Source organism: Exiguobacterium sp. N4-1P, from assembly GCF_002214325.1.
In genome coordinates this window covers 2,628,995-2,858,494 of the sequence record NZ_CP022236.1, presented here as the reverse complement: position 1 = coordinate 2,858,494, position 229,500 = coordinate 2,628,995, and the positions used below count along the sequence as shown (strand labels likewise).

The 229,500-nt window shown below is 46.8% G+C and carries 233 protein-coding genes, 13 tRNA genes, 1 rRNA gene, 1 pseudogene, 4 riboswitches and 2 other annotated features (2 of these 254 only partly in view); of the genes and pseudogenes, 137 read left to right on the top strand and 111 right to left on the bottom strand.

Annotated elements, in window-relative coordinates; translation table 11 throughout:
* Together A0126_RS14610 and htpG are read left to right on the top strand one after the other, a co-directional pair.
* On the top strand, window positions 1-464 hold the 3' portion of the coding sequence (locus A0126_RS14610) for a hypothetical protein (protein ID WP_088838254.1). 394 nt of this gene lie to the left of the window's left edge; only the last 464 of its 858 coding nucleotides appear in the window; its start codon lies beyond the left edge, outside the window; its stop codon occupies window positions 462-464.
* 84 nt (window positions 465-548) lie between these two features.
* A complete protein-coding gene (htpG, locus tag A0126_RS14605; RefSeq protein WP_088838253.1) occupies window positions 549-2,414 on the top strand; it encodes a molecular chaperone HtpG in 1,866 nt (621 codons plus the stop codon).
* A 365-nt stretch (window positions 2,415-2,779) separates the two neighbouring features.
* Here htpG and A0126_RS14600 read toward each other — a convergent pair whose 3' ends face one another.
* Entirely contained in the window at window positions 2,780-4,363 is a 1,584-nt protein-coding gene (locus A0126_RS14600; protein ID WP_088838252.1) for a Na+/H+ antiporter NhaC family protein, read from the bottom strand.
* 104 nt (window positions 4,364-4,467) lie between these two features.
* A riboswitch (Lysine riboswitch) is annotated at window positions 4,468-4,643 on the bottom strand.
* Window positions 4,644-4,752: 109 nt separating this feature from the next.
* Entirely contained in the window at window positions 4,753-6,561 is a 1,809-nt protein-coding gene (gene manA, locus A0126_RS14595; RefSeq protein WP_088838251.1) for a mannose-6-phosphate isomerase, class I, read from the bottom strand.
* 165 nt (window positions 6,562-6,726) lie between these two features.
* On the opposite strand from manA, the gene A0126_RS14590 reads away from it, so the two are divergent.
* The 5 genes from A0126_RS14590 (at window position 6,727) to A0126_RS14570 (ending at window position 10,972) form a co-directional block, all read left to right on the top strand.
* Window positions 6,727-7,023: a PTS sugar transporter subunit IIB gene (locus A0126_RS14590; RefSeq protein ID WP_088838250.1), complete on the top strand. Its 297-nt coding sequence runs from the start codon at window positions 6,727-6,729 to the stop codon at window positions 7,021-7,023.
* Between the two features lie 4 nt (window positions 7,024-7,027).
* Entirely contained in the window at window positions 7,028-7,357 is a 330-nt protein-coding gene (locus A0126_RS14585; RefSeq protein WP_088838249.1) for a PTS sugar transporter subunit IIA, read from the top strand.
* A 14-nt stretch (window positions 7,358-7,371) separates the two neighbouring features.
* Window positions 7,372-8,709, top strand: coding sequence for a PTS cellobiose transporter subunit IIC (celB, locus tag A0126_RS14580; RefSeq protein WP_088838248.1), 1,338 nt, complete (start codon window positions 7,372-7,374; stop codon window positions 8,707-8,709).
* A gap of 30 nt (window positions 8,710-8,739) precedes the next feature.
* Window positions 8,740-10,161, top strand: a complete 1,422-nt coding sequence (locus A0126_RS14575) for a glycoside hydrolase family 1 protein (protein WP_088838247.1) — start codon at window positions 8,740-8,742, stop codon at window positions 10,159-10,161.
* An 82-nt stretch (window positions 10,162-10,243) separates the two neighbouring features.
* Window positions 10,244-10,972, top strand: coding sequence for a GntR family transcriptional regulator (locus A0126_RS14570; protein WP_088838246.1), 729 nt, complete (start codon window positions 10,244-10,246; stop codon window positions 10,970-10,972).
* A gap of 54 nt (window positions 10,973-11,026) precedes the next feature.
* Here A0126_RS14570 and A0126_RS14565 read toward each other — a convergent pair whose 3' ends face one another.
* Together A0126_RS14565 and A0126_RS14560 are read right to left on the bottom strand one after the other, a co-directional pair.
* Complete coding sequence (locus A0126_RS14565) at window positions 11,027-11,773, bottom strand: uracil-DNA glycosylase family protein (protein ID WP_088838245.1); 747 nt, start codon at window positions 11,771-11,773, stop codon at window positions 11,027-11,029.
* 161 nt (window positions 11,774-11,934) lie between these two features.
* Window positions 11,935-12,264, bottom strand: a complete 330-nt coding sequence (locus A0126_RS14560) for a heme oxygenase (protein WP_029332105.1) — start codon at window positions 12,262-12,264, stop codon at window positions 11,935-11,937.
* A gap of 84 nt (window positions 12,265-12,348) precedes the next feature.
* Here A0126_RS14560 and A0126_RS14555 point away from each other — a divergent pair, with 84 nt between their 5' ends.
* The 5 genes from A0126_RS14555 to A0126_RS14535 all read left to right on the top strand — a co-directional run bounded on the left by A0126_RS14555 (window position 12,349) and on the right by A0126_RS14535 (window position 17,493).
* Entirely contained in the window at window positions 12,349-12,981 is a 633-nt protein-coding gene (locus tag A0126_RS14555; RefSeq protein WP_088838244.1) for a methyltransferase, read from the top strand.
* Between the two features lie 42 nt (window positions 12,982-13,023).
* Window positions 13,024-13,905, top strand: a complete 882-nt coding sequence (locus A0126_RS14550) for an ABC transporter ATP-binding protein (RefSeq protein WP_088838243.1) — start codon at window positions 13,024-13,026, stop codon at window positions 13,903-13,905.
* A complete protein-coding gene (locus A0126_RS14545) occupies window positions 13,902-14,705 on the top strand; it encodes an ABC transporter permease subunit (RefSeq protein ID WP_088838242.1) in 804 nt (267 codons plus the stop codon). The genes A0126_RS14550 and A0126_RS14545 overlap by 4 nt, the downstream gene beginning before the upstream one ends.
* Window positions 14,706-14,850: 145 nt before the next feature.
* On the top strand, window positions 14,851-15,924 hold the full coding sequence (rlmN, locus tag A0126_RS14540) for a dual-specificity RNA methyltransferase RlmN (RefSeq protein WP_088838241.1): 1,074 nt from the start codon (window positions 14,851-14,853) through the stop codon (window positions 15,922-15,924).
* 123 nt (window positions 15,925-16,047) lie between these two features.
* Window positions 16,048-17,493 carry a DEAD/DEAH box helicase gene (locus tag A0126_RS14535; protein ID WP_088838240.1) on the top strand — a complete coding sequence of 482 codons (1,446 nt, stop codon included), beginning with the start codon at window positions 16,048-16,050 and terminating at the stop codon, window positions 17,491-17,493.
* 34 nt (window positions 17,494-17,527) lie between these two features.
* Here A0126_RS14535 and A0126_RS14530 read toward each other — a convergent pair whose 3' ends face one another.
* From A0126_RS14530 to A0126_RS14510, 5 genes are all read right to left on the bottom strand, one after another.
* Window positions 17,528-18,850, bottom strand: coding sequence for an NAD(P)/FAD-dependent oxidoreductase (locus A0126_RS14530; RefSeq protein ID WP_088838239.1), 1,323 nt, complete (start codon window positions 18,848-18,850; stop codon window positions 17,528-17,530).
* Window positions 18,851-19,406: 556 nt separating this feature from the next.
* Window positions 19,407-20,042 (bottom strand): nitroreductase family protein, encoded by a 636-nt coding sequence (locus A0126_RS14525; RefSeq protein WP_029332098.1) that lies wholly within the window; start codon window positions 20,040-20,042, stop codon window positions 19,407-19,409.
* Window positions 20,043-20,095: 53 nt separating this feature from the next.
* Entirely contained in the window at window positions 20,096-20,731 is a 636-nt protein-coding gene (locus A0126_RS14520; RefSeq protein ID WP_088838238.1) for a nitroreductase family protein, read from the bottom strand.
* 17 nt (window positions 20,732-20,748) lie between these two features.
* Window positions 20,749-21,198, bottom strand: coding sequence for a MarR family winged helix-turn-helix transcriptional regulator (locus A0126_RS14515; RefSeq protein WP_239456778.1), 450 nt, complete (start codon window positions 21,196-21,198; stop codon window positions 20,749-20,751).
* A 155-nt stretch (window positions 21,199-21,353) separates the two neighbouring features.
* On the bottom strand, window positions 21,354-22,022 hold the full coding sequence (locus A0126_RS14510) for a YczE/YyaS/YitT family protein (protein WP_088838236.1): 669 nt from the start codon (window positions 22,020-22,022) through the stop codon (window positions 21,354-21,356).
* A gap of 158 nt (window positions 22,023-22,180) precedes the next feature.
* On the opposite strand from A0126_RS14510, the gene A0126_RS14505 reads away from it, so the two are divergent.
* The 6 genes from A0126_RS14505 (at window position 22,181) to A0126_RS14480 (ending at window position 27,997) form a co-directional block, all read left to right on the top strand.
* Window positions 22,181-22,960, top strand: a complete 780-nt coding sequence (locus A0126_RS14505; protein ID WP_088838235.1) for a DUF817 domain-containing protein — start codon at window positions 22,181-22,183, stop codon at window positions 22,958-22,960.
* 92 nt (window positions 22,961-23,052) lie between these two features.
* A complete protein-coding gene (locus tag A0126_RS14500; RefSeq protein ID WP_088838234.1) occupies window positions 23,053-24,321 on the top strand; it encodes a DUF2325 domain-containing protein in 1,269 nt (422 codons plus the stop codon).
* Between the two features lie 67 nt (window positions 24,322-24,388).
* Complete coding sequence (locus tag A0126_RS14495; protein ID WP_088838233.1) at window positions 24,389-25,063, top strand: DUF975 family protein; 675 nt, start codon at window positions 24,389-24,391, stop codon at window positions 25,061-25,063.
* A gap of 190 nt (window positions 25,064-25,253) precedes the next feature.
* Window positions 25,254-25,358: riboswitch (SAM riboswitch) on the top strand.
* A 73-nt stretch (window positions 25,359-25,431) separates the two neighbouring features.
* Complete coding sequence (locus A0126_RS14490) at window positions 25,432-26,490, top strand: LLM class flavin-dependent oxidoreductase (RefSeq protein WP_088838232.1); 1,059 nt, start codon at window positions 25,432-25,434, stop codon at window positions 26,488-26,490.
* On the top strand, window positions 26,487-27,434 hold the full coding sequence (locus A0126_RS14485; protein WP_088838231.1) for an ATP-grasp domain-containing protein: 948 nt from the start codon (window positions 26,487-26,489) through the stop codon (window positions 27,432-27,434). Before A0126_RS14490 ends, A0126_RS14485 begins: the two co-directional genes overlap by 4 nt.
* A gap of 104 nt (window positions 27,435-27,538) precedes the next feature.
* The gene (locus A0126_RS14480) at window positions 27,539-27,997 is read left to right on the top strand and encodes an SRPBCC family protein (RefSeq protein ID WP_088838230.1); all 459 of its coding nucleotides are present in this window, start codon (window positions 27,539-27,541) and stop codon (window positions 27,995-27,997) included.
* Window positions 27,998-28,126: 129 nt separating this feature from the next.
* Here the strand turns inward: A0126_RS14480 and A0126_RS14475 are convergent, their stop codons facing one another.
* Window positions 28,127-29,749, bottom strand: a complete 1,623-nt coding sequence (locus A0126_RS14475; protein WP_088838229.1) for an ABC-F family ATP-binding cassette domain-containing protein — start codon at window positions 29,747-29,749, stop codon at window positions 28,127-28,129.
* Window positions 29,750-30,043: 294 nt separating this feature from the next.
* Here A0126_RS14475 and A0126_RS14470 point away from each other — a divergent pair, with 294 nt between their 5' ends.
* The 4 genes from A0126_RS14470 to A0126_RS14455 all read left to right on the top strand — a co-directional run bounded on the left by A0126_RS14470 (window position 30,044) and on the right by A0126_RS14455 (window position 34,466).
* Window positions 30,044-30,910, top strand: a complete 867-nt coding sequence (locus A0126_RS14470; protein WP_088838228.1) for a prohibitin family protein — start codon at window positions 30,044-30,046, stop codon at window positions 30,908-30,910.
* Window positions 30,911-31,165: 255 nt separating this feature from the next.
* Entirely contained in the window at window positions 31,166-32,713 is a 1,548-nt protein-coding gene (locus A0126_RS14465; RefSeq protein ID WP_088838227.1) for a hypothetical protein, read from the top strand.
* Window positions 32,714-32,728: 15 nt separating this feature from the next.
* On the top strand, window positions 32,729-33,436 hold the full coding sequence (locus A0126_RS14460; RefSeq protein WP_088838226.1) for a WxL domain-containing protein: 708 nt from the start codon (window positions 32,729-32,731) through the stop codon (window positions 33,434-33,436).
* Between the two features lie 16 nt (window positions 33,437-33,452).
* Complete coding sequence (locus A0126_RS14455; protein ID WP_088838225.1) at window positions 33,453-34,466, top strand: WxLIP family cell surface protein; 1,014 nt, start codon at window positions 33,453-33,455, stop codon at window positions 34,464-34,466.
* A gap of 48 nt (window positions 34,467-34,514) precedes the next feature.
* Here A0126_RS14455 and pepT read toward each other — a convergent pair whose 3' ends face one another.
* Window positions 34,515-35,747 (bottom strand): peptidase T, encoded by a 1,233-nt coding sequence (gene pepT / locus A0126_RS14450; protein WP_088838224.1) that lies wholly within the window; start codon window positions 35,745-35,747, stop codon window positions 34,515-34,517.
* Window positions 35,748-35,855: 108 nt separating this feature from the next.
* Between pepT and A0126_RS14445 the strand changes: the two genes are divergently transcribed.
* Window positions 35,856-36,845, top strand: coding sequence for a zinc-binding dehydrogenase (locus A0126_RS14445; protein ID WP_088838223.1), 990 nt, complete (start codon window positions 35,856-35,858; stop codon window positions 36,843-36,845).
* A gap of 110 nt (window positions 36,846-36,955) precedes the next feature.
* On the opposite strand, the gene A0126_RS14440 is transcribed toward A0126_RS14445, so the two are convergent.
* Entirely contained in the window at window positions 36,956-38,143 is a 1,188-nt protein-coding gene (locus A0126_RS14440; protein ID WP_088838222.1) for a class I SAM-dependent rRNA methyltransferase, read from the bottom strand.
* Window positions 38,144-38,604: 461 nt separating this feature from the next.
* Between A0126_RS14440 and A0126_RS14430 the strand changes: the two genes are divergently transcribed.
* Complete coding sequence (locus tag A0126_RS14430) at window positions 38,605-39,009, top strand: (deoxy)nucleoside triphosphate pyrophosphohydrolase (protein WP_088838220.1); 405 nt, start codon at window positions 38,605-38,607, stop codon at window positions 39,007-39,009.
* Here the strand turns inward: A0126_RS14430 and A0126_RS14420 are convergent.
* The 5 genes and pseudogenes from A0126_RS14420 to A0126_RS14400 form a co-directional block, all read right to left on the bottom strand.
* Window positions 38,984-41,966: pseudogene (locus tag A0126_RS14420) on the bottom strand (DUF3427 domain-containing protein). The gene A0126_RS14430 and the pseudogene A0126_RS14420 overlap by 26 nt on opposite strands.
* A gap of 609 nt (window positions 41,967-42,575) precedes the next feature.
* Window positions 42,576-43,022, bottom strand: coding sequence for an OsmC family protein (locus A0126_RS14415; RefSeq protein ID WP_088838217.1), 447 nt, complete (start codon window positions 43,020-43,022; stop codon window positions 42,576-42,578).
* Window positions 43,023-43,131: 109 nt separating this feature from the next.
* Window positions 43,132-44,064 (bottom strand): aldo/keto reductase, encoded by a 933-nt coding sequence (locus A0126_RS14410; protein ID WP_088838216.1) that lies wholly within the window; start codon window positions 44,062-44,064, stop codon window positions 43,132-43,134.
* A 14-nt stretch (window positions 44,065-44,078) separates the two neighbouring features.
* Window positions 44,079-44,969: an aldo/keto reductase gene (locus A0126_RS14405; protein ID WP_088838215.1), complete on the bottom strand. Its 891-nt coding sequence runs from the start codon at window positions 44,967-44,969 to the stop codon at window positions 44,079-44,081.
* A 75-nt stretch (window positions 44,970-45,044) separates the two neighbouring features.
* The gene (locus tag A0126_RS14400) at window positions 45,045-45,530 is read right to left on the bottom strand and encodes a cupin domain-containing protein (RefSeq protein WP_088838214.1); all 486 of its coding nucleotides are present in this window, start codon (window positions 45,528-45,530) and stop codon (window positions 45,045-45,047) included.
* A 145-nt stretch (window positions 45,531-45,675) separates the two neighbouring features.
* On the opposite strand from A0126_RS14400, the gene A0126_RS14395 reads away from it, so the two are divergent.
* The 3 genes from A0126_RS14395 (at window position 45,676) to A0126_RS14385 (ending at window position 48,460) form a co-directional block, all read left to right on the top strand.
* A complete protein-coding gene (locus A0126_RS14395; RefSeq protein ID WP_088838213.1) occupies window positions 45,676-45,957 on the top strand; it encodes a putative quinol monooxygenase in 282 nt (93 codons plus the stop codon).
* 172 nt (window positions 45,958-46,129) lie between these two features.
* On the top strand, window positions 46,130-47,536 hold the full coding sequence (locus tag A0126_RS14390; RefSeq protein WP_088838212.1) for a YfcC family protein: 1,407 nt from the start codon (window positions 46,130-46,132) through the stop codon (window positions 47,534-47,536).
* 102 nt (window positions 47,537-47,638) lie between these two features.
* Entirely contained in the window at window positions 47,639-48,460 is an 822-nt protein-coding gene (locus A0126_RS14385; RefSeq protein ID WP_088838211.1) for a DUF1028 domain-containing protein, read from the top strand.
* Between the two features lie 40 nt (window positions 48,461-48,500).
* Here the strand turns inward: A0126_RS14385 and A0126_RS14380 are convergent, their stop codons facing one another.
* A complete protein-coding gene (locus A0126_RS14380; protein WP_204251408.1) occupies window positions 48,501-50,135 on the bottom strand; it encodes a glycosyl hydrolase family 28-related protein in 1,635 nt (544 codons plus the stop codon).
* 145 nt (window positions 50,136-50,280) lie between these two features.
* On the opposite strand from A0126_RS14380, the gene A0126_RS14375 reads away from it, so the two are divergent.
* The 4 genes from A0126_RS14375 (at window position 50,281) to A0126_RS14360 (ending at window position 53,821) form a co-directional block, all read left to right on the top strand.
* Window positions 50,281-51,042 (top strand): hypothetical protein, encoded by a 762-nt coding sequence (locus tag A0126_RS14375; RefSeq protein ID WP_088838210.1) that lies wholly within the window; start codon window positions 50,281-50,283, stop codon window positions 51,040-51,042.
* A gap of 61 nt (window positions 51,043-51,103) precedes the next feature.
* Window positions 51,104-51,610, top strand: coding sequence for a hypothetical protein (locus A0126_RS14370; RefSeq protein ID WP_088838209.1), 507 nt, complete (start codon window positions 51,104-51,106; stop codon window positions 51,608-51,610).
* Window positions 51,611-51,904: 294 nt separating this feature from the next.
* Window positions 51,905-52,888: a YhdH/YhfP family quinone oxidoreductase gene (locus A0126_RS14365; protein ID WP_088838208.1), complete on the top strand. Its 984-nt coding sequence runs from the start codon at window positions 51,905-51,907 to the stop codon at window positions 52,886-52,888.
* 69 nt (window positions 52,889-52,957) lie between these two features.
* Window positions 52,958-53,821, top strand: a complete 864-nt coding sequence (locus tag A0126_RS14360; protein WP_088838207.1) for a hypothetical protein — start codon at window positions 52,958-52,960, stop codon at window positions 53,819-53,821.
* A gap of 254 nt (window positions 53,822-54,075) precedes the next feature.
* Here A0126_RS14360 and A0126_RS14355 read toward each other — a convergent pair whose 3' ends face one another.
* From A0126_RS14355 to A0126_RS14345, 3 genes are all read right to left on the bottom strand, one after another.
* Window positions 54,076-55,611, bottom strand: a complete 1,536-nt coding sequence (locus A0126_RS14355; protein WP_088838206.1) for a M4 family metallopeptidase — start codon at window positions 55,609-55,611, stop codon at window positions 54,076-54,078.
* A 400-nt stretch (window positions 55,612-56,011) separates the two neighbouring features.
* Window positions 56,012-56,446, bottom strand: coding sequence for a GyrI-like domain-containing protein (locus A0126_RS14350; RefSeq protein WP_088838205.1), 435 nt, complete (start codon window positions 56,444-56,446; stop codon window positions 56,012-56,014).
* Window positions 56,447-56,468: 22 nt separating this feature from the next.
* On the bottom strand, window positions 56,469-57,962 hold the full coding sequence (locus tag A0126_RS14345; RefSeq protein ID WP_088838204.1) for an HD-GYP domain-containing protein: 1,494 nt from the start codon (window positions 57,960-57,962) through the stop codon (window positions 56,469-56,471).
* 245 nt (window positions 57,963-58,207) lie between these two features.
* Between A0126_RS14345 and A0126_RS14340 the strand changes: the two genes are divergently transcribed.
* The 5 genes from A0126_RS14340 to A0126_RS14320 all read left to right on the top strand — a co-directional run bounded on the left by A0126_RS14340 (window position 58,208) and on the right by A0126_RS14320 (window position 63,848).
* Complete coding sequence (locus A0126_RS14340) at window positions 58,208-60,586, top strand: immune inhibitor A domain-containing protein (RefSeq protein ID WP_088838203.1); 2,379 nt, start codon at window positions 58,208-58,210, stop codon at window positions 60,584-60,586.
* A 260-nt stretch (window positions 60,587-60,846) separates the two neighbouring features.
* Window positions 60,847-61,047 (top strand): cold-shock protein, encoded by a 201-nt coding sequence (locus tag A0126_RS14335; RefSeq protein WP_012371797.1) that lies wholly within the window; start codon window positions 60,847-60,849, stop codon window positions 61,045-61,047.
* Between the two features lie 121 nt (window positions 61,048-61,168).
* Window positions 61,169-62,134 carry a ring-cleaving dioxygenase gene (locus A0126_RS14330; RefSeq protein ID WP_088838202.1) on the top strand — a complete coding sequence of 322 codons (966 nt, stop codon included), beginning with the start codon at window positions 61,169-61,171 and terminating at the stop codon, window positions 62,132-62,134.
* A 76-nt stretch (window positions 62,135-62,210) separates the two neighbouring features.
* Window positions 62,211-62,510: a DUF3817 domain-containing protein gene (locus A0126_RS14325; RefSeq protein ID WP_088838201.1), complete on the top strand. Its 300-nt coding sequence runs from the start codon at window positions 62,211-62,213 to the stop codon at window positions 62,508-62,510.
* A gap of 102 nt (window positions 62,511-62,612) precedes the next feature.
* A complete protein-coding gene (locus A0126_RS14320; RefSeq protein ID WP_088838200.1) occupies window positions 62,613-63,848 on the top strand; it encodes a DEAD/DEAH box helicase in 1,236 nt (411 codons plus the stop codon).
* A gap of 84 nt (window positions 63,849-63,932) precedes the next feature.
* On the opposite strand, the gene A0126_RS14315 is transcribed toward A0126_RS14320, so the two are convergent.
* The 3 genes from A0126_RS14315 to A0126_RS14305 form a co-directional block, all read right to left on the bottom strand.
* Window positions 63,933-64,340, bottom strand: a complete 408-nt coding sequence (locus A0126_RS14315; protein ID WP_088838199.1) for a DUF2231 domain-containing protein — start codon at window positions 64,338-64,340, stop codon at window positions 63,933-63,935.
* 80 nt (window positions 64,341-64,420) lie between these two features.
* Complete coding sequence (locus A0126_RS14310) at window positions 64,421-65,587, bottom strand: sensor histidine kinase (protein WP_088838198.1); 1,167 nt, start codon at window positions 65,585-65,587, stop codon at window positions 64,421-64,423.
* Window positions 65,580-66,257: a response regulator transcription factor gene (locus tag A0126_RS14305; RefSeq protein WP_088838197.1), complete on the bottom strand. Its 678-nt coding sequence runs from the start codon at window positions 66,255-66,257 to the stop codon at window positions 65,580-65,582. Before A0126_RS14305 ends, A0126_RS14310 begins: the two co-directional genes overlap by 8 nt.
* Before the next feature lie 112 nt (window positions 66,258-66,369).
* Here A0126_RS14305 and A0126_RS14300 point away from each other — a divergent pair, with 112 nt between their 5' ends.
* Genes A0126_RS14300 through A0126_RS14290 form a run of 3 tightly spaced genes read left to right on the top strand, consistent with a single transcriptional unit; the run spans window position 66,370 to window position 68,143 of the window.
* The gene (locus A0126_RS14300) at window positions 66,370-66,681 is read left to right on the top strand and encodes a hypothetical protein (protein ID WP_088838196.1); all 312 of its coding nucleotides are present in this window, start codon (window positions 66,370-66,372) and stop codon (window positions 66,679-66,681) included.
* Window positions 66,682-66,692: 11 nt separating this feature from the next.
* On the top strand, window positions 66,693-67,583 hold the full coding sequence (locus A0126_RS14295; protein WP_088838195.1) for an FAD:protein FMN transferase: 891 nt from the start codon (window positions 66,693-66,695) through the stop codon (window positions 67,581-67,583).
* Entirely contained in the window at window positions 67,571-68,143 is a 573-nt protein-coding gene (locus tag A0126_RS14290; RefSeq protein WP_088838194.1) for a ferric reductase-like transmembrane domain-containing protein, read from the top strand. The genes A0126_RS14295 and A0126_RS14290 overlap by 13 nt, the downstream gene beginning before the upstream one ends.
* 17 nt (window positions 68,144-68,160) lie before the next feature.
* Here A0126_RS14290 and A0126_RS14285 read toward each other — a convergent pair whose 3' ends face one another.
* From A0126_RS14285 to A0126_RS14275, 4 genes are all read right to left on the bottom strand, one after another.
* Window positions 68,161-68,946: an alpha/beta hydrolase family protein gene (locus tag A0126_RS14285; protein WP_088838193.1), complete on the bottom strand. Its 786-nt coding sequence runs from the start codon at window positions 68,944-68,946 to the stop codon at window positions 68,161-68,163.
* A 1,093-nt stretch (window positions 68,947-70,039) separates the two neighbouring features.
* On the bottom strand, window positions 70,040-71,596 hold the full coding sequence (locus tag A0126_RS14280; RefSeq protein ID WP_029332048.1) for an ABC-F family ATP-binding cassette domain-containing protein: 1,557 nt from the start codon (window positions 71,594-71,596) through the stop codon (window positions 70,040-70,042).
* 35 nt (window positions 71,597-71,631) lie between these two features.
* Window positions 71,632-71,805, bottom strand: a complete 174-nt coding sequence (locus A0126_RS19435; protein ID WP_012371785.1) for a hypothetical protein — start codon at window positions 71,803-71,805, stop codon at window positions 71,632-71,634.
* 87 nt (window positions 71,806-71,892) lie between these two features.
* A complete protein-coding gene (locus tag A0126_RS14275) occupies window positions 71,893-72,339 on the bottom strand; it encodes a hypothetical protein (RefSeq protein WP_088838192.1) in 447 nt (148 codons plus the stop codon).
* Between the two features lie 144 nt (window positions 72,340-72,483).
* Here A0126_RS14275 and A0126_RS14270 point away from each other — a divergent pair, with 144 nt between their 5' ends.
* The 4 genes from A0126_RS14270 to A0126_RS14255 all read left to right on the top strand — a co-directional run bounded on the left by A0126_RS14270 (window position 72,484) and on the right by A0126_RS14255 (window position 76,395).
* Window positions 72,484-72,813: a hypothetical protein gene (locus A0126_RS14270; protein ID WP_029332046.1), complete on the top strand. Its 330-nt coding sequence runs from the start codon at window positions 72,484-72,486 to the stop codon at window positions 72,811-72,813.
* The gene (locus A0126_RS14265; RefSeq protein WP_088838191.1) at window positions 72,810-74,018 is read left to right on the top strand and encodes a glutathionylspermidine synthase family protein; all 1,209 of its coding nucleotides are present in this window, start codon (window positions 72,810-72,812) and stop codon (window positions 74,016-74,018) included. Before A0126_RS14270 ends, A0126_RS14265 begins: the two co-directional genes overlap by 4 nt.
* A 14-nt stretch (window positions 74,019-74,032) precedes the next feature.
* On the top strand, window positions 74,033-74,668 hold the full coding sequence (locus tag A0126_RS14260; protein WP_088838190.1) for an NAD-dependent epimerase/dehydratase family protein: 636 nt from the start codon (window positions 74,033-74,035) through the stop codon (window positions 74,666-74,668).
* Between the two features lie 233 nt (window positions 74,669-74,901).
* Window positions 74,902-76,395, top strand: a complete 1,494-nt coding sequence (locus A0126_RS14255) for a peptide MFS transporter (protein ID WP_088838189.1) — start codon at window positions 74,902-74,904, stop codon at window positions 76,393-76,395.
* 61 nt (window positions 76,396-76,456) lie between these two features.
* On the opposite strand, the gene A0126_RS14250 is transcribed toward A0126_RS14255, so the two are convergent.
* On the bottom strand, window positions 76,457-77,728 hold the full coding sequence (locus A0126_RS14250; protein WP_029332042.1) for a purine/pyrimidine permease: 1,272 nt from the start codon (window positions 77,726-77,728) through the stop codon (window positions 76,457-76,459).
* Window positions 77,729-77,889: 161 nt separating this feature from the next.
* Between A0126_RS14250 and A0126_RS14245 the strand changes: the two genes are divergently transcribed.
* Window positions 77,890-78,585, top strand: coding sequence for an alpha/beta hydrolase (locus A0126_RS14245; protein WP_088838188.1), 696 nt, complete (start codon window positions 77,890-77,892; stop codon window positions 78,583-78,585).
* Window positions 78,586-78,640: 55 nt separating this feature from the next.
* Here the strand turns inward: A0126_RS14245 and A0126_RS14240 are convergent, their stop codons facing one another.
* The 5 genes from A0126_RS14240 to A0126_RS14220 all read right to left on the bottom strand — a co-directional run bounded on the left by A0126_RS14240 (window position 78,641) and on the right by A0126_RS14220 (window position 84,667).
* Window positions 78,641-79,576: a carbohydrate kinase family protein gene (locus A0126_RS14240; RefSeq protein WP_088838187.1), complete on the bottom strand. Its 936-nt coding sequence runs from the start codon at window positions 79,574-79,576 to the stop codon at window positions 78,641-78,643.
* Window positions 79,576-80,415: a PRD domain-containing protein gene (locus tag A0126_RS14235; RefSeq protein ID WP_255407450.1), complete on the bottom strand. Its 840-nt coding sequence runs from the start codon at window positions 80,413-80,415 to the stop codon at window positions 79,576-79,578. Before A0126_RS14235 ends, A0126_RS14240 begins: the two co-directional genes overlap by 1 nt.
* Window positions 80,416-80,527: 112 nt before the next feature.
* Entirely contained in the window at window positions 80,528-81,940 is a 1,413-nt protein-coding gene (locus tag A0126_RS14230) for a sucrose-specific PTS transporter subunit IIBC (RefSeq protein WP_088838185.1), read from the bottom strand.
* Window positions 81,941-82,115: 175 nt separating this feature from the next.
* On the bottom strand, window positions 82,116-82,919 hold the full coding sequence (locus A0126_RS14225) for an endonuclease/exonuclease/phosphatase family protein (protein ID WP_088838184.1): 804 nt from the start codon (window positions 82,917-82,919) through the stop codon (window positions 82,116-82,118).
* Between the two features lie 92 nt (window positions 82,920-83,011).
* Entirely contained in the window at window positions 83,012-84,667 is a 1,656-nt protein-coding gene (locus A0126_RS14220) for a PTS transporter subunit IIBC (protein ID WP_088838183.1), read from the bottom strand.
* Between the two features lie 255 nt (window positions 84,668-84,922).
* Here A0126_RS14220 and A0126_RS14215 point away from each other — a divergent pair, with 255 nt between their 5' ends.
* Complete coding sequence (locus A0126_RS14215; protein ID WP_088838182.1) at window positions 84,923-85,207, top strand: helix-turn-helix domain-containing protein; 285 nt, start codon at window positions 84,923-84,925, stop codon at window positions 85,205-85,207.
* A 90-nt stretch (window positions 85,208-85,297) separates the two neighbouring features.
* Here A0126_RS14215 and queF read toward each other — a convergent pair whose 3' ends face one another.
* The 9 genes from queF to A0126_RS14170 form a co-directional block, all read right to left on the bottom strand.
* Window positions 85,298-85,786, bottom strand: coding sequence for a preQ(1) synthase (gene queF, locus A0126_RS14210; RefSeq protein ID WP_029332033.1), 489 nt, complete (start codon window positions 85,784-85,786; stop codon window positions 85,298-85,300).
* A gap of 15 nt (window positions 85,787-85,801) precedes the next feature.
* Complete coding sequence (gene queE / locus A0126_RS14205; protein WP_088838181.1) at window positions 85,802-86,518, bottom strand: 7-carboxy-7-deazaguanine synthase QueE; 717 nt, start codon at window positions 86,516-86,518, stop codon at window positions 85,802-85,804.
* Window positions 86,515-86,970, bottom strand: coding sequence for a 6-carboxytetrahydropterin synthase QueD (gene queD, locus A0126_RS14200; protein WP_029332031.1), 456 nt, complete (start codon window positions 86,968-86,970; stop codon window positions 86,515-86,517). The genes queE and queD overlap by 4 nt, the downstream gene beginning before the upstream one ends.
* On the bottom strand, window positions 86,954-87,622 hold the full coding sequence (queC, locus tag A0126_RS14195) for a 7-cyano-7-deazaguanine synthase QueC (RefSeq protein ID WP_088838180.1): 669 nt from the start codon (window positions 87,620-87,622) through the stop codon (window positions 86,954-86,956). The genes queD and queC overlap by 17 nt, the downstream gene beginning before the upstream one ends.
* Before the next feature lie 256 nt (window positions 87,623-87,878).
* A complete protein-coding gene (gene bshB2 / locus A0126_RS14190; RefSeq protein WP_353048339.1) occupies window positions 87,879-88,535 on the bottom strand; it encodes a bacillithiol biosynthesis deacetylase BshB2 in 657 nt (218 codons plus the stop codon).
* On the bottom strand, window positions 88,535-88,900 hold the full coding sequence (locus A0126_RS14185) for a YojF family protein (protein ID WP_088838178.1): 366 nt from the start codon (window positions 88,898-88,900) through the stop codon (window positions 88,535-88,537). Before A0126_RS14185 ends, bshB2 begins: the two co-directional genes overlap by 1 nt.
* Before the next feature lie 64 nt (window positions 88,901-88,964).
* A complete protein-coding gene (locus A0126_RS14180; protein ID WP_088838177.1) occupies window positions 88,965-89,780 on the bottom strand; it encodes a bifunctional hydroxymethylpyrimidine kinase/phosphomethylpyrimidine kinase in 816 nt (271 codons plus the stop codon).
* A 132-nt stretch (window positions 89,781-89,912) separates the two neighbouring features.
* Window positions 89,913-90,917 carry an inorganic phosphate transporter gene (locus A0126_RS14175; protein WP_088838176.1) on the bottom strand — a complete coding sequence of 335 codons (1,005 nt, stop codon included), beginning with the start codon at window positions 90,915-90,917 and terminating at the stop codon, window positions 89,913-89,915.
* A 16-nt stretch (window positions 90,918-90,933) separates the two neighbouring features.
* Window positions 90,934-91,551, bottom strand: a complete 618-nt coding sequence (locus A0126_RS14170) for a DUF47 domain-containing protein (protein WP_029332023.1) — start codon at window positions 91,549-91,551, stop codon at window positions 90,934-90,936.
* Window positions 91,552-91,886: 335 nt separating this feature from the next.
* Here A0126_RS14170 and cbpA point away from each other — a divergent pair, with 335 nt between their 5' ends.
* The 5 genes from cbpA to A0126_RS14145 all read left to right on the top strand — a co-directional run bounded on the left by cbpA (window position 91,887) and on the right by A0126_RS14145 (window position 98,169).
* Window positions 91,887-92,525 carry a cyclic di-AMP binding protein CbpA gene (gene cbpA, locus A0126_RS14165; protein WP_088838175.1) on the top strand — a complete coding sequence of 213 codons (639 nt, stop codon included), beginning with the start codon at window positions 91,887-91,889 and terminating at the stop codon, window positions 92,523-92,525.
* Window positions 92,526-92,589: 64 nt separating this feature from the next.
* Window positions 92,590-93,354: a pyrroline-5-carboxylate reductase family protein gene (locus A0126_RS14160; RefSeq protein ID WP_088838174.1), complete on the top strand. Its 765-nt coding sequence runs from the start codon at window positions 92,590-92,592 to the stop codon at window positions 93,352-93,354.
* A gap of 174 nt (window positions 93,355-93,528) precedes the next feature.
* Window positions 93,529-94,092, top strand: a complete 564-nt coding sequence (locus tag A0126_RS14155; protein ID WP_088838173.1) for a TetR/AcrR family transcriptional regulator — start codon at window positions 93,529-93,531, stop codon at window positions 94,090-94,092.
* 38 nt (window positions 94,093-94,130) lie between these two features.
* The gene (locus A0126_RS14150; protein ID WP_088838172.1) at window positions 94,131-97,274 is read left to right on the top strand and encodes an efflux RND transporter permease subunit; all 3,144 of its coding nucleotides are present in this window, start codon (window positions 94,131-94,133) and stop codon (window positions 97,272-97,274) included.
* Window positions 97,275-97,506: 232 nt separating this feature from the next.
* Window positions 97,507-98,169: a C40 family peptidase gene (locus A0126_RS14145; RefSeq protein ID WP_088838171.1), complete on the top strand. Its 663-nt coding sequence runs from the start codon at window positions 97,507-97,509 to the stop codon at window positions 98,167-98,169.
* A gap of 76 nt (window positions 98,170-98,245) precedes the next feature.
* Here the strand turns inward: A0126_RS14145 and A0126_RS19875 are convergent, their stop codons facing one another.
* From A0126_RS19875 to A0126_RS14135, 3 genes are all read right to left on the bottom strand, one after another.
* Complete coding sequence (locus A0126_RS19875) at window positions 98,246-98,335, bottom strand: IS3 family transposase (protein ID WP_369834796.1); 90 nt, start codon at window positions 98,333-98,335, stop codon at window positions 98,246-98,248.
* Window positions 98,336-98,579: 244 nt separating this feature from the next.
* On the bottom strand, window positions 98,580-99,551 hold the full coding sequence (locus tag A0126_RS14140; protein WP_088838170.1) for a LacI family DNA-binding transcriptional regulator: 972 nt from the start codon (window positions 99,549-99,551) through the stop codon (window positions 98,580-98,582).
* 18 nt (window positions 99,552-99,569) lie between these two features.
* Window positions 99,570-99,824 (bottom strand): hypothetical protein, encoded by a 255-nt coding sequence (locus tag A0126_RS14135; protein ID WP_088838169.1) that lies wholly within the window; start codon window positions 99,822-99,824, stop codon window positions 99,570-99,572.
* A 170-nt stretch (window positions 99,825-99,994) separates the two neighbouring features.
* Here A0126_RS14135 and A0126_RS14130 point away from each other — a divergent pair, with 170 nt between their 5' ends.
* Both A0126_RS14130 and A0126_RS14125 read left to right on the top strand, forming a co-directional pair.
* Window positions 99,995-100,453, top strand: a complete 459-nt coding sequence (locus A0126_RS14130; protein WP_088838529.1) for a MarR family winged helix-turn-helix transcriptional regulator — start codon at window positions 99,995-99,997, stop codon at window positions 100,451-100,453.
* Window positions 100,454-100,624: 171 nt separating this feature from the next.
* Entirely contained in the window at window positions 100,625-101,257 is a 633-nt protein-coding gene (locus A0126_RS14125; RefSeq protein ID WP_029332013.1) for an NAD(P)H-dependent oxidoreductase, read from the top strand.
* A gap of 49 nt (window positions 101,258-101,306) precedes the next feature.
* On the opposite strand, the gene A0126_RS14120 is transcribed toward A0126_RS14125, so the two are convergent.
* Window positions 101,307-102,029 (bottom strand): WecB/TagA/CpsF family glycosyltransferase, encoded by a 723-nt coding sequence (locus tag A0126_RS14120; protein WP_088838168.1) that lies wholly within the window; start codon window positions 102,027-102,029, stop codon window positions 101,307-101,309.
* An 81-nt stretch (window positions 102,030-102,110) separates the two neighbouring features.
* Between A0126_RS14120 and A0126_RS14115 the strand changes: the two genes are divergently transcribed.
* Window positions 102,111-102,770 carry a uracil-DNA glycosylase gene (locus A0126_RS14115; RefSeq protein WP_088838167.1) on the top strand — a complete coding sequence of 220 codons (660 nt, stop codon included), beginning with the start codon at window positions 102,111-102,113 and terminating at the stop codon, window positions 102,768-102,770.
* Window positions 102,771-102,925: 155 nt separating this feature from the next.
* Here the strand turns inward: A0126_RS14115 and A0126_RS14110 are convergent, their stop codons facing one another.
* On the bottom strand, window positions 102,926-103,732 hold the full coding sequence (locus tag A0126_RS14110) for a Cof-type HAD-IIB family hydrolase (protein ID WP_088838166.1): 807 nt from the start codon (window positions 103,730-103,732) through the stop codon (window positions 102,926-102,928).
* Between the two features lie 126 nt (window positions 103,733-103,858).
* On the opposite strand from A0126_RS14110, the gene A0126_RS14105 reads away from it, so the two are divergent.
* From A0126_RS14105 to A0126_RS14080, 6 genes are all read left to right on the top strand, one after another.
* A complete protein-coding gene (locus A0126_RS14105) occupies window positions 103,859-105,121 on the top strand; it encodes a hypothetical protein (protein ID WP_088838165.1) in 1,263 nt (420 codons plus the stop codon).
* 23 nt (window positions 105,122-105,144) lie between these two features.
* Window positions 105,145-105,837, top strand: coding sequence for a response regulator transcription factor (locus A0126_RS14100; protein ID WP_088838164.1), 693 nt, complete (start codon window positions 105,145-105,147; stop codon window positions 105,835-105,837).
* Window positions 105,834-107,219: a sensor histidine kinase gene (locus A0126_RS14095; RefSeq protein ID WP_088838163.1), complete on the top strand. Its 1,386-nt coding sequence runs from the start codon at window positions 105,834-105,836 to the stop codon at window positions 107,217-107,219. The genes A0126_RS14100 and A0126_RS14095 overlap by 4 nt, the downstream gene beginning before the upstream one ends.
* Before the next feature lie 98 nt (window positions 107,220-107,317).
* On the top strand, window positions 107,318-107,698 hold the full coding sequence (locus tag A0126_RS14090) for a DUF1499 domain-containing protein (protein WP_088838162.1): 381 nt from the start codon (window positions 107,318-107,320) through the stop codon (window positions 107,696-107,698).
* Window positions 107,695-109,122 carry a dihydrolipoyl dehydrogenase family protein gene (locus tag A0126_RS14085; RefSeq protein WP_029332004.1) on the top strand — a complete coding sequence of 476 codons (1,428 nt, stop codon included), beginning with the start codon at window positions 107,695-107,697 and terminating at the stop codon, window positions 109,120-109,122. Before A0126_RS14090 ends, A0126_RS14085 begins: the two co-directional genes overlap by 4 nt.
* Window positions 109,123-109,125: 3 nt before the next feature.
* Window positions 109,126-109,659, top strand: a complete 534-nt coding sequence (locus tag A0126_RS14080) for a DUF420 domain-containing protein (protein ID WP_088838161.1) — start codon at window positions 109,126-109,128, stop codon at window positions 109,657-109,659.
* Window positions 109,660-109,899: 240 nt separating this feature from the next.
* On the opposite strand, the gene motB is transcribed toward A0126_RS14080, so the two are convergent.
* From motB to A0126_RS14065, 3 genes are all read right to left on the bottom strand, one after another.
* Entirely contained in the window at window positions 109,900-110,673 is a 774-nt protein-coding gene (gene motB, locus A0126_RS14075; protein ID WP_088838160.1) for a flagellar motor protein MotB, read from the bottom strand.
* Window positions 110,648-111,433, bottom strand: coding sequence for a flagellar motor stator protein MotA (motA, locus tag A0126_RS14070; protein ID WP_088838159.1), 786 nt, complete (start codon window positions 111,431-111,433; stop codon window positions 110,648-110,650). The genes motB and motA overlap by 26 nt, the downstream gene beginning before the upstream one ends.
* A gap of 100 nt (window positions 111,434-111,533) precedes the next feature.
* Window positions 111,534-111,773, bottom strand: a complete 240-nt coding sequence (locus tag A0126_RS14065) for a hypothetical protein (protein WP_029331998.1) — start codon at window positions 111,771-111,773, stop codon at window positions 111,534-111,536.
* Between the two features lie 160 nt (window positions 111,774-111,933).
* Between A0126_RS14065 and A0126_RS14060 the strand changes: the two genes are divergently transcribed.
* The gene (locus A0126_RS14060) at window positions 111,934-113,325 is read left to right on the top strand and encodes a TrkH family potassium uptake protein (RefSeq protein WP_088838158.1); all 1,392 of its coding nucleotides are present in this window, start codon (window positions 111,934-111,936) and stop codon (window positions 113,323-113,325) included.
* 75 nt (window positions 113,326-113,400) lie between these two features.
* Here A0126_RS14060 and A0126_RS14055 read toward each other — a convergent pair whose 3' ends face one another.
* Genes A0126_RS14055 through A0126_RS14045 form a run of 3 tightly spaced genes read right to left on the bottom strand, consistent with a single transcriptional unit; the run spans window position 113,401 to window position 117,358 of the window.
* Complete coding sequence (locus tag A0126_RS14055) at window positions 113,401-114,141, bottom strand: sugar nucleotide-binding protein (RefSeq protein WP_088838157.1); 741 nt, start codon at window positions 114,139-114,141, stop codon at window positions 113,401-113,403.
* A complete protein-coding gene (locus tag A0126_RS14050) occupies window positions 114,138-115,223 on the bottom strand; it encodes an SDR family oxidoreductase (protein WP_088838156.1) in 1,086 nt (361 codons plus the stop codon). Before A0126_RS14050 ends, A0126_RS14055 begins: the two co-directional genes overlap by 4 nt.
* Window positions 115,220-117,358, bottom strand: a complete 2,139-nt coding sequence (locus A0126_RS14045; RefSeq protein WP_088838154.1) for a PAS domain-containing sensor histidine kinase — start codon at window positions 117,356-117,358, stop codon at window positions 115,220-115,222. The genes A0126_RS14050 and A0126_RS14045 overlap by 4 nt, the downstream gene beginning before the upstream one ends.
* 191 nt (window positions 117,359-117,549) lie before the next feature.
* On the opposite strand from A0126_RS14045, the gene A0126_RS14040 reads away from it, so the two are divergent.
* Both A0126_RS14040 and A0126_RS14035 read left to right on the top strand, forming a co-directional pair.
* A complete protein-coding gene (locus A0126_RS14040; RefSeq protein WP_088838153.1) occupies window positions 117,550-118,074 on the top strand; it encodes a restriction endonuclease in 525 nt (174 codons plus the stop codon).
* A gap of 171 nt (window positions 118,075-118,245) precedes the next feature.
* Window positions 118,246-118,722: an LURP-one-related family protein gene (locus tag A0126_RS14035; RefSeq protein WP_088838151.1), complete on the top strand. Its 477-nt coding sequence runs from the start codon at window positions 118,246-118,248 to the stop codon at window positions 118,720-118,722.
* Between the two features lie 43 nt (window positions 118,723-118,765).
* On the opposite strand, the gene A0126_RS14030 is transcribed toward A0126_RS14035, so the two are convergent.
* Window positions 118,766-119,386: a DUF1836 domain-containing protein gene (locus A0126_RS14030; protein WP_088838149.1), complete on the bottom strand. Its 621-nt coding sequence runs from the start codon at window positions 119,384-119,386 to the stop codon at window positions 118,766-118,768.
* A 117-nt stretch (window positions 119,387-119,503) separates the two neighbouring features.
* Here A0126_RS14030 and A0126_RS14025 point away from each other — a divergent pair, with 117 nt between their 5' ends.
* Complete coding sequence (locus A0126_RS14025) at window positions 119,504-120,151, top strand: diacylglycerol/polyprenol kinase family protein (RefSeq protein ID WP_088838148.1); 648 nt, start codon at window positions 119,504-119,506, stop codon at window positions 120,149-120,151.
* Window positions 120,152-120,263: 112 nt separating this feature from the next.
* On the opposite strand, the gene ald is transcribed toward A0126_RS14025, so the two are convergent.
* Together ald and A0126_RS14015 are read right to left on the bottom strand one after the other, a co-directional pair.
* The gene (gene ald / locus A0126_RS14020; RefSeq protein WP_088838147.1) at window positions 120,264-121,388 is read right to left on the bottom strand and encodes an alanine dehydrogenase; all 1,125 of its coding nucleotides are present in this window, start codon (window positions 121,386-121,388) and stop codon (window positions 120,264-120,266) included.
* 131 nt (window positions 121,389-121,519) lie between these two features.
* Window positions 121,520-122,737, bottom strand: coding sequence for a PucR family transcriptional regulator (locus A0126_RS14015; RefSeq protein ID WP_029331984.1), 1,218 nt, complete (start codon window positions 122,735-122,737; stop codon window positions 121,520-121,522).
* A gap of 162 nt (window positions 122,738-122,899) precedes the next feature.
* Here A0126_RS14015 and A0126_RS14010 point away from each other — a divergent pair, with 162 nt between their 5' ends.
* Window positions 122,900-124,276 (top strand): alanine/glycine:cation symporter family protein, encoded by a 1,377-nt coding sequence (locus A0126_RS14010; protein ID WP_088838145.1) that lies wholly within the window; start codon window positions 122,900-122,902, stop codon window positions 124,274-124,276.
* A gap of 64 nt (window positions 124,277-124,340) precedes the next feature.
* Here the strand turns inward: A0126_RS14010 and A0126_RS14005 are convergent, their stop codons facing one another.
* Window positions 124,341-125,195 (bottom strand): sulfite exporter TauE/SafE family protein, encoded by an 855-nt coding sequence (locus tag A0126_RS14005; RefSeq protein WP_088838144.1) that lies wholly within the window; start codon window positions 125,193-125,195, stop codon window positions 124,341-124,343.
* 633 nt (window positions 125,196-125,828) lie between these two features.
* Window positions 125,829-126,473 carry a TVP38/TMEM64 family protein gene (locus A0126_RS14000; RefSeq protein WP_088838142.1) on the bottom strand — a complete coding sequence of 215 codons (645 nt, stop codon included), beginning with the start codon at window positions 126,471-126,473 and terminating at the stop codon, window positions 125,829-125,831.
* Between the two features lie 239 nt (window positions 126,474-126,712).
* Here A0126_RS14000 and A0126_RS13995 point away from each other — a divergent pair, with 239 nt between their 5' ends.
* Window positions 126,713-127,630: an oxygen-dependent tRNA uridine(34) hydroxylase TrhO gene (locus A0126_RS13995; RefSeq protein WP_088838140.1), complete on the top strand. Its 918-nt coding sequence runs from the start codon at window positions 126,713-126,715 to the stop codon at window positions 127,628-127,630.
* Between the two features lie 109 nt (window positions 127,631-127,739).
* Here the strand turns inward: A0126_RS13995 and A0126_RS13990 are convergent, their stop codons facing one another.
* Complete coding sequence (locus A0126_RS13990; protein ID WP_088838138.1) at window positions 127,740-128,516, bottom strand: alpha/beta hydrolase; 777 nt, start codon at window positions 128,514-128,516, stop codon at window positions 127,740-127,742.
* Window positions 128,517-128,531: 15 nt separating this feature from the next.
* Entirely contained in the window at window positions 128,532-130,208 is a 1,677-nt protein-coding gene (locus A0126_RS13985; RefSeq protein WP_088838136.1) for a GGDEF domain-containing protein, read from the bottom strand.
* Window positions 130,209-130,337: 129 nt separating this feature from the next.
* Window positions 130,338-130,558 (top strand) — a binding site (T-box leader).
* Window positions 130,559-130,614: 56 nt separating this feature from the next.
* On the opposite strand from A0126_RS13985, the gene argS reads away from it, so the two are divergent.
* Complete coding sequence (gene argS, locus A0126_RS13980; protein ID WP_088838135.1) at window positions 130,615-132,297, top strand: arginine--tRNA ligase; 1,683 nt, start codon at window positions 130,615-130,617, stop codon at window positions 132,295-132,297.
* 29 nt (window positions 132,298-132,326) lie between these two features.
* A complete protein-coding gene (locus A0126_RS13975) occupies window positions 132,327-132,932 on the top strand; it encodes a hypothetical protein (RefSeq protein WP_088838133.1) in 606 nt (201 codons plus the stop codon).
* Between the two features lie 64 nt (window positions 132,933-132,996).
* Here the strand turns inward: A0126_RS13975 and A0126_RS13970 are convergent, their stop codons facing one another.
* The 3 genes from A0126_RS13970 to A0126_RS13960 all read right to left on the bottom strand — a co-directional run bounded on the left by A0126_RS13970 (window position 132,997) and on the right by A0126_RS13960 (window position 135,035).
* Entirely contained in the window at window positions 132,997-133,590 is a 594-nt protein-coding gene (locus tag A0126_RS13970; RefSeq protein ID WP_088838131.1) for a metallophosphoesterase family protein, read from the bottom strand.
* Between the two features lie 63 nt (window positions 133,591-133,653).
* Entirely contained in the window at window positions 133,654-134,064 is a 411-nt protein-coding gene (locus A0126_RS13965) for a carboxymuconolactone decarboxylase family protein (protein ID WP_088838130.1), read from the bottom strand.
* A gap of 86 nt (window positions 134,065-134,150) precedes the next feature.
* Window positions 134,151-135,035, bottom strand: a complete 885-nt coding sequence (locus A0126_RS13960) for a LysR family transcriptional regulator (RefSeq protein WP_088838128.1) — start codon at window positions 135,033-135,035, stop codon at window positions 134,151-134,153.
* A 115-nt stretch (window positions 135,036-135,150) separates the two neighbouring features.
* Here A0126_RS13960 and A0126_RS13955 point away from each other — a divergent pair, with 115 nt between their 5' ends.
* Window positions 135,151-135,933, top strand: coding sequence for a 3-hydroxybutyrate dehydrogenase (locus tag A0126_RS13955; RefSeq protein WP_088838127.1), 783 nt, complete (start codon window positions 135,151-135,153; stop codon window positions 135,931-135,933).
* Between the two features lie 48 nt (window positions 135,934-135,981).
* Here the strand turns inward: A0126_RS13955 and A0126_RS13950 are convergent, their stop codons facing one another.
* A complete protein-coding gene (locus A0126_RS13950; RefSeq protein ID WP_029331969.1) occupies window positions 135,982-136,476 on the bottom strand; it encodes a YajQ family cyclic di-GMP-binding protein in 495 nt (164 codons plus the stop codon).
* Between the two features lie 106 nt (window positions 136,477-136,582).
* Between A0126_RS13950 and pulA the strand changes: the two genes are divergently transcribed.
* Window positions 136,583-138,592, top strand: a complete 2,010-nt coding sequence (pulA, locus tag A0126_RS13945; protein WP_088838125.1) for a type I pullulanase — start codon at window positions 136,583-136,585, stop codon at window positions 138,590-138,592.
* A gap of 137 nt (window positions 138,593-138,729) precedes the next feature.
* The gene (locus A0126_RS13940) at window positions 138,730-139,212 is read left to right on the top strand and encodes a hypothetical protein (RefSeq protein WP_029331967.1); all 483 of its coding nucleotides are present in this window, start codon (window positions 138,730-138,732) and stop codon (window positions 139,210-139,212) included.
* Window positions 139,213-139,275: 63 nt separating this feature from the next.
* On the opposite strand, the gene A0126_RS13935 is transcribed toward A0126_RS13940, so the two are convergent.
* Window positions 139,276-139,449, bottom strand: coding sequence for a YycC family protein (locus tag A0126_RS13935; protein ID WP_088838124.1), 174 nt, complete (start codon window positions 139,447-139,449; stop codon window positions 139,276-139,278).
* Between the two features lie 108 nt (window positions 139,450-139,557).
* Here A0126_RS13935 and A0126_RS13930 point away from each other — a divergent pair, with 108 nt between their 5' ends.
* The 3 genes from A0126_RS13930 (at window position 139,558) to A0126_RS13920 (ending at window position 143,752) form a co-directional block, all read left to right on the top strand.
* Window positions 139,558-140,358 carry a hypothetical protein gene (locus tag A0126_RS13930; RefSeq protein ID WP_088838122.1) on the top strand — a complete coding sequence of 267 codons (801 nt, stop codon included), beginning with the start codon at window positions 139,558-139,560 and terminating at the stop codon, window positions 140,356-140,358.
* A 68-nt stretch (window positions 140,359-140,426) separates the two neighbouring features.
* On the top strand, window positions 140,427-142,535 hold the full coding sequence (locus A0126_RS13925) for an MMPL family transporter (protein WP_088838120.1): 2,109 nt from the start codon (window positions 140,427-140,429) through the stop codon (window positions 142,533-142,535).
* A 101-nt stretch (window positions 142,536-142,636) separates the two neighbouring features.
* On the top strand, window positions 142,637-143,752 hold the full coding sequence (locus A0126_RS13920) for an NADH-dependent flavin oxidoreductase (protein WP_088838119.1): 1,116 nt from the start codon (window positions 142,637-142,639) through the stop codon (window positions 143,750-143,752).
* Window positions 143,753-143,911: 159 nt separating this feature from the next.
* On the opposite strand, the gene A0126_RS13915 is transcribed toward A0126_RS13920, so the two are convergent.
* The 6 genes from A0126_RS13915 to A0126_RS13890 all read right to left on the bottom strand — a co-directional run bounded on the left by A0126_RS13915 (window position 143,912) and on the right by A0126_RS13890 (window position 150,508).
* On the bottom strand, window positions 143,912-144,487 hold the full coding sequence (locus A0126_RS13915; protein WP_088838117.1) for a 3'-5' exonuclease: 576 nt from the start codon (window positions 144,485-144,487) through the stop codon (window positions 143,912-143,914).
* Between the two features lie 127 nt (window positions 144,488-144,614).
* Complete coding sequence (locus A0126_RS13910; protein WP_088838116.1) at window positions 144,615-146,003, bottom strand: MATE family efflux transporter; 1,389 nt, start codon at window positions 146,001-146,003, stop codon at window positions 144,615-144,617.
* Between the two features lie 180 nt (window positions 146,004-146,183).
* Complete coding sequence (locus A0126_RS13905; protein WP_088838115.1) at window positions 146,184-147,269, bottom strand: site-2 protease family protein; 1,086 nt, start codon at window positions 147,267-147,269, stop codon at window positions 146,184-146,186.
* 99 nt (window positions 147,270-147,368) lie between these two features.
* Window positions 147,369-147,920, bottom strand: coding sequence for a maltose acetyltransferase domain-containing protein (locus tag A0126_RS13900; protein ID WP_088838113.1), 552 nt, complete (start codon window positions 147,918-147,920; stop codon window positions 147,369-147,371).
* Window positions 147,921-148,043: 123 nt separating this feature from the next.
* The gene (locus tag A0126_RS13895; protein ID WP_088838112.1) at window positions 148,044-148,928 is read right to left on the bottom strand and encodes an SDR family oxidoreductase; all 885 of its coding nucleotides are present in this window, start codon (window positions 148,926-148,928) and stop codon (window positions 148,044-148,046) included.
* 227 nt (window positions 148,929-149,155) lie between these two features.
* Window positions 149,156-150,508, bottom strand: coding sequence for an FAD-dependent oxidoreductase (locus A0126_RS13890; protein WP_088838110.1), 1,353 nt, complete (start codon window positions 150,506-150,508; stop codon window positions 149,156-149,158).
* A 421-nt stretch (window positions 150,509-150,929) separates the two neighbouring features.
* Here A0126_RS13890 and A0126_RS13885 point away from each other — a divergent pair, with 421 nt between their 5' ends.
* Entirely contained in the window at window positions 150,930-151,547 is a 618-nt protein-coding gene (locus tag A0126_RS13885; protein ID WP_088838108.1) for a YitT family protein, read from the top strand.
* Window positions 151,548-151,619: 72 nt separating this feature from the next.
* Window positions 151,620-152,180 carry a GNAT family N-acetyltransferase gene (locus tag A0126_RS13880; protein WP_088838107.1) on the top strand — a complete coding sequence of 187 codons (561 nt, stop codon included), beginning with the start codon at window positions 151,620-151,622 and terminating at the stop codon, window positions 152,178-152,180.
* Window positions 152,181-152,590: 410 nt separating this feature from the next.
* Here the strand turns inward: A0126_RS13880 and A0126_RS13870 are convergent, their stop codons facing one another.
* The 10 genes from A0126_RS13870 to A0126_RS13825 all read right to left on the bottom strand — a co-directional run bounded on the left by A0126_RS13870 (window position 152,591) and on the right by A0126_RS13825 (window position 162,161).
* Window positions 152,591-153,286 carry a phosphotransferase family protein gene (locus A0126_RS13870; RefSeq protein WP_088838103.1) on the bottom strand — a complete coding sequence of 232 codons (696 nt, stop codon included), beginning with the start codon at window positions 153,284-153,286 and terminating at the stop codon, window positions 152,591-152,593.
* A 13-nt stretch (window positions 153,287-153,299) separates the two neighbouring features.
* Entirely contained in the window at window positions 153,300-154,676 is a 1,377-nt protein-coding gene (locus A0126_RS13865) for a hypothetical protein (RefSeq protein ID WP_088838101.1), read from the bottom strand.
* Window positions 154,673-155,590 carry an FTR1 family iron permease gene (locus tag A0126_RS13860; protein WP_088838100.1) on the bottom strand — a complete coding sequence of 306 codons (918 nt, stop codon included), beginning with the start codon at window positions 155,588-155,590 and terminating at the stop codon, window positions 154,673-154,675. The genes A0126_RS13865 and A0126_RS13860 overlap by 4 nt, the downstream gene beginning before the upstream one ends.
* 16 nt (window positions 155,591-155,606) lie before the next feature.
* A complete protein-coding gene (locus tag A0126_RS13855; protein ID WP_088838098.1) occupies window positions 155,607-156,347 on the bottom strand; it encodes a hypothetical protein in 741 nt (246 codons plus the stop codon).
* A complete protein-coding gene (locus tag A0126_RS13850) occupies window positions 156,344-157,075 on the bottom strand; it encodes a glycosyltransferase family 2 protein (protein WP_088838097.1) in 732 nt (243 codons plus the stop codon). Before A0126_RS13850 ends, A0126_RS13855 begins: the two co-directional genes overlap by 4 nt.
* A complete protein-coding gene (locus A0126_RS13845; protein WP_088838095.1) occupies window positions 157,072-158,505 on the bottom strand; it encodes an alkaline phosphatase family protein in 1,434 nt (477 codons plus the stop codon). Before A0126_RS13845 ends, A0126_RS13850 begins: the two co-directional genes overlap by 4 nt.
* The gene (locus tag A0126_RS13840) at window positions 158,502-159,365 is read right to left on the bottom strand and encodes a lysylphosphatidylglycerol synthase domain-containing protein (RefSeq protein ID WP_088838094.1); all 864 of its coding nucleotides are present in this window, start codon (window positions 159,363-159,365) and stop codon (window positions 158,502-158,504) included. Before A0126_RS13840 ends, A0126_RS13845 begins: the two co-directional genes overlap by 4 nt.
* On the bottom strand, window positions 159,344-160,264 hold the full coding sequence (locus A0126_RS13835) for an NAD-dependent epimerase/dehydratase family protein (protein WP_088838092.1): 921 nt from the start codon (window positions 160,262-160,264) through the stop codon (window positions 159,344-159,346). The genes A0126_RS13840 and A0126_RS13835 overlap by 22 nt, the downstream gene beginning before the upstream one ends.
* A gap of 24 nt (window positions 160,265-160,288) precedes the next feature.
* On the bottom strand, window positions 160,289-161,473 hold the full coding sequence (locus A0126_RS13830; RefSeq protein WP_088838090.1) for a hypothetical protein: 1,185 nt from the start codon (window positions 161,471-161,473) through the stop codon (window positions 160,289-160,291).
* Window positions 161,474-161,627: 154 nt separating this feature from the next.
* Window positions 161,628-162,161 (bottom strand): type III secretion system chaperone family protein, encoded by a 534-nt coding sequence (locus A0126_RS13825; protein ID WP_088838088.1) that lies wholly within the window; start codon window positions 162,159-162,161, stop codon window positions 161,628-161,630.
* 205 nt (window positions 162,162-162,366) lie between these two features.
* Here A0126_RS13825 and A0126_RS13820 point away from each other — a divergent pair, with 205 nt between their 5' ends.
* The 3 genes from A0126_RS13820 (at window position 162,367) to A0126_RS13810 (ending at window position 167,483) form a co-directional block, all read left to right on the top strand.
* Window positions 162,367-164,823 carry a CoA-disulfide reductase gene (locus A0126_RS13820; protein WP_088838086.1) on the top strand — a complete coding sequence of 819 codons (2,457 nt, stop codon included), beginning with the start codon at window positions 162,367-162,369 and terminating at the stop codon, window positions 164,821-164,823.
* A 584-nt stretch (window positions 164,824-165,407) separates the two neighbouring features.
* Window positions 165,408-166,853 carry an alanine/glycine:cation symporter family protein gene (locus A0126_RS13815; protein WP_088838085.1) on the top strand — a complete coding sequence of 482 codons (1,446 nt, stop codon included), beginning with the start codon at window positions 165,408-165,410 and terminating at the stop codon, window positions 166,851-166,853.
* 168 nt (window positions 166,854-167,021) lie between these two features.
* On the top strand, window positions 167,022-167,483 hold the full coding sequence (locus tag A0126_RS13810; protein WP_088838083.1) for a hypothetical protein: 462 nt from the start codon (window positions 167,022-167,024) through the stop codon (window positions 167,481-167,483).
* Between the two features lie 58 nt (window positions 167,484-167,541).
* Here the strand turns inward: A0126_RS13810 and A0126_RS13805 are convergent, their stop codons facing one another.
* Window positions 167,542-168,354, bottom strand: coding sequence for an aldo/keto reductase (locus tag A0126_RS13805; RefSeq protein WP_088838082.1), 813 nt, complete (start codon window positions 168,352-168,354; stop codon window positions 167,542-167,544).
* Window positions 168,355-168,512: 158 nt separating this feature from the next.
* Between A0126_RS13805 and A0126_RS13800 the strand changes: the two genes are divergently transcribed.
* On the top strand, window positions 168,513-168,713 hold the full coding sequence (locus A0126_RS13800; protein ID WP_088838080.1) for a hypothetical protein: 201 nt from the start codon (window positions 168,513-168,515) through the stop codon (window positions 168,711-168,713).
* Window positions 168,714-168,756: 43 nt separating this feature from the next.
* Here the strand turns inward: A0126_RS13800 and A0126_RS13795 are convergent, their stop codons facing one another.
* Both A0126_RS13795 and A0126_RS13790 read right to left on the bottom strand, forming a co-directional pair.
* Complete coding sequence (locus A0126_RS13795; protein WP_088838078.1) at window positions 168,757-170,064, bottom strand: Na+/H+ antiporter NhaC family protein; 1,308 nt, start codon at window positions 170,062-170,064, stop codon at window positions 168,757-168,759.
* Between the two features lie 80 nt (window positions 170,065-170,144).
* Window positions 170,145-170,248: riboswitch (SAM riboswitch) on the bottom strand.
* 79 nt (window positions 170,249-170,327) lie between these two features.
* Window positions 170,328-171,296 carry a metal ABC transporter solute-binding protein, Zn/Mn family gene (locus A0126_RS13790; RefSeq protein ID WP_088838076.1) on the bottom strand — a complete coding sequence of 323 codons (969 nt, stop codon included), beginning with the start codon at window positions 171,294-171,296 and terminating at the stop codon, window positions 170,328-170,330.
* A gap of 169 nt (window positions 171,297-171,465) precedes the next feature.
* On the opposite strand from A0126_RS13790, the gene A0126_RS13785 reads away from it, so the two are divergent.
* A complete protein-coding gene (locus A0126_RS13785) occupies window positions 171,466-172,425 on the top strand; it encodes an alpha/beta hydrolase (RefSeq protein ID WP_088838074.1) in 960 nt (319 codons plus the stop codon).
* Between the two features lie 46 nt (window positions 172,426-172,471).
* Entirely contained in the window at window positions 172,472-173,047 is a 576-nt protein-coding gene (locus A0126_RS13780) for a histidine phosphatase family protein (RefSeq protein ID WP_088838073.1), read from the top strand.
* 3 nt (window positions 173,048-173,050) lie between these two features.
* Here A0126_RS13780 and A0126_RS13775 read toward each other — a convergent pair whose 3' ends face one another.
* On the bottom strand, window positions 173,051-173,542 hold the full coding sequence (locus A0126_RS13775; protein ID WP_088838072.1) for a YwpF family protein: 492 nt from the start codon (window positions 173,540-173,542) through the stop codon (window positions 173,051-173,053).
* Between the two features lie 143 nt (window positions 173,543-173,685).
* On the opposite strand from A0126_RS13775, the gene A0126_RS13770 reads away from it, so the two are divergent.
* Entirely contained in the window at window positions 173,686-174,015 is a 330-nt protein-coding gene (locus tag A0126_RS13770) for a hypothetical protein (RefSeq protein ID WP_088838070.1), read from the top strand.
* 100 nt (window positions 174,016-174,115) lie between these two features.
* Here the strand turns inward: A0126_RS13770 and A0126_RS13765 are convergent, their stop codons facing one another.
* Complete coding sequence (locus tag A0126_RS13765; RefSeq protein WP_088838068.1) at window positions 174,116-175,567, bottom strand: nicotinate phosphoribosyltransferase; 1,452 nt, start codon at window positions 175,565-175,567, stop codon at window positions 174,116-174,118.
* A gap of 16 nt (window positions 175,568-175,583) precedes the next feature.
* On the bottom strand, window positions 175,584-176,117 hold the full coding sequence (locus A0126_RS13760) for a cysteine hydrolase family protein (RefSeq protein ID WP_029331926.1): 534 nt from the start codon (window positions 176,115-176,117) through the stop codon (window positions 175,584-175,586).
* 164 nt (window positions 176,118-176,281) lie between these two features.
* On the opposite strand from A0126_RS13760, the gene A0126_RS13755 reads away from it, so the two are divergent.
* From A0126_RS13755 to A0126_RS13745, 3 genes are read left to right on the top strand one after another with little or no spacing between them, the layout of a single operon-like run.
* A complete protein-coding gene (locus tag A0126_RS13755) occupies window positions 176,282-176,557 on the top strand; it encodes a 4a-hydroxytetrahydrobiopterin dehydratase (protein WP_029331924.1) in 276 nt (91 codons plus the stop codon).
* Complete coding sequence (locus A0126_RS13750; protein WP_088838066.1) at window positions 176,547-177,044, top strand: hypothetical protein; 498 nt, start codon at window positions 176,547-176,549, stop codon at window positions 177,042-177,044. The genes A0126_RS13755 and A0126_RS13750 overlap by 11 nt, the downstream gene beginning before the upstream one ends.
* 23 nt (window positions 177,045-177,067) lie before the next feature.
* Window positions 177,068-177,331 carry a hypothetical protein gene (locus A0126_RS13745; RefSeq protein ID WP_088838065.1) on the top strand — a complete coding sequence of 88 codons (264 nt, stop codon included), beginning with the start codon at window positions 177,068-177,070 and terminating at the stop codon, window positions 177,329-177,331.
* A 66-nt stretch (window positions 177,332-177,397) separates the two neighbouring features.
* Here A0126_RS13745 and A0126_RS13740 read toward each other — a convergent pair whose 3' ends face one another.
* Window positions 177,398-178,144 carry a rhomboid family intramembrane serine protease gene (locus A0126_RS13740; protein WP_088838063.1) on the bottom strand — a complete coding sequence of 249 codons (747 nt, stop codon included), beginning with the start codon at window positions 178,142-178,144 and terminating at the stop codon, window positions 177,398-177,400.
* Between the two features lie 68 nt (window positions 178,145-178,212).
* On the opposite strand from A0126_RS13740, the gene acpS reads away from it, so the two are divergent.
* The 27 genes from acpS (at window position 178,213) to A0126_RS13605 (ending at window position 190,214) form a co-directional block, all read left to right on the top strand.
* Window positions 178,213-178,593 carry a holo-ACP synthase gene (gene acpS, locus A0126_RS13735; protein ID WP_088838061.1) on the top strand — a complete coding sequence of 127 codons (381 nt, stop codon included), beginning with the start codon at window positions 178,213-178,215 and terminating at the stop codon, window positions 178,591-178,593.
* Window positions 178,571-179,647: an alanine racemase gene (alr, locus tag A0126_RS13730; protein ID WP_088838060.1), complete on the top strand. Its 1,077-nt coding sequence runs from the start codon at window positions 178,571-178,573 to the stop codon at window positions 179,645-179,647. The genes acpS and alr overlap by 23 nt, the downstream gene beginning before the upstream one ends.
* Before the next feature lie 139 nt (window positions 179,648-179,786).
* Window positions 179,787-180,011: a hypothetical protein gene (locus A0126_RS13725; RefSeq protein WP_012371670.1), complete on the top strand. Its 225-nt coding sequence runs from the start codon at window positions 179,787-179,789 to the stop codon at window positions 180,009-180,011.
* A 3-nt stretch (window positions 180,012-180,014) separates the two neighbouring features.
* Window positions 180,015-180,365 carry a type II toxin-antitoxin system PemK/MazF family toxin gene (locus A0126_RS13720; RefSeq protein ID WP_029331914.1) on the top strand — a complete coding sequence of 117 codons (351 nt, stop codon included), beginning with the start codon at window positions 180,015-180,017 and terminating at the stop codon, window positions 180,363-180,365.
* Window positions 180,366-180,564: 199 nt separating this feature from the next.
* Window positions 180,565-180,891 carry an STAS domain-containing protein gene (locus tag A0126_RS13715; RefSeq protein WP_088838058.1) on the top strand — a complete coding sequence of 109 codons (327 nt, stop codon included), beginning with the start codon at window positions 180,565-180,567 and terminating at the stop codon, window positions 180,889-180,891.
* Entirely contained in the window at window positions 180,888-181,370 is a 483-nt protein-coding gene (rsbW, locus tag A0126_RS13710) for an anti-sigma B factor RsbW (RefSeq protein WP_029331912.1), read from the top strand. Before A0126_RS13715 ends, rsbW begins: the two co-directional genes overlap by 4 nt.
* Window positions 181,336-182,133, top strand: coding sequence for an RNA polymerase sigma factor SigB (sigB, locus tag A0126_RS13705; protein ID WP_012371666.1), 798 nt, complete (start codon window positions 181,336-181,338; stop codon window positions 182,131-182,133). The genes rsbW and sigB overlap by 35 nt, the downstream gene beginning before the upstream one ends.
* A gap of 63 nt (window positions 182,134-182,196) precedes the next feature.
* A complete protein-coding gene (locus A0126_RS13700; protein WP_088838057.1) occupies window positions 182,197-184,317 on the top strand; it encodes a Tex family protein in 2,121 nt (706 codons plus the stop codon).
* Window positions 184,314-184,754, top strand: coding sequence for a SprT family protein (locus tag A0126_RS13695; RefSeq protein ID WP_088838056.1), 441 nt, complete (start codon window positions 184,314-184,316; stop codon window positions 184,752-184,754). The genes A0126_RS13700 and A0126_RS13695 overlap by 4 nt, the downstream gene beginning before the upstream one ends.
* 149 nt (window positions 184,755-184,903) lie before the next feature.
* Window positions 184,904-184,978, top strand: a tRNA-Asn gene (locus tag A0126_RS13690).
* Window positions 184,979-184,987: 9 nt separating this feature from the next.
* Window positions 184,988-185,079, top strand: a tRNA-Ser gene (locus A0126_RS13685).
* Between the two features lie 49 nt (window positions 185,080-185,128).
* Window positions 185,129-185,203, top strand: a tRNA-Glu gene (locus tag A0126_RS13680).
* A 4-nt stretch (window positions 185,204-185,207) separates the two neighbouring features.
* A tRNA-Val gene (locus A0126_RS13675) sits at window positions 185,208-185,283 on the top strand.
* 33 nt (window positions 185,284-185,316) lie between these two features.
* Window positions 185,317-185,392 (top strand) — tRNA-Asp (locus A0126_RS13670).
* A 4-nt stretch (window positions 185,393-185,396) separates the two neighbouring features.
* Window positions 185,397-185,468 (top strand) — tRNA-Gln (locus A0126_RS13665).
* Window positions 185,469-185,475: 7 nt separating this feature from the next.
* Window positions 185,476-185,551, top strand: a tRNA-Lys gene (locus tag A0126_RS13660).
* A gap of 17 nt (window positions 185,552-185,568) precedes the next feature.
* A tRNA-Leu gene (locus A0126_RS13655) sits at window positions 185,569-185,654 on the top strand.
* 4 nt (window positions 185,655-185,658) lie between these two features.
* Window positions 185,659-185,735, top strand: a tRNA-Arg gene (locus A0126_RS13650).
* 19 nt (window positions 185,736-185,754) lie between these two features.
* A tRNA-Ile gene (locus A0126_RS13645) sits at window positions 185,755-185,831 on the top strand.
* Window positions 185,832-186,005: 174 nt separating this feature from the next.
* Window positions 186,006-186,302, top strand: a sequence feature (most likely nonfunctional fraction of RNA operon).
* Window positions 186,303-186,357: 55 nt separating this feature from the next.
* Window positions 186,358-186,473, top strand: a 5S ribosomal RNA gene (gene rrf, locus A0126_RS13640).
* Between the two features lie 282 nt (window positions 186,474-186,755).
* Window positions 186,756-186,832: transfer RNA gene (locus A0126_RS13635), tRNA-Met, on the top strand.
* Between the two features lie 35 nt (window positions 186,833-186,867).
* Window positions 186,868-186,944 (top strand) — tRNA-Met (locus tag A0126_RS13630).
* Between the two features lie 117 nt (window positions 186,945-187,061).
* A complete protein-coding gene (tsaE, locus tag A0126_RS13625) occupies window positions 187,062-187,511 on the top strand; it encodes a tRNA (adenosine(37)-N6)-threonylcarbamoyltransferase complex ATPase subunit type 1 TsaE (protein WP_088838055.1) in 450 nt (149 codons plus the stop codon).
* Window positions 187,508-188,161 (top strand): tRNA (adenosine(37)-N6)-threonylcarbamoyltransferase complex dimerization subunit type 1 TsaB, encoded by a 654-nt coding sequence (gene tsaB, locus A0126_RS13620; RefSeq protein WP_088838053.1) that lies wholly within the window; start codon window positions 187,508-187,510, stop codon window positions 188,159-188,161. Before tsaE ends, tsaB begins: the two co-directional genes overlap by 4 nt.
* Window positions 188,154-188,612, top strand: coding sequence for a ribosomal protein S18-alanine N-acetyltransferase (rimI, locus tag A0126_RS13615; RefSeq protein ID WP_029331901.1), 459 nt, complete (start codon window positions 188,154-188,156; stop codon window positions 188,610-188,612). Before tsaB ends, rimI begins: the two co-directional genes overlap by 8 nt.
* Window positions 188,609-189,616: a tRNA (adenosine(37)-N6)-threonylcarbamoyltransferase complex transferase subunit TsaD gene (gene tsaD / locus A0126_RS13610; RefSeq protein WP_088838051.1), complete on the top strand. Its 1,008-nt coding sequence runs from the start codon at window positions 188,609-188,611 to the stop codon at window positions 189,614-189,616. Before rimI ends, tsaD begins: the two co-directional genes overlap by 4 nt.
* A gap of 28 nt (window positions 189,617-189,644) precedes the next feature.
* A complete protein-coding gene (locus tag A0126_RS13605) occupies window positions 189,645-190,214 on the top strand; it encodes a hypothetical protein (protein ID WP_088838050.1) in 570 nt (189 codons plus the stop codon).
* 58 nt (window positions 190,215-190,272) lie between these two features.
* Here A0126_RS13605 and A0126_RS13600 read toward each other — a convergent pair whose 3' ends face one another.
* Window positions 190,273-190,938 (bottom strand): haloacid dehalogenase type II, encoded by a 666-nt coding sequence (locus A0126_RS13600; protein WP_088838048.1) that lies wholly within the window; start codon window positions 190,936-190,938, stop codon window positions 190,273-190,275.
* Window positions 190,939-191,098: 160 nt separating this feature from the next.
* On the opposite strand from A0126_RS13600, the gene A0126_RS13595 reads away from it, so the two are divergent.
* Window positions 191,099-191,746, top strand: a complete 648-nt coding sequence (locus A0126_RS13595) for a TVP38/TMEM64 family protein (RefSeq protein ID WP_088838046.1) — start codon at window positions 191,099-191,101, stop codon at window positions 191,744-191,746.
* An 87-nt stretch (window positions 191,747-191,833) separates the two neighbouring features.
* Here A0126_RS13595 and A0126_RS13590 read toward each other — a convergent pair whose 3' ends face one another.
* Together A0126_RS13590 and A0126_RS13585 are read right to left on the bottom strand one after the other, a co-directional pair.
* Window positions 191,834-192,289: a flavodoxin gene (locus A0126_RS13590; protein ID WP_088838045.1), complete on the bottom strand. Its 456-nt coding sequence runs from the start codon at window positions 192,287-192,289 to the stop codon at window positions 191,834-191,836.
* Window positions 192,290-192,405: 116 nt separating this feature from the next.
* Window positions 192,406-192,726 (bottom strand): winged helix-turn-helix transcriptional regulator, encoded by a 321-nt coding sequence (locus A0126_RS13585; protein ID WP_029331888.1) that lies wholly within the window; start codon window positions 192,724-192,726, stop codon window positions 192,406-192,408.
* 181 nt (window positions 192,727-192,907) lie between these two features.
* On the opposite strand from A0126_RS13585, the gene A0126_RS13580 reads away from it, so the two are divergent.
* From A0126_RS13580 to A0126_RS19195, 3 genes are all read left to right on the top strand, one after another.
* The gene (locus A0126_RS13580; RefSeq protein ID WP_029331885.1) at window positions 192,908-193,306 is read left to right on the top strand and encodes a DoxX family protein; all 399 of its coding nucleotides are present in this window, start codon (window positions 192,908-192,910) and stop codon (window positions 193,304-193,306) included.
* A gap of 18 nt (window positions 193,307-193,324) precedes the next feature.
* The gene (locus A0126_RS13575; RefSeq protein ID WP_088838043.1) at window positions 193,325-193,918 is read left to right on the top strand and encodes a flavin reductase family protein; all 594 of its coding nucleotides are present in this window, start codon (window positions 193,325-193,327) and stop codon (window positions 193,916-193,918) included.
* A 117-nt stretch (window positions 193,919-194,035) separates the two neighbouring features.
* On the top strand, window positions 194,036-194,185 hold the full coding sequence (locus A0126_RS19195) for a hypothetical protein (protein ID WP_157898499.1): 150 nt from the start codon (window positions 194,036-194,038) through the stop codon (window positions 194,183-194,185).
* 230 nt (window positions 194,186-194,415) lie between these two features.
* Here the strand turns inward: A0126_RS19195 and A0126_RS13570 are convergent, their stop codons facing one another.
* Both A0126_RS13570 and A0126_RS13565 read right to left on the bottom strand, forming a co-directional pair.
* Window positions 194,416-194,808, bottom strand: a complete 393-nt coding sequence (locus A0126_RS13570) for a hypothetical protein (protein ID WP_029331882.1) — start codon at window positions 194,806-194,808, stop codon at window positions 194,416-194,418.
* Window positions 194,808-196,709, bottom strand: coding sequence for an ABC-F family ATP-binding cassette domain-containing protein (locus A0126_RS13565; protein ID WP_088838041.1), 1,902 nt, complete (start codon window positions 196,707-196,709; stop codon window positions 194,808-194,810). The genes A0126_RS13570 and A0126_RS13565 overlap by 1 nt, the downstream gene beginning before the upstream one ends.
* Window positions 196,710-196,877: 168 nt before the next feature.
* Here A0126_RS13565 and A0126_RS13560 point away from each other — a divergent pair, with 168 nt between their 5' ends.
* The 9 genes from A0126_RS13560 to A0126_RS13525 all read left to right on the top strand — a co-directional run bounded on the left by A0126_RS13560 (window position 196,878) and on the right by A0126_RS13525 (window position 201,093).
* A complete protein-coding gene (locus tag A0126_RS13560; RefSeq protein ID WP_088838040.1) occupies window positions 196,878-197,537 on the top strand; it encodes a redox-sensing transcriptional repressor Rex in 660 nt (219 codons plus the stop codon).
* Complete coding sequence (locus A0126_RS13555; RefSeq protein ID WP_088838039.1) at window positions 197,537-197,740, top strand: twin-arginine translocase TatA/TatE family subunit; 204 nt, start codon at window positions 197,537-197,539, stop codon at window positions 197,738-197,740. The genes A0126_RS13560 and A0126_RS13555 overlap by 1 nt, the downstream gene beginning before the upstream one ends.
* Window positions 197,741-197,747: 7 nt before the next feature.
* Window positions 197,748-198,527, top strand: a complete 780-nt coding sequence (gene tatC / locus A0126_RS13550) for a twin-arginine translocase subunit TatC (RefSeq protein ID WP_029331875.1) — start codon at window positions 197,748-197,750, stop codon at window positions 198,525-198,527.
* Window positions 198,528-198,634: 107 nt separating this feature from the next.
* Window positions 198,635-198,707, top strand: a tRNA-Ala gene (locus A0126_RS13545).
* 171 nt (window positions 198,708-198,878) lie between these two features.
* Entirely contained in the window at window positions 198,879-199,037 is a 159-nt protein-coding gene (locus A0126_RS19430) for a hypothetical protein (RefSeq protein WP_034801002.1), read from the top strand.
* Window positions 199,038-199,138: 101 nt separating this feature from the next.
* The gene (locus A0126_RS13540) at window positions 199,139-199,618 is read left to right on the top strand and encodes a hypothetical protein (protein WP_088838038.1); all 480 of its coding nucleotides are present in this window, start codon (window positions 199,139-199,141) and stop codon (window positions 199,616-199,618) included.
* Between the two features lie 4 nt (window positions 199,619-199,622).
* Window positions 199,623-200,090 carry a hypothetical protein gene (locus A0126_RS13535; protein ID WP_088838037.1) on the top strand — a complete coding sequence of 156 codons (468 nt, stop codon included), beginning with the start codon at window positions 199,623-199,625 and terminating at the stop codon, window positions 200,088-200,090.
* A 26-nt stretch (window positions 200,091-200,116) separates the two neighbouring features.
* A complete protein-coding gene (locus A0126_RS13530; RefSeq protein WP_088838036.1) occupies window positions 200,117-200,593 on the top strand; it encodes a hypothetical protein in 477 nt (158 codons plus the stop codon).
* A gap of 14 nt (window positions 200,594-200,607) precedes the next feature.
* Window positions 200,608-201,093, top strand: coding sequence for a hypothetical protein (locus A0126_RS13525; protein WP_088838035.1), 486 nt, complete (start codon window positions 200,608-200,610; stop codon window positions 201,091-201,093).
* Between the two features lie 96 nt (window positions 201,094-201,189).
* Here the strand turns inward: A0126_RS13525 and A0126_RS13520 are convergent, their stop codons facing one another.
* From A0126_RS13520 to A0126_RS13505, 4 genes are all read right to left on the bottom strand, one after another.
* The gene (locus tag A0126_RS13520; RefSeq protein WP_088838034.1) at window positions 201,190-202,197 is read right to left on the bottom strand and encodes a FecCD family ABC transporter permease; all 1,008 of its coding nucleotides are present in this window, start codon (window positions 202,195-202,197) and stop codon (window positions 201,190-201,192) included.
* Entirely contained in the window at window positions 202,194-203,195 is a 1,002-nt protein-coding gene (locus A0126_RS13515) for a FecCD family ABC transporter permease (protein ID WP_088838033.1), read from the bottom strand. Before A0126_RS13515 ends, A0126_RS13520 begins: the two co-directional genes overlap by 4 nt.
* Before the next feature lie 70 nt (window positions 203,196-203,265).
* Window positions 203,266-204,177: an iron-hydroxamate ABC transporter substrate-binding protein gene (locus A0126_RS13510; protein ID WP_088838032.1), complete on the bottom strand. Its 912-nt coding sequence runs from the start codon at window positions 204,175-204,177 to the stop codon at window positions 203,266-203,268.
* A 4-nt stretch (window positions 204,178-204,181) separates the two neighbouring features.
* Window positions 204,182-204,973, bottom strand: a complete 792-nt coding sequence (locus tag A0126_RS13505; protein ID WP_029331864.1) for an ABC transporter ATP-binding protein — start codon at window positions 204,971-204,973, stop codon at window positions 204,182-204,184.
* A gap of 183 nt (window positions 204,974-205,156) precedes the next feature.
* Between A0126_RS13505 and A0126_RS13500 the strand changes: the two genes are divergently transcribed.
* Complete coding sequence (locus A0126_RS13500) at window positions 205,157-206,212, top strand: NAD(P)/FAD-dependent oxidoreductase (protein ID WP_088838031.1); 1,056 nt, start codon at window positions 205,157-205,159, stop codon at window positions 206,210-206,212.
* Window positions 206,213-206,292: 80 nt separating this feature from the next.
* On the opposite strand, the gene A0126_RS13495 is transcribed toward A0126_RS13500, so the two are convergent.
* Complete coding sequence (locus tag A0126_RS13495) at window positions 206,293-207,078, bottom strand: hypothetical protein (RefSeq protein ID WP_088838030.1); 786 nt, start codon at window positions 207,076-207,078, stop codon at window positions 206,293-206,295.
* A 25-nt stretch (window positions 207,079-207,103) separates the two neighbouring features.
* A riboswitch (cyclic di-GMP riboswitch) is annotated at window positions 207,104-207,187 on the bottom strand.
* Window positions 207,188-207,426: 239 nt separating this feature from the next.
* Here A0126_RS13495 and A0126_RS13490 point away from each other — a divergent pair.
* Window positions 207,427-207,714 carry a hypothetical protein gene (locus A0126_RS13490; protein ID WP_088838029.1) on the top strand — a complete coding sequence of 96 codons (288 nt, stop codon included), beginning with the start codon at window positions 207,427-207,429 and terminating at the stop codon, window positions 207,712-207,714.
* 29 nt (window positions 207,715-207,743) lie between these two features.
* Window positions 207,744-208,037 carry a DUF2089 family protein gene (locus tag A0126_RS13485; RefSeq protein ID WP_088838028.1) on the top strand — a complete coding sequence of 98 codons (294 nt, stop codon included), beginning with the start codon at window positions 207,744-207,746 and terminating at the stop codon, window positions 208,035-208,037.
* A 57-nt stretch (window positions 208,038-208,094) separates the two neighbouring features.
* Here A0126_RS13485 and A0126_RS13480 read toward each other — a convergent pair whose 3' ends face one another.
* Together A0126_RS13480 and A0126_RS13475 are read right to left on the bottom strand one after the other, a co-directional pair.
* Entirely contained in the window at window positions 208,095-208,328 is a 234-nt protein-coding gene (locus A0126_RS13480) for a DUF4305 domain-containing protein (RefSeq protein WP_029331862.1), read from the bottom strand.
* A gap of 21 nt (window positions 208,329-208,349) precedes the next feature.
* Window positions 208,350-209,042, bottom strand: a complete 693-nt coding sequence (locus A0126_RS13475; protein ID WP_088838027.1) for a CPBP family intramembrane glutamic endopeptidase — start codon at window positions 209,040-209,042, stop codon at window positions 208,350-208,352.
* A gap of 220 nt (window positions 209,043-209,262) precedes the next feature.
* On the opposite strand from A0126_RS13475, the gene groES reads away from it, so the two are divergent.
* From groES to A0126_RS13445, 6 genes are all read left to right on the top strand, one after another.
* Complete coding sequence (groES, locus tag A0126_RS13470) at window positions 209,263-209,547, top strand: co-chaperone GroES (protein ID WP_029331860.1); 285 nt, start codon at window positions 209,263-209,265, stop codon at window positions 209,545-209,547.
* A gap of 19 nt (window positions 209,548-209,566) precedes the next feature.
* Complete coding sequence (gene groL / locus A0126_RS13465) at window positions 209,567-211,207, top strand: chaperonin GroEL (protein WP_088838026.1); 1,641 nt, start codon at window positions 209,567-209,569, stop codon at window positions 211,205-211,207.
* A gap of 137 nt (window positions 211,208-211,344) precedes the next feature.
* Window positions 211,345-211,965, top strand: coding sequence for a LysE/ArgO family amino acid transporter (locus A0126_RS13460; protein ID WP_088838025.1), 621 nt, complete (start codon window positions 211,345-211,347; stop codon window positions 211,963-211,965).
* Between the two features lie 183 nt (window positions 211,966-212,148).
* The gene (locus A0126_RS13455; RefSeq protein WP_088838024.1) at window positions 212,149-212,745 is read left to right on the top strand and encodes a hypothetical protein; all 597 of its coding nucleotides are present in this window, start codon (window positions 212,149-212,151) and stop codon (window positions 212,743-212,745) included.
* Between the two features lie 428 nt (window positions 212,746-213,173).
* The gene (locus A0126_RS13450) at window positions 213,174-213,749 is read left to right on the top strand and encodes a GNAT family N-acetyltransferase (RefSeq protein WP_088838023.1); all 576 of its coding nucleotides are present in this window, start codon (window positions 213,174-213,176) and stop codon (window positions 213,747-213,749) included.
* Entirely contained in the window at window positions 213,736-214,674 is a 939-nt protein-coding gene (locus tag A0126_RS13445) for a HEAT repeat domain-containing protein (RefSeq protein WP_088838022.1), read from the top strand. The genes A0126_RS13450 and A0126_RS13445 overlap by 14 nt, the downstream gene beginning before the upstream one ends.
* Window positions 214,675-214,914: 240 nt before the next feature.
* On the opposite strand, the gene A0126_RS13440 is transcribed toward A0126_RS13445, so the two are convergent.
* Window positions 214,915-216,714, bottom strand: a complete 1,800-nt coding sequence (locus A0126_RS13440; protein WP_088838021.1) for an LTA synthase family protein — start codon at window positions 216,712-216,714, stop codon at window positions 214,915-214,917.
* Between the two features lie 188 nt (window positions 216,715-216,902).
* On the opposite strand from A0126_RS13440, the gene A0126_RS13435 reads away from it, so the two are divergent.
* Complete coding sequence (locus A0126_RS13435; protein ID WP_088838020.1) at window positions 216,903-217,949, top strand: DUF2332 domain-containing protein; 1,047 nt, start codon at window positions 216,903-216,905, stop codon at window positions 217,947-217,949.
* Between the two features lie 139 nt (window positions 217,950-218,088).
* On the top strand, window positions 218,089-218,691 hold the full coding sequence (wrbA, locus tag A0126_RS13430; RefSeq protein ID WP_088838019.1) for an NAD(P)H:quinone oxidoreductase: 603 nt from the start codon (window positions 218,089-218,091) through the stop codon (window positions 218,689-218,691).
* Window positions 218,692-218,772: 81 nt separating this feature from the next.
* On the opposite strand, the gene A0126_RS13425 is transcribed toward wrbA, so the two are convergent.
* From A0126_RS13425 to A0126_RS13400, 6 genes are all read right to left on the bottom strand, one after another.
* Window positions 218,773-221,208, bottom strand: a complete 2,436-nt coding sequence (locus A0126_RS13425; RefSeq protein ID WP_088838018.1) for a HAMP domain-containing sensor histidine kinase — start codon at window positions 221,206-221,208, stop codon at window positions 218,773-218,775.
* A gap of 240 nt (window positions 221,209-221,448) precedes the next feature.
* Window positions 221,449-222,471 carry a zinc-binding alcohol dehydrogenase family protein gene (locus tag A0126_RS13420; protein ID WP_088838017.1) on the bottom strand — a complete coding sequence of 341 codons (1,023 nt, stop codon included), beginning with the start codon at window positions 222,469-222,471 and terminating at the stop codon, window positions 221,449-221,451.
* Between the two features lie 193 nt (window positions 222,472-222,664).
* Window positions 222,665-223,168, bottom strand: a complete 504-nt coding sequence (locus A0126_RS13415; RefSeq protein WP_088838016.1) for a PCYCGC motif-containing (lipo)protein — start codon at window positions 223,166-223,168, stop codon at window positions 222,665-222,667.
* Between the two features lie 92 nt (window positions 223,169-223,260).
* The gene (locus A0126_RS13410; RefSeq protein ID WP_088838015.1) at window positions 223,261-224,175 is read right to left on the bottom strand and encodes a metal ABC transporter substrate-binding protein; all 915 of its coding nucleotides are present in this window, start codon (window positions 224,173-224,175) and stop codon (window positions 223,261-223,263) included.
* Complete coding sequence (locus A0126_RS13405; RefSeq protein ID WP_088838014.1) at window positions 224,172-225,023, bottom strand: metal ABC transporter permease; 852 nt, start codon at window positions 225,021-225,023, stop codon at window positions 224,172-224,174. The genes A0126_RS13410 and A0126_RS13405 overlap by 4 nt, the downstream gene beginning before the upstream one ends.
* Window positions 225,020-225,760 carry a metal ABC transporter ATP-binding protein gene (locus tag A0126_RS13400; RefSeq protein WP_088838013.1) on the bottom strand — a complete coding sequence of 247 codons (741 nt, stop codon included), beginning with the start codon at window positions 225,758-225,760 and terminating at the stop codon, window positions 225,020-225,022. The genes A0126_RS13405 and A0126_RS13400 overlap by 4 nt, the downstream gene beginning before the upstream one ends.
* 229 nt (window positions 225,761-225,989) lie before the next feature.
* Here A0126_RS13400 and mgtE point away from each other — a divergent pair, with 229 nt between their 5' ends.
* On the top strand, window positions 225,990-227,342 hold the full coding sequence (gene mgtE, locus A0126_RS13395) for a magnesium transporter (protein WP_088838012.1): 1,353 nt from the start codon (window positions 225,990-225,992) through the stop codon (window positions 227,340-227,342).
* Between the two features lie 220 nt (window positions 227,343-227,562).
* Here mgtE and A0126_RS13390 read toward each other — a convergent pair whose 3' ends face one another.
* The 3 genes in view from A0126_RS13390 to A0126_RS13380 are tightly spaced (at most 17 nt apart) and all read right to left on the bottom strand, a layout consistent with a single transcriptional unit that may run on beyond the window.
* Window positions 227,563-228,204 carry a hypothetical protein gene (locus A0126_RS13390; protein WP_088838011.1) on the bottom strand — a complete coding sequence of 214 codons (642 nt, stop codon included), beginning with the start codon at window positions 228,202-228,204 and terminating at the stop codon, window positions 227,563-227,565.
* A gap of 17 nt (window positions 228,205-228,221) precedes the next feature.
* Window positions 228,222-228,551, bottom strand: coding sequence for a potassium channel family protein (locus tag A0126_RS13385; RefSeq protein ID WP_029331830.1), 330 nt, complete (start codon window positions 228,549-228,551; stop codon window positions 228,222-228,224).
* A gap of 10 nt (window positions 228,552-228,561) precedes the next feature.
* A protein-coding gene (locus tag A0126_RS13380; RefSeq protein WP_088838010.1) for a GGDEF domain-containing protein crosses the window boundary here: on the bottom strand, window positions 228,562-229,500 show its 3' portion. The gene runs 630 nt beyond the window's last position; the window shows 939 of its 1,569 coding nt (coding positions 631-1,569); its start codon lies beyond the right edge, outside the window — the gene reads right to left on this strand; the stop codon is at window positions 228,562-228,564.

Below are 229,500 nucleotides of genomic sequence, written 5' to 3'. Positions count from 1 at the left end.
ATGGATTCGAAGCTTCTTTTTACGGAACCGGAGAGCCGGTCATCCATGCGGATTTTTTTCCATTTCCGACGAAACGTTACATGGGAACGATTGCTCAGCGACATGAACTGGAAGAAACCGTATTTGGTCAGACGTTCCTTTTGAAATTGATTCGTCTTTTTTCGTTACGCGGAATTATTCTTCTCGGACGGGAACATACGGAACGTTACCGGACAATCGATCAGACGGCTACATGGCAAGCACCCGAGCCGGTCCCGGGGTATCCGGATGCCGTCGTCGAACTCGGGTCTTCGGAACAATTTTCCGTTCCAATCATCGGTCTTCACTTTAAACCGAGTGAGCAGTTCATCGGACTCGGGAATCGGCCGGACTGCCATGGTGTCAGTCATGGCACATACGGGTCGGCGGAAAGCTTACGTAAAATCGGAAAATATATCCGCAGCCGACTCGAAGAAGGGGATTGACACTATTTTTCCAATCCGTAATAATAGATTTGTATTAGCACTCTTGTTGTTAGAGTGCTAAAAAAGAACTAGGGGGCATCGGAAATGGAAACGAAACAGTTCAAGGCAGAGTCGAAACGTTTACTCGAAATGATGATTCATTCCATCTATACACATAAGGAAATCTTTTTACGTGAGTTGATTTCGAACGCTAGTGACGCGATAGACAAGATTTATTACAAAGCATTGACGGACGAGACGCTGACGTTCGAAAAGGATGCCTATAAGATTACGATTGAACCGAATCAAACGACACGACAGCTCGTCATTCGTGATACGGGAATCGGGATGACAAAAGAGGAGCTCGAAGCGAATCTCGGAACAATCGCGAAGAGTGGGTCACTTGCCTTTAAGGCGGAGAATGCCGCGCAAGACGGACACGACATCATCGGACAGTTCGGTGTCGGCTTTTATTCGGCATTCATGGTCGCGGATGTGGTCACGGTCATCACGAAACCATTCGGTAGCGAAACAGCGTACAAGTGGGAGTCGCACGGTGTCGACGGTTATACGATTGAAGAAGTCGAAAAAGCTACAGTCGGGACGGAAATCACGCTGCACATCAAAGCGAACGAAGAAGATGAAAATTATGATGAGTATTTAGATACGCATCGTTTGCGGACGATCGTCAAAAAGTATTCCGACTTCATCCGCTATCCGATTGAGATGGAAGAGACGGAACGTCAACCGATTGAAGGATCGGACGAGATGGAAGAAGTGAAGGTCGTCAAGACAATCAACAGCATGGTGCCGATTTGGCGGAAAAATAAACGGGAGTTGACGGACGAGGATTACACGAACTTCTATCAAGAAAAACGATATGGATTTGATACACCAGTCAAGCACATCCATATCAGTGCAGATGGTGCCGTCCGTTATCAATCGATTTTATTCATTCCGGAGCAACCGTCCTTCGACTATTATTCGAAAGAGTTCGAGAAAGGTCTTGAACTGTATGCGAACGGCGTCTTGATCATGGAAAAATGCAGTGACCTCTTGCCGGACCACTTTAGCTTCGTCAAAGGGATGGTCGACTCGGAAGACTTGTCACTCAATATTTCACGTGAGTTGTTGCAGCACGACCGCCAACTCAAATTGATTGCAAAAAACATTCAAAGTAAGATTAAGACGCAACTTGAAGGACTGCTTCGTGACGATCGCGAGAAGTATGAAGCCTTTTATCAAGCCTTTGGTCGTCAATTGAAGTTTGGAATCTACAATGATTACGGCATGCATAAAGAGACGGTCAAAGATCTTGTCCTGTTCCACTCGGCAAAAGAGAAGAAGCTGGTCACGCTCGCTGAATACGTCGCGGCGATGCCGGAAGATCAAAAATACATTTACTATGCTTCAGGGGAAAGTACGGACCGTTTAGATAAGTTGCCACAGTCGGAGCTTGTCAAAGACAAAGGGTTCGACATTCTGTACTTTACGGAAGAAATCGATGAGTTCGCGATTCAAATGTTGCTCAACTATGAAGGAAAAGAATTTAAATCGGTTACGAGCAGTGATCTTGGAATCGAGCAAGCGGATCAAGCAGAAACGACCGAAACACAAGTCGAGATGTTTACAGCGATGCAAGAAGTGCTTGCTGGGCAAGTCAAAGAAGTCAAAGCTTCTTCACGCTTAAAATCACATCCGGTCTGCTTCGCGACGGATGGTGCCGTTTCGATTGAAATGGAGAAAATTCTTAAATCGATGCCGAACAACCAAGATGTTTCAGCCGTGAAAATTTTAGAGTTGAACACGTCGCATGACGTCTTCCAAGCCATTGAAACGGCCTTTAAAGAAGACCGTACGAAATTTGAACGCTATACGAAATTAATGTACCAACAAGCGTTGCTCATGGAAGGCTTGCCAATCGAAGATCCAGTTGCGTTTGCAAATGAAGTGTGTGCCTTGATGGTGTAAGAATGATCGCTTCAGCGTGTAGACAAACGCTTATGAAGCGTGAACATGCGATATCGAATTGCAATTCGTTCGTGCTTTCCTGTATTTCTCTCACGGTATTACCTAAAAAGCATCACGTTTCGTTGACTCCTACGGGGAAAAGTGCGTTTTTAACGCACTTTCAGAGGCAGGCAAGACCCTGCTCGTTGTCCGTGAGGATCAAGGAGCAACGGCTTGCGCCTCGCCCGAGGAAAGCAACGAAACAAGACGCTTTTTATTTCTTCATACCATGTTGTCTACAACTTAAAAGAAGGGATTGCACATCATCGTAGATGGCAATCCCTTCTTTTTTTCTCGTCTCGGCTAAGCTGAGCGTTATTTTTTTATTATTCAGCGCGAAGTTCAGTTGGTACTTTGCCGCGTTTCGAGACGACATTCAGGACGACGAGTGCGAGTAAGAAGGCGATAAGTGCACCGATGAAGCCGATGATTGATGAATCGGTTAAACCGAGCACAAGGTAGCCGACTGCCGATGTCGCTGCACCAACCAACGCATACGGAAGTTGTGTCGTGACGTGATCGATATGATGCGAACCGGCACCTGTCGAACTGAGAATCGTCGTATCGGAAATTGGTGAACAGTGGTCTCCGAAGACGGATCCGGCAAGAACGGCAGCGAGCGTCGGAAGTAAGAGATTCGGTTCGACCGCCATGATGAGGTCAGCACCGATCGGCAGCATGATACCGAATGTTCCCCAACTTGTACCTGTCGAGAATGCCATTAAGCTTGCAATCAAGAACAATAAGAAGGGGAGGTACGAAGCAGAAATCGACTTACTGACGAAGCTTGCTAAGTACTCACCTGTTTTCATGTCACCGATAACAGCGATGATTGTCCAAGCGAATAATAAGATGACGACAGCAGGCCACATGGATTTCATCCCAGCCCAGATGCTGTGTCCGTATTCGCGCGCCGGGATTTTCCGACCAATCAACATCAGGAAAGCAACGACTAAACTGATGACGACACCAGCAACGAGTGAACGTGTTACGTCTGTCGCTTCAAATGCACCAATCAACGTAAATGCACGATTGTCAGCAGCGAGTGCCTGAGCACCGGTAAAGAGTAATGCGGAAACTGTTGCAATGACGAGAACGATAATCGGAACGACGAGGTCACGTACTTTTCCACCTTCGTGTTCTTTGACTTCCTCTGCCATCCCCATCGGTGTTCCTTTACTTGCATCGAAAAGTTCACCTTTTAATGCACGAAGTTCATGCGTCCGCATCGGTCCGACCGCAATCCCTGTGTACGCGATGTAAAGCGTCAGCAATAGAGCGAAAATCGCATAGAAGTTGAGTGGCACGATCATCATGAAAGCACTGAATGCGGAATACTCCGTAATCGAATGTGTCGTTAAGATACCAGCGATGATCGAGATGATGAACGCTCCCCAACTTGAAAGCGGGCTGATGACACAGACTGGAGCAGCCGTCGAGTCAATAATATACGCAAGTTTTGCCCGCGAGACGCCACGACGGTCCGTTAACGGACGACTGACATTCCCGACAGCAAGACTGTTGAAGTAATCATCGATGAAGATTAAAATACCTAAACCAAATGCTGCGAGGCGAGCGCCGCGCGCTGTCTTGACGTGTGTTGTTGCCCATTCACCGAAGGCATGTGCACCGCCCGATGTTTGGATAAGCGTCGATAGAACACCGAGTAATAGTAAGAAGATGAGTAATAAGACGTTCCATTCATTTAACGCCCCATCCGCCCAAAATAGACTAAAGATGTTTTTGCCGAGATAGACGACCGTATCGATTGGATTAAAGCTATGCAGCAATAAAGCACCAATCAAAATACCGACACCAAGTGAAATAACGACTTTGCGCGTCACGATTGCAAGTGCGATTGCAATGACAGCTGGAATGAGCGCAACGATTGAATCTGAATAATTGACCATTGTGTGGTTCCTCCTCTTTTTTTAGAAGATGAGACCCATTGCATATAAAAAAGCAAGGGCACCGGCAACAAAGCCGACACCCTTGCTGGATGCGTCTTTCTTAGCCGAATTGGAGCGCTCCATACAAAACACGTATGGCAATCGAACGGGTATTTCCCAATTCGACCAGTACCATCAAGTCAGACACTTGACGATACTTCGGCAGCATTACCTTTCCTTGATCGTCCTCGTTGTCATCCTCAGATCAAATACTCATTAAGACCGCGCCTCTACCTCATCGATAGAATAGTCATATTCTTTTAATAAGAAAACCTTATCATATTTCAGAAAAAAGTTTCAAGTCTGTTTTTAAAAAAAGTAGTAAAGTCTGTTCAAAAGGAACAATGAAGTTATTCGGCGTTCATCCGATTTAAATGGGCAGCACCGATGACACCGGCATTTCCTTCCAATGCAGCTAAGCGAATGATTGTTTTTTGACGTAACGTCGGGTAGAGACGGGCATTGACGGCTTGTAAGAGCTCTTCCCAAAATAAATCGGCGGAAGCCGTAACACCGCCACCGATGATGACGGCTTCCGGATCAAGTGTGTGAATGATGTTCGCTACGCCTGTTGCTAAATGATTTACGAAACGAAGCCTTTCCTGTGTATTGCCAAGAAGTTGTGCAATAGAAGATTCATTTAATGAATCAGCCCGCGTCTGAAGAGCCGTACCGCTTGCTAATCCTTCGAGTGAGCCTTTGTTCAAGACGTGATGTTCCGGTCCAGAAGCATCGATGATCGTATTTCCGATTTCACCAGCATATCCGTGTGCGCCTCGAATCAACGTCTTTTGATAGACATATCCACCACCGATTCCTGTACTGACTGTCATGTAATAGATGGATGTATAGTCTTGTCCTGCCCCGAACAATGCTTCGCCGAGCGCGGCGGCATTTGCATCATTTTCAAGGGAAACCGGGATGTTGAAGAACTCTTCTAACGGGCGAACCAAATTTACATCGTCCCAACCCGGCAGGTTCGGAGGTGACAATAGCCGACCCGTTGCTGCATCAAGCGGACCAGGCGCTGCGATACCAATTCGTTCGACTTCAAATTCTTCAAGTAGCTTTTGGATGGCTTGTCTTAAATGATTAATTGTATAGTCCGGGCCAGCAGCCGCCTCTGTCAAAAATCGATATTGTTTTACGACATGGTGCTGATTGATTGCGGCAACACGCGTGTGAGTCCCACCAAGATCAATTCCGATGTGAAGTCGTTGTTTCGGTGTTGGATTTGGACCAGTCAATAGAAGTTTCCCCTTTCCAGAAACGGTACAAGTTACTTTTGCCGGAATCAGAACCGTGTCTCCGGCGGTATAACGCAATTGGTTGATGATCAGCGTGCCACTGATGATAGTGATGACTTGGAAGGAAGTTCGTGGTGCAATCGTAATCATGTCATGGATGGCCCATTCCTCGACAAAAAAATAGGCGTTGGTTGTCAGTAGTCTTGAACAAAAAGAGGTCGGTACATAAGGCTCCTCGTACTGGAAATGAGGAAATTGAATGACTTCGAGTGCTTCTTTAAGGTGGAGTTGACGCGGTTTGTTGGTCGAATGGTCAATTCGATCGTAATCGTACAACCGGTACGTGGTATCAGAGTTCTGCTGGATTTCGATGACAAGACACCCTTCGGTTAAAGCATGAACAGTACCTGCTGGAACGTAAAAAAAATCGCCGGGTGAAACAGGCAAATCAATTAAGCCGGAAGTTAAATCGTCTTCACGGACAGCGCGCAACAAATCAGCTTTTGTTTTGAAGTCATGCCCATAAATAATGGTGGCGTCTGCCGGACAATCGACGATATACCAGCATTCATTTTTCCCGTAAGGCTGTCCTTCTAGGCGACAGGCATCATGATCGTCAGGATGGACTTGAACGGATAAATCATCCGCAGCGTCAATCCACTTAATGAGTAAAGGGAAAGCTTCCGTTGTGTCCATCCCAAAGATTTCAGGGTGATTTGACCATAAATCCCGTAGTGCATCACCGGAAAAACGTCCGGCATTCACCTTGGTTTGCCCGTTTTGGTGATCAGCCAAGGTCCAAGCTTCACCGATGTTTTGTTTGCCTAACGTATCAAATCCATATGCACCAAGCTTACATCCACCCCATATCCGCTCCTGTAAAATCGGCTCAAAACAAATCAGTTCTTCCATGATTGTTCCTCCTCCAAGTTGTTTTCGATTACAACACTACACTTTTTAAAAATAAAAATAAACAAAATAAAAATCAACAAAATAAAAATCAAGTATAGACATGGATGTTAAAATCCGTATAATCAAAGTTGTAAGCGATTCCAAAACGCGGAAGGAATGGTTGAAATGAAAAAAATCATGTTGGCGTGTAGTTCAGGAATGTCGACGAGTATTCTAGTCACTAAGATGCAGGAACATGCCCAATCACTTGGTGAAGAGGCGACAATTTGGGCAGTCGGTCAAGACCAAGCTTTAAAAGAAATGGATGGAGCAGATGTTGTATTGATTGGTCCACAAATGCGCTTTTTATTATCAAAATTTCAACAAGCGACAGATAAACCAGTCGAAGTCATCGATATGATGGCGTACGGAATGGCCGACGGAAAAGCGGCCTATGAACAAGCCGTTAAGTTGATGGGGTGAAGAAATGAAAACAAATGAACAGACGATGGAACAAGTAGCATTCATGATGATTTTGCATAGTGGAAATGCGCGAAGTACGATTCGTGAAGCAATCGAAGTGTACAAGGAAGAATCATTTGAGGCATTTGAGCGGTTATTAACAGATGCCCGAGAACAGTTGCAAGAAGCGCACCAGATTCATTTCGGTCAAGTCCAAAAAGAAGCGAGCGGTGAGCCGACGACATTGTCTTTACTGCTTTTGCATGCAGAAGATCATTTGATGTCGACACAAACGATGCTTGATTTGACGTCAGGATTAGTTGAAATGATGGAACATAAATTTTCTCAAAAATAAGAGGAGGGATTGAAATGGCTGGTAATAGTAAGTGGTTCGATTTGTTGAGTCGTTTTCTGATGCCGATTGCGGCATATTTAAACAATAGCCGCTATCTTCAGACGTTACGTGACGCGTTCATGCTCGCTTTTCCGATTACGATGTTCGGTTCATTAATCGTTGTTATTGCGAATTTACCATTCTTAGATAAATTTATGTCGCCTGGAGTATTGGATGCTTTTAAAACTTCATTAGGAAACGCCCCCTCGGCGACGATGGGAATCATGTCACTATTCGTCGTCTTCGGTATCGGATATTATCTTTCGAAAAGCTATGATGTAGAAGCTGTTTTTGGTGGTGTAATCGCCCTTGTTTCTTTTTTACTTTTAACACCTTTCTTTGTAGCAGTCGAAAATGTTGCTGATCCTGTCGGAAATGTCATTCCACTTGACCGTCTCGGTGCAAAAGGCATGTTCCTTGCAATGATGACAGGGTTCTTAGCAGGAGAAATTTATCGATTTGTCGTTCAAAAAAACTGGACGATTAAAATGCCGGCTGGTGTGCCGACTGCTGTGGCTAAGTCATTTTCAGCTCTTGTGCCTGCACTTTTAACACTTTCCATTTTCCTTGGCATTAACATCGCTATCACCTCGCTTTTAGACACGAATCTCCACGATTTAATCTTTAATTTAGTTCAAAAACCACTCGTGAATCTTGGGAACGGTTTGGTTCCGACATTAATCGCCATCTTTTTTGTTCAATTGTTTTGGTTTTTCGGCCTGCATGGTCAAGTTATCGTCAATTCGGTCATGGATCCGATCTGGAACACTTTGTCACTTGAAAACTTAAACGCCTATACGGCGAATGGAGAACTCCCGAATATCATCAGTAAACAATTCATTGAAATTTATACAGTTGGAATTGGTGGTTCCGGTTCGACACTGGCTGTCGTCGTCGCAATCCTCCTTTTCATGCGCTCAAAACAGTTGAAGCAAATCGGTAAGTTATCGATCGGACCCGGAATCTTTAACGTCAATGAACCAATCATTTTCGGGTTACCAATCGTCATGAACCCCCTCATCATGATTCCCTGGATTTTTGCACCGTTGATTACCGTAACCGTTACTTATTTTGCGATGTCGACAGGAATCGTTCCGCCGCCAACAGGAGTTGCTGTGCCTTGGACGGTGCCGATGTTTATCAGTGGCATGATGGCAACGAATTCACTGGCGGGCGGATTGTTACAACTCGTCAACTTCGCCATTATCATGGCAGTGTGGTTCCCATTCCTAGTCTTCATTGACCGCTTGAATATGAAAAAAGAACGAGAAGAAGCGAATGTTGCCGGAGATGAAAATCAACATGTAGGTTGAATTCAAAAATAGAGATAGGACGTGGATGAGATGAATCAAACGGAAGTTACGACGGCAAAAGAACAAAAGTATACGTTCCCTGCAGATTTTTGGTGGGGAACAGCAGCTTCAGCGACACAAACGGAAGGGGCAGCATTTGAGGGGGGAAAAGGACCGAACATTTGGGATCATTGGTACGAACAAGAACCGAATCGCTTTTTCGATGGTGTAAATGCAACGGTAGCCTCTGATTTTTATTATCGTTATGAAGAAGATATTGCGTTGATGAAAGAACTCGGACACAACTCGTTTCGAATCTCGATTTCCTGGTCACGTCTTTTTCCTGAGGGGCAGGGGGAAATGAATCCGATTGCCATTGATTTCTATAATCGTGTGATTGACGAATTGATTGCAGCGGACATCGAACCGTTCGTAAATCTATATCACTTTGATATGCCGCTTGCACTGCAAAACATCGGTGGCTGGGAAAGTCGTGCCGTCGTCACCGCCTATACAGAATATGCTAAAACGTGCTTTTCACTATTCGGAGATCGTGTCAGTAAATGGTTTACGCATAATGAGCCAATCGTCCCGGTAGAAGGTGGCTATTTATACGACTTCCACTACCCGAACGTTGTTGATTTCAAGCGTGCCGTTCAAGTGGCCTATCATTCGATTTTATCGAGTGCACTTGCAATACAGGCCTATAAAGAAACAGAGCAGACGGGTGAAATTGGCATCATCTTGAATTTAACGCCATCTTATCCTCGAAGCCAAAATGCTGGGGATGTGAAAGCGGCCCAAGTAGCCGACGTATTGTTCAATCGTTCCTTCTTGGATCCTTCCGTACTCGGAACGTTCCCGGCCGAATTGGTCGATTTATTGGAACAACAAGGTGCTTTGCCCGAGGTCGTTCAAGGTGACCTGGAACTCATCGCGAAAAATACCGTTGATTTACTCGGAATTAATTACTATCAACCACGACGCATCAAAGTAAAAGAGCACCTTCCGCATCCAGATGCACCTTTCATGCCGGAGCATCTGTTCGATTATTACGAGATGCCGGGAAGAAAAATGAATCCATATCGTGGCTGGGAAATCTACGAAAAGGGAATTTACGATATTTTGACGAACCTGCGAGAGAATTACGGGAACATCAAGTGTTTTGTTTCTGAAAATGGAATGGGTGTAGAAGGGGAGGAACGTTACCGGGACGAGGACGGCAGTGTTCAGGACGATTATCGCATCGATTTCATCGCCTCTCACTTGCAATGGATGCATCGTGCGCTGAAGGAAGGATCAAACGTCAAAGGTTATCACTTATGGACGTTCATGGATAACTGGTCTTGGAGCAATGCCTATAAAAACCGTTACGGTTTTGTCGGACTCGATCTCGCGACCCAAAAACGAACGGTCAAGAAAAGCGGCCATTGGTTCAAACAATTGATTGAAGAGCAAGGATTTACGAAATAACTGAAAAGATGATTAGGATGTCTAGTCCTGATCATCTTTTTTTGTTATATTATTTTTATATGTCTATACATGGGGTGAAGTCATGTCTATAAAGAAACAACCGAAATATGAGAAAATTGCTGATGAACTTCGCAAACGAATCCTAAATGGGGGATATGATGTCGATCAGGCGATGCCGGACGAAATCAACTTAGCAGAAGAATTCGAAGTCAGCCGGATGACGATGAAGAGAGCACTTGAGATTCTCGTCTTAGAAGGAATTATTTACCGACAACGGGGACAAGGGACGTTTATTTTACCATCGAATTTTTCACAAGGACGTATTAACGTTCTGAACAAAGAATCGCAAGGATTGACCAAATTGCTTGGGGAACGGGCTGTTAAAAGCGAAGTACTTCAATTTGAGGTGCGCTTTCCGGAGAAGGAAGTCGCACGACATTTGATGATTGAGCAAACGGATCCGGTCTATGAAATTAGACGTGTCCGCTACGTCGAAGGAGAGGCTTACGTGATTGAGCATACATTTATGCCTTCCTCCTTGATTACAGGTTTAACGAAGGCGATTCTCGATCAATCGATTTACCGCTATATTCAAGAAGAACTTGGTTATACGATTACGAGCTCGCACAAAATGATCCGTGCAGATAAACCGAATGAATGGGATCAAAAATATCTTGGAAATCTCGAAACCGATCCTGTCATCGAAGTGGAACAAGTCGTTTTTTTAGGGAACGGAAAACCATTTGAATATTCATTTTCGCGGCACCGGTATGACAAATTCGTGTTCACATCTGTGCATATCGGTCGATAAGAAGTCCCTGACGTCTCAGCGCGAAGCTGGTACGACAGGGACTCTTTTTTTGATTTAATCCGAACGCGTGAAGTAGTGAATCAATTGTTGGTTGAGGTAGGAACGGTTGTCTTCGAATTGACGTTTACGATGGCCATTGGCACCAGAGGGATGAGGAAAACCCGATAAAAGAAAATGTTTTCGAATCCGTCCTTGATGAAGTAAGGTCCGAACCGTCGCTTCAACGATTCGGCCGAGCGGAATAATCAGGGCAGGTTCGTTTAATTGATTCAATTCTGCTGCGAAGTGTTCATACGCATAGTGTCGGAGTAAAGGGATACGATCTATCTTCGGTTGATGACCACTGTAGTTTTTCCCGCGATAGAAAACAGGATGTTTTAAGATGGAGGTCGCATGGAGTAATTCCTGGTGTTCATTAAATAAAGTAGCGGTCGTCGGAATCGACAGCATTGTTGCAAAATCAAGTTCGTCCAGCATCGTTACGAGATTTCGACGCATCACACCGGAAAAGCTAGCTGAATAATTGGCGATTTTTGCCGCTTCCTCTAACGAAACACCATGGTGTAAGGCATCGGCCATCTCTTCGAACGCGATTCGCATCTGTTCAAGTCCTGGCGTAATTCCGACGATAATGACTTTTGCGAAAGGATTGATGTAGTCACCGATTGGGGAATAATAGACCGATAACTCATGTTCCGTTTGCAATAAAAAATCTTCTGTACAAATATCTTCTCGTGTCAACGACCGGTCGACAGGCAAATCTCGAATGACTTGTTCAAAAATCGTTAAGGAATCAATCATAATATGTCCTCTCTCTCTAGTATTGGACATATAATAACAATAAATGGAACGATATACAATTTAACCCTTGTTAAATATTGTGCGAGGTTAATTGCAAAATAACGTTTGAAAAATTAAATCCCCGAATCGATTTAAGGATTCGGGGATTTAAGTCGTATCGATTAACGTGTACTTTCTTTTACAGAAGCGACTTCATAGGTGATGATTTCACTGCCGAGCATCGGTGACTCCTGTGCCTCGCCTTCTTGCTGCGCAGGACGCTTATGCGATTCCTTGAAGTCATCACTGTTCCGCCATGCTTCGAAGTGCTTCATGTCTTCCCAGTACATGTTAACGTTCATTTCGTCATGTTCTTCGATATTTTGCGTTAATAGAACTTCGACACGAATGAATCCGTCCATCGAGTCGAGACCACTCGGGCGTGTGAAGCGAGGTGCTAGTGCAGCAGCCATCCCTTTTTTGACTTTAATCCGGTTCGTTACGACGATCATAAAAACATCCCCTTTTATCGAATTACGTACCTCTTTAGTATAGTACGATGGAGAAAACAATGCTTGAAAGAAGGAAGTTGAACTATGAATGAACAAGAATATGAAACGCGGCTCCACATTAAAACGATTGATGTCCAGCACCTCTACAATGCCTTCAGTCACTATAACCGTTATGAACCGACCCCATATGCAGCCCTGGATGAGCTATGCGCGGTCTATCCGTTTCATCCTGAGGATACGGTGATTGATTTTGGGTGCGGGAAGGGACGCTTGAACTTTTATCTCCACGATCGGTTTGACTGTTCTGTCATCGGAATCGAGATGAACGGTCAGTTTTATGAGGATGCACTGACGAATCAGATGAATTACTTAAAAAGAGTTAAAAAACGGCGCGGGAGTCTTCAATTTGAACATGTCTATGCAGAAAGTTATCCGATTCCGGTAGAAGCGACAAAGTTTTATTTTTTTAACCCTTTTTCCGTTCAAATTTTTATCAAGGTCGTCAACCACATCTTACAGTCGGTCGAGCAGGCGCCCCGGACCATCGATTTGATTCTTTATTATCCGGCAGATGAATACCGGTATTTTTTAGAGAACCAGACGGCGTTCGAACAAATCGAGGAAGTCCGGTTACGCGATTTATTCGAAAAAAATCATGATGAACGGTTTGTGATTTATCGATTCGCTACGTCCGACACGATGACAGAACGGGTATAACTAACTGTAGCCATTTCCTAAAAAAGAAATGAGGCGGTTGAAGTGATTCATCTCGAACATGTCACGAAAGCGTTCGCGTCGGGTAAAGGAATATTCGATGTCAGTTTTTCTGTCGAGCCAGGAATGGTCTTTGGTTTCATTGGTCCGAATGGGGCAGGGAAATCAACGGCACTTCGTCAATTGATGGGCTTGATTGCTGCTGACTCCGGTCATGCGACGATTGGTGGATTTGATTGCTGGGTTGAAACAAAAGAAGTGAAACGACTCGTCGGTTATCTGCCGGGAGAAATCAGTTTGCCGGGAGACTTTACGGGAGACCACATCTTACAGTTGATGCAACAATTGCATGGTGGGGACCGGAAGCGTCAAGCGGATTTACTTGAGCGCTTTCCGTTCGATCCGAAAACGAAGGTGCGGAAGATGTCTAAAGGTACAAAACAAAAACTCGCACTCGTCGGATGTTTCATGAAGGACGCACCGGTCTATCTCCTTGATGAGCCGACGAGTGGACTTGATCCGCTGATGCAGGAACGATTTCTGACGTGGTTAGAGGAAGAACGTCGCCTCGGAAAAGCAATCTTGATGAGTTCGCACCACTTCCCGGAGATGGAGAAGTCGTGCGAACGGGCAGCGTTGATAAAAGACGGACGAATCATCGTTGAATCCGATATCCATGAACTGATCCGGTCGAGCCGGAAACAGTATACGGTCGAATTCGGTCTTGCTGCACAGGCGGAACAATTTGAGATTCAAGTCGGGGCGACGCAAAAACAACAACGTGTCTCCTTTTTGACAAGTGACCAATTGACACTGAATCAAGTTCTCCGTCTTCTGACTGCATACGATATTCGTTCGATTCAGACGGCGGCTGATGATTTGGAGCATGTCTTTTTGCACTATTACGGGGAGGGTGACGAATCATGAGCGTGGTCGTCTGGTCTTTACTCAAGCAGAACGTCAAACCGATCGTTGCCTATTCACTTGGTACCAGTTTGTACTTATTGTTGCTCGCCGCCTTGTATCCATCGATGATGAAGACCGGTCTGCTCGAGGCAAAACTCGAAGCTCTCCCAAAAGAATTGTTACAGGCATTCCAATATGACAAGGTGACGTTCAATAATCTGCTCGATCTCTTAGCCGGCAATTATTACGGCTTGATTTTTCAAGTCATTGCGACGTTTTATATGTTGTCCCTCGCGGCACGGTTACTTGCCCGTCCGATCGACAATGGCGAATTGATTTTATATCTCGCAGCCCCGATCACGCGGATTCAATATACGGCAGCAGCGCTCATCGTCATGCTGATTGCGAGTACCTGTCTCATTCTATTGAATGGACTCGTTTTACTGATGGCGGACTGGACGATGTCTGGTATCTCGATTGATGGTATGACTTTATTGCGACTGCAAGTCAATGCCTTGTTTTTGCTGTATGCGGTTGCTGGTTTCACGTTGTTTATCACGACACTCTTTGACGATGAGCGTCGTGCCTTTTCCGTCGCTGCCGGTGTCCTCGTCTTCTCGATTGTCTTGACAATTGGAGCGGGCTTAAGTGAAAAAACGGACTGGATGCGTTATGGATCGATCTTCAGTTTGTTTGATACGGGACGATTGCTGGCGGGGACAGAACATTTACTGTTGCACATCCTTCTACTTGTGCTAATCTGTCTGATGTTCAGTAGTTTTGCTTTTATCAGTTTTCGAAAACGGAATTTATCGATTTGAGGCATTTTTTTGACAAAACAAAGCGAAACAGCCTTTCGAAATCTACAGAAAGTGAACATTTAGGATTTGAACGTTGCGTAAGTGCCCGATTTTTACTAAGATAAAGGAATGTTATAGTTCTGGAAAAAGAAATGAGGTCTCACTAATGAATAAACCATCCATTTATGGATTAACAATTGAGCAGATGACAGACTGGTTATCGCATCAAGGTCACAAGCCGTTCCGTGCGAAGCAGGTTTGGGATTGGCTTTATCGTAAACGTGTCACTACTTTCGCTGAAATGACGAATGTCAACAAGGATTGCCTTGAGTTGTTAGATCAGAGTTTTGCGATTGGCTCGATGACAGAATCAGTTAAACAAGAATCAGCGGACGGAACAATCAAGTTCCTCTTCAAGTTGTATGACGGCAGTTTGATTGAAACAGTCCTCATGCGTCACAAATACGGACTCTCTGTCTGTGTGACGACACAAGTCGGTTGTAACATCGGCTGCAGCTTCTGCGCGAGTGGATTGATTAAGAAGAGCCGCGATTTGTCAGCTGGTGAAATCGTCGAACAAATCATGAACGTCCAACATCACCTCGATGCTGTCGGTAAAGAAGAACGTGTCAGCCACGTCGTCGTCATGGGTATCGGTGAGCCGTTTGATAACTTCGACAACATGGTCGACTTCTTGAACGTCATCAAAGATCACAACGGTCTTGCGATCGGTGCACGTCACATCACTGTTTCGACAAGTGGTCTTGCTGATAAAATCTACAAATTCGCAGATTTAAAACTTCAAGTGAACTTGGCGATTTCATTGCACGCACCAAACAACGAGTTGCGCACACAAATCATGAAAATCAACCGTGCGATTCCACTCGAAAAATTGATGCCTGCCATCGATTATTACGTGAAGACGACGAATCGTAAAATTACGATCGAGTACATCTTACTTCGTGGAGTCAATGACCAAAAAGCACAAGCAATCGAACTTGCGAAATTATTCGAAGACAAACGTCACTTGACGTATGTCAACTTGATTCCGTACAACCCGGTTGATGAGCATGGTCAATATCAACGGAGTACGTCAGAAGATATCTCGACATTCTACGATACGTTGAAAAAGAACGGTCTCAACTGTGGTGTTCGTCTCGAGCACGGGACAGACATCGATGCAGCATGTGGACAGTTACGTAGTAAACAAATCAAAAAAGATAAAGTCGCAGCAAAATAAGCAAGTGGAGCTTCCTGTCACTCTGACGGGAAGCTCTTTTGACGTCCTGCGGAAAGTAGCGCATAATGAGAGGTCATGAGATGTACGGTCAATTCGAAACTATATAATAAATGAGGGATTCACATGCCAAAAAAACCATTCACTGATTTTCAACTCAGTTCACCAATTTTAGAAGCGATTGAACAACTTGGTTACCATACGCCGACGGATGTCCAACAAGCCGTCATTCCGGTCGCCTTGTCTGAAAAAGATATCATCGTCAAATCACGCACAGGAAGCGGGAAAACGGCATCGTTCGGCATTCCACTCTGTGAACTCGTCGAGTGGGAAGAAAATAAACCACAAGCGCTAATTTTGACACCGACGCGTGAACTGGCGCTGCAAGTCACAGAAGACGTGATGAACATCGGGCGTTACAAGCGGATTAAAGCGACAGCCGTTTTCGGGAAACAGCCGTTCCGTGGTCAGGTCACGGAATTAAAACAGAAGACCCATATCGTCGTCGGAACACCAGGTCGTGTGCTCGATCACCTCGAGCGAGGGACACTTTCGCTTGAAAAGGTCAAATACCTTGTCCTGGATGAAGCGGATGAGATGCTGAACATGGGCTTCCTCGAGCAAGTCGATACGATTTTAAAACAACTGCCGACACAACGGACGACGATGTTGTTCTCAGCGACGTTCCCGCAAGACATTCACAAGCTGAGCGAACGTTACATGCAGTCGCCGAAAGAGGTCGAAATCACGACAAATGCAACCGAAATCGCTCAAATCGATCACAGTTATATTTCTGTAACCGATAAGACGAAATTCGCAATCCTGAAAGACGTCACGGTCGTCGAAAATCCGGACCGTTGTATGATTTTCTGCCGGACGAAAGAACATGTCGATTTTGTCGCCCAAGGACTGACGGCGATGGAGTATCCGGTCGAGAAAATTCACGGCGGGATGGAACAGGACGAGCGCCTTGCGGTCATGAAGGCATTCCGTGCAGGCGAATTCCGTTACTTGGTCGCGACAGACGTCGCAGCACGTGGAATTGACATCGAAAACATCACCCACGTCATCCAGTACGACATGCCGGTCGAAAAAGAAAGTTATGTGCACCGTACGGGTCGGACAGGGCGTGCGGGCGCAATGGGGAAAGCAATCAGCCTCGTGACGGAAGCGGATATGCGCCGTCTTCGTGAAGTCGAACAGTACCGTGGCGAAGCAATCGAAAAACGTCAAGCACCGACGGAACGTGAATTGATTCGGACGGCAGATGCGTTCGAAGAGAAAATCAAGACGACGGATGTCCGCACATCAAAAACACAACAACTGAACGCTGACATCATGAAGCTCTATTTCAATGGCGGGAAGAAAAAGAAACTTCGGGCCGTTGATTTTGTCGGAACGATTGCGAAAATCGAAGGGATGACTGCTCAGGATATCGGGATCATCACGATTCAAGATACGGTAACGTATGTCGAGATTCTGAACGGTAAAGGACCACTCGTCTTACGCGCGATGAAGACGACGAAGGTCAAAGGGAAACAACTGAAAGTATATGAAGCGTTTAAAAAATAAGAACTGAATGAAAAACAGCCGTTTTGAGAGAGCTTTACTCTCCCGAAACGGCTGTTTTTTGCTGTAAGACTTGTCCGAGGTGGAGACCGCTCGCCGCTGCTTGCGAAAGCGAATGGGTCGCGCCGGAACAATCCCCGATTGCATACAGTCCCGTGATGTCTGTTTCGAAGTCGCGGGAGGTCGCGAGGACCGGAGCGTAAAACTTCCCGTCCATTCCGTAAAGCAATGTATCAGGGGAGAGCGGAGTTTCGAGCAAACGTTCGAGCCGCTCGAAAAATCCGAGTAACACGGTGAGATCGGTGTCCGGGACCTCGTCGAGCAGGTTTCCTGGTGTTGCTTCGAGCGTCGGGACGACTTGATTGTGAGCGATTCCGGTTGCTGTAGAAGCTACACCGGCAAGCAAGTCACCGAGACGTTGGACGACAATCCGGTCCGACCCCTGGTTGATTTGTCCGATGACTGAAGTCGCAAATTGATTCGCTGCGGTCAACGTATCGAAATAGCGTGGTAAAAACAACGTGAAGTTTAAATTTGCCGTTCCCGTCGTCTGTTCGCGGAAATTTTGTCCGTCCGGCATGACGAGACCTTCTTGATATTTGCGGATGATCCGACCGGTCGGATTCATGCAGTAGGTGACGGCCGTTCCAGCGTCAGATGCGTATGCCAGTTTCGTTTCGAACGTGTCCTGTAATACAGTCCGAAAAGGCGTTTCATCCATTTCAATCCGAATCCCGAGGTCGAGTCGTGTTTTCGTTTGCACCAGACCGAGCTGCTTTAGCTGCTGGCGCATCCAGTCCGTTCCGGAACGTCCGGTCGCAAGCACGACTCGTCGGCTCGAGAACGTCTCTGACGCTGTTTTGAGTGTGAATGTAGTATCCGCTTGCTTCTGTATCTGTTCGACTTGCGTCGAAAAGCGGAACGTGACCGTCTGCATCAACATGTCCTCCAGTCGGGCGAGTACCTGTTTCGTAAGTGAAGTTCCGAGATGACGGACGAACGTCTCGATTGTATGTAAACCAGCGTCTTCAGCACGCGCCGCAAATGACGCATTATGAGTGGAATACAAAGGGACCTCCAGTGCTCCGTACTGACACAGGACAGCATCGACTTGTTGCATTAAGCGAAGTGTCGCTTCCGGACCTAACTTTTGTTCCAGTTCGCCCCCGAACTCTGTTGAATAATTGTATTTTCCTTCTGATTTACCGAGTCCGCCAAAGCCGAGGTAAGCGTCTGTCACGGTTCTTTCGGCTAACGGTTTTCCGGCGTCAATCACTAAGACGGATTGTCCGTCCTGTACGAGTTCGTGTGCCAGAAAAATTCCGGCGACACCTGCGCCGATGATCGTTACGTCATACACCTGCATCCGCTCCTTTTTCGTTCAGTATACAAAAGGATTGAGCCGAATTGAACTTAAATGCAGAGGAGGGACAGGAATATAGCAAAAAAAGCACCCCGTAAAACGAGGTGCTCAGCGTGTAGACAAACGCTTATGAAGCGTGAACATGTTATATCGAGAGGCAATCCGTTTGCGCTTCCCTGTCACGCCTCGTCTTCAAAGCGGCAATCTTCCGCGCCGCTACAGCAAAGCTGCAGGGTCGCGACCGATTGCTTTTCGCGGTTCTAAGCGATTCGAGACGGATTGCGCTCTAAACCGTCTGCCATCCCGGCTTTGCGTCACGACGTTACCTAAAAAGCGTCATTTTTCTGTGGACTCCTACGGGGAAAAGTGCGTTTTTAACGCACGTTCAGAGGCAGGCAAGACCCTGCTCATTGTCCGTGAGGATCAAGGAGCAACGGCTTCCGCCTCGCCCGAGGAAAGCAACGAAAAAAGACGCTTTTATCTCCCGATAGAACTTTGTCTACAGTCGGAGCACCCCGTTAAAACGAGGTGCTCTCTTCGTCGTGCGGATTGCTTATTTCCAATCTGTGATGTCGTTGATTGGAAGACGGACTGATGGATATCCTGCGTCAACGGCTTTCCCGATTGAAAGGAGCATGACAGGGAGGTAACGATCTTTATCCATGCCGAAAGCTTCAGCGATTTGATCTTTTTCGTACCCACCGATTGGGTTCGTATCGTAACCGTGCGCACGAGCGACGAGCATCAATTGCATGGAAACAAGACCGGAGTCGATCAAGATGCTGTCACGAAGTGTGTCTGTATCTTCTGGGCTGTAGAATCCTTTAATTGCTGGTACTTGGCGATCGCGGACTTCTTGCGGCATAAGCCCTTTTTCAACAGCCATGTCGTAGATTGTATCGATGCTATCAACCGCATTCATGTCGCCGAACACAGCGATGACAGCAGATGATGTCTCGACTTGGACTTGGTTGAACTTCGCGAGTGGAGCGAGTGTCGCTTTTCCTTCTTCGCTGTCGATGACGAGGAAACGCCATGGTTGCATGTTGACGGAAGACGGTGCGAGTGTTGCTTCTTCAAGAATTTGTGTCATTTCTTCTTTTGAGATTTTTACGTCCGTGTCGTAGTTGCGGATTGAGCGACGGCCTTTTACGATTTCCATAAAGTCAGTAGTTGTTTGAGTTGTCATAGTATTCAATCTCCCTTGTTGTGTTCTCTATTTTTTGATGAAGCGAATCGAACTTATTTCCAGTCTGCGATATCGTTGATTGGAAGACGGACTGATGGGTATCCTGCATCAACAGCTTTCCCGATTGAAAGGAGCATGACTGGTACATAACGATCTTTATCCATGCCGAAAGCTTCAGCGATTTGATCTTTTTCGTATCCACCGATCGGGTTCGTATCGTAACCGTGTGCGCGAGCGACGAGCATCAATTGCATGGAAGCAAGACCTGAGTCGATCAAGATGCTGTCTTTAAGTGCACTAGCAGGAACGTTTTCATACATACCTTTGATTGCCGGAACTTGACGATCGCGGACTTCTTGCGGCATAAGTCCTTGTGCGACGGCCGTATCGTAAATGTTTTCGAGTTGATCGATGGCGTTCATGTCACCGAAGACAGCGATGACAGCAGATGATGTCTCGACTTGGACTTGGTTGAACTTCGCGAGTGGAGCGAGCGTCGCTTTTCCTTCTTCGCTGTCGATGACGAGGAAACGCCATGGTTGCATGTTGACTGAAGACGGTGCGAGTGTTGCTTCTTCAAGAATTTGTGTCATTTCTTCTTTTGAGATTTTTACGTCCGTGTCGTAGTTGCGGATTGAACGACGGCCTTTTACGATTTCCATAAAGTCAGTAGATGTTTGTGTTGTCATGAGTAAGCTCTCCTTTTTTATCGTGCAGTAGTTTTAGGTAATGTTAACGCGTTATCTTCAATGCGCTGAATCATTTGTGCGAGTTGATCTTGTTCTTCTTCAGTAAAGCCGGTTAACAGACTTTCCAAGAAGTCATCTTTTTGCTGGCGCAATTGTGTGATACGCGTGGCACCCTCTGCAGTTAATGAGACGAGGATGACACGGTTATCGCTCTCAGAACGGACACGTTGAATCATTCCGTTCGTTTCGAGATGTTTTAAATGTCGCGTCACGGCAGCGTTGTCGACATTGACGCGTTGCTGCAATTCTTTTTGACTAATTGTCTTTCCGACCTCGAGTTGGGCTAGTAAGTCCATCCGAGTCTGACTGAAGCCATCTGTACATAAATCAAATTTTTGCGCAATCGTCTTATTGACCGAGACGAGCGCATAAATGAGGCGTCCTTTTTCCGTACAAGAAATACTCAAATCATCACATCCTTCCCTTCGTCCCAAGAAACCTTTGACGTATCAAAGATTGATATGTAAACGAATATAACGTGTATTTTTTACAGGTGCAACTAATCTGCTTCATCCACAAAAAAAGATACCATTTCTTTCGAAACGATATCGAGTCAGGCGGCTCAGCTGATTTTTTGTTCGTTCGGTCGAACGACCCCAGCATCGATTGCGGCAATCATCCGGCGGAAATAGACTAACCAAAATTGAAGAAACGGTCCAATCAAAAAGATCGAGAGGATGGTCCCGAAAAAGACGGGGCCACCGAGTAACCAACCGAGACCACATGCCGTTATCTCCATGATTGTCCGCATCATCCGGATTGAGGTTCCGAAACGATCCGCTAACGTCAAGGTCAATCCGTCACGTGGACCGGCGCCGTATCCGACGGCGACGTAAAGTCCTGCCCCCATGCCGATGATGAAAATACCGAAGATGAGCCATACAGCGTTTAGCCAGACAGCTGAAAACGACGGAAGCAAATGAGAACCAAGTACGAGGTTCATGAAGACACCGACGAAAATTGCATTGACGAGTGTCCCGACTTGCGGTCGAATCCGGTCGAGTAAGTATTTGACGAGGACGAGCAGCAGACCGACGAGAAGAATGACCGTCCCGACTGACAAAGGTGTTTTGTTTTGAAGACCGAGATGCAGGACATCCCAAGTCGAGACACCGAGGTTAGCGGTGATCATGATGGAGGAACCGACGGCGAGTAAAAAGAGACCGCTTAAAAATAAGAACCACTTCAACGTTGCGCGCAGCAACCAGGACGTATGGAAACGTTTGAACATCGTTGCGTGTCACCTCGATTCAATAAGATACGTATTCGTTAACTGTATCACGTTCGTGGACTAAAGCAGAAGCAACAAATTGTCGAATGTCCAACTTGAGAAGGAGGGAGGTACGGCGAACGTCTCGTATACTTAAAGAAAGAAGAGGAGGGACGTCGATGCGATTGATCCGCCATCTCATCCGTTTTACATATCTTGAAGCGCTCTGTTGTATCTTTCCAGTAGCCATCTTTGCTGCACTCGCCTTATCACGTTATTTGCCGAGTGAACCGATTGCCCGTTATGACATCCTGTTACTGTGGTGTCTGTTCGTCCAAGTCGCCTTACTCGTGACTCGTTATGAAACGAAAGAAGAGTTCAAGCTGATTCTTATTTTTCACGTCATCGGATTAGGACTTGAGCTGTTTAAAGTCCACGTCGGCTCGTGGAGTTATCCGGAAGACGCTGTTTCGAAAGTGTTTGGTGTTCCGCTCTACGCAGGTTTCATGTATGCCAGTGTCGCGAGTTACATCTGTCAGGCGTTTCGGCGACTTGATCTTCGGTTTACGTCCTTTCCACGTCCGACCCTCGCACTTGCTGTCGGGAGTTTGATTTACTTAAACTTTTTTACGCACCACTGGATGCTCGATTTACGGTGGTTCTTGATGGGACTCGTCATCGTCGTCTTCTTTAAATCGTGGGTCTACTTCCGACTAGAGGATACGGTTTACCGTCTCCCGCTTGTCTTATCATTTTTACTAATTGCCTGGTTCATTTGGCTGGCGGAAAACATCGTCACCTTTTTTAAGGGCTGGGTCTATCCGCATCAGCAAGAGGGCTGGGCACTTGTCGATTTTGGCAAATTATCGTCTTGGTTCTTACTCGTCATCATTACCGTCTTGATTGTCGTCGTCGAAAAATACCGAAGTGGCGACTCCGCAGTCGAAGTTAAATCGTAACCCGTAATAAAAAAATACCCGGTTGTTTTTTTACACGGGTGAAGCATCTTGACCTTGCTATAGTTTAAAAAAATAGTAAAGGGGTTTTTAACATGATGCATCACGTAATCGAACGAGCGAAGGAGTTAGTTACAAGCAAACTGAACATCGTCGAGACAGCAGACGACTGGGGTTTGTTACTTGAAGAAATCAACGGAATCGATGAATGGGTCCAGCTGTCGCAGTACTACGCGCCACGTCAAACAACGACGAAACTAGTAGAATGTCCGGAAACACCATCTAGCCTCCCGATCAAAATGATCCAGGAACGGAAGGAAGAAGTTGAACGGACTGTCGAACAACGGTATTCCTATACGTTCGAACGGCAATTAAAGGGCGGCTCGTTACGGGAATGGCCAAACAGTCATGTCTCAGAAACAGAAATCCGTGACTGGAACCTGGAGCATGGGATGGAAGTCCGTGTCCAAGTCCTACATCAAGATGAGCGCCGGACGTCGCTTGAAATCTTAGCCGTCGTCGCGACGGATCAAGTAAAACCACTTGCAGAGCGAATCGTTTTTGAAAAGTGTATCGTCAAGAACCATGGCATCATCGAAGCGACGATTGACGGTCCACTGCAAGATGAGACGGGAAAACCGTTCTATTACACGACACCACTCGAAGACATGCGGTTCTTCCAACTGAAAGCAGGTCAACTCGTCGACCTCGTCATGTGGAAAGGTCATCCGGAGACATTGACGATTGTTTGGAAACACGCATTTCATTATGAAGTACCGACCATGACGGAATTACCGGCACGCGACGTATCGAATGGTTCGCCCGAGTCCGCCACTGCGTCACCTGCAAATAAACAGGCGAAAACAGGACGCTACGACAAGATGATGCAACGGAAACCGAAGGCGAAGAAAGTCAAAAAAGAGCGGCGCCTCCGGGAGAAAAAAGCCCATCAGCTCGAACGCCTCGATACGACGACGTTACCCGGTCAACCAATCGAATTCGTCGATAAAACGGCACTCGATTTTGCTTCCTACGACGGCATGCGTCTCGTCATCGTCGGTAATGAGCAACAGCGCGCCGTCTACCGCGACTTCTTTGCGGAGACGGGAGTCGAATTAATCCATCTTGGCGGTGACGCCCAAGCCGCGAAAAAAATCGCCTGTCTCGCGAAAAAGACGGACGCGATCGTCGTCGTCAAAAGTCGGGTTTCTCACGCAGCAGCGGCACATGTTCTCGTGCAAGCAAAAAAGCACGATATTCCGTTTGCGATTGAACGACTCGATGGACGACGCTCTTTGTATACGGCGTGCCAGCAACAACTTGAAAAAGCAATGGTCCAACGTTTACTAAAAGACGAGCGTTAAAAAGTGAAACCTCCTCAAAAATAAACCGTAAAGAAAGGTAGCACTTATTTTTGAGGAGGATCTTTCGATGTCAAAACAATTAAAATTAGCAGCGCGCGAGTCGTTGCAGGGACGATGGGGCTTCATGGCATTAATGATGTTGTTGTTCTTAATCATTCAAGGCGTTCCGAACGGATTTGCGTCCTCACCCGAAGAGGATTTCCAATTTATCGACTTGATTGGTATGCTCTTGACGGTGTTGACCTTACCGGTTGCAATGGGATGGTCATGGCTCGCCCTATCTGTCGCCCGAGACGAGCAGACGAAAGTCGCCGATTTGTTTGAGCCGTACAAAATGTTCTTGAAAGCCATTGGAGTGTCAATCGTCCAAACCTTTTTCTTAGGGCTATGGTTCTTACTTTTCATCATTCCAGGAATCATTAAGTCATTCTCTTACATGTTGACGTATTACATCATTCGGGACGAACCATCGATTGGCATCCTTGATGCCATTACGCGTTCACGCCAAATGATGGATGGACACAAAAAAGAGGCGTTTTTCCTCGTCCTTTCGTTCATCGGTTGGTTCTTGCTCGGAATTGTTACGATCGGAATCGGTTTCCTCTGGATTGGCCCGTACTTCAGCGTCACAATCGCGAAGTTCTACGATCGCGTGCGTGGGGAAGAAGTTTCGACGACTGGTCACCGGACAGCCATGATGGATGCAAATCACAATGACTCACCGTTCGTATCACCAGAATGAATTGATTTTGAACAGCACCATACAAAGCAGGGATTGCCATCTTAAACCGATGTGCAATTCCTGTTTTTAGCTTCTAGACAAAGAAGTATCAAGAAACAGAGTGATTTTCCAAATGTTTTTTAATTCCGATAGGAAAAGAAGGTTTAAAGGTTGCTTTACTCTGCTAAAAGATGTACGCTAATTTCAATTATTCTTATCACGAGAAGTCGAGGGACTGGCCCGACGACACTTCAGCAACCCCGCATGAGCGGAAGGTGCTACTTCCAAGAGGAATTTATTCCTTTGAAGATAAGAGCCGACAGTAGACATTCGTCGCTCTTTTCTAAACGAAAAGAGCGATTTTTTTATGCAAAAAGGGGGCACAGGGGATGGAATACGGATTTTGGTTACCAATCTTCGGAGGTTGGTTACGAAACGTCGAGGATGAACAAATGCCAGCGACATTCGATTATGCGAAACAAGTCGCACAGACGGCAGAACGGATTGGCTTTTCTACGACATTGATTGCAGAATTGAACTTAAACGACATTAAAGGAATAGCCGAACCGAGTCTTGAGGCGTGGACGACGGCAGCGGCCATCGCGGCGACAACGGAACGGTTGGAAATCATGACAGCCGTCCGGCCCGGTTTTCATAATCCGGCGACGACAGCAAAGATGGCGGCGAACATCGATCAGCTGAGTAATGGACGCTTCACGCTCAACGTCGTCTCGGCCTGGTGGGAGGAAGAAGCCCGTCAGTACAATGGGATATTTACAGCCCATGACGAACGATATGCCCGGACGGAAGAATTCGTGACGGTCATGAAAGGATTATGGGCGGACGCATCACCCTATAGTTTTGATGGGGACTACTATCAGCTGGAACGGGCAGAGCTTCACCCGAAACCCGTTCAGCGTCCCGAAATCAAGCTCTACGCTGGTGGTGAGAGTGAGACGGGGAAACAGACGATCGTCAATCACTGTGATGCCTATGTCATGCATGGAGGAACGGTCGATGAAGTCGCGACGAAAATTACGGATATGAAAACCCGCCGCGCGGTGACCGGGAAACAGCCGCTTGCGAGTTTCGGACTGGCGGCCTATATCATCTGTCGCGAGACGGAAGAAGCGGCGCTCGAAGAATGGCGCCGGATTACGAACGTCAAGGAAGACGGTGCCGGATATGCCGGATATGACGACTTCGTCAGTAAATCGCAACTCGAACAACAGGTCAAACGAAATGACTATTCGGTCTCAAACCGGGGACTGCGTCCGAACTTGATTGGGACGCCGGATCAAATCGCAGAACGGATTCTTGAATTTGAAGCAGTCGGCGTGACATTGCTCTTGCTTCAATTTTCTCCGCAACTCGAAGAAATGGAACGCTTTGCCCGCGAGGTCATGCCACGCGTCGAAGCGAAACGAAAGGTAGGTCAACTAAAATGACGAAAATTCATATCTTACACGAAAATCAGGAATGGACGGATCATTTAATCAAGCGACTCGAGGAACTCAACTTACCGTATGAACAGTGGCACCTCAACGAAGGGGTCGTCCCACTCGATGAAACACCACCGGAAGGCGTTTTTTACAGCCGGATGAGTGCCTCGTCCCATACGCGCGGGCACCGCTATGCACCAGAATTGACGGAAGGGGTCCTCGCTTGGCTCGAAGAACATGACCGGACCGTTTTCAACGGAACTCGTGCGTTACGACTCGAGGTCAGTAAGGTCAACCAATACACCGCCTTACGAAAAGCAGGTATCCGTGTTCCGAAAACGACGGCAGCCGTCGGACGTGATCAAATCGTCCAAGCCGCTCAAAACATCGGAGTATCGTCGTTCATCACGAAACACAATCGTGCCGGTAAAGGACTCGGCGTTCAATTGTTCCACTCGATTGAAGCACTCGAGACGTATCTTGACGGACCGACATTCGATGAGCCGGTCGACGGCATCACGTTGATTCAAGAGTACATTCAAGCACCTGAACCCTACATTACGCGTTGTGAATTCGTCGGTGGTAAGTTCGTCTATGCGGTCCGTGTCGATACGTCGGAAGGATTCGAGCTCTGCCCCGCGGATGCTTGTGTCATCGATGATTTGTTCTGCCCGGTCGGAGAAGAGGCGGCAGAGACACCGATGAAATTCCAAATTGTCGACGGGTTCGATGACCCGATCATCGCCCAGTATGAAGCGTTCCTGCAAGAAAATAAAATCGCGGTCGCCGGGATTGAGTTCATCAAGGATGCAGACGGGACGATTTATACGTACGACGTCAATACGAATACGAATTACAATTCGGACGCTGAAGCGGCAGCTGGGAAGTTCGGGATGCTGGAACTCGCAACATTCCTTGGTCATGCGTTAGAACGTCAAACCGTGAAGTGAACATCAAAAACCACTTGAAGTAAGAAAAATACCCTGATTGTGCCGGAGTCGAGCGTTAGAACGACGGACATCAGGGTATTTTTAAACTAAAAGGAGGTGGTGTCATGGTGACGTGGCGTGAAGAAAAAGTACTTGCGATTCCAATCGAACAGGCGTGGCATCTGTTTGATCACGATCGACTGCAACGACTCATTCCGGGTGTCGTCCAGCATGAGGTGATTGAACGTAAGCCGGGCGTCGTCGGATCGACGTACCGGCAAACCTACATGCAAGGGAATCGTCTTGAAACCTACATCGTGACCGATCTCGCTTATACGAATGAACCGGACTATAAACAAAATACGATTGGTTTTACGTTAGCGAAGATGTTTCGCCTTGAGATGTCGTTTGCGCTGAAGCGAATTGATGCGACGAGCTGCCGTTTGATTTACACGGGGAAAAATGAAGGCGTCAACTTCGTCGGTCGCAGTCTCTTATCGTTAGGCGGAGAACGTGAAAACGAGAAAATCGTCAAAGGATTTCTCGAGCGGCTCGAAAAAGAAGTGAAGCAAATCCAAGAATAAAAAGGTACGCTTACTCTCGATTACTGCGAGAATAGGCGTACCTTTTTAAGTAAGGAAGATGATACTTAACAAAAAAATATAAACGTATTTACAAAAAACTGCCCCCGATTAACGAGGACAGTCGACAAATCAATGTGCGTATAACGCAGTCAATTGTTGTTGGATTGAATCGTTGTTGAGGTACTCATCGTACGTCGTTTCTTTATCGACGATTCCGTTTGGTGTGAGTTCGATGATCCGGTTCGCAATCGTTTCGACGAACTGATGGTCATGCGAGCTGAAGAGCATCGCACCTTTGTAAGCAATCAAGCCATCGTTGAGTGCTGTGATTGATTCGAGGTCTAAGTGATTCGTCGGATCGTCAAGGACGAGGACGTTTGAACCACTGAGCATCGCTTTCGATAACATACAACGGACTTTTTCTCCCCCAGAGAGGACTGACGCTTTTTTCATGACTTCTTCTCCGGAGAAGAGCATCCGACCGAGGAAACCACGGAGGAATGTGTCACTTTCATCAGCTGGTGAGTATTGGCGCAACCAATCGAGAATCGTTTTGTCAGACCCTTCGAAGAACTCCGAGTTGTCTTTTGGCAAGTACGATTGTGACGTCGTAACACCCCATTTGAATGTCCCGCTGTCTGCTTCCATTTCACCCATCAAAATTTTAAACAGTGTTGTGATGGCGATATCGCTTTGGCTGATGAATGCCACTTTGTCTGTTTTATTTAATGAGAAACGGACGTTGTCGAGGACTTTGACGCCATCGATTGTCTTCGAGAGACCTTCAACCGTCAACAAATCGTTTCCGATTTCACGTTCCGGTGAGAAACCGACGAACGGATAGCGGCGTGATGACGGACGGATGTCGTCAAGTGTGATTTTATCGAGCAACTTCTTCCGTGACGTCGCTTGTTTCGCTTTTGAAGCATTCGAGCTGAAACGCGCGATGAAGGCTTGAAGTTCTTTAATTTTTTCTTCTTTTTTCTTGTTTTGGTCGCCAGCCATCCGTGAAGCGAGTTGGCTTGACTCATACCAGAAATCATAGTTCCCGATATAGAGTTGAATTTTCCCGTAGTCGAGATCGGCCATGTGCGTACAGACGTTGTTGAGGAAGTGACGGTCGTGGGAAATAACGATGACCGTGTTCTCAAACCCGATCAGGAATTCTTCGAGCCATTTGACAGCTTTCAAATCAAGACCATTGGTCGGCTCATCGAGTAACAGAATATCCGGCTTACCGAACAACGCTTGCGCGAGCAAGACTTTAACTTTTTCTCCACCTGTTAATTCAGCCATTGTTTTTGTGTGAAGGCTTTCTTTGATTCCGAGACCTTGAAGGAGCATCGCAGCTTCAGACTCAGCTTCCCAACCATTCATTTCTGCGAATTCTCCTTCGAGTTCAGCGGCACGCATGCCGTCTTCATCCGAGAAGTTTTCTTTCATATAAATTGCATCTTTTTCTTTCATGACTTCATACAGACGTTTGTGTCCCATCATGACGGTTTCGATGACTTGGAACTCTTCATATTCATAGTGGTTCTGACGGAGTACGCCAAGACGCTCACCCGGTGTGATGATGACATCGCCTTGTTGTGCTTCGATGTCTCCTGCAAGAATTTTGAGGAAAGTCGATTTACCGGCGCCGTTCGCACCAATCAGACCGTAACAGTTACCTGGTGTGAACTTGATGTTGACGTCTTCGAATAATTTGCGGTCCGCAAAGCGGAGGCCGACGTTTTGTACTGTAATCATATAGAGATGAACCCTCGTTTCTAGTGTGTGATGTGCTGTTACGAGTGTACCACAAAATGATACGGCTCGTTTCAAGGACAAAGTTCTTTACATGTTAAGACAGATTCTAAAAATAAGCAACCATGGTCATGAAACATTTTCTGAAATCAACCGTATAAGTTAAAGAGGCAGGATGAAGGAGGGATGAGAAATCATGGCAACATTGTTTACCTTACTGTTTTTCGCACTCATCGCCTTGTTAGGAATCGAACTGTATAAATATATCCAAGACAAAATTGACAAAGGGGACTCATAATGAGAGAAATCAAACCAAAGAAAAGAATTAACCCAGCGATGATCATCGCCGGTGTCATCGTCGTTGCACTCCTTGCCATGACACCGTTCATCGTCGAACAGATTGAACCGGGGCAAGTCGGTGTCGTCTACAAACCGTCAAGCGGTGTCCAGGACGAAACACTTTCGCAAGGGTGGCACGTCGTTTCACCGATCACACGTGTGACGGAGTATCCGATTCGGACACAAACGAAGTCGCTCGACAATATGACACTCGCGACAAAAGACGGGAAGAACATTGTTGTCGACTTTACGTACAGTTTTGCAGTCTCTCCCGATCAAGTCACGAAAGTATTCAATAAGTTCGGACCGATCGATATCGATGAAATCGCAGATGGCTATTTGAAACAACGTTTATATGATGCGTCACGAGAGCAAATTTCGAAAGTAACGGTACTCGAATTGTTCGGTGAAGAGTCAGGAAATGTTTCAACGAGCATCCAAACGCAATTTGCAGAAGACGTTAAAAAAATCGGTTTCATCATTGAGGACGTTGCACTCGGTGCTCCGAAACCAGATGAAAAAACACAAGAAGCCATCGATTCTCGTGTTAAAGCTTCACAAGAGCTAGATAAGAAGAAAACGGATCTCGCGATTGCCAAAGCTGAAGCAGAACGACTTCGTGTCGAGGCACAAGGGGAAGCAGATGCGCGTTTGATTGAAGCGCAAGGTTTGGCGAAAGCACAGAAGGAACTTCAAAAAACGTTGACTGCCGAAATGATTCAATATGAAGCTGTCAAGAAGTGGGACGGAAAGTCACCACTTGTGAGTGGATCGGGCAGCATGGTGCAGTTGCCGCTTCCGGATCAGGAAACAGAGAAGGAATAAGTAATGGAATACACCTTCCGATGGGAAGGTGTATTTTTTTGAAGATTTTAAACAGTAAATTATAATTTTGATAAAGTGATACGAGAGAATAAATGAGTTATATCAAGCATATAAACATATTTCAGGAAAAAAATAAGAAAGATACATCTTTTAAATTGTAAAATAATTGGTTTATTTTAGTGTTTATAAGGTAATTGTTGAAGTAAGTCGTGAATGAGTTAATCGTAATCGGTCGTTAGGAGGGGGAGGTAGTGGTTGATAAAAAAATCTCCAATCCAATCTATCCCAACAATATTAGTGCTTATTATTTTCTTGTCAGGCACACACGCTTTAGCGAATGCAACTTCGATTACGATTAAAGGTAATCCGACGTTAAAAGAATGTGTAAGCATTCTCGAAGCACAACCGCCACCTGACCAAAATGCAATCGATGTAGTCGATTATTGTGAAAACACCTTGAATGAAGCAGAAAATGAATCCAACGAAGAAGCAAAAAAGGAAGAAGACGATAGGGCAAAAGGTGAGGATCAAGCGGTCGTGCCACCAGAAAACGACGAACTTGATCACGCAGAGCCTGCGTCACCGGAAGCATCTTCAACACCCGAGAGTGAAATACCCCTGACACCAGAACCTCAAGCACCAGAAGAGGAAGAGTCCCCAACACCCGAGACTGAGATACCCCCGACACCAGAACCTCAAGCACCAGAAGAGGAAGAGTCCCCAACACCCGAGACTGAGATACCCCCGACACCAGAACCTCAAGCACCAGAAGAGGAAGAGTCCCCAACACCCGAGACTGACATACCCCTGACACTAGATCCTCAAGTACCTGAAGAGAAAGAATCACTAGAATCCGAGGATGAATCATCAACTGCATCAAAGTCACAAAATCCTGCATTAGAGGATAAGGAAATACCTGTCGACGAAGGAGCGGAAAAAGCAGAACAAAGAGGAGCACTCGATGTCGCGTTGGTAGGATCGGTCAACCTGACCGCCGCCTATGAAGCAGCGCAAAGGAAAATTACGTTGACTGCGGATATGCAATCCGTTTTGAGTTTAGGATTAGGAAGCAAATACGTGATTTTTCAACTCCCACAGGAAGTGATGCAATCGATTCAGGCAGGGACAATCAGTTTGAGTTATTCCTATACAGGATTGCTGGGCGCGAAGGTTGCAAATGTACCGGCCAGTTCGATTCAACAAAACGGTAATCAAATTTATGCAGAAGTCGGTTCTTTGCTTGCACTCTCACTTTTATCAAAAGATATCTTTACGTTAAGTTTCAAAGTCAATCCACTTCCGGTCGGAACAAATTCAGTGTATACATTTGAAAGTTCATTGACGAGTAGTGTAGTCGATTTGGATGTTTTAAATAGTGGTTTTGGAATGGCGACTTTAACAATCGGTCCCGTATTTAACCTTAAAGTACCTGAAGTTCTCGATTTTGGAACACAGGAAATTAGAGGGCGAGAAGGTGTAATCAATCGAAAAACAGCGATGACGATTGAAATCTCGCATCAAAATGCTTTGAATTATGATTGGAAACTTCGCGCTAGGTTGACGGCACCACTCTCGAGCGAGGGAGGTGATGTACTAGATGACGTGCTGCTCTTTAAAGTCGGTGCGACAAATCAAACGTTACAAACCATTGATAGCGAAATTGCATCCGGGAAAATGGGAGCGACATCAACAATTTTGACGTATGGACCAAGTGAAGGAATCATTCTCGATTTGACAGGGAAACGACCACGAGCTACTACGTATCAGACGCAAATTCAATGGACATTAGTTAATGCACCATGAGAAGGGGAGATTTGAATGAAAAAACAGTCAACCGTTACTTCATTGTTTGCTAGTGCACTACTACTAGGTGGACCGTCCCTCGTATTTGCAGAAACGTCGTCAGGAAGTTCAACCGCGACCATCACTTTTGAGACGAATAAAGCACCTGACATTCTGGATCCAGCCAATCCCGATGATTCGTACACACCTGACCCAGGTAAGGGTGAAAACACACCGACCGGTAATACAGGACCGTTGACATTAGATTATGCACCAAATTTTAACTTTGGGACACATGAAATTCTTGGAAGTGATGCTATTTTTGAATCGACTGACGAAAAACCCTTTTTACAAGTGACAGACCGGCGTGTCGTGTTGTCTGAATGGACGGTTACTGCCAAGCTGAATACGTTCACGAGTGGAGGGGAAAACACGTTGCCTGGAGCATCATTATCGATAGCGGAAGGCATCGTGAATACACCTACCTATAACGTCGGGGCGACGGCACCCGTGACAAGCGCGATTGAATTGCTTGCGGGTGGTGAAGCAGTAGATATTTTAACGTCGACAGCTGGATCGCCTTACTCTTGGTTACTATCTTGGTTGGGTACTGATGTATCACCTGAGACGGACGGATCACTTTGGTCGAATGACAACATTACATTGAATGTTCCATTGAATCAGCAAATCAAAGGAACGCACGTCGCGACAATCGACTGGGTATTAACGGATTCGATTCCTTGATTAAGGAGGGGATGGGTTGATTAAACGTGGTATAGAGTATCTTGTTGGATTCAGTGGAGTCATCTATCTATTCATGACCGGAGTAGTCGTCAGTGCCGAGAGTAACGTCAATTTTTCGGTTGAAGCGATACCGAATGAATTTCAAGTGGATTCCGGTGTCACGTATTTCGATTTAAGGATACCTCCGGAACAACGAACCGATATGAAAATTCGGATTTATAATCACGGATCAGACGATCAGTCCTATCTTGTCTCGCTCCGAAATGCGACGACGAACGGGAACGGATTGATTGTATATGAAGAGAAAGAACCATTGACGCTCGCGGAAGTGTCCCTATCTGAGTTAGCTCGCGTCTCGGAAAAGCCGATTACAATTAAAGCAGGGGAGTCGAAAATCGTTTCGTTGAAGCTGAATTTGCCGAAACGAGCGATTGAAGGGGTCCTGCTCGCAGGTATTGAAATCAAGAAACAGGACAAACCAGAAGAGGCATCCGCAGAAGTCGGTGTTCAAAGTCGCCAAGCGTACGTCATTGGTGTAAAGGTTCGATCATCAATCCGGGAGATTGAACCGGATTTGCTGTTCGAGGGAGTAAAAGCAACTTCCTACCTGTCTCGTCCGAGCGTCCTCGTCACCCTCGCGAACCAAGCACCTGGCATCAGTGAAAAATTTCAGGTGGAAGCTGTCGTCAAAAAAGGTGGAAAGGTCATCGTTCGTAAAGAAATGACGGCTCAATTCGCTCCGACGACATACATGACGTTCCCACTTACATCAATGGGAATTTTGAAGCCGGGAGCATATCAACTCGATGTTAAAGTGGTCGGGAAAGAAAAAAACTGGACGTGGCAGGATGATTTTACAATTAGTGAAAAACAAGTGGAACAGATGAAAAAAACGGTTCCTGACGTCGAACAACATCCGAATTCGTTCCTTGGAGACACATCGAAAATGTTAATGATCGTTTCGCTTTCCATCATCGTTCTTTTACTCGGTTACATTTATCACTTGAAACGAAAAGCATCTTCCGAATAATAAGCAAGCGGCCCTGCTGATTCAGCAGGGCCGCACGTGTGAAGGTACTTATTTTTTTTCAGCGAACCCGTTTGCGATGGCGACGATGACTTCTGTCGCCTTCACCATGTTGTCGACAGAAATGAATTCGAATTTCCCGTGATAATTTTCGCCACCTGTGAAGATGTTCGGTGTCGGTAATCCCATGTAGGACAGCTGCGAACCGTCCGTTCCGCCACGGATCGGCTTGATGATTGGTGTGATACCACGCGACTCCATTGCAGCATGCGCGATGTCAATGATGTGCATGTGCGGTTCGATTTTCTCCCGCATGTTGTAGTATTGATCATTTAATTCCATTTCGACACTACCGGCGCCGTACTTTTTGTTCCATTCCTCGACGAGCGCCGTTAAGAAGTGTTTTCGTGCCTCGAAGTTATGGCGATCGAAGTCACGGACGATGTAATGGACGATCGTCTTTTCGACGGATCCATCAAAGGAAATTAAATGATAGAAACCCTCGAACCCTTCCGTGAACTCGGGCGCTTCATCACCCGGTAAGCGGTTTTGGAAGGCCATCGCGTGTTTTTGTGAATTGACCATCTTATCTTTTGCTGTACCTGGATGAACGTTCGTTCCATGGAACGTGATTTTAGCACCTGCCGCGTTGAAACTCTCATATTCGAGTTCACCGAGTGGTCCACCGTCGACGGTATAAGCAAACTGGGCATCAAATGCTTCGACATCAAAATGATGCGGTCCGCGACCGATTTCTTCGTCAGGCGTGAAGGCGACACGAATCCGTCCGTGTTTCACTTCCGGATGGGCAATCAAGTAAGCCATCGCCGTCATGATTTCGGCAATCCCGGCTTTATTGTCGGCGCCGAGTAATGTCGTCCCATCCGTCGTCATCAAGGTATGCCCGACGTAGTTCGTCAAGGATGGGAAATCGTTCGGTGACAGTACGACGGGAATCGCGTCATTTAAGACAATCGGTCCTCCGTCATATGCATCGACGAGCTGCGGATTGACGTTCGTTCCTGTAAAATCCGTCGCCGTATCGAGATGGGCGAGAAAACCGATCGTCGGAATGTCGGCGTCTGTATTCGCAGGGAGTGTCGCCATGACGTAACCATTGGCGTCGACCGTGACATCCGTCATGCCGATTTCTGTTAATTCTTCAACGAGAAGACGAGCGAGTGTCCACTGTCCTTCCGTCGTCGGGACGGTCGTGCTTTCATAGCTGGATTGTGTGTCGATTTTTGCATATGTAGTCAATCGACGAATCAAATCTTGTTTCAATGAAAAAACGTCCTTTCTGAGTTGAGTTACGTTCATCATATCATGAAGCGATAATATTCGAGTATTCTGAACCATGCTAAAATGGGAAAGAAAAAAGGGGGAGTACAGATGAAAGCATTTGTTGTCGATCAGTATGGGACAGACGCTACGTTAACAGAAAAAGACGTCACACTCGCTGAAACGGGGGATTACGATTTACGCGTTCGTGTTACGGGGACGAGCTTAAATCCACTTGATACGAAGATGTTTTTCGGTCATGTGGCTGCAGCTCCGACAACTGGAATTCTCCAGGGCGATGTAACGGGGGAAGTCATCGAAATTGGATCGAGTGTGACGACTTTTTCTGTCGGCGATCACGTCATCGCCTTCGGAGGCGGATTAGGCGAACGATCCGGTGCACTCGGGGAAGAGATGCTTGTCCCGGAAAGCATGGCCATCTTAAAACCAGCAGCACTGCGTTCGGAAATTGCCGGATGCCTGCCCGTGATTGGTTTAACGGCGATGGAGGCTTTAAAAGAACGGGCTATGGTTCAACACGGGATGCGACTGTATGTCGTCGGTGGAACAGGTGGGGTTGGTCATCTCGTCGTTCAGCTTGCAAAACATTACGGGTGCGACGTGACGGCGAGTGCCGCGAATGATGAAAAAGCGAACTGGCTAGAAGGACATGGGATACAAGTCCATCGGTATCACGACGAAACGAGTGAAGCGCTACTCGAACGTGTTGCGCCTGACGGTTTCGACGTCGTCATCGATACGGTGGGCGGTGATCATTTACAAGAGTCGTTCGTCTTAGCGAAGGAACGCGGGAAAATCATCTCAATCGCGACACGGACGACACAAGATTTGACGCAAATGCATAGTAAGGCATTGACGCTTGAAGCCTTATTCGTCGCATTGCCGTTGTTAAAAGGAAAAGCAGATGAGATGCGCCGCCAACAAGAACACCTTACGGAAGTCGCCGGTTTAGTCGCAGACGGAACGATTGAACTTCGAATCGATTCGCGTGTCCCGCGCCAAGTGGAAGCGTTAAACGAAGCGTATAAAACCTTCGACCAACACTCGCATTTCGGAAAGGTCAGCGTATATGATGTGTAATCAGAATGTCGACTAACCTAAAAGATTCGGCGTTTGGTTTATTTTTCCTTTTAATACAAAAAATAATTCTGCTAATCGATAGAAGATTAGCAGAATTATTTGTTTTGAGCTTATTTACGGCGGACAAGAACGGCTTTACGTTCCGCTTCTTTCATCGAAGGATGCTCCGGAAAGTCTTCAAGCGAGGAACTTTCCCAAACGATTTCGTACGTTTGACGAAGTTTCTTGAAAGCTTGTTCGACCATTTTCATGAAGCGCTGTTGATCAAATAGCTGACAATCCGTCGTAATCAACAACAGTCCACCGCGATGCGTCATGTGAATCGTTTGTTGGATTAAAGCGGGTAAATCGACTTCGGCACGGAAGTGGCGTGCTTGTGTTTTGACGAGTGCCGGTGGATGGACGATGACAAAATCAAAACGTGTTTTCTTATCAGCTTGATCGATGTAATCAAACGCATCTTGGACGAGGATTGTTTGCGCCGCTGGATCAAGCTGATGCAGTTCAAGTTGTTCAATCGTCTTGTTCCGGCTCCGGGTCGAGAAATCGACGCTCGTCGTCTCAAGCGCTCCACCAAGCAGCGCAGCGGCTGTCAACGTCCCTGTATCGGAAAACAGGTTCAAGACATTTTGTCCTGTCGCATGTTGTTTGACGATGGCACGAAGGTCGCGTTGGTTAATGTCGAGACCCGTCCGCATGCCGGCGTCCAGGTGATAGAGAAGCGGAAGACTGTTCTCCTCGAGGACTTCCGGGAAATCTCCCCGTTCACCGGCTAAGAAATCATCGCCTTTGACGGGCTGACCATCGACTTGGAAGGCACGTTTTTCGTAGATGCTCTTAAAGTGGATTAACGACTCAAGGGCAGAGACGATTTCCTGCTTAAATGAATAGATGCCTTCATTTTCGAACGTGATCAAGTAGTGGTGATCAAAACAATCGATTGTCAAACCACCGATGCCGTCACCTGAACCATTGAAGACACGGAACGTATCGATGAGTTCGTTCTCAAAAAAAGCATCGCGCCGGTCGAGAGCAACCTCGATTTTTTCTTTAAAGAAGACGTCATCGATTTCTTGAATCTCGTCCGTCGAGAGCAACCAGCCGAGTCCTTTTTCTTGCTTGCCAAAATAGCCGGTCGCAAGGTATTCTTTATCTTCTGTAGTAAGTCGAAGTAGCGCACCGGCTTCTTTGAGGTGGTTACTTTTTTGGAACAGTTCTTTATAAAGTAAAGGCTGACCATTTTTGATTTGTTCGATAGCCGTCGCTTTGACGACGACAGGATAGATTTCGCGTGGCACGTGAATTCCTCATTTCTAATTGTGGATAAGTAGTCAAATTATAGCATAGGAAAAGTTGTCCACATGTGGATAATTCAAATCGATAGATATTTAACATGTCCTTCGTCGGTTTCTGTGGATAATTCAAGATGATCCAGGTGGAGATAATTTAAGTGAACGTTCTTAAGTGAACGTTCTTCAACGAACCATCTCTTTCCACTCGCTTTCCATGGGCGAGCAACAAGCCGCGAAGCGGTCCAATGCTTGTCCCGATTCGGGTCTTGTTCAGCTCTGACGAAAACATGACCGGTCATGTTTTCTTTTCCCATAGGAGTCGAGTGGAAACGAAGGTTCTGCTTCGAAAAAAGACCGCCTTCGTAATTACGAAGATGATCTTCTTTTAACTCAGGTATAAAATCAATCATCTTCTATACTTATATTGAATGCTGTAGACAAGATTTAAAGAAAGGGTGGACGTTATTTTGAAAAAAACAATCCAAGTTGTCGGTGCTGTAATATTTAATTCAAGCAATGAAGTACTCTGTGCCTTACGAAGTGAAGCGATGTCGTTACCGAACTTGTGGGAGTTTCCTGGCGGGAAAATCGAACAAGGAGAACGACCAGAACAGTCGCTCTCCCGTGAAATCAACGAAGAATTAAATTGTACGATTCAAGTGAAAGAACATATTGAAACAACACTTTATGAATACGAAAAAATCATTGTTGAGCTGTCGACATATTATGCGGAAATTGTTGCAGGTACACCTAAAGCGTTAGAACATGCGGAACTTAGATGGTTACGCGTTCAAGATTTACAACAGTTAGAGTGGGCGCCGGCAGATATTCCGGCTGTTGAAAAAATTATGAAAGTTTTTTCCACGAAATAAATTCTTCCGCCGTCAAAGGCTCTTTTAAGATCCACTCTACGTTGATTGGTTTAGAACCATGACTACTTTTATGAATCAACTCACCAAAATACGTAAAGGGTAATGAACGGCCTTGTTCTTTTTCTGCTTTACGAATAAATAGGTGAACTTTAATGCCACGCTCCTGATGGTGACGATAGAGTTCTCCTGCTTTTCCATGTGCAGTCGCAATGCTTTGAGATTGCCAATGGAAATGATTTTTATCAATGAAGTAATCTTGGTAATTCAGTTGATCTTCAATTGATTCGTTTTTGTGTAGGTTAACGAACAGTACATAATCTTCCCCTGCTTGCGCGACACCTTCCTTCTTGATGTGGTGACTCAAGTAAACGCTGTATGACAGAGCGGCTATACGTCATTCGTGAAATCAATGATTGATCACTTGCTAACCAGACTTCACCTCCCGATAGTTGTTCAAAAGCATGCAGTCCAGCCTGAATCAATTCATTTAAGTATGAAGCTAAGTGTTCATTGGATGATAACGCTTCTGTCATTTGCGTTGAAAGCTGGAATCGTCCATCGTCTAATACAACAAGTAACGGTAGACGGTCATTTTTAAGTGGTGTCGACCATCGTTTGAATAAATGCTGAATAAGAGACGAACGATGGGACAATGCAGAAGTTGGAATCGCAAAGCGGTTTGCAGCTGCCTGAATAACGTCATCGACCGAAATCGTTTCTTGATTTAAAAGTAACTGCATCATCAATAAACTAAAGGGCTCACGGATTGGGAACCAACTTTCGATATGTTCAATGACTTTTCGTGCATCCGGATTAAGTAAAAGGGAGAGTTCTTCATCCGTTGCGACTTTCTCAAGTTGCTTTAATCGTAGTACACTTTTCCATTGTTGAATGATTGCTTCAATGGCGGGAGCATCACGGTGTGTCACTAAGTCATTGAGTGATGGTGTATCACCAATCATTGTCGTAAGGCGCTGATAACTTTCACGTAGCTGTTTACTTGTAGAAAACTCAATTTTCTTCATTTGCTCGATAATAAAGTTTTCGGTTACACGATCGAGAATCGCAAGTGATCCTTCTGGTAGGATCGGGAAGTGATTTTGGACAGCGTTTGCTACATGATAACGATCAATGGAATGGAACGATTGTTGTCCGGATAAAACGAGTGGGGCTACAAAAGCACGTTGACTGTTCCCGATAAAGTCTAAAATCGTTACATATTCTTTCGAATCATGCTTCCGTAATCCACGCCCAAGCTGTTGAATGAAAATTGTTGGTGATTCCGTCGGACGTAAGAAAAGCATCAAGTTAATTTTAGGAATATCGACCCCTTCATTAAATAAATCGACTGTGAAGATGAAAGATAATGGATCATGTTCGTCTTCTAACCGCTGAATGGCTTGTTCTCGCTCTACTTCACTTTGATTACTTGTGAGCGCCAATGCTTCGATGTGGTGCTTATTAAATTCAGAAGCCATAAATTCAGCATGATTGATATTGACACAAAATCCAAGACCGACTTGGGTAGAACCACTATTGCCGAACTTATTGATCATCTCGAGGATATATTCCGTTCGGGAAGACCGTTCAAGTGCTTGAACTAAATCTTTCTCAATATAAAGTCCATTTTTTTGGGGAATCATTTCATAGTCGATTTCTTCATCATCTTGAATCCCGAAGTAATGAAACGGAGTTAATAAATCTTGAGCCAGTGCATCATAGAGACGAATTTCATACGCGATGTTATGATCGACTAATTTAAAGATATTTAGTCCGTCCATTCGTTCTGGAGTTGCTGTGATACCGAGTAAAAACTTCGGTGTAAAGTGATTCAGAACCTTTTGATACGATTCTGATGCTGCATGATGAAACTCATCGATAATAATATAGTCGAATGTTGAAGGGGGAAATTGTGCTAAATGAATTTCTTTGGAAAAAGTTTGAACGGTAGCAAAGGTAAATTGCTTATCCATTTCTTTTTGATCTGCTTGGTAGCGACCGAAAGTAGACCCTGAATCGGTAAAGATCTTTTTAAATGTTTGTTCTGCCTGGGTCAGTAACTTCCCGCGATGCGCAATAAAGAGTACACGTTTAGCTTCAAATTGTTTTACATCAAAAGCAGCTAAATATGTTTTACCTGTTCCTGTCGCAGCGATCACCATGGCTTTAGTTTGTTTTTTTAAGCGCAACCGGTGAAGCTGTTCTAAGGCCGGGAGCTGCATCTCATTAGGGTGGATCGTGTCATAGTCCACAGAGTCTTCAGCAACACGGTCGTTTACAACAAACTGTTTGATCTTTGGCGTATTTAAATGATGTTGTTCATACTGTTCTAAAATTTCTGTTGTACATGTGATTGCTTCGTCGCTCGTCCATAAATTAGTAAACAACGTCTGTGCTTGAGAGACAAGAGAAGTAAGCGGAGAATGAGGAATTCGGACATTCCATTCAAGGCCATTTGTAAGTGCTGATTTTGATAAATTAGAGGAACCAATAATGGCACTATGTAAATCAGTTTCTCGTGTAAATAAATATGCCTTCGGATGGAATGCTTGATTCTTTTTGATCGGTTCGTAAATTTTGATCTCAATATTACGGAATTGCATCAGTGTACGAAGTGCTTTCGCTTCAGTGATGTTCATATAAAACGAAGTGAGAACACGAATTGGTTTGTTTAATCGTTCCGCTTCTTGAAATGCTGGGACTAACGCTTGAATACCAGAATGTCGAGTGAAACTCACCATCCAGTCCGCTGATTGAGCAGTAGTCAACTCATCAATCAAATGGTGTAATAACTTTTCTTGATTTTCCTGACCGGGTGCGATTAAATCCCAAGCTCTTAATGATTTTTCATATTGAAGTGGGAGCGGTGTTGAAGACGCTGTTAACTGTCGTTGTAATGGAACCGTCAAGCTTGGTTCATTTAATGCGGATAGCCAACGGTTTGTAGTTTCGATCATTTCTTCAGTCAACTGATTTTGTTGAAGATCGACAATCGATTTATAAAAAAGCTCATTTAAATGAGTTAAGAGCTCTGTTGTATAATCTGCTGTTTGAATAGGTGAGCTTTTTGTAGAAGAATCTGTTGTAGAGTGTTGATTCTGTAATTGTTCCTGAAACGAAGACATCTTGACTACCTCCAATAAATTCCAAACTAAATTCAGTATACGAAGTAATTGGAAATCGTGCAGCAACAATCTAATTCCAAATGAAAATTACTCGGCAATTGTTCAAAATAATTGGAGACTTTTTTCTTTTCTTAATTTTACTGAAACGATGATGTAAAAAAAGATTACCTTTTCGTGACTCCTACGGGAAGAAGCGCGTTTTCGCGCTGACAGAGGCAAGCGAGACCAGGTTCATTATTCGTCAGAATAAGGAGCCTCGGCTTGCGCCTCGCCCGAGGAAAGCACGAAAAAAGGAAGAATCTTTTTTAGACAGGTTCAGACCGCTCTTTATTTAGAGAAAGATTTTCTAATGAAAAAGGGCAACGCGAATCCCGTAGGAAAGCACGTTGCCAAAATTGAGCGAAGTATAAAAATCTATTTTTATATGGAGAAAGTCATCGATTAAGCTTCGACTTCAATCATCGCTTCAAGCGAGACTTTTACATTTCCTGCAAGCGCACGGGTAATCATGCACGAACCTTCCGCTTTTTCCGCGAGGCGACGTGCCATCTTGACCATTGCCTCTGTCGTATCGGCAGGTAAAATCAACGTGGGACGATGAATGATTTGATCATACGTAAAGACCCCGTTCGTCACATCGACGATGCCTTCAGACTCCATCGTCAGCGATACTTTTTTGATGTTGCTGCGCTCGAGCATCGCGGCAAGCGTGATGATGTAGCAGGTCGCGGCTGCGCCAAGTAACATTTCGTCCGGATTCGTTCCGACGCCAGGACCGTCCATCGCTTCCGGAATCGAAATCTTCGTTTTTAAGTCACCGGTCTCGATGTCGCCGATGTCATTTCGGTTTCCCGGCCAGTCTGCTGTTAAGTGAAAATGATGTTTCATTTCAAAATCGCCTCCTCTGTTGTTATCATACGTGTTGTCTTTTTGATTTTCGCGCTATTTGCTCATGAACAAGCCCCCGGTCATCTTGCGACCGAGGGTTTGCATGGCGTTAACTAAAGATTTGATCGATTTTTTTAATGTCTGCATCCGTCAGCTCGACTTCAATCGTTCGGAGCGTATCTGTTACTTGGTCGGCACGTTTTGCACCAGGAATGATGGCATCGATGCCATCTTGCGCAAGGTACCAAGCGAGGACGACATGCGCGACGTCAACCTCTTTTTCTTTTGCAATCGGGCGAAGTAGCTCGACTTTTGCTAAGTTGTCTTTGAAGACATCTTCTTGGAAAAGGGGATCCTTCGCACGTAAATCATCGAACTTCGTATTTTCATCATATTTTCCGGCAAGTAATCCGGCAGCGAGCGGGAAGTACGGAACAAATGAAATCCCGTGTTCGCGGATATAAGGCAGGATTTCTTTTTCTGCATCCCGCTTGAACAAGTTGTACTCGCCTTGATATACGTCGACGTGCCCGTCTTTATTGGCTTCTTTTAATTGTTCGAGTGAGAAGTTCGAGACACCGATCGCTCGGATTTTTCCTTGTTCCTTTAATTCGGCAAGTGCAGCGACTGCTTGATCTTTTGGTGTCGCTTCATCTGGGAAGTGGATGTAGAACAAGTCGATGTAATCCGTTTTTAAACGCTTCAGGCTCTCTTCGACCGACTGTTTCAAAAACTCGGGTGAGTTATCGATGACGACCTCGTCGTCGACGATTTTGTGCGCGCCTTTCGTTGCGAGGATGACGTCTTTGCGTTCGACCGTCTCGCTCCACGTTTCACCAACAAGTTCTTCTGAACGTTCTGGTCCGTAAATAAAGGCCGTATCTAAAAAGTTGATGCCGTTCATCAAGGCGACACGGACTAAATCGCGTCCTGCTTGTTCATCGAGATTCGGGTAAAGGTTATGCCCCCCGACGGCATTTGTTCCGAGACCGATCGGGTGAACCATGAGATCTGATTTTCCGAGTTTGACTTTCGTATCCATAAGCAAATTCCTCCTTAGACGATATCGAGCGATTCTTTTTTAGTTGGAGCAGGGAATGCTTCATCAAGTGCTGCGAATTCTTCATCAGTTAGTTGTAAGAGTGCGGCACGACCATTTTCTTCGACGTGCTTCGCCTGACCGGCTTTCGGAATGGCGATGACATCACCACTCCGCACGACGAAGGCGAGTAGGATTTGTGCCGGGTCGACACCATGTGTTTCAGCAAGGCGTTCAACGGTCGGGTGATCAAGTAGCTTCTCCCGGAGACTCCCGCCTTCTGCTAATGGGCAGTACGCCATGACTGGAATGCCGTGCTCTTTTAAAAGCGGCATCAATTCGTATTCAATCCCGCGTGAGCCAAGGTGATAAAGTACTTGGTTAACGGCACATTGATCGCCGTTTTCTAACGCAAGTAACTCTTTCATATCTGCGACATCGAAGTTCGAGACACCCCAGCGGCGAATTTTTCCTTCTGCCTTCAACTGCTCGAGACCATCGATCGTCTCTTGAAGCGGGATGTCACCGCGCCAGTGGAGTAAGTAAAGATCGAGATAATCCGTCTTCAGGTTACGTAACGAACGTTCACATGCTTCGCGTAACTTGTCTCCGCTAGCATTATGAGGATAAACCTTCGAGACGAGAAACACTTCTTCACGTCGTCCTTCGATTGCTTCGCCGATTAATTGTTCCGATGCCCCTTCACCGTACATTTCTGCGGTATCAATTAATTCCATTCCACTGTCGAGTCCGACGTTCAAAGCTTCGATTTCCGCTTGTCGTTTTGTCGGTTCTTCACCCATGTGCCACGTTCCTTGACCGAATGCCCGAACGTGTGTTGCATCGGGAAATGCTACCGTCTGTTGTTTTAACGCGGCAAGTAGAATCGTCCGTTCTGTCCCATTCATTCTCGCTTCCTCCTCCAAAATTCACAATAATAGGCTTTACCACGGATGGATAAGAAAAAAACGTCAATCGTTTGTTTACCAATGCTCAAACAAAGGACCTGACTGGCCATAAACGGGGTCGGTCGATGGACGCTCGACGCGTTCAATCCGCTCGAGATTACCCGGTCGTTCGCAGGATTCACCTGTCAACGTATCGTAGTCTTGACCATTCGGATAGGCACCGATGACTTTGAAGCGGCGACTCGTATCAAGCGCTTTATGTCCGGTTCCGGCAGGTAAGACGATGACATCCCCAGCAGTCAGCGTAAACGTTTTCCCGAGCGGTCCTCCAATCTGAATGCTGGCGTGTCCCTCGAGAATACCGATGACTTCATGAGCGACACTATGGTAATGATGGAAATCAAAAATACCGTCGACCCAGCTGTTTTGCCAATTGTTCGCACGGAAGGTTTTTTCGATGGCAGAAGGGTCTTCGAAGACATGACGATAAATCAAAACCGGGTAACGTGGATTATTTGGAATCACACCATCGTCCTCGAAACGAAAAAGCTCGATACTCATCGTGTGTGCTCCTCTCTGGTGTCAAAAAAAGATACATTTTTTTACCCGAAATCGAATTAAATTAATCTTCTAAGCATCTTTATAGCACTTGCATAATCGAGGTGCTAAACTATGTAAGTTAACGAAAGTTGAAGGAGGAATTTACATGATCGCAATCGAAGCAAAATTAGAAGTTCAACCAGCAAAACGTACTGATTTTTTGGAGGCTACTAAAGCATTGATCGAAGGTTCACGCTTAGAAGCAGGAAACGTCAGCTATGACCTGTTCCAAAGCACAGAAGACGAAAATGTCTTCATGATGATTGAGAAATGGGAAGATCAAGCAGCAATTGAATCACACAACACGAGTGCACATTTCGGACAGTTCGTTGCATTTGCACAAACTGTTCTCGCTAAACCACTTGATGTTCAAATGTTCACTGCATAATAAGTAGGAGAAAAGTCTGGCAATGTCAGGCTTTTTTTTTATGTTTAAATCGAACGAAAGTTCTCTTTTTTGTTACAAAAAAATTAAAACACCTCGAATGCCTGTTACTTTTTCCAAAAATAGGGCATTATCTTAAGAGTAGCTAGATTCAGACTTGAGAGGAGGCAGCTAAATGAACGAACGTAAAGTCCAGGAAGATTCGTCTTCACGCTCTTTCTTTAAAATGCCTCATACATATGCCATTATCATGGGGATTTTACTGATTTCAGTTATCTTGACGTATACGTTACCAGCAGGTCAATTTGATCGTGAGAAACAAGATGGACAAACGGTCGTCATCGATGGTACATACCGGGCGGTCGAGTCGGCACCCGTTAATTTGTTTGGGTTGTTTGAAGCGATACCAAAAGGCATGGAAGCGGGTGCTGGCATCATCTTCTATATCTTTCTCGTCGGTGGTGTCTTCGGTATTATCCGGGAGACGGGAGCAATCGAATCCGGAATCAATCAATTGATTAATCGATTTGGTCAAAAGGGACATATCATGATTCCGATGACGATGTTTGTCTTTTCGATTGCTGGAGCGACGATCGGCATGGCAGAAGAGACGATTATTTTCGTCCCGATCGGTATCATGCTCGCCCGGGCACTCGGTTACGATGCGATGACGGGCGCAGCGATCGTCAGTCTCGGGGCAGCGGTTGGATTTGCCGGCGGAATGCTTAATCCGTTTACGGTTGGTGTTGCACAGTCGATTGCCGAAGTTCCATTGTTCAGTGGGATTGGTTACCGGACTGCAATCTACTTGGCTTTTTTATTCGTGACGATTTTATATGTCATGAACTATGCCCAAAAGGTTAAAAAAAATCCGGAGCGCAGCTTAGTCTATGACTTAGAGAAACATCGGAAAGAAGAAGTAACGACAACATTTTCACGGTTTTCGAAGAAACATGCGTTCGTCCTCATCGTTTTGATTGGTGGCATCACACTGAATGTCATTGGAATCTTTGAGTGGGGCTGGTACTTAACGGAGTTGACGGCATCGTTCCTCATCATCGGTATGCTTGCCGGAATCGCGACGCTCGGTATCAATCGGACGTTCGAAAGTTTGATTGACGGGGCGAAAGCAGTGACGTTCGGTGCCTTAATCGTCGGCTTCGCACGTGCAATCGTCGTCATCTTGGAAGACGGTCGTGTCATCGACACAGTCATCTACGGTTTATCGAACGCCGTCGGACATTTACCGACGTCGCTTGCCGTCATCGGCATGTACATCGTCCAGTTGATTACGAACTTCTTCATTCCATCCGGGAGTGGACAAGCAGCGACGACGATGCCCATCATGGCTCCGCTCGCCGATCTATTAGGGATTGAACGACAAGTCGCAGTCCTCGCCTTCCAGTATGGAGATGGGTTGACGAATATGATTTTCCCGACGAGTGCCCATTTGATGGCATTCCTTGCAATCGCCGGCATTCCGTATGAAAAATGGTTACGTTTCGTTTGGAAGTTGTTTGCGATTTGGGTGACACTTGCCTGCGTCGCCTTGCTTCTCGCCGTCACCTTAGGCATTCAATGAACACCGACCTTCCGTGCAATGGGTGCGGAAGGTTTTTTTCGTGCAGGAATCGGGAACTTCTAAGACGAACGTTAGTTATAAGTTCATAAGGGGGATTTCAACATGACATATTCAATCGTTGGCTATTGTGAAAAAGAACAAGCATGGGGAGTCGCTGTTCAATCGAAGTTTCTTGCGGTCGGCAGCGCCGTCCCGTTTGCAAAAGCAGGTGTCGGAGCAATCGCGACCCAATCATTCGCGAATACGACATACGGTCCGGAAGGATTACGGATGATTTCTGAAGGGAAGTCGGCGGAAGAAGTCTTAAAATTGTTGACGGACGCGGACGAAGGACGGGCAGAGCGGCAAGTCGGAATCGTTGACGCAACTGGTCGGAGCGCAACTTTCACGGGAGACGCCTGTAACGACTGGGCAGGCGGAATTGCCGGTAAACACTTTGCCGCGCAAGGGAATATCTTAGTCGACGGCAACACGGTCAAGGAGATGGCCCGTGTGTTCGAGGCGACGGATGGACCGCTCGGTGAACGGTTGTTACGTGCCCTCGCTGCCGGACAAGCAGCAGGCGGTGACTCACGCGGAATGCAGTCGGCTGCGCTCCTCGTCGTCAAGGAAAACGGTGGATATGGTGGTTTCAATGACCGCTACATCGATTTGCGTGTCGACGATCACCCGAGTCCGATTCAAGAGCTCGAGCGGATTTATCAACTGCACACCCTTTACCTGCAACCAAGTAAACCGGAAGAAATCAAGCCGATCGATGAGGCGCTTGAATCGGAAGTGATGGATAAATTACTCGAACTCGGTTACCGGGGATCGTTCGAAGAAGCTTTCCGGACGTACCTGCATACGGAGAATTTCGAGATGCGTGAGCATCAGGACCGTACAATCGATACACGTGTCCTCGCGTATCTCCGCGCCCAATGAAAAAAAGCTCTGCACTGACCGAGGTCAGGCAGAGCTTTTTTTATGCGGACGGATGGGTCCGGACAGGTACTTGATAACCGGTTGCGATGAAGCGTTCGAGTTCCGGTTCGGATTTAGCATTCAAGCCGACCGTCCCGTCCCCTTTGATCGCGACGTTCGTCAGACGGACGCGTTCAATGTGGGGTCCAATCGTAATCCCGTGGCGTGCAGAATCTTCAATCCGGACATCGATGAGCCGGACGTCATCTGCACCGTTTTCACCACCGAAGACTTGAATGTCCGTTTTAGCCTGACGGAATCCCGTCATCTTGACTTGGCTCAAGGTGACGTTTTCCGCTTTGTACTGGATACCGATCACCGGCTGTTCCTGGTAATCATAGTTCGGGTCACCGAGGACGGTGAAGTCATGAATGACGACGTTCCGATATGCCGAGACGACGAGTGCCCGCGGTTTTGAGTTTGCATAAAGCGGTGTATATTGAGGCGTCTGCGCGACGAGCCGTGTCGCAATGATGTTATAGGCAGTTTGTGACGTCGGGTCCGTTGCTTGATGGTGACCGATATGGCGGAAATTGAAGGAACGGTGGTCATCGATGGAGAGGTGCCCGACGATTTTGACGGTCGAAGCAGCGGACGATGTCGCATGTGCCTTGATTTCGAGTCCGCCGAAACAACGGGACGTCGCATTGTTGAACAACCAGACATCGCGCGATCCATCATCGATTTCGATTCCGTTCGAATTCGAAAAGCCGACGGCGTGGGCTCGCCCGCTCGGGTCATGCATGAAGCAGTTCGAGATGAATAAGTGATCGCTATGATGCGTCGTGATGCCATCGTCGCCGAATCCGGATCCCGTCAAGCCGTCGAACCAAATGAAGGAACTACTTAAATTCGCCCGTGCGCCGTCCCCGTTGTAATTGTAGTAAGGTGTCGAAATGTCGAAACAATGGAGCCCGGGATCGACTGCCTCGACGTCGAAGACCCAGCCGTACGTCACATGGGCGTAAGTCAGACAACTCGAATGGTTGCCCCATGTGCTGCTCTTTTTAGCATCACCGATCCGCTCGATGTTCCAGTCGAGGGTCATTTTTTCGACGAGCAGATGATGATTACCGAGTAAGTAATTTTGGTTCGTGATTAACCGGCGTCCTTTCGGGGCAGCATCATGCAATTTTATAATCGTCCGGCCTTTCCCGTCACCCGTCAAAATCGTAAAGTTCGGGAGCCGGATCCCGCGGACGATGTACGTGCCGGCAGGGACGTGGACTTGCCGATGTCCGTCCGCAAGTGCTTCCTTGAAGGCAAGCGTGTCGTCGGTCTTTCCGTCCCCGATCGCCCCATACGTCCGGACATCGACTTTTTCGACCTGACAGGCCAGTTGTTCGAATTCATAGGTCAGTCGACCAAACCAGCTCGGGCGGGGCTCATCCTGTTCACTGACGAATGCTTTCGTCAGGGGCAAGATATGTTTGGCGCGGTCCGTTAAAAAAAGTGGTGAGATTAACGAACGTAAGTAGCGGCTCGGATGCGGCGCACGACGCGGTGCGACGAACGGGCTTTCGGTCATCAATTGTTCAGCACGGGTGACGGCCGCAAGATTCGTGTTACTTTCCGTATATTCAGCAATCAATCGCCCGTTTTGATAGGGATCGTGTGTAGCTTCTAATATGACCATGGTTGAACTCCTCTCTAAAAATCACTACATTCCTTTTCCCATCCCGTCTGTTCTTCAAGCCCTTTTTAATTAAAATCAAAAAATTCCGTTAATTAGGCTCGAATCATTATATAATGGATAAAAATGACATTAAAGAGGTGGGAGCATGCGATTTCGAAGTCGATTACTGTTGATGATGGGTATAGTTTTGTTAGCACTTGGGATCATGAAACCGTTAGCCGAGACCGGGTATCAGGCACTGCGTGATGTCGAAGTTTTTCCGGCGACGGCGACGGCGCAACAGTGCAGAGAAGATTGTGAAAGCAAGCCGCTCGACTGGTGGTGGCTGAAGTTACTTTGGAAGAAAGAACCGAAACCTGAGGGTGTGATTTATGGTTACGATACGGATGAGAAGAGTGACGGGGGAGGGGAACCTAAAGATAAATTTAAGTTCATTTCACTCGGAGTTAAACATGCTGAAAAAGGTGTGGGAGTCGAAGAGGACGGAGGCTTTCCTTACTTCTTACTCGGGTTTAGTGCAGCGGCTGTCCTGTTGCTTGTCCTGCTCGTCCGTCGCTTCCGAAAACGGCGCGGTCGCCCAAAAGATGTATTCGAAGACGAAGTAACGCCACCGCAGCAATACCGACAGACTAAGGTGGATTCAGAGGAAACGTTCCCGCCATTGCCTGTCGAACAAGTTCGGCAACAGGTCGTTTTGTTCAATCGTCAGTTGCCGGCACGGCTGAAACGCCGGGAGACGGAGTCGTTCAGCGAGTGGTTCGGACGGATCGGTTTTCATCCGTCAACCGAACTGCAGCATCTATATGAGGTAATCCGGTATGATTCAAAACAATCAATTCAAGTGTCATCGACTGCGCTGACAGACATCAAACATGATTTTTCAAATTATCTCAACCGATTCCGATGAAACCTTTTAGAAAGTCCCGACGTATCATGGAACAGAAGGTCAGGAAACGGGGGACTGAAGAATGTACTTAGCAGACGCGGTGAAACTAAAAAGTATCTTACGGAAACAGTTGGAGCAACTAGTCGAAGAGATGGAGCGTATTGCATTCATCGACCTTGAAAAAGGAGAGGCCCTACCGACTGGTCAAGAACGGACGTTACTCGATGTCGAGTCGTCGATGGATGCAGTCCGGCGTGATATGCGGACACTCGATCGGCTGGTCTATGCAGCAAACTTGTCAACGACCATCGAGACGACAGAAGGAGCAATTCCGCTCGTCGAAGCGATTGAACTGGCGACTCAATTACGGGCAAAAGCGACACAGTTCCAAGAACTCGCCGCACGTCCGAAACGCGAATTCCAGTATGGATTTGAAGGAACGACGGTCATCCGGCATGCTTTGTACGATCCTGAGGCATACCGGATCAAGGCACAAGAGATGGAGCGGGCTGCTCACCGAATCTCGAATGCGATCAATGCCGCGAATTACCGAACGGAAATTGATTTTGACGGTCACCGTTATATGTAAGCCTTGATCAGGTGAGACTCCTGATCAAGGATGGCATTTCTGACTCTCAAACGCTTCCACAAGGGAATCACAACGGCCACGGCACACCTATGACCACGGACCGATGACATGTTTACCTGTCACTTTTGACTACCTGCGGAAAAGACTTTTTCCGTCAGATGCCAAAAAACCGCGATTGCTTCGGCATCGCGGTTTTTTATGCATAACATCTTGTTATTCCTTAAAAAAAGGTAGACCACTGCTTTGGTTCGGGTATAGGCTAGGGGAATAGTAAATATTGAAGGAGGAATTGATATGAAAAATTCATTTAAAGCATTCGTCGTACGTGAGGAAGAAGGACAATTCGTCGGGGCACTCGAACAAAAACAAGTCGACGACTTACCAGCAGGTGATGTGTTGATTCGTGTCGCCTATTCGTGCATCAACTACAAAGATGCGTTATCCGTCACGGGAAATCGCGGGGTGACGAAAAATTACCCACATACACCAGGCGTCGATGCGGCAGGTCATGTCGTGACGTCATCTGATGAACGCTTCAGCGAAGGACAAGCGGTCGTCGTCAACGGCTTTGATTTCGGAATGAATACATCGGGTGGTTTCCAGGAGTATATCCGCGTGCCGGCGGACTGGATTACGCCGCTACCGAACGGCATCACGACGCTTGAAGCGATGAGTTACGGAACAGCCGGTCTGACAGCTGCCCAGTCGATTGATGAACTCGTTCAACGTGCAGCACCGCAAGGTGGTCCGGTCCTCGTAACGGGAGCGACGGGCGGCGTCGGCAGCGTTGCGGTCGCACTCCTCGTGAAACTCGGGTTTACAGTCCATGCCGTGACCGGGAAAGAAGCCGAGCATGACCGCTTGAAGCAAGCAGGTGTCGCGGAAGTCATCTCACGCCAGTCACTTCTGGAAGAAACAACGCGACCTTTGAAAAAAGGACTGTATGCCGGTATTATCGACACGGTCGGTGGTCCGCTACTTGCTTCAGTCATCCGTTACGTGCAATACGGTGGACTCGTCACGACGTGCGGTAACGTCGGTGGTGCTGAACTGACGATGACCGTCTATCCGTTCATCTTACGTGGTGTTCGTTTGATTGGAATCGATGCTGTTCAGTTACCAATCACAGAGCGTGAGCGTTTATGGAATCATCTCGCGAACGACTGGCATTTATCGATTGCCGAGATGGTCCAAATGAAAGCGTTGAGTGATGTTCCGGCAGTCGTCAAGTCGTTGCTTGAAGGGACACATCAAGGCAGAACTGTCATCGAAATTTAAACAATTTGGTTCTGGATTAGATGGTATAGTGAATAAAACATCACTCGGTCAATTCAGGAGGAACCAAATATGAGTCAACAGGAACAAGAGCACGATCAGGCACGGCAATCGCGTCACATGCGTCGAAAACAAAAGCGCAACCGGCGTGGGATTGCATTCGGCGGTCTATTGGCGACGGCTTTGATCGTCGGCGGATGGGGCTATATGGTCGCGCATAACGATCCTTCGCAAGCGACGTCGACGGTCGAAACACCGAAAACAGATGCTTCTGCCGAAGAAACATCAAAGGATAAAGAAAAAGATTCGGCCGATCAAGAGAAGAAAAAAGAGCCGAAGAAATCGAAAAAAGAAGCAGCACCTGAGATTAGTTCAGCGGCATGGATCAAACGACCGTTTGCAGATGTCTATCAAGATGCAAATCGGACCAGTGTCATCTATAAGGCGGACTTAGGGGATGTTTATGAAGTCCTCGACGCAAAAGACGGCATGGTACATCTGAAGTTAAGTGATGCGGTCGAAGGCTACATCCCGGAAACGGATGTTCAGATGGAGGCTCCGTCTAGTCTAAAGGATGAGAAACTCCTTTCGACACTCGGACAAGTCGTCGCGAATCAGCCGATTGACAAGCCGGAACAATACCTCGGGAAACCGCTTGAAACGTTTGAGGCGAAGTATGGCAAGCTGGGCAACACACAAAAAGATGCCGTCAATACGTACCATTTCTCGAACGCCGGGTACTTGCTCGTCGTATCGGATGGAGTGGTCGAAGCAATTGACTGGATGAATGTCTCAGCGTCAGGTTTAACAGCACTTGGTGATCCGGTCGTCAAGACGGATTACGGCACATGGTATGAAGGTGAGAAATTACAGCTCAAGGCATTCCCGGATAACGGTTCGACGCGCTTGCGTCTCGCACGTGATCCTGGGAAATGAATCGATTGAGACTGGAGCTAGTCAGGTTCTCTAGTCAAAAGCCGGACATGGCGAGCTGGATTTGAACGCAACGACAAAAAAGACAGGATCGTCATCTCATAAAGATGCACAGTCCTGTCTTTCATTTTATCTCAAATCTGAAGCACGTTCATTCCGTCGAGTGAACGTGCTTTTTTTACGTTGAATCCATAATAAAAAAACCTCCCGAGTCATCGACTCGAGAGGAAAGAGAAAATCCTTGGGAGGAGGTTTTCTTAGTAGACGCCAACTGCATCAAATGATTTTGCTGCAGCGGCTGCTTCAGCACTTGAAGAACCGTAAAGGTCTTTCGCCGATTGAACGACTGCTGCGCGGAGGTAGCTGAAGTTCGAAGTCGGAGTCAAGTAGACGTTAAGGGCACGGTAGTAGATGGCACCAAGTTTCGGTACGCCGACGCCTGGTACAGTGACACCGTAATGTGTACCACCGTTACCTAAGAGGTAAGCGGCTTTGTTGACGATACCAGAGTTCGTGTGAACGCCACCGTTATCAGCCGTACCTGTGTAACGTTTTGAGTAGTGGTCTGGATCTCCGTAAGCGGCAGGGTTAGACATTGAACGAAGAGCATCGCCACTTACACCTGGTGTGTAGATGTCTTCACCGACGAGCCAGTCGAAGTTTGATCCGACTGAGTACTCTGCAACTGTTCCCATGATATCCGAAACAGCCTCATTGATCGCACCCGATTCGTTTTGGTAAACGAGTCCTGCTGTGTATTCAGTGACAGCGTGCGTCAATTCGTGAGCGACTACATCAAGTGCGCCAGAAAGGTATGTGAATGTCGAACCGTCTCCGTCACCGTAGACCATTTTTGATCCATCCCAGAACGCATTGTTGTAGCGTGAAGAATAGTGAACCGTTGAATTGAGTGCTGCACCCGCATTATCGTAACTGTTGCGGCCATATGTGTTTTTGTAGAAGTCATATGTTTTCACTGCATTGACTTGTGCGCTGACAGCGGCACGGTCATAAGTAGCATTGAGAACGTTGTCGGCATCCGCCCAAAGTGATCCTGGAAGTGATGTCCGGTTTTTTGCATCGTACGTCGAGATGCCTTTACCGCGTGTTGAATCTTGAAGGTAGTAGTAAGAACCATTCTTCGTTGTGTTGAATGTAGCACTTGTTCCAAGAACCGTCGTACCTGAACCGACTGTCGTTGTTCCGGTGATTGTCGTAACTGGTTTCGCATGTGCCAGTTGGTCATATTTGTTGATGACCTTACCAGAGTTTGCATCGATGAAGTATGTCCAGCGTGACGGCTCGTCGCCAGCTAAGACAGTCGATGTGATTTTATAAGCATAGACAGCATCGTCTTTGACTGGATAGACAACGAGTTCACTCGTTGGAGCCACTTCGAATTCTGTTGCTTTGATTGATTTTTTATACAACTTTAAGGCTTTCTTTTCAGAGATTGCAATTTTCTTATCAAGACCTGGTTTCCCTTTGACCTTGACTGCATCATTGACGATTGCTTTTAAAGTACCGTCTTTCGCAACGTTACCGACGACGACACTACCGAAGACCGGGACGCCATCCACTTCTTGTTGGAGACGTACGATGTGAGATGATCCATCTTTTTGAACATCTTGTACAGAGAAGTCACCTTTACCTTCGACATACTCTTTAACGATTGATGCAGCTGGCTCGGACGATGCTTTCGTCAACTTACCAGATTGAAGACCTTCTGCGCCTACGACTGTAGGAACGACAAGTACACTTGCGACAAGCGATGTAGCGAGAAACTTTTTCAAAATAAATCGCCTCCTTGTTTGGGTTGAGTCTAACTATGCCAAACAAAATAGAGAACGAGAATAAGGCATTCGGATTAAATAGAATTTTCTGAAAATAGGTATTTAGTACCCGTACTGAACAATTTAGTCATTGAGACAAATCGAGTGAAGAAATACTCTTCTAGCACTTCCATCACTGAAGAAGTGGGCTTCCTGGCCTTAAATTCTATGAGTAGTCCTCAAACTGTAGACAACGAACTATCGGTAGATGAAGCGTCTTTTCTCGTAGCAGTCAACGAAACGTGACGCTTTTTAGGTAATACCATGAGGGAAACGCGAACGGATTGCATCTCGGTATCGCAAGTTCACGCTTCATAAGAGTTTGTCCACACGCGGAAAAGACTACTCGTTTGAGTAGTCCTTAGAGAATTCGTTGATATAAGTGATGCGTACCTTCACGGGTCTCATCGATTTTAAAATCAAGCGGATCAAGTTCAATCCCTTGTTTGTGTGCAAAACGTTGAATTTTTTCAAACGACTTCCAAATTTCGATGTCTGGTCCTTCATGTCTCCAAAAGACATAGCGAGCGGGAGGGAGATGGTATCCTTTCATTCCCTTAGGAACCCGTTCGAGTGAAGAGACAGGTAAGCCGACGCATTGCGTATAGGTCGTTCCGCGATGGGCAAGCGAAACATCTAACGGAAAACTGTCCGGTACGACTGCCGGAATTTCATGCGCCCGACGTGAAAATTCACGCCATAGTTCAGGCATCAATGTATGGAGTTCATTTTCTTCGCACGTCATGCTGAGTCCGATTACATAAAGCTCGTGACGTTCAACAATTTTAGGATGCATTTGAGACTCCTTTCGTCAGAAATCAAGAAGCAGTAGTCAAGTTCCGTCGTTTTAAGTCTAAGAAGAGTTTAGTAAAAGTTGCGTCCCACTGCGTGCCGCTTCCTTCTTCAAGAATCGACAATGCTCGTTCAGCAGGCATCCCCTTTCGATAGGGGCGATCGGAAGTCATGGCATCATAGGCGTCGGCAATTGCCATGATTCGTCCGAAAAGCGGAATCGCGTCGCCGGTCAAGCCTTCCGGATAGCCTTTGCCATCATAACGCTCGTGATGGTACTTTACCCCGGGAAGAATCGGTTGTAACGTCTCTGGTAAATCAACTTGCGATAAAATATGGACACCGATTACCGGATGGCGTTTGATTTCATCGAATTCTTCTTCCGTTAACCGTCCTTCCTTCAAAAGAACGGCATCTCGGATACCGATTTTACCGATATCGTGAAGAAGAGCAGACTTTCGTAATAACTCGATTTGTTCATCAGGTAAGTCAGCGGCACGGGCGATTTCAACGGAATATTCCGCTACCCGTAAAGAATGCCCGGCCGTATAAGGATCGCGAGCATCTAAAGTCGCGGCAAACAACGTAAATAAACTATTTAAAAGGCGTTCATTTTCTAAATCGCGTCCTTCGATTCCTTCAACCATCAAATTAAATCCGCCAATCAAGTGTGCGAATTCATCGGAGTAGGGATTGGAAATCGTATTCAATTGACCCGACTCGATTTGAGCAACTCCTTCTTGCAAAGCAAGAATCGGTTTTTTAATGTTTTCATATAGTAGAAGACTGCAAAATGTCGCAAGGCAGAGGATAACAATCAAAATTAACGTCGCCCAACTCCAATAAGACTGAAGACTTTCGTTTTCCGTTAACTGAACGGCAGAAGCGAGGACGAACAGTAAGATTGGAAATACACCGATGACGAGTGTACTAATCAACATTTTTTGGCGCAAGCTGACCATATGTTGTTTCTTTAAGACGATGTCGCCGTAACCTGCCGCCTGAGATCGTTTCGTCAACTCGAGCAACATCGGTTCCGTGACCCGGTAAGTGAGGAAAAATTCAATCAGAGCATGAAGAATCGCGACGAGAATCGCTCCGAAACAAGCGAGACCAATCAAATAGTAGGGCATGTCGAGCCAACCACGGTATATGGCGAAAGCTGTCAAGGTAGAAGAAGGAAGTGATAATCCGAGAAAGTGTGGACCGAGAATGCGTTGCATCGTCAAAACCGGGAAGCGATGCGTCGTCTGAAAAGCAATTGTCAATTCGTCAGCAGTGGGCTGTTTTGATTGAAATACTATATAAAGGGACCGAACGTGTCGGCGATAGATTGTATATTCCAAGCTGAACATCAGGGTGACAGATCCTGCCATGATACCAAGCAAGAGTATCCGCTCTTGTGGACTGAAGGTCAGTGTTTCGAAGATGAACAAACTGCCGACACCGAAAACGGCAACGAATGAGCCGATTAAATAGTTTGTTAAGACTTGTCGCTCAAAACGTTTTAAAGGTTGCATGGAACTCCTCCTCTTCTTAATCAAAGCGTGCAGCAAAGAATTTTTCTAGTACTATGTAATGGTCTATCTTATTAATATCGGCACGATGTAAGAATATTAAACTAAATTCCAAAAATAGGTATAGTTATAAAGTCCTAATTATACAAAAACTAATTGATTAACGAACTAAAATAACATATGATTTGAATATTCAGAAAAGTATATTAAAAGTGTGCTTTTCACTACTACATAGGGGGTAAGTTCACGTGGGGAAAAAGAAACAGCTTAGCTTAGCCGTTTTATCTGGAATCACGGCAGCTGCATTCGCAGTTAGTCCGGTTTTACCTGGTGGGAAGGTAAAATCTGTTGATGCTGCTGAAAAAGCAGCAGTAGGAGCGCCGATGGACTTGAACACAGTCGATCAGGAACGTCTCTTAAAAGTATTGCAGGATCGTGGGGTCGTCTCAAAAGCATCATCTGCAGCCGAGAAACAAAAGGCTGTCCAAAAGTATTTGGATAAAAAGTCGAACGGTAAACCAGCAGCTGAACATGAGTCAGAAAAAGCGAAAGAATTCGATCAAAAAACAAAAGACTTTTTGACGAAACAAAAAGATCAACTCGCAAAACAGTTGAACAAGAAGCACGATAATTATAAAAAAGGTAAAAAAGATGGGTTTGTCAAAGTCGACAAAGCCAAACAAGCAAAATACAACGGTGATACACGGACAGATAAAGTCCTTGTTCTACTCGTTGAGTACAGTGACTTTAAACATAACAATGTTGTGCAAGAAGATGGATACATGTATTCGAATGACTTCAACCAAAAGCATTATCAAGATTTAATGTTTGGTAATAAAGAGTTCGAACTCTTTAACGGAGACAAGGTCAAGACGTTTAAACAGTATTATGAAGAACAATCAGGCGGAAGCTATACGGTTGATGGTAAGGTCTCGAACTGGTTAACAGTTCCAGGTACAGCCAAAGACTACGGTTCGGATAATCCAGCGGGCGGAAACGATAACCTTCCAGGCGCTAAGGGCCCACGTGGTCTCGTCAAAGATTCGTTAAATGCTGCAGTAAAATCAGGCATCAACTTAGCAGAGTACGATCAATTCGATCAATACGATATGGATGGAGACGGCAACTTAAACGAGCCGGACGGTCTCGTCGATCACTTGATGATCATCCATGCAGGAACTGGACAGGAAGCTGGGGGCGGAACGCTCGGAGATGACGCAATCTGGTCACACCGTTGGACACTCGGCAACGTATATCCTGTTGCTGACTCGGTAGCGAAAGTAAACTATTGGGGCGGTAAAATGGCTGCCTACGATTACACGGTTCAACCTGAAGACGGCGCGGTCGGTGTTTTCGCACACGAATTCGGTCATGACTTAGGTCTTCCAGATGAGTACGATACACAGTACACAGGTCAAGGCGAGCCGGTCGCATCATGGTCAATCATGAGTGGCGGTAGCTGGAACGGGAAAGTTGCCGGAACAGAACCAACAAGTTTCTCACCACAAAATAAAGAATTCTTCCAAAACGTGATGGGTGGAAACTGGGCGAATATCGAGACAATCGATTTTGATTCGTTATCAAAAGCAGGAACTGCTTCTTATATCGATCAAAGTGTTACAAAATCGAAAAACCCAGGAATCATCAAAGTAGACTTACCGAAAAAACCGGTCAAAGGAATTGCACCGGCGTTCGGTAAAAAATACTATTACAGCACAAAAGGAAACGATCTTCATACGTCAATGACGTCACCAGAATTCGATTTGACAGCTGCTAAAGCTGCTAAATTTGATTACAAAGCGTACTTTGATGTCGAGTTCGATTATGACTTCTTGACAGTTACAGCAACAGCTGGTGGAGTAGAAAAAGTCATCGACGTCATCGGTGACGAAGATACTGATGGTGATCAACGTGCTGAGTCTTCAAAAGGTGCATGGGTCGATAAATCATACGACCTCAGCGAATTTGCAGGCAAAAAAGTAACGCTTAAATTTGATTACACAGGTGATGCTGGTCTTGCACTCGACGGTTTCGCACTTGATAACGCGAAATTGACAGTCGACGGTAAAGTCGTCTTCGAAGATGATGCAGAAGGTACACCGAAGTTTAAACTCGACGGGTTCATCGCGTCTGACGGCTTCAGCTATGCTGACAATGCGTACTACCTCGAATGGCGTAACTACGCAGGCTCAGATAAAGCACTTGAGCATGCGCGTGGCGTGAAATACAACACAGGTCTCGTCGTTTGGTACGCAGATTCTAGCTTCACAGATAACTGGGTCGGTGTTCACCCGGGTGAAGGATTCCTCGGTGTCGTCGATTCACACCCTGAAGCAATCGTCGGTACGCTTAAAGGCAAGCCAGTCGTATCAGGTAGCACACGTTACCAAGTTGCGGATGCTGCATTCAGCTACGATAAAGCACCTTCTTGGTTGATCGATTCACCAACACGTGGTCTTTACGACTACAAAGGTCTCTCAGGTGTAACGAAATTCGATGATTCTAAATCGTATATCAACCAATTGATCCCGGATGCAGGGAAACTTCTTCCGAACAATGGTCTTAAAATTCAAGTCATCGGTGAAGCGAAAGATAACTCTGCTGGAGCTGTCTGGATCCACCGTTAAGAACAAAACAGATCTGGGAAACCAGGTCTGTTTTTCTTTTGAAAAGTGGAATCAATTGGAAAAAATATTGGTCAGACAACTTGACTTTTAAAGCGCATCCATACTATACTGACGTTAGCTTAATATTGTTATTGTCACTACTGATTCACATTGCGTCACGAACAATCTTTTCGTCGCTCCATGTATTTCGGGACAATAATGAATTTCTTTCATATGCATCGTCATATGTATTAAGTAATTTATTTTTGGAGGTTGTTCCCATGAACACAGGTAAAGTAAAATGGTTTAACGCAGAAAAAGGTTTCGGTTTCATCGAAGTTGAAGGCGGAGAAGACGTATTCGTACATTTCTCAGCAATCACTGGTGAAGGTTTCAAATCACTTGACGAAGGTCAAGAAGTTGAATTCGAAATCACTGAAGGCGCACGTGGAGCACAAGCTGCTAACGTCGTAAAACTTTAATTTCAACTATTCAATCGCTCTTCTTCGGAAGAGCGGTTTTTTTATTGTCTTAATATCTTGAATTTAAGATATCTGTGCGCTATGCTTTGCATATAATCAAATTCAAAAGGGAGTGGCAAAGATGGAATTACTCGGTATTCATCATGTTTCAATTTTGACCGGGATGGCGGAACGGAACTATCAATTTTACACGCAAGTCCTTGGAATGCGCTTAATTAAGAAAACAGTGAACCAAGACGACACGACGTCGTATCATTTATTTTATGGGGACGCGGAAGGAAATCCGGGGACTGATCTGACGTTCTTCGACATTCCGCATCTCGGAACAGGTGTACCTGGTGCATCGAGTATTTCTTCAACATCACTTCGCGTTAAGACAACGGCAGCACTCAAGTTTTGGGCACAGCGATTTGAGCAAAAAGAGATTGATCATGATTCAATCATCGAACGGGCAGGGCGACAAACGCTTGCCTTTCGTGACCAAGAAGGGACACGTCTGATTCTCGTCGCAGAAGATGGGGAACAAGGCGTCCCGGGTGGCGTACCTTGGAAACACGACGAGATTCCAGCAGAACATGCAATCGTCGGCTTAGGTGCCGTGACATTGACCGTTAACGACCCGGGACCAACAGCGCTCGTTTTGACGGAAGTCCTCGGTTTTAAAAAAATCGGCAGTTATCCGTCGCTTGCGGGTGAGTTTGCGGATATTGAAGTGTATGCAACGGGTCAAGGAGGAATCGGAGCCGAAGTCCACCTCGAAGCGCGACCGGATCTCGATCGAGAACGTCTTGGTCGCGGCGGTGTCCACCATGTCGCGTTCCGCGTACCGAACAGTGCGGAATATGATCTATGGGTCGAGCGTTTAAACCACTACCGTCTTCCGAACTCCGGAAAAGTTGATCGCCATTACTTTCAAGCCTTGTACTTCCGGGAACCGAACCATATTTTATTCGAGCTTTCGACGGATACACCGGGATTTGCGACAGATGAATCGATTGAGGAGTTAGGCGAGACACTCGCACTACCACCATTTTTAGAACCACAACGTGAGCAGATTGAAGCACGTCTTCGTCCACTCGAAATCTGACAATCCTGTGACACGGGTCACAGAGACGTCGACGTCCCGTATACTAAAAGAAAGAATCACGAAAAGGAGTGACGGGATGTTAAGAACTACGTTAGGTCAATTTCGGTTAATTGCGATTGTAGAGGGAATTTCATTTTTAGTATTGTTGCTGATTGCGATGCCGTTAAAATATATGGCAGGAATTCCTGAGGCGGTCTCGGTCGTTGGAGCCATGCACGGTGTGTTGTTTGTCATGTATGCGTTATGGCTTGTCGTCGTTAAATTTAAATACCGCTGGTCGTTTGTCAAAGCAGGTATCGCCTTTATCGCATCCTTCATTCCGTTTGGTACGTTTGTACTCGATCGAAAGCTAAAACAGGAAGCAACAAACGCGTAAATTGTGTATACTAGTAAAAGCACGGCTGTGGATAACTGTTTTTGTCTATGCGAAGCAGGTTATCCACAGCTTTTTTCTGTGGATAATTTTTAGGAGGATACTATGTCAACATTCGAAACATTAAACATTCAAGAATTGTGGATAAAAAAACTACAAAAGCAAGGCATCAAACAACCGACACCGATTCAAGAACAAGCTATTCCGCATTTGCTTGCGGGACGTGATTTAATAGGAAAAGCACAAACAGGTACAGGGAAGACACTTGCCTTCTTGTTACCGATTCTCGAGCAAATCGATTTAGAGAGTAAAACGGTTCAAGCATTGATCGTCGCACCGACACGTGAACTTGCGCGTCAGATTGCCGACGAAACACATAAGTTGATTCGGAATATGGAAGACATTCGGGCACTTGCTGTATACGGCGGACAAGATGTCTTTAAACAAATCCAACGTCTCGGACGGATGCCGCAAATCATCATCGGGACACCTGGACGAATTTTAGACCATGTCGGACGGGGAACACTCGATTTGAGCGCGCTGAAGACACTCGTCTTAGATGAAGCCGATCAGATGCTTCAAATTGGTTTCTTACCGGAAATCGAAGATATCATCGCAGCAGCACCGGTCGATCGTCAATTCGTCATGTTATCTGCGACGATGCCACCAAAAGTCGAGCAACTCGCGAAAACGTACCTTCGTGACCCGATTGAAATTCAAGTCGAAGCTGAAAAAGTAACGGTCGATGCGATTGAACAATTCGTCGTCGAAACGACGGATCGTCGTAAGCAAGCGACACTTCGGACGATGCTCGACGAAATGCGCCCGTATGCCGCAATCATTTTCTGTCGGACGCAACGTCGCGTAACGAAATTAAACGAAGAATTGCAAATGCAAGGGTATCCGACGGACGAGTTACACGGTGGATTGACGCAAGGAAAACGTGAAAAGGCGATGTCGAAGTTCTATCAAGGGAAAACACCATTCTTGATTGCGACCGATGTTGCGTCACGCGGACTGGATGTCACAGGTGTCACACACGTCTTCAACTATGACTTGCCGGACGATGCAGAAAGCTATGTCCACCGGATTGGGCGGACGGGACGTGCCGGGAACGACGGCGTCGCGATTTCGATCGTCACACCGAAAGACGGTCGGAGTTTCCGTGACATGGAACGCGAACTTGGGGTCGAAGTTACACCAATCGTCGTCGAATTGTCAGATGAAATGATTCGGGCACAGCATGACCAGAGTAAAGGCACGAAAAAGCCGACAACGGAAGGCCGTGGCAATACACGCCGGTCGAATAATCGTCGCCCAGGACGGACACACCGGAAGTGAGCAAATCAATCTACAGAAAAATCCCGTTTCCATTCATCGGAAATGGGATTTTTTATCGTTGAAGAGACGCTTTACTGGTCTGTGTTATTTATAGACCATCTGTCCGCCGAGATGACCGGCATAAGCAAGTAATCCACTACCAATCACAGCGACGATTAGACTGAAGATAAGAAGCATTTTTTTATTTGATCGATAATTGAAAATCAACAATACAAAGGAAATACCGAAAGCAATCAGACTGTAAAGCGCAAAGTGTTCATGATCTTCAATCGCAGCCCGTGTCGCATTGAACGTCGAACGGGCATAGTCTTTTGTCTCATCTCCGGATAGATACGCAGCGACCCCTGCGAGGAGACCGGTGAATAGGGTAATCAGAGCAAACAATTTCAATTGAACCCATTTTAAACTAAAGAATAATAGTAGTGTAGCGAACAGTAACAGACCGATTGGAGCATGGACGAGTAAGGGGTGGAGCGGAACACCGAATAGCATGATAAATCCTCCTTAAGTAATGAGTGTATGACTATTCATTACTTTACCCCTGCTACCTGATAGTTAGCTGACGGCTTTATTTAATGAGGGAAATGAATCGTAAACCGTGTTCCTTCATTTGGACTGGAGTCGACCTCGATGCTCGCGTTATGGGCATCAGCAATCGAGCTAGCGATTGCGAGGCCGAGACCGGTCCCTGTTCCGTGGCGAGCGTGGTCCCCGCGATAGAAGCGTTCGAAGATTTTTGCCTGATCACTTTTCGGGATACCGATTCCCTCATCAGCGATTGTCAGCTGAACTTCGCCAGGGGCTTTTGACAAGCGGACCTTGATTGGTCCGTCACTGTAGACGGAAGCATTTTCTAGAAAGACCATTAATAAGCGCGTCAATTGGTTAGCGTCCCCTTTAATTAAGAGGTTCGGTTCAATCTCGATTCGCAGTGTCCGGTTGGATAATGTATGGGCGAACCGTTCAGCGGTCTTTGAGACGAGCGTACTGAAATCAACGGATTGCAGGGTCATGGATTGACCCCCGCGGGCAAGCAACAGCAAGTCCGCGACGAGTAATTGCATCGAAGTCGTCTCGGCTTTCAAATCGTCGAGAATCGTCTGTCCCTCACGACTGAGCGGTTCAGCTTCAAGCAATTCGATTCCGCTATATAAAATCGTCAGCGGTGTGCGCAGTTCATGGGAGGCGTCCGACGTGAAGCGACGTTGCCGGTCGAAAGCTTGTTGGACGGGCTGGACGGCTCGACCGGCGAGAACATAACTGAGTCCCATCAAAATCAACGTCGATAAGACGGCGATTCCAGATAAGACAGCGATTAAACGTTGGAGTGTATCGCGTGTAGCGGACGTTTCTTTTAAAAGAACGATGGAGCCTTCGTTCGTGTCGCGTTTGTACAATAAAAAATGGTAATCCTCGACAGTCACTTTTTCAGTTTCTTGAGCAGAGGATACGAAACGCTGAACGGTCTCTTCCGTTAAATCATCCGGAAGACTCGAATACTGTTCTTCACCCGTTTCGTCCAGCACTTGAAAATAAATCGGATTAGGTGTCAAGCGATCTTCACCATGTTCGATTCGTTCGAAGACGTCACGGTTCGAGATGTTTTTTAATTGATTGAGCTCTGTCTGGTCGAGTAACCGTGCCGTCGTAAAATAGACGCCAACGAGTATGAGGATTAATAACAGTAAGAAGGTCCCACTGAATAAAAGGGTCAGCCGTTTTCGGATCACTTCAAGCATGGTGGTCACCAAGACGATACCCGAAACCGCGGACGGTCTTGATGAGTGGTGGAGCGCCAACCGCCTCTAATTTTTTGCGGACGAGACGGACCAAGGCATCGAGAGCGTTGTCCGTAACGTCGGCACCAATTCCCCAGACGACTTCGATGATCAGTTCGCGACCCATCACTTGTTCCGGTCGACGTAATAAGAGTGATAGAAATTCAAATTCACGACGTGTCAATTCAAGTGGATGATGATTATAGGAAATCATTTGCGATGAAACATCGAGTTCAAGTCCTTGAAAAGATACCGTATCGACGAAGGCCTTTTTTTGTCGACGACTTAATGCGCGGAGACGGGCAAGCAATTCATTCGATTGAAACGGTTTGACGAGATAGTCGTCGGCACCACTATCGAGACCATGGACGAGGTCGATTTCTGTATCACGTGCCGTCAACATTAAAATACCACCTTCAAAACGATTTTTTCTAAGTTCAGCTGCGACCTCAACCCCACTTTTATGAGGCATCATCCAATCGAGAACAAGCAAATCGTAACGAAATGTCTGGCATTGATTGAGTGCATCGACACCATCGTGTGCGACATCGACTTGGTAGCCGGCACGTTCGAGATGGAGTCGAAGCATTTTTGCGAGCCGCTGATCGTCTTCTGCAATCAATACACGCATGAATTTTCCCCCCGCGTTCATTTTTTCTTATTATCCCATAGTTGCCGTCAGCTAGTTATCAGTTTTTAGCGCTACAGTAAAGATAACAACAAACGAGAGAGGATGAAGGAAGATGAAACCAAAGCCGTTTGCAAAATGGATGGTCGGTTTAAGTAGTACGGTGTTTATCGGTCTAGCGATTGGTCAATTAAGTGTCAGCTCAGATGGACAATCGACGACACCGGTCAGTACAGGGGATACGTATTCGAATGAAACGAATTTCCCGAGTCAACCGATGCAAGGGGATTCTTATGGTGACGAGGAGTCAGACGATGATGGCGGATATTATTATGATGATGATGATGAGGGATGGTCAGGAGAGGATTCTTCCGGATTCAGCCAGCCGAGCGGAAATAGCGACGGACGCTCGAGTCACTCGAAATAGGAGGTCAAGTGATGGAACGACAACTCTATTCGATGCATAATACGATTCGATTCGTGACGGAAAATCAGATTCCTGAAGAAGAGTGGCAGGAGATTGAACGATTTTTCAGCTATGTTGATCGAGAGTGGTCACGGTTTGCTGAAGCGAGTGAAGTGAATCGGTTGAATCGCCTTCGAATCGGTGAAACCTTATCGATTTCGTTACCACTCGCTCGGTTACTAAAGCGTTCGATTCGTTATTTTGAACAGACGGAGCACTATTTTTCTCCGTTTCTTCTTGAACAACAACAGGCAAACGGATACCGGGATTCCTTTCCGTTTCACTATGCGACTGAGTCGGAACGGGTTGGTCCCCCAGAGATTACACCCTTTATTCTCGAAGGACTTGAAGTGACACGTGTCGGTGGAGGAGCAATTGACTTAGGTGGAATCGGGAAAGGCGCAGCCGCAATGATGGTGGCGCAACGGCTTCGGAAAGAACGACGACGCGGATTGATTGAAGCTGGCGGTGATGTCGTCGTCTGGTCAGACGAAACACCATGGAAGATTGGCATTACACATCCGCATACAGACGAAGAAATCGCGGAAATCAACCTTCGACAAGGGGCAATCGCAACCTCGAATCGAATTTATCGCTCCTGGCATGTCGGCGAACGGATGAATCATCACTTACTTGACGGTAAAACGGGGCGACCGATTGAGACACCGCTCATTCAAGTGACGGCTTCTGCTCCACAGCTGTATGAAGCAGAAGTAATGACGAAACTTGCTTTTCAGATGACAGAACAGGAACGGCAAGAGAAGTTATTCAGATGGTTTCCGAATGGACGATTATTGTTACTCGACGCGTCAGGTGAAATCATATCTGAGAAGAAAGGAGGATGTGCACTATGGACTGGTTGAAATGGATGTTTTCGACCTGGACGATGATTCGTCTCAGTGGGCTAGCGGGTCACTTTTTGATGACATTATCCGTATTAGCTGGATTACTAGGCTCGTTTCCGAATCTCCGAAAACAAAAAGCACGACTTCATAACGTCCACCTCTATGGCGGATGGGCCGGACTGCTCGCGATTGTCCTCCACGCGACGTTGATTGTCGTGGATACGTATGCACCGCTATCCATCCTCGAGATTTTGATACCGGGCAACGCTTCTTACGAACCACTGTGGAATGCCTTTGGGACAATCAGTCTTTATCTCTTCGGTTTTGTCCTGATCACGTCGGACTTCCTAAAAGAGACGCTCGGAAAAACCTTATGGAAATTAACGCACTGGCTTGTCTTACCGGCTTGGGGATTGATGACGCTCCATGGTCTCTTCATCGGGACAGATACGGGAACGTTGTTTACGACAATCTGGTACGTGGCTTCGACACTGACATTTATCACATTGATTCTTTACCGGATGCGCCTGCGTCCTAAAACAAAAGTACAAATAAAACCGGAATCCTCGACGTCTTAAGAGGATTCCGGTTTTATTCATTGTTGCTCGAGCCACTTCGTCCACGCGACAAAAGCGTCTTCCCGATTTTCGATGTAGTTGTGATCACTGTCGACGACCAGTTCTTCGAAATAACCGGCGTTTTGAAGGAGGTCGTGGTGGAGCGCTTTGACAGATGTTTCATCCCGTTCAGATGTGACGAGCAATGCCGAGCGGTTCTTTAGTTCTTCCTTGAGCGCAAGAAGGTTCCAACTCGCATGGTTAGCTTTTAACTCCTCGAGTAACGTGTCACCGTCAGTCGCTGTAAGGAAAGACGCACCGCGGCTGAGAACACCGCGTAAGGCGTCCTCGTGTTCCGGGTAGTCGAGGATCAGTTGACCGATTAGACCGAAGTTGAACGGAGAAATTCCGATGTAGTGTTTGATGTGCGGAACAGCAGCAAACGCGTGTAGACCAGCAAATCCACCCATGCTGTGACCGACAATCGTAATTTGGTCGCCGAGCACATCATGCTGTTCTGTAAAGGTCGGAGAAGCGACGTGCTCCATGATCGCTGTCGCATCTTCCAGGACATGACGAAAACGGAACGCACCCGGGCTGCCGATGCTGCCGCGATAAGAGGTCACGAGGACATGGTAGCCGATTTCTTGGAGACGGACCGCCCAGTCCATGTTCAATTGTTTCCCGGGAAACCCGTGGAAGAGGACGATTAACGGAGCAGGACCTGTACTTGCCGGAGAATACAGACGGCAAAATAGCGCTTCGTTCCCTCCGCTCGGTATGGCAATTAAAGAAAGACTAGCTTTGTTCGTGATTGTTTCCATCTCATTCGCTCCTTTAAAAAGTTTCGTATGTTTCATAGTGTGATACAAGTTAGGAAGCAAAGCAATCGTTAAGTCTATGAACAAAAAATAAAGTAGGAAAAGAACGTTTTGCGCCCCGCCGTTTGAGAGCCGGGATGGAGGTGTGCTTGAAATCGACTAGCTTGTAGTCTGCCGCGCGTTTCCGCCTTGTCTCGTCTCCGAGCGGCGAGCGTCCACGCCGCTTTTCGCTACGGAAGCGATTCAAGTCGGCATGCGCTTCAAGATATTCGCGTTACATGTCGCCCTTCTTAGGGGGAGCTTAAAAAAGCTTTCTTTTTCGTTGACTCCAAGTCAGAGATGTTCCGTTTCGAATTGCAGCATACTGATATAAAGAGGTGCGTAGTGTGACGCGCGTTTCCGCCTTGTCTCGTCTCCGAGCGGCGGGCGTTCACGCCGCTTCACTGCGTTGCAGGGTCGCGGACGCCCGCTGTTCGCTGCGGAAGCGATCCAAGTCGGCATGCGCTTCAAGATATTCGCGTTACATGTCGTGCTTCTTAGGGAGAACTAAAAAAAAGCTTTCTTTTTTTGTTGACTCCAGGTCAGAGATGCCCCGTTTCGAATTGCAGCATACTGAGATAAAGAGGTGCGTAGTGTGCCGCGCGTCTCCACCTTGTCTCGTCTCCGAGCGGCGAGCGTCCACGCCGCTTCACTGCGTTGCAGGGTCGCGGACGCCCGCTGTTCGCTACGGAAGCGATCCAAGTCGGCATGCGCTTCAAGATATTCGCGTTACATGTCGTGCTTCTTAGGGAAATCTTAAAAAAGCTTCGCTTTTCCGTTGACTCCTACGGGATAAGGCGCGTTTTAACGCGCTGTCAGAGGCAGGCGAGACCCTGCTTCTTGTCCTTACGGGACAAGAAGCAACGGCTTGCGCCTCGTCCGAGGAAAGCAACGGAAAGGAAGAAGCTTTGAATCACGTACCACTGCGCCGTTCATCCAAGGGACCTGACAAAATCCGCATTACTGCCATTCTCTTTTTCGACAAAAAACAAAAAGAGCCGCCCCAATCAACAGGGCGGCTCAAATCATCGTTCTTAAAAGAATAAGAGGGAATCAATCAAAAGACTTTTGTCGTCCATGATTCACAATTCCATAAGTCAGTTGCGACTGCTTCATAAAATTCAGGTTCGTGTGAAATCAAGAGGACCGTTCCTTTATATTCTTGCAAGGCCCGTTTCAATTCCTCTTTCGCTTCGACGTCCAAGTGGTTCGTCGGCTCATCGAGAACCAGAATGTTTGATTCCGTGTTCATCAGCTTACAGAGACGGACTTTCGCCTTTTCTCCACCGCTGAGCACTTCGATTTTAGATTCGATGTGTTTTGTCATCAAACCACATTTCGCGAGCATCGCCCGGACTTGTTGTTGCGTCAAGGATGGGAACGTCCCCCAAATTTCTTCGATACACGTGTTCGAATTTTTCTCTTTGATTTCTTGTTCGAAATAGCCGATGTGCAAGTTTTCACCGCGATCGACCATCCCTGAAACAGCGGGGATTTCACCGAGTAAACTTTTCAGTAACGTTGACTTCCCGATTCCGTTCGCACCATGCAATGCGATTTTCTGCCCCCGTTCGATTGTTAAATCGAGCGGACGCGAGAGGGGTTCGTCGTAGCCGATGACAAGACCTTTTGCTTCGAACATCAGCTTGCTTGGTGTCCGAGCCGTCTGGAAATGGAATTCCGGTTGCGGACGTTCTTGTGCAAGCTCGATGACATCCATCTTGTCGAGTTTTTTCTGACGAGACATCGCCATGTTTCGTGTCGAGACACGCGCCTTGTTACGGGCGACGAAATCTTTAAGTTCAGAAATTTCTTGCTGTTGGCGCTTAAAGGCAGACTCCAGCTGTTTCTTTTTCGCTTCATGGACCGTCAAGAAATTATCATAGTCACCCACGTAACGGCTCAAGCCTTGATTTTCCATATGGTAAATCAAGTTGATGACGCTGTTTAAGAATGGAATATCATGCGAAATCAAAATGAACGCGTTCTCGTAGTCGTTGAGGTAACGTTTCAACCATTCGATGTGTTGCACATCAAGATAGTTGGTCGGCTCATCGAGTAACAAGATATCTGGTTTTTCAAGTAAGAGCTTCGCAAGTAAGATTTTTGTACGCTGACCGCCACTCAATTCATGGACATCACGGTCTAAGCCGATTTCATCGAGCCCAAGTCCGCGGGCGATTTCTTCGACTTTTGCGTCGATCGTATAAAAATCATTATTCGTTAAAATGTCTTGTAAGACACCGACTTCCTCAAGCATCTTTTCGAGTTCTTCGGGCTCGACTTCACCCATCTTCGCATACAGGTCATTGATTTCTTGTTCGATATCGAACAAGTATTGGAATGCCCCTTTTAGCGCATCACGAATCGATAAACCTTTCGCAAGGACGGCATGTTGATCGAGATAACCGACACGAACGTGTTTCGCCCATTCGACTTTCCCTTCATCCGGTTCGAGCTGAGAAGTGATGATGTTCATGAAGGTTGATTTTCCTTCACCGTTTGCTCCGACGAGGCCGATGTGTTCACCCTTTAACAGGCGGAACGAGACATCTTCGAAAATCGCACGATCACCAAAGCCATGGCTTAAGTTTGATACCGTTAAAATACTCATAACTACTCCCTTATTTCATGAATTCAACGCTGTGATTAGACACCTGTACGTTTTTTCTGGTTGTTCGTCTTTTTCGTCTTCTGGCTCGTCATTTGTTTCGTTTCCGTTCCACGAAGACCAGTCGGACGTTTTGTTTGTGATTGTTTTTTTGCTTTCAATTGTTCAATCATCGCTTCTTGAAGTGATAATTTTTTTGGTTGTTCGCTCATGTGTGTTCACCTCGATTAATTCGTTCTTATCTTATAGTATGCCAAAAAAAACGCTTTTTGAAAACGAACTCTACTTAATTCATCCTTTTAACGGACAACCTGACCGAGATAAATGACATAACAATTCCGGTCGATGTCGATTTCGCAGCTGTCACGTTCAAAGGTTCCATGCTCTGGCACAGTCACCTTATCCTTAATTAAATAGCGCATCGCTTGGACGTGGTTCGGGACGGTCATCGTTTTGATAAGTGGTGATGTACTGCTTGGCATGTACCGGCGAAACTCGATGTGAATTTGATGAGGCGGATAAATCCGGTCATCTGCATCGAGCGGAGAGGCTTCGACGTGATCGACGATCAGCTGATCGTACTCGCCCTCCATTTCGTTGGAGCGTAATTCATACAGTTGGCCTTCGATGATATGAAATTCACATAATTGATGAGCGATGATTTCATCCGGTTCGATTGCGAAACGACTGTATTGATAAATCGACTTATATTCATCTTGATCTTCGACATAATAAGCAAGTGACATCGTGATTCCTCCTTGTAACGGCATGATATGTTCTACTCGGACGATCAGAAAAAAGTTCCGGTACGACAAGGAAACTTTTTTAAGAGAAAAAGCGTATACTTAGAATAACAAATTGTTAAGAAAGGGGTATGAATCGTGAGATGGATGAAACAAGCATCACTTGCGGCGACGCTTTTGATTGGAACGACACTCAGTGGTTGCGGTGCAGACGATGCGCAAGCCGAACGTCCGGATGATCCGGATTGTGACGATTATGAATATGATAATGAAGAAGGCGTCTGGTATTGTGATGATGCAACATCGACCCATTCTGGTTTTTATTACTGGGGAGGCAGTTATTTTGCATCCCGTGCCCTGATGCATAGTGCGATGCGGACGAAAGGCTATACGCCGAAGTCGAACGCAGTCAAAAGTTATAATGCGAAGACAAAAGGATTCGGGACGGGATCGTCGTCTGGTTTCTTTGGCGGATGAGTGAACGAGAGGATTTATATGGTGACATTGAGTCGTTTTGGGATGAGTTGGATGGTGAAATCTATGCGTTGACTGATGTTTTAACGGTTTCGTCACGGACGCTGGAGCGCTTGCGGGTAGCTGCCCGAGACGTGTATCTGATTTTTGAGAAAGTCGCACCGATTCTACGAACGATGGAAGACGATGCGTTACTCGAGCTCGGGTATCCAAAACAAGCACTTCCCTTTCTCCGTCTAGAGACGATGCGCCCCTTATCAATCATCAGTCGGCTCGACTTCATCGTGACGGACGATCGGATTTCCGTCATGGAGTGGAATGCCGATACGCCGACGTTCATTAAAGAATCGTTTGACGTCAATGACCGGATTGCGCAAAAACGCCACATGATGGCAGTGAACCCGGATGAAGCGGCGAAATTAGCGACAAGCGTCCGTCGCGCCGTTGCAGCAGCGACACATCGAACGAAGCAACGCCCGCATATCGTCTTTACGTCACATGGGGACAATATCGAGGATCGTCTGACGACAGAATACTTGCAAGGGTTCGTGGACGGGGCAGCGTATTGCCCGCTTAACGCCCTTGAAATTCGACCGGAAGATGGATTGTACGACCAGGACGGACGACGGATTGATATTTTATACCGTCAGACCTTTCCGATTGAAATGGCGCTTCTCGATCGCGATGACACGGGACGTGAACTCGGTGTCTTATTGTTACAACTCGTCGAACAAGGATTGCTCGAGATCATCAATCCACCATCGGCGTTTCTGATGCAGGCAAAGTCCGTTCTTGCAGTGATTTGGGCACTGCATGAAGCAGACCACGCTTATTTAACAGGACGGGATCATCAAATCATAGAACGTTATTTTTTACCAACGTATCTTGAACCAGATGTATTTCTTGAACAGCGACACGCCTTTGTCGAGAAACCGGTTTTTGGCAGAGAAGGTGATACGGTAACAATCTATCAAGCAGATGGTCGTATCCTGTTATCGAATGAACAGCGTTCCTTTAGTGACCAAGCATCGGTTTATCAGCAGTATCAAGAATTGCCGACGCATGTACTTAGTAATGGAGTGGAAGTGGCCTATATGTTTGGCGTGTTCGTCCTCGGTGGTCGGGCAAGTGCGATTGCTGTCCGAGCAGGCGAACGAATCACCGGAAATCGTTCTTACTTTTTACCGATTGGGCGATTGCAAGATTGAGAGGAGGAGACAAGATGAAAGCAGCCATTTTAGGAGCGAGCGGTTTAGTTGGACAAGAGTTAGTCGATCAATTATTAGCGAATGATGCGTATGAGGAAGTTCATGTGCTCGTTCGTCGACCCATGAACCGGTTTCATCAAAAGCTGGAAGAATGGGTGATTGACTTTGATCGCGTGACGGAAATCGAATTGCCGACGGTGGATCACGTCTACTGCGCGCTCGGAACGACGATTAAACAAGCGGGGTCACAAGCAGCATTTCGTCAGGTCGACTACACGTATCCGATTGAAGTCGGACGTGAATTGCTCGATTTAGGGGCGACACGCTTCGCGCTCATTTCAGCGCTCGGCGCACATCCGAATGCAAAAACGTTCTACAATCGTGTCAAAGGAGACACAGAGAACGGACTACGGGTTCTTGGCTACGAAGCTTTATTGATTTTCCGTCCATCGCTCTTGTTAGGGGAGCGAGAAGAGTTCCGGTTTGGCGAACAGGCGGCGGCTCGTGTCTCGACGGTTCTTCGCCCGTTATTAAAACGGAGTCCTTATGCCCCAATCGAAGCGAGTAAAGTAGCGAAAGCGATGATGGAGCAAACACTCCATGCGCCCCCGGGTATTACCATCTTTGAATCAAAAGACATGCAAAAATGAGCGAACGGATTCCGTTACGCTCTTTTTTTTTGCTTAAAATTAATATTTGACTAGTCAAATGATTTACGGTTGAATGATAAGGTGCTGTCTCCTATATAAAAAGAAGTGAGACAATTCAGTTAAAAACGTGTAAATCTTTTAATCGATTACGAGACGCTTATCATTTGGGGAAAGCGGGAAAAAAGGTTTTAGATTATGCACGAATACAATGGTAGACGAAAGGAGCCTTCATTATGGCAGATTTTGATCGCGATCAGGTCTACAAGACTGTTCCGCAAAAAGGGTTCTTCGGAAACCCGAAAGGATTGTTCACACTCTTCTTCACAGAGTTCTGGGAACGATTCTCCTACTACGGGATGCGCGCCATCCTTATATTCTACATGTACGACTCTGTTGCGAACGGTGGACTCGGAATTGATAAAACGACTGCCGCTTCCATCATGGCCGTATATGGTTCACTTGTCTATATGTCGGGAATCATCGGAGGATGGGTCTCCGACCGTCTGTTAGGGACATCACGGACCGTCTTTTATGGTGGTATTCTCATCATGCTTGGACATATCGTGTTAGCTCTACCAGCCGGAATCACGGCATTATTCATCTCGATGGGCTTAATCGTCATCGGGACGGGATTCTTAAAACCGAACGTATCGAACATCGTCGGAGATTTGTACAGCAAAACGGATAACCGCCGTGATGCTGGATTCAGTATCTTCTATATGGGAATCAATGCCGGTGCATTTTTAGCACCACTCGTCGTCGGTAAAGTTTCAGATACGGCAGGATACCATGCTGGTTTCGCACTCGCTGCGGTCGGGATGTTCGCCGGTCTTGTTGTGTTCATATTGACGAAGAAAAAGAATTTAGGTCAAGCCGGAACATACGTCTTGAATCCGCTAGAAGGCGAGGAACGGAAACGTTTCTTTAAAATTGCGACAGTTGTCGTCATTGCGCTAGCAGTTCTCGGAACGATTGCCGCATTGACAGGTTTACTAACGATCGACCGCTTTACGTTGATGGTGACGTTCCTCGGAATCTTGATTCCGATTGCGTATTTCACATTCATGTTACGCAGTCCGAAAATTACAGATGATGAGCGTTCGCGTTTATTCGCCTACATCCCACTCTTTATCGCAGCAGCTGTTTTCTGGGCGATTCAAGAGCAAGGGTCATATGTCTTATCAATCTTTGCAGATGAACGGACAGACTTATCTTTCTTAGGCTTTGAGATTCAGCCTGCGTTCTTCCAGTCATTGAATCCATTGTTCATCATCGTGCTTGCACCAGTCTTTGCAAGCTTTTGGGTCCGACTCGGTGATCGTCAGCCGACGACGATGCAAAAATTCTCGTTCGGTCTGATTTTCGCAGGACTTTCGTTCATCGTCATGATGTTGCCTGGACTATTGTTTGGTACAGACACAATCGTTAGTCCGCTCTGGCTCGCACTCAGTTTCTTCCTCGTCGTGATTGGTGAGTTGTTACTATCACCAGTCGGTTTATCGGCAACGACGAAACTGGCACCAGCGGCTTTCTCGGCACAGACAATGAGTCTTTGGTTCTTAACGAATGCAACGGGACAAGCCGTCAATGCACAGATCGTTAAATATTACGGGAAAGAAACAGAAGTCGCGTACTTCGGAATTACAGGTGTCGTCGCGATTGCACTCGGACTTCTCTTGTTTGCTTTTGCACCAAGGCTCCAAAAATATATGCGTGGTATTCGCTAAGCTCGAATCCACAAAAAAAGGCAGGAACTCGGATTCTTTTTCCGAGTTACCTGTCTTTTTGTTAGTCATTTGTCCGAATATGGCGTAATGATTCTGCGAACAGGGCAACAAGCGTCCCGAGCACCAGTCCGTTCGACATCAGTGTCGTGACGAGTGGAGGGAGATCGGCTGTCGCACCTTTTGGTAAGAGCAAGGCACCGATTCCGACGAGGACCGGTAACCCGACCGTAATCATTGCCGTTTGCCGATTTAAGTCGCGTGCTGCTTCCGTGACGCCGATGATAGCCATCCCGGCAACAATCGGGGCAACCATCGCATAACCGACGGCAACAGGAATTTTTGCAATCAAACCGACGAATGGCGTGACGATACTTAAAAATAAGCAAATGACGTTCGCAATCGCAAACGATTTACGATCCGTGTTATCCGTCGAAGCGATGAATCCGGCTGTTCCGGAAATCGCGACGGGACCGACCGTACCGAACATCCCGGCAAAAATCTGTCCGACACCGGCCGTGACACCGGCTGTTCCGACTTGTCCTTTGACGTGTTCGCCACGTTTCGCACTGATGATGCGCTCGATGACTTTGATGTTCGCGAGCACGTTCGTCATCAACAGTAAAGAAATGATTAAGGCTGTCGGGAGAAGGGTCCAGTCCAGATGAATTCCGCCGAACGGGAATAAATCAGGAAGAGTAAAGAATGGACCATCGAAGCTCGGCATCTCGGCGCGTCCGATCAAGGCAAACATGCTCCAACCGACGAGCAGCGTGATGAGTAAGGCATACTGACGCAAACGATCGCTACGTTCGAGATAAAGTGAGATGATGACGGTCAATACGGAAATGACGGCAGGTAACACTTGAATCTTACCGTTTTCCAGGTTGAGTAGCCCTTTCATGACGGAGCCCGACAGTTGGGCAGACAACAGGAGCATATAAACGCCGATGACTTGTGGCGTGAACAAGGGAACGAGTCGTCGTAAAATACCCGTTACTGTCAAAATGATACAGATGATGCCACTTAAGATGAGGAGAAAACCAAGTGATTGGAGTGTGTTCGAGTAACTCCCGTACAATGTAATGCCGATTGAGGAGTAGAGGGCGAAGACACCCCACCAAATCCCGGCCGGTCCTTCCATGATCGGTAGACGGTGACCGAGGAACACTTGGAATAAGCTTAAAATCGCAAAAACGAACAGACAACGAGATAGGAAAGCCAATGTGTCCGCGCTCGATAGTTCAAACGATGCGGCAATGGCGAGTGGCGGGGCGATGTTAGTACAGATAATAAACAAAAACCACTGAATCGTGGAGACTACGGTACGTGGCAAAACAAATGATTCCCCTTTCAAAAGAAACGATACTTTTTTCATCTTAAACCAATTATTGAAAAAGCGATAGATACGCTTACATTGACTGAAAATTTAGAAAATAATTTTCATATGTGATTTTTCACATGAGATGGGGTAGGAGTTAAGAGGGAGGAATGAATATGAAAAAGTGGCTCAAGCGAATCAGCATCGGTTTCATCATACTCATCGGGCTTGTCATCGGAGCCTTCATGGTCTGGGCGCAATTTGATTATGATCCGTCAAAAGAAGCAAACACATATGTTGAACAACAGATCGGACAGGATTATCAGTTTGGTGATCCGGAGAGTGAAGTCGGATTTGTGTTTTATCAAGGGGCGAAGGTCGATCCGGGTGCCTACAGTTATATCGGGAGTCAGTTAGCGAAGAACGGACATTTCGTCGTCATCCCGAAATTACCATTTAATATCGCATTACTCGACGCAAACGCGGCCTTACCGATTATCGATGCACATCCGAAAATCAAACGATGGTATGTGATGGGACATTCGTTAGGTGGAAGTGCCGCTTCGACGGTACTTGAGGATAATTCGAAGATTAAAGGAATCATATTTCTCGCGTCCTATCCGATTGATGCCATCGATACACCGTCCTTGACGGTCTATGGCGGACGGGATGGCGTCTTACCTGTAGCGGACATCGAAGCAAGTAAAAAAAATCTTCGATCGGACGCGACATTCCATTTCATCGAAGAGGGCAATCACGCGAATTTCGGGATGTACGGCGCACAAAAGGGCGACAACACGAGTCCATTAATACCAAAAGTACAACAGGATGAGGCGATTGAAGCAATTGAGTCATTCCTTTCATCGAATTAAAAAAGCCTTTCCGTCTAGCCATTTTACGAAGCTAGACGGAAAGGTTTTTTACGTTTTAGTCGAGACGACGTGATACCTCGTCGAGTGTCGGTAAAGCAGCCATCGCCCCTTTGACGGACGCGGCAAGCCCGCCGGAAATCGCGGCAAACCGCCCGATGTCCTGCAGTTCATCTTCATCCCAATCGAATGCAAAGGACCGCGTCGCACACTGGTGTAGCAAACCAGACATAAAGGCGTCACCTGCTCCGGTCGTATCGACGGCATCCACCGAAATCGCGTTGATCTCTGCCATCGCACGATTCGTATAGAGTAAGGATCCCTCGCTGCCCCGTGTGACGGCGAGCAACTGAATCGGATATTCAGCAAGCAGTTCGGCTGCCCCTTCATCCAGGTTCGTTTGGCCGGTCAAGAAGGTCAATTCCTCTTCTGCTAACTTAACGATTTGCGCGTCAGGCAGGACGGACTGAATCGTCATCCGGGCGACATCGAGATTCGACCATAACGATTCGCGGAGGTTCGGGTCGTAAGAAATCGGGACCTGATGCTCTTTTGCGAGCGCGATGGCACGACGTGTTGCTGCGACGGCATCACCGGAGATTAAGGAAATCGAACCGATGTGAAGTAAATCGGCTTCCGCCAGTGCGTCCGGAACATCTTGTTCATGAAAGCTCATATCGGCACGATACGTGTTGATGAATTCAAAGGACCGTTCGCCGTTTTTAGCATTTGTGACGAGGACAAGCCCCGTTTTATTCGTTGCGTCAAGAACGATGTGATCCGTCTTGACCCCATAGTGGTGGAGTGTATCTTTCAAGAAATGCCCCATCGAGTCATCCCCGACAGCACCGAGAAAATAACTGTCGGCGCCAAGGCGGGCAAGTCCGACGGCGACATTGGCGGGAGCACCGCCGGGATTTTTTTGGAACGTCGTATTGCTGTCATCGAGTGGAATCAAATCGATTAATGCTTCTCCAAGACTAAAAATTTTCATCATAGTTCGCTCCTTTCTAAATCCGGTCGAATCCGTTCGACATGAAGTGCCATATAGCCAACTTCAGAGTCGGGGACGGTCGTTTTTAATTCCTGTTCGAGCCAAGCGGCCATACTTTCTGCACAACGAAACGCATCCGCGTAACGTGTTTTGACAGCAGATAAAATGACATCATCCATATCGTGGAGTGTCTGTCCCTGCTCAATCCGGGCGAGGACAAGTTTCATATGTGTGAAGAATCGGTAATACGTCATGGAAGTCGTTTCGATCGTTTGACCAAAGAAACTCTCGATTTGTTCACGTAATTCGTTCAACAGAGTAGCAGTTTGTAGTGCCGTCGCCATATTCGGATGCTGTTGGCGGGCGTTAAAGAGGTGAAGTGCGATGTTCGCGGCTTCCTCCTTTGGTAATACAACAGCAAGTGTCTGTTCGATTTGCGCAACCGCCCATGCTCCGATTTTGTACTCGGCTGTATATAACAAGCGAATTTCTTCCGCGAGCCGATTGTGGACGACAAGATTTTCACGTGCTAAGCGAACGGCATGGGCGAGGTGATCCGTCAGACTGACATGGATATAATCATGAAAAGGTGTCTGAAGTTCGCCTTCCGCATAAGAAATGATTTGTTCGGACAAATCAATGATTTCTAATGGGGTCGTCGTTAAGATTTCTTTAAACAGTTCAGCATTTTCGAACGAGGGAATGAACATCTTTTCGATTTTCGAGGGATCGACGGGATCTTTTTTCTTTTTACCGAAAGCGATCCCCGGTCCCATGATGATGCGTTCTTGTCCTTGTTCTTTTGTGACGATGGCATTGTTGTTGAGTACTTTATGAATAATCAGCCTGACTCCTCCCTTCTCCCTTTATTATACGGGTAACAGTGCTCAGAACAAAACCGACAAATGCGACCCGACGAGTATACTCGTGAGGGTCGCATGTCTTTTTTACTTAAGCGGCTAAATCGGTTTGTTTTTGTTTTCGTGCATCAAGACGCATGAGGATGACAGTCGCGATGAACGCTGTCGCGACAGCAATCGCAAAACCGACAAGGTAGTTGATTAAGTTCGAAGCACCAAGTGGAGCGACGATTGCAATCATCGGTATGCCCGTCAAACCATAAGCGTTTGCAGCGACTTGCGTCAAGACGACGTAGCCACCGCCGATTGCGCCACCGATCGCACCACCGATGAACGGTTTACCGAGTCGAAGATTCACTCCGTAGATAATCGGTTCCGTAATACCGAGAAATGCCGAGAAGGCAGAGGGTAAAGCGAGCGTTTTTAATTTAACGTTTTTCGTCATGAAGTAGACAGCAAGACCGGCTCCGCCTTGCGCGACGTTCGCCATCGACCAGATGGGTAACAGGAAGTTTTTCCCGATGCTCTTATCAGCAAGCAGTCCCGCTTCAATCGCATGGAAACTATGGTGCATTCCTGTGATGACAATCGTTGAGTAGAGACCACCGAACAAGAGACCGGCGACGACCGAGAATTGTTCATAGAAGAAGACGAGTACGAATGAAATCCCTTTACCGAGCAATGTACCAAGTGGTCCGATGACGATGAGGGCAAGGAATCCTGTGACGAGAATCGTCACGAACGGTGTGACTAACAAATCAAGTGTTTCCGGTGTCCGTTTACGGACTTGCTGCTCAATTTTCGCCATGACCCAAACCGTTAAGAGGACAGGGAAGACCGTCCCCTGATAACCAATCAGTTCGATGTTCATCCCAAGGAAGTGCATCACTTCCGGTTCACTGTTTCCGAGTGTCCAAGGGTTGAGCAGAGAAGGGTGCGTCATGATTCCACCGATGACCGCACCGAGATATGGATTGGCACCGAACTCACGCGCGGCAGAGAAACCGATCAAAATCGGTAAGATGATGAAAGCGGAAGACGAGAACATGTCAAGCAGTTGGACGATCGGTGAAGCCCCGTCGACCCAACCGAAGGCTTTAATCATTCCGAGTAAGCCCATCAACAGACCGGCGGCGACGATTGCCGGAATCAATGGTACGAAGACATTTGAAAGCGACCGGGCAAGGCGCGCGAACGGATTTAATTTTTGGGAAGCTGCTTTCTTCACGTCGACTGATTCTTCACCATTGACGTTGACACCAGCGAGGGGAGCGAACTCCGCGAATACTTTGTTGACGGTCCCGGTCCCAAAAATGATTTGATATTGACCTGAACTCGAGAAAGCACCACTGACGCCGTCAAGATCTTCGAGTGCCGCTTGATCGACCTTCGATTCGTCATGAAGAACGAGACGGAGACGTGTCGCACAATGCGCTGCTGTGATGATATTTTCACGACCACCGACAAGGGTAAGGACCTGCGCAGCTGTTTTTTTGTAATCCATTTGAATTCCTCCTTTTAGGAAAGGTGTGCGACTGGTCAGCCCACAAAAAAAGGCAAGACCGAACAACACCTAAACGTTCTAGGTGTTGCATCGGTCTTGCCAGCCGTACTGTCACAATCCGCACTATTTGCTTGTTGGCTTTATCATAAAGCAAAAAAGAAAGCGTTGTCAACAGTCAAATTGGATCTTTTTGAATCGCGATATCGACTTCGACACCAAAGTGATCGGAAACGATTGGCGCCAGTACTCCGTCAAACGTCACACCGACACGCGCGACATCAATTTTGCGATTCGAGAGCACTAAATCAATCCGTAAGCCATGGTGGTTCTCTTCCCAACCGTCAATCTTACCTTCGACGGTTTCGACACCAACCGTCTCTTCCGCTAGAAGGAACAGGTCATGGAGACCCCGTTCAACCATATAATCGTAACCGGTCTCCCGTTCGAAGGCATCATTGTTGAAGTCACCTAAGAAGAAGGTCCATTCGAGTGGATCCATCCGAGCAATCAAATGATTGAACTGCTCGCTGAACGGTTCGTCGGCATCTTCCCACCAACCGAGATGACAAGAGTTGAACGTAATTTGGGTTCCATCGACATCAATCGTCGCGCGGACGATTTTGCGTGACTTCCAGTCCATCGTATCTTGGCTTCGGCTGACATAGTACGAATCGGATTTCAAAATCGGATGTTTCGTCAAGAGGGCGAGTCCCTCTTCGTACGCATCGTATCCGATGTGCGAGAAGTCCCAAACGAATTCATAGTCATGCCCACGTTCTTTAAGTGCTTGTTGAATCATGTAGGCGAAATTATCTTCACGGATTGCACCATAAACGATTGGTGTATCCATTAATTGGCTTACTTCTTGTAAGGCGACGACATCATAATCCTGTTGGATGATTTGAGCGACGATTTGATTGATTTTTTCAAGCTGGTGTTCTTCTTGCCAGGAATGGCAATTGAGTGTGAGTAGGCGCATCTGTCGTTCCTCCTGAGTGTTGATTCTGAATAAAGAAAGGTGAAACTCACGGATGAGCTCCACCTTTTTTTATTTACCCTAATTCGTCTGGTTTATGCGCCGATCCGATCTTGGATATCAGACTTCAAGACATCCGCTTTCGGACCATAGATGGCTTGCACGCCGTTATTTTTTAGGATAAGACCAAGTGCGCCATTCGCTTTCCAGTCTTGTTCTTTTGCGACGAGGCTTGGATCTTTGACCGTGACGCGTAAACGTGTCATGCAGGCATCGACGTCTTCGATGTTTTGTTGACCACCGAGCAGTTCGATGATGCGTGCTGCTTGCGAACCGTCAGCGACGACAGTTGCAGCGACTTCACTTGTCCCGTCCTCTTTGACGACGATGTCATCGAGGTAGTTTCCGTTACGACCTGGTGTCGCGTAGTTAAACTTCTTGATGACAAAGCGGAACGTAAAGAAGTTGAGGAAGAAGAAGAACACGCAGACTCCGATGAAACGTAACAAATCACCGATCAGACCAGCTTTCGCGATCAATGGAATCCGGGTCAAGAGTTCAATTGCCCCGAATGCATGGATCCGAAGGTGCATGACGTCAGCAAGTGCGAACGCGACACCCGTCAAGACAGCGTAGACGACGTACAGGACAGGTGCGATGAACATGAACATGAATTCGATTGGCTCCGTGACACCTGTCAAGAACACAGCGAGACCGGCAGACAGGAAGACGGGTTTGTATGCTTTCTTTTTATCTTCGTCGACCGACATATACATCGCGACTGCGACACCAATCAAAGAAGCAAGTGACGTGACGACCTGTCCTTCTTTGAAGCGGGCAGGAACGACGCTGTTGAGTAAGTCGTTATAGCCTTGTGTGTTACCGGCTTGCTTTAAGTTGACGAGATCGGTCACCCAGGCGAGCCAAAGTGGATCTTGCCCTGCTACTGTCGAGCCTTGTGCAGCACCCGTCAGAATTTTATACGTTCCGCCGAGTTCCGTATAGTTCATCGGCACAGTCAACATATGGTGAAGACCGAATGGCAGTAGGAGACGTTCGAGCGTTCCGTAAACGAATGGGGCGATGATTGGGGCTGTATCACGTGACGTCGCAATCCAACGACCGAAATCGTTTAGGAGGCCTTGGACGAACGGCCAGACGAGCGATAAAACAAATGCTGCGACGACGGAACCACCGATGACGACGAATGGGACGAACCGTTTGCCGTTGAAAAAGGCCAGTGCATCTGGTAATTTGCTGAAGTTATAGAATTTATTAAAGAGAACGGCACCGAGGAAACCAGAAATGATTCCGACGAAAACGCCCATATTAAGAGCGGGTGCACCGAGTACAGAAGTGAAATAATCTTTTACGATCAAGTCAGATCCGAGTAACGAACTAACCGTTGCTTTCGGATCAGCGAGCATCGTTGAATTGACACCGAAGATTGCACCCGTTACGCGGTTGACTAAAATGAACGCGAGTAATGCGGCAAAGGCACCACCGGCACGTTCTTTAGCCCATGAACCACCGATCGCGACGGCGAAGAGGACGTGGAGATTCGTAATGATGGCCCAACCGAGATCTTCAACAATTCTTGCAATCGTTTGAACAATGGTGATATCGCCACCGTACATCCCGATTAATTTTCCGATTGAAATCATTATTCCGGCAGCTGGCATAACTGCAATGACAACCATTAAAGCTTTTCCGAGCTTTTGCCAAAAGTCGAATGAAATTGTTTTACGCATGTTTTCTCACTCCTCAGACAGACTATTTTCTCTTTATTGTGCAAATATGTAAGCGATTAATGCAACCGTTTGCATTTAAAATTGTAAGCGATAACCTTTTAAAAAGCTAGTCTTTTTTAATGAATAATTTGAAATTATATTTCATATAGTGAAAAACATTAAACTAAAATGTGTTTTGAAAATGAAAAGCGGGAATAAACTAAAAGTAGCATCGGGTAGGAGTAGCTGGGAGACGATAAAGGAGACTGAAAACTCATGAATCAAGCGATGAATCCACTTGCGAATTATGGAGAGCGTATCCAAACATTACGTGAGCGACAGAACATCGACCAAGAAAAGCTTGCGCTTATGACGGAAACAACGTTTGAGATGATTCAACGGATTGAGTCAAGTATCGCGCATCCGTCCGTTTCGATGATTGATCGCTTAGCGAAGGCGCTGGGCGTTCCTTATGAGCACCTCTTACGACATATTTGGTCAGCAGAAGCGATTCATGCTCAGGCAGAACGAGAAAAAATCGTGGATTTACCATCGAGCTGACGTTCATACACAGTCGATTAGATAGAAGAAAAGCCAAATTCTCGTGAAATGATCACGTCAGGAATTTGGCTTTTTTTGATGGTTTTCGGATTAACGGTTATCGACCGTTTCTGGATAAAGATCATGGTTGAACAAACGGTGTTCTGCCATTCTTTCGTATTTTGTACCGGGTTTTCCGTAGTTATAATACGGATCAATCGAGATGCCACCGCGTGGTGTAAATTTCCCCCAGACTTCAAGGTAGCGCGGCTCCATCAATTTGACGAGGTCTTTTCCGATGACATTGATGCAGTTCTCATGGAAATCCCCGTGATTACGATAGCTGAAGAGGTAAAGCTTCAATGATTTCGACTCGACGAGTTTTTCGTCAGGAATGTACGAAATATAGATGGTCGCAAAGTCCGGTTGATTCGTGATTGGGCAAAGGCTCGTGAATTCCGGCGCATTGAACTTAACGAAGTAGTCGTTCTCCGGGTGACGGTTCGGGAACGCCTCAAGGACTTCCGGTTGATATTCAAAAATATAAGGGACGGCCTTTTGACCGAGTAGAGATAAGTCGTTTAAATCTTCTGGGCGCATGAATAGAACTCCTTTTTAAACGCCACGATCGTTCGCGAAAACGAGGGCGTGCAGTTGTGGTAGAACACGGGCATGATTAAATCGTTCATCTTGTGCGACGCGTTCCCATAAAGTTTTTAAGTCGGACAACATCCGCGGAGCAATCGTACCTTCTTCCGCCGGATCCGGATTACCGAGTGATAGATACAGTGTTTTTAACGCATATCGTTCAGAAATCGCTGCTGCGAAGTCGAGGTCCGCTTCGTCGAAGATGACGATTTTGACAGCACGTTGCAGTTCAGGGAGACGTTTGAAGAAGACGTCGAGCCGATCGTAATCGACCGTCATGCCGCTTGATGGCGGCTTCGGACTGATGGTGACGTCTTCGATATCGAGTAACCAGTTTTGCCAATACGAACCTTGTGTTTCGACGGACATCGTGATGCCACGTACCTTCAAGGCGTCGACGAGCGTACCGATCGATGCGTGGAGCAATGGATTCCCCCCGGAAATCGTCACGTGCCCATACGAGCCGAGCGCATCGAGACGCGTCAGGATATCTTCTGCCGTCAGAAGGTCCGGTTTTTCTGATCCGTCCCAGGTAAAGGCAGAATCACACCAGGCACATGAATAGTCGCATCCGCCTGTCCGGACGAACATTGTTTTTTGTCCGATCGAACGACCTTCTCCTTGAAACGTTGGACCAAAAATTTCAAGCACAGGAATCTTTGGTATTTTTTTCAGTTGACTCATGCTTCATTCATCCATTCGCGACGGACTTCAGCGAATGCAGTCGGTGTCTCATATAACTTGACGAATTCGACACGAAGACCGCGTTCGTCCGGTAAATGCTGTCCGAGCGTTTCAAAAATCCAGGCCGACATGTTTTCAGCCGTCGTATTCATATAGGGAAGCGATTCGTTTAAATAACGGTGGTCGAGCAACGGTTCGAGATGTTCTTTGAAGATCTTTTTCAGGTCACCAAAGTCAAGTGTCATCCCGCGGTGGTCCAGGAATCCACTGATTCCGAGATCGACGTGATACGTATGCCCATGCAAAGCACGGCATTTTCCATCGTAGTCATACAGGTGATGGGCAGCATCAAACGTCAATTTTTTGACGATCATGACGCGTGATTTTGTATAGATGAGCGAGTCGCCGGTCGGGCGCTCGACAGTTTCAGGTGCTTCATAGTTGAATTTCATGGGTAGTTCCCTCCTCGATGTAGGCGTCTAAGCCTTTTTTCCGTAATTCACAAGCTGGGCAGTCGCCGCAACCATCTCCGATAATGCCGTTGTAACACGTCAGTGTCCGTTCACGGACGAAATCAAAAGCATCTAGCGAATCGGCTAGCGCCCATGTTTCTTTTTTATCGAGCCACATCAGTGGCGTGTGAATGACGAATGGATAATCCATCGCGAGGTTGAGTGTCACGTTAAGTGACTTGATGAAGGAGTCACGACAATCCGGGTATCCGGAGAAATCAGTTTCGCATACACCCGTGATGATATGGCGGATGCCACGTCCCTTAGCAAGGACGGCTGCGAAAGATAAGAACAGATGGTTTCGGCCATCTACGAATGTAGAAGGAAGTCCATCTTCGTTCGTCGTGATTGTTTGAGTGTGATCGGTCAATGAATTGCTTGTGAGTTGACTGAGGAGTGAGAGATCGAGCTCATGGTGTTTGACACCAAGTTCTGCTGCAATCGTTCGCGCGACTTCGAGTTCCTCGGCATGACGCTGTCCGTAGTTGAAGGTAACGACTTCGACTTCGGAATAGTTCGCGAGTGCCTGAAACAGACAAGTCGTCGAGTCTTGGCCGCCGCTGAAGACGACAAGAGCACGTTCATTTTTCATAGTTTACACTTCCATTCCTAGTTTTTGTGACGGAGGAGGTTACGAACTCCGGAGACACAGTCTCAACTATTCACACTAGCAGACGGGAGAAAAAAAGTCGACTCTTTCTCGCGTCAATCGTTGCGGGTTTCAAAAGATTCAGCCTCCTGTGACGCCTGCAGGGAAAAGCGCGCAGAGTCAGCGTCTTGAGTCGTGTGAATCTTTTGTTCTACGAAAAAAACCTCGAACGACGTCGGAGTCGTTTCGAGGTTCTTCATTATAATGGATAGTGGTAATAGCGTTCTTTGACAAGTAGGTCCCGGATGTTCGAGTCTTCCGAAATGACCTTCATCAGTCCACCTGTTTGAGAAGCGTGGGCTTCAAGTGCAGCAACTTTTTGATCCGTATATGCACTGACATCATGAATGAACGTACCTTCGCCAAGTTCGTCTTTTGTGTTGTTCGCAAAAGCGACGGCAAGAAATTCAGGACGATCGGCTTCGTCGATTGCGCGAAGGGCACGAACGACAGCACGTGCTGTTGCTTCGTGGTCCGGATGGACGGCATAGCCCGGATAAAATGAAATCACGCGAGTCGGACGTGTTTTTTGAATCAACTGTCCAATCCGTTCAGCGAGTGCTGCTTCATCTTCGAATTCGACCGTCTTATCCCGTAATCCCCACATTTGAAGATCGGTAATCTGCATTTTTTCAGCTGCTGCGATTAATTCACGTTTGCGGATCGTCGCGAGTTGTTCCCGGTTCGTAAAGACGGGACGTCCCATGTTGCGTCCCATTTCACCGAGCGTCAAACAGGCGTACGTAACAGGTCCGCGGTTCGTTGCATGCTCGATGATTGTCCCGGCCGAGCTGAATGCTTCATCGTCCGGGTGAGGGAAGATGACGAGCAGGTGATCGTGTTCATTGTAAGCCATCATTCTACCTCCTCTGCGCCTTGAGCGAATGGTGTCGGACTGAGCTCAAAAGCAATCGCGAGGCGGCCTTCGACATCATGTCCTGCGATCAAGAGTTGCTCTCCCGCGAATTCATAATCGGTTAATCCTTCACCGTATAGCCATCCGTGGGCAAGTTTAAGACCAATCCGGTATGGACCGTTTCCTGTGATCAAGCCGCGTTCGTATGTGATTTCCGCATTGCGGAAAAACATCCCCGCACTGTGGAACGTCGGGTCTTGGTGCGTCGCATACGCACCGTTCGTTGTTTCGACATGGACGTAAAGTGGTGTGTTCGCATGATCGTCAATGTACTGTTGAACGACCTTTAAATCAAGTGTTTGCAATAGTATCTCTCCCTTCGAATACAGAAAGAAGCCCGCGAATCACTGCGCGGACTTCCTGAACGTGTTAAGACTTAACTGTACGATGTGCAGCATGATCAGTCGGACCGACATATTCATTCAAACGGAATGAGTTACGAATCGCTGCTGTGATAAACGATTTGGCAGTTCGGACAGCTTCTTCGACCGAAGCGCCTTTAGCGAGTTCTGCTGTAATCGCTGCAGAATACGTACATCCTGCCCCGTGCGTATATGGTGTCTCAATGCGTTCATCCTCAATTAGGATAAACTCTTTCCCATCATAAAGCACGTCAACTGCTCGAGGGTGATCAATCTTGCTGCCACCTTTAACGAGGACATATTGTGCACCTTTTTCATGAATCCGTGCTGCTGCAAGTTTCATCTCGTCAATCGTCGAAGGTGTTTTTCCAAGACCAGACAATTGTCCCGCTTCGAAAACGTTCGGTGTGACGACTGTCGCGAGCGGTGTCAAAATGTCACGTAAGGCATTCGCTGTATCCGGGTTGAGTACTTCATCTTCACCCTTACAGACCATGACCGGATCGATGACGACGTTGTTAACGCCTGATGCTTTAATTTTTTCAGCAATGACTTCGATGATTTCGACAGTCGGAAGCATCCCCGTTTTCATTGCATCGACACCGATTCCTCCGAGGACTGTATGGATTTGTGTCCGGACGAGTTCTGCATCGATTGGATAAACCGCATGGTGCCAAGCCTGATCAGGATCTTGCGCGACGATGACTGTCAGCGCGTTCATGCCGTAGACTTCAAGTTCTTGGAACGTTTTTAAGTCTGCTTGGATACCGGCTCCGCCACTCGTGTCAGAACCAGCAATCGTTAATGCTTTACGTTTTGTCATTTGGAATTCCTCCTAATAAAATAGCGCTACTTCTTTTTCTCATCATAGCGAATTATGACCAGAGCGACAACTGCGGCAACTTATGAAGTGTAAGTAAAACCCCCACCTCAAATGAACGAGTGGGGGACGAGACTATTTAATGAAAAGAAAATCAAGAATCGTATAAATCAGAGCGGCGAATGCCATCGAAATCGGTAATGTGATGACCCATGTGATCAGCATTCGTTTAGCCGTACCCCATTTAACGCCTTTTTTACGATGCGATGTTCCGACACCCATGATGGCAGAGGAAATCACATGCGTTGTTGATACAGGAAGGTGAATCGCCGTCGCACCAAAGATGATGGCAGCAGACGTCAAGTCAGCCGCTACGCCGTTGACAGGACGAATTTTCATGATTTGACCACCAACTGTTTTGATGATCCGCCATCCACCGACAGACGTCCCGAGTCCCATCGCGATGGCACAAGAGAGTTTTACCCAAAGGGCCACATCATGATCGGTCTGAAAACCAGAAGAAATCAGGGCGAGGGTGATGATCCCCATCGCTTTTTGCGCATCATTCGTTCCGTGTGTATATGATTGAAGGGCTGCAGTCGCAATCTGCATATGACGGAAGCGACGATTCGTCTTCGCCAAGTTCCCTTTTTTGAAAACTACTTTAAAAATGCCGTAGACGAGAAAACCGAGTGTAAAAGCAAGGATTGGCGAAATCAATAAGGCTTGGACGATTTTTAAGAAGCCTTTTGTTTCAATACCGCCGAATCCGACTGAAGCAACCGCAGCACCGGCAATCGAACCAATCAACGTATGCGAAGAACTGGACGGAATACCGAAGTACCACGTCAATAGATTCCAAGCAATCGCAGAGAGGAGAGCAGCGATGACGACATAACTTCCGTGTTCTAGTGTTGACGGGTCAACAATGTCCCCGGAAATCGTCTTAGCGACTCCAGTAAATGTGATTGCCCCTAAAAAGTTCATCGTCGCAGCAAGGATAATGGCGTGACGTGGTTTCAATGCACGAGTCGACACTGAAGTCGCGATCGAGTTCGCCGTATCGTGGAAACCATTAATGAAATCGAAGCCAAGTGCGAGAATCACGATTATAGCGGTGATGATAAACAGACTATCCATCTCGTTAGCTCCTCACTTATGCGTTTTTCATGATGATCGTTTCAATGACGTTTGCTGCGTCCTGGCAGTAATCGGCGATTGATTCGAGCGATTCATAGATTTCTTTATATTGAATGATTTTAATTGGATCAGTTTCAGTCGCGAACAATGCTTTGATTGATTTACGACGTAAGTCGTCACAAATCGTTTCTTGTTCTTTTACTTTGATGACATGTTCACGCATCGGTTGAAGCTTACGTGCGACAAGAAGGTCCATCGCTAAAGCGAGTTCGTTGACGGCGATATGAATCTCATCGACGAATTTAATCATATGTTCGTCGGCACGGACGATGTTATAAATCTCAAAAATCGCGGAACATTCTTCAAATCCATCGAGTACATCATCCAGTGAGTTCGCGAGTGCAAGCAAGTCTTCGCGATCAATCGGTGTGATGAATGCATTGTTCAAGTCGATGATCAATTGGTGCATCAAGTCGTCACCAGCCGTTTCAAAGTCTTTGACTTTATGCGCGAATTCTTTAACGTCCGCAATACCATTGATTTTAAAATCAACGAAAAACTGAGACGTCTGTTGCAAGTGTCCGGCAATCTCGGATAATTTCACTGCGAATGGATCTTGTTTTTTACTAAACATTTCTTCTGCCTCCATATTAAGAACAAGAATAGAATAGTGAAGTAACTTCACGAGTTCGATTGTATCAGACGTTATTGTAAAAGAATACAACTATGTACCGCGTTTACGAAAACTTAATAAAACTTAAAGTTAATAGGGTTGATAAATTAATAAATAATCTGGATAAAGATTTTTCAAGACTATTTTCTTTGTATTCAATGGGTTTTATCTGTGTTTTTGTTATTGTAATAGTAGGGAATAGAAGAGAAGCAGGAAAAATGTATAACAGAACGAATAAGTACAAAGGATAAAGAAGTAGGTTACAACACAAAGTGAAATAGAGGAGGACGTTTTGTATGCTCGTGCAAAGTTTATGTATACCAAAACACCAATGTATCAAGATTTCAGAGACGGCAACGCTTCGTGAAGCGTTAAAGACGTTAGAAGATACAGGATATCGTTGCGTACCTGTACTCGACCAGTCAGGTCAAGAATTTAAAGGAAATATCTATAAAATGCATATTTATCGCCATGGGATGAATGGTGGCAGTTTAGATGACAATGTCATGACACTCATTAAGAACACATCAAAATTCATCTATACAGCAAGCAATTTCTTTGAAGTCTTCTTTTCGATCAAAGAATTACCATACATCGCTGTACTAAATGATGACGGTCAATTCTTTGGTATTTTACCGCACGGGAAAATGCTTGGGATGTTGGAAGAGGCATGGAATCGTGATTCAGGAAGTTACGTGTTGACGATCGCACTGAGTGAACAAAAAGGTGCTCTTGAAAAAATCGCAAAAATCGTCAACAAATACTCGACGGTTGCTAGTCTCATGACACTTGATGCCAAAAGTAGTGTCATGCGTCGTGTTCTCATTACCCTTCCGCTTGATTGTGATGAGAAAACAAAAAATAAAATCGTGAAGAAATTGAACGAAAAAGGGCTTCGTGTCGTCGCTGTCGAAGACTTGGAACTTCGTGTATAATTAAAAAGGAAAATACGAAAAGGACCTGGCACAACAGGTCCTTTTTTGTTGTGGGAGGAACGTTATGAACATTTTAATGGTTGGTGCAGGATCGATGAGTGAATCGTTGGTCAAAGGATGGATTGATTCAGGAATTGCGCCCGAATCAATTACGATGACGAATCGTGCAGATCGTAAGCGTTTATCAGAGCTCGCTAATGAACATGGTGTTCAAATCATTGAAGAAGAGAATATCGAGTCATTCGATATCGTCGTCTTAGCCATGCAACCTGACGGCGTACTGGAATACGTAGAGCGTCATGAGTGGACGAATCAACTGCTTGTTTCTGTCGCAGCACATATCACACCGGATGAAATTGAACAGATATCAGGTTGCGGTGCAGTCTGTGCGATGCCGAATACACCGGTCGCTTTTCGGACAGGGATGACAGGGCTTTGGTTTGGTCATCAAGTAGCGATGGAACAAAAACAATTGGCGACGGAACTTTTTCTACGCGTCGGCGAGGTAGTAGAAACGGATGAAACGACTATGCCGTTCTTAATGGCTGCTGCTGGCTGCAGTCCGGCTTTCTTCTATGAAATCGTAGGTGCGATGACTCCTGTTTTGACGGAAGCCGGATTTGAAGCACAACAAGCGCGACGGATCATCGCCCAAGCAATGAAAGGGTCGGCCGAACTTTTGCTTCAAGACGATCGACCGACTGAGGCATTGATTGATGATGTCGCGGCGGAGGGTGGACCAACTGATCGTGGGGTTCAAGTGTTACGTACGCATGAATTGAAGAAAATAATGCGAGCGGCATTAAGTGAGAGTGCACGCGAAGCGTAAATCGAACGACTTTAGGCATATTCCGTTACGGTTCAGACGAGAATGTGTCTTTTTTCGTAAAAATTGAAAACGTTTCACGTGAAACATGCATTGACGGTTGCATTATCAAATGAAAATTCGTATAGTGAAGAAATAAACCGTCTGGACGGTATAGTAAAAGAAAGGAGGTAACGTATGGTTAGTGCGAAAGCGTTAGAAACGAGACGGCGAATCACTGACGCGACTGTTCAAGTCATGATGAGCCGTGGGTTTCCGCAATTGACGTTAGAAGAAGTCGCGAAACAAGCGAATGTTTCTAAGGGTGGCTTATTGTATCATTTCGCTTCTAAAGAAGAGTTGCTGATGGGTGTGATTGAAGAACAAGAATCCCGTCAGTTTAAGCAGTATCAAGAATATCTGGATCAAGGTTTAGGTCAGATGGAAGCGTTTGTCACGTTACAAGCGAATCACGAGGAAGAGTTTCACTTGGATATCGATACGGTCTTGTTTTTGTTATCGTTCTTGAAAGAAAATGAAGCGTTTGTCGAAGAACGAAAAAAGCAAGTTAATCAGTTCTTTAATCAATTGATGGAGAGCGCTGATCCGGTCGAAGCGATGATGATTCGATTCGTATTAGATGGGTTGAAAATGTCGGAGCACTTTAAGTTCGCTCAGCCGTCAAAAGCAGAGCGTCAACAATTGGTCGAGCGTCTATTAAAACGGGCGCGCGAAATCGACCAAGCTTCAGATAAAGAGTAAATATGAAATAAAAAACAGAGAGAAGGCGAATAATTACCATGAAGCGTATCATTCAATTTTCAGTGAATAATAAATTTGCTCTTTGGTTGCTGACGATCATCATCACCGTCGCTGGGATTTATGCAGGAACGACGATGAAACTCGAAACGCTACCAGACATTACGACACCGACTGTTTCGGTAACGACGATTTATCCAGGGGCGACGCCTGAACAAGTCCTTGATGAAGTCAGTCGAGAACTCGAAAGTAAGGTCGAAAATCTAGGAGGCGTCGAGACGGTCCGATCGACATCTTTCCAAAACGCCTCAAATCTACAAATCGACTACAGCTTCAGTACGGATATGGATGAAGCAGAACAACAAGTCAAAGAAGCATTAGCGAATGTTGAATTACCAGAAGGCGCGCAAGAACCAAATGTCTCACGGATTTCATTCGATGCTTTCCCCGTTGTCGGTTTCGCAGTATCAGACGAAAAACGTTCACTCTCCGAGTTGACGAAGCTCGTCGAGACAGAACTTCAACCGAAACTTGAAGGGATCGAAGGCGCTCAAACGGTTCAAATCGCTGGGCAAGAGATTCGTCGGATTGAAATTCGATTCGATGATGAAAAGCTACAGCAATATGGATTGACAGAAGATAACGTCAAGCAACTGATTCAAGCGAATGATTCGCGTTTAGCACTCGGCTTATACGAGCTTGGTGACAAAGAGCAAGCTGTTGTGCTTGATGGAAAAGCTACGACGGTCACGGAATTAAAAAATCTTCGTTTGCCTTATACGCCGCAACAGGCAGCAAGCGATACACCGGCAGCTCCTTCACAAGCTCCGACGACGCCACAAGCGCCAACAGAAGGACAAGCACCAACAGAAGGACAAGCGCCAACACCAACACAAGTCCCGACTGTTAAATTGTCTGAGCTCGCAAAAGTAGAAGATAAAGGAATCGAAGAATCGATTTCGCGGTCGAACGGTGAACGTTCAATCGGAATTCAAGTGACGAAATCACAGGATGCGAATACCGTCGATGTCGTCACTGCCGTCAAAGAAACGATTCAAGATTTTGAAAAAGAAAACGGATCGGTCAAAACGTCAGTCACACTCGACCAAGGAAAACCGATTGAAGAGTCTGTCTCAACGATGATCAGTAAAGCCTTGATTGGTGCATTATTTGCGATCATCATCATCCTTTTATTTTTACGCAACTTTAAATCGACAATCATTGCAGTCATTTCGATTCCGTTGTCGTTACTGATGGCGATTCTTGTCTTGAAACAGATGGATATCTCGTTGAACATCATGACACTTGGTGCGATGACGGTCGCAATCGGTCGTGTCGTCGATGATTCGATCGTCGTCATCGAAAATATTTATCGTCGCTTAACGGATCCCGGCGAAAAACTTAAAGGTAAAGCCTTAATCATCGATGCAACACGTGAAGTGTTCATTCCGGTCGCATCATCAACAATCGTGACGATTGCTGTTTTCTTACCACTCGGGTTCGTAACAGGATTTGTTGGTGAACTGTTCCTGCCGTTCGCACTGACAGTTGTCTTTGCATTATTCGCATCGCTGATTGTTGCCGTAACAGTCGTACCGATGTTTGCTGACTCACTGTTCAAACGTGGGAAAGCACCGAAACCGGAAAAAGAAGATGGCGGGAAATTAGCGAGCTGGTACCGTGGCGTGTTGAACTGGTCCTTGAACCATAAATTAATCGTCTTCGGTCTTGCAGTCTTAATGCTTGTCGGAAGCTTTGCTCTCGTACCGGCGATTGGGGTCAACTTCTTGAATCAAGAGAGTGAAAAAACGTTTTATGTGACGTATAATCCGGAACCAGGTCAAACGCTTGATGACTCGCTTGAGGCAGCGGATCAAGCTGAAGCTTATTTTGATAAACAAAAGAATATCGACAATCTCCAGTTCACGGTAGGAGGCGAAAATCCACTTAATCCGGGAAATACGAAACAAGCGGTCTTCATCGCCCAGTATGATCCAGATACAGAGGAATTCGCAGACGTGAAACAACAGGCAGTGAAAGACTTGAATGAAGCCATCCCGACTGGAGAATGGAAAGAACAAGACTTCAGTGGTGGTGCCGGTTCATCTGGTGTTTCGTATTCAGTCTTCGCGAATTCAATCGAAGATCTAGAAACGATCACACCGAAGTTCGTTAAAGCAATCGAAGGTGAATCAAAATACGTTCGGAAGGTAACGACCGACTTAAAAGATTCATATACGCAGTACACGTTTGAAGTCGACCAACAAAAAGCTGCCGAGTTCGGTGTGTCGACAGCCCAACTCGCGCAAGGAATCGCTAACGTGCAAGGCGTCGAAAAACCACTTTCTACTATAAAAGTAGACGGGAAAGAATTGGACGTCATCGTACCAAACGAACAAACGACGTACGACTCGATTGATGATTTAGAAGAAGCCGATATCACGACGCCGCTCGGTGTTAAAAAGTTATCTGATTTCGTCTCTGTCAAAAAAGGCACGACACCGGACTCGTTAAATGAACGAGACGGGAAACTCGTCGCAACCGTGACGGCAGAACTGAAAACAGATAAAGCGACGGAAGCATCACAAGCAATTGACGATGCTGTCAAAACAATTGACCTTCCGACAGGTGTTTCTTACAAAGTCGGTGGGGTGACGGAGCAGATTCAAGAATCGTTCACACAACTTGGTCTTGCGATGGCAGCAGCAGTCGCGATCGTCTATCTCGTTCTTGTCGTGACTTTCGGTGGAGCATTGACGCCGCTCGTCATCTTGTTCTCACTTCCGTTCGCAATCATCGGTGGTTTACTCGCCCTATTGATTACTGGCGAAACGATCTCGGTTTCCTCACTAATCGGAGCCTTGATGTTGATCGGAATCGTTGTCACGAATGCAATCGTCTTGATTGACCGTGTCATTCATAAGGAAAATGAAGGTCTAGCGACACGTGAGGCCCTGCTCGATGCAGCAGGCACACGACTTCGTCCTATCTTGATGACGGCACTCGCAACAATTGGTGCCTTATCACCACTCGCCCTCGGTCTAGAAGGCGGCGCGTTGATTTCGAAAGGACTTGGGGTCACGGTCATTGGTGGGTTAACGAGTTCGACGTTACTCACACTTCTCATCGTCCCGATTGTCTATGAGTTCTTAGCACGTTTTCGGAAAAAGAAGTCAATCGATTAATTGATTTCAAACAAAAACCTCTCTGAAACAGGAATTATAGAATGGCTTCATAAAGCCGTTCTATAACCTGTTTTTTTTATTTTGTTACAAAAGTATTACAGGAAGGCATTCCTGTCAATAAACTGTAACACGAGCGATGGAATCAAAATGATAGGATAAAAACAGAAATTATCTGACAATTTAATTCGTTTTACATAACCGTCAACTTTACTTAAAAGGGGATTAGTAAAAGATGAAAGTATCGCTCTGGATCCGTTTATTTATACTCGTGACATTAGTCGTTAGCAGTTGGAGTTCCGTCCCACAAGCAACCAAAGCAGCATCGGTAAAAAAAGTAGTCGTTTCAGTCGATGTGTTGAATATCCGTTCGAAAGCCACGGTCAGTGGGAAGAAACTCGGTCAGCTGAAGCTCGGCCAGTCAGTCACTGTCACGAGCAAAACCTCAAACAACTGGTATCGGTTGCGTTATCAAGGTAAGACAGCGTACATCGCTGCGATGTACACGAAGAGCTACAATAAAAAAGCAACAGCGGGACTCTCAAAAACAGGTGCGACGATTGTATCTGTCGCTGAAGGGTTAAAAGGACGTCCATATGTCTTTGGTGCAACGGGTCCGACGAGCTTTGATTGTTCTGGATTCACAAGTTACGTTTACCGTGCGCTCGGTAAATCTTTACCACGTACGGCAGCCTCACAATATGCAGCAACGAAACGGACGGCACCAGCAGCCGGGGATCTCGTGTTCTTCACGCATGGCAGTGGCATCCAGCACGTCGGTATTGCAGTCGATGGTTCGACGATGATCAATGCTAACTCGTATTATGGTCAAGTCGTCAAAGAATCATTCCGCGGTGGGTATTGGGGATCGCGTTACGTCGCGGCAGGAACTTTATAAGAACAAGACAAACACCCGCTCTTGTGCTGAACTGCGCCCTATAGTTTGGACAATTTAATAAAAGCACCTTTATTGTTTAAGCTGCTATGAGATGGCTTCGGTATTGTGCCGGAGTCATCTTTTGTAGTTTCCATTGTCTTCGTTCGCTATTGCGTAAATCTTGAATTCTCCCTTGTATTGGATGGTGCGATCCGATACCGAGGCTACGTGGGGATTCGCTTCAAGTTGTCTGATTTGATCTGGATTAAAGGTACGTCTGTTCATAAATAGTCCTCCCGTATGAATTGAATAGATACAGTATATCGATATCTCTGAACACAAAAAACCCCGAATGGGGTCTTTTATCAAGTGTCCACCATTTAGGGTTCAGTTCAGTGCGAGACAAGAAGCGGGTGTTTTAGTTCTCATTCTCAATCGGCAAAGGGAAGCTGTGCCGCAGTATTCCCCATCCGAAGGGTTGCCGGGATTTCGATTTGTAACGGTTGATTCGTGACATCACGCGTTACGAGCGAAAAAGCTTGTTGACCAATTAACGCATACGGAATCGCAATCGTTGTCAAATCGAGCACTTCTGCGAGGTCACTGCCATCGAATCCGATAACAGATAGGTCCTCCGGGATACGGTACCCTCGTTTTCTGAGCGCGATGATCAGTCCGGCAGCGACGTGGTCACTCGTCGTCATGATAGCGGAAGGGCGCTGTTTCTGACTGAGCCAATGTTCGGCGACGCGGGTACCATCTTCAATCGTCAACGTTTGCTCATACACCCAATCATTCGAATTAGGTTCGACGAGGTCGTGATAGGCTTGCTTGCGGGCGCGGCTATTCGTACTATCAGCCCGTCCAAGGCAAATACCGATCTGGTGGTGACCGAGTTGCTGGAGTGCCGTCAAGCCTTTACAAAACGCAGTGTAATGATTGATATAGACGGATGAGACATATTCATGCAACTCGCAAAAGACAATTGGACCGTATTGTTCGTACGAAAGAATTTCAGAGACGGCAAGACTGTGTGAGACGATGATTAAGCCATCGACTTCACGTTGCGCAAGCGCGCGTAAAACAGTTCGTTCATGTTCTTCGAAATAGTTCGTTTGCCACGTTAAAAAGCGATAGGCGTCCTCGAAGGCACTTTTAGCGATTCCTTGAAGAATCGCGGCATGATAGGGATGGTCGACGAACGGTAACATGACGCCAATCGTTTTCGTTCGTCCAGTCGAGAGATGGACAGCTGTCTGATTTCTGATGTAGCCGAGCTTTAAAATGGCTTCTTTGACGGCACGCCGTTTTTCTTCAGCGACATAAGGATGATCGTTGAGGACGCGTGAAACCGTCGTCACGGAAACGTTTGCTTCGTGAGCCAAGTCACGAATGTTCGTCATTCAAAATCCCTCCTATCCTTAGCTAGATAGTTGTTGTTCGAGTTGAATCCAGTGTTGCTTCGTGATCGGTCCGGACGACGAATCAGAGCGTTCGATTTGCTCCGTAATTCTTTCGAGAAGCTTCATTTTTTCAGCCGGTGTTAAATGGGGATATTGTTCAATCAAGGTATGTTTGCAAAGGTAATAACCGGTCGGCGTCCCGAGCTGCTCAATCGCAAGTTCGAAGGCGACGTTCCATTTGTAGAGACGTTTTAGTCGTGTATGAAGCGACATATAGAAGACCTCCTTAGTAGTGTATACCATGACGATAGACTATGGAACGCGTTCCACGGCAAGAACAATTTCAAGAGGAAGAAGGCATGAGGATTTTGACCGCAATTGACCAATGTAAAAAAGAGGACTATGATTATTTGCGAATCAAGATAAAGAGGGGCGAACGTAAAATGGAAGCGACAGATTCGAAACTAGCACTAAAATTGCTCGTAGTCTTATCGCGAACGATGCATGCTGTGACGGAACAAGTAAAAGCAGACATCAAGACCCATCAATTGAATCCTTCAGAATTTGGTGTGCTTGAGTTGTTGTATCATAAAGGCGATACACCGCTCCAGCAAATCGGCGACAAGATTTTATTGACGAGTGGAAGTGTCACTTACGTAGTAGATAAACTTGAAAATCGTGGACTACTAGCACGCAAATCTTGCCCGACAGACCGTCGCGTCACATTCGGTACGTTGACTGAGGCAGGTCAAGCGTTGATGGAAGAAACGTTCCCGAAACATGAAGCATTTTTGATGGACTTATTCAGCGACTTGACGGTTAGCGAAAAAGAACAATTGATTGATCAACTTAAACGAGTCGGGTACCGGGCAGATAATTATACGCATTCTGAAAAAGCGTAATGCCAGCCGATCCATTCAATCTAGATGGAATGTCACCGAAAGGTGAGATTTCATCTTTTTTGTTTGTCTTTTCATAGAGTTAATACTTTGAAATCAAACGAATTGACAAATGAAAATGATGTTGGTATGTTTAGTTACAGAAATTACTTTAAATAAAAAGGGGAAATAAAAATGACTAAATTACTTTATGTAACTGTAAACCCAAAATCTACGGAACATTCGTTCAGCCTTCAAACAGGTGAAGCGTTCCTTGAAAGCTATAAAGCAGCAAACCCGAATGCAGAAGTAGAAGTACTTAACCTCTACAGCGAAGACGTCCAAGAAATCGATACAGACGTATTAAGTGCATGGGGCAAATTCGCGACAGGTGAAGAGCTTTCAGAAGTCGAAATCGCTAAAGTCGGGACAATGACGAAACACCTCGAGCAGTTCATGGCAGCTGACGAATATGTTTTCGTTACACCAATGTGGAACTTCTCATTCCCGGCACGTCTCAAAATGTACATCGACAGCGTTCTTCTTGCTGGAAAAACATTTGCCTACACAGCTGAAGGTCCAAAAGGATTGATGGAAGGTAAAAAAGCACTCCACATCCAAGCAACAGGCGGCGTTTACACAGGTTCTGGTTTGAACTTCGGTGACGATTATCTCCGTCAAGCACTCGCATTCACAGGTGTGACTGAATACGACGCGCTCTTCATCGAAGGTATGGCGATGAACCCAGAAAAAGCAGAAGAAATCAAAGAAGAAGCAATCGCAAAAGCGAAAGAACTAGGTCGTGCGTTCTCAACGGTCAACGCGTAAGTTAAAAAAATCCCTTCGTCCGAATGACTGGACGAAGGGATTTTTTTGATTAGATGTGTGATTTTTTACGTAGAACAAGCAATGCAAACAAAACGAGGTCCTTCAGTTTCTCGAAACCGCGAGGGTGTGTCGAAATACGGTAAAGCCATTCTAGTTTTAGTTTGCGGAACACTTTAGGGGCTCGTTTGCTATGACCGGACCAAACATCGAAGGCACCACCGACCCCGATGAAGATGCCGCGATCGACGAGATCATAAACGGAAGCAATCCATTGCTCCTGCTTGGGTGCTCCGAGCGCGACAAGGATTAAATCAGCCTGTGCAGAGCGAATGGCGTCGGCAGCTTCCTGATCCTTACCGAATCCATGAAATGTCCCGACGAACTGGATATTCGGAAAACGGATCGATAATTGTTTAATCAACGATTTCATGACTTCCGGGCGACCTCCGAGTAAGAAGACACGTTTGTGTAAATTGTCAGCCGTTCGCAACAATTCCCGTGCTGTTTCAATTCCAGGAAGCGTCGCCTGCAACGGGTTGCCTAGACGTTTACTGGCGGCAGTCACACCGATGCCGTCTGGTGTGATGAACGTCGCTTTTTTCAAGATGACGTTGTATTCCGGATCACGTAAAGAGCGGAGAACGAGCTCAGGATTTGCCGTCACAAGAAAAGCTTTTTCATTGTCGTGTAAGACTGTTTTAATATGGGTATACCATGTCGATGGTGTGGCATTGACGAACGGTAACCCGAATAGTTCTGTTGTTTGAATCATTGTTAATCCACCTCATTTTCCATCATAGCAGAACCCATCTAAACAAACAGGGTCCTAAGACCGAAAAAGGAGTGAAGTTGTATGCATCCTGCTTGGCAAACGATTTTAAAAGAAGAAAAAGAAAAAGAATATTTTCAACAACTTTGGTCGTTCGTTCAATCGGCCTATCAAGAGACAACGGTTTATCCGGAGAAGGATCGGATTTTTCATGCGTTTGATGCGGTCGCACCGTCAGCCGTTCGATGCGTCATTTTAGGACAGGATCCTTATCATGGACCTAATCAAGCGAACGGATTAAGCTTTTCCGTGAACGACGGGGTCAAGATTCCACCGTCGTTACGAAACATGTATAAAGAACTTGTAACCGATTTAGGATGCACGCAACCAACGACTGGAAATCTCGAAAAGTGGTCGGATCAAGGGGTGTTCCTCTTGAATACATCGTTGACGGTCGAAGATGGGAAGGCCGGATCCCATGCTAAAAAGGGCTGGGAGCCCTTTACTGACCGAGTAATCGAAGTACTCAGTGCACAGGAGGAACCGATTGCGTTTATTCTTTGGGGAAATCATGCAAAAAGTAAGAAAGTATTAATTGATACCTCGCGTCATCTGATAGTGGAGTCGGTCCATCCGAGTCCGTTATCGGCGAACCGTGGTTTTTTTGGGAGTCGGCCTTATTCGCGTGTCAATCAGTGGCTTGAAGAACAAGGGCGCCAACCGATTGATTGGTGTATCTCATGAAACGGAAAATATCCTAACCAGGATTAGACGGTTGATAAACGAACAGGGAATTCTGTTTTGGGTAGGAGGTTCACTAAAAAAGCGAATGATTTCCCCCTTTTGAGTGCGGGAAGGCATTCGGCTTTTTTGTAGTTATCACATCGTCATCTGAAAACTCAATCCATCATGAATTGTTCGATGACGAGTGCGATGCCGTCTTCATCGTTTGAAGCCGTCATATACTGAGCGCGCTCTTTGACGGTATCGGCAGCATTTGCCATCGCAACACCGAGGCCTGCCCATTCAATCATCGATAAGTCGTTGTTGCCGTCCCCACAGGCGATGACGTCTGCTTGTTTAATACCAAGGTGACGAGCGAGAAGTTCCAAACTCGTACCTTTCGTCACACCAGCTTCTGTGAACTCAAGGAAGAAGGGTTTAGAACGTGCGACTGCGAGTTGACCCGCAAGTTCGACTTGAAGTTGTTGTTCGACTTCCGCTAAGCGTTGTTCTTCAGCAAGCATCAGACATTTGACGACTGGCTCTGTTACGGAAGCTTTAAAGTTCGGTACCGTGATGACGTCCATCCCCGTCAATTGACCTTCAAGCGTCGTATACTCGTTCGGTGTCTCCGTAAAAATTTCGTGACCGACGTACGTATGGATATAGATGCCTTCACGACGACTTAAATCGTAAAGCCCATGAACCGTTTCCGGGCTGAGTGTACTCGAAAACAGTGATTCGTTTGTCTGACAGTTGATGATGGATGCACCGTTGAAACTAAGGATGAAACTTCCGTAACGTTCAAGTTCAAGTTCCTTCGCTAAATCAGTCATCGCATAAGTAGGTCGTCCGCTCGCGAGGACGACTTTTTTTCCGCGACGTTGTACGTCGAGTAGTGCCTGTTTCGTTTTTTTGGAAATCGTATGGTCGCTCGTCAACAATGTATCATCAAGATCGAGCACAATCATTTCGTAAGCCATTCAGTGTAAGCCCCTTTCAATTATCTGTTCTATCGTATCAAGTTGCCTCCTATTCGACAATATACTCTCCTTAGGAAGAGTATGATACAGTTTGATTAGAGCACGAATGGAAAGGATTCAACCACTATGAGATATGTTGCCATTATTTTATCGACCCTATATTTAGCAGGATGTGGCCTGAGCCTGCCGCACCCTGCGACCTTACTACAGCATCCGGCCCTACCGAAATGGGAGACTGCATTAAAGGAAAAAATTGAGCACGACCTCCCGGAACGAGCAGAAATCATCGCCCCCCGAAACCAGTCGATATCACGGTTATATGAATTGATCGACCTGAATCAGGACGGTCATCAAGAAGCGGTCACCTTTTATCGGACTGAAGTGAACGGAGACTTCCAAATTCATTTATTGGTTCACGAGCGTAAACAAGAGAGTTGGTCATTAAAGGTACGACGACCGATTGCAGAAGGAAAGGCAATCGACCAACTGCATGTTGTGTTGAATCCGATGAAAACGTCTAATCAATTAGTGATTGGTATATCGAACCTTGAGACGAACACGGTTTATCTCTTAAAAAATCTCCTTCAACCAACGGCAGACATTACGAAGGTAGATACATACGATCGAGTCACGATTGCTGACTTAAATCAAGATCAGCAACAAGATATGCTTCTTTTGAAAAAAGGGCGACCGGCAAAAGTGATGTACTACAAGGATGTGTTAAATCCATCTGATCGCCAGGCGATGTCTTTGACGACAAAAGAGGGTGACTTGTTCGCGGATCATGATTTGTTTGAAGTTGATTCGATTGATGTGTCTAAAAAAAGAGGATTGCTCATTTCTTTTACACGTGATGCCGCGATGCATGTGGCGCTGTTTCAACTGGACGAAGGTCGGCTTGTGCAGCATACATTCGGCAATCAAACAGAAATCATCGAACCGATGTATACGTATCCGAAAGACGTCGATAAAGATGGAATCGTAGAGTTTGCACACCAGTACACACCAAAAAACAGCAGTGGTCCGATTGGTGAGGACAAACCGCGTATCACGGCCTATTACACATGGAACGGCTTGGACGTGTCGCCTTTTCTCGAATCGGGATTTGAACTCCGAGAAGAACAATACATCGATTTAGAATACAATTTCGTCATGCGCTTCCCGGCGCGCTGGGCGACGCGAGAGACGATTGATAAAAAAGATAATCGGATCCGCTTCATCAATCAGGAGACGAACGGAATCGATTTCGAAATCGAAGTGATTCCGAAAAATCAGTACATTGCCAGTCCGCAAAAAAAGAAAATCAAAGAAGGCATTGACTACGTTTATGTCGTGAATGTCACAAAATCATATGAAGAGTACGCAGCGAACGTAACGCTCGTCGAATAGAGTCGAAGTAGGAGGAAGCGAACATGACAAAAATATTAGTGGCTGAGGATGAACACGCGATTCGAAGTTTCATCGTCATTAATTTAAAACGGGCAGGGTATGAAGTGAGTGAAGCGGAAAATGGACGAGAAGCGTTAGAACAATTTAAACAAGAGACATTCGATATTATGTTACTCGATATCATGATGCCTGAAGTCGATGGATTTGCTGTATGTGAGCAAGCACGGGCGCAAGATGAAGTCGTCGGGATCATCATGTTGACAGCGCGGACACGTGAGGAAGATAAAGTCATGGGGCTCAGTGTCGGGGCGGACGATTACATCGCGAAGCCGTTTAGCCCGGCCGAATTACTGGCCCGGATTCAATCGTTGTTACGACGCGTCGAAACGTTACGTCGTCGGAAGCAACCACGCGAGCTGATTTCAGGACCATTCCGGATTGATCTTGGCGCGAAACGTGTCCAAAAAGGAGGCGTCGATGTCGAAGTGACGCCGACAGAGTACGATTTACTTTGTCATTTCATTAAAAATGAAGATCAAGTCATGTCACGGGATGAATTGCTTGATGCCGTCTGGGGAGAAAACTATTTCGGCGATCGAAAAACCGTCGATGTCAACATTCGTCGTCTTCGTCAAAAAATTGAAGAAAACCCGGCTGAACCACAGTTTATCGAAACGTTGTGGGGGCATGGCTACAAGTGGCGTAACGAAAAATGAAACGACAGATATTGATGCGGTTCATGACGATTATTACGGTGACCGTTCTGCTCGTCATCGGGATTTTATCGTTTGTGACCTATAACTATTATTATGTGACGGCGACAGACGTCTTGAAGCGGCATGCGAATGCGAGCGCTGTCTTATTCGCAAATAGTGGCTTGGCATATGACTACATGGATTCAGATGCGACGATTCATGACGTCCTCGATTCCTATGCGTATGAAGATGCTGAGATTGAGGTGCTGGATGCGAAGGGCGTCCCCCGCTATTCGTCGACTGGCTTCATCTCAAAACGAAAATTAGTGAACGAAGAGATTACACAACTCCAAGCTGGGGAAACAATAACGAAGCGTTATGATGATGCTGCAACGGATGAACATCTGCTTGAAGTGACAGAACCCGTCGTCTCTTTCGGACAGACGACAGGGGCGTTACGTTATACGACGTCACTCAATCAAATCGATCAACGGGTTATGGAGATTTGTTTAGCAATCCTTTTGCTCGGAATCCTCATTTGGGGGCTCGCCTATATTTATTCTTCCCGACTCGTCTCCTCGATCGTCCGACCGATTCAAGAAGTCATCGGGGCGTCAGATCAAATTGCAAAGCAACATTACGACGTTAAAGTGAATGAGGCCTATACGTTCGAACTGGGAGAACTCGCGCGGACGATCAACTACATGGGACAACAGATCAAGCAACAAGAAACGTTGAAAGATGAATTTATTTCTGGGATATCACATGAGTTACGGACACCGCTGACTTCAATCAAAGGATGGAGTGAAACATTGCTCGCAGAGAAAGAGCGTCTACCGGAAGAAGCCTCGCTCGGTATGGGCATCATCCACTCGGAGACGGAACGACTGATTTCACTCGTTGAACAGTTACTCGACTTTTCGAAGCTTGAGACGAGTCGCCTCGTCTTATACCGTCAGGAAGTCAACTTGACGGAAATCATCGAAGCCGTCACGGCTCAACTGCGTCAAAAGGTCGAAGAAAAAGAAGTCACCATCGTGCGGAAGTTACCAGCACAAGTCATCGGTCTCTACGACGAGAATCGACTGAAACAAGTCTTCTTGAACCTCTTAGATAATGCGATTCGTTTTTCGCCCGTAGGTGGCGAAATTACAATCCGTCTCGTCCGTTCAGAACGTGTGCTCTTTTTATCCTTTAGTGACGAAGGACCAGGAATCCCGAAAGAACATTTACGTCATGTCACAGAGAAATTTTATCAAGTCCAAAAAGGAAAAGGTGGGACCGGGCTGGGTCTATCGATTTGCCGTGAACTCGTTGAAGCACATGAAGGAAAACTATTTATCGATAATCAACCAGAAGGTGGTGCTATCGCGACAATCTTGCTTCCGGTGACGAAAGCATAACAGGGGAGTCGAATGAGAAGCGCTTTCGAAATCGAACTGGTAAAGTAAAATGGGAATAGTATTTATTTTTTTCAAGAAATGAAACGGAGGAATCAGACATGGCACTTGGCGTCTCAAATGGAGCATTAAGTCTGCTAAATGGAAAACCGAACGCAGTATCGACACAAACGGATCAACAAGCGTTAAAGATGGACCCATTACCGTTCAAAGGTACGATGAAAGATTCGAAATTCCAAGTCATGCGGATTTTGCAAAGTCTCGATCGAGTTAAAATCGTGAAAGAAACACCAGACTATATCCATGCTGTCTTCTCGAGTAAGTTTTTCCACTTTAAGGATGATGTCGAATTTTATTTTGATCAGTCGACTCATCTTGTTCATTTCCGGTCTGCCTCACGCGTCGGTTACTCCGACTGGGGCGTCAATCGAAAGCGGATGGAAGATATCGTTAACCGTTATCAGAAGGAGGAGTCACAATGAAAAGTTATCAACTCGTTGTTATCGGTGGTGGAGCAGCAGGCATGACTATTGCAGCTGGTGCTGCAAGTCTTGGTGCGCACGTCGCTTTGATTGAACGTCATACGCATCTCGGTGGAGATTGTTTACACTACGGGTGTGTCCCGTCAAAAGCGTTGATTGAAGCAGCACACGATGTCTATGTCATGAAGCAGACTGCTGAAAAATATAATGTCACATTAAATGGTGACGCGGTCTACTCGAAAACGAAAGCGAGCGTCGACCGGGCACGAAACATCATTCAATCACATGACGGAACAAAACGGTTCGAAGACTTAGGCGTAGATGTCTATATCGGTGAAGCGAGTTTCCTCAGTGCAAACGAAGTCGAGGTAGCAGGACAACTTGTTGTCGGGGAAAAATTTGCAATCTCGACAGGCTCGCAACCAATCATTCCGCCAATCGATGGTCTTGATACGGTTCCGTATTTGACGAACGAAACGATTTTTGAACAGACGGAGCGTCCAGAACGTCTGCTCGTCATCGGGGGCGGCGCAATCGGGATGGAGCTGTCGCAAGCCTACGCGCATCTTGGAACAGAAGTGACGGTCATTGAAGGTGCAAAATCACTGATGCCGAAAGAAGATAAAGGCATGGTTGAAGTCTTGCAACGCCAAATTGAGCAAGAGCTTGTGTTGCATCTGAACACGACGGTGACGCAAGTTCGAAAAGCGTCAGGTGGGATTGAAGTCACGGTCGAAACGGATGGAGAATCACGTGTCATCGAAACGGATGCCGTACTCGTCGCTGTCGGACGTAAACCGCGGATTGAAGCCTTACGCCTCGATCGCGCCGGTGTTGATGTGCAAAAAGGGTACGTGCAAGTCGACGCATCACTTCGGACGAGTCAACGGCACATCTTTGCTGTCGGTGATACGATTCAATCGTTACCATTCACACACGTCGCGGGTCTTGAAGGTAAGACGGTCGTTACGAACGCCTTGTTCGGTTTACGGACGAAGCCCGATTACCGTGCCGTCCCGTGGGTCACATTCACGACGCCTGAGCTGTTCCATCTTGGATTGACCGAAGAAGAAGCACGCGAAAAATATGACGAAATCAAGGTTTATCAAACAGGCCTCGATGAAGTCGATCGTTTCGTCATCAATGGTCGGACAGAAGGTCGCGTCAAATTGATTGCGAACAAACGTGGTAAACTAATTGGTGCTCATGCGATTGGGGAGCAAGCTGGCGAGTGGATGCAAGAAGTCGTTTATGCGATGGCTCGTAAAGATAAAGTCGGTCAATTGTCACGTGTCGTCCACCCGTATCCGATTCGTGGTGCGGCTGTGCAACGTGCGGCTGATCTTTACTGGCGTGAGCGTCTCTTTGATGGTCCATTGCCGAAATGGTTGAAACGATACTTTGACTGGAAACAAGGAGAATGATTCATGCAAGAACCTGCTAAACGGCGTAATTTTGTGCCGGTCGTCATTATTTTGACGCTCGTCATCAACTTACTTGTCGCCTTACTTTTTTTCGCGCCACCGCTTCAGGTGAGTGATGGCTTTGATTGGACGTTGTTACCGTTTTTCAATGCGATTTTTAACAGTTTTACGTTCATGCTCCTACTTGGAGCATGGATTTCGATTCGTCGTGGAAACCGGATCAATCACCGTCGTTTCATCGGTGGTGCCATGACGACGACGACACTCTTTTTAGTTTCTTACGTGACGTATCACGCCGTGAGTGAGTCGACGAAGTTTGGCGGCGAAGGATTCGTTCGCCCGGTCTATTTCTTTATTTTGATTTCGCATATCATTTTGGCAGCGGTTATCGTGCCGCTCGTCTTGATGTCGCTCGCACATGCGCTCAATCAAAATTTCGAGAAACATAAAAAATGGACACGTTTTACGATGCCGCTCTGGCTGTATGTCAGTCTGACGGGTGTCATCGTCTACATCATGATTCGTCCATATTACTAAAAATGAATGTTCGAGTTAAGTGGGTCTTCACGCAGCTTGTCTGTGTTTGGGACTCACTTTTTTTGTTCCTCACTTAGTGCAATGTGAATTGCTTCTTTGAAGACAAGGCGAGAAAATTGACATTATTCCTGCAGCATGTTCACGCTTCATAAAAAGGTTTTTACAGTCTAAAGGGATTGCGCATCGATGTTAGATGGCAATCCCTTCGTGTATATCTTCATCTTCGAAATTAGTTGTTTCTTACGGTTTGACCGTTGTTTCATCTAGCAAATTCGCTGCTTTGATATCAAGTAACGGACGGACGAGGACTTCGACGCGCCGATTTTGACTCCGTCCACTTTCTGTTTGATTCGAAGCGATGGGTTGGTATTCGCCGTATCCGGTGACGGTGAACCGTTTTGGTTCTAACTTTGGATTTTTTTGCAACGCACGCATGAAACTGATGGCGCGTTCCGTACTGAGTTCCCAGTTCGACGGGTATTGTGCCGTACGAATGGGGATGTTATCTGTATGACCAGACACTTGAATTTGACGTTGTCCAGATTTGACGAGTAAGTTACTCATCCCTTGAGCAATTTGGATGGCTTCGCCTTTGACTTCAGCTTGCGCAGGAGAAAATAGAGCGCGATCTCGAATCGTGAAGACGAGACCTTCATTCGTGATTTCGACTTTAATATCTTTTTCGAGCTTTTCTTTTTTGATATAGTCGGACGCTTGGGCTTTAATTTTTTCGAGCTCTGAGATTTCAAAACTTTGTGCTTTCGTCCGAGCATCCGTCTTTTTTTCGTCCTCTTCTTCTTGTGAAGTCGCGAGCGAGCTATTGGTAATCATGCCGGAGCCACCGTTGAAGACGGAACTGAATGATTGAGACATCGCTTTTAGTTTGACGGCATCGACGTTACTCGAAGCAAAAAGGACGATGAAAAGCGCAAGTAACAGAGTCAAAAGATCGGCATACGGAATCAGCCAACCTTCCGAGATGTGTTCATCATGCGGCTTCTTTTTCCGCTTCATAAGTTTCACGCTCCTTCGGCGTCAGATACACGAGTAGCTTATCCTCCAAGTTTTTTGGAGATTCCCCGTTTTGAATCGAAAGAATTCCTTCAATGATCATTTCATAGAGTTGAATTTCATTTGCTGATTTTTGTTTGAGTTTCGTCGCGAATGGAAACCATAAAACATAGCCGGTGAAAATCCCGAATAATGTGGCGATGAAGGCACCCGAGATTGCGTGTCCGAGCTTCTCGATATCCGACAGATCGGATAGGGCGGCGACTAGACCGATGACGGCCCCTAAAACACCGAGGGTCGGAGCATATGTACCAGCTTGTGTGAAAATGTTCGCGTTCGCATGATGGCGTTCTGTCATGTTTTCGAGGTCGCGTGTCATGACATCTTCCACATATTCAGAAGGTTGACCATCGATGACCATCATGACACCACGTTTCATGAACGCGTTGTCGACTTCTTCAATCGCTGTTTCGAGCGATAAGAGACCTTCTTTACGCGCTTGCGTCGATAGTGTCAAAAATTGAAGCATGAGATTTTGTTTGGTCATTAAATTTTGTTCGAAGAAGATGACTTTGAACAGGGCTGGAATCAATTTGAGCCGTTCCTTCGGGAAGGAAATCATGATGGCTGCTGCTGTACCTGCGAAGATGATGACGAGTGCCGCAGGGTTCAGTAAGGCGATTGGAGGAGCACCTTTTAGAATCATTCCTCCGACGAGTGTGATGAGTCCAAGAATAATACCGATTATCGACACGATATCCATTGTTAATTGTGCCACCTTTCCACATGTTGTTAGGGTCGTGAACGAAAAAATAAAAAGAGCAGAAGAGGCATCTTCTGCTCGGAAATCCAAAAACCGAGAATTAAGCGCCGTTTTCGTCGATTAGCAATTGAATGCTTTCGTTTCGTTCGTCACGCTCTATATCGGTTAATACGTCGTATTTTTTTAATACATTATACAATTCATTTAGAATCGGTTGTTCCAGATGTAACGATAATAATTCCTCGAACTGATAATATAACTGTGCGGGCATCCATTGTGATTGTCGTTCTAGCCTTCGCGAGACATCCTCAATCGAATGGTCAGCCGTCCTAGGGTCCACTGTTTCCCTCAACCTCCTTTAAAGTTAACACGTCTGCTTTTATCTATTTTACCAAAAAAAAACGAAAACGTTTAGTTGATTGCAAATTTCGATAGAACTAATGTTTTCGAGAGAGTATGATAAATGCAATTGAGTAATCTCATCTAGGAGGAGTCAACGCATGTTTTCGCATAAAAGACATACACGTTTAGCGAAATTTGGAGATTTTGGAGAACGAACGTATCATCAATTATTTGATAAACCAGCCCGTTTCATCGCGACTGGATTCACATTGACGATTTTGCTCGGAGGATTATTGTTGTGGATCCCCTGGTTTCAACAAAGCGATAGCCACGTTGCATTAATTGATTGTCTGTTCGTCGCGACATCGGCTGCGACGGTGACGGGGCTTTCGCCGATTAACATTGCAGAGTCCTATAATTTGTGGGGGCAACTGATTTTAATGATTTTAATTCAAATCGGTGGTCTCGGATTCATGACGATTGCACTTGTTCTACTTAGTGTCACAGGTCGAAAAATCGGGATTCGTCAGCGGATCATCATTCAAGAGATGTTCAACTTAGATAGTCCGGGAGGAACGATTCGACTCGTCCGGAACATTCTCTTGACGACCGTCATCCTGGAGTTGATTGGGATGATCTTACTTGCTCTCGATCTGTTCATTCAATACAAATATACGCTCTCAAAATCACTGTATTATGGTCTGTTTCATGCGGTCTCCGCCTTTAATAATGCCGGTTTTGCGTTATGGGGAGACAGTTTGACGTCCTTCCAACAAGATACGACATTCATTTTTACGATTTCTGCTCTATTGATGATTGGGGGATTGGGCTTCACGGTCATCGCTGATGTTTCGGCTAACCGCAGCTTCAAGAAAATTTCATTACACTCGAAATTAATGATTTTATCATTACTCGTCATCAACGGTATCGGGACGGTCGCGATGATGGTGTATGAGTGGGTCTCACATCTCGGTTCCCTTCAAAATTATTCGTTCTTTCAAGCACTACATATCGTTTTCTTCCAAGTCGTGACGACCCGGACGGCAGGGTTCCAGACGATTGATTTGACGACGATGGTGCCACTTTCGATCGGTTTGATGATGGTTTTGATGTATATCGGAGCGGGATCGGCGTCGACGGGATCAGGCATTAAAGTCACGACAGCAGCCGTCATCTTAAAGAACGTCTGGACGTATCTACGGGGACAACGAGAAACGGTCCTGATGCGTCGGACCGTCCAGGCGCAGGCCGTATCAAAAGCTTATGCGATTGCTATTTTCAGCATTTTATTCATCGGTGTCATCACAACGCTCTTGGCACTGTCGCAACCGAATATCTCGTTTACAGGGCTCTTCTTCGAAACGGTTTCCGCATTCGGGACGGTCGGACTTTCGTTAAATGTGACATCAGAGTTGAATGATTTTGGAAAAGGACTAATCATGTTCATGATGTTGCTTGGACGTGTCGGTTCCTTGACGATTCTCTTCACGGTCGCGACGCAACACAATCGCTTGATTCGTTATCCGAAAGAAAATATGCTGATTGGTTGATTGGCTGTCAGTAGCAGATGTCTCCTAAAAAGTGCCTCACCGTTCGATAACGCATCGAATGGCGAGGCACTTTTCTTACATAAATGATAATCGATCTGAGATTGGGGCAATGGTCACCCGAGTATCCTTCATTCGATCATCACGCTGGATTGTATTATCTTCTTCGATTTTCCATTTCGAACCGTGGTATACATTTAATGCTGTAGCGATTTCAAAGAAGGAATGGGTCGAATTTCCATTGGCAAGATAAAGGCCAGGTGTTTGAGTCGTCAAGATTGTATAGAGCGTTTGCGCCGTATCTTCTAAAAAAGAGCAAGCGGGATACCAGTTTTTACTTGCCGGAATGGGACCCGTTGAGGCATGTCGTTCTAAATAATCAATCATATTATTTGATCCGGCAACCTGACCGATTTGCCAGCCGATCCGGACGATGTAGGCGTCAGGATTGACTGCTTGGATAAGTCGTTCGCATGTTCGTTTATAAAAACCGTAGTCATCGTCTGCTTCCGGAAGTACAGATGGATCATGCGGTCCCTGTTGATGATTTGCGTAGACAGAAGCCGTGCTCGTAAAGAGAAAGGGAATGTTACGCTCAAAAGATAGCCGTGCCAATGATTCTGCAAATTCAGCAGAACCCATTCCGATGTGTAAGAGTAGATCAGGTTGGACCTGATCAATAAAAGCTTCCATGATTGCGGGATCAGTCGTCGAGACAACCGATCGATCCCAAGCTGTAACTTCATACTGATGCATGCGTAAGACGTCTGCAAGTACAGGTGCGACTGTATCATTCATACCGGTAACAAGAGAATTCATTGTGTTTTCTCCATTTCGGGATGTTGAATTTTATAGTAATCGACAAGTCGTGGAAGAAACTCAGCAAGATCAGGACACACAATACCAGTTCCGTCTAAATCACGAAGTGTGTTCGTCGTATCGTAGTGAACAGGGTGAACAAAGTAATCAAGCGTCTGCCGCTGCATCTGTAAGCGCGTAGCGATACGCGGGGTCAACAGGGACGTCACGAGGCGAAACGGGACGACACCTCGTGGAGAAGCACCATAGTAGGTATCATGTAACAGCTCATAAATCGTCCGTGCGCCGTGTGGGAATGGATCCGTCAGGTGATACGTTTGACGGACGCCGCTTGGTACATGGCTTAAATAGGTCGTCGCAGCGATGACATAATCATACGGAACGAGATTGACGAGTGCATTGACTCTACCTGCATAAGGAAGGGGGGCGAATTGCTTGAGCAGGCGCAGGGCGTTCAAGACGAAATAAACCCCATCCCACTTTGGTGTCTCCCCTGTCTCGGAGTGACCGACGACGATACCTGGACGAATGATCGTGTAAGGAAGTGAACCGACTTCTTCATGAAAGCGAACTTCTGCCAGGTACTTCGTTTCTTCGTACGCATTTTTGAATGATGCGGCATGTTTGAGGTTTTGTTCAAGAACCGTCCCGGTCCGGAGCCCGGAGACATAGGCGGTGCTGAAGTAGATGTAGCGTTCAAGATAATGCAACGTATGAGCAAACTGCGTCACGTTCGATGTTCCGATGACGTTAATTCGAAAAGCGATATCAAATGTCGTCGCCAAGTCATACAGTGCTGCCAGGTGAAAGAGATGCGTCACTTCAGTCGACAGTCGTTGCTTCGTCTCTGTGTTCAATCCTAATCCGGGTGTTGTGATATCACCTTCTAATAAAACGAGTTGTGCTTCTTCAAGACGCGTGTGTTCGAGTAACGATTCCTTTTTTGCTAAGGCACTTGTTCGTTCGCTCGGTAGATGAAGCAAATAAAACCGGTCAATTTGTTCCGGCACAAGAGCGAGACGTTCAATTAATTTGGTAGCAAGGAATCCGGGGAATCCTGTCATGAAATAAGTCCGTTTCATTTTGCATAATCCTTTCTTGAATCTAAATCGAGTACAACCGTGAAAGTCGACCCTTGATGGAGCTCCGACTCGACGGAAATCGCCCCACCATGTGATTCGATGATTTCTTTACAGATCGCAAGACCGAGGCCGGTTCCGCCAATCTTACGGACGGCTGAATTATCGACACGGTAAAATTTCGTGAAAAGCTTATCGAATGCATTTTGAGGAATTCCGAGACCGTGATCAGTCACAGTAATGATGGCTTGCTCGCCTTGTGTGTGTAGACTGACCGTTACGTGGTCGGCGGATGGTGAATATTTGATTGCATTCGAGAGTAAGTTCAAAACGACTTGTTTAATTTTATTTTCATCAGCGACGATCATGACAGGATCTTCCTTTACATCAAGCACGATGCGATGGGTTTCGGCCGTTTCACCAAAAGCGTCCGTTGTATCGAGGAGCAGTTGACGTAAAGAGAATGATTTAAAATCGTACGGTTGTTTGCCGCCTTCCATCCGTTGAATATCTAAAAATTCATTGAGGAGCGTCGTTAACCGCTTGGCTTCTTCATGCATGATTTCGACATAGCGTTGTATTTTTTCAGGTGTGAGCTTACGATAGCGCAACAACTCCAAATAACCGAGAATCGATGAGAGGGGTGTTCGGAGCTCATGCGATACGGTACTGATGAGTTCATCTTTGACCTGGTCCATTTTTTGCTCTTCTGTCCGGTCGCGGAAGACGAACAAAAAACCATGACGGGAGATGCGACTACGTTCCTTCTTAATTGAAGTCGCATAAAACTCGAAGTAAAGATGATTGGATTCATTCGGACGTTGTAGTGTAAACCGAAATGACAGTTCAGAATGCTTGCCGGCAAGGAGTTCTTCGACTTGTTGTAGCATCTCATAGCGGGTCGCGAGATCGAGATTCGGAATCATACTGATCCGCTCTTGAATCTTGCTTGGTGCAATCCCTGGAACATCGAGCAGTTTTCGGGCTTTGACGTTCATGAAGATGAAGCTGCCATCTTCTTCTGTCAGTAAAAACCCTTCGTTTGAAGCTTGCAGAATCGATTGGGTGATATCGCGTTGACGCATGATGGCATTTTTTTCACGTTCCAACATGCTCTCGATTTTTTTACGCTCACTGATATCCCGAATGACGGCGACACGCATCCGTGTTTTTTCGTACATGATTTCGCGCGGGAAAATTTCAATTTCGACAGGTGTCCCGTCTGCCCGTTGTCCGATGACCTCGTACGGATCATTACGGTGGAGTTCGATACGCCGGCTGACCTCTTCATGAAAGTCAGGATGGATGAAATCCAGGGCATTGCGTCCCTTGATTTGTTCAAGTTTTGTACGGAAAATCACTTCAGCTGCTCGGTTCGCGTCGAGAATGGTACCACGGTCGTGGAAGATGACCGCTTCGACGATTGATTCGGAAAACAGACGGAAACGACGTTCACTTTTCGTCAGGTGTGACTCAATTTGTTTTTGGGCACTCATATCAACGATGAACAAGAAAAATTGTCCGTCTGCTAGACGGGTCATATACAATCGACCATAGAAGGTCGAGCCGTCTTTACGGTGATACACCCATTCGTTTTCCGCATCACGCCCGTGCAACAATAAGACATCGGCTGGAGATAAGTCTTTTAAATTCAACTGCTCCAAGTGTCGCTTCCGCTCATCAAACTCTGCGTGATCGTGTAAGTCATCAGGACATCTTCCGATCAGCTCGTGTTCTTCGTAACCGAACAAGGTACCTGCTGTTTCATTAAACGCGGTAATATGGAAGTCTGCGTCTGTGACGAGTAGGGCAGCATCTAATGTCGATTCGAGCAAGCGGTCGATCGCGAGCGATTTAACGGAAACGACGAAAAGGGAAGTCTGCGCAATCGGTGAGACGATGAGTTCGTAAGGGATTACCCGGAAGTGGACCGAATCAGATAATGGAAGAGACTGTTCGTCGAGTGAGAAAAGTGAAAACAGTGACTTGTCATTGGAGTCGGTAGGGAATTGGGCGTGAAAGGTATCATTCACAAAGTTAATTCGGCCCATCCGATCCACTAAAGCGAGCGGTTCTGAGACGGCACGTAAGGTCGCACGGATAAGTGCTTCTGCGGATGTGGATGAGTGTTCAGTCATAAGCGACCTCCTTTCAAAAAATAAAGTCCGGTGCATGATGATTATTAAAAAACGTAATCTTCTCTCAACACTTATTCTCCATCTGCGTTGTTCGTTCCTTTCGAGGAAGCGAACCGAAAGAGAATTTAGTATATTAATTTTAAAGAAACCGATTGAATTCGAGTCAACTCAGAGTGAAGGAGAATCAAGTCATGCAAATACGTACGAAACGCAGAATAATCGCACTACTGTTCGCGGTGCTCGGAGTCGCCGGAACTTATTTTTTTTCGAGTTCCTGGGAACTTTTAATTGTCGGAATCAGTATAGTAGGATGTATCGTTTTTTTATTACTTTCCTTCTTTACCCCTTCACTTGCGAATCGAATTGATCGCATGGAAGGCAGGGAGTTTGAAGAGTGGCTCGTCGAACTATTTGAAGGTGCCGGCTATCGCGTTGAACTGACGCCGGCCTCAAGAGATTTTGGGGCGGATTTATTGATTGAAGACGCACAAGGGTATAGAATAGCGATTCAAGCAAAACGTTATGGTGGACCGGTTGGATTAGAGGCGGTTCAACAAGTCGCCGCGGCAGTACCTTTTTACGACATGGATGAAGGATGGGTCGTGACGAATTCGACGTATACGGACGCCGCATGTCGCTTGGCAGAACCGAATCGGGTGCGCTTGATTGATCGAGAAGAATTGCTTGAGTTTGCACGAGAAATTGGCTTTCGCTGATGTTGTCGAATGATTGTCGACAAAAGGGGGTTGTCAATTTGTTCAAACGGTGCAATAATCATTTTCGTTAACGAAATATCATAGAGATAAAGAAAGTTAAACTATTCAGGATGTCTAAATATACTGGGGACGAAATACCAGCACTTTTTAGCAGTGAGAGGAGAATTTCTGTTGCGCAAAGTTGTCTATGTGCAGGGTTGCGTTTTTTCGCAAGGTCATGCCGCGATTTATGATGAAGCACACCAAATGATTGGTGCGGTTCAACACGACGAGACAGGTCGTGTTCAAGTAATGAATGGTGAAGGTAGAGGGGTAGCGTTTGGAAAGTTCATCCCGACATGTAAGAAATGGGTCGTGATGAACCATGATGGTCAAGAGGTAGGTCAAATGCGTGAGAAGTTTTCACTCTTCTCGAAGAAATGTGAATATAACGTGTACGAACGAGGCACGTATGTCATTTCCTTCGACCTGACAAAAGGGAAATTCTCAGTCCGAAGTGCGGCAGGCGAAGTCGTCGCAGAATTGCTGCAAGACGGCGATGAATATCGTCTCGTAAAAGATGCTGACAAACTCTCAATGTATGAACTGCTGTCCGTCTTAAAAAGCTTGACGAACTCCGTCAACTATAAACCACTTACAGCTGTATAAAAAAAGATGTCCTTCAGTTTATTCTGGAGGGCATCTTTTTACTTCAAGATTGTAAAACTTGCTGGAGGCGCTGTTTTGCTTCGTGCGTCAGGTGCGAAATACGACGGGCGTACAGACAGAGCTGTAAGACGTGGACCGTCTCAGGTCGATAGGCATGGATACGCTCTAAAGAGCGTCTCAGACGCTTCTCCGTCAGTTCGATTGGTCCACTCGTCTCTGCATGCTGTGTATAGACGAGATAAAAGTCGAGCGGACTGATTAAATCATCTTCATCGATATTGGGGTTCTTAAAAACGATCGTCAATAATTCACGTGTTTCTTCTAAAGAAAAGAGATGCTTTAAGTCATCAAGTAAGTAGATGATGGCTGCCTGATTGATCGAGTATTTTTTCCCGCGATGCGGAACACCGATGATGTCCCGTACTTCACGCTTCGTCCAGTTTTGAATCGTCGTCGCAGACATATGTTCTCCAATTAAGGCATTCGCGAGATGGACGATTTCGTTAATCGATAAACCATTTTTCGTCGCATCAAATTGTTTGAGGCGATGGATGACTTTCGGAAGATCCGATTCATCCTCGGAAACGAGTGTGCCGATCCCTTTTCCTTCTTTCAAATGTGATAGGCAGTTAGATAACGTTTGCACGGCTTGAGCATCATACATTCAGAATACTTCCTCTCTAGGACGTCATTTGACCCTATGTTATCAAATGAAGGTTCGAAAGAGCAAACGGCAATCAGACAAAGTACAATAGAATGGAGCAAAAGAAGGAGGATTCATATGGAATGGGTTGCTGCTGTTGGAACAATCGTCATCATTGGACTCATCTTGTTCTTATTGGAAGCGATTGGTCGACGCGTGGGAGCAGAGCCGGAAACGGTTCGGAAATGGATTCATATCGCAGTCGGGCATTGGGTCTTTCTGGCGCTTGCCTGGATCGATCATTGGTATGTCGCAATCGTCCCGTTATTATTTTTCACGGTCGTTAATCTGCTGACCTTAAAACGCGGGACGGGTCAAATGAATCAAGTGGAACGCATATCTTACGGGACGGTCTACTACCCGATTTCTTTACTGATTCTAGTCGGACTCTTTTTTGAACGAGAACCAATGGCACTCGTCGCCGGCAGCATGGTGCTCGCGTGGGGCGACGGAATGGCTGCTTTAGTAGGTCGACGCTACGGAAAGACGTTCTATACACGTGGGGCGATTAAACGATCATTTGAAGGAAGCATCGCGATGTTTTTATTCTCGTTCCTCGTCCTGACTTCCACATTTCTTATATATGCATTACCGGCTTGGATTGCAATCAGTTACGGTTTTTTGCTTGCGAATATTGCTGCTTTGATTGAAGCCGTGTCCTATCGCGATTTAGATAATGTTTTCATCCCGCTTTCAATCGGTGCACTCGTTGCGTTTGCGCTTTAATAAATGTTGCTACTTGCTTCACCGGTAAGACGTCGCGCGATTCAGGTAAAAACAAAAAAGCAGCGGATTTCTTCTATAAAGAAGAAACCTGCTGCTTTTTTGCTGTTTTCTATTAAGCGTGAAGGTGCAATACATCTTCAACGGATTTATACGTGTAACCGAGGTCGCGCGCGACTGCTTCGTACGTCACGAATCCTTGCGCGACGTTGAGACCTTTTTCAAGCGAAGTATTTTCAGCAAGTGCACGGTGTGTGCCTTTGTTCGCGAGTTCGAGGACGTAAGGAAGTGTTGCGTTCGTAAGCGCGAGTGTCGACGTCCGTGGAACAGCACCCGGCATATTCGCGACGGCATAGTGAACAACACCGAATTTTTCATACGTTGGATCATCATGTGTCGAAATACGGTCAACGGTTTCGAAAATTCCGCCTTGGTCAATCGCGACATCGACGATGACAGCACCTGGTTTCATTCGTTCAACCATCTCTGCTGTCACGAGCTTCGGTGCTTTCGCTCCTGGAATCAAGACGGCACCAATAACGAGGTCACTTTCAGCGACGGCTTCTGCAATCGTATACGGATTCGAAATCAACGTGTTGATTGAGTTACCGAAAATATCATCAAGTTGACGAAGGCGCTCAGGACTGACGTCGATGATCGTCACGTCAGCACCAAGACCGACTGCGAGTTTTGCTGCGTTCGTCCCAACGACACCACCACCGATGACAGTAACTTTTCCGCGGCGAACACCAGGGACGCCTGCAAGTAGAATCCCCATTCCACCATGCGGTTTTTCAAGGAACTGTGCACCGATTTGTGAAGCCATCCGACCAGCGACTTCACTCATTGGTGTCAGAAGTGGCAATGTCCGATTTTTTTCGACCGTTTCATAAGCGATTGCCGTAATCTTCGAGTCAACAAGTGCCCGTGTGAGTTCTGGCTCCGCTGCAAGGTGTAGATAAGTGAACAAGGTTAAGTCGGGACGGAAGTATTGATATTCTGAAGCGATGGGTTCTTTGACCTTCAATGCAAGCTCAGCAGTCGCCCAAACTTCTGCCGCTGTTTCGATGATTTGTGCACCAACTTCGATATACTCTTCGTTTGTAAAGCCGCTCCCCATACCAGCAGATGTTTCGACGATGACTTGATGTCCATGAATCGTTAACGCTGCTACCCCGGCAGGTGTTAACGCAACACGGTTTTCGTTGTTTTTAATTTCTTTTAATACTCCAATGATCATAAGAGCGATCCCCTTTCGCAAATGAACAACCAATAACCCTTTAACTACTTACTTCTCCCTCAGTATACGAGAAATGAAAGCGTACGACTTTATCGGTGTTTTCAAAAAATAAGAGGATTGTTTGTGAGAAATCACAAAAGGTAACGGTCGGCTTTCAAGTAAAGATAAAGTAACGAACGTTCAGGTAATGATTCCATCCGAATGCCGGCTTCTTCTTCGATGCGCCGCATGCGGTATAAGATCGTATTCGGATGGACGTGAAGGTGGGCGGCAACTTGTTTGACGTTTCCATCGTAATGCAAAAACCACTCGAGCGTTTCGCATAAAGAAGCTGTGTGTTTCAAGTCGTAAGCGCGAAGACGTTCGATTTCTTCCAGTCGAACCGTCCGTCTCCGTAGGCGTTCTGAAAAGATAGGTAATAACTGGAATAGTCCGAGTCGCTCGTATCGCGTCACATTTTGAAGTTCGAAAGGATAGGCGTCTTTGAGACGTAAGACGATACCTGCTTCTTCGTAACGTTCTGGAATCGACTGCACGCCGGTGAAAACTTCACTGCTCGATACAACAAATTCTGTATAAGAAAACCGTTCGGCGAGTAGTTGGCGGAATGACTGGATGAAAGCATCGAACTGAATGCGTTCATGCTGAATGTCACGATCGTTTGTGCTGATCCACAAAATAAAATCTGTCGTGTCGTATGCATACAGCAGGGGACGTACCGTCTGTTGAATCGTCAATAAATAACGGAGGCGATCGGCTAGACGCGGCGTAATGGCTTCCGGGAAACGGATGACCATTAAGCGACTGATTCCCGGCGGAGCGAGATGAAGTTTTGAGAACGTCTTTAGGATTTCACTTTCGGGTAACTCTTCATGGAGTAACTCAAAAAAGAATTGCTCCGTCTGTTCTTCTTGCCGTTTTTTTTGCATGTCGATTGCAAGCAACTGTCGTTGTGCAAGCATGGCACCTTTCTTTAAATCGCCTAGCTCTGAAGCCGTGAAGGGAGTGTTGCGAGCGATTGACCAAATGTAACCGAGAATCTCCATATCTTGTTTAATGGCAATGGCGACGCGGTCGTTCAAACCAACGCTCGTCCGGGCAGTGATGACGAGTGGATCATCTTGAGCCGCTAAGCTTTGGATGACCTCATCTTTCCAAAGTTGATCGATGACGGATTCAGGGACACGGCGGCCGATGATGGTAGCGACACGGGCAGGGTCTGTATCAGTCGTATGCGTACTGTAGGCGAGCAGACGATGATTGCGGTCTTCAATCGTTATCGGTGCATTGAGTGCGAGGCCGATCGCTTCTGCTAAATCATCGAGGGAATGGTACGTTGCTTCTAACATAAATGAAGTTCCTTCTTTCTCTATCGTATTCCTTATGTTTAGTATACAACCGTTTGTGTATAACCACAAAAACAATCGATTTATATTGTAGGAATAAACAAAAATATGCTAAGGTGAGCGGCAGAGTCAACTGAGATAGAGATAGAGAGGATTTGGAGTGCGATGGAAGTGTTACACATGATTTCATCATGGATTTGGGGAATCCCGAGCATGGTGTTATTGGTCGGGACGGGCTTATATTTTACGGTTCGTCTTCGAGGATTACAGTTTCGCCGGTTAAAACAAGCGTTTCAACTCGCATTGACGAAAACGGGGCATGGTGAAGGGGAAATCAGTAGCTTTCAAATGCTGATGACGTCACTGGCTGCGACAATCGGGAATGGGAACATCGCCGGAATTGCCGTCGCTTTGACGATGGGGGGGCCAGGTGCAATCTTTTGGATGTGGGTGATTGGTCTCGTCGGGATGGCGACGAAGTATGCCGAGAGTCTGTTAGCGATTTTATTTCGTCAGCGAAACGATCGTGGTGAAATTGTCAGTGGACCGATGTACTACATCGAGAAAGGTCTTGGAAAAAGTTTTAAGCCGTTAGCGGTTGCGTTTGCCTTGTTTGGTCTGATTGCTTCTTTTGGCGTCGGAAATACGGTCCAGGCGAATGCGATGTCGACGGTATTGAAGCAGACGTTCCACATCCCGTTACTTGCTTTTGGAGTTGTACTAGCCGTCGCGGTCTATTTCTCGATTCGTGGTGGGCTTGAGCGTGTGAGTTCAATCTCGACGATTTTTGTACCGGTGATGAGTTTGCTCTACATCGTGGCGGCACTCATTATTTTAGTTCTTCAAGCGAACCAAATCATTCCCGCGTTAGGGTTGATTGTACAATATGCGTTTCAGCCGCTGGCACCAGTCGGCGCATTTGCGGGTGTGTCCATCATGGTTGCCATGCAGGTTGGTGTCGCACGTGGTATTTTTACGAACGAAGCCGGACTGGGAACAGCTGCTTTAATTGCCGGGTCTGCTAAAAGTGAACGACCTGCAGAACAAGGATTGATTTCGATGACGAGTACGTTTATCGTGACGTTGATCGTTTGTACGATGACGGCACTCGTTTTAATGACGACTGGATTTTGGGATCCGACGGGAGGGACGTTATCAGGTGTCACACATGACGGCTCATTGACAGGAGCGGCACTTACATCGGCCGCATTTGCCAGTGTACTTGGACCACTGGGTCAATGGACGGTTGCCTTCTCGGTCTTCTTCTTTGGGTATTCGACGATTATCGGGTGGTATGTCTATGGTGAGAAATGTCTTGAATATTTAAGTGGTGCGACGAAATTCAATCGCCTCTACCAAGTCATCTTTGCATTAGCAGCCTGTTATGGAGCAATCGCAAATTTAGAATTGTTGTGGCTGGTCGCTGATATTGCGAACGGTCTGATGATGATTCCGAATTTAATCGGGATGTTATTATTATCGAAAATCGTCATTGATCATACAAAAGAGTACGAAGCCGGTACGATTCGAAAAGTTGCTTAACAAGAAATAGAGAAAAATAGCCGTCCCCTTTTTAACGGGAGACGGCTATTAGTATGAGAAACAGTTAAGAGGATGTTGAACGTTTACGGCTGTATACAAGTAACGTCACTAAGAAGACGACGCTAAGGGTCACTAAGACGATTAACGAAGCTGTATTAAAGCCTAACACTTCAAGCAGCACGCTTGTCGCGACCGTTAAGTAAAAGATCCCTAAATACTTTTTGACGAACGGACTTTCGAAGTGTCCCAATTGTTTGGCGCCAATCGGTGCACCGAGTAAGGCGCCGATAATTAACATGACACCGACGAGCAAATCGACATCCGTACTCGCCACTGTATAATTGACGAGTCCAGATAGGACAATCAATAAGGCAGAGGCGATACTTGTCCCGACCGCTCGTTTCAGTTCATAACCGACGATTCCGACGAGTAGTGGCGTGATGATGAAGCCCCCGCTGACACCGAGTAGCGACGATACGAAACCAGCGAACAGACCGGTAAAGGCGAGAGCGACGTAACGATTACGCCATCCGTCTTGCGAACCGTTCGTCGACTTTGGACGAAGGAACTTATTCGCGAAATAGAGTAATAAAGCAATGTAAACAATCGAGATGACGAGGTGTGCCCCGTTGACTTCTTCGAGTCGAAGGACGAGGGGCGTTGCAATCGTCGAACCGATAATCCCGACACCACCGATGACGAGACTATCACGCCAAACAACGTTTTTTAGACGAAGATGAGAGAGTGTTCCGGAAACGGTTGAACCAAGTGTCAACATGAGGCTTGTCGCGATGGCGATACTCGGGGTAAATCCAAGAATCAACAAGAGGGGCGTCAAAATGATTCCGCCCCCGATTCCGAAGAAGCCAGAGATAATGCCAATAAAAAATCCAAGCGGTAAAAAATAATAAAATTCCATGCAGGTCCATCCCTTCACAATTCATAGTACGTTAAGTATCGCAAGGGCGGAGCGGAAAGTAAAAGGGAACGGCTCCTTCAAGGGGGTTGAAGGAGCCGTTAAGGGGATTATTCTGTTGATGGAGTGACAGATGCCGCTCCATCGATTCCGGTACAAAAATTACGTACGCTCAATGATACCGGTGACATTGAACGAGGGTGCAAGAGAGACGATGCTCGGACTTGCTGACGAGAGGAATACCCGTCTTAGGGAGTCGATGAATCGTAAATATAGATTCATTATAGGAATGAAGAAGTTGGAAAATCCATCCTATTTTATTGAGTCGAAACGTGAACATTATTCTAATATTGGTCTTACCAATTAAATGTAAGCGTCATCAATAATGTCTAATGTGTGAACAGTATTTTTATATAATTATAGCGAATGAAAATGATTCAAAAGACCTAGTCTTAATCGTAAGTCGATTTAGGCGTAGTTCAAATATCATTCTATCATGAACTAAAATAACATCTGATTCATAAAGAAGGGTGGCATAACCAAAAAAAGATGGAACATCACATGTAAGCGATCTTCCATCCGGATAGTGAAATAAATTAAACACTTGGGTAAGTCATGTGTTTTTGAGAGAGTTGTTTATTTGTTCTTACCTTCAATTACATTTTCTAGTTCACGTAAGTTTTTCGTACGACGTGCGAGTGCCCGGCGTTTAATCCATTCTTCCATACCGCGACTGATTCCCCAAATCGTAAGTAGGATCAAGAAAAGGAACAGTAGACGAACAGGTCTTTCTAAAAAACTGGACCACTCTTTGCCGATCAAAGAAAACAAAATGACGACAATCAGGCGTCCGGCGCCAGCTGCGATTAAATACGTACGGAGTGATAACTGAATCATCGCCGAGATGGATGTAATGATAAAGGCCGGCATGAACGGGAGCGAAAAGAAAAAGCCGAGCGAAATCGGACTCATGTGACGAACGCGTTCAATCCAGTGTTGTGCTGCCTTATGATTTTCAAGCCACCGGGTGACTGGACGGCGAAATAAATAGCGGATACAAGCAAACACGACGAGTGAACCTAACATGCTGCCGACCCAAGATACGAGCACTCCCATCCAAAAACCATAGGTCGCCGCGTTCGCGGAGATGATCAGGACGAGTGGGAGGAATGGGAATAGTGATTCTAAGAAGGGTGCAATCAATCCAGTCGAAGCTCCACCCGGAAGATCTTGTAGAAATATAATCATGTGCTCGATCCATTGACGGATAGTTTGGAGCATTCGGAATCCTCCTTACAAAATAAACTGCTGATTTCTATTTTACCTCTTTCCGCATCAGAAAGGGAATTGAATTACGATGTAAGTGTCATGGATTTGTCGATTGTACAATTGAATCGGAGTTGGTATTATACTTAAATGGGTGCGTTTTGCAGGCGTTCCCAGCTAGCTATTAGCTATGACGCTTCGTTCGCCAACGTTCGTTTTACTGCAAAAAACTGACATGGGGGCCAATGAGGATTATGAAACCTTATCGCGTACTATTATTTTATAAGTATGTTCCGATTGAAAATGCGGAACAAGTAACAAAAGAGCACCTGGCATACTGCAAGGAACTCGGAATCAAAGGAAGAATCTTGATTGCACCAGAAGGTATCAACGGAACACTTTCTGGAACGGTCGAACAAACAGAACAGTACATGCAAGATTTACTAGCGGATCCGCGCTTTAGCGACATCGAATTTAAAATCGATGAAGTCGAAGAGCATACCTTCAAAAAAATCTTCGTGCGTTACAAAAAAGAGCTCGTCACATGGCGTTTTGAAGATGAGTTTAATGTCCCGAAAGAAAATGCAGCCTATCTTGAGCCTGCTGAGTGGAAAGAGATGATGCAAAATGAAGACGTCGTCATCTTAGACGTCCGAAACAACTACGAATACGATCTCGGTCATTTCAAAAATGCCGTCAAGGTCGACGTTGCGGCGTCACGTGAGTTTCCACAGTGGCTCGATGAAAATGAGCATTTGTTCGAAGGGAAAAAAGTCTTGACGTATTGTACGGGTGGCGTACGTTGTGAGAAGTTCACGGCTTATTTCCGTAAACGTCAAAACAGCGACGACATCTTCCATCTGAAAGGTGGCGTCGTCATGTACGGAAAAGATGAAGTCACGCGTGGAGAAGACTGGGAAGGGGAGCTGTACGTGTTCGATGAACGCGTTCAAGTACCTGTCAATGAAGTCAATCCGACTGTCGTATCCGAGTGTTACTACTGTGGTAAGGCAGAAACACGTTATGTTAATTGTGCGAACCCGGAATGTAATCGTCAGCATTTCTGCTGTGAAGAATGTGAACCGAAAGTAATGCGTTCATGTTCCGACGAATGCCGGGAACATCCGCGGAATCGTTATGAAAAAGAACTGACTGAAGAGCTCGTGAAATAAGATGAAAAAGGATGATGTGTGCTCGTTAGAGCGTACATCATCCTTTTTAGGTTGTACCACTGAAAAAGACGTGTCACGCAGATGATTCAAATGCGTTAACACTTAATTCTTATGAAAAGAGAAATCGGAGCACGTCCGGCATACGTTTCGCCCACGCTGTCTCATGGTGAATACCGTCTGCGATGACGGTGTATTGCATCTGCTCGACTTTTTGACGTACTGCCGCCGAGATGACATCATTCGTGTGCAAATAATCTTCTTCCGTCATCGGACCGCTGACTTCTTTTGTCCCGATATCCATGTAGCAACGGTGCGCGTCAGACAGTGGGAGACTTCGCTCGATGAACTCAAGTAAAGAAGAGAAGTTCGCCCATCCGGCTGTCGATAAGGCGGCGGCACGCGTGATGACTTCCGGATAAGCAAATAGGCCATATAAGGAAATCACGCCGCCCATCGAGCTGCCAATCATCGTTGTATCAGTCGGAATCGTCGCATAGTGCGAATCGATGTACGGTTTCAAGTCATAGATAATCCATTCCATATAAGCTTTCCCGTTTCCACCGATCGTCGTCCGGTGTGACGGATATGCGGTTCGCATCAATAACGCGTCATCCGTCCAAGGCGCATATTCATCGTACCGGTCCATCGGGTCATCCGGGCTATCGATGGCGACGATCATTGCCTGTAGACCGACTTCGTGGAGGGCGAGATGAACATCCCATCCTTTACCGAAGGAAGCACTCGCACCACTGAAGACATTTTGTCCGTCATGCATATAGATGACAGGTAGGGCGACATCAAGCGCGACCTCAGGGGGACGATAAATCCGCAATGTCCGCCGTTGTTGATTCATCGGAAGCGATAACTCAATTTCAGTAATAGACATGTAAAACACAACCTTTCAAAGATTAGCGTAGTGGGCTGTACAATTTCGACCATTGTGTTTTCCGCCGACATACAGTGCGTGATCTGCCTGACGTAATGATTCTTCAAATGTGCGTTGGTAAGGATGTTCTACTGTATCGACGCCAAGACTGACGGTAATAGAGAGATGGTGATCGTCGACAATGAAGGGGCGATCGAGAACGGTGTGACGAATTTCTTCAGCAATGGAGATTGCTTGGTCTTGTAAGCAATCCGCAATCAAAACAACGAATTCCTCCCCCCCATAACGTGCCGCGAAGACGGAATCGTTGCGGTGGATGACGTATTTAATCCGTCTTCCGAGCTCACGTAAGACGAGATCTCCGACTTTATGTCCGTACGTATCATTGACGTATTTAAAGTGGTCGATATCAAATAGGATGATCGACAGCGGAAAGTGTTCGGAAGCAAACTGGCGTGCCCCCTCTTCATAAAAAGCACGGCTGTTCGGGAGATCGGTCAAGGCATCCGTCCGGCTTTCGGCATACAATTGAAAGTTTTCTTGGGAACGCTCGAGTACGCGGCAAAATGTCCGAAGCAGGCGATAAATTTCATCCGCTTTTGCTTCATCATAAGCATCAGCGATTTGATGAAATAAAACGATTGAGACATCGACTTCTCCACTTGTGATGGAAGGAATCGCGAGCATCGAATGCCGATCGACGGGAAGCGAGAGTTGGACATCATTTCCCCAGTCGAACCGAAGGCCATAGAGAATCGGAGTCCGCAGATCATTCGCTGATAACGTATGAAATAAAGGTAAGACATCAACTGTCTTTTTTGTCCGAATGTCATAGATGATTTGTTTTCGTTGCTGCTGAATAGAAAGCCAGCCGTCGGAGAAATCAATCAGATGAGGTAAATCAATCAGTAAGGATTCAATCGCTTCCCGTTCAAAGCGTGAAACGAGCAACCGTTCCTTCGCATCGTCGAACCGTTTAGCGTTGTGTGTAGCTTGTAAGGATGCGCCACGCTGTTGTAGGAGTTGCTTGAATAAGAATAAAATTAAAGTCGAGACAGTCGCAGCAACTAACGGGTTTTCATCATAAAACCAAATCCCGAGAAGCGCGCTTAAAATACTGATTCCGTAAACGAGTGTCTGAAGTCGGATGAGGCGGGTCCAGTCATACTTTAAGTTTAAGAAACGATTGACGAATCGACATTGAAGATAGGAAATAAGAAAGACACCCACCAAATAACCGATAAACGGGATAAGTGATTCGGTATAAGTAAAGCCCGGGCCGGTCGGACCTCCAAGTAGCAAGTAAGCGGAGGCGGGAACTGAGATATAGACGATGTCGAATAAGACGTTGACGGGGTACAGGTAGATGAATCGTTTTATCCGAATTTCTTTTTTATGCGAAAATAATTGGAAAATCAGGACGCCGAGTTGACTCAAAATGACGGCAATCAATAAACCGTAATTAAGAAAAATGAATAAAATAATACCTTCTTGAAATGTATAATAAATCCCACCACGGCGGATGTTATCGAATTGGAAGAGGAGGACTAAAATGAGAAGATAACTTGCATTTCCAAGCGATATCGCTGGGTTCATATGGACGGGAAAGGCAAGCGATGCAAGAAACAGCAAAACAACAGTAAGTGCTAAAGTGATCCAGCTCATACGTGCTACTTTTCGATAGTAAACCATAGCGGAATAGACCCCTCTCTGTGGCGATCCTTCTGTATCTATACCCGATTTGTGGAAATTATGATAAGTGATTTACAAAAAAATAAGGTTGAGAGAAATCGAGTCATTGCGTATAATGTGAAAGATATCAAATCGTCGATGACGAAGAAAGTAACGGTTTTATCTTGTCAGCCAGCGAATCAGGAAACGGTGGAAGCCTGAATGGACAAAGAAATCGTGAAACGCACTTCAGAGACGCTATCCGAATCGTAACGATCAGGCGTAGCCGGGGGAACCCCGTTATCCCCAATTAAGGTGGGTGTCGAAAACGACACCAAGAAGAGTGGTACCGCGGTCATTCCGTCTCTTTGCGAGTTGCGCAAAGGGCGTTTTTTATTGGAAAAAATAAACTGTTGGAGGTAATACAATGAGCTACAAACAACAATATGCTGAAGTTTTACAAGGAGTCATCGGAGACGCATTGACACTTGAACAAATTGAGCAACTGATTGAACAACCGAAACATGAAGACCACGGAGATCTCGCATTTCCTTGCTTCTTGTTGGCGAAAGCATTCCGCAAAGCACCCAACATGATTGCAGTAGATGTCGCTGAAAAAATCGATAATCCACTCTTTGCGAACGTTCAACCAGTCGGACCATATGTCAACGTCTTCTTGAACCGTGAGGTCGTCTCGCAAGAAATCGTCAATCGTGTCTTAAACGAAAAAGCGGACTACGGATCAAGTGAGTCGAATGGGAAGACGATTGTCACTGACTTCTCTTCACCAAACATCGCAAAACCGTTCTCGATGGGACATTTGCGTTCGACGGTCATTGGAAATGCGTTGAACCAAATTTCACGTAAAAAAGGATATGAGGTCGTTGGGATCAACCACTTAGGTGATTGGGGCACGCAGTTTGGTAAATTGATGGTGGCTTACAACATGTGGGGTAAAGAAGAAGATGTCCGGGCTGAGCCAATCAAAGAACTATTGAAACTCTATGTCCGGTTCCATGAAGAAGCAGAAAGTAAGCCGGAACTTGAAGATGAAGGTCGGGCCTGGTTCAAAAAACTCGAGCAAGGTGACGAACAGGCAACCGTTCTTTGGAAATGGTTCCGTGAAGTCTCACTCGTCGAATTCAGCCGTGTTTACGACATGCTTGGTGTACAGTTCGACAGCCTGAACGGAGAAGCCTTCTATAATGACAAAATGCAGCATGTCATTGACTTATTAGAAGAAAAAGAACTGCTCGTCGAGTCTGAAGGCGCGATGGTCGTTGATCTTGAAGCAGAAGGTATGCCACCTGCGCTAATCAAGAAAAAAGATGGCGCGACGCTTTACGCGACACGCGACTTGGCAGCTGCGGTCTATCGTCTCGAAACGTATCGTTTCGAACAAGCATTTTATGTTGTCGGCGGAGAACAAGCGCTCCATTTCAAACAGTTGTTTGCGGTTTTGAAAAAGCTTGGTTTTGATAATGTTGACGGCATGCACCATGTACCATTCGGTCTGATCATGAAAGATGGCAAAAAGATGTCGACGCGTAAAGGGCGGATCGTCTTGCTTGAGGAAGTCCTTCAAGATGCAATCAACGTCGCAAAACAAAATATCGCCGAGAAAAATCCGAACCTTGCGAATGCCGACCAAACAGCACAACAAGTCGGCGTCGGCGCAGTCATCTTCCATGACCTTAAAAACGAACGCATGAACAATATCGAGTTCGATCTCGAGCAGATGTTGAAATTCGAAGGGGAGACGGGTCCATACGTTCAGTACACAAATGCCCGTGCCAACTCGTTACTCCGTAAAGGCGGCTATGATGGTGCAGCCTTCGACGGAAGTGCTGACGATTATGCCTGGGGGGTCGTCTCGATGCTTAACCAATTCTCGGCAGTCATTGACCGGGCGTTCGTGCGTCGTGAACCATCCATCATCAGCCGTTATGTCCTTGATCTCGCACAAAGCTTTAACAAATATTATGGTCAAGTACGTGTCCTTGAAGAGGATGCGGCAAAACAATCTCGCCTTGCACTCGTGAAATCGGTTACGATTGTATTGACGGAAGGTCTACGCCTCCTCGGTGTCGGCGCTCCAGAAGAAATGTAATAAAATTAAATTAAAGATGGGGTTAGCATATGAATAAAGAAACAAACGAACGGTTGCAGCAGGCAGCAGAACGAATCAAGAACGAAGACATGAAAGAAGCGATTGCGTTCATCGCTGATTTTCACGGGAGAGTGGCAACATGGTTGCCTGGAGAGTCTGTCGACTTCATCTTTGATGTCGTGACCGCACCAGGTGCCGATTTAATCGCACCCGTTAGTGGAGATGCACTCGAAACGAAAGTGAACTTCGAATTTTTCATGGGTAAAAAACAAACGCGTAAAAAATTAGGTGAACTTTTAGCGCTTTGGAAAGCACCACGTTCGAAGGAAACACTCAGTGAAATCGATGCGATTGGTCTTAAAAAATGGTTGGCCCGGAATGAATTCCGGTCGGAAGACAAGCCATGGGACTATCTCAACCGTCTCCACGTCTTATTGTTCCTCGATTCGATGACAACCGTCATCGATGATCATCAATTGACGACGTTATACGAACAACTTGTCGGCAAAACACCGGTCCCGACAAGCTTCGTCCGTCGTCAAGGAGAAGTACGTCGTGTCGTCGATAAATTCGTCGAGAAACATGAATTAACGCAGGTCGATTTAGTGAAAGCTTCACTCGTCCGTTACCTGTAATCAGAAAAGACCCTCGGATGAAAGCATGGAGATGACTCCAGCTTTTAACCCGAGGGTCTTTTTATCATGCTTGGCGGTAGACGATGGATTCTTCCTGTGTGTCGTAGAGCAACCATTCTCGCTCGACGAGAACAGGACCGACATTGACAGCATATCGTTCTTGTTTGATGGAAATCGGAACGTCCAGTTGCGTCGACAACCGGCGTCCGTCGCGAAACAAACCACGTTGATGACTATGACCGAAAAACAATAGTCGTTGTTCGAATTGGGAGGTGTTCGGTATTAACGTATAACTCCACTCGAACTGATCACCGTGTAAAAACAGGACATCGTCACCCACTTGCTTTGTCCGGGGGACCGACCGGAGTCGGTCAAGCAGTCCGGATACGCCGGTTGGGACGATTGAAAAAATCCGTTCTTCTTGGTTCCCGAGTAATGTTTCGAAATCAAGTAGCGCAACATAGTCGAAATCAAGCGTCACGACATCAGAGATGGACTCAAAAGTATGACGACGCGCTCTCTTTTTGCCGATATGGCACTCATGGACGTCGCCGAGCGAAAAAATCGTCGCTTGTGGAGCACGTTTACGGATATCCTGTAGCACGGCGCGCGTATCTGAAAATGAACTATGCAAATCGGCAATCAGTGCATATTGCATCTAGCATCTCTCCCTTGTAATAGGATTATACCCTGCCAGATGCATTGTCCATCCTCCGTTCGCTTAGTCCGTTTCGACAGTGATACCACGTTCTGCGAAAACAGTTTTTGCGACTTCAAGGGCATTTAAGACACGCGGAAAACCTGTATAGGGCACGAGGTGCATGATGGCTTCGACGATTTCATTTCCTGAGAGACCGGCTGTTAACCCCGTGTTGATGTGTAAGGCAAGTTGCGGTTCTGTTCCTTGTGTGACGAGCGTCGAGATTGTGACGAGTGCACGGTCACGGTTCCCGAGTCCAGTGCGACTATACACTTCACCGTAAGCAAAATCTGTAATCCATTCGCCGACGGCAGGTGCGATGTCTTTTAATGACTCTGAGATTTTATCATGTGTGGATTGAGCTGAATTCGCATCTGTGAACTCACTTAATTTTTTGAGACCGACTTCGTGACGTGTTTCATGCGTTGACATAGTAAATAACTTCCTTTCTGAAGTAACGATACATCCCATCATAACGAAAGAAAAACCATGCTACAAATACATGGTTTTTATACATATCATTCTTTTTGTGAATAAGAATCTTGGACGAAACGAATCCACTCCCGTGTGACATACGACTGATAACGTCCGGTCGGGACAGCGACACCTAATTGCCAGGGTACGCGAGTTTCTAACGGAACTGTTTTGACCCCGTTGACTTGAATCCGGTTTGCGAGCGAACGGGGGAGAAGTGTCACGGCATTTTCTTCTGCGACGAGCAGACAAAGGAAATCCCACTGCGAACTGACATGTGTGACAGTCGGTTCAAAACCAGCTGCCCGGCAGGCGTTTAAAACGACGTTATGGAGAGAGAAGGTTTCATTAAACAAAACGAACGGCATCTGTGAAACTTCTTCTAACGCGATGGAAGCGCGTGAAGCGAGCGGATGCTGTTCCGGTAAAAACAGGTGCAGCTCTTCTTCCATAAAGGGGTAAACCGTCAAGTTTTCATCTGCAGGAAAGACGGTCGCAATTAAATCGACGTCACCCGCGACGATGGCTTTCTCTAAGGCGTGACCGCCGGCCTCGACAATATCGATTGTCACCATCGGGTACTGTTCTGAAAATTGATGCAGCAGACGGGGGAAAAAGAGTGAACCGATTAACGGAGGAAGTCCGATTCGAATGGTTCCTTTTGTTAAGTGCATTACGTCATAGAGATGAGAGGGGAGATCAGAAAGTTGACGTAAGATTTTTTCACCTTCAAGAAGGAGTGTTTCACCAGCGTCTGTCAACACGATTTGTCGTTTACTGCGATCAAATAGTGCAATATCGAGTTCTTCTTCAAGACTGCGGACCATCTTACTTAAAGTCGGTTGCGTGACATGAAGATAATCGGCAGCACGCGTGAAACTTTTAAACCGGGCGACTTCAGTAAAATATTCGAGTTGTCGAAAATCCATCGTATTTCCTCCTATTCCTAATGGTTATATATAGCATAATAAGGATTCATTTTTATTATTGTTTTTGCAAGCGTACAGTAAAAGAAGTGAAACCGTAAAGAAGGAGTAGATGGAAATGAAACAACTTGAAGGAAAAGTAGCGTTAATTACTGGAGCAGCTAGTGGAATCGGTCTTGAAATCGCTGAAGAATTTGCGCAAGAAGGCGCTAAGGTCGTGATTGTCGACTTGCAGGAGCAGGCAGCGAAAAATGCAGCAGAAGCACTGACGGATAAAGGATTTGACGCTTTTGCGGTCGCGGGTGACGTAACGAGTGAAGCGGCGATTAAATCGAGTATCGAACAGACGATGGCACATTACGGAAAAATTGATATCGTCATCAATAACGCCGGCATGCAACACGTCTCACCCATCGAAGACTTCTCGACAGAGACGTTTGATTTGATGCAAAGTATCATGTTACGGGCACCATTCCTCTATACGAAATACGTGTTCCCGATTATGAAAAAACAAGGATTCGGACGGATTCTTAACATGTCATCCATTAATGGTTTGATTGGCTTTGCCGGGAAAACTGCATACAACAGTGCGAAACATGGCGTGATTGGCTTAACGAAAGTAGCAGCACTTGAAGGTGCGACATCCGGTATTACGGTCAATGCGATTTGCCCGGGTTACGTCGATACACCACTCGTCCAAAAACAATTGTCTTCACTCGCTGAAACGCGGAACGTACCACTTGAGTCTGTCTTAGAAGAAGTCATCTACCCGCTCGTCCCACAACAGCGTTTGTTGCAAGTGAAAGAAATCGCAGATTATGCAATTTTCTTATCAAGTGATAAAGCAGCTGGCGTAACAGGTCAAGCCGTCGTCCTTGATGGTGGATATACAGCGCAATGAGCATAAGTAAATCCCTTCCTCCGACTTGGAGAAAGGGATTTTTGCTGCTTAACGGAAATTGATGAACTGGACGTCGACAGATAATGGTAACTCACGGACGATCTGCATGACTTGTTGCAAGTCATCACGCGATTTAGCCGTGACACGGATTTGGTCATCTTGAATTTGCGTTTTGACTTTTAATTTGGATTCTTTGACGGCATTGTTGATTTTTTTCGCATCATCACGGTCGATTCCGCTCTTTAGGATGACACGTTGACGGACTGTGTTCCCGGCTGCCTGTTCGACTTTTTCATACTGTAAGTTCTTTGTCGGGACTTCGCGTTTAATCAACTTCGTCGTCAAGACGTCTTTGACTTGATCGAGTTTAAAGTCGTCATCCGAGATGAGGATTAAATCCTCTTTCTCAAGTTTCATGTCACTCTTCGAACCTTTAAAATCAAAGCGGTTCGTAATTTCCTTCAGTGCGACTTGCATCGCGTTTTTGACTTCCTCGATGTTGATTTGTGACACGATATCAAATGAATTATCTTTTGCTGCCATATGGCATCTCCCCTTTCGTTCTATTCTCTATTTTAGAGAGGAACAGCGGAAGCGTCCACCACTTTGAAATTTTGTTATAATGAATACCATGAAATGAAAGGGGTGCATGGCTTTGAAACAAACAGCAGATATGTTGACGCTCACGCCAAAGGAGATGGATGAGCGTTATGCCTATAGAGGAATGGACTTGGGTGCGACTTTTGAAGAGACGACGATTCGTGTTCGATTGTGGGCACCGACGGCGGAACGTGTGGTCATCCGTCTGTACCGGACGCTGCGTGCAAGAAAAGTAGAGGAAGTCGAACTGTCAGCCGCTGAACGGGGGACATTCGTCGCAGAACTCGATCGTGCTGTGTATGAAGGTTATTTTTATACATTTCAAGCCATCGTCGACGGTCAGAAAGTCGAAGCGGTCGACCCTTATGCAAAAGCAGTCGGAACGAACGGAAAGCGTGGTGCATTAATCGATCCGTCCAACGTACAACCGGACCGTTGGATTGAGGAGCGACCGATGTTCCATTCGTCACAAGATGCTGTCATTTATGAGTTGCACGTTCGCGACGCGACAAGTCATCCGGCGAGTGGTGTGGTCGAACGAGGTACGTTCCGCGGATTGACGGAAGCAGGTACGCGGACGAAAAATGGTGGATTGACGGGACTCGACTACTTAGCTGATTTAGGTGTGACGCACGTCCAATTACTTCCTATCTATGATTTCGGTTCGGTCAACGAAGCAGCACCAAACGATCCGGATAATTACAATTGGGGATACGATCCGGTCAATTTCTTTGCACCGGAAGGTTCCTATTCATCAAACGCAGATGATCCGAAAGCACGCATCCGTGAGCTCAAAGAATTGGTCCAGGCACTGCATGACCGTGGAATCCGAGTCATCATGGATGTCGTCTTCAACCATACCTATGAAGCAGAAAAGGTTCCGCTTGGTCAGTTCGTTCCGGGTTACTTTTACCGTCAAGCGGCAGACGGAACGCTTTCGAATGGTAGTTTCTGTGGCAATGACACAGCTTCTGAGCGTTTCATGATGCGGAAATTCATCATCGATTGCGTGACGTACTGGGCAAAAGAGTATCATCTCGACGGATTCCGGTTCGACTTGATGGGACTCCACGATATCGAAACGATGAACCAAGTTCGTCATGCACTCGATCGAATCGACCCGTCAATTTTAATCATCGGTGAAGGCTGGGATCTTGATACACCGTTACCGCTCGACCAAAAAGCGAACTATTTCAATGCCCTGCAGATGCCGGGGATTGCACACTTTAATAACGGCTTGCGTGACGGGTTAAAAGGAGATGTCCAAACACCGGAGAACCGCGGCTTTATCAGTGGGGCGTTCGATCGGACGAATGAAGTCAAGCGCGGGATTGCCGGGAACGTTTCATCGCAAGGCTTTGCGGATGAGCCGAACCAAGTCGTCTCCTATGTCGAAGCGCATGACGACTTAACAGTTTGGGACAAGCTCTCTGTCTCACGCCCGGAGGATACGGATGAAGTACGACGTAAGCGTCAAATGCTTGCCAATGCGATCATTTTGACGGGACAAGGGATTCCGTTCCTCCACGCGGGTCAAGAGTTCTTCCGGACGAAGGATGGGATTCGTGATAGTTTCAATGCGGGAGAAGTCGTGAATCGGCTTGATTATGAACGGGCAGAGACATTCAGTTCTTCCGTTGAATATGTCAAAGGGTTGATAGCGATGCGTCGTCAATATCCGATGTTCCGCCTTGAAAATACAGCGATGATTCGCAAACATCTCCGCTTCCTAGAAGAAGGGGAAGGCATCATTGCATATGAGCTGAAGCGGACGTATGAAGGTTACGTCGAGCGGCAACGCGTCTATCATAATGCGACAGATGAAGACGTAACGATTGAATTGCCAAGTGGTGAGTTCGAAGTGCTTGTCGAAAACGGGGCAGTCAAAATTCATGCGCCTCGTCTGCACGAGGAACGGGAATTATTAGTTCCGGCACTGACAACGACCGTAGTGGCCGAGCGAAAAGCAGACTATAAAAAGTATGCGGTCGCGGGTGGCGCGGCATTGACGATCATCGGTCTCTTATATGCAGCAAACAAACGTCGAAAAAAAGAGTAACCTAGTATGGCAGTCGCGTTGCGGCTGTCATCTTTTCGTATTAATTCTTTTTAGATAATCCAGTTTTAATTCATCTGATGCGGGAAAATAGATTAAGTAGTATTTAGAGGATTAGTTTTCTGAAAGGGAGCGTCAGCATGTTTGGATTTGATGATATCTGGAAATTTTTCTTATCGTTTTTTCTGTTATTACCGATTGTGACATTAATTCATGAAATGGGGCATTATTTCTTCGCACGATTGTTCGGAGGAAATATGGAGATCAATATTGGGTCAGGCAAGTCATTGGTACGTGTCGGACCGATTCGTTTGAATCGAATTTACTTTTGGGATGGCTGGTGCCAGTATGAGGCACTCCGGCATGAAAATAAATTTACGAACATCATGGTGTACTTGGGTGGTTCGTTAGCGAACGTTGCAGGTATTTTAATCGTCAACGGATTGATTTATGCCGGAGTGTTCGAAGCATCGATCTTTACGTATCAGTTCGCTTATTTCTCCTTCTACTTTGTTTTCTTTTCACTCTTTCCGATCGATCATCCGAATGGATATCCGAGTGATGGGAAAGCAATTGTCAATGTCTTTCGGTACGGCAAGTCGGAGTATAATCCGCAAGCGTAAAAAAAGAGGCCTAGCGCCTCTTTTTTTCGTACGGATTGGAGTGCTGCTTGTCAGAAGTGGAGCTCAGTTTGTCTCCTCATCACTTGATTCAGTTGCAGCATCCGCTTGTTCGCTCTCGAGTTCGACTAACTTTTGGATTAAGATGTGACGCGGCATATGCATCAATTGTTCGAGTGGTACATTCAGACGCTTCGCGAGCTCGACTGCCGTATCAGCAGAAAGTTGTAATGGTTTCATGAAAAATCCTCCTTTTGATGATTGGTTCTAGTATACAAGACATACAACGTGAGCGCATCGACAGTAGCTAGAAATCAAGAAGGTTGATACCGTAGGAGGTAGGAAGTGATGTATATGTATAAACCAGCGGCTGAGCTGTTGCTCCATGAATCGGTATCGTTATTTGAACGAGTAGGAGAGGAATTCGTCTTGTTTCGAGAGCAAGGAGGATTTACGAAATGCGATGCGGATTTAAAAATAGTTTGGGAAACAGCCTGTGCTTATGTTCCATTCACGTGGTACCTCGAACCGAATGGAAGTCGTGCGTTCATCGTCTTCGAAGAAACGATTGTCTTCGGATTACTTGATTTAAAGAATGGTCAGATAACATATATGAATCGCCCGGATATCTGGGCGGATGCTTGGTTTAGTAACCTGTATGAGTGGAGTGGCAATCAACTGTTCTTATACGCAGCGGAAACGGATATCGTCCGCTTTGATTTGATGACGGAAGCAGGAACTTTTTCAGACTATGAAGAAGCCCCTTTATTAGGGCGCATCGTCGAGCGTGGATACAATGAACAATTGACGTTCGAACGATTTATTGCGCCGGCGACGATCATCTCGTACGATCCCGATCAGACGCGATACGTCATTTGGGATGCGGTCAAGCAAGAAGAACAAGTCATCCCGTTCTCGGACTATGAAGAATATTCACTCGTCGATAGTCAGAAACAATTGTTTTCTGTCACAGATGCGACACGATTTTACCTCTATGAGGATAAACAATTAAAGTTTAAATTTGAAGGGTGTCAGTCGTCCGTATTGTTAAAAAGTCTGTTGCTTGACGAACAGGCAAGACGACTAGCAATCGTTTCGACGTCACCGAATTTCGGAAACACGTGGGTTCAAATTTTTCACAAGACGTAAACACATCCTTTGTCGGTCGTACGAAGGATGTTTTTGCTGTCTAAGTAGAAAAAAGGAGGAGTCGACAGATGGAACGTCTTGGTCAGAAGATTGTTCGTTTTCGAAAAAGCATCAGTCTCGTCTGGTTGATTGCACTGATTGTCCTTGGGTATTTCGCCCTTCAGTTACCCGATCAATTGAAAGGGAACGGCTTCACCCGTGATGGGGAATTTCAACAAGTGGAGCAGGTGTTAGAACAAGAATTTAAGCAAGACCCCCATCAAATCATCGTCTTGTTTGAAGGGGATGAACAAACGATTCGCAAAGAAATGACGCGGCATGTCACGTTGTTTCGTGACATCAAAGGAGTCGGACAGGTCGTTGGACCAACCGAAAATCCACAAGCGATTCGGGACGGCAAAGGATATCTTACGGTCGGGACACCGGACATCGAACGGACATGGGCAAAAGCCATCGAAAACAAGCTGGATGTTCCGAGTGATGTAACTGTCCGTCTAACTGGAGAACCACTGATCGTCGACGACTTGAATACGGCCTCGAAAAACGACTTGGTTCGTGCTGAATTGATTGGTGTTCCAGCGGCTTTACTTGTCTTACTTATCGTCTTCGGGACCCCTTTGGCAGCTGTCTTACCGCTCATCATGGGACTCGTTACGTTCATCTTCGGTGCCGGGATTCTCTATTTTGTCGCGGGACAACAAGAGTTATCGATTTTCGTTCTAAACGCCGTCGCGATGATCTCACTCGCGCTCGGAATCGATTTTTCACTGCTTTACGTCAATCGTTTTCGAGAGGAACAGGGCAAGGGGTATTCGATTGCGCGGGCAGCAGAAGTCTCTGTCGCGACAGCCGGTCGTTCGATTTTATTTTCTGGGATTTGCGTCTTTGTCGGGCTCGCTGGTCTGTTAGTCATCGATGTCGATGTCTTTCAAGCGGTCGCAATCGGGACGCTCGTCTCGGTACTGGGTGCCGTCATTAGTGCCATCACGTTACTCCCTGCTTTACTCGCACTGTTCGGTGCAGGATTAGAAAAAGGACGGATCTTTAAGTCCGGCTCGGATCGTGGTGAACGACGCTGGCGGAATCTGGCGCGCTTCGTCATGAAGCGTCCTGTGGCGATTACGGTATTTTCATTGATATTACTCGTCCCGTGCTTGATTCCATTGCGTGACTTGGAGTTGAACATTCCGCAAGCGAGTGCCCTGCCGGAAGATTATGCATCAAGGCTTGCTTTTGAGTCATGGGAAAAAACGTTTGGGGATGACGGGACCGACGCAGTCGTCTTAGTCGAGGGGGACTTTTCGTCTGAAGCAGGACTCAGTCGTCTCGAGGACGCGACACGACAGTTTCAAGCAGATAGCGGTGTGAAAGAAGTAATTTCCGGCGCGACCTTAGCCGAGCAGAACGGACTCGATTTGCAGCAAGCCGTTCAAATCGAGCAGGCGAAACAACAGTTGACCCCTTGGATTGCGTTTGACGCGGACGTCGCCCGGGTGAACGTCAATTTAGCCGGTGACCCCGGTGATCAAGCCTCGCAGGACTGGGTCAGGAAAGTCCGGGAAATGGGCTTTACGATTGGTGGTCCTGCCGCATTCAATCAAGAAATCTACGATGAGATTTATGACAAGATGCCGCTTGCGCTCAGTGTCGTGTTACTCGCGACGTTCTTGATTTTATTGATTGCGTTTCGCTCGATCTTAATTCCGATTAAAGCGATTTTGATGAACTTACTCAGTCTCGGTGCGACATTCGGATTGCTCGTCATTTTATTTGAATCAGGACTCGTTTTTCCGGCAGAAACGATTGGCATTTTGACGCCGGTCTTTATCTTCTCGCTCGTATTCGGTCTATCGATGGACTATGAAGTATTCTTAGTTTCACGGATGGAAGAATATTATGACGAGACGGGTGACAATGACGTCGCGACGGAAATGGGGCTTGCGAAGACAAGTAAAATCATCACATCGGCTGCCTTGATCATGATCGTCGTCACGGGAGCGTTTGCCTTCACGGGTGTCAGCCCGATTAAGCAACTCGGTGTCGGGATTGCGCTCGCGATCTTCATCGATGCGACGATTGTTCGGATGCTGTTAGTTCCAGCCTTGATGAAGTTATTCGGACACTGGAACTGGTGGTGGCCGGGCGGTCGACGGAAACGTCAAACGAAGCTCCACTAAACAAGCGAGCAGATTGGCTAGGCACATCATTAGGCATTTTGAAAAGTCCGAGCGTATACTGACGATATTCAAGTTAAGATTTCAGAGGAGGATATGTTTCAATGGCTAATGAAAAGATGTTTGATACGTTTACACTTCCAAACGGAGTGACACTGAAAAACCGCGTCATGATGGCGCCGATGACAAACTATGCGGCAGAAGAGAATGGTGAAGTTTCGGAAGCGGAACTCGCTTATTATGCAGCGCGTTCAGGCGGCGTCGGTGCAGTCATCACAGCTTGTGCCAACGTCACAGCGGATGGACAAGGTTTCCCGAATGAATTCGGCGCAGAGCGTGATGAACTCATTCCAAGCTTAAAACGTCTTGCAACAACGATCCAAGACAAAGGCGCAAAAGCCATTCTTCAAATTTTCCACGCAGGCCGGATGGCACCACCAGAACTCGTCGGCGGACAGACGGTCAGCGCGAGTGCTGTAGCGCCAGAACGTGAAGGTGCCATGACACCACGTGCACTCGAAGCAGAAGAAGTCGAAGCCATCATCGAAGCATTCGGTCAAGCGACGCGTCGTGCGATGGAAGCTGGATTTGATGGTGTTGAAATTCATGGTGCAAATACGTACCTGATTCAACAATTCGTCTCACCACACTCAAACCGTCGTGATGACAAATGGGGGGGCAACCTCGAAAAACGTTTGGCATTCCCACTTGCTGTCGTCGATGCAGTCGAAGCGTTCGCAAAACAAGACCCATCGTTCATCGTCGGATATCGCTTCTCACCAGAAGAAATCGAAAACCCGGGGATTACACTAGAAGACACAATGCAGCTCGTTGATGTGCTCGCTAAAAAAGACTTAGACTACCTGCACGTCTCCGTCATGGACTTCTTTGCTGGTTCGATTCGTGATGAAAACGAAACACGTTCACCAATCACACTCGTTCAAGAGCGTGTGGGACAACAAGTTCCAGTCATCGGTGTCGGATCACTCCACACACCAGAAGAAGTCGAACGTGCCTTGACAGAAGTGCCACTCGTCGCACTCGGTCGTGAATTAATCATGGAACCGAACTGGGTCGAAAAAGTCGAAGCAGGAGACGTCGCGTCGATTCGGACAGAACTTGATCCAACAACACAAGCAGAACTCGTGATGCCGGATGCACTGTGGCAAGGAATTATTAGCCGTCCAGGCTGGTTCCCGATTAAACAAACAACAAACTAAACAACGGACTTAAAAAAGGAGGATTCGACGATGTAGTCGAGTCCTCCTTTTAGCATGCAGACGTTTTAAAGCGCTTTCCGTCGTGGATCGCTTCCAAAGCGAAAAGCAACCATGAGCGTCATCTTATTGTATCCGAACAAATCGCCTATGAAATAAGAATTAATAAGCGACTTGTCCCATTCGTACACCACAAAATTCGTGGAGGGTGACGGGATGATCAAGATTTGTCCGGTCGAGCATATCGTTTAGCAACAATGCGCAAATGTAGGCATCTTCCTTTGCATCGTGGTGTTTAAACGATACACCTAAAAAATCGGCCATCGTGTTCAATTTATGATTCGGCAGCCACGGATAAAGTTTACGGGATAGCTTGACGGTGCAGCCATATCGAAATGCGGGGATTTGATACAAGTCATACTTTTGAATTGCTTTTTGCAGAGCACCCATGTCAAATGCTGCATTGTGTGCAACAATCAGTTCGGCACCGGCAATCAAATCATATAAGCCGTGTTGTTCCATCGCTTCCGGTAAAGCAGGTTCGTTCCAAACGTCACTCGGACGGATGCCATGGACCCGAATATTTCCGGCATCGAATTCTTCTTCTGGATTGATCAAGACTTGATTACTCGTAACGACCTGACCGTTCGCGAGGACAGACCAACCGAATGCACAAATACTGCGACTGTTTCGATTCGCTGTTTCAAAGTCGATGGCTAATGTATAGGGTTGTACCATAATCATCACTCCTTTTCTTAGAGCATACCGTATTCAGACTTAGAATGCATGTTCGTATTTCGGCCCAAGCATTTTTTTTCCTCAAGAAACCCGCCCACATGACATGTGAACGGGACGGCCAGGATAATTATTTAGCTTGAACGGCTTCAGGTGCTGGGTCTGTATATTCTTGGGGCTTAAAGAGCATGACCCGGTCGCGATAAGCAAAGACACTCGCAGTCAGGACTGCCATCAAGTCAGCAATCGGAAAGGCGAACCAGACACCGCTGACGCCGAAGAACATCGGTAAAATCAACACGAGTGGAATCGTGTAAAGTGTTTGACGTGATAAAGAAAGGAAAAGCGCGACACGGGCTTTCGCGAGTGATTGATACATGCCATTAATGATCATCTGAATCCCATAGACAAACGAGACGGCGAAAAGAATCCGCATCGCGGTCGAACCATCATCGAGCAGTGCGGTATCATTCGTGAACATTCCGACCCAAAAGCGTGGGAAGAGTTGAATCAATAACCAAAGTGTAATCGATAATGACAGACCGTACCGCATCGCAAGTTTGATGGCGAGCGACATGCGGTCGAATTGTTTCGAACCAAAGTTGTAGCCGACGATTGGTTGCATCCCTTGGACGATTCCCATAATCGGCATCCCGACGAGCGCCATGAATTTGTTGATGACGGCGAAGGTCGCAAGTTCCGTCGTCCCCCCGTATCGGACGAGCATATGGTTGACGGTGATGAACAAAATCGATTGGGAAACTTGCATGATGAAGGACGACGAACCGATTTGCGACATCCGGACAACAAGCTTTGGTTCAAAACGGAAGGCTTCACGGTCTAATAGGAGACTTGTCTTTTTCTGTTTCGTAAAGAAGAACCGGAAAATCAAGATGGAACCGACGATTTGAGCGACGACGGTCCCGAGTGCCGCCCCTTTAATGCCCCAATCGAATCCGAAGATGAATAAAGGAGTCAAAATCGTATTGATGGCGACAGTTGTCAACATGACACGCATTTGGTAGTTCGCGCGTCCTTCCGCCCGTAACATCGCACTTGATGCCATCGTCAACATGAAGAATGGGGAACCGAACAGCAAAACACGCAAGAAATCGATGCTGTATGGCATGATTTCATCGGTTGCTCCAAAGACACGCAACAATGGCTCGACGAAGATGAAGGCGGAGACGATGGCGAGCATACTGACGACGAACACGACCATCAAAACATTTGCATATGCGCGACTGGCTCCGATTAAATTTTTTTGACCGAGTCGTTGGGAGGCAATCGCGGCGCCGCCGATTCCAAGTGAATTAGCAATCGCCATCAAAACGAGTTGGACGGGAAACGCGATTCCGACGGCAGCGACAGCAATCGTCCCAATTCCTTGGGCGACAAAAATCGTATCGACGATGTTATAGAGCGCAGTGACGAGCATACCAATCATCGCCGGGAGCGATAATCCAATCAATAATTTATTGATGGGTGCATCTCCCAGTTGGGCAGTATTCTTATTCATCGGTAGGAGAGCCTCCTTTAAGGTAAGTACGTTGGCTTTTACTCAGACTAGTCGCTTGGGTCGGCAGATGCAAGAAATCACTCCAGGCAATGTGCAAAGAGGAACTGTTCTATCCTTGTGACGAATCGGTATGAAAACAAAAACACTCCGACAACAGTACAGTGACGGAGTGTTTGCGCGTTAAGAGGGTAACGGTAAATAGCCTTTTGAGTATTCGAAAGCGAGGAAGAGAATCGCTCCGAGTGCCAAATAGGCAACTAACGTAATCGCTTGTTGTTTTTTCGGCATCTGGTGGTACTCAACCGATTTTTCCGCTTCAAGCAACGGTTCGATGCGTTGGTCGAGTCGACGCAGCAAGGCATCGTAATCATTCGCCGAATCATATTGATAGCGTAAGAGTTCGTCAGCAGCTGGTTTTGCTTCTTCCGGACTTGCACTCCGCAGACTTTGCAAGTCATGGCGTAAAGTCCATGCAATCGGATCATAGCTCGATGTAGCGGAGACTGTAGTCTCACCTGAGTCGAGTTGATCGCTCTCAGCCGGTTCAGCGATTGGCTGTTGTTCCTGTTCCGCTTTTGCTTGTAAAACACGGTTGCGGGCTGCCCGGTACAACATCAGGACGGATTGATTGTCTTCGTATTGTTTCGCAAAACGGTACCGTTTCCAGACGGCACTGCCGCCGAGGAAAGCGATCAACAATAAGATGATGCTGAAATGGGTGAGACCGTAGGCAATCAGGGCAGCGAGTCCTGCAATCCAGACGACGATCGGCAGACCAGCTAAAATCCGTCCGCCATCGAGCGGACTGACCGGGAGTAAATTGAATAGATTGAGCAGGGCACCTAAGTGGAAGATAACGAGCCAAAAATCATTTCCTGTCACGGCATATCCAATCAAAAGCGGGATAAGGGAGAGCAGTCCGGCGAGCGGACCCCCGTAGGCTAAGATTGCTTCTTGTTTCGGCGTTCGGAATGTATCTTTGATCCCGATGACGGCCCCCATGAACGGAACGAAAATCGCTGGTCCCGTCTTAAAACCCAGGCGTTTTGCAGCAGCTAAATGTCCCATCTCATGAATGAACAATAGGTAAAGCAAACCAACACCAAACCAAACACCAAAAATTTGGGCATAAAAGAGAAGCGAAATACCGAACGAAATCAGCGTTCCTCCGAACTTCGAAAATTTTAAGAGTGCAAGGACGACCTTTCCTTTCGAGAGCAAAAATGCTCCGGCGACGGCAAGGCCTCCCCAACGTTTTTTATCCATCATGAATTCCTTCTTCCATAAATATGACGTTCTGTCTCTAGTGTACGCCAAATTAAGAAAAAAAGTTTCATTTGCCGCCGGTTCAGTCTGTTTCCCATATCAAATCGTTTTAAGGATCTTAGCAGGGTTTCCACCCACGACCGTATTCGCAGGGACATCTTTAACGACGACGCTCCCGGAAGCGATGACCGCATTATCGCCAATCGTCACACCGGGATTAATGACAGCTCGTCCGCCGATCCAGACGTTATCCCCGATGACGACGGGTTTGCCGAATTCATACCCACTATTTCGTTCGACAGGATCTAACGGATGCGTCGCTGTATAGATGTGGACGCCCGGAGCAAGCATACAGTTGTCACCGATCGTAATCGGGCAAATGTCGAGCAGCACACAATCGTAATTGGCATAAAACCGGGCACCAAGCGTGATGTTGTAGCCATAATCACATTTAAAAGACGGTTCGATGTAAAAATCCGTTTGTTCCGTCCGGAAAAGTTGTTGCAGGAGAGATTTTCGGTCGGGCAGCTCTTCGATGCTCAGTTGGTTGAATTGATGACAAAGCATCTGCGCCCGTTTCCGGTCCGCCACGAGCTCCGCATCCCCGGCTAAATACAACTGACCTTGAATCATCTTTTCTTTTTCTGTCACATGAATCATCTCCTAACGGTATGTATATCTTCATTAGACTAAATCGGACGGGGAGAAGCAACTGATACCAAAAAAAGCGGTTTTGATGTCGCCATCAAAACCGCTTTTTACTCTGGCATTCAATTAAGCAAGTTCAATTCCGCCTGTCACACCATAAATTTGTGCCGTGACATAACTGGCATCGTCAGACGCGAGGAAGACATAGACGCTCGAAAGTTCGACCGGTTGACCACTTCGTTTGAGTGGTGTTTCTTGTCCGAATTCCGGAATGTTTTCGCTCGGTTGACCACCCGAGATTTGAAGTGGTGTCCAAATTGGACCCGGTGCGACCGAATTAACGCGGATGCCTTTTGGCGCAATTTGTTTCGCGAGGCCGCGTGTGAATCCATTGATGGCAAATTTTGTTGAGGCGTAATCAAGTAAGTTCTCACTCGGATTGTATCCTTGAACAGAAGTTGTCGTGATGATCGAAGCGCCTTCTTTTAGAAGTGGGAGAGCGGCTTTAACGACCCAAAACAGCGAGAAGACATTAATTTCATATGTTTTCCGGAGTTGTTCTGTTGACAGATCCATGATGTCCTCGACAGCTTGTTGTTTTCCGGCGACGAGTGCAAGGATGTCGAGTCCGCCAAGTGAATCATGTGCCTCTTTGACAAGTTGCTGACAGAACGATTCGTCACTTAAATCACCTGCGAGTAAGTACGCTTTTTGACCAGCTGCTTCGACAAGTGCTTTTACTTCTTCTGCATCTTGTTGTTCTTCCGGGAGATAGTTCAGGAAGACATCTGCTCCTTCACGGGCATAAGCAATCGCAGCAGCACGTCCGATTCCTGAATCACCGCCTGTAATCAACGCTTTCTTACCTTTTAGTTTACCTGAACCTTTGTAGCTTTCTTCTCCACAATCCGGAAGGGGTTCCATTTTTGCCTGGACAGCCGGTGGCTCCTGATACTGTTTTGGGAAATCATCGTTGAAGTGTTGTGTAAGTGGATTTTTAGACTGTGACATGAACTGATTCCTCCTAGGTAGTGGTTTGATTTGCATAAGAAGTATGTTCCCTGTCATTTCACGTTTAAACGTCAACTTATTAACCAAGTGAAGTTTTTATTAGAGCGAAAAGGCTGCTCGATAAGGCTATAGCAACAAATAACTGAATGCGAACGAAGGGCGAATAAAAAAATCGGAGTCCACAGGTGTGAACTCCGATTTTTACTAAAGATAAGGTGGATGAGCGATCAGACGCGTTCTGCTGTCAGCTCTTTCATCCCTTGTAGAGCTGCTTGATTCAGTAAGTTCCACGGTTTGTTGTAGTGCGGTTGGAAGAAGAAGTCGACGAAGGCCAGTTCTTCAAGCGTCATTTCATTTTGAATCGCGACCGATAACGTATTCATCGCTTGCGTCAAATCGACCTTCGAAATAATTTGGGCACCGACGACGCGATGAGAGTTTTGTTCAAAAACAAGTTTGAGTTGGACGTCTTCTGCAGTCGGCATAAATTCAGGTCGATACGCATCTGTGACGGTTGTACTCATGACCTCTAGTCCAAAGAATGGAGCAGCATCTTCCGTGACGCCGGTCGACGCGATATTTAAGTCATATAACCGGAGACCGGACGTCCCTTGCGTCCCTTGGTAACGAATCGTCGGAGCAAGTAAGTTTTTCCCGACGAGCGTTCCCATACGGACGGCGTTCGTCGCGAGTGGAATATAGGCATGTGTCCGGGCCGGATTGTAGTAGACGGCACAGCTGTCACCGGCAGCAAAGATATTCGGATTACTCGTCCGCATATAGTCGTCGACGATGATGGCACCGTTCGGTAACATATCGATTTGTCCTTTTAAAAGCTCCGTACTCGGACGGAAACCGACACAGAGAATGACGAGATCGGTCTCGAACGTTCCTTTGTCCGTGACGACTTGTGTGACGTTTCCGTCTACGCCGGTAAAGCTTTGAACAGTCTGGTTCAACTCGAGCTGAATGCCGCGATCTGTCAATTCACTTTCAATGATATCCGTGAATGAACGATCGAGGTATTTATTTAAAATCCGGTCGGCACTGTCGATGAACGTCACTTCTTTTCCGTATGCTTCAAACGCTTCAACGAGTTCAGCACCGATGTAGCCGGCACCGACAACTGTAATCCGCCCGGCATCCGTTGCTTTTTTGATGATGGTTTGAGCATGGTGGTAGTTTTTACAAAGTTCGATTTGATTCAGTTCAATGCCCGGTAACATCGGAATGATTGGCCATGAACCTGTTGTCATGATTAATTTGTCGTACGTATCGTGAACGGTTTCACCCGTCAGAAGATTTTTCGCAAGAATCGTTTGGTTCGTACTATCGATTTCAAGGACATCATGTTTCAAGCGCATCGTTGCTCCGAGGTCAGCCAGCTCGTCAGGTGAAGAGTAGAAGAGTGACTCGGCATGCTCAACGACACCACCGACGTGAAGGGCAATCCCGCAAGAGAGAAATGAGACGTTATCGTTTCGTTCATAGACTGTGATTTCAAGGTTTTCGTTCGTTGCCGTAAGCTCTTTGACTGCTGCTGTTCCTGCATGTGTACAACCGATGACTGCTACTTTCATGAGTAAAGTCCCCTTTTTGTTTAATTGTGATATTAATCACATTCGATTTGATAACCTTAGTGTAATACTTCACAATGTCGGTTTCAAGTAGTTTGTTCATAATTGAGCATAGTTTTGTCTGAATTGTGAATTTGTGAACAAAGAGGTAATGACTTATAACGTTTTTGTTAAAAGTCCGTAAAAATGTTTTAGTTTCTGAAGTTCGGGTTATAATAAGATGGAGAACTAAATGAAAGGGTGGAAACCGATGGATACCGAGAGGACCGATCATCTATTTAGCTTACCTGATTTTTAGCATCGCTGGTCTTACGTAAACAAGACAGTAATGGTTAAAAAAATCAGGGAGAGCGAAAATAGATGAATACCCAAACGGCAACAATAAAACCTCTCCCATGGAAGATACGGGAGAGGACAATAAAACATGAAACGAATCGCAACCATCTTAGCAGGAACGTTACTTATGGCGTTCGGCTACTATACTTTGAATGAACAGTTTGGATTAGCAGAAGGCGGATTTATCGGGTTATCTTTATTAGGACGGTATTTCTTTGATATCAATCCATCGATTTCGATGATCGTGCTCGACATTCCATTCTTTATTGGAGCACTTTATTTTAAAGGAAAACGCTTTGTCAGTGAGGCACTTGTCTCAGCAGGTGCACTATCGCTCTTTTATGAGATGTGGCATCAGCTCGATTTGTTCCATTTCCCGGAACAGGCCTGGCCGGCAACGTTAATCGCCGCCATTGCGAGTGGGATCATCACGGGATACGGACTTGGTCTTGTGTTGAAGAGTGGTGCTGCGACCGGTGGTGACGACCTTTTATCAATGGGCCTTAGCAAAGTGACAGGTTTATCGATCGGGACGATTTTATTTAGTCTCGATGCAATTGTTCTTGTCATTTCACTCGTCTACTTGCCAGTCAGTTTGACGCTTTATACGTTACTTGCAGTTGCCATCGCGGGACGCGTCGTCTCAGTCATGACACGCGAACCGGTTACTGTACCAGTAGTTAGACCAGCGCCACAACTGAAATAAATAAAATCCTTCCTGACATCAGGAGGGATTTTGTTTTAGGATAAAAAGAGATAACGAGAAGGGGGCTACCCAATGATTAGACAAGCGACTGCGGAAGACGCCGATCAAATCGCACCATTGATTGAACAGGCGATTCATGAAATTGCCGAGACACTGACCGGAACGCAGGAGAAAGAATTGATTTTGGAACGGCTTGCGCTGTTTGTGACGCAAACGGGAAACCGGTTAAGTCACGAGAACATTCTCGTCAAGGAGCTCGATGGGCGCGTCGTCGGCATCGTCATCGCATATGCGGGAGTGGATGCAGCGCAGTTGGATGAACCGATCAAACGTCAGCTCCTCGCGTGGACAGGTCAAGAGATACAAATTGATCAAGAGACGGAAGGAAACGTCTTTTATCTCGATACATTGTCGGTCGATCCGGCATATGGCGGAAGAGGAATCGGGTCTGAACTGTTGCAGGCAGCAGCGGACGAAGGGGAGAAGCGTGGATTACGCGCGTTTACGTTAAATGCCGATCAGACGAATGCTGGGGCGCAACGTCTCTATCGACGTCTTGGATTCGTCCCGGTCAAGACGATTGAAATCAGTGGCGGACAATTTGATTACATGGAACGACCGTATGCAACTTGAATGATGAGTGAAGTACTTTGAATTCATTTCAAGATTCGTTGATACGCAGACAAGACTTCGCTTTCCGCGGGCGAAACGTGAGCCTCCGCGTCGTCTGCGCGACTTACGGGGTCTCACCTGTTCCGCTTTTCCCGCAGGAGTCTTCGTCTTGTCTGCTTCTCAACGACGTTTTGTTAAGCTGTTAAAATCCATCCATCAAGAATCTGAAATCAAAAAATCACTCGCTTCACGCGACTCCTACAGGAAAAAGCGCAAGACGACTTGCGCTGTCAGAGACAAACAAGACCCGATTTTCTGCCTCATGGAGGCAGGAAAACTGGCTTGTGTCTCGCCTGAGGAAAGCGCGTGGAAAAGAGTGATTTTTTATTTTCAGATTAATTAAGTGGCGATGATCTGTGACTCGTTGGATATCACTTTAAAAAACGCTGTAACAGAACGGATTCGACAGGCGTAATCTGCTCTTTCAAGCGGGAAGCTGCACACAGCCGTAAACAAGCCTCGAATGCGGTGACTTTTCTGATGCGCTTAAAATAACAGACACGATACAAATGACTGAGGATGAATCGGGAAATGCATTCTGCCGGATTTCGTAAAGACATTCGTCCTCCATAGCGAATCAACAAAAAAGTACGGGCGACGTCCATCAGTGGATTGCCGATGGAGGCATCCATCCAATCGATGACATAGACGTTTTCTTTAACAAGCAACAGATTATACGGGTGAAAATCACCATGACACAAAGTATGTCCCGCTACAAGTGTAGTGTGAGCGGGATACCGTTCTTGAAGACGCGGTAACCCGCCGACGGATAACCTGTGAAGGTGCTGGTGTAAGGTGACCATGATCGTCATGTAGCGGAGAATCCGAACGGGATGACGTTTCATCAAATCTCCGAGCGCTTCACCCTTTAAATACTCCATTCGAATGGAATGATCAACTTGATTATAAACACGAGGTGTCATCGGAAAGTGGTTCTGGATGGACAGATGATTTTGAAATTCCTGCTGGACCGCTGCATGCGGAACGTGTGCGTGAAACTGCTTTCGAACAATCGCCGCAGTTTCTTTTTGAATCGTTGCCGTGTTGCCGGTTCCAATGATATTCATCCCAATCCGCTCCTTATCGTAAGATCATCCGGTACAACCGCGCCTCCGCATCCTCCGGTTCAAACCGGGGGTCACTCGTGAAGCAGAAAACCTCCGTCACTTCAATCGATACATCTGCCACCCGCAACTGTTTGAGTAATCGTCCGGTCAGGTAAACTTCCGCTGATTTAGGCTCCGCCCGCCATTTGCTGACAGATCCAATCGGAACGATCGTAGCGTCAGGACGTGCCATCAAAAACTGGCGGTCTTCTTCATCCGTAAAGATGGTCGCTGACGCCGGTAAACCGGTAATGGCATCCGCCAACTGGATAGTTGCCGGTTCAATTGTCGCTTGGCGGTACAAGGCGACACTTCCCATCACCAATTGAATACATAAAAATGGGACGAGCCAACGCACTGACAGATGGCGAACAAGCAGGAAGACGAGCAGTAAGACGAGAGGTAAAACATGGCGTGGTTTATCAATGTTTTGGGCCAACCAGACCCAAAGGAAATAACCAGTACCGGTGACGCTCCACCAAAGAGGAAGCGGACGGATTCGTTGGCAGAACAAGAATAGCCCTGAAGCAAGACCGAGCCAACTTGTAAATCCTAAACCATGCCAAACGATTTGGTTGAGTGTCAATCCAAGTCGTTCAATCAACGAGGCTTCGTCCGTTTGTGCCGTACCGCCCCAGTCCGAAAAGTGACCCGTCACGAAACTGAGTGACAATTGAGCGAAGGACGCGGGTCCCCCGACCGAGAAGGCGACCGGTAACAGCCAGGCAAGTTGTGCCAGGAGTAACGTCGCCACTTCGGACAGGAGTTGCCAGTAGTCTTTTCGGGTTTGCCAAAGTAAAAAGAGTAACACGATTCCGAACGGCGCATAGGATAATCGTGTTGCCATCAACAGTCCGAATAAGAGGTACGGCAAAAGACGGAAATGACCGTGCCGAGCACGTTCGACACTCCACATGAACCAACAGAGGACACCAAGTGCAAGACCATCCGACATCCCGGTCGCAGAGATGACGACGAGTGAAGCAACCGAGATGACAGTGAAAGCAGCTAGTAAACGTGCCGTATCAAACGACTGACGTTTTAACAGCAAATATAACGGAATCAGTCCGCTCGTGAAGCCAAGCGTCGAGACGATGCCAAGCGCACGGACGGGTTCAAGCCCGAGTCGTGTGAGACCTGTCGCGAGTAAGATGAAAAACGGGTACCCCGGAAAATGTGGCTGCAAATTCGCCAAATCATACTGTCCAACCGCTAACGTAAAGTTGGCGATGTCGTAGCTTGCGACAAACGGGCTGACCAGATAAAGATGAACACCCAGCAATAGTGAGATGGCGAAACAGAGCGTGAAAAAAAGCGATCGTCCAAGTAGACGATCGCTCCGAACGGTCAAGAAACCTCCTGAAGTTTTTTGGCTGCTTTTGGTGTTCGATTTTGACGCATCAGCATGAAACCGGCAAACGCGAAGTAGCCCCACCAGGCGATCACTTGCTCAAGTGATGGATTATGGCTGTAGCCGAACATCGCACCCATAAACGTACCGATTTGTCCGCTGATTAATGTCGGATTGCCTGTATCGCGCAAATATTGAATTTGGTCGATGTAGTGTTCCGGCATAAACCCGACGATGTTATACAAGGCTGCCGGTGTTCCATCGGCGTTCGTCAACAGGCTTCCGAGCAATCCAAGGTCTTGGAAACGTCCAATCGTTTGGACGAGCATGCCGGCAGCAATAAACAGAATCAGGATGCCTGTCACTTGGAAGAAACGTTTGACTGGAATCTTCATCGTTCCGGAAACGAACAGGTAACCGAAAATGAGTGCGAGCAAGAGACCAGACACGGCACCATAACTCGTCAAGACTTTCTCGATTTCACCGCCGGAAATGGCAGCGAAGAAGAAAACCGTCTCGATGCCTTCTCGGACGATGACGAGGAACGAATGGATGATCATCGTGATGGCACTGCCTGTCGAGACCGCCGCCGCGACTTTTGCCTGCGAGGCCTGTTGGTTTTCTTTCGCCTCTTTCCCCATCCAGAGCACCATGTGTGTCAGTAAGATGACGGAGATCATCATAATACCAAGACGCAAGTACGTGTCGCTACCGAAGCTTGCGAAACTCGTAAAGACGACTTGGAATAAAAAGGCGACACCGAGGCTCGCGAGCAGCGCAAGTCCGACTCCGGCATAGACCCATTTTTTATATTGCGGTGCGTTGAGTCGATCGAGATAGCCGAGAATCAAACCGACGATCAAGACAGCTTCGAGACATTCACGAAGCGTAATTAAAAACGCTTGAAAATCCATCGTCCTTCCTCCCTAATCAGTGATGTTGACGTTTCTTTTTTCGTTGACCGATGATGACGATGACGATTAGAACGATGACAAGACCAATCGCAATCGTTTTCCAAATCTCATCTGTTCCGAAGGATTGTCCGAAAATCGAATCCTCTTCTTCAAATAAACCGGTTTTTTCTTCTCCGGGTAAAACGAATAGTGGTGTAATTGTATCTTCGATTAATGCAATGTTTTGATCAAATGTTTCTTTATCACTCGCTTTTTTCCCGACTCCGAACAGTCCGGGGTTCCCGAGCGCAGTAAGTGCATCGTCAAACGCAGTATACAATGCATCGGACGTTTTTGCATCTGTGCTTTCTTTGACATAAGGAGCAAGTACATCATATGTGCCGCGTGCTTTCGCAAGTAACAGCTTCGCCTGTCCGAAGTCTTCGAACTGCTCATCCGCAAAATGAAGACGACGTTCGATGTTTTGACGTAAGGCAACGCGATACGCCTGTTTGGCATTCTCTGCGTCTTCTTCCGCTAACGCAGCATCAATTTTTTCCTTCGCTTCAGGGAAGTAAAGTTTAAATTCTTTATCATACGCGTCAATCGTTTCCTTCGCAAGTGCATAATCTTTTTGATCGAGCTGTTCCTCAAATTGTTTATAAGCTTCCGCAAAAGCTTCTTTGCCCGGGTCACCATAGCTGTAAGCAAACGCCGATAAAGGAGTCGCGAGGAGACAGAAGAAAACAACGACCGGAAGGACTAAACGTTTTATCATCCGAGATGCTCCTTTCGTTCAAAACGTTCTTCAATCGGTAGTGCAACGATTGGTCGACGCCACTCTTTGTAAATGGCAGGGACCACACGTTGAATATAGTTCAAGCGGATAAAAGATTTTCCTGATTCACGTACCCGGTAACGAATCGGTACTTCTTTCAGACGGAATCCTTTACGGACGAGATTCAACGTCAAGACTTGCGCGTAGTTGTAATCGTGGATGATTTCCGCGTGTTTGCAAGCAGCGCGTGAGAAAGCACGCATCCCGCTTTGTCCGTCATGAATTTTTCGTTTCAGTAAAACACATTGAAGCCACGTAAAGACGTGATTCCCAATATAGCGATAGAGGCGCATTCCGTCAATCGTCCCGAGGAATCGTGATCCGAAGACATAATCCGCATCGTTCGCTAAGATCGGTCGAACGACGTCCGGAATTTGATCGGCCGGGTACTCGTTGTCCGCATCAATCATCACGGCGACGGTCGCATCATGGTCATAAGCGCGATACAATCCTTCGCGGACCGCAGCGCCAAGACCACGATTTTGTTCGAACCGGTAGACTTGAGCACCGTTCAGGGTTGCGACGGTCGATGTAGCATCGGTCGATCCATCATCGATGACAATCGTTTCGACGGGGATTCCGTCAATCTCATCCGGGATTCGTTTTAAGACGAGTGGGAGAGAGGTTTCTTCATTGTGAGCCGGAAGGAAGACGACGATTTTCTTCATGAGCGTTCCTCCTTAAAAGCTTCCGTCAACAATACGCCACGACTGTCGTGCGGGATATCGGCACCAAGCAACTTCGTAATCGTTGGTCCAAGCGACAGGATATGCCGGTGTGTATCGACCTTGCGACCAGCATGAATGTGTTTGCCATACATCCAAAATGGGACGAAACGTTCTCCTTCGTCGAGGTGACCATGCCCGCCGATCCCGTCGGCTTGACCATGATCGGCCATGACGATCAGTGTCGCATCGTCTAACTTACCGAGACGATCGAGTTCTTCACAAAACTCTGCGAGTAGCGCATCGGCTTCCTCGATTTTTTGAATATATTCCGAGTAGAGCGTCCCGCGACTATGACCGGTTTGATCCGTTCCGATTAATTGGATTGCAAGCAAATCCGGATCTTCTTCGTGAACGATTTGCTTGGCCCGTTCGATGATGTTGCGGTCGGCGACATCATTATGCATGACGGCTGTCACGGTACTGACGTCGGTCGAACCGAACGCATCGACGAGGTGGGCAATCCCGAGAATCTTGCCGGATTTATTGACGGCACGCAACCGGTCGAAGACGGTATCCGTTTTGACACCGGTCGTATTCCAGACCATGTTGGAATGAATTCCGTGATCTTCCGGACGTGCTCCCGTGAACATCGAGCTGAAGCAGACGACTGTCCGGGCCGGGTAGACGGTTTCCATATTCGTATATTCCGTTCCTTCTTGACGCAATCGCTCGAGAAACGGAGTGTTCGCAGCCATGTATCGGTCTTTTCGCATCCCGTCGACAATCAAGACGTAGACTTTGTCTGAAGTCGGCAAGCTGACGTCTTTTGTCGGCTCAGTCGGAAGTTTCGGTTTCCAGTCGAAGAGATAATGGTGGAGAATCCAAGCAAATAGTAACAATCCGGCAGGGAACAAGACGTACGACCAGTCAAAGGTCGGATTGATTGACGCTGTTTGCCAGTAGGCAAGTAAGAGTGCGACTTTCGGTAGTTGTTCTTGCGCGTTACCACTCGTCGAGTCACTGTTCTTGAGGACGAGTTTCCAAAAACGCGTGAAGTTGAGCCAGTCCGTTCCAATCCGTAAATGGTAATAAATCGTTCCCCAGAAGAAAATCGTGAAGAAGAAATAAAGACCTGCTCCGTAAGCGAATAGGGGCAGGAGCCGTGTATCCGTTCCTTCAAGGAATAACCAGACGATGACGGGCATCCATAAATAATTACGAAGGAACAGCGGGAAATCAAATTTCCAGTACAGTACGAATAAAGGCAACGTCACTAAAAATCCGAAGCCGGCACCGCTCAGTGTCTGTTGGAACAAAAGGCAGTAGCTGAGGAAGACACCGATTGTAAAAATCGGGGTGAATGGTTTTCCTTCATTCAACAGATTCCACATACGGGCTGCGACTTTTTCAAAACGTGAAGCACTTTTCATGAAGATCCTCCTTTCTGTTGATTCTTGAATTGGCGAAACAGTAATGTGACACTACGGTGATGTCTGACCAAAAAATACAAAGGTGCGATGAAGGCGAACGCATATTTGAACGTGTGCGTCATCAAGGCAAGTTCATAAGGATGGTCGACGCCTGCCGTCTGTAGAACCGTTCCCATGGCGAGCTCATACGTGCCGAGACCACCGGGGGTGAATTGAGCAATTCCGGACAAGACACCGGCACTCATCGCGATTAAGACGAGGGGGAAGGGAAGGACAGCGTTCACGCCTAAGAATAAGCAGTAAACGGCGCCCGCTTCCAAACACCAAGCGAGTGTGCCATACCCGATTAATGCGTACATCGTCCGTAAAAAAGGGCGGACGACGACTAAGGCGAGTACACCGAGCACAATCGCGATACCTGCAGGAAGAGCTGTTTTCGTCGCGAGCAAGCCGAGCGAGACGAAGAGTCCGAGGACGACCAAATCAATGCCGCGCTGTGCGACAAGGATTGCCGTTGTCCGTTTTAAGGGACTAGCGATGGCACGTGCCGTTAGCAGGCGAACACCTTCGCCGAGTTTGACGGGTGACAAGTGATTGACGGCAAGGCCGAGATAGAGGCTCGTCAAATAGATTGGCAAGGGTGCCTGCCGCTGATCAGCCACGCGCCAGGCGACAGCGCGGACATAAAAAGCACCTGCATACAACAAGCTTGCGAGTAGCGTCCAGTAAGAGCGTGAAAGGGTGCGCAAGTAATCATAGAGGACAGGTAACTCGAGCACGAACCGAATTAATAAAAAAACAACCGCAAGCGTCAAGAGGACGCTTGCGGTTGTACGGATTACATGCGCCCGAGATGCCATGTAATCATCCGCTCGAGTCCTTCATTCAAGGTAACGGAGGGCGTGTAGTCGAATGCTTGTCGTGCAGCTTCCGTATTACTCCATGTCATCGAGACATCTCCTTCTCTTTGCTCGGTGAACGTTACCGGAACACCGTATCGCTCACTGAGGGACCTGGCAATCGTTCGGACCGACTCCGGTCGATTCGCCCCTAAATTATAAGTCCCGATTGCGCGCGCTTGAAGTGCTTGTTCCATCCCGCGTGTAATGTCATCGATGTACGTGAAGTCGCGTACCGGGTCACCGAACACGACAAGTTCTTGACCACGAAGCGCTTGTTCGATGAAGCGGTAAAGCGCCATATCCGGGCGTCCGGATGGTCCGTAGACCGTAAAGAAGCGGAAGATCGTAACCTGTAATCCATACAGGTTTTGATAGGCATTACAGAACGTCTCGGCACTATACTTCGCCGCGGCGTATGGACTGACGACTTGACCGGTTGCCTGCTGTTCGCTCAACGCACCTGTCTGCTCCCCGTAAACCGAAGAAGAAGAGGCAAACAAGACTTGCTGAATCTGATGTTGTTTTGCCGCTTCAAGGACGGTCACCGTCATATCGATATCTTCTTTGATGTAGCGATGCGGCTCACGTAAAGATCCGGGAACGCCAGGTAAAGCAGCAAGATGGAACAAGGCATCGAATTGACCGGATGAACACCAGGCATCGAGTCCGACGTGGACATCTGCTTCACAGATGTTTACGCCAAGTCGTGTCAGCTCCGCTGCCCGTTCGCGTTTCAAGTCGCTTGCATAATAATCGGTGAAGGCATCGATGATCGATACGGTATGACCACTAGTACGCAAACGAGTTGCAAGTGCAGCACCGATGAAGCCAGCGCCACCCGTAATTCCGATGTTCAAAGGAAGTTCCTCCAATCGTCTTGCTTAGTTGAACGTATCGAGCGCATCGACGATTTTTTTGCTCACCGTTTCCGCTTCTGCGTCATTTTTTTCGATGAGATCGTACCATGTGTTAGCGTCAGCAAGAACAGCGTCTGCCTCTTCTTTACCGAGACGATTTTCGAGGGTCGGCTTCATCGCGATGACGAACATGTTTGCTTCCATCGCTTCGACACGTGCTGTATCGACATCTTTCGCTTCGAGTGCTTCCATTGCTTCTTCATGATAACCGACGACTTTCTTCGTCAATGCTTTGGCGAAGAGACCTTCGATCTCTTCATAAGAGACGTCTGCTGGTTTTGTTTTTGAGAAGTCGTATTGTTCTTTTAGTTTTGCGACGGCGGCTTCATCGCCACCGGCAAGTGATTCCTCGATTGCGAGTAAGAATCCGTAGCCTTCTGCTTGTTCCATTTGTAACTCTTGTTCGTCGGCACCGGATTTAGCGCCATCCTCGATTTTTTGTGCATAACCGAGTGCTGCGAGATAGAATGAACGGTAAATCGACTTATCCGTCAACTGTTTTGCGACTTTAAAGTCAGCGACGTTTTCAGCCGAGATGGCGTCTTCTTGTGCTGCGAGACCGGACGTGATCGCTTGTGCGATGGCTTCTTCGTTTTTGAAGTCATAACTCGCATCGCGCTTTTCGGCTGTCGGGATGAAGACAGTTTCCGCCATGTTTTTGATATCTCCTAACGTCGCCATGGCGTCATCTGTTTTTCCGGCCGCGACTGCTTCTTCTGCTGTTGCTTGCATTGATTTTTGGAGTTTATAGAAGTAAGACTGAAGTCCTTTATCGACAAGCTGACGGGCAATGTTCTCATCCAAATCCTTTGATTCGACGCCTGCGAGGGCAGAAGTGACGACTTGTTCGATTTCAGGAGCAGCAGTTGCGACGCCACCTTTTAACTTCGATTCATAACTCGTCTGGACCATCTTCCAATCGATGGCTTGTCCTTCTTTCGCTTTATCGAGTTCTGTCTTGATTGAGCTGAAGAGTGTCAATTCGTCCGTTAATGTCGTTGCGGCGATTCCGGCATTCGTGTTTTTATCAGACGTTTGCTCCGTTTTGTCTTCTTTTGGAGCTGTCGTTGTTTCTTTTTCATCCGTTCCGCAAGCTGCGAGTAATCCGGCTACCATAAAGAGTGACGCTACTTTAAATCGTTTTTTCATCTGTCTCATTCCCCCAGGAAAAATAAAATTATCTACAAAATGATGTCGTTTTCACAATTCTCACTATAACGAGAATAATTCTCATTGTCAATTGAACTTAAAACAAAAAAATGGCTCCAGAGAAATCTCCGGAGCCATTTTTTTAAAATATAAATTATTGAATTTGGTCATACAATTTCGTTAAATACGCGTACACTTCGTCAGAGGCTTGGAACATCATGACCGAGTGGCCGAAGATGGCAGCCGGGTTGAAGCCGTGATCTAAGTCGATTGTTGAAGCAATCGTTACGTCGCGATCGCTATCGAGGACGACGCGGAAGTACTTGAACTCTTGGTTGAAGTCATTGATTGCGTTTAAGATAGGAAGATCTTCGACACCGTCTGGAACGTGCGTAACGGTACGAGCGAATAACTCAACGTCCGTCGTCGTTTTACTGAAGACGATCATCATCATCGGCTCAGCGCCAGCTGGTGTTTTTTCTTGTGTCATAAAGAAGACGTGTGTTTCATTTTCACGTGCTTCCATTGGAATGCCTTTTTCGACTAAGAACGCTTGGAATGCTTCCAAGTGTTGTTGTTGAACTTCCGTTACCCCGTTTTCGTTTGTTCCTTCTTGATTACGTTCTGGGTGAAGCGGTGTGACCTTGTTGTCCTCATTCGTTTCGTTCGAGTTACGGTCCTGGTCCATTTTAAATCCCCCTTATAGATACTGTAATCTCAGTTTCAAGCATTTTAAGAGGAATTGCAACTAATGTCCGTTATCATTTAAAGAAGAAACAGTTTGAAAATAAGACAAGTATGTGAAATGTAGAGCAAACTACTTGAAACCACATACCTTAATGGGTATATTGTAAAGCATAGAGAGTACGATTCGATTTAGGAGGAAAACAGACATGAAAACAATCATTGTTGGTGGAGTAGCAGGTGGAGCGACCGCTGCAGCACGATTACGCCGGTTGGATGAAACGGCGGAAATCATTTTGTTAGAACGTGGAAAAGAGATTTCGTTCGCGAACTGTGGATTACCGTACTATATCGGGGATGTCATCAAAGACCGGAACAAGCTACTCGTCCAAACACCTGAGGGGATGCATGCCCGGTTTAACTTGGATGTTCGGAATCTGTCGGAAGCGATTCAAATCAATCGTGAACAAAAAACGGTCACAATCCGTAAAGTCGATACAGGTGAAGAATATGAGGAGTCATATGACAACTTAATTCTTTCACCAGGAGCAAAACCGATGCGTCCATCAATTCCTGGTATCGAAGAAGCGACGAACATCTTTACGTTACGTAACATTCCGGATACGGACCGGATGCGTCAATATGTCGATGAGAACCGTCCCGCACGTGCCGTCGTCATCGGTGGGGGGTTCATTGGACTCGAAATGGCAGAAAACTTGGTCGAACGTGGTGCGAAAGTCACATTGGTTGAAATGATGGATCAAGTCATGGCACCGGTCGATCCGGAAATGGCAGCCATCGTCCATGAACATCTACGCGCAAAAGGGGTCGAGTTGATTTTATCGGATGGTGTCGCCCGCTTTGAAGAGGCAGGGAGACGTGTTGTCTTGACGAGCGGCAAGACGATTGAAACGGAAATGAACATCTTGTCGATTGGTGTCATGCCGGAAAGTAACCTTGCGGCGGAAGCAAAACTTGAGTTGGGAATCAAGAATACAATCAAAGTCGATGACACGTTACGGACATCTGATCCATCGATCTTTGCGATTGGTGACGCCATCGAAGTGAAAGATTACGTGACAGGAGAGGCGATGCACGTTCCACTCGCGTGGCCGGCGAATCGTCAAGGGCGTCTCGTTGCAGACATCATCGCCGGACGCGACCTCAAGTATACAGGTGCGCTCGGTACAGCCGTCGCAAAAGTATTCGATATGACGGTCGCTTCGACCGGAAATAACGAAAAACGGTTGAAACAGTCTGGTCGCCGCTACGAAGCAGTCCATCTCCATCCCGGTTCGCACGCCGGTTATTATCCGGGTGCCAGTCCAATCTCAATGAAACTCTTGTTTGATCCGATTGACGGAACGATTTACGGCGCGCAAGCGATTGGGATGACGGGTGTCGAAAAACGGATTGATGTCTTAGCGACGGCAATCAAAGGCGGCTTGACGGTCCTCGACTTGCCAGATCTTGAATTATCATACGCGCCACCGTATAGCTCAGCGAAAGATCCCGTCAACATGGCAGGATACATCGCTTCGAACATCGTGTTAGGGGACAGCGAAAACGTCCATTGGCATGAAATTGATCAAATCGTCGCAGCCGGCGGATTGTTACTTGATGTCCGTGAACCGTCTGAAAATGAACTCGGTTCGATTCCGGGCTCGGTCAATATCTCATTACCGACGCTTCGCACGTCACTCGACGAGCTACCGAAGGATCAGCCAATCTACGTGACATGCCAAGTCGGATTACGGGGATATGTCGCGAGTCAGCTCCTTAAACAAAACGGCTTCGACGTGAAGAACTTGAGCGGCGGATATAAAACATGGGCGACGGTCAATCGCGATCAAGAAGCGCGAAACCAAGCACGGGAGGAAACAGCAGTGACGACGATTAAAAGTGAGCCGAAACAAGCCGTGAAAGCAGAGCAAATCACGCTGCTCGATACATGTGGATTACAGTGCCCGGGACCAATCGTTGAATTAAAAACAAAGATTGATCAACTGCAGGACGGAGACCAAGTCTTCATTAAAGCATCGGATCCTGGTTTCTTACCGGACGTCCAGGCATGGGCAACAAAGCTCGGACATACCGTCCATACGGCAGAAATGAATCAGGGAATTGTCGAAGTTTTACTTGAAAAAGGGCAAGGACAAACGGAGCAACACGTGACAACGGCACCTGTCGCAAAAGCAGATGACGCGACGATGGTCGTCTTCAGTGGTGATCTTGATAAAGCACTTGCGTCATTCGTCATCGCACAAGGTGCACAAGCGATGGGCAAACAAGTCACGATGTTCTTCACGTTCTGGGGACTGAATGTCATTCGTAAGCCGGATGCACCAGCCGTCGACAAAGCACCGATGGAACGCATGATGGAGATGATGATGCCGAAACATGCCGGTGATCTTCCATTATCCAACATGAACATGGCAGGCGCCGGTCAAAAAATGATGAAAAAAGTCATGAAGGACAAACAAGTCGATGCGCTAGAGACGATGATGGCAAAAGCGCAAGCAGCAGGCGTCCGGATGATTGCGTGTACGATGTCGATGGACATCATGGGGATTAAAAAAGAAGAATTGTTAGATGATATCGATTATGGTGGGGTCGCAAGTTATCTTGGTGCGACAGACGATGCCAACTTAAATCTATTCATCTAAAGAATCGAAAAGAGCCCTTCCGCGAAAAGTGGAGGGGCTCTAAGTGTTTGTCTAAAGATGGAGGGGGTGACTAATTCAGATGAACATCCATCCTTGTGACGGACGTTTCTGCCATCCTCACTTTCCTTGGGCGGAAGGTAAGCCGCGGCAGCCCGCATTTCATGCGGTCATGCCGCGGCTTACCTCTTCCTGACGGAAACGCGAATCACGTTTCCTTTTCCCATAGGAGTTGAGGATAAACGTTTCCGTCCTCCGTTAATCGAAATGGCCGATGATTCCACTTCCACGGAATCATCGGCCATTTCGATGTAAATGCTTCTTTTTCACGATGGCTTAGTGTGTATTTGGGACACGCATGAAAAAGTCCTGATTCCGTTTAATTGGTAGCCGTCCCTCCTTTTGAGTGAGGCCGTTCTTTTTTTGTTCGTAAACGAAAAACCTCACATCTAATGTGAGGAAATGGATAGAAATGCCTCGTAATCAGAAGTTGACTGATACAACTGTATTTGATTTTTCAAAAAAACTTTCGTATTATAGAACACATGTGAAGAAATGTTACATAAGAGAGAAGTGGGGGAGCCTGTATGGAGAAACAACTGATGGATATCGTAACGAATATTAGTGATGTATTATGGTCGAGCGTCCTGATCATCTTACTTGTTGGCTTAGGCATTTATTTTACGATTCGCATGGGATTCGTCCAATTCCGGATGTTACCTGAAATGTTACGGTTACTGTTCCAGGGAACAGATAAAGGAAAGGATGGCGTCTCACCATTCCAAGCGTTCGCGATCAGTACGGCTGCACGTGTCGGGACCGGGAACATTGCCGGTGTTGCGACAGCCATCGCACTAGGTGGACCCGGTGCCGTCTTTTGGATGTGGCTGATTGCCTTGATCGGTTCAGCGTCAGCATTCGTCGAAAGTACACTTGCTCAAATTTATAAAGTCCGTGATGAGAAGGCATGGCGTGGGGGCCCTGCCTACTACATGGAAAAAGCGCTTGGCCAACGGTGGCTCGGAATCGTCTTCAGTATCTTGATTACAATCTCGTTCGGGTTTGTCTTTAACTCGGTTCAATCGAATACGATTTCATTGTCACTTCAAAGTCAGTATGGCATCGATAAGATGTGGATCACGATTGCACTCGTTTTATTAACATCACTCGTGATTTTCGGTGGAGTACGTAGTATTGCAACGGTCTCTGCATTTCTTGTTCCGATCATGGCGGGCGGATACATTTTAATCGCCCTCTTCATTATGATTACGAATCTTGAATTGTTGCCGAACGTCTTCGGCTTGATTTTCCAAGAGGGACTTTTAGAGTTCAAGACGCTTGCTGGCGGAGCAATTGGTGCTGCAGTTCTTAACGGAATTCGTCGTGGTCTGTTCTCGAATGAAGCCGGTATGGGTTCTGCTCCGAATGCTGCTGCGACGGCTGAAGTGTCACACCCCGTCAAGCAAGGTTTGATTCAATCATTCGGTGTATTTGTTGATACGTTACTCATTTGTTCGTCAACAGCGATGATCATCCTCGTTAGTGATGTCGCGACGAAAGACGCGAACGGAAAAGCAGTTGCCGGGATCGAACTCGCGCAAAACGCACTCTCGACTCAGGTCGGAGTGTTTGCGACGACGTTCATGGCACTTGCGATCTTCTTGTTCGCATTTAGTTCAATCATCGGAAACTATTATTACGGTGAATCGAACATCAGCTTCATTAATGACAATAAAACACTGATGATGGCTTACCGTGTCATCGTACTCGGGATGATTGTCTTCGGTTCAGTCGTACAGACGGCAGGTCTTGTCTGGGCGCTTGCTGATATTTTCATGGGCTTGATGGCAGTCGTCAACTTGTATGCGATTTTCCGCTTATCTAAAATCGCGAAACTCGCACTTGATGATTACCTCGAACAACGAAAATCCGGAAAAGATCCGCGCTTTTATGCGAATTCGATTCCGAACTTACCAGGTAAAGAATCTCTTGAGGCGTGGGAAACGGACGAATCAAAAGAAAAAGCGATTTAATCAAAAAGAACCGGCATTTTGCTGGTTCTTTTTGCATGTAGACAACGTGCTATCAGAAGGTGAGAGCGTTTTTTTTCGTTGCTTTTTAGTACGCAGATTCTAAAAAAATTACTAAAGCATCGAAAAAATGGGAATAGCTATTAAAGAAACGAAGAAAGGAGAGGGAGGATGGAAAACGTACATTACGTTCGTGTCGCGGATGCCGTTTGGGATTCGTTTGGTGACGACCCGCATATCATCATGGACTGGATTCTTTTTATCCATGAGACGCAGCCGGATTATGAACAGCTATTTGCTCTGGAAGACACGGCAGCCCTCTATCACTTGATGAATCAAATCGATATCTATATCGATCAAGAGACCCATTACAACTTAGGTCGAGCGATTGTCGGTGAAGAGTTGATTGTCAACGAAACACAAGCAGCAATTGTCGGGATTCTCCCTCTTCCGTTAATCATCATCTCAGCAGAAGTCATGCGAAATTTTGATCGTCGGTCACTAGAGACGATTTATGATGAAGCGGGGCAACATGGAGAATTCGACGACGTGTGGGAACAGTTTGCTGATTTACGCGCATACTTCAGCAAGGCTGAAACGACAGAAGAGACGATTCTTATTTATTACGCTTAAAAAAAAGACTGCTACGGGATAGGTCCCGTCAGCAGTCTTTCGTGTATCGGTCAGTGGATTAAAAGTCAATTTCGTCAGGGTCCGGTCCGAGGCGGACTTCTGTCGCGAGACGATCGATTTGTTCGAGGTCGTCTGCATCGAGTTGGAAATCAAACACATCGAAGTTTTCAGCAATCCGTTCTGGTGTGACTGATTTCGGAAGCGCAACGATTCCGTTATCGAGGTGCCAACGTAGAACGACTTGTGATGGGCTCTTACCATGTTTTTCAGCAATCTCTTTGAAATCATTGATTTCAAGGAACTTACCTTGCATGAGTGGGCTCCATGCTTCGACTTGAATGCTGTGATCTTGCAAGTATTCATGCAATTCATGCTGTGGAAGTTGTGGATGAAGCTCGACTTGGTTGATCATCGGCGTCATGAGTCCTTCTTCAGCAAGTGTATCGAGATGATGTTCTTTAAAGTTCGATACACCAATCGCCTTGATTTTACCTGCTTCGTAAAGTTCGACCATGGCTTTCCATGCTTCGACATAACCTTCGACCGGCCAGTGAATGAGATAAAGATCGAGATAATCGGTTTCTAGTCGCTCAAGTGACTCAGCGAAAGCCTCTTTCGTCCGTCCGGCACGAATGTCATCGTTCCAAACTTTAGACGTCAAGAAGAGTTCTTCACGTTTCACGCCGCTTTCTTTGATTCCTTTTGCGACACCACGTTCGTTTTTGTAGACGGCAGCCGTATCGATATGACGGTAACCGACGCGAAGTGCTTCTGCGACGGCAGCCGGTGCTTCCGTCTCTTCATCGACTTGCCAGACACCGAACCCGATCTGTGGAATCGTGATACCATTTGAAAGTTTTGCGTATTGCATGTATATACTCCTCCTTCAATGAAACTAGAATATGGATTTGCCTGTTCAGTTTAGCATGAACTTAGCGGAACATCTGTTTTGATGCTCATAAGCAGGGAATATAGAATGGGAAAGAGAAGAAAGTCTACTGATGCATAAACGAAGAGAGGTGTAATATCATGGTGAAATCGATTAAAAAAGTACCAAAAGGAGTCTGGACAAGCATCGCAGCACTATTAGGTGCTCAAGCCACGTTCCTCTTTCTTGGTGCCCGCAAGACAGGACGCAACCCATGGGTATGGGGGGGAGCAGGACTTGTTCAATTTCCGCTTCCGGCGATTGCCTATTTCATTTTGAATCGTCAAGAAAAACAGAAATAAAGTGAACCCCCCGTCGCAGACGAAGCGACGGGGGGTGTTTGTTTTACGACATGTTGTTTTTCTGTGCGGCATCACTCTTCCGGCGTGGGAAGCCGAAGAAGATTGCCAGTGATCCACAAACGAACAGTAAAAATGGATAGAACAAATAAGGAATCAGTTCGGGTGACGCCGTTTTCGTCAATTCAGCGGCAATCAAAAGTTGCGCTCCGTACGGGATGATTCCTTGAACACCACAGGAAAAGAGGTCGAGGATACTGGCTGACTTCTTCCGGTCGATGTCATACGTATCCGCGATTTCAGCAGCGAGCGGACCGGCGACAAGAATCGAAATCGTATTATTTGCTGTTGCGAGATTCGTTGCACTGACGAGGGCAGCCATACTGAACTCAGCTCCCCGGCGTTTCGAAATCTTTCGTGTCAGCGTTTCTTTGAGATAAGCAATTCCACCGTTATAGGTGATCAGGCTGACGAGTCCACCCATCAGCAACGTTAAGATTGAGATTTCTGCCATCCCCATCAATCCGTCAGACATCGCGAGGACAAATCCACTTACTCCGAAACTACCGTCGATCATTCCGATGATGCCTGTCAATAACGTCCCGCCGAGTAAGACGAGAATGACGTTGACACCAAAGAGTGCGAACACGATGACGGAAAGATACGGAATCAGCTTATAAAATTCAAATGCTTTCGCTTCGACGACATCTCCGGAACCTGACACGAAAGCGAGTAAGATGACAGTGATGACGGCAGCAGGCAAGACGATTAAAAAGTTCGTTCTGAATTTATCACGCATGTTCGTTTTTTGTGTCCGGACAGCGGCGATTGTCGTATCTGAGATAAACGATAAGTTATCACCGAACATTGCTCCACCGACGACGGCAGCAGCGGCGAGTGCGACATTGACACCCGTCGCGTCATGAATCCCGAGTGCGATCGGTGCAAGGGCAGCGATTGTGCCGGTCGAAGTTCCCATCGCCATCGAGATGAAAGCGGCAATGATGAACAATCCACTCATTAAAAGAGACTGGGGTAGGAAACTGAGTGCAGCGTTGACGGTCGCATCAATGGCTCCGATTGCATTCGCTGTTCCAGAAAATGTGCCAGCGAGTAAAAAGATGAAGACCATGATCATGATGTCCGGATTTCCGGCACCGCGGGCAATCCGCTCGACGGTCTGGTTGATGTCTCCCTTAGATGTCGCAGCAGCAAAAATCAAGGCGATTAAAGCTGCAATCAAGATGGGGAATTTGTAAAAGTCGTTATAGAAGATTCCTGCACCGATGAATAATACAAGGAAAACGAACAAGGGGAACAACGCCCATTTGTTCGGCGTAACCGTTTCGTTCATGTGAATCACTCCATTTCTTCAGCATACAAAAAAAGACCCCTTCGCAAGAAAGAAGGAGGTCTTTACTGAAAAAGACGCTCTTCTTATCTCTCAAGCCATAGCTTGCTGGATTTGGCACAGTACGAATCAATCGTCCGCTGCCGAAACATCATTGGGCCAGTCCCTCCGTTTCTCGCGATAAAAAGAAGTCATTTAGTTGTTTAGTCGTTGTTTAAAACACGTTTATTACCCTAACGTATCTTTTAATGCTTGTCAACTGTACCTTACTGCAGTGCTTGTTTGAGCGTCGTCACGTTTTCGTTCATCAAATCAAAGTACGATTGATCTTGTTGATCTTTTGCGACGGACTCGAGGTTATGAATCGTAATCGATTCGGCACCGATTTCTTTTTGGATGACACGGGCGACCTTTGGCGACACCGTCTCTTCGAAGGCGATATAGTTTAAGTCATGCATCTCTGCTTCCTTGACGATGGCAGCCAGCTGTTTTTGGGACGGTTCGTCAGACGGTGAAATACCGGCAATCGGCAGTTGCGTGAAACCGTAACGTTCCGCCAAGTACCCGTATGCGGCATGCGTGACGAGAAGCTCCTTTTTCGAACCGGAGTCAACAGCTTTTTGTAAATTTTGGTCGAGTTCATCTGCTTGTTTGTTAAAGAGTGCGAGGTTTTTATCAAACGTTTCCTTCCGGTCAGGTGCTTCCTTTGCTAACGCGGTCGTAATCGAGTCAGCCATTTTCTTGGCGTTGTTCGGGTCGAGCCAAACATGCGGATCGTATTGTCCATGATCGTGCGACTCTTCTTCAGCCTCGTGATCATCATGGTCATCGTGTGCGTCTTCTTCGTGCGTATGAAGCGAAGCGGAAGCTTCGAGTAAGTCGATATTTTTACTTGTCTCGACAAAACGAATGGAATTACCGGCTAAACTTTCCTTAATCTTTTCAGAGTACGGCTCAAGGGTTGTGCCGGTAAGTAAAAATAGATCGCCTTTCGCAATCGTCGTCAGTTGCTTCGGAGTCGGCTCATACGAATGCGGGTCGGCGCCAGGGGGAACGATTAATTCGACCTGGACGTCCTTTCCGCCGATTTCTTTGGCGATGGCTGCCGTGGCGAACGTCGACGTATAAATTTGCAATTTACCGTCTTCGTCTGAATTTGAAGTCGATGAGCCGCATGCGGCGAGCAGACTGGCAGTTACTGTCGCGATGGTTAACGCTGGAATGATTTTTTTCATATATGAACCCTCCAAGATAATTAAAACGTAATTGTTCCGATTTGGACTTTCTAACTATATCCGACGGAAATTAAAGCGTCAAGTCGGAATGTTGTGAAGTTCTAGTTCAAAATAAATCGGGTAAGAGAAGAGTAGAAGTGAAATCGGAATGAGCCTTGGAGGTGATGAGGTGAAACGTGAAACAGCATGGTTGATGGGTGGCGCCGCTATTTTGACGACGGCTGCTGCTGGTGCGAGTATTTGGAATAATTATGGAGCCTTACTCAGATGGACGGAGCCGGTCTTGCCGCTTACCGAAAAGCAATTAGCACCACGAAATCTTTTATACAAGACGGTCAATCAGCAGGACTTGACGTTAGATATCTATTATCCACCGGGAGAAGGGCCGTTTCCGGTCGCGATTTATGCTCATGGCGGCGCATTCGTTCGTGGAAACCGTGATGATGTGTTTAGTTTTGCTCCAATCATCGACCGGTTTTTAGAACTCGGGATTGCCGTTTGCAGCATCGACTATCGTTTATTTGAGGATGGCAGCTACTTTCCGGACAACCTGGAAGATGTTCGAGATGCCTTATGTTTTTTAAATCAACAAGCGGATGAATTACGCATCGCGCGCGGTCGCATGCTTTTATGGGGTGATTCAGCAGGTGGAGCCCTAATGTTGACGACGGCGCTTGCCCCGACTGAATTTATCGGCGAACAGGCGGAGGCGCATCTTCCTTTAATCAGTGGAGTCATCGCCTTGTATCCGCCGACGAATTTTCTGTTGTTTAAATTCATTCAAACCTGGATTGCCCATATCAAGTTTTATGGGGGTGGACGTGAAGAATGGCGACAGTTGATGATGCGTGTCTCCCCGGCGACACATTTAAGTTCCGACTCGCCGCCGATCATGTTGCTGCACGGAAAAAAGGATCCGATTGTCCCGTTTGCTCAAGCACTCCACTTTGTTGAGAAGGGGGCGGATGTCGGGGCGGATGTTCGATTATTCTCTTTCCCGAATGGCACACATTCGCTGGCGAGCTTTGCCCAAACTGAAAATCCACTCAAAATTGAACGTTTGCTCGAACGAATCGAAGCCTTCAGTTGTCAAGTGCTTGTCTTACCGAAACGAGAGGCGCTTCATTAGGAAACATGATACAATCAGTCATATTTCTTTAGAAGGAGACTGCAATATGACGGAAATTTGTTTAGTACGACACGGTCAAACGGACTGGAACTTAAACGAGCGGATTCAAGGACGTGAAGATATACCGCTTAACGAGACCGGTAGAAAACAGGCGGCTCTCAGTGCTGCCTACCTGGCAGAAGAACAGTGGGACGTCTTGATTTCAAGTCCGCTATCGCGAGCTGTCGAAACTGCTGAAATCATTGGTCAATCGATCGGTCTAAGCTTGACGGAAACGGATGAACGGCTTGTCGAGCGCGAATTTGGAACGGCTTCCGGTGAACCGGTCGCCGGAATTTACGAAGCAGTGCAGGCAAATGATGCAGAGCGCGTCCCGGGGCTTGAAACGGAAGCGGAAATTCAACAGCGTGTCTTCAGTGCGGTTGAAGAACTGACAGAAAAATATCGAGGAAAACGCCTCTTAGTCGTCTGCCATTCGCATACGATTAAAGCGGCACTCTCCTCGATTGATGAGACATTCAGTTACCGGACGCCGTTAAAAAATGCATGTGCGAATTACATTCGTTTTTCCGACCGTTATGAGATTGAGCGGATTAATGTAGCGGACCATATCACAATTTGAACATCATCCTTCGACGGTTGCCGGATGTTCTTGTAAGTACTGTTTAAACGTTTCTTTCGCGATGCTCGTGATATGAGCACCACGTTTAGAGCGTCGGTCTTTATATTCTTGAATCAGCTCTTCGCCAGTAAAGTTGTCTTCGACGACTTCACGCAAAATCGATTCGGATAAATCATTTTTCATCATGACCATCTTACCGGTAAAGAGATAAGAGACGCCTTCGCTCAATTGCGTACTTTCATAAGGCGTGACGATCATGGCGGCGGGGTCATTGTCCGGCCGTGAAATCGTGATTTCAATCAAAGCGCGCAGCTTTTTCTCGAACAGTTCTTTCAAAATCGGTTGATCGGTGTCGGTGACGACGATTTCAGCGACCCACTGGGCGGTTTGGTCGGTACTCACCGTCAGCCCATCTTTAATCTGAACGGGGATTGTCGTATCTCGCCCTGATTCATCCATGAGAATACGTAATGTACACAATTTAAAGGTTTTCAAAAAGAACTCCTCCTTTTGTTGTTCGTACGTGATTTTCTTCAGTATAACGTGAGTCTGTCGCCTGCGCGAAACTTTTCGTAACGTCTTCGAGTCGAACTATGTTTAAATGGAACTAGAAATCAGAAACAGGAGGACCGTTTATTATGCCGCAAGCACTTATAGGAATATTAGGAATCGTGGGGATTATCTTACTTGCCCATCACATCATCATGTATTGGCATGCTGAGCCAAAAGATCGCCCGACGCTTGCGTACCGCATAGCGCTCCTGATCGCCTGTTTGCTTCTTATCAGTGGAAGTGATCATTTAATTAGTATCTTTTACGCCGATTCTCTTGCTGAGTTCGGTCAACGGATTACCTATATCGTCTTCATCGGAGGTGCGCTTGGTTTTGCGTGGTACTTTCGTCAACAAATGGAACAAGCGACAGCCAAAATGACTGCTCACCCAAACGAAACAGCCCACTTCAGTTGAAGGGGCTGTTTTTAGCGTATAGAAAAATGAGAGGGAGATGAAAAGGTAGCCTTTCAAGACGTCCGTCAAGAAGCTTGATTCTTGAGGCTGCTTGATTTTGTTATTTTACACCACTTGCGAGGCGTGTTTTCCGAATCATGTCGAGTTTCAGTTTCCAGAGACGGTCGCTGAACGTGACGGCATAGATTTCAGGTAGACGTAGACGTTTGTACTCTTCCCACAGGCGTCCGATTTGCTGTTCGTGGAACTGACGACTTTCTTCAATCGTCGGAACGGTATACACGAGTTCACCGTCCTTAAAGATCGGTGCAAGTAACCGTTCAACCTTAAAGTTTTCAATCCGGTTCCGGAACGACGGGTCACGGACGTCAATCAAATCGACGAAGTCGAGTTGACTCGGATCTTCATCGAGTAACGTGATGTAGTCGCCTTTGAACTTGTTCGTTTCCGGGTCGACGATGCGGTACGCCTCCTTGATATGCGGTGTCGTCGTCTTCGCTTTTGAAGACGAAACTTTGATGACGGGTGCAAGTTCGCCGTCAATTTCGCGGGCGACGAGTTTATAGACCATGCCGAGCGCCGGTTGTTCGTACGCCGTGATGCCGCGTGTTCCGACGAGGAAGGTGTTTGCCTGTGCCCCTTGGATGCGAAGGTCTTGAATGACATATTCGTCTAAATCACCAGACAGGACAATTTCGACGTCGAGTAAGCCGGCTTCATCAAGCATCTTCCGGGCGCGTTTTGATAGGTAGGATAAGTCGCCGGAATCGATTCGAATCCCGCGTAACTTATGTCCGTCTGCTGCGAGTTCTTTTGCGACCGTGATCGCGTTCGGGAGTCCGCTTTTAAGCGTATCGTACGTATCGACGAGCAGTGTCGCCTGATCCGGATAATGCGATGCGAACGTCCGGAAAGCCGTCAACTCATCATCATGAAACTGGATATCTGCATGCTCCATCGTTCCACCACATGGGATACCAAAGTCGCGGCCGGCCGACGCGAGGCTTGTCACGTCGAACCCGGCTAAATAAGAGGCACGTGTTCCGAAGTAAGCAGCATCGATTCCTTGGGCGCGGCGTGAACCGGCTTCGAGGAATTTCGCGCCTGGTGCCGACTGCCGAATCCGTGCGTATTTTGTCGCAATCAACGATTCGTGATTGGCGATGTTCAAGATGGCCGTTTGCAGTAACTTCGCCTCAAAAATCCGTGCTTCAATCCGGACTAATGGTTCGTTCGGGAAGACGATTTCGCCTTCTTTGACACTCGAGAGGGAGCCATTGAATTTAAAGTTACGTAACTCATCCTTGAATTCATCCGGGAACCCGATCATCGTTTGAAGATACGTAATGTCTTCTTCTGTGAAGTGGAGTGTCTGGATATATTCGATGATATTTTCAAGACCGGCGAAGACGACATAACCACCTTCGAATGGATTGCTGCGGTAATAGACGTCAAAAACAGCACGTTCATTATGGCGCCCTTCCTTCCAGTAGATATACATCCATCTCGGAAGATAGAGGTCAGTATGAAGTGCAAGATTACGTTGTAACATGAAGACAGATCCCTTCTTATTCGCCGACGACTTCTGCGCCGATCGATTGTTTAAAGTGTGTGAGTGCCCAGTCGTGGCCGGCCGCATTGAAGCTGGCGACGGCGTCAGCATGGACGACGATTTTATAGCCGAGATTGTACGCGTCGACAGCAGTGTGCAAGATGCAGATGTCTGTACAAACGCCGACGAGGTGAACTTCTGTGATATGCCGTTCACGAAGACGTAAATCTAGGTCCGTCCCAGCAAAGGCGCTATAGCGCGTCTTGTCGATGACATGATCCGCAACACGTGCCATCTCTGCGACCTGTCCGAATAAGTCCCGTCCGTGTGTTCCCCGAATATTATGAGGCGGGAAGAGGACGGTTTCCGGATGGAATGTGTCGCCTTCTTCATGAAGGTCGTTTGCAATGACGACATAATCGTTCGTCGAAAATTCATCCATGAGCGATGCGATGCGTCCTTCGATGAGTTGACCCGGTTTACCGCAAGTCAGCTTACCTTCATCGGCGACGAAATCAAACGTATAATCAATAACGATAAGAGCGCGCATGAGCGATAGCCCCTTTCCTGAATGGGATATAGTGTTCTCTTTCACATTGTACTCTATCTCACTTCGAAGGCAAAAGGAAGAAATCGAACGAGTAGAGGTATAAGAAGTAAGGAAAGTAGGGTATAAGGTATAGGACGAAAACGATAGTAGAGGAGGAGAATGGAATGGAACGGTTGAATGAGTATGAGGTAGAAGAACGTTTAGAAGGTCTGAATGACTGGAGCGTCGTCGATGACGAAATCGTACGCATCTACACATTGGATTCTTTTCCGGCGGCACTTGATTTTGTTCAAGAGGTCGGTTCTTTAGCAGAACACTTGAATCATCACCCGCGGATCATGATTGATTATAAACAGGTGACGCTCGCCGTGACGACACATGATGCCGGCGGGTTGACTGGGAAAGACTTCGAACTCGCGGAGGCCTGTGATGCCATCTAAACTATTCATTACATTCGGTAGCGGTAACTTTGTCGACCAAATTCGCTCGCGTGATGCTCAAATTCGGGCAGCGGGTGGAAACGGAGAAGCATTACTCTGGATTGAAACGGACGGAAAGTCACCGTTTCAAAGCGGGAACAGCTATACACTCCTCGAAACGCGTGGTAATTTTGATGAGAAGGGGACGATTTTTTACTGGTCGATTCCGGCAGATCAAAATAGCGGCGATCTTTTCATCCATCAGGTCATGTCGGACCCGAAAGTACTCGGGGCAGAATATGGCAGTTTTCAAGCCTTACGGATTGCCCGCGTCGAACGGGCGACGGATCTCGTGTTATTGATTCAATTCAAGGACGAAGGAGATGCGTCACGTTACGCAAAATCAGTTGAACGCTTGACGGTTGATCAGTATGCTGAAGAGGCAGGGAAGTCGTTTGCGCCTTCTCCAATTATGAAACGTTATCAACTTGTACCACCATTACATTAAAATGACACAGGGGGAAGAACCAGATGAAAAAGAATTATTTTGTACTCGCAACAGTAGGTGGCGCACTAATCGGAGCAACACTCTCATTACTTCATAAAGATACGCGCCAAGCACAAATCGAAGCGACGAAGCGTGCGTTTGGCGGAGCCGGCACACAACTTTCGGCAGTCAAACAAGATCCAAAAGGACGTTTTGAAGAAATTCGTGCCCTCTACACAGATAATCAAGAAACCATTCATAATCTGATTGACGATGTGAAGGATCTTGCGGAATCTTTCCGGAAGTAAGAATAAGAAAAAAGCGCCGAGTCTGTTTTCCGTAGTACGGAATCAGACAAGGCGCTTTTTTGTAGATTAGATGAATCGCGCGAGTAGACCGAAAACGGCAAAGGCAACGATGACATAAAACACGATGCGTCCCGTTTGACCGGATCCTGTCGAGTGAACGACATGACCACCGAACGTCGCCCGTTGACCCGTATTAAACGGACGTGTGAACGGAACAGCGCTTTTTCCGAAGATGAATCCAGCTAGGAATCCGAGGAGGAAACCATACAAGTGACCGAAGACGGAAACGTTCGAGCCGATCAGTGTAAAGACGGCCGTGATGGCACTAAAGATGTAGACGAGTCGTGCATCTTCGACAGAAATGATCGTCCGACGAAAACGACCGAGATAAACGTAAAAGCCAAGCAAACCTAAGATGGCTCCAGATGCTCCCGCCTGTCCATAAAATAAGTTATCGCTCAACGTGATATACGTCAACACGTTAGCGAGCGTTCCGACAAGCAAGTAAAAGATGGCAAATTTCACATGCCCGATCATCCGCTCGAGCGCAGGAGCGAAAATAATCAACGCAAACGTATTAAAGGCAATGTGCCAAAAATCGTAGTGTAAAAATGTCGCCGTGACGACACGCCACCATTCGCCATTCGCGATGAATAAATTAATCGCTGAACCATAACTGAGTGGAGAGAAACCAAAGCCGAGTAACTGATTCAACTGCTCGATGACAAACAGAGCGACTTGGATTAAAATGAACAACGAAACGACCGGATAAGAACGTGTGAACGTTTGTAGATTTTCCGTTCGACTAAACATGACAACACCTCGCTTCACTTTCATTCTATATGAAGTGGACGAAGAATAGAACTGTGGAGGCGTAGGGAATGATTTATGGTATCGGTCTTGACTTGATTGAATTAGAACGCGTTCGTCTGACACTCGAACGTCAACCCCGGATGCTGACACGTATTTTGACGGATCGTGAACAAGCGCGGTATGAAACATTGGCGAACGGACGCCGACTTGAATATCTCGCGGGACGGTTCGCTGCAAAAGAAGCGTTTGTCAAAGCACTCGGCACGGGGATTGGGCGAGAAGTGTCTTGGCGCGATCTTGAAGTACTAAATGAAACATCAGGTCGCCCTATCATGACGGGGCCGTTTGACGGTATGATTCATGTATCGATTACGCATTCGGATCATTATGCGGCAGCACAAGTCTTATTAGAAAAGAGGGATGGCGATGTACCGACCGACGTGGATTGAAATTGATCGTGCTGCGATTGCACACAATGTACGCGAGATAAAGGCAAGAATCGGCGACCAATCGATGATGGCCGTCGTCAAAGCGGATGGCTACGGGCACGGTGCGATCACTGTGGCAGAAATTGCATTGGAAAACGGGGCTGACTTACTTGGCGTCGCTCTTCTTGAAGAAGCAATCGAGCTGCGCGAAGCAGGTATCCAAGCACCGATTCTCATGCTCGAGACGTTATTGCCGGAGCATGTCTCCGTCGCTTCGAATTATGATGTGGCGGTTCCTGTATTTTCAGCCGAGTGGTTACGGCAAGCAAAACAACATCTGACGGAAATCGATTCGCTTCGGATTCATATTAAGGTCGATAGTGGGATGGGACGGCTCGGTCTGCAAACGATGCAAGAACTGGATGAACTTTTAATGGAGCTCGATTCTGATTTGCTTGAGCTCGAAGGAATTTATACACATTTCGCGACAGCGGACGAACTGTCGAGCCGTCTGTTCGAACAGCAACGGACGACGTTTCTCGGCTTCGTCGAACGCGTACCGCACGTGCGATATATCCATGCTGCGAATTCTGCTGCTGCGATTCGACTCGCAGGTCAGGATGACCCGTTTAATATCGTCCGCATCGGGATTGCCCTTTACGGCGCGATGCCGTCTGACGAGATGATTCCATATTATGATTTCCTTCAGCCGGCATTTTCGTTGAAGAGTCAGCTGATGCAAGTCAAGTGCGTCGAACCCGGACAGACGATCAGTTATGGGGCGACGTACACGGCACCGACGGACGAATGGATCGGGACCGTCCCGATCGGCTACGCCGATGGGTGGTCGCGACGTTTTCAAGGGTACTCACTCATCGTAGATGGTCAATCGTGTGAAATCGTCGGTCGTGTCTGTATGGACCGGTTAATGATTCGTTTACCGCAGGAATACCCTGTCGGCACAGAAGTGACGTTAATTGGAACGGGCGCGCCGATTGATGAAGCAGCCCACTGGTTAGGGACGATTAACTATGAAGTTCTTTGTCAATTTTCAAAACGTGTGCCGCGAAAATAAATTTAAAAAACCATCAATATGATGGCAAAAAAATGTTATTTCTTTGAATTTTGATTGTATTTTCTGAATTCGACTGATATATTGAAGTAGAAAGTGAGTCGTTCGTTAAGGTTTCAGTGAATCTGGAGGTGCCATTATCTTGGTCCAACAACGGGAAAAGCAGTTTGTTGAGCGAAATGTAGCGAAGGAGACGATTGGGATGAAGTCGAACCATACGACCGAAGAACGCAAGCGTCAGCTACGTGAGGAATTGAAGCGTGGTTACGAAGAAATGGCAGCAATCAATTTATCAATCGTTGGTGAAATGTTCCAGATTGAAACGGAGGCGGAGTTCTCGCTCCTACGTCAAGTAAGCGGGGTGTAAGCTTTGATAGTCAAACGTGGCGACGTGTTTTATGCAAATTTGTCACCTGTGGTCGGATCGGAACAAGGAGGAGTACGTCCTGTCCTTGTCCTACAAAATGATATTGGTAACCGATTCAGCCCTACTGTTATCGTGGCTGCGATCACGGCACAGATCGACAAAGCCAAACTACCGACCCATGTGGAAGTATATCGAGAGCGACACGGATTAGAACGTGATTCGGTCATCCTACTTGAGCAGGTCCGTACGATCGATAAGCGCCGTCTGACGGATAAGGTGACACACCTGGATCCTGAGACGATGATGAAAGTGAATAGTGCCGTTGCAATCAGCTTAGGCTTGATTGATTTTTAGGCACCTACATAGAAGCACGAGAAGAGTCGATACATTTGTATGCGACTTTTTTTGACTAAATTTTTAAAAATAGGTTTAGAAGTGTTTTAATGCGGGAAATATACTTAAGTGACTTTTTTTAAGGAGCCACTTTATTTACAATCAACTGATGAAACAGAGAGAAATCATATAGCATATTTCCTTGAGGAGGAACTTGAAGATGGATTTAACAATTAGAACAGAGCAACTAGATGGTCAGACGCATCTCTATATCGTAGGAGAGATTGATACGTATACGGCACCAAAACTTCGTCAAGAACTCGTTCCCGCTGTAGAAGCAAATGATGTCGTCGTTCACTTGGATGAAATTCATTACATGGATTCGACAGGTCTCGGTGTATTCGTCGGAGCGCTTAAAGCATCGAAGAAAAACGGTACATCGTTTACGCTTGTTGGTGTTTCAGAACGTATTCGTCGTCTTTTTGAAATTACAGGTCTTTCAAGCATCATTACAATCGACAGTGGTGTACGAGGTGGTACGCAATGAAAAACGAACAACTTGAAATGACGCTACCTGCAAAACCTGAATACGTGGCCATCGCGCGTTTGACGGTTTCAGGTGTCGCAAACCGCATGGGCTATACGTATGATGATATCGAAGACATCAAAATTGCTGTTTCTGAAGCATGTGCGAATGCTGTTCAACATGCTTATGAAGACCAGCAAGACGGATCAATGGGCTTAACATGTAACGTTTACCCGGACGATCGTCTTGAAATCATCGTCAAAGACAACGGTGTGACATTTGATAAAGATAGCGTCAAACGCCAAAGTGAACCAATTACGGATTCGCACGATCTAGACTCACTGCATGAGGGGGGACTAGGGATCTTGATGATTGAGGCATTGATGGATCAAGTCACGATCGAAAAAGCAAACGGCGTCACTGTCCATATGACAAAATATATGAATAGAGATGAGGTGGGTCAAAGTGCCAGCAAAGTCTCAACAACGCCATCACAGTGATGACGAAGTCCTTCGACTGATTGATCTGTATCAACAAGATGACCAAGATGAAGAAGTCCATGCCGCGCTACTCGCCCGTTACTCGGATCTCGTCGAGGCGCTCGCCCGTAAATTCTCACGTGGCCGTCCGATTCATGATGATCTCGTTCAAGTCGGGATGATTGGATTGCTTGCCGCGCTTCGTCGTTTCGATAAAGAGTTTGGGCGAAGTTTCGAATCGTTCGCTGTCCCGACAATCATCGGCGAAATCAAGCGATTCATTCGCGATAAAACATGGAGCGTCCATGTTCCGCGTCGAATTAAAGAGCTAGGTCCTAAGATTAAGAAAGCTGTCGAAGAATTGACGACTGAACTACAACGTTCACCGCGAATCGACGAAATCGCTGCGCGTCTTGAAGTGTCAGAGGAGGAAGTGCTCGAAACACTCGAAATGGGTAAAAGTTATCAAGCGTTATCCGTTGATAGCTCGATTGAAGCAGATCAAGAGGGCAGCACGGTCACTTTACTTGATTTAGTCGGTAACCAGGAAAATGGTTATGACTCGGTCGACCAAAAGCTGATTCTTGAAAAAGCGTTTGCTGTACTGACAGACCGTGAGCGTTCGATTCTTGAATGTGCGTATTACCGCAACATGAGCCAAAAAGAAACGGGAGAACTTCTCGGTATTTCGCAAATGCACGTTTCGCGTTTACAACGCCGGGCGTTGCAGAAATTACGAGAAGCGATCAAAGTAGAACCGAATGAAGTATTCTCGAAAGACTGATGCCGTGGCGTCAGTCTTTTTTTCTGTCGATTCTTCGGTATAATGAGGGGGAGGTGAGGAAAAATGGAGAAGAGAATCGCAACAGAATTGAATTTACGACCCCAGCAAGTGAAAGCCGTCTTACAGTTGACGGAAGATGGAGGCACAATTCCATTCATCGCACGTTATCGTAAAGAGCAAACTGGTGAGCTCGACGAAGTCGAAATCAAGGCGATCCTCGATCGACATAAAAGCATCACGCAACTCGAAACTAAACGTGACGATGTCCTTCGGAAAATCGAAGAGCAGGGTGTGATGACCGAGGCATTGAATCAAGCGTTGCGTGAAGCGACGACGTTACAACAGATTGAAGACCTATACTTACCGTTCCGTCCGAAACGACGGACGAAAGCGGAAATTGCACGAGAGGCAGGGCTCGCGCCACTCGCAGAGTGGCTCCGTTCGCCTAAACCCTATGAAGAAGCGGGCTTCAAAAAATTGTTCGCAGGGCTTGAAGAAGCAGAGGCAGTCGCTGGTGCAGAAGCAATCATCGCGGAAGAGTGGGGCGAACAAGCAACTGTCCGCGATTACATTCGTCAAGTGACACACCGTGCGGCAGAAATCGTGACGAAACAAAAAAAGGATGCCGTCGATGAGAAAAAGGTCTTTGCCCAGTACTATGAGTACAACGAGCGGGTCCGCCAAATCGTACCGCACCGGATTTTAGCAATCAACCGAGCAGAAGCCTTGAAAATCGTGTCCGTGAAAGTCGTGTTAGACGAGCAGCAAGTATTGCCATACTTACTTCGTCCTTTTAATCGGTTGCCCGAACAAAAGCGCCTGCTTGTTGAAGAAGCAGTCAAAACAGGATATAAAAAATCTGTTTTCCCGGCAATTGAGCGTGAAATCCGAAATGAATTGACGGAGAAGGCGGAGAACCAAGCGATTGAAGTCTTTGGTAAAAACTTGCGCCAACTCTATATGCAACCACCGATGAAAGGGAAAGTCATGTTAGGACTCGACCCGGCTTACCGGACAGGGTGTAAGTGGGCAGTCATTGATCCGACGGGTGAATTAAAAGAAGTCGGCGTTATTTACGTCACGATGTCTGAGCAAAAAGCGAAGGAAGCCCGTACTAAATTATCAGAACTGGTGAAGAAATATGGTGTCGAGCTGATAGCGATTGGCAACGGGACGGCATCCCGTGAAACCGAGTCCTTTGTAGCGGACTGGATTAAAGGGCATACGGAAGTCGCTTTTACGATCGTCGACGAAGCGGGCGCAAGTATTTACTCGGCTTCAGAAATCGCACGGACGGAGTTCCCGGACCTCCAAGTCGAGCAACGTTCAGCGATCTCGATTGCCCGTCGTCTTCAAGATCCGTTAGCTGAACTTGTTAAAGTCGATCCTCAATCAGTCGGGGTCGGTCAGTACCAGCATGACGTGACACAAGTGAAATTAAAGGAGACACTCGACTTTGTCGTTGAGACCGTCGTTAACCAAGTCGGTGTCGATGTGAATACGGCGTCTGAGTCCCTGCTCGGGTATGTAGCGGGAATCACGAAGGCGACAGCGAAAAAAATCGTCGAACGCCGTTCCGAACTCGGGGCATTTGCTTCACGAAAAGAACTGTTAAAAGTGCCGCGTCTCGGAGCGAAAGCATACGAGCAGGCAGCCGGTTTCCTTCGTATTCCTGAAGGGACGCATCCGCTGGACCGGACACCGATTCACCCGGAACAGTATAAAACTGTCGAACAACTGTTTAAGCAGCTTCAGTTAGCGCTGACGACCGTCGGGACGGAAGAACTCCGCACGAAGTTAGCGGAACTTCCAGTGAAGGATACGGCAGAACAACTCGAGATTGGTGAACCGACGCTCCGGGATATCATTGAAGCCTTGCAGCGTCCGGAGCGTGATCCGCGGGAGGCACTGGATAAACCGATTTTACGACAAGATGTGTTATCACTGGACATGATTCAAGTCGGAATGGAGTTCCAAGGGACCGTCCGGAACGTGCTCGACTTTGGAGCATTCGTCGACATCGGTGTAAAGGAAAGTGGACTCGTCCACATCTCGAAGTTAAGTAACCGACGCGTCAAACACCCGCTCGACGTAATCGCCGTCGGAGAAATCGTGACGGTCTGGGTGACGAGTGTCGAACCGGAACGTGGCAGAATCGGTTTAACGATGGTCAGTCCATCATGACGAACGAACAATTACAGCAATACGTCGAGCAGCTTTCGCTCGACGTGTTTGCTTTACCGTTTAGACACAAGGCCGTTTTTAATGAAAGACTACGCACGACAGGTGGCCGTTATTTTTTGACGGATCATCATCTTGACTTTAATCGACGCTATGTAACGGACGCCAAAACCTTTCGTGGCATCGTAGTTCATGAACTTTGTCACTATCATCTTCACCTCGCAGGACGGGGACATCGTCATCAAGACCAAGACTTTAAAGACTGGTTGATGAAGTATGGTGGCTTACGGTACAGTCCGCGATTAGACGGAGACGAAAAAAAATCGCATCAATACGAATGTCATAAATGCGGTACATTATATAGAAGGAAAAGAAAGATGAATCCGGAGAAGTACCGCTGTGGGAAGTGTCGTGGAAAGATTTTTTACAAAAGTAGTTGACGTTCATTTCGGAGCGTGATAAATTATAGAAGTCGTCAAAACGACAGCAACTAAACAACTTATCGTCACTAAAAACTTTTTTAAAAAAGCATTGACGGCAAGAAAGAAAGTTGCTACTATATAAAAGTGCTCCGAAACGAACACAACATTCCGCAATAGCTCAGTGGTAGAGCAACCGGCTGTTAACCGGTAGGTCGTAGGTTCAAATCCTACTTGCGGAGCCATTATCTTTTGGAGATGTACCCAAGTGGCTATAAGGGGCGCCCCTGCTAAGGGTGTAGGCCGGGAAACTGGTGCGAGGGTTCGAATCCCTCCATCTCCGCCAGACCTCTTATGTGAAAATGTTACTTGAGAATAATTATTGCATATTTTATGGCCCGTTGGTCAAGCGGTTAAGACACCGCCCTTTCACGGCGGTATCACGGGTTCGATTCCCGTACGGGTCACCATAATGGAGGATTAGCTCAGCTGGGAGAGCATCTGCCTTACAAGCAGAGGGTCGGCGGTTCGATCCCGTCATCCTCCACCATTTTCAATTTCATACTTAACGTAACAAAAATGTGGTCCTGTGGTGTAGCGGTTAACATGCCTGCCTGTCACGCAGGAGATCGCGGGTTCGAATCCCGTCAGGACCGCCATTTTTGGGCTGTGGCCAAGTGGTAAGGCACTGGATTTTGATTCCAGCATGCGAAGGTTCGATCCCTTCCAGCCCAGTTTTCTCGTGTCATTAGCTCAGTTGGTAGAGCATCTGACTTTTAATCAGAGGGTCGCAGGTTCGAATCCTGCATGACACACCATTTTAAATTTTAATATTGCGGTCGTGGCGGAATGGTAGACGCGCTAGGTTGAGGGCCTAGTGGTGGCAACACTGTGGAGGTTCAAGTCCTCTCGACCGCACCATATCGCACCCTTAGCTCAGCTGGATAGAGTACTTGACTACGAATCAAGGGGTCGGGAGTTCGAATCTCTCAGGGTGCACCATATTTTGTTTGCTTTTGACGGGCCTATAGCTCAGCTGGTTAGAGCGCACGCCTGATAAGCGTGAGGTCGGTGGTTCGAGTCCACTTAGGCCCACCATTTTTCAAAACAAACGATGACGAACTTTGAAAACTGAACGATGAGGCAAAAACGTATCTTCGGATACAAACAATGAATGAAGCGCAAGCTTCGTCAACGTGACTTTTAGTCACAAAAACGAGCAAGTCAAACACTTTATGGAGAGTTTGATCCTGGCTCAGGACGAACGCTGGCGGCGTGCCTAATACATGCAAGTCGAGCGCAGGAAGCTCGCGGAACTCTTCGGAGGGAAGTGAGTGGAATGAGCGGCGGACGGGTGAGTAACACGTAAGGAACCTGCCTCAAGGATTGGGATAACTCCGAGAAATCGGAGCTAATACCGGATAGTTCTTCGGACCGCATGGTCCGATGATGAAAGGCGCATTTCCCTTTGAGTAATCAAGAAAGACCCCTCAGAGACGATGAGGTAGATAGGTCACGGGTGGAAGCATGGTGACATGCGGAGCTGAGTGATACTAATCGGTCGAGGCCTTGTTCTAGCAGATGATTGTTGATGACTTCAGTTTTGAGGGCGCGAGCCCTGTCGTCTGGTGACGATAGCCAAGTGGTCACACCCGTTCCCATGCCGAACACGGAAGTTAAGCACTTGAACGCCGAAAGTAGTTGGGGGCTTCCCCCTGTGAGGATAGGACGTTGCCAGGCAATTGAAAAGGACCGATCTGCATCTTGCAGGTCGGTCTTTTTTCTCTTTAACAGACAGGCAATCCGCTACTTATTTTCTGCTAGGACAAAGTCGATAGGAAGGAAAAAAGAAAAAAGATTACTATGTTGTCTACATGCTGAATCAAGCTGACAGCTGCTTAATTAAAAGCAAAAAGAGCATTTTCTGAGTTATTTCAAGAAAATATTTAAATAAAATTAATGAATTCCTTGTAATTTACGAAACGACATGTTATATTAATATCTGTCGAAACGTTATATCATCGCGGGGTGGAGCAGTCTGGTAGCTCGTTGGGCTCATAACCCAAAGGTCGTTGGTTCAAATCCAGCCCCCGCAACCAATTTTTAAATAATTCAAATCCGAAACGTTTATCGTCGCGGGGTGGAGCAGTCTGGTAGCTCGTTGGGCTCATAACCCAAAGGTCGTTGGTTCAAATCCAGCCCCCGCAACCAATTTTAAACTTAACTTCAACTTTACTACGAAACGTTCAGCGTTTCGTATTTTTTTTTGTCTTTTTTGTTCGGTACAATAGATACAATAGAGAAAGATGACAAGAGGAGGGACGCAGGATGATAGAACTTGAAATGGCAAATCTAGAAGAGACGACGGCTCTCGCAGTAACACTCGGACACCGTGCCTTCGCGGGGATGGTCATTACATTAGATGGCGATCTTGGAGCGGGAAAAACAGCGTTTACGCAAGGTTTCGCAAAAGGACTTGGTGTGACGCGTAATGTCAACAGTCCGACCTTTACAATCATGAAGGTCTATAATGGTCGTTTGCCGTTATACCATATGGATGTCTACCGTCTAGAAGGATCGGGTGACGACATTGGTCTTGAAGAATACTTGAACGGCGACGGGGTCGCAGTCGTTGAGTGGTCAGAGTTGATTGCAGACGTCTTGCCTCCGGAACGGCTCGTCATCACAATCGAACGGACAGGAGACCATGCACGACGTTTCCGTCTTCAGCCAATCGGTGAGGCGTACATTAAGATATGTGAGGGATTAAGCTTATGAAAATCGTAGCGATCGATACATCAACAAAACAACTTTCTGTTGCGCTGTCGGACGGAACACAAATCATTGCGGAAGCATCGTATGTGACGTCCTTGAACCATGCAACGAAGTTAATGCCGTTACTCGAACGATTGATGCAAGAAGCGAACTGGTCACCTAAAGAATTAACACGCATTGTCGTCGCAGATGGTCCGGGTTCGTATACGGGACTGAGAATCGGAGCGACGACGGCCAAAACACTTGCCTATACACTTGGCATCGAACTGGTTGCCGTCTCGACGCTCGAGCTGATGGCAACATCAACAGGACGGACGGGACGGGTCGTCGCGATTCAAGATGCACGCCGCGGAACGGGCTTTGTTGGTATGTACGAAAACGGTGAGCGCGTTGGCGACGAACAACACACGACAGTCGCTGACTTTGTTGCGACGTTACCGACAGATACGTTGATGACAGGTGATACGGAAAAATTCGTTAAAGCGCTGCAACCGTTTGAAATCGTTGGGCCTGCGTTTCGGACGCCACGCGCAGGTGTATTGGCTTTACTAGGCGCGACACGTGTCCCGGTCGATGTGCATGCATTTGAACCACGCTATTTACGCCTTGCCGAGGCAGAAGCGAAGTGGATTGAGGCGCAACGTCATGACTGACGCGCGTATTCGTAAAATGACAGTCGCCGATGCACCCGGTGTGCATGCGGTCGAACTGGAGTCCTTTGCGACACCTTGGACGCTCACAGCCTTCATCGCGGAAATGACGCAAAATCCGAATGCCTATTACCTTGTCGCAGAAACGGACGAAATCATTGGCTTTGCCGGACTTTGGCATATCGCGGATGAAGGTCATATCACGAACGTCGCTGTGAAACGTACGGCACGTGGGCTCGGGCTTGGTGAAGGGTTGCTAGAGGAATTGATTGAAGTCGCACGGGAACTCGGTCTGCGGGCAATGACGCTTGAAGTCCGCGTCTCGAATACACCGGCACGTACCTTGTATGAAAAACTCGGTTTTTTATATGCCGGAACACGCAAACGTTACTATCAAGACAATAATGAAGATGCAGCCATCTACTGGTTGGAACTAGAAGGAGACGAGACATGACACAACCATTGATACTTGCTATTGAATCAAGCTGTGATGAGACGGCAGCTGCCGTCGTCCGGGGAGGAACGGACGTCTTATCGAACGTCGTCTCGTCTCAAATCGAGAGCCATAAACGCTTTGGCGGAGTCGTCCCGGAAGTCGCATCACGTCATCACGTCGAGCGGATCACTTATGTCATCGATGATGCTTTGACGGAAGCGAACGTAACGATTGACGACATCGATGCGATTGCGGTTACGGAAGGGCCAGGTCTTGTCGGTGCACTTCTCGTTGGGGTCAGTGCAGCGAAGGCACTCGCTTTCGCGCACGGTAAACCATTGCTCGGCGTCCATCATATCGCCGGACACATCTATGCGAACCGCCTCGTCCAGGAACTCGAATTTCCGCTCGTCTGCCTGATTGCTTCAGGCGGTCATACGGAATTGATTTATATGCCGGAAGATGGTGTGTATGAAGTGATTGGTGAAACACGTGATGACGCAGCAGGCGAGGCATACGACAAAGTCGCACGGACATTGAAATTACCGTATCCCGGTGGACCCCGGATTGACCAATTGGCACAAACAGGACAAGACACATTCCACTTTCCACGGATTTGGCTCGAAAAAGATTCGTATGATTTTAGCTTCAGCGGCTTAAAATCGTCTGTCATCAATGCGGTGCATAATGCAGAGCAACGGGGTGAAGTGATCATCCCGGAAGATTTGGCAGCAAGTTTTCAAGCGAGTGTCGTTGAAGTGCTCGTCGCTAAAGCGATTCGTGCCGTCAAAGAGAAGGGTGGAAAACAACTCTTACTCGCAGGTGGTGTCGCAGCGAACAAAGGGTTACGCCACGGATTGACGGAAGCTTGTCAGCGTGAAGGGATCACCCTCGTCATCCCACCGATGCACTTATGTGGCGATAACGCAGCGATGATTGGAGCCGCCGCGATTCATCCCTATCGGGCGCAACGCCAATCGACACTTGCCATGAATGCAGAACCTGGGCTAGATTTAAAGTAAGGAATACGAGAGACATGGGGGAACCAACATGAAAAAAGTCATTATCGTCGTACTTGGTATACTCGTCGTGGTTGCGATCGGACTACAGATTCGCGAAATCGTCGATGCCTATCAAGTCGCTTACAAAGAGGAACTTGTCCCGGATAAGAAAGCAGTCGAAACGAATACGAAACAAGAACCGTTGTACGAAATCGGTCGTGCTGAAGGAGAGCAAACGCGGATCGAGAAGCTGTATGCGTTTGACCGGACGGTAAACGGTGAACTAAAAAATGTCGTTCTCGTCGACCGGAAGTACGGATTGACGAACAAGGCAAGTGACGATTACTTCACGATCGCACCGGGGAAACCGGCGACCGATGCGGAAAAGGAATCCTTCCAGCCGATGGTCGACCGTCTTGACGCGGAGCAAGTACAAGCAGAAGTCATCTCAAAGCACGAAGTAATCGCAGTCGAGAACAATAAGAAACGCACACTGACGCTCTATAAAGTTTTTTATAAAGATACAGATCAAAAAGAGTACCTCTTCTTTATCGAAAAAGACGGTGGACTGAAGCTAGATCTCTTCAAAAAAGGATATTCGCGTCTTGCGAATTACTAAAAGACAGCCGATTTTCCTCGATGTAACGGAGGAATATCGGCTGTCTTTTTAGTTAACTTCATTTCCATTCGAGCAAACCGTTCAAGTCGTCATAGATGCTGTCGGGGTCGAGGTTCAGTTCTTCGACCGGTAAGCCGGACCGGTTGATCCAGGCCGTCCGGAAACCGAAGCTCTTCGCTCCGGTGATGTCCCATCCGTTCGAGGACATGAACAAGACTTCTTCGCGTTTCAGACCGAGTGTGTTCAGCGCATGCATATAAGCAGCAGGCGTCGGTTTGTATTGTTTGATGTCATCAACGCTGATGATGTGATCAAACAGTGATCCGAGTCCGGACTGTTCGATTAACGGGTCAAGCATATCGTGGGAGCCGTTTGAAAAGACGGCCAATTGTTTGCCGCTCATCTCTTGTAAGACTGCTTCGACTTCGTCGTAATGCGACAGCTCGAGATAGGCCTCCATTAAGGCAGCAATGTTTTCTTCCGTCACATGCAACTTCAATTGTAAGAGGGCATAACGGAGTGCATCACGCGTCACTTGACTGAACGGAACGTATTGTCCATTCAGTTGACGTAAAAAGGAATATTCAAGTTGTTTTTGACGCCAGACTTGGCTGATGTCTGCGCCATGCTCCGGATAGAGTTCTTCTGCTTTGACTTTAACAGCATGAACGTCAAATAATGTACCATAGACATCAAAGACGAGTGCTTTTATTGATTGTGTCATAGTTATCACCTTTCTATTTTCCATGTTATCTTTTAGTAGTTCCCAAAATCGTGAGCGGCTGAAACGCATATTCAATAAATTGCATCAGGTATAAGAAAATCGATTGTTGGGAATTCTATATATACCGCGTTCATATATGCTCAATGAAATGGAGGAAATTATGTCACGCCAACAAAAAGGAGTACGTCTTGCATTCGTGTTACTCGTCATCATCGGTCTGATTTGGTTCAGTCGATCGTATTTAAATGTTAGTCCGACAGACATCAAGGAATGGATTTTATCGTTCGGGATGTGGGCACCGATTCTTTATATCGTCCTCTATACCGTACGTCCGTTGATTTTCTTTCCGGCGTCTGTCCTGTCAATCACAGGCGGACTCGCCTTCGGCGCCTTGATGGGGACGGTCTATACCGTCATCGGTGCTACACTAGGAGCAGTCGTCGCCTTCTTAGTCGCAAAAAAACTGGGTAAGGGATTTATTAAGAACGGTGCCGGAAAAGTCGATCAAATCCAGCAACAGCTCGAAAAAAATGGGTTCATCTATGTCTTAATTTTTCGGTTGTTGCCGATTTTTAATTTTGACTTGATCAGTTACGCAGCTGGACTCTCGAAAGTTCGTTTATTGCCGTTCTTCTTAGCTACGCTGATCGGAATCATTCCCGGAACGTTCGCCTATAACTTTTTAGGGAGCAGTATCGTCTCGAAAGACCCACGAATCATCATTGGTGCAATCATTGTCTTTTTAATTTTGACAATCGTGCCGTGGTATCTTCAAAAACGCTGGAAAGCGAAAAAGAATCTTGGTTAAGCATTACATCACGGGACTCTTCCGACATCGGAAGAGTCCTCTTGTCTGTATAGCGATTGCTTCTTGAATGCGTTCTTTGTTAAAGCGTTAGTTCATGACAAGCTGTTCGACGTGCTTGAAAAATTCTTGTGCAAATGACCGGCAAGCCTGTTGTTTGTCGGCCGTATCCGGGTCAAATTCAATCTTTAGACCAGGTAAGACGACTTGTGCACCAGCTGACGTCAGAGCTTGTTCAAGCAGATCGACGGCCGCACAATATTTCGGATAATCGCGGTCACCGGAACCAAAGGCAGCAGCCGGAATCGCGATTGAACTGGCAGCGAGCTCATCGACGAAGTCTTCTGCTTCATAGGGGAGATCACCGTCGCCCCACGTGTAAGAACCAAGCAGGACGGCATCATACTGCGCTAAGTCGCTTGGATATAGTTGATCGAGTTCTTCCGTCTGCACCTGGCAGCCGTTTTGCTCGAGTTCTGATTTAAGTAAGTGCATGATGTCTTCCGTGTTGCCAGACATGCTGACGAAACCGATCATGATTTTCATGACGTGACACATCCTTTCATGGTAGGACACGACTTCATTCTAAATGAAAAGGATTCTCAATGCAAAAAAGAATAAAAAAAGACACCACATGCCCAGCATGGATGTCTTCTTTTCAGTCAATCTTGTAACTCAGCCCATTCTTCGATCGAACGAATTACAGGCTCAAGCTGACGACCTTTGTCTGTCAAACTGTATTGAATTTTTATCGGACGTTCCGGAATGACGGTCCGGGCTACGATACCTTCCGCCTCAAGTTCCTTCATGCGTTCCGTTAACATACGACCAGAGAGCTCGGGAATCGCATCTTGAATTTCATTGAAACGACAGGTCTTCGTCAAGAGATGACGTAAAATCAAACCCGTCCACTTCTTGCCCAATATTTCAAAGGCATGTTCGACTTTCGGACAAAGGGCCGTCGGAATTAGTGTATTCTCCATCAGCGCTCATCCTTTCTTATATATGTAGTATACCCACTTTGACGCTAAAATACGAATTATTTTACTTATAGTAATAAAAATAACGAAAACAAATCTATTTACTTTTAGTAAGTGATAGTTTAGTATCGATATTAAGTTACTAATAGTAATTAAAAAACATTAAGTAAAAGGAGTTTTATACATGATGGATTTAGGATTATTTCTGATTCGGTTGATTATCGGCTTAACATTTGCGGCACACGGAACACAAAAATTATTTGGATGGTTCGGTGGACATGGTATCGCAGGGACAGGCGGTTGGTTTGAGTCCATCGGGATGAAGCCAGGGAAAACACTTGCACTGATGGCAGGGATTGCTGAACTGGTCGGAGGATTATTATTCGCCGGTGGATTATTCCTGTGGATTGCAGCCCTCCTGATCATCGGTTCGATGATCGTCGCAATCGTCAAAGTGCATGGGACGAATGGTTACTGGGTGACGCAAAACGGGTACGAATACAACATGGCACTGATCGTCATCGCCTTAGGCGTTGCGATGATCGGAGCTGGAGACTATTCACTCGCAGCACTTATCGGGTGATCGAAAAGGACGGTTTTTATGAAATTTGATGCAGCAGACTTAAGTCCAAAAGAAAACTATAAATTGTTGATCGGCAGCATCATTCCTCGACCCATCGCGTTCGTGACGACCAAAGGTGCAGATGGAGTCGTCAATGCGGCGCCATTTTCCTTTTTCACGGTCGCTTCAAGCAACCCGCCGCAACTGGTCATCGCCGTCCAGCAGACGGAGCAAGGGCAAAAGGATACCGCAAAAAACATCTTGCTGAATCAGGAATACGTCATCCATATCGTCAGTGAAGAAATCGTCGAGGCAGTCAATGAAACCGCGGCACCACTCGCATATGGTGAAAGTGAACTCGAACGGACGAATTTGACGTTAGTCGATAGTGATTTGATCGATGTTCCGGCTGTCGCAGAAGCGAAGATCCGCTTTGAATTGAAGCTGACGAATCATCTCGAACTCGAAGGGGCCAACCTCTTGATTGGGGAGATCGTCCGGTATCACGTCGCGGATGAACTCGTCGAGTCGTTCCGGATTGATCCGGATGGTTTAAAAGCGATCGCCCGTCTCGCAGGTAACGACTATGCGAAAGTCGGAGACATCTTTACGATTGCCCGACCGACGAGCTGAAGGCGGATCGACGAGTAGGACTAGTATTTTTTAGAAGCAAAAAGGCACGTCCCGAACGCGGGACGTGCCTTCAGCGTATAGCCAAACTCTTATAAATCACGAAAATTTTACATGAGGATGCTGTCAGTTCACGCTTCCCTGTCTCGCCTCGTCTTCAAAGCGGCAATCTTCCGCGCCGCTACAGCAGAGCTGCAGGGTCGCGACCGATTGCTTTTCGCTTTAAAAGCGATTCGAGACGGATTGCGCTCTAAACCGTCTACAGTCTAAAAAGCGTCACGTTTCGTTGACTCCTACGGGAAAAAGTGCGTTTTTAACGCGACTTGCCAGAGGCAGGCAAGACCCTGCTCGTTGTCCGCTAGGATCAAGGAGCAACGGCTTGCGCCTCGCCCGAGGTAATCAACGAAAACAGACGCTTGATTGTGATAGTACCTTGTCTACAGTCTAAAGGCATGTCCCGAACGCGGGACGTGCCTTTTTATGTCGGACAACTGAAGAAGTTACTCTGCATGGTGACGTTTTTCGTACTGGAAACCATCGAGTAGAAAAAAGAGAATCGCCAGTGCCCAAATCCCGAGACAGCTGATCAAAAAGGCGACGAGCGGTGAAACGGCTCCGTAATAGCTGATGATTAACGGGTCATTCAGTTCAACGAACATCTGGGTCGTCAGCAACGTACAGATTAATCCGGATAAGAGGCTGATGAAGAGACCACTCCACGTCTTAATCACGAGACCAATCATACACGAGATGAGGATGAACAACAGGACGACGGCATTAAAGGCATCCGGCCGGATGAAGGCCGACACGTAGTCGGCATACATCGGAACGAAATAGAGCACCCCGGACAATAACCCTTGAACGAGGTTGATGACATAACTTTTCGAGCGCATTAGTGGAAACTCTCCCATCGTTCCATCAGTTCGAGGAGGTCCGTATCAATCTGATCCCGTTCTGCCGACAGCGCCGTCGCCTTCGGAATATCGTTGAAGACTTCCGGTTCGCAAAGCAGTTGTTCGATTTCAGTTGATCGAGTTTCCAGCCGTTCGATGTCTTGTTCGAGTTGTTCGAGCTGTTGTTTCTTTTTTCGTTCTTCTTTTTGCGCATCTTTGTCGATGCTTTTCGAAGCAGCGACTTTGATTGCTTTTTCTTCCTCTGCTTCGAGGCGGGCGATTTCTTCTTTCTCGGCCTTCTTCTCCATATAGTAAGAGTAGTCGCCGAGATAATCCGTCACACCGTCCGGATTCATCTCGATGACGCGTGTCGCAACCCGGTCGATGAAGTAACGGTCGTGGGAGACGAACAGGAGCGTGCCTTCATAGTCGACAAGCGCGTTCTCAAGCACCATCTTCGAATCAAGATCGAGGTGATTGGTCGGCTCATCGAGAATGAGGACGTTCGTTTTGCGTAATTTTAACTTCGCGAGGGCGAGGCGTCCGCGCTCGCCGCCGGATAATTCATGAACGAGCTTGAAGACATCATCACCACTGAACAGGAATTGACCGAGGACGGACCGGACTTGTTGTTCCCGCATCAACGGCCACTCGTTCCAAATTTCATCGATGACCCGGTTGCGGTCGTTGAGCTCGGCCTGCTCCTGATCGTAGTAGCCGACAGAAACGCCGGTCCCGAAACGATGTTCACCGAATAACGGTTTAATCCGGTTGACAAGGACTTTCAGTAACGTCGATTTTCCGATTCCGTTCGGACCAACGAGGGCGAGGGATTCGCCGCGTTGTAAGCGGAACGTGATGCCTTTTGAGACGGCTTCTTCATAGCCGACCGCGAGTTGCGTGACTTGTAACACATCGTTCCCACTTTGTTTTTCAATCGGGAACGACAGGACGGTGCTGCGTTCATCCCCATCCGGACGATCAATCCGGTCGACTTTTTCAAGACGTTTGCGGACGCTTTGTGCGCGTTTCGTCGTCGTCGCCCGTGCGATGTTACGCTGGATGAAGTCTTGCATCTTCGCGATGTCTTCCTGTTGCTGTTCGAACTGCTTCATCTCTTGTTCATACAGTGCTGCCTTTTGTTCCAAGTACTTCGTGTAGTTGCCGGTAAACTTCCGGCAGACGTTGCGTGACAGTTCATAAACGACGTTGACGACCTGGTCGAGGAAGTAACGATCGTGGGAGACGATCAAGACCGCTCCACGGTAACCAGCCAGGTAACTTTCGAGCCAAGAGAGTGTATCGATGTCGAGGTGGTTCGTCGGCTCGTCAAGAATCAACAGCTCAGGTGCCTGAAGTAACATCTTCGCCAGTGCGAGTCGCGTCCGTTGTCCACCGGATAGCGTCTGGATCCGGCGTGAATAATCGTCCGGATAAAAACGCATCCCGTGCAGGACGGAGCGGATGTTGGCTTCGAACTGGTAACCGCCGGCGTCCGAGAAGTCATGTTGTGCCTGATCGTATGTTTTCAACAGACGGTCATAAGCAACAGCATCATTCAAGATATGGTCCATTCCCATCTCAATCTCCATCCGACGGAGCGAACGTTCCTGCTCTTGCAGGTGCTCGAACACGGTCAACATTTCATTCCAGATCGTTTCATTCGACTCAAGACCACTGTCCTGGGCGAGGTAACCGATTTTCACTTCCTTACTCTTCATGATCTCACCAGAGTCATGACTGAGCTCTCCGGCGATGATTTTTAAAAGTGTCGATTTTCCGGCACCATTTCGTCCGACGAGCGCAATCCGGTCTCGCTCCTGTACTTCGAGTTTAATATTGTCTAAAATCGGCTCAACACCGAATGATTTTGATAGTTGGTTCACTTGTAAGAGAATCATAAAAACATCCATCCTTCCACCCTTTAGTCTATCATGAAAAAAACGCAGGAGTCCCGTGGAATATATTATTTGTTAGTCTATGTGAAGTGGTTTACAATCAAAGAGAATAGAATTCTTTGCATTGATTTGGGTGCCACGTCAGAACGTGGCCGAAGGGGGAACTGCAGTATGAATGGGCCAGACACAAAAATACCACAAGCGACGGCGAAACGACTGCCGTTATATTATCGTTTCATTCAGAGTCTTTATAACTCAGGCAAGCTGCGCGTCTCTTCAGCAGAGCTCAGTGAAGCGGTCAAAGTCGATTCAGCGACGATCCGCCGCGATTTTTCCTACTTTGGGGCGTTAGGGAAAAAAGGATACGGTTACAACGTACAACATCTATTGACGTTTTTCCGAAAGACACTGAATCAGGATGAAGTCACGAATGTGGCACTTGTCGGGGTCGGACATCTCGGAACGGCGTTTGCAAATTATAACTTTTTAAAGAATAATAGTACTCGGATAGTCGTTGCGTTTGATGCGGACGAAAACAAGGTCGGAACAACGACGCAAGACGTTCCTATCTATCATGTCTCTGACATGAAAGAGCAAATCGAAGCGAACAAGGTTGATGTCGCCATCTTGACGGTCCCATCCCAGTTCGCACAGTCAGTAGCGGATGAGTTAGTTGAGTATGGTGTGACCGGAATCCTGAACTTTACACCGGCGCGGTTGAACGTACCGGCCCATGTTCGGGTCCATCACATCGATTTGTCGATCGAGTTGCAGTCACTAGTTTATTTCATGAAGCATTATTCGCAATCAGCTGAAGGAGTGAAATCATAATGGAAAACTTAATCCCGTTTACACTCGGTATTGGACCAGGAAGTATCGCCTTAATCGGTGCCGTCGCCTTGATCATCTTCGGACCGAAAAAGTTACCGGAGCTCGGTCGTGCTGCCGGTCAGACGTTAAAAGAGTTCAAGAGTGCGACAAACGGCATCATGGACGATGATAAAGACAAAAAGGATGAATCGAAAGAGAAGTGATTAAATTATGGCGATTGATCAAGAACAGAGTGTGACATCGCATCTAGACGAGTTGCGCAAGCGGATCGTCTGGTCACTCATCATCGTCGTCGTCTTGTTCGCCGCGGCCTTTCCGCTCGTCCGACCGCTCGTGCGATTTCTGCAGTCGGACCTGAAAGAGCTCGGCATCGGATTGAATGCCTTTAATGTGGCCGATCCCCTGATGTTGTACTTGAATTTAGCGTTCATCATCGCGGTCGTCCTGGCTTCACCATTTTGGATGTACCAGCTATGGGCGTTCATCCGACCCGGTTTATTCGAACAGGAACAGAAAGCGACCTTGACGTATATTCCGGTCACGTTTTTCTTATTTTTGTCCGGGATCGCGTTCTCTTATTTTTGGTTACTTCCGTTTCTACTCAAAGTATCGACGGAACTTGGGCAAGAGCTCGGCATCGAGCAAGTCATCGGGGTCGAAAACTATTTCAGTTTCTTAATCCGGCTGACGATTCCGTTCGGTATCTTGTTCCAACTGCCGGTCGTGACGATGTTCTTGACTCGTCTTGGACTCGTGACGCCATTGTTCATGCGGAAAAATCGAAAATATGCGTACTTTGCGCTGTTTGTCATCGCGGCTTTAATCTCACCACCGGATGTGACGTCACATCTGATGATTTCGGTACCGTTGTTCGTCCTCTATGAAATCAGCATCATGATTTCAGCCCGGACGTACAAAAAAGTACTGATTCTTGAGCAACAGGCGGAGCTTGAACGGCAAGCGGATTTGATGCGTGAGTTGAATAAGTAACAGTCTCCTCTCGGTCGTTTCGGCGACGGAGAGGTTTTTGTTTGGAAGCGCTCTTTTTATATTGAAAAAGTGAATCGATATGGTTTATACTGATTACAAGAATATGAGGGGGCTTAGCTCAGCTGGGAGAGCGTTTGGCTGGCAGCCAAAAGGTCGTCGGTTCGAGCCCGATAGTCTCCATATGTACATCACTTGGCATTTGCCGAGTGGTGTTTTTTGTTATAGTGGTGGCGGCAAAACAGAAGCTTACAGCCTGGATAATGTTGATGAACCGATTGAAGTCGTTTTCTGTGTTTATCCTTTTGAGGGAATGGGAAATTTCTTAATAGGTAATCAAGAGGGGGAAGCATTATGAATCCATTTACGACGTTAATTGCCTTCATCGTCGGCTGTCTTGTTCTGTATCTCGGAATCCGTGATAAGAACGGTTGGTTGATTGGTGTGGCACTGATTCCGTTAGCAATTGTTGCGTATAGCGTCATCTATCTCATCATTCAAGTTTCAGCCTAGAAACTCCTTTTTTAAGGAAGTTTCTTTTTTTTTGAAACATAACTGGTAAACTGTAAGTATATGACAGTATAGACAGTTGAAACGAGGGAGGGCATTTCAGGATGGAACAAACGCTCCGAGAGGAACGATTACAGGCGTTGACGGTTGCTTATATCGAAAAAAATCAATTGCAGAATAAGAGTTGGGTCATCGCTGCCTTGATGGCGACAGCAGGAACGTTTACGGAAATCTTCAGCACGACCATGTACTTGAGTCTGTTACCGCTTGTCTTTCTCGTGTTTGATCTCCCGTTTCGACTCGAAAAACGAAAAATCCTGGCGCGCTATCTCTCAAGCGACCAAGTGATGAACCAATCGTTGCTGTGGCTCGGGATTCAATTCGTCTTGTACGGTTCGCTGTACACCGTGATACTTGAGACGAAAGAGATGTCGATCTGGAAAATTGCCCTTTGGATGCTGATCATCCTCGCACCGGTCTATTACGTTACGGATTGGTTGTTTAAAAAGATTGCCCGGTCAGGCGATCCCGACTTCGTCAGTGATAAAGAAATTCATGCGAATGTTAAAGAAGTGGAGGAGTGACAAGGTGAGTACATTGATTGAAAAAAATACACGGTTGAAATTACTGGGACCGCCATTAAAAAGGATTCAGCATCTGGTGCCGGTTCCGGTTCTGCTGCTTGCGCTTGCTGGTTGGTTCATCCCGGGTTTTCGGGAAACAGGGCTGTTCTCCTTATTTGCGATTACGGTATTCTGTTTGGCTAACGCACTTAGAGAAATCATTCGTCTGCGGATTTTAAAGCAACGCCTCGCGAAGGACGTCTATAAAAAGACTGTCTTGAAAGTGGCACGTGTATCGATGATCGGTTCGTTCATCCCGATCCTTACACTTTATGTGGGGACTGTTTTTCCACAATACGCCGGTATTTCTTTTACGGTCTTTCTTGTGTCGATCATCGTCGCCTACTTGATTGTGTCCCGATTGAACAAACAAGCGAAACAACTGGATCCGGCATTCGTCACGATGCGTGAGATTGAGCGTTACCGTAAGTAAGCGAAACACACAAGAGGAGTGAGCGGATGAGAAACACTTTAAGCACGTATCAAAAATGGACAAAAATCAGCCGGCAAATCCGGACGTATGTAATTGCGGGCGTATTTTTTGCGGTGCTGTTCTTCTCCGGAAGCGGGCACCTGACGGATTCAGCAATTGGATTTTTGATTCTTACGCCGTTACTCGCCTATAATGGCATGCAGCGAGTGATCCAATCTGTTCTGTTAGTTCGGTCGAAGGTACAGGCGCGACCACTTGGTCTGCTGTTCGGTGGGATCACTTTACTCGAAGCGGTCTTTATTGCGGGTGCCGCAGTTGTCGCCCCACACCTTGGACAATGGGGCTATCTGTTTCCGCTAATGTTGTGGATTTCAGGGATGCTGCAATTTCAAAAGTGGACGGACCGGACGGTAGCGAAGCTCGATAAAATGGATTTGCTTGAGACACCGAACCGAAAAGGAATCGAACACCGTCATCCGACGGGCGAAGGAATCGGGATGTAACGAGGAGGCAGACGATGGAGAGCATGCAACGCGAGCGGAAAATGGATTATATCCGATTTTCAAAACAGGCACGTTACATTCAAACGGTCTTGTTTGGACTGGTATTGTTTGTATTTCTCTTTTTAACAGACGATTGGCATCTGACAGAATCATCGTTTCAGTATTTTTTGTTAGTCCCTTTGTTGTCCTATCAATGGATCGTCCGATTCCTGAAGTACCGCTATTTCAAGAAGCGGTTTGACGGGCTTGAGGCCTGGGATCATCTCGGACTACCGTATATATTGATCAGTATCATCGAAGTACTGGTCGTCGTCCTGGGGCAAATCATCACGCCCTACGTAGCGCGTCCCGAATACATCGGACCGTTCCTTGTCTTTTTCCTAACGGTGCTGTCATTGGACCGAATTGTCGATAAACGGATTAAACGACTCGATCCGACACACTTATCAGAACAGGAATTGATCCGGGCGGAACGGGAAGAAAAACGAATCAAATATTGACTGGTCATCTTAGAGCAACAAAAAAACGCAAGAAGGCGGCGGATTCCGGATTCGCCTACTTCTTGCGTTTTTAGTTGTGACCGCATCATGTAGAGGTTATTTTTTTGACAGCAAATAAATGAAGTAAGGAGCACCGATGATCGCAACGACGATTCCTGCCGGGATGCCTTGCGGGTCAGCGACGTTCCGACCAATCGTATCGGCGAGGACGAGTAACCATCCGCCAATCAAAACGGCGATCGGTAAGAACAGTTGATGCCTTGGACCGACGAGGGCGCGCGCGATATGGGGCGCCATCAAACCGATGAAGGCGATCCCGCCTGTTACAGAAACGGCGGATGCAGCGAGTGCGACAGCGGCGAGTAACAGTTGGATGCGCTCCTTTTCAATCGCGACGCCGACGCCGATCGCAACCGGTTCATTCAGCGCCAGCAGATTGAGTTTGTTTGCCTTATAAAACGTAAACGGTACGAGAATAAGCAGCCAAGGCAACAACGCGTAGACGAATGTCCAGTCCGTTCCCCAGATGTTCCCGGCGAGCCATTTGGCGATGAAGTCGACCTTCTCACGGCGCGCGGATGAAATCAGGACGACCATGATGCCGGATAACGCCATCGAGAATCCGACTCCGGTCAAAATCAGACGGATCGGTTGCAGGCCACGGACACGATCATACGATAAGGCATAAATGGCAATCGCTGTGATCAATGCCCCGATGAAGGCAGCAACCGGTAACCCATAGATGAACGCACCGACATCGACCGGGAAGTAAAGGAAGAAGGCGGCGATGGCGACACCAGCACCTGTATTGATACCGATGATGCCGGGATCTGCGAGTTCGTTGCGGGTGATGCCCTGAAGAATCGCACCGGATAAGGCGAGTGCCATGCCGGCGAGTACCGTGATTAAAATCCGCGGCAGGCGGAGTGAGAACAAAACAAACTCTTCTTTGAACGAGCCTTGACCGAACAGTGTCGGCAGAAGCCGGTCGTACGAGAGGGAGGCGGGCCCAAGCCCGATACTGATGATGATCGTTCCGAGCAATAACAGACTAAAGACGATAAAGATCAACCGCTGACGGCGGCGGAGCGATGTTTCGATCATGAGAACGCACGACCTCCTTTGCGGACGATGAGTAAGAAGAACGGCAGCCCGAGCATCGAGACGATCGCAACGACCGGTGTTTCGTATGGAGCATACAGTGTCCGGCCAATCGTGTCCGCGAGTAACATGAACGTCGCACCGAAGACGGCGGTCATCGGGAGGATGAAGCGGTAATCGGTGCCGACGATTGCGCGGACGATGTGCGGAATCATCAAGCCGATGAATGCCATGTTACCGACTAAAGCAACGGCGGCCCCGGCGAGCAGGATGACGACGACGTAGAGTACACCTTTAATCCGGGTGATGTTTTGCCCGAGCCCGAGTGCGACTTCTTCTGATAAGCTTAAAATCGTTAATTGACGTGAGTAGATCATCGCAATCGCGATGCCGATCAGGATGACGGGGGTGATGATTTGCAGTTGCCCCCAGGTCGTTCCAATCAGCCCGCCGGATGTCCATTGCGAGACGTCTTGAGCGATTTTGAAGTAAATGCCGATCCCTTCTGCGATTGCGTATAAAAAAGCAGAAATCGCGGCCCCGGCGAGGACGATTCGAAGTGGTGAAAACCCGCCACGTTTTGAGGCACCGATCCCGAAGACAAGTAAGGCACCGGCTGCTGCTCCAAGGAAACACGCGAGCATGATGCCATAGTAATTGATACCGGGAATGAAGACGAGCGCAAGAGCAAGGGCCGCGTTCGCGCCTGCCGTCAGCCCAAGCAGTCCGGGATCGGCAAGGGGATTACGTGTCATCGCCTGCATGATCGCACCGGAGACACCGAGTGCAGCCCCGACCAGCATCGCAGCGACTTCGCGCGGTAACCGGATTTCCTGAATGATTTTTGCTTTATCGTTCAAGGGACCGAACGTCAAAGCGTTCCAGACCTCACGTATCGTCGTGTCGGCGGCACCGAACGTCATCGAGATCCAGAACATGACGACGAACAGGAGTAAACCGAACGTGATTTTCAGTCCGAACGGGAATCGACCGGATGACATAGTTATCGTCTCACTTTCATTAGATAGTCAAAAAGGAGGGACCGAAAAATCGGTTCCCTCCTTATTTTTGTTACGCGCCAAGGAAACTTTTCTTGAAGAACTCGAGCTGACGTTCGAGCGTCAATGGATCATTGAAGTAAAATTCTTTCGAATCGACTTCGAAGACGTGGTTGTTTTTAACAGCAGGAATATTTTTGTATGTGTCTGTTTCTGTGAACGAGTTATCTGCTTCTGCCGTCTTACTGAAGATGAGGTAATCCCCTGCATATTCAGGTAAGACTTCCGGTGATAGCGCGTAATAGCCGTCTTTTAAGGCCATTTCCGTAACTTTTTCCGGCATCTTTAATTTCATTTCCTGGTAGAGGATTTCTGTACCGCGTCCCCAGTTGTCGCCGAAGACGTAAAGCTGTTTATCGAAGCTTTCGATGACAGAGACCGTCGCATCGTCACCGATTTTTGCTTTAATCTCTGTTCCGGCGTCCGCTGCGCGTGTTTGAAAGTCTTTGACCCAATCGCGTGCTTCTTGTTCTTTATTGAGCAATTTACCGATTTCGATATGTTGTGTCAAATAGTCGACTTTGCCGTACGTGTACGTGACGGTTGGAGCGATTTCTTTAAATTTATCGATGTTTTTCGTTGTATTGTAGCCGATGATGAGATCGGGTTCGAGTTCGATGACTTTTTCGACGTTTTCTTCTGATACTTCCTGGACGTCTTTCAAATCAAACTTCGGATTCGATTTTGACCACGAATCGACACCGACGAGTGGGACGTCGAGTGCCATGACGTTTCCGGCGAAACCGGCAAGGACGACGACGCGTTTCGGATCAGCCGGGACTTCGACGTCACCTTCTTCCGATTTATAGGTGATCGTTTCTTTTTTTGTATCGGAAGACGTATCTTCTGTTTTATCTGTATTGCCGCAGGCGGCGATGACGAGCGTTAAGAGTAATAAAATCGGTAAGAGTACTAGTTTCTTCATGTGGTTAATCTCCCTTGATTAAGTTGTAGGTGACACACATCGGCTTATTCGTCCGTGGATCACGACCGATTTCGGCATCGATATGGAATACTTCTTTTAAGACGTCATGCGAAATGACTTCCTCGCACGTTCCGGCTTTGACGACTTCGCCTTCTTTCATCGCGATGATGTAGTCGGCAAAACGGGCGGCCTGATTTAAATCATGTAACACCATGACGATCGTCCGGCCTTCCGTCCGGTTGAGATGCTCGAGCAGCTCGAGGACTTCGAGCTGGTGGGCGAGATCAAGGTAAGTCGTCGGCTCATCGAGGAAGATGATATCCGTTTCCTGCGCCAGCGCCATCGCAATCCAGACGCGTTGCCGTTGACCACCGGACAAGGCGTCGACCGGACGGTGTTTGAATGCCGTCGTATCCGTTGCCTCTAACGCCCAGTCAATGATCTCGTAATCATGTTTCGTTAAGCGACCAAATCCTTTTTGATAAGGAAAACGACCGTATGAGACGAGCTCTGCGACCGTTAGACCGCTTGCACTTTCCGGTGTCTGAGGCAGGATCGCCATTTTCCGGGCAAGCAGCTTTGTACTTTCCTTCGCAATATCGAGACCGTCAAGCAGGGCACGACCAGACTGATGGGGGATGATCCGGGTCATCGCTTTCAATAAGGTCGATTTACCGCAACCATTCGCACCGATGATTGTCGTGATTTGCCGATCCGGAATCTGAACCGTCAAGTCTTTGACGATGGTACGATCTCCGTATCCGATACTGATTTCTTCTGTTGCTAGACGTACCATAAGCAGAGGCTCCTTCTCGTTTAAAGCTATTTTCATTGATAATGATTATCACTATCGTCTCCCTAACCATACCAGTCTCATAAAAACGCTGTCAACATTTTTTCTTGTCTTCAAGAGATGTTCACGTTATCATTGGGAATGAGAATGATAATCAGTCGTAGTCGAGAGCGAGGAGTGAGTGAGATGGAACAGCAGGAATTGTTTGATGTAACGGTAATTGGTGGAGGGCCGGCCGGGTTATACTCGACTTTCTATAGCGGATTACGCGGGATGAAGACGAAAATCATTGAATACCAGGCAGAGCTTGGTGGCAAGATTCATGTTTATCCGGAGAAGATGATTTGGGATGTCGGGGGACAGCCACCCATTACCGGAGCGAAGCTGATCGAGCAACTCGTCGAACAAGGCTTAACGTTTAATCCGTCCGTGCACCTGAATGAAAAAATCATTTCAATCGCAAAAGACGTATTCGGAAACTTCGTCCTCGAAGCGGAGTCGGGAGAAATTCATTATTCGAAGACAGTCATCGTCGCTGTCGGCGGCGGAATCCTCAATCCCCAAAAACTGAAGATTGAAGGGGCCGAACGGTACGAAGTGTCGAACTTGAACTATACCGTCAAATCGATTGAGCGGTTTAAAGATAAGACGGTCCTGATTTCAGGTGGCGGTAACTCAGCGATCGACTGGGCGAACGAGCTCGAACCGATTGCGAAAAAAGTTTACGTCACATACCGGAAAGACTGTTTCACAGGTCACGAGGCACAAGTCGACCAACTCGTCCGAAGCTCAGCCGTCTGTCTCCTCAACACGACGATTCATAAGTTGATCGCAAGCGACGATCACCACCGGATTGCGTCCGTCGAATTGATTGATTGTGCGACGGACGTGACAAACATCGTTGACGTCGATGAAGTCATCATCAACCATGGCTACGAACGGGAAGCAGAGTTGCTCGCGAACTCGGAACTCGACATCAAACAAGTCGACGACTTTTACATCGCCGGTAACGCGTCGAGCGAATCAAGTGTACCGGGATTGTATGCAGCAGGAGATATTTTGACGCATGACGGCAAGGTGAACTTGATTTCGGGTACATTCCAGGACGCGGCAAACGCCGTCAACCGGGCGAAGCAGTTCATTGAACCGGATGCTGCCAAAGTCGCGATGGTCTCATCCCACAATGAAGTTTTCAAAAAACGGAACCGTGAATTGATTCAAGAAATGGTCAACGAAAAGTAAAAAAACACCTGTCTTAAAGATTGCCCCTCGTCACATGGACGTCGGTCGTCTTTAGAGCAGGTGTTTTTTTTGTTTAAGGATTAATCTTCATCTTCATGCTCGTCGTCCGAGTCATCATCTGAATCATCATCTTCGTCCTGACCTTGATCATCGTCTTGCTCGTCTTCTTCAACGTGACGGTGCTCTGATTTCGTTTCTTCGTGATCGAAGTACTCGAGTTCAATCTCCAACTCGTAAGAACCAGAGAGAGCGAATAAGCTGACGAGTTGTGCCCGTAATTCCTCTTCCGTCATCTTCGGATGTGACTCGATGAACTGAATCAATTGGCGGACACGGGTTTCATCGACCGTTGCGTCATTCGTTTTGACACGCAGCTGACTCTTCTTCTTTTTAAACTGGTATTTAATCTGACTTTGCGTCGTCTCTGTCGCGAGAGCAATCTTCATTTTTTTCAGCATATCTTCATAGCGGTGACCGGCCTTGTTGCGTTCTTTGCCGTCAAGCACGCCATCACGGTCGGAGTCACGTGAATACGGTTTCGTCCCAAGTTCGAGTTCGATGGCGTTAGTTAAGCCATCACGGTCCGTATCTTCATGTGCGTCACTAATGTGATCGCGGTCGCTGTCTTTCTTCCGTGGATTGAGTTTGAGTTTGTATTCGGTGTAGTTACTTAAGCCGTCATGGTCCGTATCTTGCTGCGCAAGTTTTTTCCCTTTAAGCTTGTACTTCTTTTCCCAGCTGTCATGGATTCCGTTCTTGTTGCGGTCATGCTTCGATGTTTTACTCTTGGCATCGATTGAGCCGAGCGGCGTCAGCATCAACGCACAAGCGAGGCCGGCAGTAACGACATAATTGATTTTTTTCATGTGAACGTAGTCTCCTTTTGTGAACTTCGGTAACTGGCAAGCATAGCTTGAAGCGGTAGCCCCTATAGTTTTGCGTCACCACATTTCTGTGGGTTTGCCCGTTCGATTCCGGTGAAGAACCGTATCTTCAGTATAAGTGATTTGTTTCTATGGATAGATAAGGTTTTTCGATAATGAGTCAGTAAAATATAAATTATTTGAAGTGAGATAATAAATATATTCTAAATTACTTTTTTTAATAAAAGTAACTATTTTAAAAACAATATTTAAATTAAATTAAACTATGTTGACTTTTTATTTAATATAATTCATATTTGGATTATATTAAATAGAAGTGGGGTCTAGTTTATGGGGAGTTTATCGATTGCGATTGGTGTTATTATTTTCATGGTTGGACAATTTTATTTATCTAGGAAAAATGGAAAGCTCGCGTGGGTATTACCGGTACTGATTGTACTCGCTGGGACCTACACCTATTTCTATGGAGGCGTCTGGTCTGAGGACAAAAAATCTTTAATACAAATCGGTACAATGATTAGTACTTCGACGTTGATTGGTATTGGATTGGATGGGGAAAAAGCGCGTAAAAAACGTTTGAAGCAGGAAAAGGATCGACTCGAAGTGCAAGATTTGTAACGTAAAAATAGATAGAGGAGTACACTACAATGGACAGAAATGAAGTTCCTCCATGGGTATTGGCATTAGAACAAGAACATCTTGAATTCATACGGAAGTTTGTTTTAAATTCAGGATCGCTTAAAGATATGGCAGCTGCGTATCAAGTCTCGTATCCGACGGTTCGAACGAAGCTGAATCAACTCATTCAACGGATTGAGTCAGTACAGGAAGATGATGTCGAATTCGTTAACATGATTAAGAACCTTGTCATCGATGAGCGGATTAGTTTAGATGTCGCGAAAGTAATCATTGATAAGTATCGAATGGATAAATCTCATTAAAAGAAAACAAGCGCGTCTTCGAATAGCGAAGGCGCGCTTGTTGATGAAAATACTTACTTATTCTTTATCATTTTTTTTGTTTTGTTCCTTCTCAATCATCTTCTTCGCGGCCATTCGGAAGCGGAAAATCAAGTAAAGACGGTAAAAGTCGATCGCTGCGAACAGCGTCAACAGAATCGTCCAAAAGTTAAAGACGGTTCCTGCCTCGATCGAGTTGCTGTACGCGAGGTACATGAAGAGAATACCGAACAGGGCATAAAATAATGCCATGAAGTTTGAGCCTTGGCGCATGAAAACACTACCTTTCGTAAGTTAAGTCATTGCATAGAGTGCGAGTACGACAATTCCGTTATTGAAAACGTGAATCGCAATCGGTGCTATGATGCGGCGCGTTTTGACGAAGACGAGTGAGAAAACAAAACTCATTGCGACATAAATCAAAAACTTGTTGTCTCCGTGGATGAACCCGAAGATAACACCACTGAGAACGAAGCTGAAGACGAAGTTCAGTTTTGTCGACAAGTTCCCGAACATAATGTGGCGGAATAAAAATTCTTCCATAATCGGTCCGAGTAAGACGACCATCAGCTGTAAAATCGGGATGACTTGGATTGCTTTCATGATGTCATCCGTATTTTGTGATTTCGCGACGTTTTCGAGTCCACCAGACATCCAGGCATCAAGCAGGTTGACGCTAATCAGTAAGGCGTAAAGCAACACGATTCCGATCCCGATCCACTTTAATGTGTCAATCGGATCCGTCTGATTGCCCTCTGCTTTCCACTTCTGCCAGTCAGGACGAAGACAGAAGAACGAGACGATGACAGCAACGGTAAAGCCAATCGCAAGCCACCAGCCGAGGACACCCGGAATTTGGCTTTTTGAGAGAAAGCTCGGGAATGTTGCCGGTACGAGCTGGACGATCAAATAAATCACAATCGGAATGATGTGACGGATTTGCCACTTATCAGCCATGTTGAACGGCAGATTGACGGAATTTTTCATCGGTCGGGACACAACTCCTTTGTATTGAAGGTACTGTCCCGATTGTAACAAACAAACCGGCCGGGCGCACGAATGGTGATGGTTCAAAGATGGCGATTTCGGGAAAACGGATAAGGGTTCAGGGTTGAATTTCGATTGAAAACCGTTTAAGATAAAAATATGTTAGCACTCCGTTAAAGTGAGTGCTAAAAAACAGTCATTTTCAAGGAGGATGTTTCGCATGTTAAAACCACTTGGTGATCGCATCGTGATCGAAGTCGTTAAAAAAGAAGAAACAACACTCGGAGGAATCGTTCTTCCTGGGTCAGCGAAAGAAAAGCCACAAGAGGGTAAAGTCATCGCTGTCGGTACAGGCCGTGTGACAGAGCAGGGTGTACGTGTACCACTTGAAGTGAACGTCGGCGACCATGTCATCTACGCGCAGTATGCCGGGTCAGAAGTCAAGGTCGATGGCAATGAATACTTAATCTTACGCGAAAGCGATATTTTAGCAGTAGCACAATAATAAAAGGGGGATTTCAGTCATGGCAAAAGATATCTTATTCAGTGAAGAAGCACGCCGCGCGATGCTCCGCGGTGTCGACGCATTAGCAGACGCAGTCAAAGTGACGATCGGACCAAAAGGACGCAACGTCGTTCTCGAACGTAAATTCGGTTCACCACTCATCACGAACGATGGTGTGACGATCGCAAAAGAAATTGAACTTGAAGACCACTTTGAAAACATGGGTGCGAAGCTCGTCGCGGAAGTCGCGTCGAAAACGAACGAAATCGCAGGGGATGGTACGACAACAGCGACAGTCCTCGCACAAGCGATGATCCGTGAAGGACTCAAAAACGTCACAGCGGGCGCGAACCCGATGGTCATCCGTAAAGGAATCGAAAAAGCGGTCCGTCGTGCCGTCGAAGAGCTCCACGAAATCGCAAAACCGATCGAAGGCAAAGAAGCGATCGCACAAGTTGCGGCGATTTCTGCTGCTGACGAAGAAGTCGGTCAATTGATCGCAGAAGCAATGGAACGTGTCGGTCAGGACGGTGTCATCACGATCGAAGAGTCACGCGGCTTCACGACAGAACTCGACGTCGTTGAAGGAATGCAGTTCGATCGTGGTTATGCGTCACCATACATGATCACGGATTCAGACAAGATGGAAGCTGTCCTTGAGAACCCGTACATCTTAGTCACAGATAAAAAAATCTCGAACATCCAGGAAATCTTGCCGGTCCTTGAGCAAGTCGTCCAACAAAACAAACCGCTCTTAATCATCGCGGAAGACGTCGAAGGCGAAGCACTAGCGACACTCGTCGTCAACAAACTCCGTGGAACATTCAACGCGGTTGCGGTCAAAGCACCAGGCTTCGGTGACCGTCGTAAAGCGATGCTCGAAGACATCTCGATCGTCACAGGCGCAGAACTGATCACTGAAGAGCTCGGTCTTGATTTAAAAGAAACACAAATCATGCAACTCGGCCGTGCGTCGAAAGTCGTCGTCTCAAAAGACAACACGACGATCGTCGAAGGACACGGACACAGTGATTCAATCGAAGCACGTGTCGGCGCCATCCGTGCGCAAATCGAAGAAACGTCAAGCGACTTCGACCGTGAAAAACTGCAAGAGCGTCTTGCGAAACTCGCGGGCGGCGTAGCTGTCGTCAAAGTCGGGGCAGCAACGGAAACAGAATTGAAAGAACGCAAACTCCGGATTGAAGATGCACTGAATGCGACACGTGCAGCCGTCGAAGAAGGAATCGTTGCCGGTGGGGGAACAGCCTTTATCCATGTCACGAAAGCCGTCGAATCGATTCTTGCTGTCTCAACAGGCGACGAAGCGACAGGCGTCAACATTGTTCTCCGTGCGCTCGAAGCACCACTCCGTCAAATCGCGGAAAACGCCGGTCAAGAAGGTTCAGTCATCGTCGAGCGTCTCAAACATGAAGCGCAAGGAATGGGCTACAACGCCGCGACAGACGAGTACGTCGACATGATTGAAGTGGGAATCGTCGACCCGGCGAAAGTGACGCGTTCAGCACTTCAAAACGCAGCGTCTGTTTCAGCGATGTTCTTAACGACAGAAGCCGTCATCGCCGATAAACCAGAACCAGCCGGATCTGCTCCTGCAATGCCTGATATGGGCGGCATGGGTGGAATGGGCGGCATGATGTAAGACATTTCATCTTTAAGTACCGAATCCTAGCAAATAGGGTTCGGTACTTTTTATTTGCAATAGTATACTTAATATTTGAAAGAACTACATAAACAGTATGTATCATTTTTTTAGGTGAGAAGAGAGGAGGCCATCAAGTGAATGAAATTTTAAAGGGGATGTTGACGTCAGGTACGCTCATTGTAGCAATCGGAGCTCAAAATGCGTTTGTTCTAAAACAAGGTTTATTGAAAAACAATATTTTCTGGGTAGTCCTAGTATGTTTCTTAAGCGATGTGTTACTGATGTGTACCGGCGTACTAGGAGTCGGTACTGCTATTAAAAATAATACTTTTGCGAATGTCGGTCTTGCGATTGTCGGAGGACTATTTCTGCTCTTATACGGATTCAAATCTTTGCGTAATGCGTTGTCTTCATCAAGTGCAATCGACATTTCAACTGATGCCAAAATTATCCCTATTCACAAGACGATCTTACTCACATTAGCGATTACACTTTTTAATCCACATGTATATTTAGATACAGTCGTCGTGATAGGGGGAATAGCTGGGACTTTGACATTGGATCAAAAAGTTAATTTCTTAATCGGGGCCTTGATTGCATCGTTTGTATGGTTTTTGGGTCTGGGGTATGGGGCGAGATGGCTAATTCCTGTATTTAAAAAACCAATAGCATGGAAGGTTTTAGATTTTGGAATAGGTTGCTTGATGTTTTGGCTCTCGTATCAATTGATTCAGTTTGCGCTAGAAACTCTCTGAAAATTGATATTTTATCGACTACTTTTAACAAGTATAATGATTTAATACTTCTATTTAAAAATACTTTAGAATAGAAAAGTGAAACTTATTTTGATTTTTTTATGTATAGAGTTTAAAGGTTGAAAAATAAACTGTTTAATTACTTTAATGGTATAAATACTAATTTTATTAAAGGTGGATTATATGGCGAAAATTGAAATTACATCAATTGTTGAAGGCGGGAAAAAAGTTGGAAAGTTAATTAAAGATAATCAAAAAGAGATCTTAGCTGGGATGGGTGTAGCCAAAACGGGAATCAAATTATTAAAAGAGAATACGGGAAATAAAAAAGAAAATCAAATAATAAAAAAGAAGTTATCTTACAGAGAACAAATGTATAAGAAGTACGAGAATGAAATACTGCCAAAATTAGATAGTCAAAATCGACTTGAACTTTTTCAATACATAGACGACATCGAACAATATGTTCAACAATTAAAAGAAGAAGAAAAAAGAGAAAATAAACTTAAAAAGCCTTTATACGAGAAAAAAATAAAAAAATGGGACTCTCTTTTAATGCAAATTCGAAACAAAATGAGTACTAAAGATTATCTTGAATTCATTAAAATTTACAACGATCCACATTATCAAAATAATTATTTCAAAGGGTTTGAAGGGCATGTTGAAAAATTTAAAACGTATATTGGTACTAAAGAAAATGATGCTTTCCTAAAGTATTTGGAAAAAACAACTGGTCGAGACATTGAAAAAATCAAAAAAGACTTCATGATAATAGAGTGAATTTTAAGAAATATAACCAGTTCCTGCAGGGGATACATATGATCAATCGATTCGAGGAAGAACTAGTAATCGTTCAGCTCCATACCGATTTTTTCTTTTTCGAATAATCTTTTTGGCTGAATAAGTACTTAAAATCGATGTTCTTGTAGATATCATTTTGATTTCAGAACCCTTTTTTAGACGCATGCATCATTGTCATTCTGTAAAAATTTTGCTTCAAGTTTGGCATCTGATTCATATAGGTCGATTCATATTTTTAAGGGTTTATCTTGATAACCTCCTAAGGTTAAAAATATAAGTATTGAAGTTTTCCACCTATTGCAAATTGCAATGATTACATGATTTTTAAGTACTTCTGTCTTTCTTTATGTGCCAAAAAAAGATTAATTTTAAGAAATTATAAGACAGGTTGTGAAAGGTGGAAATCTATGAAGAAAAACGCAGAAATCACAATTCAACCTTTAACGGAACAATCCATAACTATCATCAACGACACAAATGAATCGTTCCCTATCATTGGTAAAGTCCTTCCTCGTTTTTCTGACGGCATTTGGTCTTACGAAGAACAGTTATACGATACCCTATCAGAAATCCGTTTCCCGGATGACACACTGGATTGGTCTACTTATATCGACAGCAGTGAAAAAATTGTTTTGTTAGCTTTTCATGAGAACGAATGCATTGGGCAAATCCGTCTCGTCAAAGACTGGAATCGTTTGGCCTACATTGAAAATATCGCTGTCCGAAGCAGTTTTCGGAAAAGTGGCGTCGGCCATTTGTTGCTTGAAGCAGCCGAAACCTGGGCGAAGGAACAGTCGTTGATCGGCTTATCGCTTGAAGCGCAAAACGATAATTTGATTGCCTGCCGTTTTTATGCCAAAGAAGGATTTGTGCTTGGTGGGGTAGATACGCTGAAACAGTCTGCTAATCCGGAAATTGATATCACGTTGTACTGGTATAAACTGTTTGAGAAGACTAAAGGAACTGCCGATGAACAAAGATGAATTGATCGCATTAGCGGGGCAGATGTCGATTGATGAATATGTGTACGATGAAGAATGGGGTTATTCTACGAGTGAAGGGCCGCCGTCTGACTTGGCTTATGAAACAGCACGGCGTTTTCAGGATATTCAAATGCTTCCTGTGTTAATGGACCTGCTTGAACAGACTAAGCGACTAGAAATGAAACAGTATTTCTACTTTATGCTTGGGACAATTGGGATGAATACAGGTGACGTACGTGTTGCTGATTTTCTGTTAGAACGGCTGGCGCAAGAGACGAAGCCGACACTAATTGTCAGCATCCTCGATGAACTGGCGAAACAGGAACGGGTACATGACGCGACGGATATCATCCAGTATGTCGAGGATTCCCGTTCGGCTATTCGAAATTCGGCGATTGATGCACTCGGCTCCTGTCGGGGGGCTTTAGCAGAAGAGGCGTTAATTCGATTTATTACGACCTCCACCGATTCGTTTGAGATCATGAGTGCGAATTTTGTGTTGGCAACGATCGAGACGGAGCGGGTGATTCCGCATCTGTTACCGCTCCTCGATCATCCGAAAGGTGATGTCCGGCACTCGGCACTCAATGCCATCAGTGAACTAGGAGACGACTCGTTCCTGCCAATGTTTATAAAAGGTTTGGAGGATCGGTCGGTCGACGTCAAAGCATATGCGTTGCTCGGAATTGCGAAACACGGGGATGCATCCTCCATTCAGCCGGTCGTCAAACGGCTGAAGACTATGTTGAAGCGAAAGCGGCAGATTCAAAGCGACGATGGTCTGGTTGCACTGCGTTTTTTGAATCGCTATCGACAATCGGATAAGACGATTCCGGTGTTGTTTGACTGGATCATCACGAAAAGATGGGATGTCCTGTTTGACGAGGAACGACAGTGGTTGAATAAATATCGGACATCTAACTAAAGGATCCGTTCAAGATGGATTGACTAAGCACATAAAAAGAGGAGCCGGATGTTGAGTCCTGCTCCTCCTTTAGTGTTGCAGAAATCATTTGAATCACGCGACTCCTGCAGGAAAAAGCGCAAGGTGACTTGCGCTGTCAGAGACAAACAAGACCCGCTTTCCTGTCCAGAGAGGACAGGAAAACTGGCTTGTGTCTCGCCTGAGGAAAGCGCGTGAAGAAAAAGTGATTTCTTAATTCGTTTATTGTTCCAAGCCGTTCTTCTCAATGATGGCATCCGATAGGCGTAAATCCTTCCGGACATCCGCTTGTTTTTTACATAAATCAAGGTCGACTTCGCTTGTCGTCGAGACGTCATAACAGACACCGTTGCCGGCTTTTTCCGTTAAGTCCGCTTCATAATAATAGTTTTGATAACGGAACGAACCATCACGGAACGCCGTCACGTTCGGTTCATCATCGACGAGCGAGTTGCCCATCATGTAGGATGACTCGAGGTTGAGCAAGTCGACGATCGTCGGAGCGATATCGATTTGTCCGCCGTTTTCTTTGATGATCTTTCCGTCCTGTTGATTCGGTTTCTTGATGAACAGCGGAACTTGCCGGTCAAGTTCGAACAGGTCGACCGGATTGTCGATTTCGGCTTTCTCCCGCAGTTCGCTGCCTTCGTTCGTCAAGCCGCTGTCGTGGTCGCCGTAAAAGATTACGAGCGCGTCATCCCATATGTTTTTCGCTTTCAATTCGTCAATCATCAGTCCGACGCCTTGATCGACATAATGAACGGTCTGGTAATACCGTTTCAGCATCGGATCGTCGTACCCTGTTAAGTCGAGTTCGCGTTCGTCTTTTGGAATCTCATACGGCGTATGACTCGTCAAGGCGACGAGGAACGAGAAGAACGGCTCTTGTAACGTCTCCATATGTTCGATCGACTTCGTCAAAAACTGTTTATCATTTAAGGCCATTCCGATTTCTTTGTTGTCCGGATAATCTTTATTACTGAAAAAGTGATTGAATCCGAGGTTGTCGTAAACTTTGTCCCGGTTCCAAAACCCTTTGTCGTAGGCGTGCATTGCGGCTGTGTCATAGCCGCTGTCTTTTAACAGTTGCGGTAAGGCGCCGAACTCATTGTCCGGGAAACGGGTGTAGACCGAGCCCGACTTTAACGGGTACAGCGACGTATTCGTAATGAATTCCGCATCCGACGTCCGTCCTTCGTGCGTTTGGTGATAAAACGACTCGAAGTAGAGCGACTCCTGTTTGAGTTCGTTTAAGTGCGGCGTCAGCTCCTGCCCGTTAATCGTCTGTCCGATGACGGACCCTTGGAAGGATTCCAACTGGACCATGATGATGTTCGGTGTGTTGACAGCACCAGCCGTTTCATCCGGTGCGGATTGTTCGAGCCGTCGCCGCTCCGCTTCCGTCAATGATTCGTCCGGACTGATGGCCCGCGTGATTCCACGGGCGAGATCGACACCGTGATATCCCCAAAACCCGAGCTGGTAATAGTCCCGCATGTCGGAGATCGACTGGTCGAGCCGCTGCTCCTTTTTGACGACGGCATAGGTGAGCGGTGCTGCGAACAGCACGATGCCGGCGAGAAAAGCGGCAACCGCCGAACGACGTTGTTGTCGCTTCGCAACAGTAAACCGTTTCTTCCGTAAGAAGATTAAAACGAGTCCGAAGATGATGCTATCTGCGAACAGGAAAAAGTCGGTCGGGACGATCAGTGCCATGAAACCACTGCCGACATCACTCATCTGCAGCATTTGCGACATCAGGGAAACGGACAGTAAATCGTCAAAGTAGCGGTAATACCAAAGATCTGAGACTAACAGGAAACTATGTAGCACTAACAGACCAAGCCAAATCCAGCGCCGTTTCTTCCACTGGATGAGCAAGGTCCAGCTCGATAACAGCAACATCCCGGCCAGGTTCAACAGGACGAGCTTAAATGAAACTTCTGTGTTCGTATAAAAGCTGAACAGCATGAACTTGAGCATGCCCAGTAGTAAATAAAATGCATAACCGAATCCGATCATCAAAGCCAACCTCCTTGTCTGTATCATCGTTGTCTAATGCTATTTACCCTATAACAAAAGCGAAGGAACATCACGATGTGCTAAAAATTGTGAAATGGTATATTCGTTTATTTTATAAAATATAAAAAAGGGGTTTGGAATAATTTGGTGAATTTATTCAAAAGAACGATTTAGTAGGGGGAATAGCGATGACGAACAAAGAATTAGCGGTACGGTTTCAGACGTTCGCGGAACGCGAGTGTAAGGACTCGAGCCCGTTTTATGAGTACTTATCCCGTCACGTCGCGTGTGACACAGCGATCTTGACAATATGCCAACAGGCACGGGACGGACAACCGGTACCGAACCTCTTGTTTGGTGCCGTCCATTATCTGTTACTAAAAGGGGTCGAGCATCCGTTAGCCCGGTATTATCCGAGTGTGACGACGGACGCCGCACCGTTCGATGAGTCATTTCCGGCTTTTCAGGATTTTTGCCGGGTCTACGAAACGGAATTGATTGAGTTGCTGACGACGCGTCTCGTCCAAACGAACGAAGTCCGGCGCTGTACCTATCTCTATCCGGTCTTCGGGATGATTCATCAAGCCGAACAGCGTCCGCTCGCGTTACTTGAGATCGGTACGAGTGCCGGTCTGCAGTTGCTGTTCGACCAGTACGCATATGACTACGCAACGGGGGAGACGTTCGGAAATCCGGCGTCGCGTCTTCGTTTGACGTCGACGATTGAAGGTGAGCATGTCCCACCGCTTGCACGGACAGCACCGCCGATTGCCGAGCGAATCGGGCTTGACTTGAACACCGTTGATTTGACGGATGACGACGAACGATTATGGTTAAAGGCCTTGATTTGGACGGAACACCGTGAGCGGCTTGAACTGTTTGAACAGGCGGCACGTTACGTCGCCGAACATCCACTCGAACTGATTGAAGGGGATGGGATTCAACTCCTTGAACCATGTGCCGAGCGAATTCCGACAGCGCATATCCTCTGTATTTTCCATACCCATGTCGCAAACCAGTTACCGCTTGCACTGAAAAAAGAACTGCTCCACGTCGTCGAGCGGATTGGACAAACGCGTGACGTCTATCACCTGTACAATAACGTTCAGGACCGTTATTTGCACCTTGATCTGTACCGGGACGGGGCACTCCAGGAACAGACGATTGCTGAAACGGACGGGCACGGACGTTGGTTCAAATGGTTGTTGCCGACTGCATCCGTTCTTCCGAACTAAGAAAAAAAGAGAAGCAGGCATCGAAGTTCAGTCACAAAAAATCTTAGGATCAAGATAAAGGCGTTTTTTTACAGACAAAATGGGAAAAGATAACCTGTACATCCATTGTCCGTCACTGTCGTAGAAAAGGAGCGATTCCATGTCTAATGTGAAATTAGCAGTCATTTACTACAGTTCGACCGGTACCAATCATCAACTCGCCACGTGGGCGAAAGAGGCAGGGGAAGCTGCCGGAGCAGAAGTCCGCCTTGCAAAAGTTAAAGAAACCGCACCGGCGGAAGCGATTGCCTCGAATCCACTTTGGCAAAAACATACGGACGCGACACGTGACGTCGAAGAAGCAACCGTCGACTTACTCGACTGGGCGGATGCGATCATCTTTAGTGTGCCGACGCGTTATGGACATGTCCCGGGTCAATTCCAACAATTCCTTGATACGACGGGAGGACTTTGGGGACAAGGAAAACTTGTCGATAAAGTCGTCAGTGCAATGTCTTCTGCACAAAACCCGCATGGTGGTCAGGAAACGACCGTCCTTGCCGTCTATGCGACGATGTTCCACTGGGGTGCAATCGTTGCGGCACCTGGCTATTCGGATCCGGTGCTGTTTGCAGCAGGAGGGAACCCGTACGGAACGACGGTCACCGTCGACCAGGAAGGGAAGATGGTTGAGTCAGTTGAACCTGCCGTCCGTCATCAAGCAAAACGGACAGTCGAAGTGGCGAGCCGTCTCCTGAAGTAAGAGCGCAAATTCAAGCAATCAAAAAAGGACGATCGATAGCGTTTATCGATTGTCCTTTTTGTATGAAGTGTGTAGTTGAAATCAAGCATTCGGATGGCGCAATGGCAAGTCGACGGTGAAAGTCGATCCTTCACCTTCGATGGATTCGACGTGGATTTCACCGTCATGAGCACGGGCGATTTCGCGACAAATCGATAGACCCAGTCCAGTCCCGCCGATTTTGCGTGTATCCGAGTTATCGACCCGGTAGAATTTTTGGAATAATTCACCCATCGCAGAAGTCGGAATCCCGATTCCGTGGTCACGAATCGCGACGGAAGCCTGCGTATCGCGAACCGCTAATTCGATATCGATGGCTCCGCCGGCCGGTGAATATTTGATGGCATTGTTGATTAGGTTCCCGAACAATTGACGGATTTTTTTCGCATCGCCTTCGATTAACAGATGCGTTACATCGTGTGAGACGGTAATCACATGAGTCGTCGAAGAGAGACCGTGGAATTGTTTCAGGTCTTCAATCAGTTCGACTAAATCAAACGATTCAAACTCATATTCCTGACGGTCTGCTTCCATCCGTTGTAAATCCAGGAAATCGTTAATCAGTAGAGATAAGCGTTTTGTCTCTGAGTGAACGGCTTCGAGGTAAGTCTTTTGCCGCTTCGGTGACAGCTCACGTTCAATCATCAATTCGGTAAATCCGTAAATCGATGACAAGGGTGTCCGTAATTCGTGCGAAATCGTTGAAACGAGTTCATTTTTTAAACGATCGATTTCGACTTCGTTCGTGACGTCACGCATAACGAGCATGATGCCACGGAACTGACCACCGTAGTGGATTTTTTCAGAATACGTTTTGATGAAACGTTTTTCCTGATCGATCGAGAACAGGATACCTTCACCGGTTTTGTGCTCAATAAAGGTTTGATGCAAATAACGCTCAAACTCAGGCAGTTGGTCAACCCGGTATTTTAAATTGACGATTGATTCATCAATATCAAGCAACCAGTCGACTTCCGAATCTTGTTCGATTGAATGGTTGAATAGATCAAGTAACGGCCGGTTAATTAACTGATTGGAGCCGTCCGGTTCAATGTAGACGACGGACTCACGGATTGAGTTTAGAAGACGGGATGTCTTCTCACGTTCACGGTCAATCTCATCAAACGTTCGCATCCGAAGCAGGGATAGGGCGAGTTGACGTGAGAAGGTCGCAAGTTCTTCTTGTTCTTGTTTGTTGAAGGCCATGTCTAGACGCATTAAATAGATATAGGCAATGATTTCATCCGTACTCGGATCAAGAACCGGAGTAACGGCTAAGGCGCGTTCAGCATTTTGTGCCGTATGCGGTATCTTATCACGGCGCGCTTGACGGATTAATGGTTCAATCGTCGCGATCAAGGTGTCCTGTTCTTGATCTGTCATCGCGTGCGAGATGATATTGGTTACAGTCGTTCCTTCTTTAAAGATAAGTGATCCATGCGTCGACCCTGTAATTTCAACCATTTTTTCGATGACAGCAGGATAAGCCGTCACGGAGTCACGGGAAGCAAGCGTCTCTGTCAGTTGGTTCCGTATTTTTAGTAATGCTTCATTGCGTAACGTCACTTTGAGTGCTTGTTCCAAGTTATCGTTCGTCGACATCAGGCGATGCTTGTTATCAATCAGGGCGGATGCCATCTGATGAAACGATTTACTAAGTTCGCCGATTTCGTCAGAGCGTTCAATCGGAATCAGTGGTGCTGTATGTTGTCCTTGCGCGAGCAATTTACTTTCTTTACTCAGCAGTTGGATTTGACGCGTCGTCCGTTCGATGAAAGGACGAACGAGGAGTAACACGACGAGAAACAGGACTGCTAGGTTGATTAACCAGATCCAACCGGCGTATTTCGTCTGTTGAACGAGTTGGTCTTTTGCTGTTGCTTCCTTTGCGTTTAAGCTGTTTCGGTAACTCGTAAAGACACTTTCCATCGTGTTGACACTCGTGCGCATCGTTTCGCTATCGGAAGCATCCATTTTAAATTTCCGGTCAGGGTCTGACGGAATGTCTGGCATCATTGCTTTTAAACTCGGCATCTCAAGAAACGTTTCATCAATCGCTCCTGACTGTTTCGCTTGGACGTAACGGATGAGACTCGGCATGACGAATTTCGTATACGACGTATAGAGCGATCGGATGTCAGTCGCATAAATTTGATCAGCTTCATAAATCCGATTTTGTTCGAACCATTTCGTCTGGCGCTCGAGTGATGCTTGTTTCGACTCGATCACATCCATGACGGCGTCATCTCCGAAGACGACATAGCCCCTGACTTCATACTGAAGCGACTGCCATGTATCCCAGAGCTTCGTCGCGCGGTCTTCTCTGGTGCTGATATCGTCAATCCTACTTTCGGCATTAGCGACTTGATGATTTGTATAAAAGTAAGCAGCAATCGAGGTCGTTGAAAGTACAAGTAAGATAAGATAAAAAGCGAACATGATTTGCCGACTGATTTTTTTATTTAACCATTTATTCATATAATTTTTAAATGCTCCTTTACGTCAGCGTATATATGCATTAGATGTAACTTGTGTACATATTTTTCTTATCATAATCGTACATTTTTTAGACTTAAAAATATAGAAGAAAAATTAAAATATCTTTAATATGAGAAATTAACATTAGAAAAGACATACTGATTGAAAGTATGCCTGAGCGTAGAATTGACCTTAGTTAAGTTAGTGTTTTACTTGAATGGCTTGGGTGAAGTGACCGGATCATGCTTCTGCGACGACGACCTTCCCGATCGTCTTCCCACTTTCGACGAGACGATGGGCTTCTTTTAAGTTTGCTGCATTGATGTCGGTCAAGGTTTTCGTGACCGTCGTTTCTAACTCCTCTGCATCGATCCACGCCGCGACTTGCGTCAAGATATCGTGTTGGCGCATCATGTCAGGCGTTTGGAACAGGGACCGGGTGAACATGAATTCCCAGACGAAGTTCGCACTCTTCTGTTGCAAGGCACTTAAATCAAGCAATTTGTCGGTCTCGACGATGCTGCAAATACTTCCTTGCGGCGCAATGACATCGACCATCGCTTCAAAATGCTGATCGGTCGCATTCAAACAAAAGATGTAGTCGACGTACGAATAGCCGAGTGCTTCCAGTTGCGGGCGGAAGTCCTCATGGTGGTTGATCGTATGGTGTGCCCCGTGTGCTTTCGCCCAGTCGATCGTTTCACTGCGCGAAGCCGTCCCGATGACGGTCAGTCCGGCTTTGTTCGCGAGTTGCGTCGCGATGGAACCGACACCTCCGGCTGCACCGACGATTAAAATCGTCTTGTCGAGGTTCGACTTGGCGTCAAACGAGATATGGAGGCGATCGGTTAATGCTTCGTATGCCGTCAGTGTTGTCAACGGCAACGCCGCCGCTTCGGCGAACGTCAACCGTTTCGGTTTTTTCGCGACGATTCGCTCGTCGACGAGTTGGAACGTACTGTTTGATCCCGGACGGTTGATGGCACCTGCATAATAGACTTCGTCACCGACTTCGAACCGTCCGACGTCATTCCCGACTTCGACGATGATTCCGGCAGCATCATACCCGATGACTTTCGGTTCCGTTTCATCTTGACCGTGTGCCCGGACTTTCGTATCGACCGGATTGACGGAAACGGCTTTGACTTCGACGAGTACATCATGACCAGTCGCTTCCGGACGTGGCAGTTCAAGATTAATCAAACTATTCTCTTCTGTAATCGGCAAGTGTTGGTGAAATCCAACGGCTTTCATCTGTGTCATCTGTCGTCATCCTTTCCTGTTTCAGGTATCTCTTCAAAATGTTCCACCGTGTAGCTGAAATGAAACGTCTACAGAAAGAAGGAAACACTAACGCTTTGAATGCTAATTGTGCGTCAACAAAAAAAGCCCCATCGATCAGACGACGCATTTAAAGATGCGCAGCCGTGTGAGTAAGGGGCTTTTTGAATGAGTATTATAATGCAGGTGTTTTTGTCGGGGCGACTCCAGTAGTTGCGTAAGTTGCATCGATGTCTTGGCGGATTTTTTTGATCGGTGTTCCTTGTTGGTAGGCGACGATGGATTGTGCCGCGATATCGAGACATGTCCCGCATGTGATGCCGTGTGTCGTCCACGTCGTTTCACCTGCTGCTGTCTGATCGGCGATGAAACAGTCATAGTTACTCGTATGACCGGCTGTCTCACCGCATCCACAGTAACACGGCATCTTTTCAAGTAAGTCTTGATGCTTGGCGACGGCAAGATAAATCGTTTGGATCGATTCATCGGTTTCTTTTAAGAAAGCGGGTGCAATCGTCTTGGCACTCGTTTTTTCGAGTTGATCCCCTGCACCGTGCGTCTCGTGCTCTGCATGTTCTGTGCTCATCTGCTTGTCTGTATGTTGTTCCGCTGGGGCACAAGCGCCGAGCGCTAGACTTGCCGTCAACGTTAGTGTAAACCAACGTACTTGTCGTTTCATGAACTTCCCTCCAAATCGATTTCCTCTATCAGTCAGTATACCGTGTCGTTTAATCGATTTGAGAGGGGGATGATGACGATTTAATGACTAACTCATTTCAATTGTTGTTCAATCGTATCGAAGTTCGCTTCCATCATCGTCAAATAGGTCGATCCGTCTTTTCCTTCGGCACCGAGTGAATCGGTGTAGAGCGTACCACCGATCGGGACGCCGGTTTCACGCGAGACAGTTTCCATGCTCCGACGATCGACGCTCGTTTCGACGAACAGGACGGGAATCTCTTGTTGTTTAATCAAGTCGACGACGCGGCGAACTTGATCCGGCGTCCCTTGGTTATCTGAATTGATTTCCCAAATGTAATCGGCTTTAAAATCGTAAGCATCGCTAAAGTATTTAAAAGCACCTTCGCTCGTAATCAGGTGACGTTGTTCTTCCGGTATCCGGGCAAAGCGTTCTTTTGCTCGCGTATCGAGTGTTTCAAGTTCTTGAATATAGGACGATGCATTTTTTTCATAATCAGCTTTATGTTCCGGGTCTTCTTTAATGAGACCGTCTTTGACATTTTCGACATACTGAATTCCGTTTTGAAGATCGAGCCATGCATGGGGATCGGTTTCCTGTTCTTTCCCTTTAGATGTCAGGTACTTCGGATCGACACCTTGACTCAGTTCATAGACAGGAGCATCTTTATCGTCTTTGTTCGTACTTGAACGTAATTTGTTGAACCATGAACCTCCAGCTTCAAGGTTGAGTCCGTTGTAAAAGACGACATCGGCATCTGCCATTTTTCGAACATCCGTCGGAAGCGGGTCATATTCATGCGGGTTTGCTCCGATTTTGACCATACTATGGACCTCGACGTGTTCACCGCCGACGACGCGGGCCATGTCCTCTAAAATCGAATAGGTCGTGACGACCTGAAGTTTATCGTTGTCTGTTGATTCACTTGAACATCCAGCGAGTAGCGCGCTGAGACCGACGAGTGGAATGAGCGTTTTTAATTTCATGAAGCAACCTCCTTTGTTGATGTTTTCCATTTCCGCATCAAGCCGTGGCGCGGAGAAAAAATGAAGACGAGCGCAAACAATGCGGTTGCGACGAGAACAATCGACGCACCGGAAGACAGATTGTACGTGAAGCTCAAGTAAAGACCGATGATGGCGGAAATCGTTCCGAAGCTGGCTGACAGGAAAATCATCCGTGAGAGCCGGTTCGTCAACAGATAGGCTGTCGCAGCAGGCGTAATCAGCATCGCGACGACGAGAATGATGCCGACGGTCTGTAAGGAGGCGACCGTGACGAGCGTCAACATCATCATCAATAAATAATGGATAAATCGTGTCGAAAGACCGTAGGCAGCTGCCATCGTCGGGTCGAACGAGGTCACGAGTAATTCCTTGTAAAAGAGATAAATGCCACCGAGAACGAGGATACCGATGATGAGGGTCATCCACATATCACTCGGACGGACAGCGAGCACGTTACCGAACAGGATGTGGTACAGGTCGCTGCTACTGCGTAAAAATGAAATCAGGATAATCCCGAGAGCGAAGGCGGACGTAAAGAGAATCCCGATCGCTGTATCATTCTTGATACGACTGTTTTGGCTGACGAATCCAATTCCGAGTGCCGTCAACAGACCCGTCGCGACCGCTCCGATGAAGAAGTTGATTCCAAGCAAGTAGGAAATCGCGACACCGGGTAAGACGGCGTGCGAAATCGCGTCGCCCATCAAAGACATGCCGCGCAAAATGATGAAACATCCGATCACGCCGCAAATCACACCGACCATGATGGACGTGATGAGTGCTTTTTGTAAAAAATCGTATTGAAAAATCGCTTCGATGAAATTCATGAGGAGACCTCCGCTTTCTTCAAGAAGGCAAGTGGATTCCCGTAAGCCCCTTCAATCGTATCTGCTTGCAAGACCTCTTCCGGTCGACCGTACGCGATTACCGTCTTGTTAAGGAGTAATAATTCGTCAAAATAATCAGCTGCCTTACTCAAATCGTGATGGACGACGATGATCGTTTTGCCTTCGTCACGCAACGTGCGCAGGAGATCGATGATGACACGTTCACTGACGACATCGACACCGACGAACGGTTCGTCGAGTAATAAAAGTTCAGCTTCCTGGGCAAGCGCACGAGCTAAGAAGACCCGTTGTTGCTGTCCACCAGACAGTTCACCGATTTGGCGGTCGGCGAACTCGCTCATGCCGACGCGTTCGAGACAAGCACTCGCAAAAGCGCGGTGGTGTTTGTTCGGTCGTTTGAACAACCCGAGCTTCGGATAACAACCGATCAGTACGGCATCGAGGACACGAATCGGAAAATCCCAATCGATGACACTCCGTTGCGGGACATAGGCGATTTGAGTTCGCGTCGCATCAATCGTTTGTCCGAGCAGGGTGATTTTTTTAGCTTGCGCAGGAATCAACTCCATTAAGGCTTTGATGAACGTTGATTTCCCGGCCCCGTTCGGACCGATGATGCCGACGAGCTGACCGGATAAAATGTTTAACGACACATCTTCAAGTGCCGTCGTCTCAAAATAGGAGACAGATAAGTGTTCTACTTCTATGGCGTACATCGTACATGCTCCTTTCAAATTTTAATGAAGGTATAAAAAGTTTCCTTAGGGCAAAAAAAGAACTAAAAAAATTAGATTGCATAAAGTCATGTATCATTCGTTAAACTATAAATGTTTCCTTAGGGCAAACTTTAACGGGTTTGTCTGCAAATGTCAACTGGATTCAAAGGGGGGAGCTTTTGAACATCTCATGCTAAGATATAGAAGGAGAAAACGTGGGGGTGGTAACGTGAGTCAGTCGAATGAACAACAGTGGAAGTTATTGTTGCTGGATGCGCTGTTAAAAGAGCGTCGTGAACAAGCACAACAAGCGATTGAGGAAGTCTATCCCTATGACTTAGCAAAGCTTTATGTTGAGCTAGAACCAGTCGAGCAAGAACGGCTGCTTCGTTATCTCGATCACGAGCGTTTAGCAGATGTCATTGAGGAACTTGAGCTTGAACAACAATTAGAAGTCTTGCGTCGACTCGATGTCGAACATGCAGGTCACGTAATGGACTTGATGGAAAACGATGATTTAGTTGACCTCTTAGAAGAGCTGCAAGAAGAGGAAGTCGACCGCCTTCTGTCCGGTATGCGTCAGGATGAAGCGCTCGTCGTCCGAAACCTGCTGACCTATCCAGTCGAGACAGCCGGTCGCTTGATGACAAACCGTTTTATTTGGGTCCCGGAAGACTTCACGGTCGGAGAGACCGTCGAAAAGATGCGTGACTATATCGAGTATTCGGAAACGATTAATTATGTCTACGTCGTCAATCAGTTGAGTGAACTCGTCGGTGTCATCTCATACCGGAATTTAATTCTTGCGAATAATGCCGAGCAGATTGGTGACGTCATGGATCAAAAAGTCATCCGTGTATCGGCTGAAACCGATCAGGAAGATGTCGCGAAGATGTTCGAACGCTATGACCTCGTTTCGTTACCTGTCGTCGAAGGCGATGTACTCGTCGGTCTGATTACGGTCGATGATGCGTTAGATGTTTTACGGGAAGAAGCGAATGAGGACATCGAGAAGCTGGCAGCGTCCGGTAAGTCGATTGATTTTGAGACGAAACCACTGATTGCCGCAACACGTCGGTTGCCTTGGTTGATTTTATTACTGTTCATCGGCCTCGTTTCCGGTTCGATCATCAGTCAGTTTGAGGAGACACTATCGAAAGTCGTTGCGCTCGCCTTCTTCATGCCGATGATTGCCGGGATGACCGGAAACACAGGAACGCAATCACTTGCGGTCGTTGTCCGGGGGTTGATTACACGGGAAGTCGACAAAAAGGTCGTTACGCGTTTGATTTTACGGGAATTCCGCGTCGGTTTAATCATCGGGGTGACGTGTGGAATTTTAATCGCCATCATTGCCTATGTCTGGCAGGGAAATCCGATTCTTGGTCTCGTCGTCGGTAGTTCGTTAATCATCACGTTGATTTTCGGAACGCTCGCCGGGACAATCATTCCGCTGATTTTGCACCGGTTGAAGATTGACCCGGCGATTGCCTCGGGTCCACTCATTACGACGCTCAATGACATCTTGTCGTTACTCGTTTATTTCGGGATTGCGACTGCCTTTATCAATCATTTGATGTGAAACATTGAAGAAGCACGCCTGACGATATGTCAGGCGTGCTTCTTTCGTGTAGACGAAGTTGCAGTTGTGAAATGAGAGCGTCGTTCTTTTCGTTGTTTTCCCCGCAGGAGTCAACGAAACATGATGCTTTTTAGGCGTGTCGCTTTGAAGACGAGAAAGCGCTATAAGGCAGTGCACCTACATGAACTCTTCGACCTCGATAAGCGATACATCGCCTGAATCAAGGCGTCATCCGTGTCCAAACAGCGAGCGGACCGATATCATCAAATCCGGCTTCGAGTGCTGTGATCAGTTGATCGCCATACTCGTAGCCAACGATTCGTTGCCCGGGAAAATGGGCTGAACTGAGCCGAATGACATCGTCCCATAAGCGCTCGTCTAGATAATCCGATGTTAAATGCGAAAGTCCCGTCGTCTGTCCGTTCGAAAAAGCGATAAAGGCAGCTTGTTGTTGATCGGAGAAAAACAGGCGGACCTCTTTTCGATTGAATAGGTCACGTGGTAAGTCATGGACGTCGACGAGTTTGAAAAACTGTTCTGCAAGCCGCACGTTTGTCACGACCGTCCAGTCAGGCGGCAGGGCCAGACGATCATAAATCGGTTGGCGTGCAATCCACTCTGCTGTAAAGAGATGAGTCAGACCGTCTTTTGAAAAATCATAGCTCGCCGTACAATCTTTGATACTGCTTGCTGTATCGAACGTCAAGTGTTGATGGGGCGTCCGAATCATCACTTCTGGATACAGTGCAGGCACGTCTCCGGTCGCAATCCATTGATCGTCCGTTTCCTTTACGGTACAGCCGTGGAGCTCACAGATGAGCCGACACCAGTCGAAGTTGTTTTGAATCGCGGCTTGTCGCATCGGACGTTCTCCCTTCATCAATCTTCGTCGGGTTGCTTAATCAATACGTACGAGAGGGTAGCAATCAAGGTCAGGAACAGACCGCATCCAATCGTAATGTAGGCCATCGTGAAGATTTTACTAAGTGTCGTCGTCGGGACGAACGTCGGGTGACCGATCGTACTGAGCGTCGTGATGCAGAAATAGAGAGCATCGACGATCGATAAATTTTCTTCGGTGCTATAGAAAATTGTTCCGGAAACTAACGTCAACAAACAGAGGAACAGGAGTCCCTGGAAATAAGAAATCTGAAACGCTCGTCGAATGCCTTTGAACAACCGTGAAAAAATCGCTAAAAATGAAATCATACAAATCTCCTTAATGCTGACGCAATGTTTTGTCCATCGTATCATGAATCCGGTAATCATTTTTACCGTTGTTTTTGACGTCATACATCGCCTGGTCTGCATGGTGAATCAATGTATCAAGGTTGATCCCGTGGTCAGGTGAAAAACTGATCCCGATACTCGTTCGGATGTCGATTAATTCTTCAGCTAGCGTGAAAGGATTGACTTGGAACCGCTCGAGCAAGGACGTCGCGAAGTGGTGCAGCTGTTCTGGTGTCTGGTCATAGAGCAATAAGAAAAATTCATCGCCTCCGACACGTGCCGCAAATCCGATTTCTGCAACATGTTCTTCTAGCAGCTGTGCGATGTGAATTAAATATTCATCACCGATTTGATGACCGAACGTATCGTTGATCGCTTTGAATCCGTCGAGATCGACGACGGCAATCGAGCAACTCGCGTGTTGTAAGAGTTCCGCCGCGGCTGTTTCGTAAAAGCTGCGTCGGTTCGGAATCTTCGTCAAGGGATCGTTATAGGCGAAGAAACGAATCGCTTGTTCCGCCTCTTTCGAAGCTTGAATGTCACGAATGAGCAACATCCCATGCAGTTCTTGTTCGATGAAAACGAAATCCCCATCCATGACGACATACCGTTCCTGTTTTTGAATCGTCGCGACTTTCGTTTCGTATTCGATGAATTGATTAGAAGAGTCAAAGTGGTGTGTGTAATGTTCGAGCCAGTCCGTTCGCTTGTTTTGCGGCAAGTAATCAAGGAACGACTGTCCGACGAGTTCCGTTTCTTCGAGCAGTTGATAGGCGGCCGGATTAGCACTTTCGATGACGCCACTGCGGTCTAGAAGAACGATGGCTGACGGGTTCAAGTTGTAGAGTGTCGCGAAGCGTGTTTGATAAGAAGCCAAGAAATCAAATCGACGCATTGACATCGTGATGGCAGCCGCCCAAAAGAGTCC

Bases quoted from the DNA above. Each gene is read 5' to 3' on its own strand.
- A0126_RS14305 (WP_088838197.1), bottom strand. From the start codon at position 66,257: ATGCGTGTATTGATTGCAGAAGACGATCAGCGGCTCGCAAAAATGCTT.
- A0126_RS13500 (WP_088838031.1), top strand. From the start codon at position 205,157: ATGGAACAGCAGGAATTGTTTGATGTAACGGTAATTGGTGGAGGGCCG.
- A0126_RS14090 (WP_088838162.1), top strand. From the start codon at position 107,318: ATGGCACTTGGCGTCTCAAATGGAGCATTAAGTCTGCTAAATGGAAAA.
- tsaD (WP_088838051.1), top strand. From the start codon at position 188,609: ATGACACAACCATTGATACTTGCTATTGAATCAAGCTGTGATGAGACG.
- A0126_RS14385 (WP_088838211.1), top strand. From the start codon at position 47,639: ATGACATATTCAATCGTTGGCTATTGTGAAAAAGAACAAGCATGGGGA.
- A0126_RS13970 (WP_088838131.1), bottom strand. From the start codon at position 133,590: ATGCAATATGCACTGATTGCCGATTTGCATAGTTCATTTTCAGATACG.
- A0126_RS13515 (WP_088838033.1), bottom strand. From the start codon at position 203,195: ATGTCATCCGGTCGATTCCCGTTCGGACTGAAAATCACGTTCGGTTTA.
- A0126_RS13860 (WP_088838100.1), bottom strand. From the start codon at position 155,590: ATGGATTTTCAAGCGTTTTTAATTACGCTTCGTGAATGTCTCGAAGCT.
- A0126_RS14300 (WP_088838196.1), top strand. From the start codon at position 66,370: ATGAAACCAAAGCCGTTTGCAAAATGGATGGTCGGTTTAAGTAGTACG.
- A0126_RS13990 (WP_088838138.1), bottom strand. From the start codon at position 128,516: ATGTCTATTACTGAAATTGAGTTATCGCTTCCGATGAATCAACAACGG.
- A0126_RS14500 (WP_088838234.1), top strand. From the start codon at position 23,053: ATGATGCATCACGTAATCGAACGAGCGAAGGAGTTAGTTACAAGCAAA.
- A0126_RS13400 (WP_088838013.1), bottom strand. From the start codon at position 225,760: ATGTACGCCATAGAAGTAGAACACTTATCTGTCTCCTATTTTGAGACG.
- A0126_RS14310 (WP_088838198.1), bottom strand. From the start codon at position 65,587: ATGCTTGAAGTGATCCGAAAACGGCTGACCCTTTTATTCAGTGGGACC.
- ald (WP_088838147.1), bottom strand. From the start codon at position 121,388: ATGATCATTGGAGTATTAAAAGAAATTAAAAACAACGAAAACCGTGTT.
- A0126_RS14175 (WP_088838176.1), bottom strand. From the start codon at position 90,917: ATGGATAGTCTGTTTATCATCACCGCTATAATCGTGATTCTCGCACTT.
- A0126_RS13805 (WP_088838082.1), bottom strand. From the start codon at position 168,354: ATGCAATACGCAAAACTTTCAAATGGTATCACGATTCCACAGATCGGG.
- A0126_RS13830 (WP_088838090.1), bottom strand. From the start codon at position 161,473: ATGAAAAAACGATTTAAAGTAGCGTCACTCTTTATGGTAGCCGGATTA.
- A0126_RS14120 (WP_088838168.1), bottom strand. From the start codon at position 102,029: ATGATTCAAACAACAGAACTATTCGGGTTACCGTTCGTCAATGCCACA.
- A0126_RS14345 (WP_088838204.1), bottom strand. From the start codon at position 57,962: ATGCAACCTTTAAAACGTTTTGAGCGACAAGTCTTAACAAACTATTTA.
- A0126_RS13920 (WP_088838119.1), top strand. From the start codon at position 142,637: ATGGCTAATGAAAAGATGTTTGATACGTTTACACTTCCAAACGGAGTG.
- A0126_RS13405 (WP_088838014.1), bottom strand. From the start codon at position 225,023: ATGAATTTCATCGAAGCGATTTTTCAATACGATTTTTTACAAAAAGCA.
- alr (WP_088838060.1), top strand. From the start codon at position 178,571: ATGTACCGACCGACGTGGATTGAAATTGATCGTGCTGCGATTGCACAC.
- A0126_RS13485 (WP_088838028.1), top strand. From the start codon at position 207,744: ATGGACAGAAATGAAGTTCCTCCATGGGTATTGGCATTAGAACAAGAA.
- A0126_RS14320 (WP_088838200.1), top strand. From the start codon at position 62,613: ATGTCAACATTCGAAACATTAAACATTCAAGAATTGTGGATAAAAAAA.
- A0126_RS14005 (WP_088838144.1), bottom strand. From the start codon at position 125,195: ATGGAATTTTATTATTTTTTACCGCTTGGATTTTTTATTGGCATTATC.
- A0126_RS13845 (WP_088838095.1), bottom strand. From the start codon at position 158,505: ATGAAAAGTGCTTCACGTTTTGAAAAAGTCGCAGCCCGTATGTGGAAT.
- A0126_RS13475 (WP_088838027.1), bottom strand. From the start codon at position 209,042: ATGAAAAATTCCGTCAATCTGCCGTTCAACATGGCTGATAAGTGGCAA.
- A0126_RS13740 (WP_088838063.1), bottom strand. From the start codon at position 178,144: ATGTTTAGTCGAACGGAAAATCTACAAACGTTCACACGTTCTTATCCG.
- A0126_RS13765 (WP_088838068.1), bottom strand. From the start codon at position 175,567: ATGTTACAACGTAATCTTGCACTTCATACTGACCTCTATCTTCCGAGA.
- A0126_RS14485 (WP_088838231.1), top strand. From the start codon at position 26,487: ATGACGAAAATTCATATCTTACACGAAAATCAGGAATGGACGGATCAT.
- A0126_RS14405 (WP_088838215.1), bottom strand. From the start codon at position 44,969: ATGAATGGGACAGAACGGACGATTCTACTTGCCGCGTTAAAACAACAG.
- A0126_RS14220 (WP_088838183.1), bottom strand. From the start codon at position 84,667: ATGCGTAAAACAATTTCATTCGACTTTTGGCAAAAGCTCGGAAAAGCT.
- queE (WP_088838181.1), bottom strand. From the start codon at position 86,518: ATGAGTCAACTGAAAAAAATACCAAAGATTCCTGTGCTTGAAATTTTT.
- rimI (WP_029331901.1), top strand. From the start codon at position 188,154: ATGACTGACGCGCGTATTCGTAAAATGACAGTCGCCGATGCACCCGGT.
- A0126_RS14400 (WP_088838214.1), bottom strand. From the start codon at position 45,530: ATGAGTATCGAGCTTTTTCGTTTCGAGGACGATGGTGTGATTCCAAAT.
- A0126_RS13925 (WP_088838120.1), top strand. From the start codon at position 140,427: ATGGAACGTCTTGGTCAGAAGATTGTTCGTTTTCGAAAAAGCATCAGT.
- A0126_RS14520 (WP_088838238.1), bottom strand. From the start codon at position 20,731: ATGACAACACAAACATCTACTGACTTTATGGAAATCGTAAAAGGCCGT.
- A0126_RS13415 (WP_088838016.1), bottom strand. From the start codon at position 223,168: ATGAAACGACAAGTACGTTGGTTTACACTAACGTTGACGGCAAGTCTA.
- A0126_RS19195 (WP_157898499.1), top strand. From the start codon at position 194,036: ATGCTGTCAGTTCACGCTTCCCTGTCTCGCCTCGTCTTCAAAGCGGCA.
- A0126_RS13820 (WP_088838086.1), top strand. From the start codon at position 162,367: ATGAAAACAATCATTGTTGGTGGAGTAGCAGGTGGAGCGACCGCTGCA.
- A0126_RS13825 (WP_088838088.1), bottom strand. From the start codon at position 162,161: ATGGACCAGGACCGTAACTCGAACGAAACGAATGAGGACAACAAGGTC.
- A0126_RS14105 (WP_088838165.1), top strand. From the start codon at position 103,859: ATGAGATATGTTGCCATTATTTTATCGACCCTATATTTAGCAGGATGT.
- htpG (WP_088838253.1), top strand. From the start codon at position 549: ATGGAAACGAAACAGTTCAAGGCAGAGTCGAAACGTTTACTCGAAATG.
- A0126_RS13975 (WP_088838133.1), top strand. From the start codon at position 132,327: ATGAATAAAGAAACAAACGAACGGTTGCAGCAGGCAGCAGAACGAATC.
- A0126_RS14135 (WP_088838169.1), bottom strand. From the start codon at position 99,824: ATGTCGCTTCATACACGACTAAAACGTCTCTACAAATGGAACGTCGCC.
- A0126_RS14000 (WP_088838142.1), bottom strand. From the start codon at position 126,473: ATGCTCCAAACTATCCGTCAATGGATCGAGCACATGATTATATTTCTA.
- A0126_RS13850 (WP_088838097.1), bottom strand. From the start codon at position 157,075: ATGAAGAAAATCGTCGTCTTCCTTCCGGCTCACAATGAAGAAACCTCT.
- A0126_RS13585 (WP_029331888.1), bottom strand. From the start codon at position 192,726: ATGGAGAATACACTAATTCCGACGGCCCTTTGTCCGAAAGTCGAACAT.
- A0126_RS13510 (WP_088838032.1), bottom strand. From the start codon at position 204,177: ATGAAGAAACTAGTACTCTTACCGATTTTATTACTCTTAACGCTCGTC.
- A0126_RS13770 (WP_088838070.1), top strand. From the start codon at position 173,686: ATGCCGCAAGCACTTATAGGAATATTAGGAATCGTGGGGATTATCTTA.
- A0126_RS14010 (WP_088838145.1), top strand. From the start codon at position 122,900: ATGGAAGTGTTACACATGATTTCATCATGGATTTGGGGAATCCCGAGC.
- A0126_RS13935 (WP_088838124.1), bottom strand. From the start codon at position 139,449: ATGAAACCATTACAACTTTCTGCTGATACGGCAGTCGAGCTCGCGAAG.
- A0126_RS13985 (WP_088838136.1), bottom strand. From the start codon at position 130,208: ATGGTTTACTATCGAAAAGTAGCACGTATGAGCTGGATCACTTTAGCA.
- A0126_RS13495 (WP_088838030.1), bottom strand. From the start codon at position 207,078: ATGAAAAAAATCAATTATGTCGTTACTGCCGGCCTCGCTTGTGCGTTG.
- A0126_RS14480 (WP_088838230.1), top strand. From the start codon at position 27,539: ATGGTGACGTGGCGTGAAGAAAAAGTACTTGCGATTCCAATCGAACAG.
- A0126_RS14380 (WP_204251408.1), bottom strand. From the start codon at position 50,135: ATGGTCATATTAGAAGCTACACACGATCCCTATCAAAACGGGCGATTG.
- A0126_RS19430 (WP_034801002.1), top strand. From the start codon at position 198,879: ATGAATCCATTTACGACGTTAATTGCCTTCATCGTCGGCTGTCTTGTT.
- A0126_RS14470 (WP_088838228.1), top strand. From the start codon at position 30,044: ATGAGAGAAATCAAACCAAAGAAAAGAATTAACCCAGCGATGATCATC.
- A0126_RS14095 (WP_088838163.1), top strand. From the start codon at position 105,834: ATGAAACGACAGATATTGATGCGGTTCATGACGATTATTACGGTGACC.
- A0126_RS14545 (WP_088838242.1), top strand. From the start codon at position 13,902: ATGAGCGTGGTCGTCTGGTCTTTACTCAAGCAGAACGTCAAACCGATC.
- A0126_RS13700 (WP_088838057.1), top strand. From the start codon at position 182,197: ATGGAGAAGAGAATCGCAACAGAATTGAATTTACGACCCCAGCAAGTG.
- A0126_RS14575 (WP_088838247.1), top strand. From the start codon at position 8,740: ATGAATCAAACGGAAGTTACGACGGCAAAAGAACAAAAGTATACGTTC.
- A0126_RS13420 (WP_088838017.1), bottom strand. From the start codon at position 222,471: ATGACACAGATGAAAGCCGTTGGATTTCACCAACACTTGCCGATTACA.
- manA (WP_088838251.1), bottom strand. From the start codon at position 6,561: ATGGAAGAACTGATTTGTTTTGAGCCGATTTTACAGGAGCGGATATGG.
- A0126_RS13940 (WP_029331967.1), top strand. From the start codon at position 138,730: ATGTTTGGATTTGATGATATCTGGAAATTTTTCTTATCGTTTTTTCTG.
- cbpA (WP_088838175.1), top strand. From the start codon at position 91,887: ATGCTCGTGCAAAGTTTATGTATACCAAAACACCAATGTATCAAGATT.
- A0126_RS14295 (WP_088838195.1), top strand. From the start codon at position 66,693: ATGGAACGACAACTCTATTCGATGCATAATACGATTCGATTCGTGACG.
- A0126_RS13780 (WP_088838073.1), top strand. From the start codon at position 172,472: ATGACGGAAATTTGTTTAGTACGACACGGTCAAACGGACTGGAACTTA.
- A0126_RS14395 (WP_088838213.1), top strand. From the start codon at position 45,676: ATGATCGCAATCGAAGCAAAATTAGAAGTTCAACCAGCAAAACGTACT.
- A0126_RS14060 (WP_088838158.1), top strand. From the start codon at position 111,934: ATGTTTTCGCATAAAAGACATACACGTTTAGCGAAATTTGGAGATTTT.
- A0126_RS14590 (WP_088838250.1), top strand. From the start codon at position 6,727: ATGAAAAAAATCATGTTGGCGTGTAGTTCAGGAATGTCGACGAGTATT.
- A0126_RS13595 (WP_088838046.1), top strand. From the start codon at position 191,099: ATGTCACGCCAACAAAAAGGAGTACGTCTTGCATTCGTGTTACTCGTC.
- A0126_RS14085 (WP_029332004.1), top strand. From the start codon at position 107,695: ATGAAAAGTTATCAACTCGTTGTTATCGGTGGTGGAGCAGCAGGCATG.
- motB (WP_088838160.1), bottom strand. From the start codon at position 110,673: ATGAAGCGGAAAAAGAAGCCGCATGATGAACACATCTCGGAAGGTTGG.
- groES (WP_029331860.1), top strand. From the start codon at position 209,263: ATGTTAAAACCACTTGGTGATCGCATCGTGATCGAAGTCGTTAAAAAA.
- A0126_RS13450 (WP_088838023.1), top strand. From the start codon at position 213,174: ATGAAGAAAAACGCAGAAATCACAATTCAACCTTTAACGGAACAATCC.
- A0126_RS14240 (WP_088838187.1), bottom strand. From the start codon at position 79,576: ATGAAAATTTTTAGTCTTGGAGAAGCATTAATCGATTTGATTCCACTC.
- A0126_RS13385 (WP_029331830.1), bottom strand. From the start codon at position 228,551: ATGATTTCATTTTTAGCGATTTTTTCACGGTTGTTCAAAGGCATTCGA.
- A0126_RS14055 (WP_088838157.1), bottom strand. From the start codon at position 114,141: ATGAATTCTCTTGTTACCGGTATGAATGATACAGTCGCACCTGTACTT.
- bshB2 (WP_353048339.1), bottom strand. From the start codon at position 88,535: ATGGCTTACAATGAACACGATCACCTGCTCGTCATCTTCCCTCACCCG.
- A0126_RS14490 (WP_088838232.1), top strand. From the start codon at position 25,432: ATGGAATACGGATTTTGGTTACCAATCTTCGGAGGTTGGTTACGAAAC.
- A0126_RS13505 (WP_029331864.1), bottom strand. From the start codon at position 204,973: ATGGTACGTCTAGCAACAGAAGAAATCAGTATCGGATACGGAGATCGT.
- A0126_RS13410 (WP_088838015.1), bottom strand. From the start codon at position 224,175: ATGAAATTAAAAACGCTCATTCCACTCGTCGGTCTCAGCGCGCTACTC.
- A0126_RS13915 (WP_088838117.1), bottom strand. From the start codon at position 144,487: ATGGTACAACCCTATACATTAGCCATCGACTTTGAAACAGCGAATCGA.
- celB (WP_088838248.1), top strand. From the start codon at position 7,372: ATGGCTGGTAATAGTAAGTGGTTCGATTTGTTGAGTCGTTTTCTGATG.
- A0126_RS14015 (WP_029331984.1), bottom strand. From the start codon at position 122,737: ATGTTAGAAGCAACGTACCATTCCCTCGATGATTTAGCAGAAGCGATC.
- A0126_RS13390 (WP_088838011.1), bottom strand. From the start codon at position 228,204: ATGCGACAAGCCGCGATTCAAAACAACTTCGACTGGTGTCGGCTCATC.
- A0126_RS14160 (WP_088838174.1), top strand. From the start codon at position 92,590: ATGAACATTTTAATGGTTGGTGCAGGATCGATGAGTGAATCGTTGGTC.
- A0126_RS14170 (WP_029332023.1), bottom strand. From the start codon at position 91,551: ATGTTTAGTAAAAAACAAGATCCATTCGCAGTGAAATTATCCGAGATT.
- queD (WP_029332031.1), bottom strand. From the start codon at position 86,970: ATGAAATTCAACTATGAAGCACCTGAAACTGTCGAGCGCCCGACCGGC.
- A0126_RS13435 (WP_088838020.1), top strand. From the start codon at position 216,903: ATGACGAACAAAGAATTAGCGGTACGGTTTCAGACGTTCGCGGAACGC.
- A0126_RS14270 (WP_029332046.1), top strand. From the start codon at position 72,484: ATGAAACAAGCATCACTTGCGGCGACGCTTTTGATTGGAACGACACTC.
- A0126_RS13905 (WP_088838115.1), bottom strand. From the start codon at position 147,269: ATGGATAAAAAACGTTGGGGAGGCCTTGCCGTCGCCGGAGCATTTTTG.
- A0126_RS13530 (WP_088838036.1), top strand. From the start codon at position 200,117: ATGAGAAACACTTTAAGCACGTATCAAAAATGGACAAAAATCAGCCGG.
- A0126_RS14390 (WP_088838212.1), top strand. From the start codon at position 46,130: ATGAACGAACGTAAAGTCCAGGAAGATTCGTCTTCACGCTCTTTCTTT.
- A0126_RS14350 (WP_088838205.1), bottom strand. From the start codon at position 56,446: ATGCATCCTAAAATTGTTGAACGTCACGAGCTTTATGTAATCGGACTC.
- A0126_RS14315 (WP_088838199.1), bottom strand. From the start codon at position 64,340: ATGCTATTCGGTGTTCCGCTCCACCCCTTACTCGTCCATGCTCCAATC.
- A0126_RS13950 (WP_029331969.1), bottom strand. From the start codon at position 136,476: ATGGCAGCAAAAGATAATTCATTTGATATCGTGTCACAAATCAACATC.
- A0126_RS13425 (WP_088838018.1), bottom strand. From the start codon at position 221,208: ATGAATAAATGGTTAAATAAAAAAATCAGTCGGCAAATCATGTTCGCT.
- A0126_RS14130 (WP_088838529.1), top strand. From the start codon at position 99,995: ATGGAAGCGACAGATTCGAAACTAGCACTAAAATTGCTCGTAGTCTTA.
- groL (WP_088838026.1), top strand. From the start codon at position 209,567: ATGGCAAAAGATATCTTATTCAGTGAAGAAGCACGCCGCGCGATGCTC.
- A0126_RS13890 (WP_088838110.1), bottom strand. From the start codon at position 150,508: ATGAAAGTAGCAGTCATCGGTTGTACACATGCAGGAACAGCAGCAGTC.
- A0126_RS13525 (WP_088838035.1), top strand. From the start codon at position 200,608: ATGGAGAGCATGCAACGCGAGCGGAAAATGGATTATATCCGATTTTCA.
- A0126_RS14290 (WP_088838194.1), top strand. From the start codon at position 67,571: ATGGACTGGTTGAAATGGATGTTTTCGACCTGGACGATGATTCGTCTC.
- A0126_RS13750 (WP_088838066.1), top strand. From the start codon at position 176,547: ATGCCATCTAAACTATTCATTACATTCGGTAGCGGTAACTTTGTCGAC.
- A0126_RS13840 (WP_088838094.1), bottom strand. From the start codon at position 159,365: ATGGCATCTCGGGCGCATGTAATCCGTACAACCGCAAGCGTCCTCTTG.
- A0126_RS14415 (WP_088838217.1), bottom strand. From the start codon at position 43,022: ATGAAACATCATTTTCACTTAACAGCAGACTGGCCGGGAAACCGAAAT.
- A0126_RS14140 (WP_088838170.1), bottom strand. From the start codon at position 99,551: ATGACGAACATTCGTGACTTGGCTCACGAAGCAAACGTTTCCGTGACG.
- A0126_RS13555 (WP_088838039.1), top strand. From the start codon at position 197,537: ATGGAAAACTTAATCCCGTTTACACTCGGTATTGGACCAGGAAGTATC.
- A0126_RS13445 (WP_088838022.1), top strand. From the start codon at position 213,736: ATGAACAAAGATGAATTGATCGCATTAGCGGGGCAGATGTCGATTGAT.
- A0126_RS13755 (WP_029331924.1), top strand. From the start codon at position 176,282: ATGGAACGGTTGAATGAGTATGAGGTAGAAGAACGTTTAGAAGGTCTG.
- A0126_RS14460 (WP_088838226.1), top strand. From the start codon at position 32,729: ATGAAAAAACAGTCAACCGTTACTTCATTGTTTGCTAGTGCACTACTA.
- tsaB (WP_088838053.1), top strand. From the start codon at position 187,508: ATGAAAATCGTAGCGATCGATACATCAACAAAACAACTTTCTGTTGCG.
- A0126_RS14335 (WP_012371797.1), top strand. From the start codon at position 60,847: ATGAACACAGGTAAAGTAAAATGGTTTAACGCAGAAAAAGGTTTCGGT.
- queC (WP_088838180.1), bottom strand. From the start codon at position 87,622: ATGAAAAATGAACGTGCTCTTGTCGTCTTCAGCGGCGGCCAAGACTCG.
- A0126_RS13745 (WP_088838065.1), top strand. From the start codon at position 177,068: ATGAAAAAGAATTATTTTGTACTCGCAACAGTAGGTGGCGCACTAATC.
- acpS (WP_088838061.1), top strand. From the start codon at position 178,213: ATGATTTATGGTATCGGTCTTGACTTGATTGAATTAGAACGCGTTCGT.
- A0126_RS14125 (WP_029332013.1), top strand. From the start codon at position 100,625: ATGACTAAATTACTTTATGTAACTGTAAACCCAAAATCTACGGAACAT.
- A0126_RS13590 (WP_088838045.1), bottom strand. From the start codon at position 192,289: ATGAAAATCATGATCGGTTTCGTCAGCATGTCTGGCAACACGGAAGAC.
- A0126_RS13955 (WP_088838127.1), top strand. From the start codon at position 135,151: ATGAAACAACTTGAAGGAAAAGTAGCGTTAATTACTGGAGCAGCTAGT.
- A0126_RS14360 (WP_088838207.1), top strand. From the start codon at position 52,958: ATGAGTCAACAGGAACAAGAGCACGATCAGGCACGGCAATCGCGTCAC.
- A0126_RS13760 (WP_029331926.1), bottom strand. From the start codon at position 176,117: ATGCGCGCTCTTATCGTTATTGATTATACGTTTGATTTCGTCGCCGAT.
- A0126_RS13790 (WP_088838076.1), bottom strand. From the start codon at position 171,296: ATGAAAAAAATCATTCCAGCGTTAACCATCGCGACAGTAACTGCCAGT.
- A0126_RS14080 (WP_088838161.1), top strand. From the start codon at position 109,126: ATGCAAGAACCTGCTAAACGGCGTAATTTTGTGCCGGTCGTCATTATT.
- A0126_RS14535 (WP_088838240.1), top strand. From the start codon at position 16,048: ATGCCAAAAAAACCATTCACTGATTTTCAACTCAGTTCACCAATTTTA.
- A0126_RS13480 (WP_029331862.1), bottom strand. From the start codon at position 208,328: ATGCGCCAAGGCTCAAACTTCATGGCATTATTTTATGCCCTGTTCGGT.
- rsbW (WP_029331912.1), top strand. From the start codon at position 180,888: ATGAAAAACGAACAACTTGAAATGACGCTACCTGCAAAACCTGAATAC.
- A0126_RS13800 (WP_088838080.1), top strand. From the start codon at position 168,513: ATGGTGAAATCGATTAAAAAAGTACCAAAAGGAGTCTGGACAAGCATC.
- A0126_RS13575 (WP_088838043.1), top strand. From the start codon at position 193,325: ATGAAATTTGATGCAGCAGACTTAAGTCCAAAAGAAAACTATAAATTG.
- A0126_RS14505 (WP_088838235.1), top strand. From the start codon at position 22,181: ATGCGATTGATCCGCCATCTCATCCGTTTTACATATCTTGAAGCGCTC.
- A0126_RS13995 (WP_088838140.1), top strand. From the start codon at position 126,713: ATGAAACCTTATCGCGTACTATTATTTTATAAGTATGTTCCGATTGAA.
- A0126_RS14245 (WP_088838188.1), top strand. From the start codon at position 77,890: ATGAAAAAGTGGCTCAAGCGAATCAGCATCGGTTTCATCATACTCATC.
- A0126_RS14225 (WP_088838184.1), bottom strand. From the start codon at position 82,919: ATGCGCCTACTCACACTCAATTGCCATTCCTGGCAAGAAGAACACCAG.
- A0126_RS14370 (WP_088838209.1), top strand. From the start codon at position 51,104: ATGTACTTAGCAGACGCGGTGAAACTAAAAAGTATCTTACGGAAACAG.
- pulA (WP_088838125.1), top strand. From the start codon at position 136,583: ATGGCTTTGAAACAAACAGCAGATATGTTGACGCTCACGCCAAAGGAG.
- A0126_RS14100 (WP_088838164.1), top strand. From the start codon at position 105,145: ATGACAAAAATATTAGTGGCTGAGGATGAACACGCGATTCGAAGTTTC.
- A0126_RS14365 (WP_088838208.1), top strand. From the start codon at position 51,905: ATGAAAAATTCATTTAAAGCATTCGTCGTACGTGAGGAAGAAGGACAA.
- A0126_RS14330 (WP_088838202.1), top strand. From the start codon at position 61,169: ATGGAATTACTCGGTATTCATCATGTTTCAATTTTGACCGGGATGGCG.
- A0126_RS14115 (WP_088838167.1), top strand. From the start codon at position 102,111: ATGCATCCTGCTTGGCAAACGATTTTAAAAGAAGAAAAAGAAAAAGAA.
- A0126_RS13795 (WP_088838078.1), bottom strand. From the start codon at position 170,064: ATGAACGAAACGGTTACGCCGAACAAATGGGCGTTGTTCCCCTTGTTC.
- A0126_RS13960 (WP_088838128.1), bottom strand. From the start codon at position 135,035: ATGGATTTTCGACAACTCGAATATTTTACTGAAGTCGCCCGGTTTAAA.
- A0126_RS14560 (WP_029332105.1), bottom strand. From the start codon at position 12,264: ATGATCGTCGTAACGAACCGGATTAAAGTCAAAAAAGGGATGGCTGCT.
- queF (WP_029332033.1), bottom strand. From the start codon at position 85,786: ATGCGCCCAGAAGATTTAAACGACTTATCTCTACTCGGTCAAAAGGCC.
- A0126_RS13600 (WP_088838048.1), bottom strand. From the start codon at position 190,938: ATGACACAATCAATAAAAGCACTCGTCTTTGATGTCTATGGTACATTA.
- A0126_RS13965 (WP_088838130.1), bottom strand. From the start codon at position 134,064: ATGTCAACGCATGAAACACGTCACGAAGTCGGTCTCAAAAAATTAAGT.
- A0126_RS14495 (WP_088838233.1), top strand. From the start codon at position 24,389: ATGTCAAAACAATTAAAATTAGCAGCGCGCGAGTCGTTGCAGGGACGA.
- A0126_RS13455 (WP_088838024.1), top strand. From the start codon at position 212,149: ATGGCGAAAATTGAAATTACATCAATTGTTGAAGGCGGGAAAAAAGTT.
- A0126_RS19435 (WP_012371785.1), bottom strand. From the start codon at position 71,805: ATGAGCGAACAACCAAAAAAATTATCACTTCAAGAAGCGATGATTGAA.
- A0126_RS14040 (WP_088838153.1), top strand. From the start codon at position 117,550: ATGCAAATACGTACGAAACGCAGAATAATCGCACTACTGTTCGCGGTG.
- A0126_RS13895 (WP_088838112.1), bottom strand. From the start codon at position 148,928: ATGTCACAGTCTAAAAATCCACTTACACAACACTTCAACGATGATTTC.
- A0126_RS14325 (WP_088838201.1), top strand. From the start codon at position 62,211: ATGTTAAGAACTACGTTAGGTCAATTTCGGTTAATTGCGATTGTAGAG.
- A0126_RS14410 (WP_088838216.1), bottom strand. From the start codon at position 44,064: ATGGATACGAAAGTCAAACTCGGAAAATCAGATCTCATGGTTCACCCG.
- A0126_RS14475 (WP_088838229.1), bottom strand. From the start codon at position 29,749: ATGATTACAGTACAAAACGTCGGCCTCCGCTTTGCGGACCGCAAATTA.
- A0126_RS14150 (WP_088838172.1), top strand. From the start codon at position 94,131: ATGAAGCGTATCATTCAATTTTCAGTGAATAATAAATTTGCTCTTTGG.
- A0126_RS14445 (WP_088838223.1), top strand. From the start codon at position 35,856: ATGAAAGCATTTGTTGTCGATCAGTATGGGACAGACGCTACGTTAACA.
- A0126_RS14145 (WP_088838171.1), top strand. From the start codon at position 97,507: ATGAAAGTATCGCTCTGGATCCGTTTATTTATACTCGTGACATTAGTC.
- A0126_RS14285 (WP_088838193.1), bottom strand. From the start codon at position 68,946: ATGGAAACAATCACGAACAAAGCTAGTCTTTCTTTAATTGCCATACCG.
- A0126_RS13815 (WP_088838085.1), top strand. From the start codon at position 165,408: ATGGAGAAACAACTGATGGATATCGTAACGAATATTAGTGATGTATTA.
- A0126_RS14565 (WP_088838245.1), bottom strand. From the start codon at position 11,773: ATGATTGATTCCTTAACGATTTTTGAACAAGTCATTCGAGATTTGCCT.
- A0126_RS14280 (WP_029332048.1), bottom strand. From the start codon at position 71,596: ATGAGTATTTTAACGGTATCAAACTTAAGCCATGGCTTTGGTGATCGT.
- A0126_RS13855 (WP_088838098.1), bottom strand. From the start codon at position 156,347: ATGATAAAACGTTTAGTCCTTCCGGTCGTTGTTTTCTTCTGTCTCCTC.
- A0126_RS13885 (WP_088838108.1), top strand. From the start codon at position 150,930: ATGAAACGAATCGCAACCATCTTAGCAGGAACGTTACTTATGGCGTTC.
- A0126_RS13810 (WP_088838083.1), top strand. From the start codon at position 167,022: ATGGAAAACGTACATTACGTTCGTGTCGCGGATGCCGTTTGGGATTCG.
- A0126_RS14155 (WP_088838173.1), top strand. From the start codon at position 93,529: ATGGTTAGTGCGAAAGCGTTAGAAACGAGACGGCGAATCACTGACGCG.
- A0126_RS14555 (WP_088838244.1), top strand. From the start codon at position 12,349: ATGAATGAACAAGAATATGAAACGCGGCTCCACATTAAAACGATTGAT.
- A0126_RS13540 (WP_088838038.1), top strand. From the start codon at position 199,139: ATGGAACAAACGCTCCGAGAGGAACGATTACAGGCGTTGACGGTTGCT.
- A0126_RS13570 (WP_029331882.1), bottom strand. From the start codon at position 194,808: ATGCGCTCGAAAAGTTATGTCATCAACCTCGTTCAAGGGTTATTGTCC.
- A0126_RS13560 (WP_088838040.1), top strand. From the start codon at position 196,878: ATGAATGGGCCAGACACAAAAATACCACAAGCGACGGCGAAACGACTG.
- A0126_RS14600 (WP_088838252.1), bottom strand. From the start codon at position 4,363: ATGGTCAATTATTCAGATTCAATCGTTGCGCTCATTCCAGCTGTCATT.
- A0126_RS14230 (WP_088838185.1), bottom strand. From the start codon at position 81,940: ATGGATTACAAAAAAACAGCTGCGCAGGTCCTTACCCTTGTCGGTGGT.
- A0126_RS13440 (WP_088838021.1), bottom strand. From the start codon at position 216,714: ATGATCGGATTCGGTTATGCATTTTATTTACTACTGGGCATGCTCAAG.
- tsaE (WP_088838055.1), top strand. From the start codon at position 187,062: ATGATAGAACTTGAAATGGCAAATCTAGAAGAGACGACGGCTCTCGCA.
- A0126_RS14050 (WP_088838156.1), bottom strand. From the start codon at position 115,223: ATGAAACGGACTTATTTCATGACAGGATTCCCCGGATTCCTTGCTACC.
- A0126_RS14265 (WP_088838191.1), top strand. From the start codon at position 72,810: ATGAGTGAACGAGAGGATTTATATGGTGACATTGAGTCGTTTTGGGAT.
- A0126_RS13880 (WP_088838107.1), top strand. From the start codon at position 151,620: ATGATTAGACAAGCGACTGCGGAAGACGCCGATCAAATCGCACCATTG.
- A0126_RS14260 (WP_088838190.1), top strand. From the start codon at position 74,033: ATGAAAGCAGCCATTTTAGGAGCGAGCGGTTTAGTTGGACAAGAGTTA.
- argS (WP_088838135.1), top strand. From the start codon at position 130,615: ATGAGCTACAAACAACAATATGCTGAAGTTTTACAAGGAGTCATCGGA.
- A0126_RS14570 (WP_088838246.1), top strand. From the start codon at position 10,244: ATGTCTATAAAGAAACAACCGAAATATGAGAAAATTGCTGATGAACTT.
- A0126_RS13695 (WP_088838056.1), top strand. From the start codon at position 184,314: ATGACGAACGAACAATTACAGCAATACGTCGAGCAGCTTTCGCTCGAC.
- A0126_RS14215 (WP_088838182.1), top strand. From the start codon at position 84,923: ATGAATCAAGCGATGAATCCACTTGCGAATTATGGAGAGCGTATCCAA.
- A0126_RS14180 (WP_088838177.1), bottom strand. From the start codon at position 89,780: ATGACAAAACGTAAAGCATTAACGATTGCTGGTTCTGACACGAGTGGC.
- tatC (WP_029331875.1), top strand. From the start codon at position 197,748: ATGGCGATTGATCAAGAACAGAGTGTGACATCGCATCTAGACGAGTTG.
- A0126_RS13870 (WP_088838103.1), bottom strand. From the start codon at position 153,286: ATGAATATCATTGGAACCGGCAACACGGCAACGATTCAAAAAGAAACT.
- A0126_RS13910 (WP_088838116.1), bottom strand. From the start codon at position 146,003: ATGAATAAGAATACTGCCCAACTGGGAGATGCACCCATCAATAAATTA.
- motA (WP_088838159.1), bottom strand. From the start codon at position 111,433: ATGGATATCGTGTCGATAATCGGTATTATTCTTGGACTCATCACACTC.
- A0126_RS14045 (WP_088838154.1), bottom strand. From the start codon at position 117,358: ATGACTGAACACTCATCCACATCCGCAGAAGCACTTATCCGTGCGACC.
- A0126_RS14255 (WP_088838189.1), top strand. From the start codon at position 74,902: ATGGCAGATTTTGATCGCGATCAGGTCTACAAGACTGTTCCGCAAAAA.
- A0126_RS14525 (WP_029332098.1), bottom strand. From the start codon at position 20,042: ATGACAACTCAAACAACTACTGACTTTATGGAAATCGTAAAAGGCCGT.
- A0126_RS14585 (WP_088838249.1), top strand. From the start codon at position 7,028: ATGAAAACAAATGAACAGACGATGGAACAAGTAGCATTCATGATGATT.
- A0126_RS13930 (WP_088838122.1), top strand. From the start codon at position 139,558: ATGTATATGTATAAACCAGCGGCTGAGCTGTTGCTCCATGAATCGGTA.
- A0126_RS13520 (WP_088838034.1), bottom strand. From the start codon at position 202,197: ATGATCGAAACATCGCTCCGCCGCCGTCAGCGGTTGATCTTTATCGTC.
- A0126_RS14510 (WP_088838236.1), bottom strand. From the start codon at position 22,022: ATGTTCAAACGTTTCCATACGTCCTGGTTGCTGCGCGCAACGTTGAAG.
- A0126_RS13490 (WP_088838029.1), top strand. From the start codon at position 207,427: ATGGGGAGTTTATCGATTGCGATTGGTGTTATTATTTTCATGGTTGGA.
- rlmN (WP_088838241.1), top strand. From the start codon at position 14,851: ATGAATAAACCATCCATTTATGGATTAACAATTGAGCAGATGACAGAC.
- A0126_RS14275 (WP_088838192.1), bottom strand. From the start codon at position 72,339: ATGTCACTTGCTTATTATGTCGAAGATCAAGATGAATATAAGTCGATT.
- A0126_RS14375 (WP_088838210.1), top strand. From the start codon at position 50,281: ATGCGATTTCGAAGTCGATTACTGTTGATGATGGGTATAGTTTTGTTA.
- A0126_RS14110 (WP_088838166.1), bottom strand. From the start codon at position 103,732: ATGGCTTACGAAATGATTGTGCTCGATCTTGATGATACATTGTTGACG.
- A0126_RS14030 (WP_088838149.1), bottom strand. From the start codon at position 119,386: ATGTATGATGCTCAAGCCGTGCAAACGTTATCTAACTGCCTATCACAT.
- A0126_RS13580 (WP_029331885.1), top strand. From the start codon at position 192,908: ATGATGGATTTAGGATTATTTCTGATTCGGTTGATTATCGGCTTAACA.
- A0126_RS13715 (WP_088838058.1), top strand. From the start codon at position 180,565: ATGGATTTAACAATTAGAACAGAGCAACTAGATGGTCAGACGCATCTC.
- wrbA (WP_088838019.1), top strand. From the start codon at position 218,089: ATGTCTAATGTGAAATTAGCAGTCATTTACTACAGTTCGACCGGTACC.
- A0126_RS13565 (WP_088838041.1), bottom strand. From the start codon at position 196,709: ATGATTCTCTTACAAGTGAACCAACTATCAAAATCATTCGGTGTTGAG.
- A0126_RS13605 (WP_088838050.1), top strand. From the start codon at position 189,645: ATGAAAAAAGTCATTATCGTCGTACTTGGTATACTCGTCGTGGTTGCG.
- A0126_RS14025 (WP_088838148.1), top strand. From the start codon at position 119,504: ATGGAATGGGTTGCTGCTGTTGGAACAATCGTCATCATTGGACTCATC.